This window comes from Streptomyces sp. PsTaAH-137, assembly GCF_003259365.1.
Taxonomy (GTDB): domain Bacteria; phylum Actinomycetota; class Actinomycetes; order Streptomycetales; family Streptomycetaceae; genus Streptomyces.
Map to the genome: position 1 here is coordinate 1 of NZ_QLLY01000013.1, position 230,686 is coordinate 230,686.

At 72.0% G+C, this 230,686-nt stretch carries 203 protein-coding genes, 1 tRNA gene and 1 pseudogene (1 of these 205 cut by a window edge); 110 read left to right on the top strand and 95 right to left on the bottom strand.

Features of this window, described 5'->3' with window-relative positions; translation table 11 throughout:
* Positions 1–352 precede the first annotated feature (352 nt).
* Positions 353–1,066, top strand: coding sequence for a hypothetical protein (locus tag K377_RS26645; protein WP_258395137.1), 714 nt, complete (start codon positions 353–355; stop codon positions 1,064–1,066).
* A 56-nt stretch (positions 1,067–1,122) separates the two neighbouring features.
* On the opposite strand, the gene K377_RS26650 is transcribed toward K377_RS26645, so the two are convergent.
* Positions 1,123–2,427 carry a DUF1015 family protein gene (locus tag K377_RS26650; protein ID WP_111666073.1) on the bottom strand — a complete coding sequence of 435 codons (1,305 nt, stop codon included), beginning with the start codon at positions 2,425–2,427 and terminating at the stop codon, positions 1,123–1,125.
* A gap of 71 nt (positions 2,428–2,498) precedes the next feature.
* On the opposite strand from K377_RS26650, the gene K377_RS26655 reads away from it, so the two are divergent.
* The 4 genes from K377_RS26655 (at position 2,499) to K377_RS26670 (ending at position 6,672) form a co-directional block, all read left to right on the top strand.
* On the top strand, positions 2,499–3,563 hold the full coding sequence (locus K377_RS26655; RefSeq protein ID WP_181512650.1) for an HAD-IIA family hydrolase: 1,065 nt from the start codon (positions 2,499–2,501) through the stop codon (positions 3,561–3,563).
* A gap of 153 nt (positions 3,564–3,716) precedes the next feature.
* Positions 3,717–4,763, top strand: a complete 1,047-nt coding sequence (locus K377_RS26660) for an iron ABC transporter permease (protein ID WP_111666075.1) — start codon at positions 3,717–3,719, stop codon at positions 4,761–4,763.
* Positions 4,760–5,797 carry an iron chelate uptake ABC transporter family permease subunit gene (locus K377_RS26665; RefSeq protein ID WP_111666076.1) on the top strand — a complete coding sequence of 346 codons (1,038 nt, stop codon included), beginning with the start codon at positions 4,760–4,762 and terminating at the stop codon, positions 5,795–5,797. The genes K377_RS26660 and K377_RS26665 overlap by 4 nt, the downstream gene beginning before the upstream one ends.
* Positions 5,758–6,672, top strand: a complete 915-nt coding sequence (locus tag K377_RS26670) for an ABC transporter ATP-binding protein (RefSeq protein WP_375605958.1) — start codon at positions 5,758–5,760, stop codon at positions 6,670–6,672. Before K377_RS26665 ends, K377_RS26670 begins: the two co-directional genes overlap by 40 nt.
* Here the strand turns inward: K377_RS26670 and K377_RS26675 are convergent.
* On the bottom strand, positions 6,656–7,003 hold the full coding sequence (locus tag K377_RS26675; protein ID WP_181512651.1) for an SCP2 sterol-binding domain-containing protein: 348 nt from the start codon (positions 7,001–7,003) through the stop codon (positions 6,656–6,658). The genes K377_RS26670 and K377_RS26675 overlap by 17 nt on opposite strands.
* A 42-nt stretch (positions 7,004–7,045) precedes the next feature.
* Here K377_RS26675 and K377_RS26680 point away from each other — a divergent pair, with 42 nt between their 5' ends.
* The 5 genes from K377_RS26680 (at position 7,046) to K377_RS26700 (ending at position 12,735) form a co-directional block, all read left to right on the top strand.
* A complete protein-coding gene (locus K377_RS26680) occupies positions 7,046–7,309 on the top strand; it encodes a hypothetical protein (protein WP_111666078.1) in 264 nt (87 codons plus the stop codon).
* Positions 7,310–7,316: 7 nt separating this feature from the next.
* On the top strand, positions 7,317–8,132 hold the full coding sequence (locus tag K377_RS26685) for a TlyA family RNA methyltransferase (RefSeq protein WP_111666079.1): 816 nt from the start codon (positions 7,317–7,319) through the stop codon (positions 8,130–8,132).
* Complete coding sequence (locus K377_RS26690; protein ID WP_111666080.1) at positions 8,129–9,034, top strand: NAD kinase; 906 nt, start codon at positions 8,129–8,131, stop codon at positions 9,032–9,034. The genes K377_RS26685 and K377_RS26690 overlap by 4 nt, the downstream gene beginning before the upstream one ends.
* Before the next feature lie 349 nt (positions 9,035–9,383).
* A complete protein-coding gene (gene recN / locus K377_RS26695; protein ID WP_111666081.1) occupies positions 9,384–11,108 on the top strand; it encodes a DNA repair protein RecN in 1,725 nt (574 codons plus the stop codon).
* 493 nt (positions 11,109–11,601) lie between these two features.
* The gene (locus K377_RS26700) at positions 11,602–12,735 is read left to right on the top strand and encodes a glycosyltransferase family 4 protein (protein WP_111666082.1); all 1,134 of its coding nucleotides are present in this window, start codon (positions 11,602–11,604) and stop codon (positions 12,733–12,735) included.
* Between the two features lie 9 nt (positions 12,736–12,744).
* Here K377_RS26700 and K377_RS26705 read toward each other — a convergent pair whose 3' ends face one another.
* Both K377_RS26705 and K377_RS26710 read right to left on the bottom strand, forming a co-directional pair.
* Positions 12,745–14,418, bottom strand: a complete 1,674-nt coding sequence (locus K377_RS26705) for a PucR family transcriptional regulator (RefSeq protein ID WP_111666083.1) — start codon at positions 14,416–14,418, stop codon at positions 12,745–12,747.
* Between the two features lie 175 nt (positions 14,419–14,593).
* A complete protein-coding gene (locus K377_RS26710) occupies positions 14,594–16,396 on the bottom strand; it encodes a glycoside hydrolase family 15 protein (RefSeq protein WP_111666265.1) in 1,803 nt (600 codons plus the stop codon).
* Positions 16,397–17,006: 610 nt separating this feature from the next.
* Here K377_RS26710 and K377_RS26715 point away from each other — a divergent pair.
* The 11 genes from K377_RS26715 (at position 17,007) to K377_RS26765 (ending at position 29,896) form a co-directional block, all read left to right on the top strand.
* Positions 17,007–18,680, top strand: coding sequence for a CTP synthase (locus K377_RS26715; protein ID WP_111666084.1), 1,674 nt, complete (start codon positions 17,007–17,009; stop codon positions 18,678–18,680).
* A gap of 93 nt (positions 18,681–18,773) precedes the next feature.
* Positions 18,774–19,403 (top strand): NUDIX hydrolase, encoded by a 630-nt coding sequence (locus K377_RS26720; RefSeq protein ID WP_111666085.1) that lies wholly within the window; start codon positions 18,774–18,776, stop codon positions 19,401–19,403.
* Between the two features lie 328 nt (positions 19,404–19,731).
* Positions 19,732–21,849, top strand: a complete 2,118-nt coding sequence (locus K377_RS26725) for a tetratricopeptide repeat protein (protein ID WP_375605959.1) — start codon at positions 19,732–19,734, stop codon at positions 21,847–21,849.
* A 145-nt stretch (positions 21,850–21,994) separates the two neighbouring features.
* Complete coding sequence (ald, locus tag K377_RS26730) at positions 21,995–23,110, top strand: alanine dehydrogenase (RefSeq protein ID WP_111666086.1); 1,116 nt, start codon at positions 21,995–21,997, stop codon at positions 23,108–23,110.
* Positions 23,111–23,487: 377 nt separating this feature from the next.
* On the top strand, positions 23,488–24,681 hold the full coding sequence (locus K377_RS26735) for a ParA family protein (protein ID WP_111666087.1): 1,194 nt from the start codon (positions 23,488–23,490) through the stop codon (positions 24,679–24,681).
* Positions 24,666–25,250 (top strand): hypothetical protein, encoded by a 585-nt coding sequence (locus K377_RS26740; protein ID WP_111666088.1) that lies wholly within the window; start codon positions 24,666–24,668, stop codon positions 25,248–25,250. Before K377_RS26735 ends, K377_RS26740 begins: the two co-directional genes overlap by 16 nt.
* A gap of 11 nt (positions 25,251–25,261) precedes the next feature.
* Positions 25,262–26,257 carry a ScpA family protein gene (locus K377_RS26745; protein ID WP_375605960.1) on the top strand — a complete coding sequence of 332 codons (996 nt, stop codon included), beginning with the start codon at positions 25,262–25,264 and terminating at the stop codon, positions 26,255–26,257.
* Positions 26,254–26,895: an SMC-Scp complex subunit ScpB gene (scpB, locus tag K377_RS26750; protein WP_111666090.1), complete on the top strand. Its 642-nt coding sequence runs from the start codon at positions 26,254–26,256 to the stop codon at positions 26,893–26,895. Before K377_RS26745 ends, scpB begins: the two co-directional genes overlap by 4 nt.
* Positions 26,896–26,905: 10 nt before the next feature.
* A complete protein-coding gene (locus tag K377_RS26755) occupies positions 26,906–28,039 on the top strand; it encodes a pseudouridine synthase (RefSeq protein ID WP_111666091.1) in 1,134 nt (377 codons plus the stop codon).
* Between the two features lie 97 nt (positions 28,040–28,136).
* The gene (locus tag K377_RS26760; protein ID WP_111666092.1) at positions 28,137–28,898 is read left to right on the top strand and encodes an NUDIX domain-containing protein; all 762 of its coding nucleotides are present in this window, start codon (positions 28,137–28,139) and stop codon (positions 28,896–28,898) included.
* Complete coding sequence (locus K377_RS26765; RefSeq protein ID WP_111666093.1) at positions 28,895–29,896, top strand: ADP-ribosylglycohydrolase family protein; 1,002 nt, start codon at positions 28,895–28,897, stop codon at positions 29,894–29,896. The genes K377_RS26760 and K377_RS26765 overlap by 4 nt, the downstream gene beginning before the upstream one ends.
* Before the next feature lie 20 nt (positions 29,897–29,916).
* Here K377_RS26765 and K377_RS26770 read toward each other — a convergent pair whose 3' ends face one another.
* Genes K377_RS26770 through K377_RS26785 form a run of 4 tightly spaced genes read right to left on the bottom strand, consistent with a single transcriptional unit; the run spans position 29,917 to position 32,330 of the window.
* The gene (locus tag K377_RS26770; RefSeq protein ID WP_111666094.1) at positions 29,917–30,600 is read right to left on the bottom strand and encodes a DNA polymerase beta superfamily protein; all 684 of its coding nucleotides are present in this window, start codon (positions 30,598–30,600) and stop codon (positions 29,917–29,919) included.
* Positions 30,601–30,621: 21 nt separating this feature from the next.
* Positions 30,622–31,074, bottom strand: coding sequence for a Rieske (2Fe-2S) protein (locus K377_RS26775; RefSeq protein WP_111666095.1), 453 nt, complete (start codon positions 31,072–31,074; stop codon positions 30,622–30,624).
* Complete coding sequence (locus tag K377_RS26780; RefSeq protein WP_111666096.1) at positions 31,071–31,655, bottom strand: DUF6529 family protein; 585 nt, start codon at positions 31,653–31,655, stop codon at positions 31,071–31,073. The genes K377_RS26775 and K377_RS26780 overlap by 4 nt, the downstream gene beginning before the upstream one ends.
* A gap of 21 nt (positions 31,656–31,676) precedes the next feature.
* Entirely contained in the window at positions 31,677–32,330 is a 654-nt protein-coding gene (locus K377_RS26785; RefSeq protein ID WP_111666097.1) for a hypothetical protein, read from the bottom strand.
* A 147-nt stretch (positions 32,331–32,477) separates the two neighbouring features.
* Between K377_RS26785 and K377_RS26790 the strand changes: the two genes are divergently transcribed.
* The 6 genes from K377_RS26790 to der all read left to right on the top strand — a co-directional run bounded on the left by K377_RS26790 (position 32,478) and on the right by der (position 37,494).
* Positions 32,478–32,951, top strand: a complete 474-nt coding sequence (locus K377_RS26790) for a YidB family protein (protein ID WP_375605961.1) — start codon at positions 32,478–32,480, stop codon at positions 32,949–32,951.
* A 118-nt stretch (positions 32,952–33,069) separates the two neighbouring features.
* Entirely contained in the window at positions 33,070–33,441 is a 372-nt protein-coding gene (aroH, locus tag K377_RS26795; RefSeq protein WP_111666099.1) for a chorismate mutase, read from the top strand.
* Complete coding sequence (locus K377_RS26800; RefSeq protein WP_111666100.1) at positions 33,438–34,523, top strand: prephenate dehydrogenase; 1,086 nt, start codon at positions 33,438–33,440, stop codon at positions 34,521–34,523. Before aroH ends, K377_RS26800 begins: the two co-directional genes overlap by 4 nt.
* Positions 34,524–34,613: 90 nt before the next feature.
* Positions 34,614–35,294 (top strand): (d)CMP kinase, encoded by a 681-nt coding sequence (gene cmk, locus K377_RS26805; RefSeq protein ID WP_111666101.1) that lies wholly within the window; start codon positions 34,614–34,616, stop codon positions 35,292–35,294.
* Positions 35,252–35,938 carry a 1-acyl-sn-glycerol-3-phosphate acyltransferase gene (locus K377_RS26810; RefSeq protein ID WP_111666102.1) on the top strand — a complete coding sequence of 229 codons (687 nt, stop codon included), beginning with the start codon at positions 35,252–35,254 and terminating at the stop codon, positions 35,936–35,938. Before cmk ends, K377_RS26810 begins: the two co-directional genes overlap by 43 nt.
* 80 nt (positions 35,939–36,018) lie before the next feature.
* Entirely contained in the window at positions 36,019–37,494 is a 1,476-nt protein-coding gene (gene der / locus K377_RS26815; RefSeq protein WP_111666103.1) for a ribosome biogenesis GTPase Der, read from the top strand.
* A gap of 30 nt (positions 37,495–37,524) precedes the next feature.
* On the opposite strand, the gene K377_RS26820 is transcribed toward der, so the two are convergent.
* Both K377_RS26820 and K377_RS26825 read right to left on the bottom strand, forming a co-directional pair.
* Positions 37,525–37,905 (bottom strand): hypothetical protein, encoded by a 381-nt coding sequence (locus tag K377_RS26820; protein ID WP_202455458.1) that lies wholly within the window; start codon positions 37,903–37,905, stop codon positions 37,525–37,527.
* Between the two features lie 147 nt (positions 37,906–38,052).
* Entirely contained in the window at positions 38,053–38,829 is a 777-nt protein-coding gene (locus tag K377_RS26825) for a hypothetical protein (protein ID WP_111666105.1), read from the bottom strand.
* A gap of 412 nt (positions 38,830–39,241) precedes the next feature.
* Here K377_RS26825 and K377_RS26830 point away from each other — a divergent pair, with 412 nt between their 5' ends.
* Complete coding sequence (locus K377_RS26830) at positions 39,242–39,850, top strand: transglycosylase family protein (RefSeq protein ID WP_111666106.1); 609 nt, start codon at positions 39,242–39,244, stop codon at positions 39,848–39,850.
* Between the two features lie 114 nt (positions 39,851–39,964).
* Entirely contained in the window at positions 39,965–40,621 is a 657-nt protein-coding gene (locus tag K377_RS26835; protein ID WP_111666107.1) for a transglycosylase family protein, read from the top strand.
* A 55-nt stretch (positions 40,622–40,676) separates the two neighbouring features.
* Here the strand turns inward: K377_RS26835 and K377_RS26840 are convergent, their stop codons facing one another.
* A complete protein-coding gene (locus tag K377_RS26840; protein WP_111666108.1) occupies positions 40,677–41,144 on the bottom strand; it encodes a hypothetical protein in 468 nt (155 codons plus the stop codon).
* A 195-nt stretch (positions 41,145–41,339) separates the two neighbouring features.
* Between K377_RS26840 and K377_RS26845 the strand changes: the two genes are divergently transcribed.
* The 4 genes from K377_RS26845 (at position 41,340) to K377_RS26860 (ending at position 45,520) form a co-directional block, all read left to right on the top strand.
* A complete protein-coding gene (locus K377_RS26845) occupies positions 41,340–41,873 on the top strand; it encodes a hypothetical protein (protein WP_111666109.1) in 534 nt (177 codons plus the stop codon).
* Between the two features lie 291 nt (positions 41,874–42,164).
* Entirely contained in the window at positions 42,165–43,424 is a 1,260-nt protein-coding gene (locus K377_RS26850) for a glycosyltransferase family 4 protein (protein WP_111666110.1), read from the top strand.
* On the top strand, positions 43,421–44,254 hold the full coding sequence (locus tag K377_RS26855) for a hypothetical protein (protein WP_309252249.1): 834 nt from the start codon (positions 43,421–43,423) through the stop codon (positions 44,252–44,254). Before K377_RS26850 ends, K377_RS26855 begins: the two co-directional genes overlap by 4 nt.
* 213 nt (positions 44,255–44,467) lie before the next feature.
* Positions 44,468–45,520, top strand: coding sequence for a YafY family protein (locus K377_RS26860; RefSeq protein WP_111666112.1), 1,053 nt, complete (start codon positions 44,468–44,470; stop codon positions 45,518–45,520).
* Here the strand turns inward: K377_RS26860 and ctaD are convergent.
* Positions 45,408–47,102: pseudogene (gene ctaD, locus K377_RS26865) on the bottom strand (cytochrome c oxidase subunit I); the annotation flags it as partial. The gene K377_RS26860 and the pseudogene ctaD overlap by 113 nt on opposite strands.
* 450 nt (positions 47,103–47,552) lie before the next feature.
* Here ctaD and K377_RS26870 point away from each other — a divergent pair.
* Entirely contained in the window at positions 47,553–47,756 is a 204-nt protein-coding gene (locus tag K377_RS26870; protein WP_111666113.1) for an I78 family peptidase inhibitor, read from the top strand.
* Positions 47,757–47,874: 118 nt separating this feature from the next.
* Here the strand turns inward: K377_RS26870 and K377_RS26875 are convergent, their stop codons facing one another.
* Together K377_RS26875 and K377_RS26880 are read right to left on the bottom strand one after the other, a co-directional pair.
* Positions 47,875–48,864, bottom strand: a complete 990-nt coding sequence (locus K377_RS26875; RefSeq protein ID WP_111666114.1) for a phosphatase PAP2 family protein — start codon at positions 48,862–48,864, stop codon at positions 47,875–47,877.
* Between the two features lie 237 nt (positions 48,865–49,101).
* On the bottom strand, positions 49,102–50,241 hold the full coding sequence (locus K377_RS26880; protein WP_258395129.1) for a hypothetical protein: 1,140 nt from the start codon (positions 50,239–50,241) through the stop codon (positions 49,102–49,104).
* A gap of 248 nt (positions 50,242–50,489) precedes the next feature.
* Between K377_RS26880 and K377_RS26885 the strand changes: the two genes are divergently transcribed.
* Positions 50,490–52,121 carry an MFS transporter gene (locus K377_RS26885; protein WP_111666115.1) on the top strand — a complete coding sequence of 544 codons (1,632 nt, stop codon included), beginning with the start codon at positions 50,490–50,492 and terminating at the stop codon, positions 52,119–52,121.
* 59 nt (positions 52,122–52,180) lie between these two features.
* On the opposite strand, the gene K377_RS26890 is transcribed toward K377_RS26885, so the two are convergent.
* Positions 52,181–52,627, bottom strand: a complete 447-nt coding sequence (locus tag K377_RS26890) for a cell division protein SepF (protein WP_111666116.1) — start codon at positions 52,625–52,627, stop codon at positions 52,181–52,183.
* Between the two features lie 367 nt (positions 52,628–52,994).
* Here K377_RS26890 and K377_RS26895 point away from each other — a divergent pair, with 367 nt between their 5' ends.
* The 5 genes from K377_RS26895 to K377_RS26915 all read left to right on the top strand — a co-directional run bounded on the left by K377_RS26895 (position 52,995) and on the right by K377_RS26915 (position 58,271).
* Positions 52,995–54,302 carry a DUF5685 family protein gene (locus tag K377_RS26895; RefSeq protein ID WP_111666117.1) on the top strand — a complete coding sequence of 436 codons (1,308 nt, stop codon included), beginning with the start codon at positions 52,995–52,997 and terminating at the stop codon, positions 54,300–54,302.
* A gap of 214 nt (positions 54,303–54,516) precedes the next feature.
* Positions 54,517–56,874: an ATP-binding protein gene (locus tag K377_RS26900; protein WP_258395130.1), complete on the top strand. Its 2,358-nt coding sequence runs from the start codon at positions 54,517–54,519 to the stop codon at positions 56,872–56,874.
* On the top strand, positions 56,871–57,299 hold the full coding sequence (locus K377_RS26905) for a roadblock/LC7 domain-containing protein (RefSeq protein ID WP_111666118.1): 429 nt from the start codon (positions 56,871–56,873) through the stop codon (positions 57,297–57,299). The genes K377_RS26900 and K377_RS26905 overlap by 4 nt, the downstream gene beginning before the upstream one ends.
* Positions 57,296–57,661 (top strand): DUF742 domain-containing protein, encoded by a 366-nt coding sequence (locus K377_RS26910; protein ID WP_111666119.1) that lies wholly within the window; start codon positions 57,296–57,298, stop codon positions 57,659–57,661. Before K377_RS26905 ends, K377_RS26910 begins: the two co-directional genes overlap by 4 nt.
* Positions 57,645–58,271, top strand: a complete 627-nt coding sequence (locus tag K377_RS26915; RefSeq protein WP_111666120.1) for an ATP/GTP-binding protein — start codon at positions 57,645–57,647, stop codon at positions 58,269–58,271. The genes K377_RS26910 and K377_RS26915 overlap by 17 nt, the downstream gene beginning before the upstream one ends.
* A 755-nt stretch (positions 58,272–59,026) precedes the next feature.
* Here the strand turns inward: K377_RS26915 and K377_RS26920 are convergent.
* Positions 59,027–59,995: an ABC transporter substrate-binding protein gene (locus tag K377_RS26920; protein WP_111666121.1), complete on the bottom strand. Its 969-nt coding sequence runs from the start codon at positions 59,993–59,995 to the stop codon at positions 59,027–59,029.
* A 486-nt stretch (positions 59,996–60,481) separates the two neighbouring features.
* Between K377_RS26920 and K377_RS26925 the strand changes: the two genes are divergently transcribed.
* From K377_RS26925 to adhE, 12 genes are all read left to right on the top strand, one after another.
* Positions 60,482–61,360: an amino acid ABC transporter permease gene (locus K377_RS26925; protein WP_375605962.1), complete on the top strand. Its 879-nt coding sequence runs from the start codon at positions 60,482–60,484 to the stop codon at positions 61,358–61,360.
* The gene (locus K377_RS26930; protein ID WP_111666122.1) at positions 61,357–63,141 is read left to right on the top strand and encodes an FAD/NAD(P)-binding domain-containing protein; all 1,785 of its coding nucleotides are present in this window, start codon (positions 61,357–61,359) and stop codon (positions 63,139–63,141) included. Before K377_RS26925 ends, K377_RS26930 begins: the two co-directional genes overlap by 4 nt.
* Positions 63,142–63,192: 51 nt before the next feature.
* Positions 63,193–64,092 (top strand): amino acid ABC transporter permease, encoded by a 900-nt coding sequence (locus K377_RS26935; protein WP_111666123.1) that lies wholly within the window; start codon positions 63,193–63,195, stop codon positions 64,090–64,092.
* Positions 64,089–64,850: an amino acid ABC transporter ATP-binding protein gene (locus tag K377_RS26940; RefSeq protein ID WP_111666124.1), complete on the top strand. Its 762-nt coding sequence runs from the start codon at positions 64,089–64,091 to the stop codon at positions 64,848–64,850. The genes K377_RS26935 and K377_RS26940 overlap by 4 nt, the downstream gene beginning before the upstream one ends.
* Positions 64,851–64,894: 44 nt before the next feature.
* Entirely contained in the window at positions 64,895–65,860 is a 966-nt protein-coding gene (locus K377_RS26945; RefSeq protein ID WP_111666125.1) for an ABC transporter substrate-binding protein, read from the top strand.
* A 111-nt stretch (positions 65,861–65,971) separates the two neighbouring features.
* Positions 65,972–67,030 carry an LLM class flavin-dependent oxidoreductase gene (locus tag K377_RS26950; protein ID WP_111666126.1) on the top strand — a complete coding sequence of 353 codons (1,059 nt, stop codon included), beginning with the start codon at positions 65,972–65,974 and terminating at the stop codon, positions 67,028–67,030.
* Entirely contained in the window at positions 67,027–68,340 is a 1,314-nt protein-coding gene (locus K377_RS26955; RefSeq protein ID WP_181512652.1) for an LLM class flavin-dependent oxidoreductase, read from the top strand. Before K377_RS26950 ends, K377_RS26955 begins: the two co-directional genes overlap by 4 nt.
* A complete protein-coding gene (locus tag K377_RS26960; protein ID WP_111666127.1) occupies positions 68,337–69,089 on the top strand; it encodes a DUF1684 domain-containing protein in 753 nt (250 codons plus the stop codon). The genes K377_RS26955 and K377_RS26960 overlap by 4 nt, the downstream gene beginning before the upstream one ends.
* Positions 69,090–69,348: 259 nt before the next feature.
* On the top strand, positions 69,349–70,254 hold the full coding sequence (locus K377_RS26965; protein WP_111666128.1) for a S1 family peptidase: 906 nt from the start codon (positions 69,349–69,351) through the stop codon (positions 70,252–70,254).
* A 169-nt stretch (positions 70,255–70,423) separates the two neighbouring features.
* Positions 70,424–71,215, top strand: a complete 792-nt coding sequence (locus K377_RS26970) for a slipin family protein (RefSeq protein ID WP_111666129.1) — start codon at positions 70,424–70,426, stop codon at positions 71,213–71,215.
* A 287-nt stretch (positions 71,216–71,502) separates the two neighbouring features.
* Complete coding sequence (locus K377_RS26975) at positions 71,503–72,585, top strand: S1 family peptidase (RefSeq protein ID WP_111666130.1); 1,083 nt, start codon at positions 71,503–71,505, stop codon at positions 72,583–72,585.
* 253 nt (positions 72,586–72,838) lie between these two features.
* Positions 72,839–75,454: a bifunctional acetaldehyde-CoA/alcohol dehydrogenase gene (gene adhE, locus K377_RS26980; RefSeq protein WP_258395131.1), complete on the top strand. Its 2,616-nt coding sequence runs from the start codon at positions 72,839–72,841 to the stop codon at positions 75,452–75,454.
* 90 nt (positions 75,455–75,544) lie between these two features.
* Here the strand turns inward: adhE and K377_RS26985 are convergent, their stop codons facing one another.
* Both K377_RS26985 and K377_RS26990 read right to left on the bottom strand, forming a co-directional pair.
* Complete coding sequence (locus K377_RS26985) at positions 75,545–76,198, bottom strand: acetate uptake transporter family protein (RefSeq protein WP_111666132.1); 654 nt, start codon at positions 76,196–76,198, stop codon at positions 75,545–75,547.
* 84 nt (positions 76,199–76,282) lie between these two features.
* The gene (locus K377_RS26990; RefSeq protein WP_111666271.1) at positions 76,283–77,332 is read right to left on the bottom strand and encodes a DUF3533 domain-containing protein; all 1,050 of its coding nucleotides are present in this window, start codon (positions 77,330–77,332) and stop codon (positions 76,283–76,285) included.
* A gap of 148 nt (positions 77,333–77,480) precedes the next feature.
* Between K377_RS26990 and K377_RS26995 the strand changes: the two genes are divergently transcribed.
* The gene (locus tag K377_RS26995) at positions 77,481–78,734 is read left to right on the top strand and encodes an ROK family protein (protein ID WP_161195100.1); all 1,254 of its coding nucleotides are present in this window, start codon (positions 77,481–77,483) and stop codon (positions 78,732–78,734) included.
* 10 nt (positions 78,735–78,744) lie between these two features.
* Here K377_RS26995 and K377_RS27000 read toward each other — a convergent pair whose 3' ends face one another.
* Positions 78,745–79,851 carry a Gfo/Idh/MocA family protein gene (locus K377_RS27000; RefSeq protein WP_202455459.1) on the bottom strand — a complete coding sequence of 369 codons (1,107 nt, stop codon included), beginning with the start codon at positions 79,849–79,851 and terminating at the stop codon, positions 78,745–78,747.
* Between the two features lie 137 nt (positions 79,852–79,988).
* Between K377_RS27000 and K377_RS27005 the strand changes: the two genes are divergently transcribed.
* Positions 79,989–81,014: a sugar phosphate isomerase/epimerase gene (locus tag K377_RS27005; protein WP_111666134.1), complete on the top strand. Its 1,026-nt coding sequence runs from the start codon at positions 79,989–79,991 to the stop codon at positions 81,012–81,014.
* Here the strand turns inward: K377_RS27005 and K377_RS27010 are convergent.
* Positions 81,001–82,005 carry an ImpB/MucB/SamB family protein gene (locus tag K377_RS27010; RefSeq protein ID WP_111666135.1) on the bottom strand — a complete coding sequence of 335 codons (1,005 nt, stop codon included), beginning with the start codon at positions 82,003–82,005 and terminating at the stop codon, positions 81,001–81,003. The genes K377_RS27005 and K377_RS27010 overlap by 14 nt on opposite strands.
* Positions 82,002–85,460: a DNA polymerase III subunit alpha gene (locus K377_RS27015; protein WP_111666136.1), complete on the bottom strand. Its 3,459-nt coding sequence runs from the start codon at positions 85,458–85,460 to the stop codon at positions 82,002–82,004. The genes K377_RS27010 and K377_RS27015 overlap by 4 nt, the downstream gene beginning before the upstream one ends.
* Positions 85,461–85,602: 142 nt before the next feature.
* Here K377_RS27015 and K377_RS27020 point away from each other — a divergent pair, with 142 nt between their 5' ends.
* Entirely contained in the window at positions 85,603–86,070 is a 468-nt protein-coding gene (locus K377_RS27020) for an N-acetyltransferase (RefSeq protein WP_111666137.1), read from the top strand.
* Between the two features lie 19 nt (positions 86,071–86,089).
* Here K377_RS27020 and K377_RS27025 read toward each other — a convergent pair whose 3' ends face one another.
* Positions 86,090–86,488 carry a cupin domain-containing protein gene (locus K377_RS27025; RefSeq protein WP_111666138.1) on the bottom strand — a complete coding sequence of 133 codons (399 nt, stop codon included), beginning with the start codon at positions 86,486–86,488 and terminating at the stop codon, positions 86,090–86,092.
* A gap of 93 nt (positions 86,489–86,581) precedes the next feature.
* On the opposite strand from K377_RS27025, the gene K377_RS27030 reads away from it, so the two are divergent.
* Positions 86,582–87,028: a MarR family winged helix-turn-helix transcriptional regulator gene (locus K377_RS27030; RefSeq protein ID WP_111666139.1), complete on the top strand. Its 447-nt coding sequence runs from the start codon at positions 86,582–86,584 to the stop codon at positions 87,026–87,028.
* Between the two features lie 67 nt (positions 87,029–87,095).
* Here K377_RS27030 and K377_RS27035 read toward each other — a convergent pair whose 3' ends face one another.
* Entirely contained in the window at positions 87,096–88,106 is a 1,011-nt protein-coding gene (locus K377_RS27035; RefSeq protein WP_111666140.1) for a lytic polysaccharide monooxygenase, read from the bottom strand.
* A gap of 200 nt (positions 88,107–88,306) precedes the next feature.
* Between K377_RS27035 and K377_RS27040 the strand changes: the two genes are divergently transcribed.
* Entirely contained in the window at positions 88,307–88,810 is a 504-nt protein-coding gene (locus K377_RS27040; RefSeq protein ID WP_237551712.1) for a GNAT family N-acetyltransferase, read from the top strand.
* Between the two features lie 25 nt (positions 88,811–88,835).
* Here K377_RS27040 and K377_RS41765 read toward each other — a convergent pair whose 3' ends face one another.
* Entirely contained in the window at positions 88,836–88,973 is a 138-nt protein-coding gene (locus K377_RS41765) for a hypothetical protein (protein ID WP_181512653.1), read from the bottom strand.
* Between the two features lie 296 nt (positions 88,974–89,269).
* Between K377_RS41765 and K377_RS27045 the strand changes: the two genes are divergently transcribed.
* Positions 89,270–89,860, top strand: a complete 591-nt coding sequence (locus tag K377_RS27045) for a bifunctional 2-polyprenyl-6-hydroxyphenol methylase/3-demethylubiquinol 3-O-methyltransferase UbiG (protein ID WP_111666141.1) — start codon at positions 89,270–89,272, stop codon at positions 89,858–89,860.
* On the opposite strand, the gene K377_RS27050 is transcribed toward K377_RS27045, so the two are convergent.
* Complete coding sequence (locus tag K377_RS27050; protein ID WP_111666142.1) at positions 89,853–90,350, bottom strand: DUF402 domain-containing protein; 498 nt, start codon at positions 90,348–90,350, stop codon at positions 89,853–89,855. The two genes, K377_RS27045 and K377_RS27050, sit on opposite strands and share 8 nt — an antisense overlap.
* A complete protein-coding gene (locus tag K377_RS27055; RefSeq protein WP_111666143.1) occupies positions 90,328–91,266 on the bottom strand; it encodes a GNAT family N-acetyltransferase in 939 nt (312 codons plus the stop codon). Before K377_RS27055 ends, K377_RS27050 begins: the two co-directional genes overlap by 23 nt.
* A 71-nt stretch (positions 91,267–91,337) precedes the next feature.
* Here K377_RS27055 and K377_RS27060 point away from each other — a divergent pair, with 71 nt between their 5' ends.
* Positions 91,338–91,703 carry a GntR family transcriptional regulator gene (locus tag K377_RS27060; protein ID WP_111666144.1) on the top strand — a complete coding sequence of 122 codons (366 nt, stop codon included), beginning with the start codon at positions 91,338–91,340 and terminating at the stop codon, positions 91,701–91,703.
* A gap of 201 nt (positions 91,704–91,904) precedes the next feature.
* Here the strand turns inward: K377_RS27060 and K377_RS27065 are convergent, their stop codons facing one another.
* The gene (locus K377_RS27065) at positions 91,905–92,999 is read right to left on the bottom strand and encodes a DUF5925 domain-containing protein (RefSeq protein WP_111666145.1); all 1,095 of its coding nucleotides are present in this window, start codon (positions 92,997–92,999) and stop codon (positions 91,905–91,907) included.
* A gap of 154 nt (positions 93,000–93,153) precedes the next feature.
* Here K377_RS27065 and K377_RS27070 point away from each other — a divergent pair, with 154 nt between their 5' ends.
* Entirely contained in the window at positions 93,154–94,575 is a 1,422-nt protein-coding gene (locus K377_RS27070) for a xylan 1,4-beta-xylosidase (protein WP_111666146.1), read from the top strand.
* A gap of 76 nt (positions 94,576–94,651) precedes the next feature.
* On the opposite strand, the gene K377_RS27075 is transcribed toward K377_RS27070, so the two are convergent.
* The 6 genes from K377_RS27075 to K377_RS27100 form a co-directional block, all read right to left on the bottom strand.
* Complete coding sequence (locus tag K377_RS27075) at positions 94,652–98,374, bottom strand: lipopolysaccharide biosynthesis protein (RefSeq protein ID WP_111666147.1); 3,723 nt, start codon at positions 98,372–98,374, stop codon at positions 94,652–94,654.
* Positions 98,367–99,188: a polysaccharide deacetylase family protein gene (locus K377_RS27080; RefSeq protein ID WP_111666148.1), complete on the bottom strand. Its 822-nt coding sequence runs from the start codon at positions 99,186–99,188 to the stop codon at positions 98,367–98,369. The genes K377_RS27075 and K377_RS27080 overlap by 8 nt, the downstream gene beginning before the upstream one ends.
* Positions 99,185–100,231 (bottom strand): glycosyltransferase family 2 protein, encoded by a 1,047-nt coding sequence (locus K377_RS27085; RefSeq protein ID WP_111666149.1) that lies wholly within the window; start codon positions 100,229–100,231, stop codon positions 99,185–99,187. The genes K377_RS27080 and K377_RS27085 overlap by 4 nt, the downstream gene beginning before the upstream one ends.
* Complete coding sequence (locus K377_RS27090) at positions 100,228–101,037, bottom strand: glycosyltransferase family 2 protein (protein ID WP_111666150.1); 810 nt, start codon at positions 101,035–101,037, stop codon at positions 100,228–100,230. Before K377_RS27090 ends, K377_RS27085 begins: the two co-directional genes overlap by 4 nt.
* A 395-nt stretch (positions 101,038–101,432) precedes the next feature.
* Entirely contained in the window at positions 101,433–101,813 is a 381-nt protein-coding gene (locus K377_RS27095) for a hypothetical protein (protein ID WP_237551713.1), read from the bottom strand.
* Between the two features lie 183 nt (positions 101,814–101,996).
* The gene (locus tag K377_RS27100; RefSeq protein WP_111666152.1) at positions 101,997–103,211 is read right to left on the bottom strand and encodes a S8 family peptidase; all 1,215 of its coding nucleotides are present in this window, start codon (positions 103,209–103,211) and stop codon (positions 101,997–101,999) included.
* Positions 103,212–103,497: 286 nt separating this feature from the next.
* On the opposite strand from K377_RS27100, the gene K377_RS27105 reads away from it, so the two are divergent.
* Positions 103,498–104,295, top strand: coding sequence for an SGNH/GDSL hydrolase family protein (locus tag K377_RS27105; protein ID WP_111666153.1), 798 nt, complete (start codon positions 103,498–103,500; stop codon positions 104,293–104,295).
* Between the two features lie 22 nt (positions 104,296–104,317).
* On the opposite strand, the gene K377_RS27110 is transcribed toward K377_RS27105, so the two are convergent.
* Entirely contained in the window at positions 104,318–105,856 is a 1,539-nt protein-coding gene (locus tag K377_RS27110) for a serine/threonine-protein kinase (protein ID WP_237551719.1), read from the bottom strand.
* 139 nt (positions 105,857–105,995) lie between these two features.
* The gene (locus K377_RS27115) at positions 105,996–106,262 is read right to left on the bottom strand and encodes a hypothetical protein (RefSeq protein WP_111666274.1); all 267 of its coding nucleotides are present in this window, start codon (positions 106,260–106,262) and stop codon (positions 105,996–105,998) included.
* 186 nt (positions 106,263–106,448) lie between these two features.
* Between K377_RS27115 and K377_RS27120 the strand changes: the two genes are divergently transcribed.
* Positions 106,449–106,880 (top strand): sigma factor, encoded by a 432-nt coding sequence (locus K377_RS27120; protein ID WP_111666155.1) that lies wholly within the window; start codon positions 106,449–106,451, stop codon positions 106,878–106,880.
* Positions 106,881–106,937: 57 nt separating this feature from the next.
* Here K377_RS27120 and K377_RS42855 read toward each other — a convergent pair whose 3' ends face one another.
* The gene (locus tag K377_RS42855) at positions 106,938–107,147 is read right to left on the bottom strand and encodes a hypothetical protein (RefSeq protein WP_375605964.1); all 210 of its coding nucleotides are present in this window, start codon (positions 107,145–107,147) and stop codon (positions 106,938–106,940) included.
* Here K377_RS42855 and K377_RS27125 point away from each other — a divergent pair.
* On the top strand, positions 107,082–107,480 hold the full coding sequence (locus K377_RS27125) for an anti-sigma factor (protein WP_375605963.1): 399 nt from the start codon (positions 107,082–107,084) through the stop codon (positions 107,478–107,480). The genes K377_RS42855 and K377_RS27125 overlap by 66 nt on opposite strands.
* 126 nt (positions 107,481–107,606) lie before the next feature.
* Positions 107,607–107,879 (top strand): hypothetical protein, encoded by a 273-nt coding sequence (locus K377_RS27130; protein ID WP_111666157.1) that lies wholly within the window; start codon positions 107,607–107,609, stop codon positions 107,877–107,879.
* Positions 107,880–108,181: 302 nt separating this feature from the next.
* On the opposite strand, the gene K377_RS27135 is transcribed toward K377_RS27130, so the two are convergent.
* Both K377_RS27135 and K377_RS27140 read right to left on the bottom strand, forming a co-directional pair.
* Complete coding sequence (locus K377_RS27135; RefSeq protein ID WP_111666158.1) at positions 108,182–108,967, bottom strand: ABC transporter permease; 786 nt, start codon at positions 108,965–108,967, stop codon at positions 108,182–108,184.
* Positions 108,964–109,938, bottom strand: a complete 975-nt coding sequence (locus K377_RS27140) for an ATP-binding cassette domain-containing protein (RefSeq protein ID WP_111666159.1) — start codon at positions 109,936–109,938, stop codon at positions 108,964–108,966. The genes K377_RS27135 and K377_RS27140 overlap by 4 nt, the downstream gene beginning before the upstream one ends.
* Positions 109,939–110,001: 63 nt before the next feature.
* Here K377_RS27140 and K377_RS27145 point away from each other — a divergent pair, with 63 nt between their 5' ends.
* Complete coding sequence (locus tag K377_RS27145) at positions 110,002–110,736, top strand: TetR/AcrR family transcriptional regulator (RefSeq protein ID WP_111666160.1); 735 nt, start codon at positions 110,002–110,004, stop codon at positions 110,734–110,736.
* A gap of 57 nt (positions 110,737–110,793) precedes the next feature.
* Here K377_RS27145 and K377_RS27150 read toward each other — a convergent pair whose 3' ends face one another.
* The 3 genes from K377_RS27150 to hmgA form a co-directional block, all read right to left on the bottom strand.
* Entirely contained in the window at positions 110,794–112,014 is a 1,221-nt protein-coding gene (locus tag K377_RS27150; RefSeq protein ID WP_111666161.1) for a type ISP restriction/modification enzyme, read from the bottom strand.
* 22 nt (positions 112,015–112,036) lie between these two features.
* Complete coding sequence (locus K377_RS27155) at positions 112,037–112,786, bottom strand: GntR family transcriptional regulator (RefSeq protein WP_111666162.1); 750 nt, start codon at positions 112,784–112,786, stop codon at positions 112,037–112,039.
* 153 nt (positions 112,787–112,939) lie between these two features.
* Positions 112,940–114,253 carry a homogentisate 1,2-dioxygenase gene (hmgA, locus tag K377_RS27160; protein ID WP_111666163.1) on the bottom strand — a complete coding sequence of 438 codons (1,314 nt, stop codon included), beginning with the start codon at positions 114,251–114,253 and terminating at the stop codon, positions 112,940–112,942.
* A gap of 188 nt (positions 114,254–114,441) precedes the next feature.
* Between hmgA and K377_RS27165 the strand changes: the two genes are divergently transcribed.
* From K377_RS27165 to K377_RS27180, 4 genes are all read left to right on the top strand, one after another.
* Positions 114,442–114,954: a hypothetical protein gene (locus K377_RS27165; RefSeq protein WP_111666164.1), complete on the top strand. Its 513-nt coding sequence runs from the start codon at positions 114,442–114,444 to the stop codon at positions 114,952–114,954.
* A 21-nt stretch (positions 114,955–114,975) separates the two neighbouring features.
* Positions 114,976–115,584, top strand: a complete 609-nt coding sequence (locus tag K377_RS27170) for a TetR/AcrR family transcriptional regulator (RefSeq protein WP_181512654.1) — start codon at positions 114,976–114,978, stop codon at positions 115,582–115,584.
* A gap of 88 nt (positions 115,585–115,672) precedes the next feature.
* Entirely contained in the window at positions 115,673–117,139 is a 1,467-nt protein-coding gene (locus tag K377_RS27175; protein ID WP_258395139.1) for a CitMHS family transporter, read from the top strand.
* A 6-nt stretch (positions 117,140–117,145) separates the two neighbouring features.
* Positions 117,146–118,360 (top strand): MFS transporter, encoded by a 1,215-nt coding sequence (locus K377_RS27180; RefSeq protein ID WP_111666167.1) that lies wholly within the window; start codon positions 117,146–117,148, stop codon positions 118,358–118,360.
* Between the two features lie 458 nt (positions 118,361–118,818).
* Here the strand turns inward: K377_RS27180 and K377_RS27185 are convergent, their stop codons facing one another.
* From K377_RS27185 to K377_RS27195, 3 genes are all read right to left on the bottom strand, one after another.
* Complete coding sequence (locus K377_RS27185; protein WP_111666275.1) at positions 118,819–122,091, bottom strand: AAA family ATPase; 3,273 nt, start codon at positions 122,089–122,091, stop codon at positions 118,819–118,821.
* 76 nt (positions 122,092–122,167) lie between these two features.
* The gene (locus tag K377_RS27190) at positions 122,168–125,065 is read right to left on the bottom strand and encodes a VCBS repeat-containing protein (protein ID WP_111666168.1); all 2,898 of its coding nucleotides are present in this window, start codon (positions 125,063–125,065) and stop codon (positions 122,168–122,170) included.
* Positions 125,065–127,629, bottom strand: coding sequence for a S8 family serine peptidase (locus tag K377_RS27195; RefSeq protein ID WP_111666169.1), 2,565 nt, complete (start codon positions 127,627–127,629; stop codon positions 125,065–125,067). Before K377_RS27195 ends, K377_RS27190 begins: the two co-directional genes overlap by 1 nt.
* 166 nt (positions 127,630–127,795) lie before the next feature.
* On the opposite strand from K377_RS27195, the gene K377_RS27200 reads away from it, so the two are divergent.
* Together K377_RS27200 and K377_RS27205 are read left to right on the top strand one after the other, a co-directional pair.
* A complete protein-coding gene (locus K377_RS27200) occupies positions 127,796–129,184 on the top strand; it encodes an aldehyde dehydrogenase family protein (RefSeq protein WP_111666170.1) in 1,389 nt (462 codons plus the stop codon).
* Positions 129,185–129,201: 17 nt separating this feature from the next.
* On the top strand, positions 129,202–130,284 hold the full coding sequence (locus K377_RS27205) for a Zn-dependent alcohol dehydrogenase (RefSeq protein WP_111666171.1): 1,083 nt from the start codon (positions 129,202–129,204) through the stop codon (positions 130,282–130,284).
* Positions 130,285–131,127: 843 nt separating this feature from the next.
* Here the strand turns inward: K377_RS27205 and K377_RS27210 are convergent.
* On the bottom strand, positions 131,128–131,778 hold the full coding sequence (locus K377_RS27210) for a TetR/AcrR family transcriptional regulator (protein WP_111666276.1): 651 nt from the start codon (positions 131,776–131,778) through the stop codon (positions 131,128–131,130).
* A 65-nt stretch (positions 131,779–131,843) separates the two neighbouring features.
* Between K377_RS27210 and K377_RS27215 the strand changes: the two genes are divergently transcribed.
* Together K377_RS27215 and K377_RS27220 are read left to right on the top strand one after the other, a co-directional pair.
* Positions 131,844–133,001, top strand: coding sequence for an acyl-CoA dehydrogenase family protein (locus tag K377_RS27215; protein ID WP_111666172.1), 1,158 nt, complete (start codon positions 131,844–131,846; stop codon positions 132,999–133,001).
* Between the two features lie 75 nt (positions 133,002–133,076).
* Positions 133,077–133,367, top strand: a complete 291-nt coding sequence (locus tag K377_RS27220) for a YiaA/YiaB family inner membrane protein (RefSeq protein WP_111666277.1) — start codon at positions 133,077–133,079, stop codon at positions 133,365–133,367.
* 1 nt (position 133,368) lies between these two features.
* Here K377_RS27220 and K377_RS27225 read toward each other — a convergent pair whose 3' ends face one another.
* On the bottom strand, positions 133,369–135,591 hold the full coding sequence (locus tag K377_RS27225) for an arginine decarboxylase (RefSeq protein ID WP_111666173.1): 2,223 nt from the start codon (positions 135,589–135,591) through the stop codon (positions 133,369–133,371).
* Between the two features lie 347 nt (positions 135,592–135,938).
* Here K377_RS27225 and K377_RS27230 point away from each other — a divergent pair, with 347 nt between their 5' ends.
* The gene (locus K377_RS27230) at positions 135,939–136,586 is read left to right on the top strand and encodes a TetR/AcrR family transcriptional regulator (RefSeq protein ID WP_111666174.1); all 648 of its coding nucleotides are present in this window, start codon (positions 135,939–135,941) and stop codon (positions 136,584–136,586) included.
* A 15-nt stretch (positions 136,587–136,601) separates the two neighbouring features.
* Here the strand turns inward: K377_RS27230 and K377_RS27235 are convergent, their stop codons facing one another.
* On the bottom strand, positions 136,602–137,063 hold the full coding sequence (locus tag K377_RS27235) for a MaoC family dehydratase (RefSeq protein WP_111666175.1): 462 nt from the start codon (positions 137,061–137,063) through the stop codon (positions 136,602–136,604).
* A gap of 81 nt (positions 137,064–137,144) precedes the next feature.
* Here K377_RS27235 and soxR point away from each other — a divergent pair, with 81 nt between their 5' ends.
* Positions 137,145–137,612: a redox-sensitive transcriptional activator SoxR gene (soxR, locus tag K377_RS27240; RefSeq protein WP_111666176.1), complete on the top strand. Its 468-nt coding sequence runs from the start codon at positions 137,145–137,147 to the stop codon at positions 137,610–137,612.
* Here the strand turns inward: soxR and K377_RS27245 are convergent.
* Entirely contained in the window at positions 137,569–138,882 is a 1,314-nt protein-coding gene (locus tag K377_RS27245) for a uracil-xanthine permease family protein (RefSeq protein ID WP_258395132.1), read from the bottom strand. The two genes, soxR and K377_RS27245, sit on opposite strands and share 44 nt — an antisense overlap.
* The gene (locus K377_RS27250; protein WP_111666177.1) at positions 138,879–139,997 is read right to left on the bottom strand and encodes an aryl-sulfate sulfotransferase; all 1,119 of its coding nucleotides are present in this window, start codon (positions 139,995–139,997) and stop codon (positions 138,879–138,881) included. Before K377_RS27250 ends, K377_RS27245 begins: the two co-directional genes overlap by 4 nt.
* 109 nt (positions 139,998–140,106) lie before the next feature.
* Between K377_RS27250 and K377_RS27255 the strand changes: the two genes are divergently transcribed.
* Positions 140,107–140,619 (top strand): helix-turn-helix domain-containing protein, encoded by a 513-nt coding sequence (locus tag K377_RS27255; RefSeq protein WP_111666178.1) that lies wholly within the window; start codon positions 140,107–140,109, stop codon positions 140,617–140,619.
* A gap of 9 nt (positions 140,620–140,628) precedes the next feature.
* On the opposite strand, the gene K377_RS27260 is transcribed toward K377_RS27255, so the two are convergent.
* Positions 140,629–141,339: a 3-keto-5-aminohexanoate cleavage protein gene (locus K377_RS27260; protein WP_161195102.1), complete on the bottom strand. Its 711-nt coding sequence runs from the start codon at positions 141,337–141,339 to the stop codon at positions 140,629–140,631.
* 71 nt (positions 141,340–141,410) lie between these two features.
* On the opposite strand from K377_RS27260, the gene K377_RS27265 reads away from it, so the two are divergent.
* The 3 genes from K377_RS27265 to K377_RS27275 are packed head-to-tail and all read left to right on the top strand — an operon-like array spanning position 141,411 to position 144,090.
* Complete coding sequence (locus K377_RS27265; RefSeq protein ID WP_111666180.1) at positions 141,411–141,923, top strand: hypothetical protein; 513 nt, start codon at positions 141,411–141,413, stop codon at positions 141,921–141,923.
* Between the two features lie 47 nt (positions 141,924–141,970).
* Entirely contained in the window at positions 141,971–142,354 is a 384-nt protein-coding gene (locus K377_RS27270; protein ID WP_111666181.1) for a DUF4180 domain-containing protein, read from the top strand.
* The gene (locus K377_RS27275) at positions 142,351–144,090 is read left to right on the top strand and encodes an immunity 49 family protein (RefSeq protein WP_111666182.1); all 1,740 of its coding nucleotides are present in this window, start codon (positions 142,351–142,353) and stop codon (positions 144,088–144,090) included. The genes K377_RS27270 and K377_RS27275 overlap by 4 nt, the downstream gene beginning before the upstream one ends.
* 89 nt (positions 144,091–144,179) lie before the next feature.
* Here K377_RS27275 and K377_RS27280 read toward each other — a convergent pair whose 3' ends face one another.
* Positions 144,180–144,782 carry a hypothetical protein gene (locus K377_RS27280; RefSeq protein ID WP_111666183.1) on the bottom strand — a complete coding sequence of 201 codons (603 nt, stop codon included), beginning with the start codon at positions 144,780–144,782 and terminating at the stop codon, positions 144,180–144,182.
* A gap of 268 nt (positions 144,783–145,050) precedes the next feature.
* On the opposite strand from K377_RS27280, the gene K377_RS27285 reads away from it, so the two are divergent.
* Positions 145,051–147,945 carry a penicillin acylase family protein gene (locus K377_RS27285; RefSeq protein WP_111666184.1) on the top strand — a complete coding sequence of 965 codons (2,895 nt, stop codon included), beginning with the start codon at positions 145,051–145,053 and terminating at the stop codon, positions 147,943–147,945.
* Positions 147,946–147,991: 46 nt separating this feature from the next.
* Here K377_RS27285 and K377_RS27290 read toward each other — a convergent pair whose 3' ends face one another.
* The 3 genes from K377_RS27290 to K377_RS27300 form a co-directional block, all read right to left on the bottom strand.
* On the bottom strand, positions 147,992–149,263 hold the full coding sequence (locus tag K377_RS27290) for a serine-threonine protein kinase (protein WP_111666185.1): 1,272 nt from the start codon (positions 149,261–149,263) through the stop codon (positions 147,992–147,994).
* Between the two features lie 92 nt (positions 149,264–149,355).
* Entirely contained in the window at positions 149,356–150,678 is a 1,323-nt protein-coding gene (locus tag K377_RS27295; protein WP_237551721.1) for an MFS transporter, read from the bottom strand.
* 118 nt (positions 150,679–150,796) lie between these two features.
* Positions 150,797–152,047 carry an exo-beta-N-acetylmuramidase NamZ domain-containing protein gene (locus tag K377_RS27300; protein ID WP_111666186.1) on the bottom strand — a complete coding sequence of 417 codons (1,251 nt, stop codon included), beginning with the start codon at positions 152,045–152,047 and terminating at the stop codon, positions 150,797–150,799.
* 207 nt (positions 152,048–152,254) lie between these two features.
* Between K377_RS27300 and K377_RS27305 the strand changes: the two genes are divergently transcribed.
* From K377_RS27305 to K377_RS27315, 3 genes are read left to right on the top strand one after another with little or no spacing between them, the layout of a single operon-like run.
* On the top strand, positions 152,255–153,019 hold the full coding sequence (locus K377_RS27305) for an SDR family oxidoreductase (RefSeq protein WP_111666187.1): 765 nt from the start codon (positions 152,255–152,257) through the stop codon (positions 153,017–153,019).
* Positions 153,016–154,701 carry a class I adenylate-forming enzyme family protein gene (locus K377_RS27310; RefSeq protein ID WP_111666188.1) on the top strand — a complete coding sequence of 562 codons (1,686 nt, stop codon included), beginning with the start codon at positions 153,016–153,018 and terminating at the stop codon, positions 154,699–154,701. Before K377_RS27305 ends, K377_RS27310 begins: the two co-directional genes overlap by 4 nt.
* A gap of 23 nt (positions 154,702–154,724) precedes the next feature.
* The gene (locus K377_RS27315) at positions 154,725–155,321 is read left to right on the top strand and encodes a TetR/AcrR family transcriptional regulator (protein ID WP_111666189.1); all 597 of its coding nucleotides are present in this window, start codon (positions 154,725–154,727) and stop codon (positions 155,319–155,321) included.
* A 224-nt stretch (positions 155,322–155,545) separates the two neighbouring features.
* On the opposite strand, the gene K377_RS27320 is transcribed toward K377_RS27315, so the two are convergent.
* The 7 genes from K377_RS27320 to K377_RS27350 all read right to left on the bottom strand — a co-directional run bounded on the left by K377_RS27320 (position 155,546) and on the right by K377_RS27350 (position 160,700).
* The gene (locus K377_RS27320) at positions 155,546–156,760 is read right to left on the bottom strand and encodes an acyl-CoA dehydrogenase family protein (protein WP_111666190.1); all 1,215 of its coding nucleotides are present in this window, start codon (positions 156,758–156,760) and stop codon (positions 155,546–155,548) included.
* Positions 156,761–156,768: 8 nt separating this feature from the next.
* Entirely contained in the window at positions 156,769–157,797 is a 1,029-nt protein-coding gene (locus tag K377_RS27325; RefSeq protein ID WP_111666191.1) for a phosphotransferase family protein, read from the bottom strand.
* Positions 157,798–157,988: 191 nt separating this feature from the next.
* Positions 157,989–158,285 carry a hypothetical protein gene (locus K377_RS27330; protein ID WP_111666192.1) on the bottom strand — a complete coding sequence of 99 codons (297 nt, stop codon included), beginning with the start codon at positions 158,283–158,285 and terminating at the stop codon, positions 157,989–157,991.
* A 255-nt stretch (positions 158,286–158,540) separates the two neighbouring features.
* A complete protein-coding gene (locus tag K377_RS27335) occupies positions 158,541–158,861 on the bottom strand; it encodes a DUF202 domain-containing protein (protein WP_111666193.1) in 321 nt (106 codons plus the stop codon).
* Positions 158,862–158,864: 3 nt separating this feature from the next.
* Positions 158,865–159,257, bottom strand: coding sequence for a YidH family protein (locus K377_RS27340; protein WP_111666194.1), 393 nt, complete (start codon positions 159,255–159,257; stop codon positions 158,865–158,867).
* A gap of 21 nt (positions 159,258–159,278) precedes the next feature.
* Positions 159,279–159,800: an NUDIX hydrolase gene (locus K377_RS27345; protein WP_111666195.1), complete on the bottom strand. Its 522-nt coding sequence runs from the start codon at positions 159,798–159,800 to the stop codon at positions 159,279–159,281.
* A gap of 9 nt (positions 159,801–159,809) precedes the next feature.
* Positions 159,810–160,700 carry a DMT family transporter gene (locus K377_RS27350; protein WP_111666196.1) on the bottom strand — a complete coding sequence of 297 codons (891 nt, stop codon included), beginning with the start codon at positions 160,698–160,700 and terminating at the stop codon, positions 159,810–159,812.
* A gap of 350 nt (positions 160,701–161,050) precedes the next feature.
* On the opposite strand from K377_RS27350, the gene K377_RS27355 reads away from it, so the two are divergent.
* From K377_RS27355 to K377_RS27370, 4 genes are all read left to right on the top strand, one after another.
* Entirely contained in the window at positions 161,051–162,028 is a 978-nt protein-coding gene (locus tag K377_RS27355; protein WP_111666197.1) for a hypothetical protein, read from the top strand.
* Between the two features lie 38 nt (positions 162,029–162,066).
* Complete coding sequence (locus K377_RS27360; RefSeq protein ID WP_111666198.1) at positions 162,067–163,608, top strand: APC family permease; 1,542 nt, start codon at positions 162,067–162,069, stop codon at positions 163,606–163,608.
* A 242-nt stretch (positions 163,609–163,850) separates the two neighbouring features.
* Complete coding sequence (locus tag K377_RS27365; RefSeq protein ID WP_111666280.1) at positions 163,851–164,504, top strand: molybdopterin-dependent oxidoreductase; 654 nt, start codon at positions 163,851–163,853, stop codon at positions 164,502–164,504.
* The gene (locus K377_RS27370; RefSeq protein ID WP_111666199.1) at positions 164,488–165,096 is read left to right on the top strand and encodes a cytochrome b/b6 domain-containing protein; all 609 of its coding nucleotides are present in this window, start codon (positions 164,488–164,490) and stop codon (positions 165,094–165,096) included. The genes K377_RS27365 and K377_RS27370 overlap by 17 nt, the downstream gene beginning before the upstream one ends.
* Before the next feature lie 93 nt (positions 165,097–165,189).
* On the opposite strand, the gene K377_RS27375 is transcribed toward K377_RS27370, so the two are convergent.
* Together K377_RS27375 and K377_RS27380 are read right to left on the bottom strand one after the other, a co-directional pair.
* Positions 165,190–166,596 carry a gluconate:H+ symporter gene (locus K377_RS27375; protein ID WP_111666200.1) on the bottom strand — a complete coding sequence of 469 codons (1,407 nt, stop codon included), beginning with the start codon at positions 166,594–166,596 and terminating at the stop codon, positions 165,190–165,192.
* Positions 166,597–166,637: 41 nt separating this feature from the next.
* A complete protein-coding gene (locus K377_RS27380) occupies positions 166,638–167,156 on the bottom strand; it encodes a gluconokinase (protein ID WP_111666201.1) in 519 nt (172 codons plus the stop codon).
* Positions 167,157–167,285: 129 nt separating this feature from the next.
* Here K377_RS27380 and K377_RS27385 point away from each other — a divergent pair, with 129 nt between their 5' ends.
* Positions 167,286–167,987, top strand: a complete 702-nt coding sequence (locus tag K377_RS27385) for a FadR/GntR family transcriptional regulator (protein ID WP_111666202.1) — start codon at positions 167,286–167,288, stop codon at positions 167,985–167,987.
* 154 nt (positions 167,988–168,141) lie between these two features.
* On the opposite strand, the gene K377_RS27390 is transcribed toward K377_RS27385, so the two are convergent.
* From K377_RS27390 to K377_RS27440, 11 genes are all read right to left on the bottom strand, one after another.
* Positions 168,142–168,522, bottom strand: a complete 381-nt coding sequence (locus K377_RS27390; RefSeq protein WP_111666203.1) for a YchJ family protein — start codon at positions 168,520–168,522, stop codon at positions 168,142–168,144.
* A gap of 5 nt (positions 168,523–168,527) precedes the next feature.
* The gene (locus tag K377_RS27395) at positions 168,528–170,801 is read right to left on the bottom strand and encodes a glycoside hydrolase family 3 N-terminal domain-containing protein (RefSeq protein WP_111666204.1); all 2,274 of its coding nucleotides are present in this window, start codon (positions 170,799–170,801) and stop codon (positions 168,528–168,530) included.
* On the bottom strand, positions 170,798–172,732 hold the full coding sequence (locus tag K377_RS27400; RefSeq protein WP_111666205.1) for a cellulase family glycosylhydrolase: 1,935 nt from the start codon (positions 172,730–172,732) through the stop codon (positions 170,798–170,800). Before K377_RS27400 ends, K377_RS27395 begins: the two co-directional genes overlap by 4 nt.
* Before the next feature lie 35 nt (positions 172,733–172,767).
* The gene (locus K377_RS27405; protein ID WP_111666206.1) at positions 172,768–173,790 is read right to left on the bottom strand and encodes a LacI family DNA-binding transcriptional regulator; all 1,023 of its coding nucleotides are present in this window, start codon (positions 173,788–173,790) and stop codon (positions 172,768–172,770) included.
* Entirely contained in the window at positions 173,787–174,656 is an 870-nt protein-coding gene (locus tag K377_RS27410) for a carbohydrate ABC transporter permease (RefSeq protein ID WP_111666207.1), read from the bottom strand. Before K377_RS27410 ends, K377_RS27405 begins: the two co-directional genes overlap by 4 nt.
* A 20-nt stretch (positions 174,657–174,676) precedes the next feature.
* Positions 174,677–175,618 (bottom strand): carbohydrate ABC transporter permease, encoded by a 942-nt coding sequence (locus tag K377_RS27415; protein ID WP_111666208.1) that lies wholly within the window; start codon positions 175,616–175,618, stop codon positions 174,677–174,679.
* 52 nt (positions 175,619–175,670) lie between these two features.
* Positions 175,671–176,957, bottom strand: a complete 1,287-nt coding sequence (locus K377_RS27420; RefSeq protein ID WP_111666209.1) for an ABC transporter substrate-binding protein — start codon at positions 176,955–176,957, stop codon at positions 175,671–175,673.
* Between the two features lie 190 nt (positions 176,958–177,147).
* The gene (locus K377_RS27425) at positions 177,148–178,974 is read right to left on the bottom strand and encodes a glycoside hydrolase family 3 protein (protein ID WP_111666210.1); all 1,827 of its coding nucleotides are present in this window, start codon (positions 178,972–178,974) and stop codon (positions 177,148–177,150) included.
* 32 nt (positions 178,975–179,006) lie between these two features.
* Positions 179,007–180,284 (bottom strand): MFS transporter, encoded by a 1,278-nt coding sequence (locus K377_RS27430; RefSeq protein WP_161195103.1) that lies wholly within the window; start codon positions 180,282–180,284, stop codon positions 179,007–179,009.
* 48 nt (positions 180,285–180,332) lie between these two features.
* A complete protein-coding gene (locus K377_RS27435) occupies positions 180,333–181,334 on the bottom strand; it encodes a LacI family DNA-binding transcriptional regulator (RefSeq protein ID WP_111666212.1) in 1,002 nt (333 codons plus the stop codon).
* Between the two features lie 140 nt (positions 181,335–181,474).
* Entirely contained in the window at positions 181,475–182,389 is a 915-nt protein-coding gene (locus K377_RS27440; RefSeq protein ID WP_111666213.1) for an AraC family transcriptional regulator, read from the bottom strand.
* A 184-nt stretch (positions 182,390–182,573) separates the two neighbouring features.
* On the opposite strand from K377_RS27440, the gene tkt reads away from it, so the two are divergent.
* The 9 genes from tkt (at position 182,574) to K377_RS27485 (ending at position 195,988) form a co-directional block, all read left to right on the top strand.
* A complete protein-coding gene (gene tkt, locus K377_RS27445; RefSeq protein ID WP_111666214.1) occupies positions 182,574–184,670 on the top strand; it encodes a transketolase in 2,097 nt (698 codons plus the stop codon).
* A 61-nt stretch (positions 184,671–184,731) separates the two neighbouring features.
* A complete protein-coding gene (gene tal / locus K377_RS27450) occupies positions 184,732–185,859 on the top strand; it encodes a transaldolase (protein WP_111666281.1) in 1,128 nt (375 codons plus the stop codon).
* Complete coding sequence (gene zwf, locus K377_RS27455) at positions 185,856–187,403, top strand: glucose-6-phosphate dehydrogenase (RefSeq protein ID WP_111666215.1); 1,548 nt, start codon at positions 185,856–185,858, stop codon at positions 187,401–187,403. Before tal ends, zwf begins: the two co-directional genes overlap by 4 nt.
* Positions 187,400–188,341 carry a glucose-6-phosphate dehydrogenase assembly protein OpcA gene (gene opcA / locus K377_RS27460; protein ID WP_111666216.1) on the top strand — a complete coding sequence of 314 codons (942 nt, stop codon included), beginning with the start codon at positions 187,400–187,402 and terminating at the stop codon, positions 188,339–188,341. The genes zwf and opcA overlap by 4 nt, the downstream gene beginning before the upstream one ends.
* Complete coding sequence (pgi, locus tag K377_RS27465; protein WP_111666217.1) at positions 188,334–189,989, top strand: glucose-6-phosphate isomerase; 1,656 nt, start codon at positions 188,334–188,336, stop codon at positions 189,987–189,989. The genes opcA and pgi overlap by 8 nt, the downstream gene beginning before the upstream one ends.
* Positions 189,990–190,042: 53 nt before the next feature.
* Positions 190,043–190,918, top strand: a complete 876-nt coding sequence (gene gnd, locus K377_RS27470) for a phosphogluconate dehydrogenase (NAD(+)-dependent, decarboxylating) (protein ID WP_111666218.1) — start codon at positions 190,043–190,045, stop codon at positions 190,916–190,918.
* A 184-nt stretch (positions 190,919–191,102) separates the two neighbouring features.
* Positions 191,103–192,329 (top strand): 4-hydroxybenzoate 3-monooxygenase, encoded by a 1,227-nt coding sequence (locus K377_RS27475; RefSeq protein WP_258395133.1) that lies wholly within the window; start codon positions 191,103–191,105, stop codon positions 192,327–192,329.
* A gap of 78 nt (positions 192,330–192,407) precedes the next feature.
* Positions 192,408–194,111, top strand: coding sequence for a methyltransferase (locus K377_RS27480; protein WP_111666220.1), 1,704 nt, complete (start codon positions 192,408–192,410; stop codon positions 194,109–194,111).
* Positions 194,112–194,287: 176 nt separating this feature from the next.
* Positions 194,288–195,988, top strand: a complete 1,701-nt coding sequence (locus K377_RS27485) for a fibronectin type III domain-containing protein (protein WP_111666221.1) — start codon at positions 194,288–194,290, stop codon at positions 195,986–195,988.
* Positions 195,989–196,182: 194 nt separating this feature from the next.
* Here K377_RS27485 and K377_RS27490 read toward each other — a convergent pair.
* Positions 196,183–196,270 (bottom strand) — tRNA-Leu (locus K377_RS27490).
* Positions 196,271–196,467: 197 nt separating this feature from the next.
* On the opposite strand from K377_RS27490, the gene K377_RS27495 reads away from it, so the two are divergent.
* From K377_RS27495 to K377_RS42745, 3 genes are all read left to right on the top strand, one after another.
* A complete protein-coding gene (locus K377_RS27495) occupies positions 196,468–197,793 on the top strand; it encodes a M20/M25/M40 family metallo-hydrolase (protein WP_111666222.1) in 1,326 nt (441 codons plus the stop codon).
* 176 nt (positions 197,794–197,969) lie between these two features.
* Positions 197,970–198,203 (top strand): chaplin ChpH, encoded by a 234-nt coding sequence (gene chpH, locus K377_RS27500; protein ID WP_111666223.1) that lies wholly within the window; start codon positions 197,970–197,972, stop codon positions 198,201–198,203.
* 167 nt (positions 198,204–198,370) lie between these two features.
* Positions 198,371–199,120, top strand: a complete 750-nt coding sequence (locus K377_RS42745; protein WP_111666224.1) for a chaplin — start codon at positions 198,371–198,373, stop codon at positions 199,118–199,120.
* Positions 199,121–199,205: 85 nt separating this feature from the next.
* On the opposite strand, the gene K377_RS27510 is transcribed toward K377_RS42745, so the two are convergent.
* On the bottom strand, positions 199,206–199,394 hold the full coding sequence (locus tag K377_RS27510; RefSeq protein WP_111666225.1) for a DUF5703 family protein: 189 nt from the start codon (positions 199,392–199,394) through the stop codon (positions 199,206–199,208).
* A 47-nt stretch (positions 199,395–199,441) separates the two neighbouring features.
* Between K377_RS27510 and K377_RS27515 the strand changes: the two genes are divergently transcribed.
* Positions 199,442–200,101: a hypothetical protein gene (locus tag K377_RS27515; protein WP_111666226.1), complete on the top strand. Its 660-nt coding sequence runs from the start codon at positions 199,442–199,444 to the stop codon at positions 200,099–200,101.
* Positions 200,102–200,260: 159 nt separating this feature from the next.
* On the opposite strand, the gene K377_RS27520 is transcribed toward K377_RS27515, so the two are convergent.
* Entirely contained in the window at positions 200,261–202,435 is a 2,175-nt protein-coding gene (locus K377_RS27520) for a helix-hairpin-helix domain-containing protein (RefSeq protein ID WP_258395134.1), read from the bottom strand.
* Entirely contained in the window at positions 202,432–203,415 is a 984-nt protein-coding gene (locus tag K377_RS27525; RefSeq protein WP_111666228.1) for an aldo/keto reductase, read from the bottom strand. Before K377_RS27525 ends, K377_RS27520 begins: the two co-directional genes overlap by 4 nt.
* A 144-nt stretch (positions 203,416–203,559) precedes the next feature.
* Here K377_RS27525 and K377_RS27530 point away from each other — a divergent pair, with 144 nt between their 5' ends.
* Both K377_RS27530 and K377_RS27535 read left to right on the top strand, forming a co-directional pair.
* Positions 203,560–204,624: an LLM class F420-dependent oxidoreductase gene (locus K377_RS27530; RefSeq protein ID WP_111666229.1), complete on the top strand. Its 1,065-nt coding sequence runs from the start codon at positions 203,560–203,562 to the stop codon at positions 204,622–204,624.
* Positions 204,625–204,866: 242 nt separating this feature from the next.
* Positions 204,867–205,655 (top strand): ferritin-like domain-containing protein, encoded by a 789-nt coding sequence (locus K377_RS27535; protein ID WP_111666230.1) that lies wholly within the window; start codon positions 204,867–204,869, stop codon positions 205,653–205,655.
* 21 nt (positions 205,656–205,676) lie between these two features.
* Here K377_RS27535 and corA read toward each other — a convergent pair whose 3' ends face one another.
* Positions 205,677–206,684: a magnesium/cobalt transporter CorA gene (corA, locus tag K377_RS27540; RefSeq protein WP_161195104.1), complete on the bottom strand. Its 1,008-nt coding sequence runs from the start codon at positions 206,682–206,684 to the stop codon at positions 205,677–205,679.
* 62 nt (positions 206,685–206,746) lie between these two features.
* Between corA and K377_RS27545 the strand changes: the two genes are divergently transcribed.
* From K377_RS27545 to K377_RS27570, 6 genes are all read left to right on the top strand, one after another.
* The gene (locus K377_RS27545; RefSeq protein WP_111666232.1) at positions 206,747–207,433 is read left to right on the top strand and encodes a histidine phosphatase family protein; all 687 of its coding nucleotides are present in this window, start codon (positions 206,747–206,749) and stop codon (positions 207,431–207,433) included.
* 65 nt (positions 207,434–207,498) lie between these two features.
* Positions 207,499–208,089 carry a DUF3090 domain-containing protein gene (locus tag K377_RS27550; protein ID WP_111666233.1) on the top strand — a complete coding sequence of 197 codons (591 nt, stop codon included), beginning with the start codon at positions 207,499–207,501 and terminating at the stop codon, positions 208,087–208,089.
* The gene (locus K377_RS27555; RefSeq protein WP_111666234.1) at positions 208,053–208,892 is read left to right on the top strand and encodes an SCO1664 family protein; all 840 of its coding nucleotides are present in this window, start codon (positions 208,053–208,055) and stop codon (positions 208,890–208,892) included. The genes K377_RS27550 and K377_RS27555 overlap by 37 nt, the downstream gene beginning before the upstream one ends.
* A gap of 52 nt (positions 208,893–208,944) precedes the next feature.
* The gene (locus K377_RS27560) at positions 208,945–209,385 is read left to right on the top strand and encodes an SRPBCC domain-containing protein (RefSeq protein WP_111666235.1); all 441 of its coding nucleotides are present in this window, start codon (positions 208,945–208,947) and stop codon (positions 209,383–209,385) included.
* A gap of 113 nt (positions 209,386–209,498) precedes the next feature.
* The gene (mshC, locus tag K377_RS27565; protein WP_111666236.1) at positions 209,499–210,728 is read left to right on the top strand and encodes a cysteine--1-D-myo-inosityl 2-amino-2-deoxy-alpha-D-glucopyranoside ligase; all 1,230 of its coding nucleotides are present in this window, start codon (positions 209,499–209,501) and stop codon (positions 210,726–210,728) included.
* 166 nt (positions 210,729–210,894) lie between these two features.
* Complete coding sequence (locus K377_RS27570; RefSeq protein WP_111666237.1) at positions 210,895–213,978, top strand: NPCBM/NEW2 domain-containing protein; 3,084 nt, start codon at positions 210,895–210,897, stop codon at positions 213,976–213,978.
* Positions 213,979–214,075: 97 nt separating this feature from the next.
* On the opposite strand, the gene K377_RS27575 is transcribed toward K377_RS27570, so the two are convergent.
* The 16 genes from K377_RS27575 to K377_RS27650 form a co-directional block, all read right to left on the bottom strand.
* On the bottom strand, positions 214,076–214,684 hold the full coding sequence (locus tag K377_RS27575) for a hypothetical protein (protein ID WP_111666238.1): 609 nt from the start codon (positions 214,682–214,684) through the stop codon (positions 214,076–214,078).
* Between the two features lie 38 nt (positions 214,685–214,722).
* The gene (locus tag K377_RS27580; RefSeq protein ID WP_111666239.1) at positions 214,723–216,462 is read right to left on the bottom strand and encodes a S8 family peptidase; all 1,740 of its coding nucleotides are present in this window, start codon (positions 216,460–216,462) and stop codon (positions 214,723–214,725) included.
* A 294-nt stretch (positions 216,463–216,756) separates the two neighbouring features.
* Positions 216,757–217,740 carry a PAC2 family protein gene (locus K377_RS27585; protein WP_111666240.1) on the bottom strand — a complete coding sequence of 328 codons (984 nt, stop codon included), beginning with the start codon at positions 217,738–217,740 and terminating at the stop codon, positions 216,757–216,759.
* Positions 217,741–217,885: 145 nt separating this feature from the next.
* Complete coding sequence (locus K377_RS27590; protein ID WP_111666241.1) at positions 217,886–218,557, bottom strand: FadR/GntR family transcriptional regulator; 672 nt, start codon at positions 218,555–218,557, stop codon at positions 217,886–217,888.
* Between the two features lie 55 nt (positions 218,558–218,612).
* The gene (locus K377_RS27595; protein ID WP_111666242.1) at positions 218,613–219,881 is read right to left on the bottom strand and encodes an MFS transporter; all 1,269 of its coding nucleotides are present in this window, start codon (positions 219,879–219,881) and stop codon (positions 218,613–218,615) included.
* On the bottom strand, positions 219,878–220,891 hold the full coding sequence (locus K377_RS27600; RefSeq protein ID WP_111666282.1) for an aromatic ring-hydroxylating dioxygenase subunit alpha: 1,014 nt from the start codon (positions 220,889–220,891) through the stop codon (positions 219,878–219,880). Before K377_RS27600 ends, K377_RS27595 begins: the two co-directional genes overlap by 4 nt.
* Positions 220,892–220,896: 5 nt before the next feature.
* Entirely contained in the window at positions 220,897–221,127 is a 231-nt protein-coding gene (locus tag K377_RS27605; RefSeq protein WP_111666243.1) for a recombinase-like helix-turn-helix domain-containing protein, read from the bottom strand.
* Positions 221,128–221,158: 31 nt separating this feature from the next.
* On the bottom strand, positions 221,159–222,103 hold the full coding sequence (locus tag K377_RS27610) for a PDR/VanB family oxidoreductase (protein WP_111666244.1): 945 nt from the start codon (positions 222,101–222,103) through the stop codon (positions 221,159–221,161).
* Between the two features lie 12 nt (positions 222,104–222,115).
* Positions 222,116–223,732 (bottom strand): thiamine pyrophosphate-binding protein, encoded by a 1,617-nt coding sequence (locus tag K377_RS27615; RefSeq protein WP_111666245.1) that lies wholly within the window; start codon positions 223,730–223,732, stop codon positions 222,116–222,118.
* Positions 223,733–223,741: 9 nt separating this feature from the next.
* Complete coding sequence (locus tag K377_RS27620) at positions 223,742–224,518, bottom strand: SDR family oxidoreductase (RefSeq protein ID WP_111666246.1); 777 nt, start codon at positions 224,516–224,518, stop codon at positions 223,742–223,744.
* Between the two features lie 31 nt (positions 224,519–224,549).
* A complete protein-coding gene (locus K377_RS27625) occupies positions 224,550–225,290 on the bottom strand; it encodes an SDR family oxidoreductase (protein ID WP_111666247.1) in 741 nt (246 codons plus the stop codon).
* Positions 225,283–225,804, bottom strand: a complete 522-nt coding sequence (locus tag K377_RS27630) for a cupin domain-containing protein (protein ID WP_111666248.1) — start codon at positions 225,802–225,804, stop codon at positions 225,283–225,285. Before K377_RS27630 ends, K377_RS27625 begins: the two co-directional genes overlap by 8 nt.
* 5 nt (positions 225,805–225,809) lie before the next feature.
* Entirely contained in the window at positions 225,810–226,604 is a 795-nt protein-coding gene (locus K377_RS27635) for an alpha/beta fold hydrolase (RefSeq protein WP_111666249.1), read from the bottom strand.
* Positions 226,601–227,407: an aspartate dehydrogenase domain-containing protein gene (locus K377_RS27640; RefSeq protein ID WP_111666250.1), complete on the bottom strand. Its 807-nt coding sequence runs from the start codon at positions 227,405–227,407 to the stop codon at positions 226,601–226,603. Before K377_RS27640 ends, K377_RS27635 begins: the two co-directional genes overlap by 4 nt.
* Positions 227,404–228,309 (bottom strand): VOC family protein, encoded by a 906-nt coding sequence (locus K377_RS27645; protein WP_111666251.1) that lies wholly within the window; start codon positions 228,307–228,309, stop codon positions 227,404–227,406. The genes K377_RS27640 and K377_RS27645 overlap by 4 nt, the downstream gene beginning before the upstream one ends.
* Positions 228,310–228,332: 23 nt before the next feature.
* Positions 228,333–229,817: an aldehyde dehydrogenase gene (locus K377_RS27650; protein WP_111666252.1), complete on the bottom strand. Its 1,485-nt coding sequence runs from the start codon at positions 229,815–229,817 to the stop codon at positions 228,333–228,335.
* Positions 229,818–230,086: 269 nt separating this feature from the next.
* On the opposite strand from K377_RS27650, the gene K377_RS27655 reads away from it, so the two are divergent.
* Positions 230,087–230,686 carry the 5' portion of an MFS transporter gene (locus tag K377_RS27655; RefSeq protein WP_111666253.1) on the top strand. It continues 765 nt past the right edge of the window, so 600 of the gene's 1,365 nt are visible here — the first part of the coding sequence; its start codon is at positions 230,087–230,089; the stop codon falls past the right edge of the window.

Sequence of the window (230,686 nt, forward strand, 5' to 3'; positions counted from 1 at the left end):
CCGCGACCGGCGGGACGACCGTCCCTCGTACGGCGACCGGGATCGGGATCGTGGGCCCCGCCGTGATGGCGATCGTCCGCCCTTCCGTCGCGACGACCGCCGCGACGACCGCCGTGACGACCGCCGTGATGATCGCCGCGGTGGTGGCTTCCGTGGGCGGGATGATGACCGTGGTGCGCGTGGGCCGCGGCGGGACGACCGTGGTGGGCGGCCCGGTGGGTTCCGTGGGCGGGACGACCGGCGTGACGACCGGCGCGGTGGTGGCTTCCGTGGGGAGCGGGACCGGGACCGGGAGCCGATCAAGCGGCTGCCGATCCCCGAGGACGTCTCCGGGTTCGAGCTCGACAAGGGCGTGCAGCAGGAGCTTCAGTCGCTGCCCAAGGGGCTTGCCGAGGATGTCGGCAAGAACCTCGTGATGGTGGCGCGGCTGATCGACGAGGACCCCGAGGGTGCCTACGGGTACTCGCGGGTCGCGCTGCGGCTCGCGTCGCGCGTCGCCGCCGTGCGCGAGGCCGCCGGTTTCGCCGCGTACGCGAACCAGAAGTACAGCGAGGCGCTCGCCGAGTTCCGGGCCGCGCGGCGCATGACCGGCAACGTCGAGCTGTGGCCCGTCATGGCCGACTGCGAGCGTGGGCTCGGGCGGCCGGAGAAGGCGCTCGACATGGCCGGGGCGCCCGAGGTGCAGAAGCTGGACAAGGCCGGGCAGGTCGAGATGCGGCTCGTCGCCGCCGGCGCACGGCGGGACATGGAGCAGCTCGACGCCGCCATCGTCACCCTGCAGAGCCCCGAGCTCGCCTCCAACTCCGTACAGCCGTGGACCGCGCGACTGCGCTACGCGTACGCCGACGCGCTGCTGGCCGCCGGGCGTGAGGGCGAGGCGCGCGAGTGGTTCGCCAAGGCCGTCGAGTCCGACAAGGACGGCAGCACGGACGCGTCGGACCGGCTGGCCGAGCTGGACGGGGTCGAGTTCGTCGACGCCTTCGACGAGGACGAGAACGACGGCGCCGAGGACGCTGCCGCGCCCGCGCAGGCCGAGGGCGAGCAGCGTGACGAGCAGGGCCGGTAAGTAAGTAGGGCTGCTTTTTGTGTGAGTGACGGGCGGGCTCCTTCGGGGCCCGCCCGTCAGTCGTCGGTGAGGGTGCGCAGGACCAGGCCCGTCGCCGGCTTCGGGCCGAACGACGTCGACTTGCGCGGCATCGTCACGCCCTGCTGCGCCAGCTCGCGGACGACGTCCTCGCGCACCGGATGCATCAGCACCGCCGTACCGCCGTCACGGCGCGCCTTGTCGACCGTGGCCTGCGTGTCGTGGATGTACGCGATGTCGGCCGGGGAGTCCTCCGGGATGCCCCAGACGTGGGCGAGGAGCGTCGCGTGCAGCACCGTCGCGTCCAGCGTGCGCCAGGCCTCCGGACGGTCCGCGCGGATCGTGCGCGCGAGAAGGGCCGGATCGGGGCGGTCCAGGAGGTGGAACGTGTCGCCGGTGCCACCGGCCAGCAGGAAGGCGTTGCCCTCCGCCGACGCCTGAGCCAGAGCCTCCATGGCGTGCGGGAGCGGGCCCTTGACCTCGCGGACACGGAACGAGCCGTCGACCCCGGCCAGGGCCTCGTCGAGAGGGAGCCGGTTGAGGAGGCGGTGGATGGCGCGGACGCGGAGGGGGTAACGGGCCGTGTCGACCAGGAGCACCAGGCCGTAGTCCCAGGGAGAGGACGCGGACGCCGGGTGTTCCGTGCGCAGGCGCAGATAGGTCGCCCAGCGGTGGTGACCGTCGGCGATCAGGGCCTGGTGGGAGGCCAGGTCGGCGTGGACGTGCGCGAGGTCCGCCGGGTCCGTGACCGCCCACAGGCGGTGGTCGTAGCCGTCCTCCGTGGTCGTCGCCAGGAGCGGAGGCCGGCGCACGGTGCGCTCGATGACGGCCGAGGCGCCGGTCGCGCTGCCGTTGCCGCGGTAGGTCAGCAGGAGCGGTTCGAGGTTCGCCTCCGTGGCGCGCATGACACCCGCGCGGTCCTCGACGACGTGCGGCATGACGCCCTCGTGGGGCAGCACGACACCCTCCGCCGCCTCGGACAGGCGCAGGGCGCCGATGACACCGCGCTGGAGCATGTCGCCGCCCCGCTGCTCGTACACGTACAGCGCGGGTTCCGGGTCGGGGGCGAGGACGCCCTCGGTGAGCCAGTGCCGGAGGGTGGCGGCCGCCTGGGCGTTGCGGGCGCCCGGATCCGTCGCCTGCGGCAGGATCAGCCGGACGATGTTGAACGGGTCCGCGCTCTCCAGATGCAGCAGGCCGTCGGGGCGTACGACGACGTCGTACGGGGGTGAGGTCACGGCGGCGAGGCTGCCGACCCGCTCGGGGACGTACCGCACCCCCCTGAACGGCATCAGGTCCAGGCCGTGGTTTCCCGTCTGTGCCGTGCGACCTGCAGTGTTCATTCGTGCATCGTACGAGTGTCGGTGCGGTGGGGGATGATCGGGGAGTGGGATCGAACGAGGAGCGATACGTAATGAGCCAGAGTGAACGCGGGGCGGCCGGCAGCGGGCCGCGTATGCGGCCCGAGGGCAGTGCGCGGGCGTTGAGCGAGGCCTATGACACCGCCCTGCTCGATCTTGACGGGGTCGTCTACGCCGGTGGGCACGCCATCGACCACGCCGTGGACGCGCTGGCCACCGCGCGGGACGGCGGGATGGCGCTCGCGTACGTGACGAACAACGCGCTGCGCACCCCCGACGCCGTCGCCGAGCACCTGAGCGAGCTGGGGATCACCCCGACCGCGGCCGAGGACGTGATCACCTCCGCCCAGGCCGTGGCCCGGCTGATCAGTGAGCAGGTGCCCGAAGGGGCGCGCGTGCTCGTGATCGGCGGTGAGGGGCTGCGGGTCGCGCTGCGCGAGCGCGGGCTCGTGCCGGTCGAATCCGCTGATGACGACCCCGCCGCCGTGGCCCAGGGGTACGGCGGGCCCGACATGACGTGGAGCCGCTTCGCCGAGGGCTGCTACGCGATCGCGCGGGGCGTGCCGTGGTTCGCGTCCAACACCGACCTGACGATCCCGAGCGGCCGGGGCATCGCGCCGGGGAACGGAGCGGCGGTCGAGGTCGTCCGGATCGCGACGGGTGCCGAGCCGCAGGTCGCCGGAAAGCCGCTGCCCCCGATGCACCGCGAGACCGTGCTGCGGACCGGGGCCGAGACGCCGCTCGTCGTCGGCGACCGGCTCGACACGGACATCGAGGGGGCGTTCAACGGCGGGGTGGACTCGCTGCTCGTCCTCACCGGAGTGACCGACGGAGCACAGCTGCTGGCCGCGCCGCCGCAGCACCGGCCGACGTACGTGGACCGCGATCTGCGCGGGCTGCTGCGCGGACAGCCGGATGTCGAGGACACCGATGGCGAGGTGCGGTGCGGCGGGTGGACCGCCTCGGCCGGGGACGGGGCGCTGGAGCTGGCCGGTGAGGGGGATCCGCTGGACGGGCTGCGGGCGCTGTGCGGGGCCGCCTGGGCCGCGGCCGGTGACGGTGTGTGCGAGCTGGACTCTGTGAAGGTTCTGGAGCGATTGGCCGAGGCGGGGCTTTAGCCCTGCGCCCAGGGGCGAGGCGTGGGGGCAGGGAGTGCGCCGGTCGGGACGCGAGCGCGGGGCTCGTCGTGGCGGGGCGCGTCGTTCCCCGCGCCCCTGGGTGTGCGCAACTCCCCGGGGTGGGCGAGGAGCAAGATAGGTTAGCCTAACCTCGTGTTGGTCGAGAGTCCCCCAGAAGCCGGCGCGGAGACCGCTCCCGCGCCCCCAGGCCGTCGTACGGCGATACGTACCGCCGTGCTGCTCGCGTCGGTCCTCGTGCTGATCGCCGTCGCCGTGGCGAGCATCGCCGTCGGCGCCAAGTCGCTCACGCTCGATCAGGTGTGGCACGGCCTGTTCCACGACACCAACACCTACGCGGACGTGGTCGTCGGGGAGCGCGTCTCGCGCACCCTGCTCGGACTGCTCGCCGGGCTCGCGCTCGGGCTCTCCGGAGCCGTGCTCCAGGCGCTCACCCGCAACCCGCTGGCCGACCCCGGCATCCTCGGCATCAACATGGGGGCGTCCGCCGCCGTCGTCACCGCCATCAGCTTCTTCGGCGTGACCTCGCTGAGCGGCTATGTGTGGTTCGCCTTCGCGGGCGCCGCCGCCGTGGGCGTGCTGGTGTACGTGCTCGGCGGGACCCGGAACGCGACGCCCGTACGCCTCGCGCTCGCCGGTACGGCGGTCGCCGCCGCGCTCTCCGGCTACATCTACGCCGTGATGATCACCGACGACGTCGCGCTCAACCGGATGCGGTTCTGGCAGGTCGGCTCGCTGGCCACCGCCAGCATGCACACGATCCAGCAGGTGTGGCCGTTCATCGCGGTCGGCGCACTGCTCGCGCTCGGCCTGGCGCGGCCGCTGAACGCCATGGCGATGGGCGACGACACCGCGCGGGCGCTCGGCGCGCACCTCGGCCGGACCCGCGCGCTCGGCATGCTCTCCGCCACCCTGCTCTGCGGCGCCGCCACCGCGGCCTGCGGGCCCATCGCCTTCGTCGGCCTGATGGTGCCGCACATGGTGCGCTCCTTCACCGGGCCCGACCAGCGCTGGCTGCTGCCGTACTCGGCGGTCCTGTCGCCGGTGCTGCTGCTCGGCGCCGACGTGCTCGGCCGGATCGTGGCCCGGCCCTCCGAACTCCAGGTCGGCATCGTCACCGCCGTCATCGGCGCACCTGTGTTCATCGTTCTCGTACGACGCCGGAGGATGGCCCAGCTGTGAAGACCACCAAGGCGGTCCGCACCCCGGGCGGACTCTCCGTACGGCTCGACCCGCGCACCGTCGTCGTCGTGGCCGCCCTCGTCGTCGCCGTGCTGGCCGCGAGCGTCGTGCTCATCGGCACCGGCGACTTCCCGATCCCCGCCACGGACGTGCTGCGCACCCTGGCCGGCCACGGGAACGCCGGGCAGGAGTTCATCATCAACGACCTGCGGCTGCCGCGGGCCCTCGTCGGGCTACTGGTCGGCGGCGCGCTCGGACTCTCCGGCGCGCTGTTCCAGTCCATCTCCCGCAACCCGCTGGGCAGCCCGGACGTGCTCGGACTCAGTCAGGGCGCCACCGCCGGTGCCCTCGTGATGATCGTGATCTTCGGCGGCAGCGCGGTGCAGGTCGCCCTCGGCGCGCTCGTCGGCGGTCTCGTCACCGGTGTCGCCATCTACGTACTCGCCTGGAAGCGGGGCGTGCACGGCTACCGGCTCGTGCTCGTCGGCATCGGCGTCTCCGCCTTCGTGACGGCCGTCAACGGCTATCTGCTCACCAAGGCCGACTTCGTCGACGCCGCCCGCGCCACCGTCTGGATGACCGGATCGCTCAACGGACGCGACTGGACCCAGGTGTGGCCGCTGCTGCTCCTGTTCGTCGTCATCGCGCCGCTCGTCGCCTGGTACGGACGGCCGCTGCGGATGCTGGAGATGGGCGACGACGCCGCCGGCGCGCTCGGTGTGCCCGTCGAGCGGACCCGGATGCTGCTGCTCGCCGCCTCCGTGGTGCTGACCGCGGCCGCCACCGCCGCCGCGGGCCCGGTCACCTTCGTGGCGCTCACCGCCCCGCAGATCGCCCGCCGCCTGACCAGGTCGCCCGGTCCGAACCTGCTGGCCGCCACCGTCCTCGGCGCCACCCTGCTGATCGTCGCCGACCTGGCGTCGCAGCGTGCGTTCGGCGCCGACCAGCTGCCCGTGGGTGTCGTCACCGGAGTCGTCGGCGGTGTCTATCTGCTGTGGCTGCTCGTCACCGAGCGCAAGGCGGGGCGGATTTGAGCCCCGTTACTCGTACGAACCAAAGGAGCACCGCCGTGAACAGGCTGATAGCCGACGACGTGACCCTCGGATACGACCAGCGCGTCATCGCCGAGAAGCTGTCCGTCGAGATCCCCGACCAGTCCTTCACGGTGATCGTCGGCCCGAACGCCTGCGGCAAATCGACGCTCCTGCGCGCCCTGTCGCGCATGCTCAAGCCCAGCACCGGCCGGGTCCTGCTCGACGGCCATGTCATCCAGTCGATGCCCGCGAAGAAGGTCGCCAAGACGCTCGGTCTGCTCCCGCAGTCCTCCGTCGCGCCCGACGGCATCACCGTCGCCGACCTCGTCGCCCGCGGCCGCTACCCGCACCAGGGTCTGCTGCGCCAGTGGTCGCCCGAGGACGAGAAGGTCGTCAACGAGTCGATGGCGTCCACCGGCGTCGCCGAGCTCGCCGACCGGTACGTGGACGAGCTCTCCGGCGGTCAGCGCCAGCGCGTGTGGATCGCCATGGCGCTCGCCCAGCAGACCCCGCTGCTGCTGCTCGACGAGCCGACGACCTACCTCGACATCCAGCACCAGATCGACGTCCTCGACCTCTGCGCCGACCTGCACGAGGAGCAGGGCCGCACCCTCGTCGCCGTGCTGCACGACCTCAACCACGCCGCCCGGTACGCGACGCACCTGATCGCGCTGCGCGACGGTGAGGTGATCGCCGAGGGCGCGCCCAAGGACATCGTGACCGCCGACCTCGTCGAGCGGCTCTTCGGGATGAAGTGCCAGGTCATCGACGACCCGGAGACCGGTACGCCACTGGTGGTACCTGCGGCGCGAAAGACCCGCGGAAAGCGGGACGCGGAGGCCGCCCCGGTGGAAATCGCTAAAGCAGCGTCCTGAGGCGCAGCAGATCGCGGAAGGACGCCTCCAGCTTCACGCGGCCCGAGGCCCACGCCTTCGCGAAGTTCAGCCGCCCGTCCACCATCGCCACCAGGTCGTCGCCCGTCATCGCAAGACGGATCTGCGCCTTCTCGGCGGGCGGTCCCGGGCGGGTGTCCAGCACCGTGATCCGGCCGTCCTCGAGACGGCCGGAGAACGTCGTGTCCAGGTCTCTGATGTGGCAGCTCAGCGAGCGGTCCAGGGCGACCGCGGCGCGTACGTCGCCGTCCGCGCCCGCCATGCTGTCCGCGAGCCTGCTCAGTGCCTCCCGGCACTCCTCAATCGTCGCCATCGTGATCGACGGTACACCGGCGCCACGAGGTAGCGTCTGGGCATGAGCGAGACACCCGCCGCCGAGGCCCCGGTTCCGGCGGAACCGTCGTACGACCCCGCGGCACCCGCCCCCCTGGGCATCGAGCGCACCGTCACCGGCAACGCCGAGGTGGACGCGCAGCTGGAGCGGCTCGGCGATGTGGACCACCTCGCGGCGGACGGACACGTCGAGGTGTACGAGGATGTACATCAGGGCCTGCGATCAGCGCTGACGGCGCTGGACGCGCGGCCCCAGCCTTCACCCTCGTACGACCACAGGAGCTGAACCGACCGTGGCAGGTGTGACCCGTCGCCGCCTCGACGCCGAACTCGTCCGCCGCAAACTGGCCCGCTCGCGCGAGCACGCCAGTCAGCTGATCGCCGCGGGGCGGGTAAGCGTCGGCAAGACCGTCGCGACCAAGCCCGCGACACAGGTGGAGACGGCCGCGGCCATCGTCGTGCAGCAGGACGACGACGACCCCGAGTACGTCTCGCGCGGCGGCCACAAGCTGGCGGGCGCCCTGGCGGCGTTCCTGCCGCAGGGGCTCGTCGTGGAGGGCCGGCGGGCCCTGGACGCCGGGGCCTCCACCGGCGGCTTCACCGATGTGCTGCTGCGCTCGGGCGTCGCGCACGTCGTCGCCGTCGACGTCGGCTATGGGCAGCTCGCCTGGTCGCTGCAGAGCGATGAACGCGTCACCGTCAAGGACCGTACGAACGTACGCGAACTGACGCTGGAGGCGATCGACGAGGTGCCCGTGGACGTGGTGGTCGGAGACCTGTCCTTCATCCCGCTCGGCCTGGTGCTGCCCGCTCTCGTGCGGTGCGCGGCGCCCGACGCCGACCTGGTGCTGATGGTGAAGCCGCAGTTCGAGGTGGGCAAGGAGCGGCTCGGCAGCGGCGGTGTCGTGCGCAGCCCCGAGCTGCGGGCCGAGGCCGTGCGCGGGGTCGCCGCGCAGGCGCACCGGCTCGGCCTCGGTGTGCGGGGCGTGACCGCGAGCCCGCTGCCCGGTCCTTCCGGGAACGTCGAGTACTTTCTGTGGCTGCGTGCCGGTGCGCCCGAACTGGACCCGGCCGACGTCGACCGTGCAGTGGCGGAGGGGCCGCGTTGACCCAGACCCGAGCTCGTACTGTTTTCCTGCTCGCGCACACCGGACGGCCCGCGGCCATCCGCAGCGCCGAGCGCGTCGTCGAGGGCCTGCTGCGCAGCGGCCTCGGGGTGCGGGTCCTGGAGTCGGAGGCCTCGGACCTGCCGCTGCCGGACTCCGTGGAGCTGGTGAGGGAGGCGACCCCGGCCTGCCTGGACGGGTGCGAGCTGCTCATCGTGCTCGGCGGGGACGGGACGCTGCTGCGCGGCGCCGAGTTCGCCCGCGCCTCCGGGGTGCCGATGCTCGGGGTGAACCTGGGGCGCGTGGGCTTCCTGGCGGAGGCCGAGCGCGACGACCTCGACAAGGTCGTCGACCGGGTCGTCACCAAGGAGTACGAGGTCGAGGAGCGGATGACGATCGATGTCGTCGTGCACCGCAACGGCGACGTCGTGCACCAGGACTGGGCGCTCAACGAGGCGGCCGTGCAGAAGACCGAGCCCGAGCGGATGCTCGAAGTCGTCCTGGAGATCGACGGGCGGCCGGTGACCGGCTTCGGGTGCGACGGCATCGTGTGCGCCACCCCGACCGGGTCGACCGCCTACGCGTTCTCGGCGGGCGGGCCCGTGGTGTGGCCCGAGGTCGAGGCGCTGCTCATGGTGCCGATCAGCGCCCACGCCCTGTTCGCCAAGCCGCTGGTCACCTCGCCGAACTCGGTCCTGGCCGTCGAGGTGCAGCCGCACACCCCGCACGGGGTGCTGTGGTGCGACGGGCGGCGGACCGTCGAACTGCCCGCGGGCGCGCGCGTGGAGGTGCGGCGCGGGGCCGTGCCGGTGCGGCTCGCCCGGCTGCACCACGCCGTGTTCACGGACCGGCTCGTGGCCAAGTTCGCCCTGCCGGTGGCGGGGTGGCGCGGGGCGCCGCACTGATCACGAGCGCCGTCGCGCGAACAGAACCGGTCAGCCCTCCGCGATGGCGTTGGCTCCGTTTGTCGTGAGGGTGTGACGGGCCGATGGAGATCTGTCGCCGGAACGCGGCGCCGCGAAAGCCCTGGGAGGGGCCCTGAGGGCCGCCCGCGCCGGCGCCGTGCTCAGGGGGCCCGGCGTGCGCGGAACGGGCCCGTGCGTGCCGGGCCGTGCGATACGGGGAGGGCGCCGCCCCGGGGGCACACGCACGGGTGACAGGCGCCTCGCACCACCTGCTGGTTCGGCCCCCGGGGCCGGGGCCCGTCGCACAGGTGGCCCCCGACCTCGTAAGGTCGTGTCCGTGTTGGAGGAGATGCGGATACGGTCGCTCGGAGTCATCGACGACGCGGTGGTCGAGCTGTCGCCCGGTTTCACGGCGGTGACCGGTGAGACCGGCGCGGGCAAGACCATGGTCGTCACGAGCCTCGGGCTGTTGCTGGGCGGGCGCGCCGACCCCGCGCTCGTACGGATCGGCGCGAAGCACGCGATGGTCGAGGGGAGCGTCACGGTGCCCGCCGGTTCCGGCGCGGCCGCACGGGCCGAGGAGGCCGGGGCCGAACTGGAGGACGGTGTGCTGCTCGTCAGCCGTACCGTTTCCGCCGAGGGGCGCTCGCGGGCCCACCTGGGCGGCCGCTCGGTGCCCGTCGGCGTGCTCGCGGAACTCGCGGACGAGCTCGTCGCGGTGCACGGCCAGACCGACCAGCAGGGGCTGCTCAAGCAGGGGCGGCAGCGGCAGGCGCTCGACCGGTACGCCGGGGACGCCGTCGCGAAGCCGCTCGCCAAGTACGCCGGCGTGTACAAACGGCTGAGGGCCGTCGGCGCCGAGCTCGACGAGATCACCACGCGCGCGCGGGAGCGGGCGCAGGAGGCGGATCTGCTGCGGTTCGGACTCGACGAGATCGCCGCCGTGGAACCCCGCGCAGGGGAGGACGTCGAACTGGCCGAGGAGGCGTCGCGGCTCGGCCACGCCGAAGCGCTGGCGTCCGCCGCCGCGGCCGCGCACGGGGCGCTCGCCGGGAACCCCGAGGACCCGGAGGGCGTGGACGCCCAGACCCTGGTCGGCGGCGCCCACCGGGCCTTGGAAGCGGTCCGCTCCCACGACTCCGCCCTCGGCACGCTCGCCGAGCGGATCGGCGAGGTGCAGATCCTGCTCACCGACGTGGCCGCCGAACTCGCCGGATACGCGGACGACTTGGACGCCGACCCGCTGCGGCTCTCGGCCGTCGAGGAGCGCCGGGCCGCGCTGACCGCGCTCACGCGCAAGTACGGCGAGGATGTCGACGCCGTACTGACCTGGGCCGAGCAGAGCGCCGCGCGCCTGCTCGAACTCGACGGCGACGACGAGCGGATCGACGAACTGACCGCCGAGCGCGACGCGCTGCGCGGCGAACTCGGAATCCTCGCCCAGGAATTGACGCACGCCCGGGTGGAGGCCGCCGCGCGGTTCGCCGCCGCCGTCACCGAGGAGCTGGCCTCGCTGGCCATGCCGCACGCCCGGATCTCCTTCGACATCCGGCAGACCGGGACCGACGCCGGTGACGGCGTGGAGGTCGACGGCCGGACCGTGGCGTGCGGGCCGAGCGGCGCCGACGAGGTCGAGCTGCTGCTCGCCCCGCACCCCGGCGCCCCGCCGCGGCCCATCGCCAAGGGCGCCTCCGGCGGTGAGCTCTCCCGCGTGATGCTCGCGGTCGAGGTCGTCTTCGCCGGCACCGACCCGGTGCCCACCTATCTCTTCGACGAGGTCGACGCCGGTGTCGGCGGCAAGGCCGCCGTCGAGATCGGGCGGCGCCTCGCCAAGCTGGCCAAGTCGGCGCAGGTCGTGGTCGTCACGCACCTGCCGCAGGTCGCGGCGTTCGCCGACCGGCAGTTGCTGGTCGAGAAGACGAACGACGGATCGGTCACCCGTTCCGGCGTCACCGTGCTCGAAGGGGAGGACCGCGTACGGGAGTTGTCGCGGATGCTCGCCGGGCAGGAGGACTCCGAGACGGCGCGGGCGCACGCGGAGGAGTTGCTGGCTGCGGCCAGGGCCGACGCCTAGCGCCTGTCTCCCAGATCCCTCCTGCCCCGCGACGCCTGGCACGCGCTCTCGCCGCACCGGGCACAAGGCCGAGTACGCCCAGTACGAGGCCGTGCACCCGGCACTCCCCCAGCCTTCGGCCGGGGGGACCCCCTGAGAGCACGCACCAGACGCCGCAGGGCCCGCCCTCCGGGCGGACGGAGGGATCTGGGAGACAGGCCCTAGCGCTCCGCCGGAGTGCGGGGCGTGTTCGGCCGTCCGTCGCGTCGTGGCTGGGCGCGCAGTTCCCCGGGCCGCGGAGGAACGCGTCGGAGAAGAAGGCAACATGGGGGTGTCAAGTCACCCATGCGAGTGGTCCGGTGTGCCATGTTGCCCGGACTCGTGCGGTGAGAGACCGTGAGCGGTGCCGGAACGCCCGTACGGGCTGGCATCCTTGGCAGCGCGGCGCAAGCATCTCCAGACCCGTAACCCGTAACCCCGTAACCCCGTAACTATCGACCAGGAGCCCGGTCACGTGAGCCACGTGAGCAGCCACGCAGCGCACGGACAGACGCCGCTGCGCACCGTGCAAGTGCTGGGCGGCGGCAGCGCGGGCAGCAGTGCCCATGTCCGTTCCCTGACAGCCGGGTTGGTCGCCCGCGGGGTGCGGGTCACGGTCTGCGCGCCGTCCGAGGCCGAGCGCGCGTACGGGTTCAGTGAGGTCGGCGCCCACCATCTGCCGGTACCGCGCAGCAGCGACCCGGCGTCCGTCGCCGCGCTCCGCGTGGCCTGCGCCGACGCCGACCTCGTGCACGCCCATGGACTGCACGCCGCGCTGCGCGCCTCCCTCGCGCTCAGCGGCCGCCGGATCCCGCTCGTCGTCACCTGGCACACCCGGTCCTACGCGGAAGGGGCCCGCGCCCATCTGCTGCGGATGCTGGAGCGGCGCGTCGCCAGAGCCGCGTCCGTCGTGCTCGGCACCTCGTCCGACCTGGTCGACCGGGCCCGCACCCGCGGCGCCCGGGACGCCCGGCTCGCCGCCGTCTCCTTCCCGCCGCCGCGCCGCCCCGAGCCGTCCCAGGAGGACGACGCCGAGCGCGCCCGCCACAAGACGCGGGCCGAACTGGGCGCGGTGGGCCGCCCGTTGCTGATGTCGGTCGGCACCCTGGAACGGCACCGGGGCTACGAGGTGCTGCTCGACGCGGCCCACGCCTGGCTGGACCTGGACCCGGCGCCGCTCCTCGTCATCGCGGGGGAGGGGCCCCAGCGGGGCGTCCTCCAGCGCCGGATCGAGGCCGAGGGCCTGCCGGTGCGCCTCGTCGGCCGCCGGGACGACGTCGCCGACCTGCTGCACGCCGCCGACATCGCCGTCCTGCCCAGCAGCTGGGAGTCCCGCTCGCTGCTCGCCCAGGAGGCCCTGCACGCCCGTGTACCGCTCGTCGCCACCGATGTCGGCGGCATCCCCGAACTCGTCGGGGACGCGGCCGAGTTGGTGCCCTACGGCGACGCGCCCGCCCTGGCCCGCGCGATCGAACGCCTCCTCGCGGACCCCGGACACTGCGCCCGGCTCCGCGACGCGGGCACCGCGCAGGCCGCCTCCTGGCCGAGCGAGGACGCGACGGTCACGCAAGTGCTCAGCGTGTACGACGAGTTGACCGGCACCTTCTGACAGGCGCGGCTACCCCACGTGCCGCCGGGCCCGCAGCGCCAGGCTCAGCGCCAGTACCGTCTGCGGATCGTCCAGGTCCGTGCCCAGCAACTCGCCGATGCGGGCCAGACGGTTGTACAGCGTCTGGCGGTTCAGATGCAGTTCGCGGGCCGTCTCCGCCTTGCGGCCCGCGTGCGCCAGGTACGTCTGGAGCGTGGGGAGCAGGGGCGGCTTCGAGCGTTTGTCGTGGTCCTGGAGGGGGCCGATCGCGCGCTCCACGAACGCCGCCAGGTCGGGATGGTCGCGCAGCCGCCACAGCAGCAGGTCGATGTCCAGGCGCCGCGCGTCGAACCACGGGCGGTCGGTGAGGCCCTGCGCGGCCGTCGCCGTCTCCGCCGCGTGCCGCAGACCCGCGGCCGCCGCCGCCCAGCCGCCCGCCCCGCCGACCACGACCACCGGCGGCTGCGCGCCCGCCCGCTGCATCCCGGCCCGCTCCACGCCCGCCCGCAGCGCCGCCGCCACCCGGTCGGCGACCGCCGTGCGCTCCGACTCCGAACGCAGCCCGAGCAGCAGCGGCACCCGCCCCTCGACCGGCCGTACGCCGAGCAGCACGGGCACGCCGACCGACGCCAGCTCCTCCGACACGGCCCGCGCGAGGACCGCCCAGCCGCCGCCCGGCGACAGGCTCAGCGCCGTCTCCGGCGTGCCCGGCATCCGCATCACCACCGGCAGCAGCGGCCCCTGTCCGGTCGGCCTGAAGCCGAGCACGCGCGCCTGCGCCGGAGCGGCCTCCGGGGTGATCCGGCCCTCCGCGAGGTCGGTGAGGAAGTCGCCGCGCCCGCGCGCCGCCAGCTCCTCCTCCTGCCGTGCCTGCATCAGCACGACGGCCAGCGACCCGGCGGCCCGCTCCGCCGCGATCCGGTGCACGGGCGCCGGCGCCGACGACACCGGCAGCAGGACGAGCCGCGCCCGTACCGAACCCGTACCGGGACCGCCGCCCGGCACGTCCACGAGCAGCGCCCCGCTCGGCGGCTCGTCCTGGTGCGTGCCGCGCATGCCCTCCCACACCTGGAGCGGATCGGTGATGTCGCCGTCGGCGCCGGCCGCGTACAGCAGCTGTCCGTCGGCGGTCTCCAGGAACACCGGGTTCCCGCTGAACTCGGCCAGGATCCGCAGCACCTGCGGCACCCCGCCACCGCCGAGCAGCGCGTTCGTGCAGCGCCGGTGGACCTCCTCGGCGCGCTGGAGCAGCGCGTAGTGGCCGTTGACGATCTCGGTGTGGATCTCCTCGGTGACCGTCACGAAGGGGACCTCGCGGTGCAGCTGCACCAGCGGCAGGCCCGCCGCCCGCGCCGTCTCCACCAGCGCCGCGGGCAGCCGCGCGAACCGCTGCCCCAGCTCGATCACCAGTGCGGCGATGCCCCGCTCGGCCAGCTTGCGGACGAAGGCCCGCTGCTCGGCCGGGCGCGTGCCGAGGCCGAACCCCGTGGTCAGCAGCAGCTCGCCGCCCTTGAGCAGCGACGCGATGTTCGGCACCTCGCCCGCGTGCACCCACCGCACCGTCCGCTGGAGCCGGTCCCCGCCCGCCACCACCTCGGGCAGCCCGCTGCGCAGCCCGGGCAGCTCCAGGGCCCGCTGCACGGTGATCCCGGCGGGCGAGGAGGGAGGGGAGTACGGCGGGTACTCGGGGGAGGTGCTGTCCATGAGGCGGACGGTACCGGCGCGGACGATCCTGGAACATGTCCACCCCGTCACGGAGACGACCATCGGCCCCGATGTCACGACAACTCGTGGCATCGGGGCCGATCTTGCCGGGCGGAACGGCCCGTGTGGCGTACGTCACGGACCGCCCTCCGCAGGGCGCGGAGGGCGGTTCCGGTCAGCCGCCGTACGCCCCCGAAGAGGTCAGCCGCAGGGCCGTGTCGATCAGCGGGACGTGGCTGAAGGCCTGCGGGAAGTTGCCGACCTGGCGCTGCAGCCGCGGGTCCCACTCCTCGGCCAGCAGGCCCAGGTCGTTGCGGAGGGCCAGCAGCTTCTCGAAGAGGCGGCGGGCCTCGTCGACCCGGCCGATCATCGCGAGGTCGTCCGCCATCCAGAACGAGCAGGCGAGGAAGGCGCCCTCGTCGCCGGGCAGCCCGTCGACGCCCGCGTTGTCGCCGTCGGTGGGGTACCTGAGGATGAACCCGTCCGTCGTCGACAGCTCCCGCTGGATCGCCTCGATGGTGCCGATGACGCGCTTGTCGTCGGGCGGCAGGAAGCCCATCTGGGGGATCAGCAGCAGCGAGGCGTCCAGCTCCTTGCTGCCGTACGACTGCGTGAAGGTGTTGCGCTCCTTGTCGTACCCCTTCTCGCACACGTCCCGGTGGATGTCGTCGCGCAGCTCGCGCCACTTCTCCAACGGCCCGTCGGCGTCACCGGACTCGATCAGCTTGATGGTGCGGTCGACCGCCACCCACGCCATGACCTTCGAGTGCACGAAGTGCCGGCGCGGACCGCGCACCTCCCAGATGCCCTCGTCCGGCTCGTCCCAGTGGCCCTCCAGGTACTGGATGAGCTTGAGCTGGAGCAGCGACGCGTAGTCGTTGCGGGCCAGGCCCGTCATGTGCGCGAGGTGCAGGGCCTCCGTCACCTCGCCGTACACGTCGAGCTGGAGCTGGTGCGCCGCCCCGTTCCCGACCCGGACCGGCGCCGAGTTCTCGTAGCCCGGCAGCCAGTCCAGCTCCGCCTCGCCGAGTTCCCGCTCGCCCGCGATGCCGTACATGATCTGCAGGTTCTCCGGGTCGCCGGCCACGGCCCGCAGCAGCCACTCGCGCCAGGCCCGCGCCTCCTCCCGGTACCCGGTGCGCAGCAGCGACGACAGCGTGATCGCCGCGTCCCGCAGCCAGGTGTACCGGTAGTCCCAGTTCCGTACGCCGCCGATCTCCTCCGGCAGCGAGGTGGTGGGCGCGGCGACGATGCCGCCCGTCGGCGCGTAGGTGAGGGCCTTCAGCGTGATGAGGGAGCGGACCACGGCCTCCCGGTAGGGCCCGTGGTACGTACAGTGATCCACCCATTCCCGCCAGAACTGCTCGGTCGCCACCAGCGATCCCTCGGGATCCGGCAGCGGCGGCTGGTCCTTGTGCGAGGGCTGCCACTGGATGGTGAAGGCGATCCGGTCGCCCGGGGCCACGGTGAAGTCCGAGTACGTCGTCAGGTTCTTGCCGTACGTCTCGGCGTCGGAATCCAGCCACACGGAGTCGGGCCCGGCCACCGCGACCGTGCGCCCGTCCACCTTGTGCACCCAGGGCGTGATCCGCCCGTAGGAGAAGCGCATCCGCAGCGCCGAACGCATCGGCACCCGGCCGCTGACCCCCTCCACGATCCGGGTCAGCTGCGGCGCGCCGTCGCGCGGCGGCATGAAGTCGGTGACGCGGACGGTGCCGCGCGGTGTCTCCCACTCCGACTCGAGGATCAGCGAGTCGCCCCGGTATGTGCGCCGGGTCGCCGTCGGCGGTTCGGCGTCGGCCGCGTAGGCCGGGCCGAGCCGCCAGAAACCATGATCCTCGGTGCCGAGCAGCCCGGCGAAAATGGCATGCGAGTCGAAGCGGGGCAGGCACAGCCAGTCCACTGTGCCGTCCCGGCAGACCAGTGCTGCGGTCTGCATGTCCCCGATGAGTGCGTAATCCTCGATGCGCCCGGCCACGTGCATCTCCAGTCGAACGGCCACGTACACCCCTGCGCGGCGAAAGCTGCGAGGGGCATGCGCTCTGCGGTCTTCACGGTCAACTAACGATCGTCAACCACGACGATCAAACGGTCAACGAATGGTCTTGATACGTCGACCTGATACGTGGTTGTCAAACGAACTGACGAGTCGGTTGTTCCGGTGGAGGCACCGGCGATCGGATGCGATCGGACTTCGTGTTTTCCGGTGAACGGGCGGGAACGGGCGGGGGTGTTGCCGTTGTGGTGCCGTTTTCCTGAGGTGACTCGCCAGCCGAGTGTCCGAGCAGGATACGACGCGCTCAAGTGATCCGCGTGCCGCTCAGGGCAACGCACCTGGGCCGAACGAGTGAGCCACGGGTGAGTCTGCCGTGACGGCGGTACACCCGTGCCGCCTTTGTGGTGACGCGTGTGCGGAGCGTGGCCGGAAGCAGTCTCCCCGATGCGCTGATACCCTGGTAGCCCGTGAGCCGGTGGTCATTGAACCCCCGAACCGCAGCGACGGCGCCTCCCCCCGGAAGAGATTCCACGATCGGGAAAGCCCGTCGGCACGCACGCCAGACCGCGACCACGGGAGCCCCCTCTTGGCCATGACGCCCAAATCCACGACGACCAAGCACATCTTCGTCACCGGGGGTGTCGCCTCCTCCCTCGGCAAGGGCCTCACCGCCTCCAGCCTCGGGATGCTGCTCAAGGCACGGGGCCTCCGCGTCGTCATGCAGAAGCTCGACCCGTACCTGAACGTCGACCCGGGCACGATGAACCCGTTCCAGCACGGTGAGGTGTTCGTCACCAACGACGGCGCCGAGACCGACCTGGACATCGGCCACTACGAGCGTTTCCTCGACGTCGACCTCGACGGCTCGGCCAACGTCACCACCGGCCAGGTCTACTCGCAGGTCATCGCCAAGGAGCGGCGCGGCGAGTACCTCGGCGACACGGTCCAGGTCATCCCGCACATCACGAACGAGATCAAGCACCGCATCCGCCGCATGGCGACCGACGAGGTCGACGTCGTGATCACCGAGGTCGGCGGCACCGTCGGCGACATCGAGTCGCTGCCGTTCCTGGAGACCGTCCGCCAGGTCCGCCACGAGGTCGGCCGCGACAACGTCTTCGTCGTGCACATCTCGCTGCTGCCCTACATCGGTCCCTCCGGCGAGCTGAAGACCAAGCCCACCCAGCACTCGGTCGCCGCCCTGCGCAACATCGGCATCCAGCCCGACGCCATCGTGCTGCGCTGCGACCGCGAGGTCCCCACCGCCATCAAGCGCAAGATCTCGCTGATGTGCGACGTGGACGAGGACGCCGTCGTGGCCTGCCCCGACGCCCGTTCGATCTACGACATCCCGAAGGTCGTGCACACCGAGGGCCTCGACGCGTACGTGGTCCGCAAGCTGGACCTGCCGTTCCGCGACGTGGACTGGACGACCTGGGACGACCTGCTCGACCGCGTCCACAACCCCGACCACGAGATCGTCATGGCCCTGGTCGGCAAGTACATCGACCTGCCCGACGCCTACCTCTCGGTGACCGAGGCGCTGCGCGCCGGCGGTTTCGCCAACAAGGCCCGCGTCAAGATCAAGTGGGTCACCTCCGACGACTGCAAGACGCCGGCCGGCGCCAAGAAGCAGCTCGGTGACGCCGACGCGATCTGCATCCCCGGCGGCTTCGGCGACCGCGGTGTCTCCGGCAAGGTCGGCGCGATCCAGTTCGCCCGCGAGAACAAGATCCCGCTGCTCGGTCTCTGCCTGGGCCTCCAGTGCACCGTCATCGAGGCGGCCCGGAACCTGGCCGACATCCCCGACGCGAACTCGACGGAGTTCGACGCGGCGACCGCCCACCCGGTCATCTCCACGATGGCCGAGCAGCTCGACATCGTCGCCGGTGAGGGCGACATGGGCGGCACCATGCGGCTCGGCATGTACCCGGCCAAGCTCGCCGAGGGCTCCATCGTGCGCGAGGTGTACGACGGCAAGGAGTACGTCGAGGAGCGCCACCGTCACCGCTACGAGGTGAACAACGCGTACCGCGCCGAGCTGGAGAAGAAGGCCGGGCTGCAGTTCTCCGGCGTCTCCCCGGACGGCAAGCTCGTCGAGTACGTCGAGTACCCGCGCGAGGTCCACCCGTACCTGGTCGCCACCCAGGCCCACCCGGAGCTGCGCTCGCGCCCGACGCGTCCGCACCCGCTCTTCGCCGGTCTGGTCAAGGCCGCCGTGGAGCGCAAGGTGAAGGCCGCCGCGGGGGCCAAGAAGGCCAAGTAAGGCCTGTCGTACCAGCGATGTACGGTTACCGGGGTGCGTGCCAAATGCGGCACGTGCCCCGGTTTTTTTGTGCTCGTGGGAGGACGTTGCGGCATGACGACGATCAAGGACACCGCCGAGAAGTGGGAGGTCCGGGCGACCGAGACCCCCTTCGTCGGGGCCAAGACCTCGGTGCGTACGGACGAGGTCGTCATGCCGGACGGGTCCGTGGCGCGGCGCGACTACCAGGTCCACCCCGGCTCGGTGGCCGTGCTCGCCCTCGACGACCGGGACCGGGTGCTGCTCCTGAAGCAGTACCGGCACCCCGTCGGCATGAAGCTCTGGGAGATCCCGGCCGGGCTGCTCGACGTCCCCGGTGAGAATCCGCTGCACGCCGCGCAGCGGGAGCTGTACGAGGAGGCGCACGTCAAGGCCGAGGACTGGCGGGTCCTCGCCGATGTGTACACCACGCCGGGCGGGTGCTCGGAGGCCGTGCGGATCTTTCTCGCTCGCGGGTTGTCCGAGGCGGACGGGGCGCGGTTCGAGGTGGAGGACGAGGAGGCGGACATGGAGTTCGCCCGGGTGCCGCTGGGGGAGCTGGTGCGGGGGGTGCTCGGCGGTGAGCTGCACAACAACTGCCTCGTGGTGGGGGTGCTGTCGTTGAGCGCGGCGTTGGCGGGGGACGGGGTGGACGCGCTGCGGGCCGCCGATGCCGAGTGGCCGGCGCGGCCGTTCGACGCCTAGGCGCCGTTGCGGGCTCGGTTGTTTCGCGGGTGCGGCGTGCGTCGGGGCTGGTCGCGCAGTTCCCCGCGCCCCTGAAAGATCCCCGTCCGCCCCACGGGCTCGCGTCGCCACCTGCGGGCCGGTGGCCGCTTCTCGCGCAGTTCCCCGCGCCCCTGAAGCGAGCTCCGCTCGCCCAGGGGGGCGCGGATGGACGACAAGCTGACCATCCGCTGATCCGATCGGGGGACCCGCCCGCGCTGCACGGCCGGGGCGGCGGTGCCCCCTGAACTAGGCTCGGGCTCGCCCCTGCCGACCCCCGGAGGGGCTGGCGTGAGACGGAGCGTGGCCCGTGACGAATCAGGCGGTCGAGGAGCCCTCTGGGCGAGCCCGAAAGCGGCGCCGCACCCGCCGTGGCCTGGACATGACGGCGCCTCAGTTCCTCGGACGCGGGCGCGAGTTGAAAGAGCTGCGCGCCGACATCGAGCGCGCGGGCCTGGACACCCTGTCGGGCCGCAAGGCACCCAGGGCCCGGGTCCTGCTCATCGCGGGCCGCCCCGGCACCGGCCGCACCGCACTCGCCGAGGAACTGCTGCGCCAGATCGCCGAGCGCTACTCGGACGGCGCGGTCCGGACCCGGCTCACCGCACCCGACGGCACCCCGGTACCGACCGAGCGCGTCGCCCGCGAACTGCTCGACGCGCTCGACCTCCCCGCACCCCCCGGCGAGTCCGCCGACGACCTGACGGAGCGGCTGCGCGAGGGACTGTCCGTGCGCCGGGTCGTCCTGCTGCTCGACGACGCGAGCAGCGCCGAGCAGGTGGACGAACTGCTGCCCGAGACCCCCGACTGCCTGGTGGTGGCCGTCGCCGAAGGTCCCCTCACCGGCATCCCGGACGTCCGGCCCTGCACGATCGGCGGCCTCGACACCAAGTCCGCCGTCGAACTGCTCACCCGGCACACCGGCTCCGTCCGGATCACCTGCGACCCGCGCTCCGCCGAGTCCCTGGTCGAGGTCTGCGGATCGGAACCCGCGGCCCTGGAGATCGCCGGCGGCTGGCTCGCCGTACGGCCCAAGGAGTCCGTCGCCGACCTGGCCAAGCAGTTGCACGCGCTGGAGGGCGACGGACCGGCCCTCGCCCGGGTGTTCCGGCACGCGTACGCGTCCCTGCCCGGGCCCGCCGCCCGGATACTGCGATACCTGTCCCTCGCGCCCGAGGGCTACGTCGACCCGCACACCGCCTCCGCGCTCGCCGGCTGCTCCGTGTCCGCCGCGCGCACCACGCTCGACGACTTCGTGACGCTCGGGCTCGTCCGGGCCGTCGCCTCCGAGCTGCCGCAGTACGAGGTGCCGGGCTGTCTGCTGCCGCTGCTGCGCGGGCTGACCGAGACCCTGGACCGGCCCGGCGAGGTGCAGCTGGCCCGCGCCCGGATGCTGGAGCGCACCGTGCGGCTGCTCACGTCCTGCCGCGCGATCACCGAGCCCGACGGCTCCCCGCCCCGCAAGAAGCTCGCGGGGCTGCCCAGCGCACTGCGGTTCACCGACACCGAGGCGGCCGCCGAATGGCTGCGGGTGCGGCAGCCCACGCTGCTCGCGGCGGCCCGGCTCGCCGTGGCGGACGGCGAGCTCGACACCCTGGCACGGCGGCTGATGGCGGCCCTGACCCGGGCCCTGGTCGCGCACCGGGGGCCCGAGGACGCCGCCGCCGAGCTGTACGGCATCCACCGGCTCGTCCTGGACGTCGCGGAACGGCGCGATCTGCCGCGCGAGAAGGCCGCGGCCCTGCTCAACCTCGCCGACCTCGACGCGCACACCGGACGGACCCAGGAGGCACTGGCCCGCTACCGGGCCGCGCTGGACGCCGGACGGGCGGCCGGCGACCCCTACGCGACCGGCCGCGCGATGGAATCCGTAGGCGGCGCCTACCAGGAGCTGGGCGACTGGCAACGGGCCGCCGACTGGTACGGCCGCGCCCTCGCCCAGCGGCTCACCCGGGGCGAGCGGTCGGACGCCGCGCGGCTGCACGGCCGGATCGCGGCGGTGCACACGTACGCGGGGCGCTACGGGGACGCGCTGCGCGGCTGGCGGTCGGCCGTCGCCGGGTACCGCAAGGAGGGCGACGTCCCGGCCCAGGCCCGCGCGCTGAGCGAACTCGCGCGCGTGCAGGAGTACGCCGGGCGGCCCGAGGACTCGCTCCACACGTGCCAGGAGGCCGTCGAGTGGGCCCGGCAGGCCAAGGACGTACGGCTCCAGGCGGCGCTCCAGCTGCGGCTCGCGGACACCCTCGAACGGCTCGGCGACCCGGCCGCGGCCAAGCTGCACCGCGCTGCGGCCGAGCGCATGCTGGGGGAGGAGCTCGCACCGGCGGTGCCCCCGGAGGCCGAAGGCGAGAAGGACGCTCCGGAAGCAAACCCTTCGGAACAAGCCGCTAACGCCTACGAAATCCGTAGTGCATCTGTCGAAGATTGATGCATCGAAAGGCTAGACAGCAAGAAAACCTTCATTAGACTGGCTCCGCCGCGTCCTTCCGCGGTCTCTCCCGGTGCGCCCCTCGGGGCACTGGTATGTAGTGCATTGCCCGAAACATCCCCTGAGCCAAGGACCGTGATCGACGATGAAGGTCGGCATCCCCCGCGAGGTCAAGAACAACGAGTTCCGGGTGGCCATCACCCCCGCCGGCGTGCACGAGCTGGTGCGCCACGGCCACCAGGTCTTCGTCGAGCAGAACGCCGGTGTGGGTTCCTCGATCACGGACGCCGAGTACGTCTCGGCCGGCGCGCAGATTCTCGGCACCGCCGACGAGGTCTGGGCCACCGCCGACCTGCTCCTGAAGGTCAAGGAGCCGATCGCGGAGGAGTACCACCGCCTGCGCAAGGACCAGACGCTCTTCACGTACCTGCACCTCGCGGCCTCCAAGGAGTGCACCGACGCGCTCCTGGAGTCCGGCACCACCGCCATCGCGTACGAGACCGTCGAGACCGCCAACCGCGCGCTCCCGCTGCTCGCCCCGATGTCCGAGGTCGCGGGCCGCCTCGCCCCGCAGGTCGGCGCCTACCAGCTGATGGCCGCCAACGGCGGCCGCGGTGTGCTGCCCGGCGGTGTCCCCGGCGTCGCGGCCGGCAAGGCCGTCGTCATCGGCGGTGGCGTCTCCGGCTGGAACGCCGCGCAGATCGCCATCGGCATGGGCTTCCACGTGACCCTGCTCGACAAGGACATCAACAAGCTCAAGGAAGCCGACAAGATCTTCGGTACGAAGATCCAGACCGTCGTCTCCAACGCCTTCGAGCTGGAGAAGGCCTGCCTCGAGGCCGACCTCGTCATCGGTGCCGTCCTGATCCCCGGCGCCAAGGCGCCGAAGCTGGTCACCAACGAGCTCGTGTCGCGGATGAAGCCCGGAAGTGTCCTTGTCGACATCGCGATCGACCAGGGCGGCTGCTTCGAGGACTCGCACCCGACCACCCACGCCGAGCCGACCTTCCCGGTCCACAACTCGGTCTTCTACTGCGTCGCCAACATGCCCGGCGCCGTGCCCAACACGTCGACGTACGCGCTGACCAACGCGACGCTGCCGTACATCGTCGAGCTCGCCAACCGCGGCTGGGTCGAGGCCCTGCGCCGGGACGCGGCCCTGGCCCTGGGCCTGAACACGCATGACGGCAAGGTCGTTTACAAGGAGGTCGCGGAGGCCCACGGCCTGGAGCACGTCGAGCTCGAGACGCTCCTGGGCTGACGCCCCGACCGGCCCCGGCCGGCCGCCCGGACCGGGCGGCCGTCAACGGGAGTCGTCAATCTCACGCCTGCGGCCGGACCTTGCGAGGGGTCCGGCCGTACTTTTGGGGGCACGGTGGGCGCGCCGGTGGGGTCAACTCGCCGTGAACGTAACCCTTTAACCGATTCGCGCCCCTGTGAAACCCGCCGAAGAACCGTCATACGCCCTTGACATGAGGGTGTTGCTTTGTCGCTGAAGTGCCGACACATCGTGCCGGGTCCGGCGGATTGTGTTGCTGCGGAGTGGTGACACGCCATAGAGTCGCAAACCGTCGGCATGGTGCCACGCTGACCTATCGATAAATGTTCCTGGTCACATCCAAGGAGGTAAGACGACTTGTGAATGAGTCGACATTTACTCCCGGAGGTGGCCAGCCAGGCGGACAAGGACCCGCGGGGCTTCAGGCTGTCGGCTCCGTCGCTGTACGTACCTTCGCGGCCCGCCAGAGTGGCTATCAGGGCGGCTCGTCCCAGAGCCCCCAGCAGACGCCGACGCAGACAGCACACCAGAGCATGGATGGCCATCACGTGAACGCCATGGCCGGCGACCGAAGTGGCGACACACACAGCCACTTCGCCGACTACGACGAACTGTCCCCCGAGGGACACTTCTACGACCCAGACGCCGAGTACGAGCCCGATCCGGAGTACGCGGCCACGCTCGCGCCCGACGCTGCCCGGCAGCGCCGCGAGCGCATCGGCCCGACCGGGCGCCCGCTCCCGTACTTCCCGATTCCAGGACCGCTGACCGACCACGGCCCCGCGAAGATCATCGCGATGTGCAACCAGAAGGGCGGCGTCGGCAAGACCACGTCGACCATCAACCTGGGTGCGGCACTTGCCGAGTACGGCCGCCGGGTCCTGCTCGTCGACTTCGACCCGCAGGGTGCCCTGTCGGTCGGGCTCGGCGTGAACCCGATGGAACTCGACCTGACGGTCTACAACCTGCTTATGGAGCGGGGGATGTCCGCCGACGAGGTGCTGCTGAAGACGGCCGTTCCGAACATGGATCTGCTGCCCAGCAACATCGACCTGTCCGCCGCCGAAGTGCAGTTGGTCAGTGAGGTCGCGCGCGAGTCCACGCTGCAGCGGGCGCTCAAGCCGCTGATGGACGACTACGACTACATCGTGATCGACTGTCAGCCCTCGCTCGGCCTGCTGACCGTGAACGCGCTGACGGCCGCTCACAAGGTCATCGTCCCGCTGGAGTGCGAGTTCTTCGCGCTGCGCGGTGTCGCGCTGCTGACCGAGACCATCGAGAAGGTCCAGGAGCGGCTCAACCCCGAGCTCGAACTCGACGGCATCCTCGCCACGATGTACGACTCGCGGACCGTGCACAGCCGTGAGGTGCTGGCGCGCGTCGTCGAGGCATTCGACGACCACGTCTACCACACGGTCATCGGCCGGACCGTCCGCTTCCCGGAGACCACGGTCGCCGGTGAGCCCATCACCACGTACGCGTCCAACTCCGTGGGCGCCGCCGCCTATCGCCAGCTCGCCAGGGAGGTGCTCGCCCGGTGTCACGCCGAGTGAGTCTGCCGGGGGCCGACGAACTGTTCCGTACGACCGGGGGCATGGCACTTCAGGCGTCGTCACCGAGACGCGCGGCGAACGGTGAGGCACGGGTGCCCGCGCCGGCCGGCGAGAGCGACGAGGCGGCCGCCGCGTCGTCCGCGCCGGAGGAGGGCGAGGGCGAGTCCGCGCCGTCCGCCGAACACACCGCCGCGGACGCGGAGTCCGACTCCGGGTCGCGCGGCCGGACCGCCGCCGCGGAGCCGGCCGAGAAGCCCGCACGGCGCTCGTCCGGCGGCGCGCAGGAAGGTTCTGCCGGTGGTGGCCGGGGCACGGGCCAGGCCCGTCGCCGCGCCCGCGCCGCGAACCGGCGGCCCAGTGGCCGGGAGCGGCACGACGAGAAGATCACCGTGTATGTCTCCGCCGAGGAGCTGATGGACCTGGAGCACGCGCGTCTGGTGCTCCGCGGGGAGCACGGGCTCGCCGTGGACCGGGGCCGGATCGTGCGCGAGGCCGTCGCCGTCGTCCTGGCCGACCTGGAGTCGCGCGGCGACGCCAGCATTCTCGTTCGCAGGCTGCGCGGGCGGTAGCCTCCGGCATTGTGCCTGTGAACGATTCCTCCTCCTTTCCGCCCGACCGGGGTGCGCGTCGGCGCGCTCTGGGGCGGGGGGCGCTGGCCGCGCCGGAGGAGGCGGAGCCCGGGCCCGTCGAGCCCGTCGCGCCAGAAGAACCCGGCGAACCGGCTGAAGAGGTCACCGAAGCGGTCACCGACGAGGCGCCCGACGACGGTCGCTTCAAGGTGCGGCTCGCCAACTTCGAGGGGCCCTTCGATCTGCTCCTGCAACTGATCTCGAAGCACAAGCTGGACGTCACCGAGGTCGCCCTGTCGAAGGTCACCGACGAGTTCATGGCGTACATCCGCGCCATGGGGCCCGACTGGGACCTGGACCAGACGACGGAGTTCCTGGTCGTCGCCGCCACGCTGCTGGATCTGAAGGCCGCCCGGCTGCTGCCCGCCGCCGAGGTCGAGGACGAGGCGGACCTCGCGCTGCTGGAGGCCCGTGACCTGCTGTTCGCCCGGCTGCTCCAGTACCGCGCGTACAAGCGGATCGCCGACATCTTCACCGCGCGCATGGACGCCGAGGCGCGCCGCTACCCGCGGACCGTGGGCCTGGAGCCGCACCACGCCGAGCTGCTGCCCGATGTCGTCATCAGCATCGGGGCGGAAGGATTCGCCAAGCTGGCCGTGAAGGCGATGCAGCCGAAGGCGAAGCCGCAGGTGTACATCGAGCACATCCACGCCCCGCTGGTGAGCGTGCAGGAGCAGGCGGGCGTGGTCATGGCGCGGCTGCGGGACCTGGGCGAGGCCACCTTCCGCGACCTGGTGGCCGACACCGACGACACCCTCACCGTGGTCGCGCGGTTCCTGGCGCTCCTGGAGCTGTACCGGGAGAAGGCGGTCGCGCTGGACCAGGAGACCGCGCTGGGCGAGCTGCTCGTGCGGTGGACCGGCGCCGACGCCGGGAGCGAGCCCGTGGTGACCGACGAGTTCGACCGGGCGCCCGAGCCCGTCGACGACAAGGAGAGTGCGCGATGAGCGTGGACAGCGCGAGCGACGTCGGCGGGCTCGACCTCAAGCCCGCGCTGGAGGCCGTCCTCATGGTCGTCGACGAGCCGGCCACCGAGGAGCATCTCGCCAAGATCCTTCAGCGGCCCCGGCGGGCCGTGTCGGACGCGCTGCGGGCCCTCGCCGACGAGTACACCGTCCAGGGGCGCGGCTTCGAGCTGCGGCTCGTGGCCGGCGGCTGGCGGTTCTACACCCGGCCCGAGTACGCGGCCGCCGTGGAGGGCTTCGTCCTGGACGGGCAGATCGCCCGGCTGACGCAGGCCGCCCTGGAGACCCTGGCCGTGGTCGCGTACCGCCAGCCGGTCAGCCGTTCCCGGGTCTCCGCCGTGCGCGGAGTGAACTGTGACGGGGTCATGCGGACCCTGTTGCAGCGGGGGCTGGTGGAGGAGGCGGGCGCGGAACCCGAAACAGGTGCGATCCTGTACAGGACGACGAACTATTTTCTGGAGCGGATGGGCCTGCGCGGCCTGGACGAGCTGCCGGAGCTCGCGCCCTTCCTCCCCGAGGCGGACGCGATCGAGGCGGACACGCTGGAAGGGGTCCCGTCGTTCGACCCGGACGCACCCGATGCGCCGGGCACGGAGTACACCGAGCACACAGCCGACTAACGGAAATTTGATGCGAAGCAGCAGCGGCAGGAACAGCAGCGGAAACAACGGCGGGAGCCGTGGTGGCAACAGCGGCGGCCGCGGCGGGAACAGCGGGGGTCGCGGCAACTACCGCGGCGCCGGCAACGACCGCGACGACAAGCAGGGCGGCAGCGGCCGTCCGAAGAAGCCGCGTCCGGAGGAGCGGCGCTACGACGTGGGCCCCGGCGGCACCCAGGACGGCCCGAAGTCGGGCCGCGGCGCCTCGGCGCGCGGCGGCGCCAAGGGCGGCCCCAAGCGCGGCCAGCAGCCCTCGCAGGGCCGTGGGCGCTGGGTCCCGGCGACCTCGCGCGAGTACGAGGCGCGGGCCGAGGAGCGCAACCGCGAGCGGTACGCGGGCAAGCCGAAGGTGAACCTGCCCAAGACCTTCCCCGGCGCCGAGCAGGAGGGCGAGCGGCTGCAGAAGGTGCTGGCCCGTGCCGGCTACGGCTCGCGGCGCGCCTGCGAGGAGCTGGTCGAGCAGGCCCGCGTCGAGGTCAACGGCGAGATCGTGCTCGAGCAGGGCATGCGCGTCGACACCGAGAAGGACGAGATCAAGGTCGACGGTCTGACCGTGGCCACGCAGTCGTACCAGTTCTTCGCGCTGAACAAGCCGGCCGGCGTCGTCTCCACCATGGAGGACAACGAGGGCCGGCAGTGCCTCGGCGACTACACGAACAACCGTGAGACGCGGCTGTTCCACGTCGGGCGGCTCGACACCGAGACCGAGGGCGTCATCCTCCTCACCAACCACGGTGAGCTGGCCCACCGCCTCACGCACCCGAAGTACGGCGTGAAGAAGGTCTACCTCGCGCACATCGTGGGCCCGATCCCGCGCGACCTGGGCAAGCAGCTCAAGGACGGCATCCAGCTGGAGGACGGGTACGCCAAGGCGGACCACTTCCGCGTCGTCGAGCAGACCGGCAAGAACTACCTGGTCGAGGTCACCCTGCACGAGGGCCGCAAGCACATCGTGCGGCGGATGCTCGCCGAGGCCGGCTTCCCGGTCGACAAGCTGGTGCGCGTCGCCTTCGGCCCGATCACGCTGGGCGACCAGAAGTCGGGCTGGCTGCGCCGCCTGTCCAACACCGAGGTCGGCATGCTCATGAAGGAAGTCGACCTCTAGGCCGGACAGGTCGGCCTTTTAGACCCTTCCGCAAGGGTTGTCGTGAGCGACCCCCTCCTTTAAAGTCTGCTAGACCAATAAGGGAGGGGGTCGCCGCATGTCCGTGCAGGGCTACGACAAGTACGCCTACGAACCGTTCGCCGTCACCGTCGACCTGGCCGTCTTCACGCTCAGGTCCGGGCGGCTGCACATTCTGCTCGTCGAGCGCGGCCAGGAGCCGTACGCGGGGCGCTGGGCGCTGCCCGGCGGTTTCCTGGAGCCCGACGAGGCCGCCGAGGAGGCGGCACGGCGCGAGCTGGCCGAGGAGACGGGCCTGGACGATGTCGCCGGGCTCCACCTGGAGCAGCTGCGCACCTACAGCGAGCCGGGCCGCGACCCCCGGATGCGCGTCGTCTCGGTCGCCTTCGCCGCCCTGGTGCCGGACGCGCCACAGGCGCAGGGCGGCGGCGACGCGGCACGGGCCGCCTGGCTGCCGTACGAGGAGGGGGCCGGCGGCGCGTACGGCCCGCTCGCCTTCGATCACGACCGGATCCTCGCCGACGCCCACGAGCGGATCGGCGGCAAGCTGGAGTACACCTGCCTGGCCACGGCGTTCTGCCCGCCCGAGTTCACCCTCGGCGAGCTGCGGCAGGTCTACGAGGTGGTGTGGGGGACCGAGCTCGACCCGGCGAACTTCCGCCGCAAGGTGCTCGCCACCCCCGGCTTCGTCGAGCAGATCCCCGGCGCGTCCCGGCTCACCGGAGGCCGCGGCAAGCCCGCCGCGCTGTACCGGGCCGGGGGCGCCGGATCCCTCCACCCGCCGCTGCTGCGGCCCGCGCCCGAGCCCGTGCCCGATGCCAAGAAGGGGGTCTCCTCATGATCAAGCGCGCCGCCACCGGATCGCTGCTCGGGCTCGCGCTCGGGGACGCGTTCGGCGCCCCGACCGAGTTCAACGACGTACCGGCGATCCTGTCGATGTGCGGGCCCTGGCGGGAGATGGAGCTGCCCGACGACGGCCCGGTCGCCTGGATCACCGACGACACCCAGATGACGCTCGCCGTGGCGCGGGCCGGGGCGCCCTACTCACCGGAGCGGTACGCCGAGGCGCTGCGCCGCGAGTTCATCGCCTGGAACCGGTCGCCCGAGAACAACCGCGCCCCCGGCAACACCTGCCTGCGCGCCTGCGACCTCCTGGAGGACCCGCGGCGCGACTGGCGCGACGCCAGCCAGATCTACTCCAAGGGCTGCGGCGCCAACATGCGGGTCGCGCCGCTCGGGCTCGTACCGGACCTCGACGACGAACAGCGCGCCGGGGCCGCCCAGTTGCAGGCCGCGCTCACCCACGGGCACCCCACCGGGCTCGCCGCGAGCGATCTGACCGCGCGGGCCGTGCACCTCCTCGCGCAGGGCGCCGATCCCACCGGGCTGGTCGGCCGGCTGCGGTCGTACGCGCTGGAGAACCGCACCCGGTACCACGAGCGCTGGCTCGGCGACCTGTGGCGGCGCGCGCAGGACGCGGGCCCCGAGGAGTTCATCGCGCGCGGCTGGGACGAGTGCCTGGGCGTCCTGGAGCGGCTCGAGTCCGCGCTGCGCGACGCCAATCCGGAGGTCGACCCCTGCCTCGCCACCGGCGCGGGCTGGATCGCGGAGGAGGCCCTCGCCACCGGGCTGCTGTGCTTCCTGCTGTTCGTCGACGAACCCGCGCTCGCGCTGCGCCGGGCCGCCTGCACCTCGGGCGACTCCGACTCCATCGCCGCGCTGGCCGGGGCGTTCGCCGGAGCCCGGCTGGGCGCCGACGCCTGGCCCGAGGCATGGGTCGAGCGGATCGAGCACCGGGACGAGCTGCTCGCGCTCGGGGCGGAGTGGGACGCGGAGTGAGGTGACCGAGGGCGGGGGGCTCAGGCGGCGGCCGAGGCGCGGCGGGTGCGGAAGAGGAAGTCCTCGACGCGAGCCCGGTCCGGTTCGGCCGGGAGCGGGGTGCGGCCGGCCGCCGCGTCCGCCTCCTCGGTCAGCCGGGCCATCCGGCGGTCCACCTCCGGCCACGGCACCTCGCCCCGCTTCACCGCGAGCAGCGCCTCGCGCTCCTCGCCCACGTCGATCCGCAGCGCGCCGGTGCGCAGCAGGTCGCGGCTGGACGTCAGCAGCCGCAGCAGGTGCATCGCGTGCTTCCAGCGCGGGGCGCCGTGGACGCGGACGTCGGCCTCCAGCTTCTTGTGCTGGCCCGCCGCGTACCGGGCGAACGTCTCGTGCGTCCGGCGGGAGAGGAACGCCCCGCGCAGGGCGAGCAGTTCCTCGCCCGTCGGGGTCAGCTGCTCGATCAGCGGGGAGTGCAGGCACTCCAGGATGTTGGGGTTGGCGCGCAGGGCCAGCTCGCAGAAGCGCTCCAGCTCCCAGGAGAACTGCTCGTCGGCCGGGCCGTCGACGTGCGTCGGCGGCTTGTCGAAGCGCCAGAAGAGCGGCGTCGGCGCGAGGTACACGCCCCGGCGGTCGGTGTCGCTGTCCTCGGTGGCCAGGCCGAACGCGCGCGAGCCCATTACGCAGGCGTAGACCGTGTGGTCGCGTACCAGGTCGTGCGGGTGCATGCCGTGAGCGTAGGCCGTCGGTCAGCCGAGCGTGATCGAATTTCCGCGCACCTCGATCCGCCGGGGCGGCAGCGGGCGCGGCGCCGGTCCGGCCGCCACCGAGGCGTCCGCGATCCGGTACTTCGAGCCGTGGCAGGGGCAGTCGATCGTGCCGCCGGAGACGCTGTTCACCGTGCAGCCCTGGTGTGTGCAGATCGCCGAGAACGCCTTGAAGTCGCCCTGGGCGGGCTGGGTGACCACGACCTTCTCGGCGGCGAAGACCTTGCCGCCGCCGACCGGGATGTCCGAGGTCTTCGCCAGCGCGGGCGCGGGCGACGGGCGCGGGGTCTTGCCCGAGCCCGCCGGTGAGGCCGTCGTCGGGCGCGTCTCGTCGCCTCCGCTCCCGTTCTCGTCGCCGTACTTGCTGCACCCGCCCGCGAGCGCCGCCGCGCCCGCGACGAGCACGCTCCTGCGCGAGGCATCGCGCCGGTTCATGTCGTCACCCCCACCGTGCGGAAGAACCACAGCGCCGATGTCAGCCACACCAGCGTCAGGACCGCGAAGACCAGGCCGCCGACGACCGGCAGCAGCCAGCCCGGCAGCCGCTCCGCGCGGAGCAGCAGCATCTTGGCGCTGAACGCCCCGAAGAAGAAGCAGCCGAGCAGCGAGTGCCACATGACCCGCGGTGAGTACGTCTGAAAGCCGAGCCCGTACAGACAGTGCACCGCCACCGGGACGGCCACCAGGAACGCGATCCGGCCCGACCAGCGGTGCAGGGCCGGCGCCCAGGACGGGCCCGGCAGCTTCCCGTGGACCATGAAGGCGGAGCCGACCTGGACGAGCGCGAAGGCGAACGCCACCGTCGCGAGCCAGGACTTCACCGCGCTCGTGCTGGAGAACCCGGCCAGGTTGAACGCCGTGCCCGCCGGGTCGTGCACCTTGCCGTACGCGCCGAGGGCCACCGCCACCGCGGCCGCCACTATCGCGGGCACGAGGAAGCGGGCCGGGCCCGGGGCGCGATGGCCGGGCACCGGGCTCGGGAAGCTCTGCGTGGGAGCGTTCGGGTCGACGGGCATGGCTTGACCCTCCGGGAGAGGTCAGGGGAGGACGGGACGCGCGGTCAGCCGCTCGCCGTCGACGGTGACGGCTCCGGTCTCCGGGTCGATACGGGGTGCGGGCCCCGGCACGTCGCCGCGCCGGACGATGCCGACCTGCCGGCCGTCGGGCAGCACGATCCAGCCGCCGTCGATCGTGGCGCCGCGCACCTCCGTGGTGGCCCGGTACAGGCCGGACGGCTTGACGGCCTTCCTCGCCGTGAAGGCGCTGTCCCGGGCGCCGACCTCGACGGTGCCGCGGATCCGGTCGTCCCTGAGCGTGCCGTCCAGTTTCGCGCCCTTGCCGCCCCTGAGCCGCAGGGAGCCGTCGTCCGCCACGGTCCCCTTCAGCCACGACTCCGCGGTCCGGCCGTCGCAGTAGTACGCGATCGCCCGGTCCCCGCGGACGGAGACCGAGACGGCGGCCGTGTCGTCGTCGGTGCGGCCCGCGTACGCGGTCTTGCCGCCGGCCGGTCTCGCATTCGAAGGGGTCGGCTTCGTGGAGGGCGTGGCGGTGGGGCGCGCGCTCGACGGGGACGCCGCGGGCGCGCCTCCGTACGGTGCTCCGGCCTCGCCCGTCGTCGCGTTCAGCGACAGCATGACCAGGCCGAGGGCCAGCCCGGCGAACAGCGTGAAGAGGGGTCCTGAGCGCTTCATCTGCGAGCCTCCCCCGAGGCGCGGCGTGCGGGCGGCCCGTCGTGGGAGCCGACTCTTCATGACAGCGGACACGCGGCGCCGCGTCCAGGGGACGACCGGCCCTCCTCCGGCCGAGTGGCGCCTCGGTGCGCTTCGGGTGACATTGAGGTGGTTCGCGTTTCCCCGAGCCCGAAAGGCACCCCCATGGCGGGCAACGATCTCGGAAGTCTGCTCGGCGGTCTCCTCGGCGGAGGCGGCCAGGGCGGTTCGTCCGGCGCAGGCAACATCCTCGGCCAGGTCCTCAGCGGCGTGCTGAGCAGCAAGACGGGCGGGGGCGGCGCCGGCGGCTCCAACCCGCTCGGCGGGCTGATGGACATGATCACGAAGTCCGGCCTGGTCAGCCAGGAGCAGCTCGACTCGTGGGTCGGCACCGGCAGCAACCAGCCGCTCGACGCCGACCAGGTCAAGCAGGCCGTCCCCGACGAGACCCTCGACCGGGCGGCCGCCGACGCGGGCATCAGCCGCGACCAGGTCGCCGACCAGGTGGCGCAGCAGCTGCCCCAGCTCGTCGACAGGATCACCCCGGACGGGCAGGTGCCGGCCGTCTCCCTGGAGGAGCTGGCCAAGCAGCAGAACCTCTGAAACCGGCCCCACCGCGGCGCGCGGCCCCGTCTCGGCAGACGGGCGCCGCGCACCCGTGCGTGCAGGCCCAATTACGCTGGTGCGGACAGACGTACGTACACAAGCAAGGAGCACCGTCGTGGCGGTACGAGCGGTCCGGGGCGCCGTCCAGCTGGAGCGGGACGCGGCCGACCACATGGACGAGCAGGTCGGTGAGCTGCTCACCGCGGTCCTGGAGCGCAACGGCCTGACCGCGGACGACCTGATCTCCATCTGGTTCACGGCCACCCCCGACCTGCACTCGGACTTCCCGGCGGCCGCCGCCCGCAAGCTGGGTGTCGACGGGCTCGCCGACGTGCCGCTGATCTGCGCCCAGGAGCTGGAGATAGCGGGCGCCATGCCGCGCGTCGTGCGGCTCCTCGCGCACATCGAGACCGACCTGCCCAAGTCCGAGATCGCGCACGTGTACCTCGGTGCCGCGGCAGCCCTCCGCAAGGACATCGCCCAGTGAGAACCGCACTCGTCATCGGCACCGGCCTGATCGGCACCTCCGCCGCCCTCGCCCTCGCCTCGCGCGGGGTCACCGTCCACCTCGCCGACCACGACCAGGCGCAGGCCCGCACCGCCGCCGCGCTCGGCGCCGGGACCGACGAGCCCCCCGAGGGCGTCGTCGACCTGTGCGTGGTCGCGGTGCCGCCGGCGCACGTCGCCGCCCAGCTCGCCGACGCGATGCGCCGGGGCGTGGCCCGCGCATACCTGGACGTCGCCAGCGTGAAGGGCGGCCCGCGCCGCGAGCTGGAGGCGCTGGGGCTCGACCTCACGCCGTACATCGGTACGCACCCGATGAGCGGCCGCGAGCGCAGCGGACCGCTCGCCGCCACCGCCGACCTCTTCGAGGGCCGCCCCTGGGTGCTCACCCCGACCCGGGACACCGACACCGAGGTCCTGAACCTCGCCCTCGAACTGGTCGCCCTGTGCCGCGCGGTCCCCGTCGTCATGGACGCCGACGCCCACGACCGGGCCGTCGCCCTCGTCTCCCACATGCCGCACCTGGTCTCCACCATGGTCGCGGCCCGCCTGGAGAACGCCGAGGAGAGCGCCGTCCGGCTCTGCGGACAGGGCATCCGCGACGTGACCCGGATCGCGGGATCCGACCCGCAGATGTGGATCGACATCCTCTCCGCGAACCCCGGCCCGGTCGCCGACCTGCTCTCGGCGGTCGCCGGGGACCTGGAGGAGACCGTCCAGGCGCTGCGCTCCCTCCAGTCCGCCGACGACGCCAAGCGCCACGAGGGCGCCGAGGGCGTCGAGACCATGCTCCGCCGGGGCAACGCGGGACAGGCCCGGGTGCCCGGCAAGCACGGCGCCGCCCCGGCCGCGTACGAGATCGTCGCCGTGCTCATCTCCGACCAGCCCGGCGAGCTGGCCCGCATCTTCGCCGACGCCGGTGCCGCCGGGGTCAACGTCGAGGATGTCCGCATCGAGCACGCGACCGGGCAGCAGGCCGGTTTCGTGCAGCTCATGGTGCAGCCCGCCGCCGCGCCGAAACTGGCCGCGTCGCTGCGCGAGCGGGGCTGGGCCATGCGCCAGTAAAAGGCGCCTGCCAGAGCCAGTAACCTTGTGCGGGGCGTGTCCGCGCCCCGTACGCATGCCCCCGTGCACTGAGAAAGGTGTCCGTCACCCATGGAAACCCCGGCAGCTGTCATCGTCGCGATCGACGGACCCTCCGGCACGGGCAAGTCCAGCACCTCGAAGGCCGTCGCCGCGCAGCTCGGTCTGAGCTACCTGGACACCGGCGCCCAGTACCGCGCCATCACCTGGTGGATGGTGAACAACGGCATCGACCTGACCGACCCGACCGCGATCGCCGCCGTCGCCGGCAAGGCCGACATCGTCTCCGGCACCGACCCGTCCGCGCCCACCATCACGGTGGACGGCACGGACGTCGCCGGGCCGATCCGCACCACCGAGGTCACCTCCAAGGTCTCCGCCGTCAGCGCGGTGCCCGAGGTGCGGTCCCGCATCACCGACCTCCAGCGCTCGATCGCCAAGGGCGCCGAGGTCGGCATCGTCGTCGAGGGCCGGGACATCGGTACGACCGTGCTGCCCGACGCCGACCTCAAGATCTTCCTCACCGCCTCGCCCGAGGCCCGCGCCGCCCGCCGCTCCGGCGAGCTGAAGGGCGCCGACGTCAAGGCGACCCAGGACGCGCTGGTCGCCCGCGACAAGGCCGACTCCAGCCGCAAGACGTCCCCGCTGGCCAAGGCCGGCGACGCCGTCGAGGTGGACACCACCGAGCTCACGCTCCAGCAGGTCATCGAGTGCGTCGTGACGCTGGTCGAGGAGAAGCGGGCCGCCAAGTGACCGTTGCGCCCTCCGAGCGAGGTGCCGAGGTCGGGCGGCGGATCGGCGTCGGCCTGATGTACGGGCTGTGGAAGCCGCGCGTCCTCGGGGCGTGGCGGGTTCCGGCCGCCGGCCCCGTGATCCTCGCCGTGAACCACTCGCACAACGTGGACGGCCCCATGGTCATGGGCGTCGCCCCGCGCCCGACGCACTTCCTGATCAAGCAGGAGGCGTTCATCGGGCCGCTCGGCACCTTCCTCGAAGGCATCGGGCAGCTGAAGGTCGACCGCACCAGCGCCGACCGGACCGCCATCACCCGCGCCCTCGACGTGCTGAAGGACGGGGGAGTGCTCGGCATCTTCCCCGAGGGCACCCGCGGCGACGGCGACTTCGCGTCGCTGCGCGCCGGCCTCTCGTACTTCGCCGTGCGCAGCGGGGCGCCCATCGTCCCGGTGGCCGTCCTGGGAAGCACGGAGAAGCGCGGACGGTTGATAAAGGGGCTGCCTCCGCTGCGCAGCAGGGTCGACGTCGTCTTCGGCGACCCCTTCGAAGCGGGCGACGGCAGCGGACGGCGTACGCGCAAGGCGCTCGACGAGGCGACCGTGCGCATCCAGGAGCGGCTCACCGGCCATCTGGCGAACGCCAGGCGCCTGACCGGGCGCTGAGCGAGACTTTCAGTAGTGCACCGGCCTCCGACCGAGACGGCGCACCGATCACCACGAATGAACGACGAGGTACGGACTTCATGAACGACCAGATCCAGCCCGAGGACTCCCCGGAATACGAGCACGGGGCGCTCGGCGACGCGGAGTACGCGGAGTTCATGGAGCTCGCCGCCGAAGAGGGCTTCGACATCGAGGACGTCGAGGGCGCCATCGAGGAGGCGGGCCACGGCCCGCTGCCCGTGCTCGCCGTCGTCGGCCGCCCGAACGTCGGCAAGTCGACCCTGGTGAACCGCATCATCGGCCGCCGCGAGGCGGTCGTCGAGGACAAGCCGGGCGTCACCCGCGACCGCGTCACCTACGAGGCCGAGTGGGCGGGCCGCCGCTTCAAGCTCGTCGACACCGGCGGCTGGGAGCAGGACGTCCTCGGCATCGACGCGTCCGTCGCCGCCCAGGCGGAGTACGCGATCGAGACCGCCGACGCCGTCGTCTTCGTGGTCGACTCCACGGTCGGCGTCACCGACACCGACGAGGCCGTCGTCCGGCTGCTGCGCAAGGCCAAGAAGCCGGTGGTGCTCTGCGCCAACAAGGTCGACGGACCCTCCGGCGAGGCCGACGCCACCGCCCTGTGGGCGCTCGGCATCGGCGAGCCGCACCCGGTCTCCTCGCTGCACGGCCGCGGCACCGGCGACATGCTGGACGCCGTCATCGAGGCGCTGCCCGACGCGCCGCAGCAGACCTTCGGCGCCGCCGGAGTCGGCGGTCCGCGCCGCATCGCGCTGATCGGCCGCCCGAACGTCGGCAAGTCCTCGCTCCTGAACAAGGTGGCGAACGAGGACCGCGTCGTCGTGAACGAGCTGGCGGGCACCACCCGCGACCCGGTCGACGAGCTGATCGAGCTGGGCGGCGTCGTCTGGAAGTTCGTCGACACGGCGGGCATCCGCAAGCGCGTCCACCTCCAGCAGGGCGCCGACTACTACGCCTCGCTGCGCACGGCCGCCGCCGTCGAGAAGGCGGAGGTCGCGGTCATCCTGATCGACTCCTCCGAGTCCATCTCGATCCAGGACCAGCGCATCGTGACGATGGCGGTCGAGGCGGGCCGCGCGATCGTCGTCGCGTACAACAAGTGGGACACCCTCGACGAGGAGCGCCGCTACTACCTGGAGCGCGAGATCGAGACCGAGCTCGGTCAGATCGCCTGGGCCCCGCGGGTGAACGTGTCGGCGCACACCGGCCGTCACATGGAGAAGCTGGTCCCGGCGATCGAGACGGCGCTGGCGGGCTGGGAGACCCGGGTCCCCACCGGCCGGCTGAACGCCTTCCTCGGTGAGCTGGTCGCCGCGCACCCGCACCCGGTCCGCGGCGGCAAGCAGCCCCGCATCCTGTTCGGGACGCAGGCCGGTACGAAGCCGCCGCGGTTCGTGCTGTTCGCCTCCGGGTTCATCGAGGCCGGCTACCGCCGCTTCGTGGAGCGCCGGCTGCGCGAGGAGTTCGGCTTCGAGGGAACGCCGATCCACATCTCCGTCCGGGTGCGCGAGAAGCGCGGCAAGAAGAAGTAGCAGCAGCCGCCGAGCGGCCGCCGCGGGCTCTCAGTGCTCGCGGCGCGGACCGGGCGGCAGCGCGGCCGGGAAGTGATGTCCTTGGCCGTGCTGCCGCCCGTTCTGCTGCGGCTGCCAGGACTGGTGCTGGTGCGCCGAGGGGTAGTGCGGGGTGTGGTGGCGTGCGCCGTAGGGACCGGTGCCGAAGCCGGTGAACCCGAGGTCCTCCTCGCCCGTGCGGTCGCCGGGCAGGGCCCGGAAGGACCTGCGGTACTCCGCGTAGAGGGCGTCGTAGATGGGCGTGGCCGAGTAGCCGCCCGAATAGCCGGTCGCGTGGCCGCCTGCGTGGCCGCTCGGGTGGCTGCTCTGGTGGTCCTCGGCGGGGCGCATCGACGGGATCTGGCTCGGGTACGGCTGACGCCGTCCGGACATGGTGGGGTCGTATGGGTGCACATAGGTGCCAACGACCCGGATCCTCTACAGATGCGCCCTTGGCCTCGGCTTTCGCGGGGCGTCAGGAGGGTGACCGGCGCATGCGTGAGGGTCCGGGTCGTCGGCACCCAGGACGTGCGGGTGGGCTCAGGTGCCCGCGAGCGGGAGCGCGGCGGCCACCAGGCGGCCGTTCGCCGCGGCCTTGTCGAGGGCGTCGCGCATCAGGTCCTCGCGCGGCTGGCGGCCGATCGACCCCGCCGGGGTGGCGAAGACGAGCACCTTCTGCGTCTTGTTGGCGGCGGCCCGCCAGCTCTCGGTGACGAGCAGCGGCTGGTGCGCCTGCCACCAGGCGACCTGCGACGGCGCGCCGCCGGTGCCGGGCTGCAGGACGGCGTGCAGTTGGCCCATGGCGAGCAGCACCGACCAGCCGTCGAGGCCGCGCGGGGCCTCCTCCAGGCTGGACACCGGCATGTAGCCCTGCTCGATCAGGAGCGGCAGGAAGTCGTCGCCGGAGTCGGCGCCGGGCCGGGCGATGGGCCCGGTGGGTTCCACGACGAGCGCGGGGTGCAGCTCGCCCGCGATCAGGACGAGGCCGCTGGTCACCCCGAGCACGGCCTGGGACGGCGCGGCACCGGGGATCTCGTCGGGGGCGCCGGCGACGGAACGGACGGCGCCCTGCAACTGGTCCTCGGCGACCCGGACGACCTGCGAGGGCAGGCAGGCGGCGTGGGCGAAGGCGAGCACGGCGGTCTCGTCACCGACGAACAGGACGGTGCTGGTGTGCTCCTGTTCCGAGTCCCCCGCGGTGCGGCAGGACGTGCAGTCGTAGCTGCCCGGGGCGTTGCCCCCGGCGAGCAGCCGGTCGGCTTCTTCGTCGCCGATCTCGGCGCGTACGTCGTCACTGACGTCGAGCAAGCGCGGCACGGGTGGCTCCTCAGGGTCGGTCGCCCCCGTCGGCGAGTGCGCCGCGGGGACAGAGAGTGCTGATAAAGGGACAACGGGCGATCTGTGGCCGGAGTCACGCCCGGAACCGAACGGAATTCACCCATTGGACGCGCACCGTGAGAGCCGCCCCGGAATGCGTCACTCCATGCCAACTTGTAGGTGTTCCAAGCAAGTTGAGTGAGTGAAGTGGGTCACAGATCCGCGAGGGGTCAGGTCGACAAATCCTGAAATCAGCTAATGAAGTGGGTGGCCTGAATGCGTCGCTACTTCGGGTAACGGGCAACTGGCCTGGCGTGACGGGGCGTTGGTTGATGCCGTGCTCGTCCGCTGCCTAGATTCCACCGCCGTCTGCAACGAGCAGTCAACGAGCAGTCCACGAGAGGGATTACTCATGTGCGTGCCGATTCGTACGGCTCGAACGACAGCGGTTCTCGCCGGGGCGGCCCTGCTGGCCCCGCTCGGTCTCCTGACGGCGGCAGGCGCGGCCCACGCGGCCGACTCCGGCGTCTGGGACCGCATCGCCCGCTGTGAGAGCGGTGGCAACTGGCACATCAATACCGGTAACGGCTACTACGGCGGGCTCCAGTTCTCCGCCGGCACCTGGCGCGCGTACGGCGGAGGGGCCTACGCGTCGACGGCCGACGGGGCGTCCAGGTCCCAGCAGATCGCCGTCGCGGCCAGGGTGCAGCGCGTGCAGGGCTGGGGCGCCTGGCCCACCTGCTCGGTCCGTGCCAATGCCTACGGCGGCGCGCCGTCGTCCGCCTCCGCCCCGGTCGGCACGGAGTCGGCGCCGAAGGCCGCGGTCCCCGGGCACGGCACGAGCCGTGCCGACCGCGGTGCGACCCGCGGCGGCGGGTACGTCGTCCGCGAAGGCGACACCCTCGGACGGATCGCGGCGGCCCACGGCACCACCTGGCAGCGTGTGTACACCGTCAACCGGGCCGTCGTCGGTGGCGATCCGGACCTGATCCTGCCGGGCCAGCACCTGCTGATCCGGTAGCCGCGGAGGGTGGTGCGCCGTGGTCCCCCCGTCCGGTCCGCCGACCGGGTGGGGCCACGGTCCGCGCGGCGCGGCACGGCGGCCCGCTCCGGGCCCGCTGCTTAGCGTGACGCGATGCGTCTGCTGCCCCCGCTGCTCCCGGCGTCCTGCGCCCTGCTCGCCTCGCTGCTCGCCGTGGCCGTCGCGCCGGCGCCCGCCCAGGGCGCCGCCCACCGGCCGCCGCAGGCCCACCTCAAACCCGCCGACTGCGCCCAGGGCGACTGGCCGTGGGACTGTCTCGCCGAGTGCGAGAGCGGCGGCGACTGGCACGCGAACACCGGCAATTCCTACTACGGCGGGCTCCAGTTCTATCAGCCGACCTGGGAGGACCACGGCGGCCTCGCGTACGCGCCGCGCGCCGATCTCGCCACCCGCGCCGAACAGATCCGGGTCGCCGAGGAGGTGCTGCGCACGCAGGGCTGGCAGGCCTGGCCCGCCTGTGCGAAGAAGTACGGGCTCCAGGGGCGCGTGCACGTGGTGAAGAGCGGCGAGACGCTGACGTCGATCGCCCGGCGCCTCAAGGTCAAGGGCGGCTGGCAGGCGCTCTACGACGCGAACCGGGACGCGGTGGGGCCGCGCCCGGACCGGCTGGACGTGGGAACGATGCTGGTCGTCCCCGGGGGCCGGACGACGGCTCCCGCGAAGAAGAAGACGGCTGTGAAGAAGAAGCCGTCTGTGAAGAAGAAGCCGGTGAAGAAGCCGTCGGTCGAGCAGACGGCGCCAGTGGCCTGAACACCCCGCGTTCCAGGGCGCGTCCCGCCCCCTGCGCCCGGCGAGCGCCCTGTCGTCACATCGGCGGGGCCACGCCTCGGGCCCCGGCCGGCGGCTCGCAGACAGGGCACGGGCCGAGACCGCCCGAGGCGACGGTGGGGCCGTCCGCCGGTATCACCTCGGGCCTGCCCGCGACGAGCGGGCAGTCCGCGCGGTGCCACAGCGTCCCGCCGGGGACCGTCACCGGTTCACCGGTCCGCGGCCGCTCGGGTGGGTCGCCCGCGACGAGCAGCTCGTACAGCTCCGCCACCCGGGCGCTCGTCACGGTGCTCCTGCCGTACGTGAGAAGGACCGCACCCGCGATGATCAGGGCCGAGCCCGGCATCGTGCACGAGGCCAGATAGGGCAGCTGGCGCTCGGCGTAGCGTTCGCCCGACATCCCGTACCAGCCGATGACGCACAGCAGGGCGCCGCCGGAGAGCGCGGCGAGGCCCGTCCACAGCACGGGATGCAGGTCGGATGCGCGGGGCCGGACTGTCCGCATGGGTGGCTCCCCACCGTCGTCGTGTCGGGTGTCCGCCGGAGCCGTGGCGGGCGGCCGCTTTCGGTCGTATCCGTCGGTGTCCGGCTCTGTATGGCTTTGTCGGGCCGATCGCTTGCACTATGCCTTCTGGAGGCCAACCCTGAAAGCTCCGGGCGCTGTTGGGGCCCGGACCGACATCCGGTGGTGAGCCAGTTGATGTTCGGAAACAGGATCACGGCGGTTCGGCGGGGGCGGGTCGCGGCCCTCGCCGCGGTGCTCTCGCTCGGGCCCGCTCTGGTGGCGTGCGGTGGTTCGGGCGGCTCGGACGGGGGCTCGACGAAGACCCCGACGACGCAGCGGCCGACGGTGACCGCGACGGCGACCGCGCCGGCCGACCCGGCCGCCGCCGAGCAGGAGATCAAGGCCAACTGGAAGAAGTTCTTCAGCCCGGACGTACCGCTCGACCAGAAGACCGAGCTCCTGGAGAACGGGTCGGTGATGCAGAAGGTCCTGGAGAGGTTCAACGGGGACAGGCGCGGCGGCCAGGTGCAGGCGGAGGTCACGAAGGTCGCCTTCACCTCGCCGACGTCCGCCGACGTGACGTACTCGCTGACGATCAAGGGCGCCACGGTGCTCCCCAACGCCAAGGGCGTCTCCGTGGAGCAGGACGGCGTCTGGAAGGTGTCCGTCCGGACGCTGTGCGCACTGGTCCGGCTGAGCGGCAACGCGTCACCCGGCGCGGGCTGCTGACCACGGCTGCCGCGGGGGCTGCGGATCGCTCGGAGCGGTGACACGAACGGCACGCGCTTTGACGGTCCGCAGCCGCCTCACCAGCAACAACGTTGCCCTGATGGACAGAGTGGCCAAATGGTTCCTCATATTGCCTACCAATAGGGCAACTGTTCTGGAACAAAATGATGATGAAGAACAACCCTCGCCCGGGCATCTCCGTCTAACCATCTGGTAGGCGGAGGACACGGATTGAACCGACAGAACCGACGGTCCGGACTGTCCGCGCGGAATGGTGGGATACGGGGACGCATGCAGATTTCTTTCCTGATTCACAACGCGTATGGGATCGGAGGGACGATCCGCACCACGTACAACCTCGCCAACACGCTGGCGGAGCAGCACGACGTGGAGGTGGTATCGGTCTTCCGGCACCGCGACGAGCCGGTGTTCGCGCCCGACCAGCGCATCCGGCTGCGTCACCTGGTGGACCTGCGCAAGGGCTCCGCCGGCTACGACGGCGACGACCCGGCGGCCAAGGAGCCGGCCACGGTCTTCCCGCGCCACGAGGGCCGTTACGAGCAGTACAGCGCGCTCACCGACCGGCGCATCGCCGAGCACCTCGCGAGCGTCGAGGCGGACGTCGTCGTCGGCACCCGGCCGGGGCTCAATGTGCACCTCGCCAAGGAGACCCGGCGCGGCCCGCTGCGCGTCGGCCAGGAGCACCTCACGCTCGACACCCACACGCCGGGCCTGCTGCGCCAGCTGCGGAAGGTCTACCCGCGCCTGGACGCCCTCACCACGACCACCGAGGCCGACGCCCGCGCCTACCGCGAGCGGATGCGGCTGCCCGGTGTCCGGATCGAGGCCATGTCCAATCCGGTGCCCGCCCCGGGGATCACCCCCGCCGACGGCGACGCCAAGTGGGTCGTGGCCGCCGGCCGGCTCGCCCCCGTCAAGCGGTACGACCTGCTGATCAGGGCCTTCGACAAGGTGCGCGCCGAGCGCCCCGACTGGCGGCTGCGGATCTACGGCGCGGGGCGCCAGAAGGACAAGCTGCGCACCCTCATCGACCAGCTCGGGCTCTACAACCACGTCTTCCTGATGGGCCCGGCCAACCCGATCGAGCCGGAGTGGGCGAAAGGTTCCGTCGCTGCCGTGACCTCGACCTTCGAGTCCTTCGGCATGACCATCGTCGAAGCCATGCGGTGCGGGCTCCCGGTCGTCGCCACCGACTGCCCGCACGGGCCCGGCGAGATCATCCACGACGGGGTCGACGGCCGCCTCGTCGAGGTCGGCAACGTCGACGCGATCGCCGGTGGCCTGCTGGAGCTCATCAACGACGACAAGCGGCGCCAGGAGATGGCGGCGCGCGCCCTCACCAGCTCCGAGCGGTTCGACCCGGCCCGGATCGCCGAGCGCTACGAGACGCTCTTCGGCTCCCTGACCGGACGCGGCGGCTCCGTGAACATGCTGCACCGGGCCCGCGGTTCCCTGCTCGGCGGTGCCTACGTCGTCCGGGACGCGAGTCGCGCCCTGTTCAGATCGCCCGGGAAGGGGCGCACCGCATGACACCGCTGGCCACGCCCGCATCGACGTTCGAGTCTGACGACAGGACCGTCCTCATGGCACCCCGCGCCGACTGCATCGCCGACTCCGCCGGAGGTCTCACCTTCGACGTCACCGACCACGGAGCGGCCGGCTCCGCGTACCTCGTCCTGGTCGAGCGCGCCGGCGGCCAGGAGATGCGGCTGCCGCTCGCCCAGGTCGACGACGGGAGGCTGCGCGCCTCGCTGCCGATAGGGGTGGAGCTGGCCGAGGGGCGCTGGGACGCGTTCGCCGAGGTCGCCGGTGGTGAACCGGCCCGTCTCGCGCCGGGAGTGAACGATCTGCGCTCGCTGGTGGACCGGGCGCCCAGCGGATCACGCGGCCATGTCGCCGTCCGCATCCCGTACGCCACGAAGAACGGCAACCTGTCGGTCCGCAGCTGGCGCCGCGCACCGCACGCAGAAGCCGGTGAACTCCTCATCACCGGAACCGAGTTGAGCGTGCACGGCCGCGTCTACGGCACGCCGATCACCGCCAAGGCGAGCGCCGAGCTGCGGGCGCGCGACGACGGTCCGGTGTTCCGGGGCGAAGTCGACGTCGACGGATCCGAGTTCACCCTGCGGATCGCCTACGAGGAGCTGTCCGAGGGCCGCTGGGACCTGTGGGTGCGGCCCGGCGGCGAGGACGGGCCCGAGGTGCGGGTGGCCCGGCTGCTCGACGACATCGCCGACAAGAAGCAGATCTTCGCCTACCCGGTGACCCCGTTCGCCGCCGCGGGCCGCGACCTGACCGCCGAGCCCTACTACACCGGGGACAACGATCTCGCCGTCGTGGTGCGCGCCGTCGAGCCCTAGGGCCTGTCTTCAAACTCCCCTCGTCGCCCGGAGGGCGGCCCCGCGGCGTCTGGTGCGTGCTCTCGGCGTGCCGGGCGTAAGGCCTCGTACTGGACGTACTCGGCTTTGCGCCCGGTGCGGCGAGAGTGCGTGCCAGGCGTCGCGGGGCAGAGGGGAGTTTGAAGACAGGTCCTAGGGGCGGCGCGGACCGCCGCGCGGGGCACAATCGGGCGCATGCTTGAGACCTCTGCCCGGCTGCTGCGGCTGCTCTCCCTGCTCCAGGCCCACCGCGAGTGGTCGGGGCCCGAGCTGTCCGAGCGGCTCGGCGTCAGCGCGCGCACCGTGCGGCGGGACGTCGACCGGCTCCGCGAGCTCGGGTATCCGGTGCACGCCAGCCCGGGCACCGGGGGCGGGTACCAGCTGGGTGTGGGGGCCGAACTGCCGCCGCTGCTGCTCGACGACGACGAGGCCGTCGCCGTGGCGGTGGGGCTGCGGACGGCGGCGGGGCAGGGGATCGCCGGGATCGGCGAGACGTCGGTGCGGGCCCTCGCCAAGCTGGAGCAGGTGCTGCCGCACCGGCTGCGCCGCCGCGTCGGCGCCCTGAACGCGTACACCGTGCCCATGCTGCGCGGCGCCGGAGCGGAGGCCGTCGACCCCGGGCTGCTGAGCGAACTCGCCGCCGCCTGCCGGGACTCGGAGCGGCTGCGGTTCGCGTACGTGGGGCACGGCGGCGAGGAGAGCCGGCGGACCGTGGAACCCCTGCGCCTCGTGTGCAGCGAGCGGCGCTGGTACCTCGTGGCCTGGGACGTCGAGCGGGACGACTGGCGGACGTTCCGCGTCGACCGGGTCACGCCGACGCCCCCGCACGGGCCGCGCTTCCAGCCGCGTACACCGCCCGCCGACGACCTCGCCGCCTACGTCTCCCGGGGCGTCTCCACCCGCGCGTACGCCACCGAGGCCGTGGTGCGTCTCCTCGCGCCGGTGGCCGAGGCGCGGCAGCGGATCTCGCCGACGGCCGGGACGCTGGAGGCCGAGAGCGACGGGACGTGTCTGCTGCGCACCGGGGCCGTCAGCCTCGACGTGATGGTCTGGCACATCGCTTCCACCGGCTTCGAGTTCGAGGTCGTCGAGCCGGCCGCGCTGGCCGACACCATCAGCGCGGTGCGGGACCGTCTGGACCGTGCGCTACGGCGGTCGTCGACGACCGGGTCCGCTCCTCGAACGCCGCGAACTCCGGATGGTGCAGATCGAACGCCGGGGCCTCCGAGCGGATCCGGGGCAGCGTGACGAAGTTGTGCCGGGGCGGCGGGCACGCCGTCGCCCACTCCAGCGAGCGGCCGTACCCCCACGGATCGTCGACCTCGACCTTCGTGCCGTACTTGGCGGTCCTCCAGACGTTGTAGAGGAACGGCAGCGTGGAGAGGCCGAGCAGGAAGGCGCCGAGCGAGGAGATCGTGTTGAGCGCCGTGAAGCCGTCCGCCGCCAGATAGTCCGCGTACCGGCGCGGCATGCCCTCCGCGCCCAGCCAGTGCTGCACCAGGAACGTGGTGTGGAAGCCGACGAACAGCGTCCAGAAGTGGATCTTCCCGAGCCGTTCGTCGAGCAGCTTGCCGGTCAGCTTCGGCCACCAGAAGTAGAAGCCGCCGAACGTGGCGAAGACGACGGTGCCGAAGACGACGTAGTGGAAGTGCGCGACGACGAAGTACGTGTCCGAGACGTGGAAGTCCATCGGCGGCGAGGCCAGGATGACGCCGGTCAGCCCGCCGAACAGGAACGTCACCAGGAAGCCGACCGACCAGAGCATCGGTGTCTCGAAGGAGAGCGAGCCCTTGAGCATGGTGCCGGTCCAGTTGAAGAACTTCACGCCCGTCGGCACCGCGATCAGGAACGACATGAAGGAGAAGAAGGGGAGCAGGACCCCTCCGGTCACGAACATGTGGTGCGCCCACACGACCACCGACAGGCCGGTGATCGCCATCGTCGCGCCGACCAGCATCGTGTAGCCCCAGATCGGCTTGCGGCTGAAGACCGGGATGATCTCGCTGATGATGCCGAAGAAGGGCAGCGCGATGATGTAGACCTCGGGATGGCCGAAGAACCAGAACAGGTGCTGCCACAGCAGCGCGCCTCCGTTCTCCGCCTCGAAGACCACCGAGCCGAACCGCCGGTCCGCCTCCAGGACCAGCAGCGCGGCGGCCAGCACCGGGAAGGCGAGCAGCACGAGGATCGACGTGAACAGCGTGTTCCACGTGAAGATCGGCATCCGGAACATCGTCATGCCCGGCGCCCGCATCCCGATGATCGTCGTCAGGAAGTTCACCGAGCCCAGGATCGTGCCGAACCCGGCGAGCGCGAGCACCATGATCCACAGATCGGCGCCGACACCGGGCGACCGGGTCAGGCTGTTCAGCGGCGCGTACGCGAACCAGCCGAAGTCGGCGGCACCGCCCGGCACCACGAGCGAGCCGAGCACGATCAGGCCGCCGAAGAGGAACAGCCAGTACGAGAGCATGTTCAGCCGCGGGAACGCCACGTCCGGGGAGCCGATCTGGAGCGGCATGATCTCGTTGGCGAACCCGGCGAACGTCGGCGTCGCGAAGAGCAGCAGCATGATCGTGCCGTGCATCGTGAAGAGCTGGTTGTACTCCTCGTTGGAGAGGACCTGCAGCCCGGGGCGGGCCAGCTCGGCGCGCATCAGCAGCGCCATCACGCCGCCGACCAGGAAGAAGACGAAGGCCGTGATCAGGTAGAGGTGGCCGATCTTCTTGTGGTCGGTCGTGGTCAGCCAGTCCACCACGATGCGGCCCGGCTGCCGCTCGCGGACCTGTCCCGCCGTGCGCGGTCCGGCCGCCACCCCGGTCGTTCCCATCGCCTGCCCCCTCGCCGCATCGCGCCCCGGGCTTGCTTCGAACTCAGGCCATGATGCTCGCGCGACCACCCCCGCGACAGAGGGCGCGCACCGGTTTCTGGCATGGACAGGCAATTGTCGGACAGCCTCAACTCGCCGGTGTCACCACGGGATTCGGAATACCGCGGATATGGTCCGGGGGCGTCCCGGTAATTGTCCCGGGGGGCGGTTTCGCGCCCATTGCGGGGCGATCCGGAATTCCGTGCGCCGGCGGCGCTTCCCCGGGCGTGGCGAGGGCGCGTAAGAAGCGCGTAAGAAGTAAGGAAACCCTCGAACGTGTGAGGAACTCGGACGAAAACTCGGCGTCGCGATTCGTCGTGATCTTGTGACGGAAGCGTGACAGTAGGACAGTCCGACGGGGGCATTCGGGCGGGCCTGGCGCCACCCGCGCACACGGCCTACGGTGGCGGCATGGCACCCACGCAGGGATCACAGGACACCCCCGACCGCTACGTCGGCCTCGACGCCGAGAGTGCCGAGCGGCAGGCCCACGACCGGGGCTGGTCGACCGTCCGGCAGCTGCCGCCGGGCGCGATCATCACCATGGAGTACCGCGCGGGCCGGCTGAACTTCGAGGTCAGGGACGGCACGGTGACGCGCGCCTGGAAGGGGTGAGCCTCGACGGGCCGCGCGTGCGCGAAGGCCCCCGGAGCCGTGTGGCTCCGGGGGCCTTCGTCGTGCGGGGTGGTTGTGCGTACCGGCCCCGCTGTCCTGGGTACCCGCTGCGCGGGTTCTAGGCCCGCTGCGGGTCCGCTGTGCCCGCCCGCGTCGATCCGCGGGTGCTCGCGGGGCGTCTGCTGCCCGCGGGGGTGGCCGGGGTGCGCTCGCCGCGGGGCGTGTGCGGGCCCTGGGGGAGGAGCGCCGAGGGGCGGCTCGCCGGGCGGTTCGGCGCCGCGACCGGCTCGCGGGTGCGCGCCGGGGCGGGGGCCGGGAGCGGCTCCGCGGCCGGCTCGGCGCCCGTGCGGCCGGACCGGAGACGGTCGCGGACCGCGAGGATCCTGGCCTCGGCCCGCGCGACCAGCGGTTCGATCCAGGGCAGCGCCAGCAGGATCAGCAGACCCGCGGCCCAGCCCAGGAGCACGTCGCTCAGCCAGTGCGTACCGAGGTAGACGGTGGTCAGGCCGACGCTGAGGGAGATCACCGCGGAGACGGCGGAGAGCCAGCGGCGGGCCCGCGGCGTGGAGGCCAGGTAGGCGAGGATGCCCCAGGTCACCACCGCGTTCGCCGTGTGGCCGGAGGGGAATATATCGCCGCCCTGCCACATCTCGTTCGAGCCGATCATGGTGGCGTAGTGCGGGCCCGCGCGGCCCATGCCGTACTTGGCCGCGCCCACCGTCACATTGAGCAGCAGCAGGGCCGTACCGAACATCAGCAGGGGGCGCAGGGTGTGCTGGCGCCACGAGCGCCAGCCCAGCCAGGCCGTCACCATCACGGCCGTCGGGCCGCGCTGGCCGAGCACGACCCAGTAGTCGAGGAACGCGTGGATCTCCGGCCACTGCTGGTAGGGCCGGAAGAACATGACCTGCCAGTCGAACGCGACCAGCCAGGACGTGACCAGGACGGCCACCACGATCGCGAGGTAGAAGGACAGGGTCAGCCCGAAGAGCACGACACGGTGCCGGCTCATGCGGGGCATGCCCACATGCGCCGGCCGTTCGGGCTCGCGGTCGAGCCGGGCGAAGACCCGCTCGACCCGGCGGGTCAGGTTTGGTTCGGTACGCACCCAATCGACGCTACAGCGGGTGAGTGGTGGACCGGCTCGAAACAGGGGCTTTGTGATGACGATGTGATGTGGGATTGATCTCAGCGCGAGGTTTATTCCCCGGATTCCGATTACCGGAGAGCGTTGTTCCCATGAATTCGGTGATCGTTTAAACAGGCCGGTTTTAGTTCGCTTTTGAATGCGTTCACCGCTTGCTGGCACGGAATTCTCCGTCCGGTCAGGGGCGGGCGGGACCGGTCACGGCGGTCCCGAGCCGTTGAGCCAGAACGCCCCGTACCCGGCCGAGACCAGCGCGAGCCCGCCCAGCACCCACGCCGCCGCAGGTCGGCGGGTGTGCCACCGGGCCAGGGCCACCGCCGGCGGCAGCAGCAGCGGGAACGCGGGCAGCATCAGCCGGGGCTTCGATCCGAAGTACCCCGAGGAACACAGGGCAAGCGCGAGCACGACCCCCGTGTAGACGAGCAGCGGCACCGGCTGGCCCTGGCGCACCCCGGCCACGTACAGCCAGACGACGAGCACGACCCCGACGATCAGACCGGTCCCGGCGAGCGCCCCGGGCAGCGAGGTGAACTTGTCCGCGACGAACCGGGCGAAGGCCAGACCGCCGTCGAAGCCGTTGCCCCACTGCCCCTGCACGTCGAGATAGCCGAGGAGCCCGCCGCCAGTACGGTGCCCGACCCACAGCACGTACGAGGCCGCGCCCGCCGGCGCCAGCAGCACTCCGGCTACCAGCCGCCACGGCACCCGCCGCTCCCGCCGCACCCACAGCGCGGCCGCCACCCACACCGCCGCCACGACCGCCGCGCCGATCGGCCGGGTCAGCCCGGCCAGCGAGGCGAGCAGCCCGGCCGTCACCCAGCGCCGCCGCAGGACCGCGTACAGTCCCCACGCCGCGAGCGCCGTGAACAGGGCCTCGCTGTACGCCATCGACGCCACGATCCCGATGGGCAGCGCGCCCCAGAGCACCGCGAGACAGACCCCGGCCCGGTGGCCGGAGACCCGGGCGCCGACCGCGTAGATCCCCCACGCCGCCGCGAGCGAGGCGAGCCAGCTCACCACCATGCCCGCCTGGCCGTACGACAGCGGGGTGAGCGCCGACCCCAGCCGCTCCAGCCAGGGCAGCAGCGGGAAGAACGCGAGGTTCGAGTGGACGCTCCCGTCGGGCAGCGTCACCGACCAGCCGTAACCGTGCTCGGCGACCCGCGTGTACCAGAGCGAGTCCCAGCGGGCGGTCAGCAGCGTCAGCCAGCTCTTGCCCTCGGCGGCGCTCCACAGCGCCAGCACGAGCACACCCAGGGCGCGCACGGCCGCGTACCCGAGGAGGGCCGGGGCCGCCCGCCGCAGCGCGGGCCGGTCTTGTCGATCATCGTCCGTCACGGCCCCGATTATCGGCGGTCGCCCGCCGTGCTCCGGACGCCACCCGTCCCGGACGAGTGGCGCACACCACACGCGTGAGCCCATTACGTGAGAGACCCGCCACGTCTGACCGGCCCGAACTCGCGTACTCTGACGGCTCACTCGCCTTATCGCTGCGGGGCCGGGAGCCGACTCCTCCCGACCGGAGACCGAGGGACATCCCCAGCCCCCGGATCCGCCGATTGCGAGGACCACTGGGAGGTACGCACATGTCCGGGACGAGCACGGCCACCGGGCGGCTGCGCGGACTGCTCGCCGCGACGCGCGCCCGCACCAATCGCTGGGTCGTCCTCGTCGTCCTGTGCACGAGCCTGCTTCTGGTCGCGCTCGACTCGACCATTCTCTACGTCGCCCTGCCCTCGGTCACCGAGGACCTCAAGCCGACCTCGGTCGAGCTGCTGTGGATCGGCGACGCCTACCCCCTGGTCTGCGCCTCCCTGCTGATCCTCTTCGGCACCCTGGGCGACCGGGTCGGCCGTCGCAGAATCCTGCTGCTCGGCTACGGGCTGTTCGGCCTCGCCTCCGCGCTCGCCGTCTTCTCCGAGACCGCCCAGGTGCTCATCGCGGCCCGCGCCCTGCTCGGCATCGGCGGCGCGATGATCATGCCCGCGACGCTGTCGATCCTGCGGGACGTCTTCCCCGACCGGCACGAGCGGGCCGTCGCCATCGGTGTATGGACGGCGGTCGCCGCGGTCGGCGCCGCCACCGGGCCCGTGCTCGGCGGCTTCCTCGTCGAGCACTACTGGTGGGGCTCGGTCTTCCTCATCAACATCCCGCTGATGGCGGTCATGCTGCCGCTGTGCCGGGTGCTGGTGCCCGAGTCCAAGGGGCGCTCGGACGGGCCGTGGGACCTGGCCGGGGCGCTGCTCGCGGCGCTCGGCGTGCTCGGTGTCGTCTACGGCATCAAGCAGTGGGGCACCGAGCGCGACCTGCTCGCCCCGGAGGCGGTGCTGCCGTTCCTGGCCGGAGTGGCGCTCCTGGTGCTGTTCGTGCGGCGTCAGCGGCGGCGCGAGCACCCGCTGATCGACATGCGGCTGTTCACCCGGGCCGCCTTCTCCACGTCCGTCGGCTGCATCGTCATCGCCATGCTCGCGCTGGTGGGCCTGGAGCTGATCGCCGTCCAGTACCTCCAGCTGGTGCTGGAGCTCAGCCCGCTGGAGACCGGCCTGCGGATGCTGCCGCTCACCTTCGCCGCGATGGCGGCGGGCGTGCTCGGCTCCGGGAACCTGCGCCGGTTCGGGCCGCGCGGCATGGTGGCGTCCGGTTTCACGCTGACCGCCTGCGCGGTGCTGCTGCTCTGCCTGATGGGCGAGCAGGACCGGCCGGTCCTGCTCAGCGTCGGCTTCATACTGCTGGGCTTCGGCTTCCAGAGCACGCTGTTCGGGGCCTACGAGTCGATGCTCACCGAGGCTCCGGCCGACGACGCCGGAGGCGCCGCCGCGATCGGCGAGACGTCCTACCAGCTGGGCGCCGGGATGGGCATCGCGCTGCTGGGTTCGGTCATGAACGCCGCGTACGCGCCCGGCCTCGGCCATGTCGCCGGGGTCTCCGGGACGGCGAGCGGGGCCGCGGGGCACTCGCTGGGGGAGGCGTACCAGATCGCCGCCGATCTGGGCGGCACGGCGGGCGCCGCACTGCGCGGTGCCGCGCGGGCCGCCTTCGTGCACGGGCTGCACGTCACCCTGATCGTCAGCGCCGTGCTGCTGTTCCTCGGCGCGCTCGCCGCCCTGCGGCTGCCGCGCCGGATGGAGTGCGAGGAGGCCCCGGCCTCCGAGGGGTCCGAGGCGTCCGGGGTCGCCGCCCCGCGCCGGCCGTCCCGCGCCGAGTCGTCCGTCGTATAGGGCGGTCCCGGGCCGTCCGACCGTGGGTGGGCGGGGCTGTGTCACCGCCCACCCGACGGTCAGCTCTGGTTGAAGAAACCGTCCTGCTGAACCTTTGCCTCCCGGCCGGACACGATCTGCGTGTCCGCGGGGGTCAGCAGGAACACCCGGTTCGCGACCCGGTCGATCGAACCGCGCAGGCCGAAGATGAGCCCCGCCGCGAAGTCGACGACGCGCTTGGCGTCGGCGGGCTCCATGGACGTGAGGTTCATGATGACCGGGACCCCGTCCCGGAACATCTCCCCGATGCGGCGCGCGTCGCGGAAACTGTCCGGGGTCACGGTGCCGATGCGCCGGCCCTCTTCCTCGGCCTTGTCCTCGGCGACCTTCACCCGCGGGTCGGTGACCCAGGCGGCGCCGGTCGCAGGGGGCTCGGGCCCCTCGTCGTAGTCGTCGTCGTAGTAACGCTCGTCATCGTTGTCGTCGACGAGGCCAAGCCAGGCACTCGCCTTGCGCACCGATCCCATGGACGCCTCCTCTCACCGCGGTTCCTCTGCGTTCCGCATGTCCTGCATCCCCATGTTCATCCATGATGCGGATGCCGCGCCAAGTGGATAGTCGCCGCGCGGGGTTTTCGTGACGGTACTGGTGCAGAGTCAACACGGTGTTGCCCCGGCGTTCCCAAGGGCTGTACGGGCCCGGACTGCTGACGGTGAGTGAAATATGATTCTTCGCGGCGTTTGGGTGACCAGAGGTGCGTACGAGTGAACGAGAAGGCGGACGAAGGCTCGATACGATGCCGTCGTTCACGGTCACTTGGGCGGCGGCGCGTCGATCGGGCGTCGTTGACGATCCCAGTTGACGCTTCGTCATCCGGCGCACGGGGGAGTCGCCTTGTTCGGAATTGTCCGGCCCTGCAGTCATCGGCTCGGAGAGCATCTCAAGACCCAGTGGATGGCCCACCTGTGCGGCCTCTGCCTGGCGCTGCGCGGCGATCACGGGCAGTTCGCCCGGGTCGTCACGAACTATGACGGTCTGCTGATCTCAGTTCTGACGGAGGCTCAGGCCGAGCGCCCCGGCGGCGCCGGAGCCTGGCGGCGCCAGGCCGGGCCCTGTCCGCTGCGCGGGATGCGGACCGCGTCCGTCGCCCAGGGCGAGGGGGCCCGGCTCGCGGCCGCCGTCTCCCTGGTGCTGGCCGCCGCGAAGGTGCGCGACCACGTCGACGACCGGGACGGGCTCTTCGCCCGCAGACCGGTCGCCCTCGCCGCCCGCAGGGTCGCGGCGAGCTGGGGCCGGGCCGGTACGCGCACCGGTTCCGACGTCGGCTTCGACACCGCGGTGCTGCTCGATGCGGTCGAACGGCAGGTCGGCATCGAGGCGCTGGCCGGTCCCGGCACCGCCCTCCTCACGGTCACCGAACCGACGGAGACCGCGACCGCCGCCGCGTTCGCGCACACCGCGCGCCTCGCCGGGCGGCCGCACAACGCCGAGCCGCTCGCCGAGGCGGGCCGGCTCTTCGGGCGGCTCGCGCACCTCCTCGACGCCGTGGAGGACCTGGCCGAGGACACCGCGTCCGGCGCGTGGAACCCGCTGACCGCGACCGGCACCGGGCTCGCCGAGGCGCGCCGGCTCGCCGACGACGCCGTGCACGGGATCCGGCTCGCCCTGCGCGAGGTCGACTTCGTGGACGGCAAGCTGGCCCATCTGCTCCTCGCGCACGAGGTGGGACGGTCGGTGGACCGGGTGTTCGGGGTCACCGGCACCTGCGCGCACACCGGGTCGGCGTCCGCGCCGGGAGGCCGGGACGGACAGGACGGCTGGGTGCCGACCGGGGCGCCGGGCAGCCCGTACGCGCCGACGGGATCGGGCGCGTACGAGTCCAACAATCCGTACGGGGGCGGCAATCCCTATGGGGGCGGCAACCAGGGAGGTCCCGGCGGGCCGGGTGGTCCGGGCGGGCCCGGTGGTTTCGGCGGCGGGCCGTCGTTCCAGCCGCCCAAGCCCGGCAAGCGCGGGCTGCTCGCCGGGTGCGCCGTGGCGATCGGGCTCTGCTGCACCTGCAAGGTGTGCTGCGCCGACGAGTTCGAGGGTCCCTGGTCGCGCAAGAAGCGGGAGGGCTGCTGCAACAACTGTGACTGCGACTGTCCCGACTGCTCCTGCTGTGATTGCTGCGACTGCTGCTCGTGCTGTGACTGCGGTTAGCGGCGTGGCTGCGGTGAGTGAAGTGCTGGCCCTGTATACGGAGACGTGGGCGCCGGGCCGGGGCGACGGGCTCACCTGCGGCCCGGCGAAGATGCTGTTTCCGGGGCGTAAAACAAACACATGATCCGGTGACCGGAGCCTGAGAGAGGTCGTTGGGCGGGCGCAGAAGCAGCGTTTCTGCCCCGCCAACTCGCCCTCTCCATAAGGCACTTCCGTGGATCTCCTGTCGACCGTTCGTTTCAAGAAGGCTTTCTCCAGGCCCAGAACAAGCACGACCATCCGTACCCGGCTGCTGCGCATCCTCGGACTCGCGCTCGCCGTGCTCCTCGCCCTCCTCGGGGTCTTCGCCGCCGAGCAGGTCTCCGCCTACCGAGGCGCATCCGCCACCGCCGGAAACGCGCGCCTGGAGGTCACCCTCCAGGGGCTCGTCCACGAGCTGCAGAAGGAGCGCGGCCTCACCACCGGGTACGTCGGCGGCGTCCAGCAGTTCGCCGCCAAGCTCCCCGCCCAGCGCAAGGCCACCGACACCGCCCGCACGGCCCTGGAGGACGCGCTCGCGCAGCACGAGGGAGCCGGAGCCGCGCGCGACGCGCTCGGGCGGCTCGGAGGACTCGCCGGGATCCGTTCCGCCGCGGACGACGGCTCCGGCCAGGTGAAGGCCACCTTCGACTACTTCACCAGCACCATCGCCCAGTTCGCCAAGGCCGGCCGCGGCCTCGACGACGTCGACGACGCGCGGCTGCGCGACGCCTACCAGTCGCTCCAGACCCTCGGCACCGCCAAGGAGTACCTGGGCCAGGAACGCGCCATCGTCCTCGGCTCTGTCCGGGCCGGCGGCCGCTTCCGCGCCGACGACTACAGCCGGTTCATGGAGATCAGGTCGGGCCGGCTCGCCGCGCTCACCACCTTCCCGCGCACCGCGACCGCGGCGCAGCAGCGACGGCTCGACACCGCCCTCGCCACGCCCGACGCCGAGCGCGCCCTCGCGTACGAGTCGACCGCCGTGCACGGCGCGGGCCGGCTCGCCGCCGCCGACATCCCGCCCATGGCCTGGTGGGACACGATGACCTCGACCATCAACGGCCTGCGGGACGTCCAGATCTCCATCGGCTCCGACGTCGAGTCGCGCGCCGCGGAGCTGGAGAGCTCCGCCCAGCGCGACCTGCTGCTCTTCGTGCTGCTCGCGCTCGCGGTGATCGGCGCCCTCGCCGCCCTCGCCCGCGACTGCGTACGATCCGTGTCCGCGCCGCTCAGCGGACTCGCCCAGGAGGCCCGCGAGGTCGCCGGGGTGCGGCTGCCGCGGGCCGTCGCCGACGTGCAGTCCGCCGCCGGGGGCGAGGCGCCCGCGCCGCCCGCGCCGCTCGGGCTCGACGCCCGCGCGGGCGCCGAGGTCCGCGAGGTGGCCGACGCCTTCGACCGGGTGCAGCGTGCCGCGTTCGACCTCGCCACCGAGCAGGCCGTGCTGCGCAGGAACGCCACCGAGTCGCTGGTCAGCCTCGGCCGCCGCAACCAGAACCTGGTGCGCCGCCAGATCGGCTTCATCAACAAGCTGGAGCACGAGGACGCCGACCCCGACACCCTCGCCAACCTCTTCGAACTCGACCACCTGGCCACCCGCATGCGCCGCAACGCCGAATCCCTGCTCGTCCTCGCCGGGGAGTCCAGCCCCCGCACCTGGGCGACCCCGCTGTCCGTCAACGACGTCCTGCGCGCCTCCCTCTCCGAGGTCGAGGAGTACCGCCGCGTCACCCTGCGCCGGGTCGAGCCCGCGCAGGTGTCGGGCTCCGTCGTCGCCGAACTCGCCCACCTGCTCGCCGAGCTGGTGGAGAACGCGCTGAGCTTCTCGCCGCCGGACTCCGACGTGGAGATCGAGGGGCGGCGCACCAGCGCCGGGTACCTCATCGCGATCGTCGACCACGGGCTCGGCATGGACACCCAGGCGCTCGCCGAGGCCAACGTACGGCTCTCCGGCACCGCCAGCTTCATGGCCGAACCCACCCGCTTCCTCGGCCACTTCGTGGTCGGCGCGCTCGCCCGCAAGTGCGGCATCGAGGTACGGCTCGGCGAGGCGCCCGCCGCCGGTGTCGTCGCCCGGGTCCTGATCCCGTCCACGCTGCTCACCGAGGCGGTGGAGCCGACGGGGTCCCCGGCCGCGGCACAGCAGGGGGAGACCCCGAAGGAGAGGGTCGTGAAGGCGGCCGCCGCCCGGCCCGTCGCGGCCGTCCGCAGCGGTGGCGGAGAGGCCGTGCTGCCCGCCCCGCGCCGGGAACAGGTCGCCGCCGCGGCCTCCGCGCCCAGGCCGGCCTCCGCCGCCTCCTCGGCGTCCCGCACCCGCAACGGGCTCGTCAAGCGCCCGCAGCGCAGCGCCATCACCAAGGCCATGACCGAGGCGGACACGCCCACCCGGCCCGCACCCGAGGGGCCCGCCGTCGAGCGCAGCCCCGAGGACGTCTCCGGAATGCTCTCCGGGCTGCGCAGCGCCCACATGCGCGGCTCCATCAGCGTGGAGCGCGAGCGGGCCGCCAACGAACGAACCGAACAGGACACCAGCGAAGGGCAGAGCGACAAGTGACCACCGTCGACACGCGGGGCGACTCGCAGACCTTCAACTGGCTCCTCGCCAACTTCGTCCGCAACACCGACGGGGTGCGCGACGCCGTCGCCGTCTCCTCCGACGGGCTGCTCATCGCCGTGTCCGAAGGGCTCGGCCGGACCGAGGCCGACCATCTGGCCGCCATCGTCTCCGGGCTCTCCAGCCTCGCGCGCAGCGCCTCCAAGCGGTACAGCTTCGACGGCGTGAAACTCATCATGATCGAGATGGGGCGCGGCTTCCTGCTGGTCTCCGCGATCAGGGACGGCAGCTGTCTCGGGGTGCTCGCCGACAGCAGCGGTGAACTCGGCCTCGTGGGCTACGAGATGGCGGTGCTCGCCGAGCGCGCCGGGGACCTGCTCACGCCGACGCTCATCGCCGATCTGCGGGAGACGCTGCCGCGATGAGCGAGCCCCACGGGCCCAGCGAGTCAGGCGACTCGTCGGAAGCCTTCGTGCGTCCCTTCATCATCACCGGGGGACGGGTGCGGCCCGCCCAGTCCGATCTGCGCCTCGAGACCCTCGTGGTCGCGGTGGACGCCCCGGACGGCGGTGGCGCTCCGCTCGCCTTCGAGCATCAGCGCATCGTGACGCTCTGTCAGGAACCCACCACCGTCGCCCATGTGGCCGAGGCCGTCGGGGTGCCGCTCGGCGTCGCCAAGGTGCTCATCGCCGACCTCGTCGTGGGCGGCCGGCTGTCGTGTTCGCAAACCACGGAGCTGCCGCTCCACACCCTCGAAAGGATCAGGGACCATGTCAGGGCGCTCTGAACGCGTCGCCCCGCTGGCCGTGAAGATCGTGGTCAGCGGTGGGCTCGGGGTCGGCAAGACGACCTTCATCGGGGCCGTCTCGGAGATCGAGCCGCTCGACACAGAGGCGGCGATCACCCAGGTCTCGGTGGGCGTCGACTCGCTGGCGGGCGTCGAGGGCAAGACGACCACCACGGTCGCCCTCGACTTCGGGCGCATCACGCTCGATCCGACGATCGCGCTGTATCTCTTCGGCACGCCCGGGCAGGACCGGTTCTCGTTCCTCTGGGACGACCTGGTGGAGGGTGCGCTCGGTACGGTCGTGCTCGTCGACACCCGGCGCATCGAGGACTGCTTCCCCGCGCTGGACTACTTCGAGGCGCACGGGGCGCCGTTCGTGCTCGCCGTGAACCGGTTCGAGGGCTCGGAGCGGTTCGAACTCGGGGAGATCCGGGAGGCGTTGGGGGTGGGGGAGTCGGTGCCGGTGGTGGAGTGTGATGCGCGGGCGCGGGGTTCTGTACGTGATGTCCTGGCCGCGCTGATGGACCAGGTGATCGGGGTTCGGGTGCGGGGGCGGCGGGGGGCTTCTCGCGCGGTTCCCCGCGCCCCTGAGGGGCTGCCGGTCGGCTGACGCCCGGTGGGGGCTGGTCGCGCAGTTCCCCGCGCCCCTGGGTTGTTTTTGGGGTGCGGGCCGGTGGGGGCTGGTCGCGCAGTTCCCCGCGCCCCTGGGTTGTTTTTCGGGTGCGGGCCGGTGGCCGCTTCTCGCGCAGTTCCCCGCGCCCCTGAGATGCGCACTTCGTGCGGCATCTCATCGGAGAGGCGCGCCACCGCGGCTTCACGGAGGCGCGCGCCACCGCGGCTTCGCAGAGAGGCGCGCCACCGTCGTTCCATCGGATGAGGCGCGTCACCGGCGCCCATCAGAGGAGGCGCGCCACGGTCGCCTCTTCAGGAGAGGCGCGCCACCGCGGCCTCACGGAGACGCGCGCCACCGCGGCTTCGCAGAGAGGCGCGCCACCGCGGCTTCGCAGAGGGGCGAGTCACCGTCGTTCCATCGGATGAGGCGCGTCACCGGCGCCCATCGGGAGAGGCGTGCCACCGTCGCCCCATCAGGCGAGGCGCGCCACGGTCGCCCCATCAGAGGAGGCGCGCCACGGTTGCCCCTTCACAAGAGGTGCGCCACCGCGGCTTCACGGAGGGGGCGTCACCGTCGGCCCTTCAGGAGGTGCGCCACCGCGGCTTCCTCGGAGAGGTGGGCCATCGCTGTCTCTTCCGGGAGGCGCGGCGGAGCCGCTGCCTCAGGGGAAGGCTGCGCGCAGCGCACGCCTTCAGGGGCGCGGGGAACTGCGCGGCCGGCCCCCACCGGGCCGCACCCGACGACGGACGCACTCAGTCCTTGATCTCCGGTGGGGAGATCCGGGACGTGCTGATCGCCGAATCCGACGTACCCCACTTGGCCAGGATCCTCCGATACGTGCCGTCCGCGATCAACCGGTTCACAGCGGAGCGAAACGCGGGGGCGAGCGCCGTCCCCTTCTTGAACGCGAACCCCACATCGAGCCGGTGGAACTCGTTCAGGAACCGCAGCCCCTCCTGATGGGCCACCCCGTAGCGCAGCCCGTTGATGGTGCTCATCACCACATCGCTGCGCCCCTGCTGAAGAGACGACCAGATCGCGCTCGGCTCCGCGTACGTCTTCACGTCGTACGGCTTCTTGCCCGCCTTGCGGCACAGGCCCTTGTTCTCCTCCAGCGTCGTCTCGAAGGTGGTGCCGGCGCCGGTCGCGACGTTCAGGCCGCACAGCTGCGTCAGATCGGTGACCTTCTTCAGGTCGCTGTCCTCGCGGACGGCGAAGCCCTGGCCGTCGTTGATGTACGTGACGAAGTCGATGGTCCTGCGGCGTTCGTCGGTGACGCCGAAGTTCCCGGTGCCGAGGTCGTACTTGCCGCTGTCGAGGGCAGGAAGGATCGCCTCGAAGCTCGCGACCTGCTGGTCGAGCGTGATGCCGAGCACCTTGGCGACCGCGTTCGCGAAGTCGATGTCCTGCCCGACGACGGTCTTCCCGTCGGGCAGATAGGCGGAGTTGGGCGGATTGCCGCCCACGCTCACGGCGATGGTGAGGCTGCCGCTCTTGCGGACGGACGCCGGGAGGAGCTTCGCCGAGGCGGGATCCTTCGCGACGGACGACACCACGTCCTTCGTCGGGATCTTGTTGCTCGCGGCGCCGGCCGGTGCCGTGTCGTCGGACCCGCTCCCCGCACCGCAGGCGGTCAGCCCCAGAGCGGCGACGGTGATCAGGGCAAAAGTCGAGAGAGCGGAGGAAGCGGACAGTCCGGAGGTGCGAGTGGAGGAGCGCATGACGGAGAGAGATGCCCTTCGGTGTCACAACAGAGCAGAGCAGAGCGAAGCAGAGCGATCGCGTGAGGAACCGGCTGTGCGAGGGGAGCGTGCAGCAGGGTGAGGGCGCGTGCCTGGACCGGGAACGGGACGCGTCGAAGTGCGGCGGAATCGCCGGGAGAGAAAGGGAAAAGAAGAAGACGACGCGCTCAGAGGCGTCGGAAGGGCATCAACAGGACGCGGACCACACGCGACCGAAGTCGATGTGGGAGCGGGTGACCAGCCACTGCTGCGGATGCATGGGCATTAGTGGAACAGGCATCCGGTTCGGCGTCAACTCACTTGAGACGCGCGGCTCACAGTCCGGACAGCCTTGACAGGCAGCGTGAGCGGCGCCGTACTCTCGGTGCGGGACCGTTGCTGAGGGGCTCGGCCCGAGCGACACGCACGCAGCAGGTGTGACGGCAGGACCGTGCTGGACGGGATTCCAGCCCACGGAGCCTTCCCATGTCCGTTCCCTTGTCCTCAGACACTCTGTCGTTCCCCTCGGATCCCCCGGCCAAAGCCCCACCGCCGTCCGGCGAGGCCTCCGCCGTCCCGCGCATCGTCCCGCGCCGCCGCACCGGACAGTGGACCGCCGCGGTCGTCGTGCTCGCCCTGCTCGGTCTCGCCGTGAACTCGGTGCTGCGCAACGAAGCGTTCCAATGGGACGTCGTCGCCGACTACTTCACCACCGCCTCCGTGCTGCGCGGGCTCTGGCTCACGCTGTGGCTGACCGCGCTCGTCATGACGCTCGGCTTCGTCTTCGGCACCCTGCTGGCCGTCATGCGGCTGTCCGCCAACCCCGTATTGCGAGCGGTGAGTTGGGGCTACGTCTGGCTGTTCAGGTCGGTGCCGATCCTGGTGCAGCTGCTGTTCTGGTTCAACATCGGCGCCCTGTACCCGCGCGTCCTCGGCGTGAAGACCGTGGACCTCTTCGGGCCCGTCACCGTCGCCATCATCGGACTGACCCTGCACGAGGCCGCGTACGCCGCCGAGGTGGTGCGCGGCGGCATCCTCTCCGTGGACCGCGGGCAGGTGGAGGCGGCCCAGGCGCTCGGGCTCAGCCGCTACCGCCGCTGGCGCCGGATCGTGCTGCCGCAGGCCATGCGGGCCATCGTGCCGCCTGCCGGGAACATGCTGATCGGCACCCTCAAGGGCACCTCCATCGTCAGCGTCATCGCCGTGCAGGACCTGCTCTACTCGGTCCAGCTCGTCTACCACCGCACCTACCAGGTCATCCCGCTGCTCCTCGTCGCCACCATCTGGTACGTCGTGGTGACCTCGCTGCTCAGCGTCGGCCAGTACTACGTCGAGCGGCACTACGCGCGCGGGACGCAGCGATGAGTCCCGTACGGCAGTCCCTGGTGATCGTGGGGGCCGGGCCGCGGGGGACCGGCATCCTGGAGCGCCTCGCCGCCAACACGGCAGAACGGGACGACCAGTTGGCGCTCGATGTGCATCTCGTCGATCCCTATCCGCCCGGCGGCGGGCGGATCTGGCGGCGCGAGCAGTCGCCGCTGCTGTGGATGAACTCGCAGGCCCAGGACGTCACCATGTTCACCGACGAGACGGTGGAGCTGTCCGGGCCCGTGGTGCCGGGGCCCGTGCTGCACGAGTGGGCCGGGATCGACGGGCGGACCTTCGCCGACCGGCGCCGGCAGGGCGGCTATCTGCGGTGGGTGTACGAGCAGGCCGTCGCCGCGCTGCCCGACGGGGTCACCGTCCACCACCATCCCCGGCGCGCCCTGCGCGTCTCCGGATCGCGCCACGGCCGTCAGCAGGTGTGGCTGGAGGGGGAGACGCGACCGCTCGACGCCGACGCCGTCATCCTCGCCCAGGGGCACCTGGACGCCGAACTCGACGACGTGCAGGTGGAGTTGAGTGCGTACGCCGAGCGGCACGGGCTCGTGCACCTGCCGCCCGACTTCACCGCCGACTCCGACCTGAGCGCGCTCGCGCCCGGCCAGGACGTGCTCGTCCGCGGCTTCGGGCTCGCCTTCGTCGACCTGATGGTGCTGCTGACGGAAGGGCGGGGCGGACGGTTCGAGGGGGACACCTACGTGCCCTCGGGGCGGGAGCCCGTCCTGCATGTCGGATCGCGGCGCGGAGTGCCCTACCACTCCAAGCTGGGCTACGACTGGGACGCGGGGGAGCGGCCGCCGCTGCCGCGCTTCTTCGGGCCCGCGCAGATCGACGAACTCCTCGCACGGGAGGGCGGGTTCGGGCCCGGCGACTTCCGGCGCGACGTGTGGCCGCTGATCGACAAGGAACTCGGCTTCGCCCACTACCACCGGCTGTTCACCGCCCACCCCGAGCGCACGAGCGTCGCCTGGGACGTCTTCGAGGCGAAGTACGCCGCCGCGGCGCCGCTCGGTGCCGAACAGCAGGCGCTCGTCGCCGCCGCCGTGCCCGACCCCGCCGACCGGCTCGACCTCACCGCCCTCGACCGCCCGCTCGACGGCGTGCGGTACGGCTCGTACGAGGAACTCCAGGCGGGCCTGCGCGGTCACATCACCGACGACCTGGAGCGCCGCCACGACCCGGCGCACAGCCCCGACCTCGCCGTCTTCCTCGGCCTGCTCTCCGTGTACGGCCAACTCGTCAGGCTCGGCGACGTCGGCCCGTGGTGGCACGGGTTCTTCAGCTACCTGGCCTCGGGGCCGCCCGGCCCGCGCCTGCGGCAACTGCTCGCGCTGTCCCGCGCGGGCGTCGTGAAGTTCGTCGGCGCCGACCTGCGGGTCGAGGCGCGCGACGGCGTCTTCCGGGGCACGAGCGCCAGCGCGCCGGGCGTCACCGTCGAGACCCGCGCGCTCGTCGAGGCCCGCCTGCCGCAGCCGACCCTCGCCCGCACCCGCGACCGGCTGCTGCGCACGCTGCACGCGGAGGGCGCCCGGTCGACCGACGAGGGACTGCTCGCCGTCGACCCGGCCGACGGACGCGTCCTGTACCGCGACGGCGCCGCCCACCCGCGCCGCTTCGCCCTCGGCCCGCACACCGACGCGCGCGGCGCCGGCGCCTTCACCCGGCCGCGCACCGGCGGCCCGGCGTTCCGGCAGAACGACGCCACGGCCCGCGCCGTCCTCGCGCTGCTGCACGACCTCTCCTGTCGCGCCACCGCCGCCTGAACCCGTCCCGCCCCGCTCGCCATCCCCGTTCGTCCGTCACCGAGGACACCCATGTCTCTGACCAGTGATCCACCCCTGGGCACCACCGATACCGACCCCCGCGCCGAGGTGCCGAAGGACGCCTACGCACACCTCACGGTCGTCCCCGTACGCCATCCCCTGCGGTGGGTCGCCATCGTCGTGACCGCCGTGCTGCTCGCCCAGTTCGCGCACGGCCTGGCCACCAACGCCGGCTGGGAATGGGAGGTGTTCGCGGAGTTCTTCACCGCGGACGTCATCCTCAAGGCCGTCTGGACCACGCTCCAGCTCACCGCCTACGGCACGGCGCTCGGCTTCGCCCTCGGCATCGTCATCGCCTTCATGCGGCTGTCGAGCAGCCGGTTCCTGCGGACGGTGGCGTTCGGCTACATCTGGGCGTTCCGCTCGATCCCGCTGATCGTGCAGCTGCTGTTCTGGTTCAACCTGGCCTATCTGTACAAGCAGTTGACGTTCGGCATCCCCTTCGGGCCGGGCTTCTTCTCCTTCGACACGATGGGGCTCGTCGGCGCGATGAGCGCCGCCGTCCTCGGCCTCGCCCTGCACCAGGCCGCGTATGCCGCCGAGATCGTGCGCGGCGGTGTACTCGCCGTCGACGGCGGCCAGTTGGAGGCCGCGGCGGCCCTCGGCATCCCGCGCCTGCGGCAGATCCGCCGCATCGTGCTGCCGCAGGCGATGCGCTCGATCCTGCCCAACGCGGCCAACGAGGTCATCTCCCTCTTCAAGGGCACCTCGATCGTCTCCGTCATGGCGATCGGCGAACTCTTCTACCAGGTGCAGGTCATCTACGGCCGCAACGGCCGCGTGGTGCCCCTCCTGATGGTCGCCACCGCCTGGTACATCCTCCTGACCAGCGCACTCTCCGTACTCCAGCACTACGTGGAGCGCCACTTCGCGAAAGGTTCCACCCGATGAGCGCCATGGTGGACATCAAGTCCGTGCACAAGAGCTTCGGCTCCGTCGAGGTGCTGCGCGGCATCGACCTGGAGGTGCGGGCCGGCGAGGTCACCGTCGTCCTCGGCCCCTCCGGCTCCGGCAAGTCGACGCTGCTGCGCACCATCAACCACCTGGAGAAGGTCGACAGCGGCTGGATCAGCGTCGACGGGCAGCTCGTCGGCTACCGCCGCTCCGGGGACAAGCTGTACGAGCTGCGCGAGCGCGAGATCCTCAAGCAGCGCACCCACATCGGCTTCGTCTTCCAGAACTTCCATCTCTTCCCGCACCTGACGGTCCTGGAGAACATCGTCGAGGCCCCGGTCTCCGCGCTGGGACGGCCCCGCGCCGAAGTGGTGGACAGCGCCCGCAAGCTGCTCGACCGCGTCGGCCTCGCCGACAAGGCCGCCGCCTATCCGCGGCAGCTCTCCGGCGGCCAGCAGCAGCGCGTCGCCATCGCCCGGGCCCTCGCCCTGGAACCCAAGCTGCTGCTGTTCGACGAGCCGACGTCCGCGCTCGACCCCGAGCTGGTCGGCGAGGTCCTCGACGTCATCCGCGACCTCGCCCACCAGGGCACCACCATGATCGTCGTCACGCACGAGATCGGCTTCGCCCGCGAGGTCGCCGACACCGTCGTGTTCATGGACGAGGGCCGCATCGTCGAGCGGGGCGCCCCCGGCGACGTACTCGACGCACCCCGGGAGGACCGCACCCGGGCGTTTCTCTCCAAGGTCCTCTGACCGCCCGACGTCCCTTTTCCATCGCCCCTTTGAGGAGTACGCACATGCTGTCCCGCCGCACCCTGACCGCCTCCGTCGCCGCGCTCGCCCTGTCCCCCCTGCTCACCGCCTGCGGAGGGGACAGCGACGCCGCCACCACCGGCGCCGGCACGAAGAAGGTCGGGAACATCAACATCGGCCCCGACCAGCACCGCATCCGCGGCAAGAAGGTCGACAAGATCGCCGCGCTGCTTCCGGCGGCCGTGCGCGAGCGCGGCACGCTGCGGCTCGGCGGCAGTGCCGACGCCTCGCCGCCACTCGGCTTCTTCGCCACCGACGACAAGACCCGCATCGGCTCCGAACTCGACCTCGCCGTCCTCGTCGCCGACACCCTCGGGCTCAAGATCAAGCAGGAGCTGGTGAGTTGGGAGAACCTGTTCGTCGGGCTCGACAGCGGCAAGTTCGACGCCGTCTTCTCCAACGTCACCGTCACCGAGGAGCGCAAGGAGAAGTACGACTTCGCCACCTACCGGCTCGACAACATCGCCTTCGAGGCGAAGAAGGGCACGAGCTGGCGGGTCGAGGAGCCCGAGGACGTCGCGGGCAAGACGATAGCCGTCTCCTCCGGCACCAACCAGGAGAAGATCCTCGTCGACTGGAGCAAGCGCAACGAGAAGGCGGGCCGCAAGCCCGTCACCATCAAGTACTTCCAGAAGGACACGGACTACTACCTGGCGCTCCAGTCCGGCCGCATCGACGCCTACCTGGGGCCGAGCCCCGCCTCCTCCTACCACGTGGCGTCCGCCGGGCAGTCGCAGATCATCGGCACCATCTCCGGCGGCGGTGACGAGGTCCAGGGCGAGATCGCCGCGACGACCAAGAAGGGGAGCGGGCTCGTCGATGCCTACGCCGCCGCGCTGAACCATGTCATCGCCGACGGGTCGTACGCGCGGGTGCTCAAGCGGTGGGGGCTGTCCAGTGAGGCCGTGCCGAAGTCCGAGGTCAACCCTGCCGGGTTGCCCAAGACGTAGGTGGGTGGCGTGTGCTTCGGTCCGCCGCGACGCCGTCGTGGCTGGTCGCGCAGTTCCCCGCGCCCCTTACGGGGCGGGGGCCTGCCCCCTCGATGAAAGGTTCCTCCCGTCATGCTGCATCTCGCCGCCGCCGTCGACCTCGCCGACACCTACGACCCCGCGGCCTACCTGGAGCTCACCCGGCTCGCCGAGCACGGCGCGCTCGACTTCGTCACCCTGCACGACACCTTCGGCGCGCCCGGTCCTGACGCGCTCGCCGTGCTGTCCAGGGTCGCCCCGGAGACCTCGCGGATCGGGCTCGTGCCGACCGTGACCACGACCCACACCGAGCCGTTCCACGTCCAGGCCGCCGTCGCCACCCTCGACTGGGTGAGCCGGGGGCGGGCCGGGTGGCGGCCCGATGTGTCCCCGGGCGACGAAGAGGCGCGTCTCTTCGGACGGCGGGCCGTGGTGCCCCCGCCCGCCGACCTGTGGCACGAGGCCGGAGAGGTCGCCGACGTGGCGAAGCGGCTGTGGGACAGCTGGGAGGACGACGCCGAGATCCGGGACGCCGCCACCGGCCGCTTCATCGACCGCGACAAGCTGCACTACGTCGACTTCGAGGGCCGGGCGTTCTCCGTGCGCGGCCCCTCGATCGTGCCACGGCCGCCCCAGGGCCGGCCCGTCGTCGTGGTCGACGCCACGCAGCCGTACGCGTACGACGTCGCGGCCCGGCACGCCGATGTCGCGCTCGTCGGCGTCTCCGACCCGGCCCGGCTCGCCGCCGCCCGGAGCGGGCTGCGGCGCCGGGCCACCGAGCACGGCCGCGACCCGGACGAGCTGCGGGTGCTCGGCGCGCTCCGCATCGACCTCGGCGGCGGCGAGCACGCCGCCCAGCCGGGGCACGGCGGCGGCCCGCTGCCCACCGACGAGGGACCGCTGTACCGGGGCGGCCCCGTCGACCTGGCCGACCTGATCGCCGACCGGTACCGGGCCGGCGCCGCCGACGGCTTCCACCTCACCCCGCTCGACCCGCGCCGCGACCTGGAACGCCTCGTCAACGGCACCGTGCCGCTGCTCCAGCACCGCGGCCTGTTCCGCACCTTCTATCCGGGCGCCACCCTGCGCGAACACCTGGGACTCGCCCGGCCCGTCAGCCAGTACGCAGCCGCCCCGGGGGTCCTCTCATGACCAGCCGCACCACCCGCACGGACGACGCCCGGCAGATCCATCTCGCCGCCCACTTCCCCGGCGTCAACAACACCACCGTGTGGGCCGATCCCCGTTCGAGGTCCCAGATCGACTTCGCGTCCTTCGAGCATCTGGCCCGCACCGCCGAACGCGGCCTGTTCGACTTCTTCTTCCTCGCTGAAGGGCTCCGGCTGCGCGAGCAGCGCGGCCGCATCCACGACCTGGACGTCGTCGGCCGCCCCGAGTCGATCACCGTGCTCAACGCGCTGGCCGCCGTGACCGAGCGCCTCGGCCTCGCCGCCACCGTCAACGCGACCTTCAACGAGCCGTTCGAGACCGCCCGCCGTTTCGCCACCCTCGACCACCTCAGCGGCGGCCGCGCCGCCTGGAACGTGGTCACCTCCTCCGACGCGTTCACCGGTGAGAACTTCCGCCGCGGCGGCTACCTCGACCGCGCCGACCGCTACACCCGCGCCGCCGAATTCGTCGAGCTGGCGCGGGAGTTGTGGGACGCGGGCACCGGCCACCCCGTCCGCCACCAGGGGCGGCACTTCACCGTCGAGGGCGACTTCACCGTGCCCCGCCCGCCGCAGGGCCACCCCGTCGTCATCCAGGCCGGGGACTCCGCCGAGGGCCGCGAGTTCGCCGCGTCCGCCGCCGACGTGATCTTCACCCGGCACGGCACCCTGGAGGCCGGGCAGAGCTTCTACGCCGATGTGAAGGCGCGGCTCGCCGCGTACGGGCGCGAGCCCGACGATCTCAAGATCATGCCGGGGGTCACCGTGGTGCTCGGCGACACCGCCGCCGAGGCACAGGAGCAGGCCGCCGAGATCCGCCGGCAGCAGGTCTCCCCGCAGACCGCGATCCTCGCCCTGGAACAGGTGTGGGGCGTGGACCTCTCCTCCTACGACCCCGACGGACCGCTGCCCGACATCGACCCGGTCCCCGACTCCGGCCTCTCCCAGGGCCGCACCCGGCGCGGCGACGTCGTCGAGATCGCGGAGAAGTGGCGGGCCGTCTCCCGCGCCAAGGGCCTGTCCATCCGGCAGACCGTGATCGAGACGACCGGCCGGCAGTCGTTCATCGGGACGCCCGACGCGGTCGCCGCCGAACTCGACGCGTTCGTACAGGGCCGCGCCGCCGACGGATTCATCCTCGTCCCGCACCTGACCCCCGGCGGCCTCGACCCGTTCGTGGACCGGGTCGTCCCGCTGCTCCAGGAGCGCGGCGTCTTCCGCACGGAATACACCGGCTCCACCCTGCGCTCCCATCTGGGACTGCGCACTCCCGAAAGGATCCTCACCGCATGACCGACGCCGCCGACGCCTGGCAGCAGTGGCACGAACAGCGGACCGCGTCCGTCTCCGCGCCCCACGGGCCCCTCTCGCTCACCGGCACCTTCTGGCTCGACGACTATCCGGACGGCAAACTTCCGGCCATCCCCGGAGAGTGGCGGACGGACGGTGACGCCGTCGTGCGCACCCTCGACGGGGAGGAGACCCGGCTCGGCGCCGACGCCACCGTCGCGCTCGGCGAGCGGCGGCTCGTCGTGATCGTCCGTGAAGGACTGTGGGCCGTACGGGACTTCGACCCGGCCGCGCCCGCCCGCACCGCGTTCCTCGCGTCGCCGGGGATCGACGCCACTCCGTACGACCCGCGCTGGTCGGTCGAGGGCCGCTTCACCCCGTACGCGGACGGGAGCACGGACGTCCGCGTGGAGAACGCCGACGGCAGGAAGCGGGCGCTCGGGCTCGCGGGTGAACTCGCCTTCACGCTCGCCGGGCAGGAGCACACGTTGCAGGTCGCGCGGCAGGCGGACGGCCGGCTCTGGGCCGTGTTCGCCGACGGCACCAGCGGCCGCGGCAGCTACCGGTTCCGTTTTCTGCACCCGGCGGCGCCCGACGCCGAGGGCCGCACGACCGTCGATCTCAACCGCGCGACGCTGCCGCCGTGCGCCTTCGCCGATCACTTCATCTGCCCCTTCCCGCCCCCGGGCAACACCCTCACCGTGAACATCGAGGCGGGCGAGCGGAACCTGGCGGCGCCCCGGACCGTCTGACAGGTCGAGCCGAGCCCCGGCGGCCCTCGTACCGCACCGTACGAGGAAAGCCGCCGGGGCATTCCGTCGTTGCGTCCGAAGATCGGTTGGGAGGCCGAAAGGCGCCCTTGTGCCGAGTAGTTGAGAGACCGAATACTCCCGAACAGCGCTTGTCAGGGTCACGGCGTGTTCGGAATCCGGACCACCACCGTCCCTGACCGCGCCTCACCGGGCCCCGACCCCACGCGGGCCCCCGACTCTCCTCAGGAGGGAACGACCAGTGAGGATCAAGCGCACCACCCCCCGAAGCGGCGTTGCGAGACGGACCGGGCTGATCGCCGCGGGCACCGGACTGCTGGCCGCCGCAGCGTTCACCATCCCGTCCGCGCACGCCGCGGAGAACCAGACGTTCAGTGCGGCCCAGCTCACCCGCGCCAGCGACGCCGTCGAGTCCGCCGACATCGGCGGCACCGCCTGGGCGGTCGACGCGAAGACCGGCAAGGTCCTCGTCACCGTCGACAGCACCGTGTCGCAGGCCGAGATCAACACGATCAAGGAGTCGGCCGGCAGCAACGCGGGCGCGCTCCGGATCGAGCGGACCAACGGCACCTTCAAGAAGCTGATCGCCGGCGGCGACGCCATCTACGGCGGCGCCTACCGTTGCTCCCTGGGCTTCAACGTCCAGGACAACAGCGGCAATTACTACTTCCTGACCGCGGGCCACTGCGGTGAGGTCGCCTCCACCTGGTACTCGAACTCCGCGAAGACCACGGTGCTGGGTTCCAACGTGAGCTACAGCTTCCCCACCAACGACTACGCGCTGGTGAAGTACAGCAACAGCTCGATCGCCAAGTCCGGCACCGCGGGCAACACGGACATCAAGAGCTCGGGCACGCCGAGCGTGGGCACCACGGTCTACCGTGACGGCTCCACCACCGGCATCCACAGCGGCAAGGTCACCGGGCTCAACGCCACCGTGAACTACGGCAGCGGCGACATCGTCTACGGCATGATCCAGACCAACGTCTGCGCCGAGGGCGGCGACTCCGGTGGCGCCCTCTACTCCACCAGCGGCGTGGCCTACGGTCTGACCTCGGGCGGCAGCGGCAACTGCACGTCCGGCGGCACGACCTTCTTCCAGCCGGTCACCGAGGCGCTCAGCGTCTACGGCGTCCACGTGTTCTGACGCAGCCACCGCCAGAACCGCACCAGCACCGCAGCCACCAGTGGAAGCCCCCGTCCGGCAGCGCACCGGGCGGGGGCTCTCCCGTACCGCCCCGCACGGAGCTACCGTCGAAGGACGCGCCTGAACCACGCGCCTGAAGCGCCCACTTCGGACCCCGGGGGGCCGTGAGATGGTCGAGGAACTGGTGGCGGCCGCAGTGACCGTCGTCTGTGCCGGAGCGGTGTACGCGATGGCCGCGGCCCGCGTCGTCAAACAGTACGAGCGCGGGGTGGTGTTCCGCCTCGGCCGGCTGACCCCGGCGGTGCGCGGACCCGGGCTCACGATGATCGTGCCGTTCGTGGACCGGCTCCGTAAGGTCAACATGCAGATCGTGACGATGCCGGTGCCCGCGCAGGACGGCATCACCCGGGACAACGTCACGGTGCGGGTGGACGCCGTCATCTACTTCAAGGTGGTCGACGCGGCCGAGGCCGTGGTGCAGGTCGAGGACTACCGGTTCGCGGTCTCCCAGATGGCGCAGACGTCACTGCGCTCCATCATCGGCAAGAGCGACCTCGACGATCTGCTCTCCAACCGTGAACAGCTCAACCAGGGACTGGAGTTGATGATCGACAGCCCGGCCGTCGGCTGGGGCGTCCAGATCGACCGGGTGGAGATCAAGGACGTGTCGCTGCCCGAGACCATGAAGCGGTCGATGGCCCGGCAGGCCGAGGCCGACCGGGAGCGGCGGGCCCGGGTCATCAACGCCGACGCCGAGTTGCAGGCGTCCCGCAAGCTCGCCGAGGCCGCGCAGCAGATGGAGGACACTCCCGCCGCGCTCCAGCTCCGGCTGTTGCAGACCGTGGTGGCCGTCGCCGCCGAGAAGAACTCGACGCTGGTGCTGCCGTTTCCGGTGGAGCTGCTGCGGTTCCTGGAGCGGGCGACGCCCCCGGGCCGTGTCGAGGAGGGGGACGCGCCGTAGGGGTTCCCCCGCGCCCGCGTCAGGGCGATTTCTGGACAGGACTAGTCCTCACCCTGTGCCCAAGCGTGCGCGCACGGAGTGTTTGCTTTGGGGATCGCAGGCGGACGACCTCGGCGGTGCCGGGGCGCACAAGAGGGAGGGGGCGTAGGTGGGTTGACGTACGCGCGTCCTGAAGTCGACCTTGTGTGCCCCCTGTGACGGTCGGGATAGTGGGCCCGTCAGCCTCACGGAACCCGGTCCGTCCCCCACGACTACCGGACTCCCAACCCCCCACAGGAGGACGAGAGTTGAAGCACCGACGCATACCCAAGCGGCGTGTCGCCGTGGCCGGAGCGGGAATAGCCGCCCTGGCCGCCGCGGGCATCACCTTCCAGACTGCGAACGCCAGTACGGACACCCCTGATCTGACGGCGAAGAGCATCTCCGTCGCGAAGGCCGGAAATCTCGCCTCGTCGCTGCACAAGGACCTCGGCGCGGACGCGGCGGGCAGCTACTACGACGCCAAGGCCAAGCACCTCGTGGTCAACGTGCTGAGCCAGGACGCGGCGCGGACCGTCGAGGCGGCCGGCGCCCGGGCCAGAATCGTGCAGAACTCCCTGGCCGCGCTGAAGAGCGCCCGTACGACGCTGAAGAGCGACGCCTCGATCCCGGGCACGTCCTGGGCCACGGACCCCGCCACCAACAAGGTCGTCGTCACCGCCGACCGCACGGTGAAGGGCGCCGACTGGCAGAAACTGAGCAAGGTCGTCGACGGCCTCGGCGCGAAGGCCGAACTCCAGCGCACCCAGGGCGAGTTCAAGACCTTCGTCTCCGGCGGCGACGCCATCTCGGGCGGCGGCGGCCGCTGCTCCCTCGGCTTCAACGTGGTCAAGGACGGCCAGCCGTACTTCATCACCGCCGGCCACTGCACCGAGGCGATCTCCACCTGGTCCGACTCCAGCGGCCAGGAGATCGGCACGAACGAGCAGTCCAGCTTCCCGGACAACGACTTCGGCCTCGTGAAGTACACCGCGGACGTCCCCCACCCCAGCGAGGTGAACCTCTACGACGGCTCCGCCCAGGCGATCACCAAGGCCGGTGACGCGACCGTCGGCCAGAAGGTGACCCGCTCCGGCTCCACCACCCAGGTGCACGACGGGACGGTGACGGGGCTCGACGCCACCGTGAACTACGGCAACGGCGACATCGTGAACGGCCTGATCCAGACCGACGTCTGCGCCGAGCCCGGCGACAGCGGCGGTTCGCTGTTCTCCGGCGACACGGCGATCGGCCTCACCTCCGGCGGCAGCGGCGACTGCACGTCCGGCGGCGAGACGTTCTTCCAGCCGGTCACGGAAGCGCTCTCCACGTTCGGCGCGGAAATCGGCTGACCGGTTTTCCGGGGCACCCCGCACATGCGGGGTGCCCCTTTTCCGGGAAATTCTTGTGAAAGTTTTCACAAAGTCGCAAGGGACGTTAGGCCCTCGATGTCTGTGCAGGTGGGGGAGGAGTGGCGGGGGTCTGAGGTGATCTTGACGGGACCTTCGGCTCCCCATTCGGGGCCCTTCTGCGGCAGTCGCGGCGACCGGAAAGGTGTGCAATCGAACTGACGAAGAAAAAGGCCGCGAAGAAGGAGATCCTGCCGTGGATGCCAAGGGGATGGTCGACGAACTGGTCACCGGGGCGCTGGAGGCGCTCGCCCGGTTCGAGACGTACGACCAGGAGCAGGTCGACCACATCGTCAAGAAGGCGTCCCTCGCGGCGCTCAGCCACCACGGCGACCTGGCGAAGGCCGCCGTCGAGGAGACCGGGCGCGGGGTCTTCGAGGACAAGGCGGTCAAGAACCTCTTCGCGAGCGAGCACGTCGTGAACTCGATGCGCGGTCTGAGGACCGCAGGAGTCATCTCCCGCGACGAGATCAACGGCATCACCGAGATCGCCGAGCCCGTCGGCGTCATCTGCGCGATGACCCCCGTCACCAACCCGACCTCCACCACGGTCTTCAAGGCGCTGATCGCCCTCAAGACCCGTAACCCGATCGTCTTCGCCTTCCACCCCAGCGCCCAGAAGTCCTCGGCCGAGGCCGCCCGGATCGTGCGCGACGCCGCCGTCGCTGCCGGTGCCCCCGAGCACTGCGTGCAGTGGATCGAACAGCCCTCCATGGAGGCCACCGGCTTCCTGATGAACCACGAGGGCGTCTCCACCATCCTCGCCACCGGCGGAAACGCCATGGTCAGGGCCGCCTACTCGTGCGGCAAGCCCGCCCTCGGCGTCGGCGCGGGCAACGTCCCCGCCTACGTCGCCAAGGACGCCAAGCTGGGCCGCGCCATCCACGACATCGTCCTGTCCAAGGCCTTCGACAACGGCATGATCTGCGCCTCCGAGCAGGCCGTCGTCCTCGACCAGGAGATCTACGAGGATGGCATCGCCGAGCTGCGCCGCCTCCAGGCCCATGTGCTGACCGCCGCCGAGAAGACCAAGCTGGAGGAGTTCGTCTTCGGCACCACGGCGTACGGCACCGACTGCGCGGGCGCCAAGCTGAACGCCTCCGTCGTCGGCAAGCCCGCGACCTGGATCGCCGAGCAGGCAGGATTCGAGGTCCCCGCCGACACCTCGATCCTCGTGGCCGAATGCGCCGAGGCCGGCCCGGGCGAACCCCTCACCCGCGAGAAGCTGTCCCCGATCCTCGCCGCACTGAAGGCCCGCGACACCGAGCACGGTCTCGAACTCGCCGCGCAGATGGTCGAGTTCAACGGACTCGGCCACTCCGCCGCCATCCACACCGAGTCCGAGGAACTGGCCGAGGAGTTCGGCCGCCGCGTCAAGGCGATCCGCGTCATCGTCAACTCGCCCTCCACCTTCGGCGGCATCGGCGACGTCTACAACGCCTTCCTCCCGTCGCTGACCCTGGGCTGCGGCTCCTACGGCCACAACTCCGTCTCCAACAACGTCTCGGCGGTCAACCTCGTCAACATCAAGCGGATCGGGCGGCGCAACACCAACATGCAGTGGTACAAGATCCCGCCGAAGATCTACTTCGAGCGGAACGCCGTCAAGTACCTCGGCGAGATGGACGGCGTCAGCCGCGTCAGCCTCGTGACCGACAAGACGATGGGCGCCATCGGCTTCGTCCAGAAGATCACCGACATCCTCGCCGCCCGCCCGCAGCCGGTCACCGTCCAGGTCATCGACACCGTCGAGCCCAACCCCGAGCTGGCCACCGTGCAGGCGGGCGCCGCCGCCATGCGGGACTTCCGGCCGGACACGATCATCGCGCTCGGCGGCGGCTCGCCGATGGACGCCGCGAAGATCATGTGGCTGATGTACGAGCACCCCGAGATCGAGTTCGCCGACACCAAGGAGAAGTTCTTCGACATCCGCAAGCGGGCCTACACGTTCCCGCAGCTCGGCGAGAAGGCCAAGCTCGTCGCGATCCCGACCACCTCCGGCACCGGCTCCGAGGTCACCCCCTTCGCCGTCATCTCCGACCCCGAAGCGGCCCAGAAGTACCCGCTCGCCGACTACGCGCTCACCCCGAACGTCGCGATCATCGACCCGATGCTCCCGATGAACCTCCCGCCGACCGTCACCGCCGACTCCGGCTTCGACGCGCTGACCCACGCCACCGAGGCGTACGTCTCCGTCTACGCCAACGACTTCACCGACGGCCAGTGCCTCCAGGCCATCAAGCTCATCTTCGAGAACCTGGAAGCCTGCGTGACGGACGGCGCCAAGGCCCCCGAGGCGCGCGAGAAGATGCACAACGCGTCGACGATCGCGGGCATGGCCTTCGCCAACGCCTTCCTCGGCCTGGTGCACGCCATGGCCCACACCCTCGGCAACACCTTCCACGTCGCCCACGGCCGCACCAACGCGCTGCTCCTGCCGCACGTCATCCGGCACAACGGCACGGTCTCGTACAAGGCGACCCCGTGGCCCAAGGCCGAGACCTACCGGGCGCCCGAGCGGTTCCAGGAGATCGCGAAGATGCTGGGCCTGCCCGCCGCGACCCCGGAAGAGGGCGTCGAATCGTACGCCAGGGCCGTCGAGGAACTGCGCGACCGCTGCGGCATCCCGGCCTCGTTCGCCGCCGAGGGCGTCGACGAGAGCGCCTTCCTGGAGGCGCTGCCCCAGCAGGCCATGAACGCCTACGCCGACCAGTGCGCGCCCGCCAACCCGCGGATGCCGATGATCGACGACATGAAGCGGCTCATGCGGCAGGCGTACTACGGGAACCGGGAGGGCACGCCCACCGCCTGACCCGCCTCCCCCCGAGGACGCGCGCCCCGGCACCGTACGCACTACGGTGACGGGGCGCGCTTTTCCGTATGCCCGACGGGAGTACGGGGATCAGGACTCGGCGAGTTCCGGCGGCGTCAGGAAGCGGCCCATCGGCAGCACCGGCCGGCCCCACGTCGAGGCCATCACCTGGCCCGCGAGCAGATACAGCGCCCCGGCCGTGGCGCCGAGACCGAACCAGCCGGCGACCCGGTTCCAGCCTTCGATGCCGGTGAAGCCGTTGCAGGTCATCGCGACGAACACGACCAGGACGCAGCTGAAGGTGAGCAGCAGCACCAGGTGGATGCGCCAGCTCGCCAGCCACAGGACGAAGACCACGAAGACCCAGGGGAGCGTGAACAGGCCCATCGCGTCGCCCCGGATGGACGGGTCGAGCGACGGCACGATCCACTGGAGCATCAGGGCCTTCGCCATCCAGAACAGACCGAAGCCGCCGAAGACCGTGGCGTGCCAGGTGTCGCCGCGCTGGACCTGGAAGAGACCGGCGAGCAGCTGGGCGAGACCGCCGATGAGGAAGCCGACCGTGGGCACGTCGGCCGCCGCGAGACGGTCGGGGAAGATGCCCGCGTCGATGCCGGTGGCGATCATCGTGACGACGATGAAGCCCGTGAGGCCGAGGGGGCCGAGCTGGGCCTGGGCCGTGGGCTCCATCCGTTTGACGGAGCTGGCCTGGGCGGCCGGGCCGGTGCGGTGGGGGAGGTTCAACGGGGGCGCCTTTTCGTGTGCCGGGTGCTTTTTCGTGCGCGGGTGCGGGCGGGGCGTGGTTGCTCGCGCAGTTCCCCGCGCCCCTTAGAGGGGCGCCGGCTCTGGCGGCGTTGAAGTGGCGCGCTTCTTCTCGCGCCAGGCCGACACCAGCAACGTCACCGCCATACCCAGCACCGCCCACGCCGCGAGGACCAGCAGGGACCGCGTCATGGCGTTGCCGTGGAAGTACGCGATCGAGCGGGCCGCCCACGTGCCCGCGCCCGGCGGGAGCCAGGGGCCGATCGCCTGCCAGAACGGGGGCAGCATCGGCAGCGGGAAGGCACCGCCCGCGCTCGGGTTGCCCGCGACGACGACCACCAGGACGGCCAGGCCGATCCCGACGATGCCGGTCAGCTCCTCCAGGGCCAGGGTGAGCGCCCCGACCGCGAACGTGACGAGCGCGCCGAGCCCGGCCAGGCCCCAGAACGAGCCGGGCAGCGCGCCCAGGATCGAGTCACCGATGATGAGCGAGCCGCCGATGCCGCCCGCGATCGCGACCAGCGCCATCGTGCCGAGCCGGATCAGCGCGCGCGGCGGACTGGTCGGCTTGGAACCGGCGCTGATCGACATGATCGAGGCGCACAGATAGCCGCCGACGCACCAGCCGACGACGAGATAGAACGCCGACAGCCCGTCGAAGTCCTTCGCCGACGCCGGTGCCACGTCGACCGCGCGGATCGTGCGCTGCTGGGTGGCGTCGATCTCACCGGCCAGGTTCTCCAGCGCGCTGGCCAGGACGGTGCCGCCGCCGGACGCGACGAGCAGGGTGTCCGTGGTGCCGCGCGCGTTCAGGATCAGGGCGCCGTCGATCTCCCGGTCCAGGATCTTGCGCTTCGCCGTCGCCGCGTCGGAGACCACGCGCGGGTCGAGCGGGGAGCCCGACAGTTTCGCCAGTTGCTGCTCGGTCTGCTGGGCCACGGCGGCCGTCGGACCGACGACGCCGAACGGCACGTCCTTCGGCTTCGGACTGTGCAGCGCTCCCACGTAGGAGGCGATGAACAGCAGCTGCAGCGCGAGCACGCCGATGACGAGCAGCGCGGCCCGTGGGGTGACGGCGTCCTTGAACTCTCGGGCGAATCCATCGGCGAATCTCATGTCCCCACCGTCCGGCGGGGCACCGTTCCATGCAGTCGGGGTGGACCGAACGAGTGGCCCCGCGACGGCCGCCGCGTCCGACCGGCCCTGCCCGCGCGCCCGGGCACGCCATAAGCTCGTCCTCCCGACCCCATGGAGACTGCGCCGTATGACCGAACAGACCCAGACGCTGTCGCTGGTCCTGAGAACCATCAGGAGCGGCCTGGCGGTGACACGGCCCGAGTTGAGCCGGCACACCGGCCTGGGCCGGACGATCATCCAGCAGCGGGTCGACCACGCGCTCAGGGCCGGGCTGCTCAGCGAGGGCGAGCCCGCGCCGTCGACCGGCGGCAGACCGTCGCGGATCCTGCACATCGCGGCCGGGCGCGGCGCCGTCCTCGGGGTGGTCTTCGGCGCCACGCACCTGCACCTCGCCGTGGCGGACCTGGACGGCACGCAGCTCGCCGACCGGCGGCTGCCCTGGGACGTCGAGGCCGGCCCCGAGGCGTCCCTCGCCGCGCTGTTCGGGGCCGCCGCCGAACTGCTCACCGGTGAACTGGCGGACCGGCTGTGGGGCGTGTGCGTGGGCGTCCCCGGACCGGTCGACTTCGCCCGGGGCACGCCCGTCCATCCGCCCATCATGGAGGGCTGGCACGGCTTCCCGCTGCGCGAGCGCCTGGAGGCCCACTTCGCCGTCCCCGCCTGGGTCGACAACGACGCCAACGTGATGGCGCTGGGCGCCTGGAGCCACGACCGGGTCACGGCCGGGGACAACGTCCTGCTGGTCAAGGCCGGTACGGGCATCGGCCTCGGCCTGATCTCCCGGGGCCGCCTGCACCGCGGGGCCAGGGGCGCGGCCGGGGACCTGGGCCACACCATCGTCGCGGCCGAGTCCCGCCACCGGTGCCGGTGCGGGAAGTTCGGCTGCCTGGAGGCGCTCGCCGGGGGCTGGGCGCTCGCGCGGGACGCCCGCGCCGCGGCCCTCGCCGGACGCAGCGCCTTCCTCCAGGAGCGGCTCGACCACCTGACCGTCACCGAGGTCCTGGACGGCTGCGCGCACGGCGACCCGGTGAGCATCGAACTCGTCACCCGGGCCGGGGAACTCGTCGGCTCCCAACTGGCGCTGCTGGTCAGCGTGTTCAACCCGTCGACCGTGTATCTGGCGGGCACGCTGGCGCAGGCCGGCGACGTGTTCCGCGCCCCGGTCGTCGACCAGGTCACCCGGGGCGCCCTCCCGCTGGCCACCGACGAACTCGTCATCACCGAGGCCGACCCGGACCGCGCCGAGGGCGTGGGCGCGGCCCAGCTGGCCATCGAGGAACTGCTCCACCCCGACATGCTCGGCGACTGGCTGCCCCACGGCACCCCGCGCGACGCCCACGCCCGCGAGCGGGCGGGGGCCGAGCCGCTCTATCTGTCCTGAGCGGCCACGCTCACCCGGGGCGCTGCGTCTCCTTCACGTCCACCCAGCCGCCGTCCTGCGCCGACGCCACGACCGCCTCGGCGATGTGCGCGGCCCGGACCCCGTCCGCGAAGGTCGGCATCCCCTCGACCTCCGTACCGCGTACGGCGGCATGGGCGTCGGCGACGAAGTCCGCGAAGCACTCGTAGTAGCCCTGGGGGTGACCGGCGGGCAGGCCCGCCGAGCGGCCCACCGGCGACTCGGCGCGGTCGGGGTCGCGCACGACGACCCGGGCGCCGTCGCGGCCGCCGATCCACAGCGACTCGGGGGTCTCCTGATGGAAGGCGAAGCTCTCGTCCGGCCCGTCGAAGGAGAACGACAGGGCGTTCTTGTAGCCGGCCGACGCCTGGCTGACGACGACCGAGCCCACGGCGCCGGAGTCGGTCCGCAACTGCACGACCGCCCCGTCCTCCGTCGCGACCGGACGCGGGGTGCCGTCCGGTCCCGGGCGGGTCGCGGCGGTCCGCGCGAAGGTCGCCGACACCTGGGTGATGCGCTGGCCGGTCACGAACTCCGCCAGGTCGCACCAGTGGACGCCGATGTCGCCGAAGGCGCGGGTGGCGCCGCCGTCCGCCGGGTCCACGCGCCAGTTTCCGGTGCCGGGATCGGCGAGCCAGTCCTGGAGGTAGCTGCCGTGCAGCAGCCACGGCGGCCGCTGCCCCGGCCGGGCGAGCCGCAGCCGGGCCTCGCGCACCGAGGCGTAGTACCGGTAGACGAACGGCACCGCCGTCACCAGCCCCCGCTCAGTCGCGAGTTCGTGCAGCTCCTGGGCGGTCACCGCGTCCGTGGCCAGCGGCTTCTCGCAGACGACGGGGACACCCGCGGCGAGCGCGGCGCGGGCGAACCGGGCGTGCGAGGCATTGGGCGTGCACACGTGCACGACGTCCACCCCGGCCCGCAGCACGTCCTCGACCGAGTCGAAACCGCGCCCCGCGCCGAACCGCTCCGCCGCGCTCCGGCCCTTCTCCGGGCTCGACCCGACGATCCCCACCACGTCGGCGCCCGCCGCGCGCGCGGACCGGGTGTGCACCGCCCCCATGAAACCCGTTCCGATCACCGCGACACGGAGTTGACTCATGATGCCCTCGTCTTCCTCTCCCAAGGGGGCTTCAGCAAAGCCTCACACGAACAAAAGGTATGGCCCTGAAGAGAACCTTGGCCGATAGTTTTGTTCAAACTAAGCTAAAGTCGCGAATGGAGCCAAGGAGGCACCGCATGACCCAGCACCCGCGCCCGGCCCGCCGACCGGTCACCCTGTTCACCGGACAATGGGCCGACATGCCCTTCGAGGAGGTCGCCCGGCTGGCGAGCGAGTGGGGGTACGACGGTCTGGAGATCGCGGCCTCCGGCGACCACCTCGACCTGGCCCGCGCCGAGGAGGACCCCGACTACCTCCCCGCCAAGCAGGCCGTCCTCGACCGGTACGGGCTCAAGGTCTGGGCGATCTCGCACCACCTCGGCGGCCAGGCCGTCTGCGACGACCCCATCGACTTCCGCCACCAGGCCATCCTGCGCGCGTCGGTGTGGGGCGACGGCGACGAGGAGGGCGTGCGGCAGCGGGCCGCCGAGGACATGAAGCGCGCCGCCCGCGTGGCCCGCCGCCTCGGCGCCGACACCGTGGTCGGCTTCACCGGATCGAAGATCTGGAAGTACGTCGCCATGTTCCCGCCTGTCCCGCAGTCCGTCATCGACGACGGCTACGAGGACTTCGCCCGCCGCTGGAACCCGATCCTGGACGTCTTCGACGCCGAGGGCGTGCGCTTCGCCCACGAGGTCCACCCCTCCGAGATCGCCTACGACCACTGGACGAGCGTGCGGACCCTGGAGGCTATCGGCCGCCGGCCCGCCTTCGGCTTCAACTGGGACCCCTCGCACATGCTCTGGCAGGGCGTCGACACCGTCGGCTTCATCACCGACTTCGCCGACCGCATCTACCACGTCGACTGCAAGGACACCCGGGTCCGCCCGCAGACCGGCCGGTCCGGCATCCTCGGCTCCCACCTGCCGTGGGGCGACCCGCGCCGCCGCTGGGACTTCGTCTCCGTCGGCCACGGCGACGTGCCCTGGGAGGACGCCTTCCGCGCCCTCGCCGCGATCGGCTACGACGGCCCGATCTCCGTCGAGTGGGAGGACGCCGGCATGGACCGCCTGCACGGCGCCGCCGAGGCCGTCGAGCGGATCAAGGCCGCGCTGTGGCCGCTGCCCGAGGCGTCCTTCGACGCTGCGTTCAGCAACCAGTGACCGACGGCCCCGCCCCCGCGAGGGTGCCGGGCCGCACCGCGCCGGGGCCGAAGCGGCGGCGGGCCTTGTCCGCGGCGGCCTCCACGGCCCGGGCGCGGTCGGCTCCCGGGTCGAGCGAGAGCTGACGGTGCGCCGCGGCGGCCGGGCGGAGGCCGTCGGCGCGGACGGTGAAGGCGCGCACGCGCGCGCGTTGCAGCCCGAGACCGGCCAGCAGCGTGAGCGCGGTGCCGGCCAGGGCCGGTGAGTGACCGGTGGACTCCGGCAGGGCGCGGGTGCGCGTGGTGGAGCTGCGGTCCGCGTACCGCACGGTGAGGGTGAGCCGCCCGGCGGCCCGGCCCTGGCCGCGCAGCCGCTGCCCGAGCTGATCGGCGAGACCCAGGACGGCGCGGTGCTGCTCGGCCGGGTCGAGACAGTCGCGGTCGAGGACCAGGTCGGCGCTCAGGTGCTCGGCGGGCTCGGCCGGGACGACCGGGCGCGGGTCGTGGCCGCGGGCGCGCTCGGCCAGCAGCCGGGCCTGCGTGCTGCCGAGGAGCCGTTGCAGGGTCGCGGGCGGCAGGTCCGCGAGCTGTCCGATGGTGTGCAGCCCGTACTTGCCGAGCGTCGCCGCCGTGCTGCGGCCGATGCCCGGCAGGGCGGCGACCGGACGCGGCGCGAGCCACTGGGCGGCCCGCTCGGCGGGCACCCAGGTCGTGGCCTCCGGTGCCGAGGCGTCCGCCGCCATGGCCGCCAGCATCCGGTTGCCCGCGAGACCGGCGCTGCACTCGATGCCGTAGAACAGCTTCAGCCGGAGCAGCGCCGTCTGGACCACGTCGTACGGGGACATGTCGAAGTAGCGGAGCGCCGAGGTCAGGTCCAGCTGGACGGCGTCCGGCGGGACGGCCTGCACGTGCGGCGTGATCCCGGACATCAGTTCGATTATTTTTTCGAACTGCTCCTCGGTCAGCCGCGCGTGCAGATGGAGATGGGCGATGTGCCGCCGTCGTGTGCTCATCCCGCGCTCCCCGGACTCCTGTGACCGAACTTCTTCAGATCCGCCGACCGGCTGCCCGCGGGCTGGAGGTCGGCGTACGGGTGCAGACGGGCGCCCGTGGTGCCGTTGGCGAGGGTGCGCCGCGGCTGGGCGGGCGTCGGATGCGGACGGTCGGCGCCGAGCAGGGCGAGCGCCGCCTCGGGGCCGTTGTCCCGGCGGGCCGCGGCGATCTCGTCCAGGTCCCAGGCCATGGTGCCGACCACGGTGCGCCGGGTGCCGCGCACCTGGACCGTGCCGCGCACCAGGAGCAGCCCGCTGTGGAAGACGGTGTGCGCGCAGGCCGGGTGGGAGTCCTCGAAGAACGCCAGGTCGACCAGGCCCGCGCCGTCCTCCAGGGTGACGAAGATGATCCGCTTGCCGCTGGCGATCGGCGGCGTCTGGGTGGAGGCCCGGACCCCGGCGACGAGCACCTGCTGCCCGGCGCGCAGCCCGGCCAGATGCGCCGCGTCGGTCGCCCCGATCTCCCGCAGCAGCCGGTGGTGGTGCTCCATCAGGTGCTTGGAGACATCGAGGCCGAGGGTGTTCAGCTCGGCGCTCATGGTCTCCCGGGACGTCAGGTCCGGCAGCCCGCTGGGGTCCTGCCCGCCCACCGCGCCGGTGTCGAAGGGGAGTTGGCCCTCGCCCGCGGACCGGGTACGGGACTGCCGGTGCAGCTCCGCGATCTGGAGCAGCAGATCGCGGCGGGTGAGCCGGCCGTCGTGCAGCGGGGCCAGGGCGCCGATCTCGGCGAGGCGTTCGGCGGTCGGCCGGCTGGGGCGGGCCCGCTGCCAGAAGTCGGACAGCGAACCGTACGGCTGCCCCTCCTCGATCCGCGCGGCCTCCTCCTCGCTGATGCCGCGCACCTCCGACAGCGCGAGCCGCACGCCCCACCGCTCCCCGTCGGTCTCCTCGACGATGTGCCGTACGCGCGAGCGGTTGATGTCGACGGGCAGCACCGGCACCCCGTTCCGGCGGGCGTCGGCGACCAGGACGCGCTTGGGCCACATGCCGGGATCGTGTTCGAGCAGCCCCGCCAGCAGATACGCGGGGAAGTGAGCCTTGAGCCAGGCGCTCTGCAACGCCGGCACGGCGAACGCGACCGCGTGCGCCCGGCAGAACCCGTAGGCACCGAACGCCTCGACGGTCTTCCAGACCTCCTCGCGGACCGCGTCGCTGTAGCCGCGCGCCCGCGCACAGCCGTGGAACCAGTCCCGGATACGGGGCAGCCGCTCCTTGTCCCCGAGCGCGCGCCGGGCGATCTCCGCCATGGCGCGGTCGCAGCCCGTCAGCACCGACAGCGTCTCGATGATCTGCTCGTGCCAGATGGTCACGCCGTAGGTGTCCGCGAGCACGGGCTCCAGGTCCGGGTGCGCGTACCCGGGCGTGCCGCCGTGCCGGGCGGCGATGTACCGCTCGGGCATCCCGCCGGCGACCGGCCCGGGACGGAACAGGCTGATGTCGGCGATGACGTCCTGCGGATCGCGGGGCTGGAGCCGCGACAGCAGGTCCTGCTGGCCGGGCGACTCCAGCTGGAACAGGCCCAGGGTGCGGCTCTCCTGGATGAGCTTGAACGCGAACACGTCGTCGAGCGGCACCTGGTCCTGGTCGTCCAGGTCGACGTGGTTACCGGTCGTGCGCTCGATCTCCGCGACGGCATGGGCCATCGCGGACTGCATCCGCACGCCCAGGACGTCCAGCTTGATGTTGCCCAGCGCCTCGATCTCCTCCTTCGCCGCCATCGCCATCGGATAGTCGCCCTGCGGGGTCGGCTGCACCGGCAGCCGGTCCAGGAGCGTGGCGTCGCTGATGACCACACCGCAGGGGTGCATCGCCATGCCGTGGACCAAGGAGTCGAGCCCCTCGGCCAGCTCCCACAGCGGCCCGTACCGGTGCGCCTGCGCCGCGAGCCCGCGCAGCTCCGGCAGCTCGGCGAGGGCACCGGTGATGTCGCAGGCGCGCAGGTGCGGGAAGCTCTTGGCGATCCGGTCGACCTCCGCGGGCTCGATGCCCAGGGCGAGCCCGACGTCGCGCAGCGCCCGGCGCGCCCGGTAGGTCTCCGGCATCGCGGTGACCGCCACCCGCTCCTTCCCGAACCGCTCGAAGATCACGTCGTAGCACTCCAGGCGCCGCGCGGACTCCACGTCGAGGTCGATGTCCGGCAGCGAGGCCCGGCGCACGCTCAGGAAGCGTTCGAACAGCAGCCGGTGTTCGAGCGGATTGGCCGTGGCGATGCCCAGCGCGTGACAGACCATCGAGCCCGCGCCCGAACCACGCGCGGCGACCCGGATCCCCTTCGCGCGGATGTCGGCCACGACCTGCCCGATGGCCAGGAAGTACGCGTCGTAGTTCAGCTCGGAGATCACGGCGAGCTCCTCGTCGAGCCGCTTCAGGGCGGCCGGGTCGCGGTCCAGGCCGCGCCGGGCCAGACCGGCCTCGGACTGCTCGCGCAGCAGCCGGGCCGCGCCGCCGGTCCGCGGCGAGGCGCCGAACAGTTCGGGCTCGGGGAGCTTGTGGGTGCCCAGGCCGAGGTCCGCCACGGGATCCACGGCGCAGGCGGCGGCGGTGGCCGCGGTGTCCGCCAGCAACTGCCGCGCCCGCGTCGGTCCGGCCCCGGCGCACTCGGCGATCATGCGTGCGACGTCCGCCATCGCCGCCTCGTCCTTGAGCCAGCGCTGTCCGCTGTCGAGGCGGCGCCGGTCGATGGGGCGCAGCAGCCGCGCGGCGTCCAGCACGTCGGCGACGCGGTGCTGGTCGGGGTCGGCGTACCGCACCGCGTTGGTGAGGACGGCGGTGGTGCCGGTGCGGTCGGCCAGGGTCAGGGTGCGGGCGGCCAGACGGAGGGATCCCGCCCCTGTGCTGAAACGTTTCTGCGCAACCGCTTCGAGCCGCACTCCCGTCCCGAAGGCCTCCTGCCATGGGGCCAGCAGCTTCCGTGCGACGTCCTCCCGGCCCACGGCCAGCGCCCGGACCGGCTCGGAGAGGGGGCCGAGCAGCACCGCCAGGCCGGGGCCGCCGTGCTCACGCAGCGCCTCCCACGGCGCGACCGGCATCCCCGACGGGGTGGTCGCGGCGCGGGCGTGGGCGGCCGAGGTGATCCGGCACAGCCGGGCCCAGCCGGCCCGGTCCTGTGCGAGCAGGACGACCCGCAGCGGCGGCTCGATCACGTGCGCCCCGCCGCGCGCCGGTGTGCGGCGGCGCTGGGCGGGCGGCGGGGGAGCGAGCGCCTCCACGGCGAGGTCGATCCCGAAGACGGGCCGGATCCCCTCCGCCGCGCACGCCTTGGCGAATCGAACAGCGCCGGTGACCGTGTCCCGGTCGGTCAGCGCGAGGGCCGGCATGCCGCGCTGGGCCGCCCGGCGTGCCAGCTGCTCGGGGTGGGAGGCGCCGTAGCGCATCGAATAGCCGGAGGCGACATGCAGGTGAGCAAAGCCCGTCATGCCACACCTCCATCGCTTTGCCCCCTTCGCCGCTTCTGTCCGACCATTCAATCGTACTCGCGTTCGATAACCTCGCTAAGCCTAGCTCAGTGTTCGAACATTTGATCGCATCGGGAGAGGTGGCGAAGGCTAAAGTGCCCGCATGACGAGCGAGCCGCGCCTGTGCGACATCACCCCCGGCACCATCGACGCCGCCCTCGGCGTGCGGGTGCGGCCGGACCAGGAGCATCTGGTGGCGCCGGTGGTGAAGTCGCTGGCGGAGGCGTACGCGCATCCCGGGGTGGCCTGGCCCCGGCTGATCGTCGACGGGGAGCGGACCGTCGGGTTCCTGATGGCCTTCTTCGGCATCGACTGGACCGGCGACGGCACCGACCGCCGCTCCGGCCTGTGGCGGCTGAACATCGCGGACGGCGAGCAGGGCCGGGGCTACGGCCGCTTCGCCGTCGAGGCCGTGGCCGACGAACTGCGCCGCCGCGGCGGCACCCGTCTGTTCGTCACCTGGCATCCCGGTCCGGACGGCCCCGAGGGGTTCTACCTCGCCCTCGGCTTCCGGCCGACGGGGGAGACCAGCGGCGGAGAGACGGTCGGCGAACTCGTGCTGGAGATCTGAGGGTCTTTTCCGCCGAGGGCTATCGGGGTGAGGGGCGGGGTGCTCGGTGCGTCCAGGGCGGCGTGATCCGCGCACCGTCCGCCAGCTCCGCCTCCAGTCCCACCGATGTCGTCACCCACATCGTCGCCAGGGTGTCCGTGGGGTTCTCCACCGCGAGCGTCGTGCCCGCGTTCACGATCGCCGTGTCGCCGGCGGTGACGGTGTGGCTCTCGCCGTCGAGGGTCAGCCGCAGCGTTCCCGTGAGCAGGTGCAGCACCTCCTCGTGGGTCACGGTGTGGGCCGGGGCCCGGGTGCCGGCCGGGATCTCGCCCCGCCAGGCCGCCAGTTGGGCGCTGCCGGTGCGGGGAGTGGCGTACGAGACGAAGCGGGCGCCGTGCATCTCGTGGACGACGGCCTCCGACGCGCGGACTACGGGCATGTCTCCTCCTTTGTGGTCAAGCAACTTGGTCAAGCGACTTGACCATATGGTCAGGCTGCTTGACCATTTCGTCAAGGGTGTTTCAATGCGAGGGTGCAGAAGACCGAAGCCCTCGCCCTGTCCGCCGCCCTGATCGCCGCCGCGGGCGACCTGACGCAACGCCTGCACGAGGGCGTCGTGGCCAGAGGGTTCGACGGGCTGCGGCCCGTGCACGGCTTCGCGTTCTCGCGGCTGTCCGCCGGGGACGCCACCACCACCGAACTCGCCGCCCATCTCGGCGTGACCAAGCAGGCCGCGAGCCAGCTCGTCGACGAGATGGTGCGCAAGGGGTACGTGGAGCGGCGGCCGCACCCGCACGACGCGCGGGCCCGCCTCCTGGTGCTCACCGAGCGCGGCCGGGCCTGCACCCGGGCCGCCGAGGAGGCCGCGGGGGAGGCCGTGCTGCCCTGGGTGGAGCGGTTCGGCGAGGAGCAAGTGCGGGCGCTGACCGCTCAGTTGCTGGCCATCGCGCCGGGCGGGCCGGTGCGGCCGATCTGGTGAGCCGGCGGTGACATGCCGACGCCCCGGCGGGCCACTCGGCCCGCCGGGGCGTCGGAAAAGGGAAGGGTCAGCGGCTGTGCCGGCCGCCGCCCGCCACCGCGCGCCGCCGCACCGAGGCGAACAGGCCCGCCGCGCCGATCGTCAGGGCGGCCGCACCGCCGATCGCGATGTACGAGGTGGTCGCGTCGCCTCCGGTCTCCGCGAGCCGCTCCGAACTGCCGTCGGTGGACGGAGTGTTGCCGTCGGTCGAGGCCGCTGCCGCCTCCGTCGACGGGGACGCGGATCCGTGGTCCTCGTGCGCGGTGGCCGTGTCGCCGTCGCCGCCCATGTCCATGCCGCTGTGGTCCACCGTCGACTTGTCGGCGTCCTCGGCGATCTGCTCGTCGGAGGGCGCCGAGGCCGCCGGAGCCGCCGCCTCGCCCGTGGACCCGGAGCCGCTGCTGCCGCCGTACGTCACGTCCGAGCACGAGTAGAACGCCTCGGGGCTGTCCGAGCGCTGCCAGATCCCGTAGACCAGCTGGCGGCCCGTGCGCTCGGGCAGCGTGCCGGAGAACGTGTAGTAGCCGCCCTCGGCCACCGGGTCCGTCTTCGTCGCCACCGGGTGCTCCAGGTCCAGGTCGGACCAGGCCAGCGGCTTCGAGGCGTCGTAACCCTGCTTCGTCACATACAGGTTGAAGGTGCCCTTGTGCTGCGCGGTCACCTTGTACTTGAAGGTGTACGCGCCCGCCGAGACCTTCGTCGCGGGCCAGTCGTCGCGCGCCAGGTCCATGCCCTTGAACTCCTCGGAGTTCGCCGAACACAGCTTGCCGTCGGGGATCTTCGCCTGGTGCTGCCCGCCCGCGTCACCGATCCGGATGCCGTTCCAGTCGTATAGGGCCTGCGAACCGCCCGCCGCGACCGCCGCCTTGCACGCCGCGGAGGCGGGGTTCTCGGCGCCCTCCGCGTAGCAGGCCGCGACCCGGCTGACCGGGTCGCCGAGCGTGCCGTGCGCGGCGGCGGGCGTCGCGGAGAAGGCGGCAAGGGCGGTGGCGCCCGAGGCGACGGCGGTGAGCGCGGTCAGCGTACGGCGTGTGGGCATGGGGGCTCCTCGGTCTGGTCCGACGTGGGGGTGTGCCAAGGAAGTTAGCCCGCGAAAACGCCCCGTCCGGCCCTTCCGGGGGCCCCGGGACGATCTTTATGACCCCCTTAAGGCAGGGCTCAGCCGGGGATCAGAAACGGCGCAGCCCCGCCGGGAACCCGGTGGTGCGGGCGGCGGGGCGGTGGCGTAGACAAGGAGACATGAACGAACAAGCGCGTACGGGAACGGGCGGGGAATCGGCATCAGGGGCCACGGAGCCGGGACTGCGCGTCCGCCCGGCGGTCGCCGCCGACGTACCGGCCGTCAAGGCCGTCACCGACGCCGCGTACCACCCCTACATCGCCCGCATCGGCGTCGTCCCGCAGCCCATGGAGGCCGACCACGCCGCGAACGTCGCGGCGGGCCTGGTGCACGTCATCGGGGACCCGGACGTCATCGGGCTCGTGGTGGTGGAGGCCAGGCCGGACCATCTGTTCCTGGACAGCGTCGCGGTCCACCCCGACGCCCATGGGCGAGGGGTGGGCCGCCGCCTGCTCGGCTTCGTCGACGAGCACGCGCGCGCCCTCGGTCTGCCCGAAGTCCGGCTCTACACCAACGCGTTGATGCGGGAGAACCAGGAGATCTACCCGCGCTACGGATACGAGGTCATGGAGCGCCGCGTCGACGGGCCCTACGACCGCATCCACTACCGCAAGCGGCTCTGAGCTCTTCTGCGGAGCATCGGGGCGCCTACTCGTCCGGCCACCACGTCTTGCGCACGTCCTTGCGCACTTCGGGCCGCTCCCGGGTCCGCTCGACGGCTTCTTCCCGCAGCCGGCGGGCGATGGTGCTCTGCCCGACGGGCTTGTGCATGGTCACTCGGCGCATGGGTGCCTCCTGTACCTACACGGTCTCCAACGTGGTGCCGTTGTAGACCTGTTCCCGGAGCCTGGCTCATCGAAGCGCATTTGTCAGTGGCGGTTGTCACGGAAGAAGCGGGCGTGCGCCCCCGGACGGCGGACCTCGATGTCAGTGCCGCGTGGTCTGATGCGGGACATGAGCGAGAGACCCGAGAGCACAGTCACTCCCGTCCCAGGAGCTTGGGGGCGCATCGAGGCACGACTGAGCGCACACGCGCCTGTGACGTACGCCACGTCGCGACCGCCGGAAGCGAAGGGGCGAGCGTGAGTACCAGCGACACGTGGGACGAGGCGGCGGCCACCTTCGACGACGAGCCGGACCACGGGCTGCGGGATCCCGGGGTGCGGGCGGCCTGGGCGGAGCGGCTCGGCGGCTGGTTGCCCGAAGCGCCGGGGGCGGTGCTCGACCTCGGCTGCGGCACCGGCAGCCTGTCGCTGCTCGCGGCCGAGCGGGGGCATCGGGTGACCGGGATCGACAGCGCCCCGCGCATGCTGGAACTGGCCCGGCGCAAACTGGCGGACCGGGCCGCCGAGTTCCATCTGGGGAACGCGGCGGAGCCGCCGGTGCGGCCGGGCGCGTACGACGTGGTGCTCGTCCGGCACGTGCTGTGGACGCTGCCCGGTCCCGAGGACGTGCTGCGGCACTGGCTGACCCTGCTGCGGCCCGCGGGGCGGCTGGTGCTGATCGAGGGGGTGTGGGGCGAGCTGAACCCGGTGGGCATCCCGGCGGACCGGATCACCGGCACCCTCGCACCGCTCGTCCGCGAGGTGCGGCACACCCCGCTGTCGCAGGACGCGCGACTGTGGGGCGGGCCGGTGCGCGACGAGCGGTACGCGGTGGTCGCGCTCAGCTGAGGAGCGCGGGGAACTCGCCCTGGCGGGCCAGGAGTTCGAGACCGTCGAGGGCCCGGACCGCCGCCTGTGCGGCGGCCGGGTCCCGCTCGACGAGCCCGCTGTCGGCGAACTCGTCCTCGTCGAGCCGGATCACCTCGCCGCCGTCCGGCGAGACCCACAGATCGAGGTCGAGATCCTCGGAGAGCAGGTCCCCGTCGTCGCCGCGGACCACCGGGCGGGTGATGTCGCAGTACCAGCCCTTCAGGGTGCCGTCGCCCGTCCGCACCTCCTTGACCGCGTACCAGCGGTCGCGCCAGTAGTGCTCGGTGAGGACGTCGCCGGGCGCGAACTGCACGAAGCCGAAGTCCCGTACACCCTCGCTCGCCCACGCGGCGCGGACCACCACGTGCGTGCCGTCGTCGCGCAGCAGCGCCGCCGGATACCTGATCTTCGTCCGCCCGGCCTTGACCAGGCGGACGTGCACCGCGTCAGGCGTCGAGGGTGCGGACATGGCGGATCTCCTTCGCGTCGAACGTGTAGCCGAACCAGGCGTTGATCGCGAGCATCGGCCCGTTGCCCGCGTCGTTGCCCGTGTACGCCACCGTGGTCCCGGCCTCCCGGGCGCGGTGCAGCGAGTCGTTCTTGGCCAGCTTGGCGAGGCCCCGGCCGCGGTGGGCGCGGGCCGTGCCGGTCATGCCCGACCAGTAGCGGCCGTCGCCGTCGGTGTGGGCGAGGGTGAACGCGGCGGGGCTGCCGTCCACCACGGCCACCGACGTCAGCTCGTGGTCGAGCAGCGGATGGTGCCAGGTCTCCGCCAACCACTGCTCGTAGTCGGCGAGTTCGGTGGCGATGTCGCCCGGCTCGTCGGCCGCCGTCTCCGCGTCGAGGGCGAACAGGGGGCGCGGATCGGCCGCGTAGTCGGCGGCGGTGCGCAGTTCCACGCCGGGCGGGACCGGGCCGCGCGGCGGCAGGGCGTCGTCGGGGGTGAGGTCGAGGCGCAGGAAGTGGGCGCTGCGGCTGGGCTTGTAGCCGTGGGCCGCCGCCCACTTCAGATTGCGCTCGCCGTCGATCGCCCAGCAGAACACCTCACGGGCGCCGTGCCGGGCGAGATGGTCCTCGGCGGTGCGCAGGATCAGGCTGCCCGCGCCGCGGTTCTCGTGGTCCGGGTGGACGTAGACGTTCGCGTAGCCCTGGCCGGGCTGCGGGCTGTCGTGCGCGATGCCGACCTGCGCGGTGCCGATGACCGTGCCGTCGTCCGTCACCGCGATCAGCTGGCGGTAGTGGGCGTCGGGGTGGGCCCGGGCCGCCTGGTGGGCGACCGAGGCGGGGGTCGCGAGCATCGCCGGCACGCAGGCCCGGCGTACTCGGGTGAAACCGTCCACGTCGGACGGGGAGTCGAGGGACAGCGTACGAACGATCAACGTCATGGGGCCGGACGGTACGCGCCGGTCGGGCCCGGGTGCCTCTCATTTTCCGGGGCTGCGGGAGAATCGGGGCCGTGACCCTGAAGATCCGGATTGACGACAGCGCGGCCCCCTATGAGCAGGTGCGGGCGCAGATCTCCGAGCAGGCCCGGGGCGGGACGCTGCCCGTGGGGTACAAGTTGCCCACGGTGCGGGGGCTTGCCGAGGAGTTGGGGCTTGCCGCCAATACGGTGGCCAAGGCTTATCGGGCGCTCGAGGCGGACGGGGTGATCGAGACGCGGGGGCGCAACGGCACGTTTGTCGCGTCCGCTCGGGATGCGGCTTCTCGGGAGGCGGCTGTCGCGGCCCAGTCCTACGCCGACCGCGTCCACCGTCTCGGCCTCTCGGAAGAGGCCGCCCTCGACGCCGCCCGCGACGCGGTACGGGCCGCCTATTCCTAGCCCGCCTCTCGCCCGCGGCATCTCGTCGTGGCTGGTCGCGCAGTTCCCCGCGCCCCTGAGGCATGCGCTGCGCGCAGCCTCCCCTACAGAGGCTGCGGCTCCGCCGCGCCTCTGTCGATGAGATGCCGCACGAAGTGCGCATCTCAGGGGCGCGGGGAACTGCGCGACCAGCCACGACGGTGGCGCACCCGACCACGCACCCTACAAATACAACCCCGCATCAGCCCCGCCCCGCTGATCCGGCACAGCCGTCGGAGACACCCCGCGGCGGAGGGCGTAGAGCTCGGCCAGGGTCGCGCCGTCGCGGGCCAGCCCCTCCTCGGTGCCCAGCCACGTCACCGATTCGCGATGCGTCAGCGGGCCCACCTCGATGCGGGCGAGACAGCGGCCGGGCCGGACGACCGCGGGGTGCAGGCGTTCCAGGTCCTCGTTGGTGGTCACGCCCACCAGAACGTTCCTGCCCTGCCCCAGCAGCCCGTCCGTGAGATTCAGCAGCCGGGACAGCGCCTGCCCGGCGGTGTGCTTGGCCTCACCGCGGATCAGCTCGTCGCAGTCCTCCAGGAGGAGCAGCCGCCAGCGGCCCTTCGCCGTGCCGTCGTCCTCGCCGATCGCGATGTCCATCAGGTAGCCGACGTCGGAGAAGAGCCGCTCCGGGTCGAGGACGCAGTCCACCTGGCACCAGTCGCGCCAGGACCGGGCCAGGGTGCGCAGCGCCGAGGTCTTGCCGGTGCCGGGCGGCCCGTGGAGCAGGAGCAGACGGCCCGCGATGTCCTCGGGCCGCGTCTTCATCAGGCCGTCCATGGCCTCGGCGACCGGCGCCGTGTAGTTCGGCCGGACCTCGTCCCACGTACCCGCCGAGATCTGCCGGGTCGTCCGGTGCGGCCCGCGCCGCGGCGAGACGTACCAGAACCCCATCGTCACGTTCTCCGGCTGGGGCTCGGGCTCGTCGGCGGCGCCGTCCGTGGCCTGCCCGAGGATCTTCGCCGCCAGCTCGGCGGTGGTCGCCGTGACCGTGACGTCGGCGCCCCGGTTCCACCGGGAGACCAGCAGCGTCCAGCCGTCCCCCTCGGCGAGCGTCGTACTGCGGTCGTCGTCGCGCGCGGAGCGCAGGATGCGGGCGCCCGGCGGCAGCAGGGTGGCCCCGGACCTGACCCGGTCGATGTTGACCGCGTGCGAGTGCGGCTGCTCGCCCGTGGCGAAGCGGCCGAGGAAGAGCGCGTCGACGACATCGGAGGGCGAGTCGCTGTCGTCGACGCCCAGCCGGACCGGCAGCGCGTCGAATGGGTTCGCAGACATACCGCCATGATCCGGCAAGTGCGGGCCGTGCGCATGGAATTTCCGCAGCGCGTCACCCGCACCCCACGCCACACCCGGCACCCCGCCCGTCGTTACGAGGCTGTGGCGGTGGACCCTGCCCGTTCGTCAACTCCCCTGGTTACCCTTGTCCTTGATGGCATGTCATGGGTGGAATTCGGACGTGCGGCGATGGCGGCTCATCGCCCTGATCGGCGTGGCGACGACCGTGCTGGCCCTGGTGCTGACGGTGCTCAGCACCCTCCCCGACAGCCGGGGCAGCATCGCCGGCACCTCACCCGACGGCGACAAGGTCCACGGCACACCGGTGAGCCCGCCCCTGGAGGAGGGCCCCACGGTCGGCTGGGGCTTCACGCACACCCAGCACTCGGCCGACGAGGGCGCGGCGAGCGCCGTCACCCGCGCGGAAAAGCTGCTCGGCGAGCGGCCCCTGCCGCAGAACCAGGCGATCATGGGCTGGGGCGCGGACAACCCCGAGCCGGTGAAGAGCCGTTACGACTTCGACGCGCTGGACCGCCGCATCGACTTCGTCCGGGCGTCCGGCGGCACCCCCGTCATCACGCTGTGCTGCGCGCCCGACTGGATGAAGGGCGGCGCGGCGGGCGTCGACAGAACGAACTGGACGCAGCGGAACCTGGAGCGGGCCCCCGACGCGGACCACTACCGGGACTACGCGAACCTGGCCGCGACCGTCGCCAAGCGCTACCCGGACGTACGCCACTTCATCGTGTGGAACGAGTTCAAGGGATTCTGGAACGACGACAGGAGCCGCTGGGACTACGAGGGCTACACGAAGCTGTACAACCTCGTGTACGCAGCGCTGAAGAAGGTCGACAAGCGCATCAGGGTCGGCGGCCCCTACCTGGTGATGGACAGCCTCGACCCGAAGCAGACCGAGGGCGCCTCGGACGCCGTCACGGGGCCGTGGGGCCGCCTGGACCAGCGGATCGTCGACGCCTTCACGTACTGGAACAGGCACAAGGCGGGCGCGGACTTCGTCGTGGTCGACGGGGCGAGCTACACGAACGACGACGAGCTGCTGCCGGACGAGTTCGCGGCCACCGACAAGTTCACGGCCGTCAGCGAGTGGATCGAGCGGCAGACCGGCGATCTGCCGCTGTGGTGGGCCGAGTACTACGTGGAGCCCGCCGACAGCAGGGACGAGCGCCATGGCTGGAGCGAGCCGCACCGCGTCGCCGTGCAGGCCGCCGGAATGATCGCCCTGGCCAAGGGCGGTACGACGTCCGGCTTCTACTGGAACCCGGAGGACGAGAAGGGCCGTTCCTGCGCCGGCTGCCTGTGGCGGCCCACGGACGGCGCGGGCGGCGGGGGAGCGCTGCCCATGTACGGGCTCGTGTCGAGGTTCGACGAGGAGTTCGGCCCGGGCACGACGTTCACCACGGTCTCCGTGGCCGCCGACGACGTGCCGCACGTACGGGTCCTCGCCGACGACCGGGCCGTGCTCGTCGTGAACACCCTGAACCGGCCGATCAGCGCGAAGGTCGACGGCAAGCGGTTCCGGATGCGGGGCTACGAGGTGAAGTGGCTGAAGCGCTGACACCGGGGCGAGCGGTGCCGGCGCCTCCCGCCGGTTCAGCCCCCCTTGAGTTCAGCCCCCTTGAGTTCGGCGCCCTTCAGTTCGGCCCCAGTGTGAGGAACCGCTGGATCAGCGACGCCAGCACCACCGCGAGCAGCGGCAGCGAGAACCAGAACGTGCTCTGCAGCCGGCGCAGCCGCCGCACGCCCGGCGGCTGCGTCACCCGGATCACCTCCCGCGCCGTGAGCAGCACGATCACGGCCGGCGCGGCCAGTGCGCCCACCACCGACCACGGTGTCCAGGTGATCCGCGGCCCGGCCGGGCCCGGCCGCGGCTTCTCCACCGCGCCGGACGGCGGGGTGCGCAGCCGGTACAGGGTCACGTCGTCGTTGACGTAGGCCCTCGTCAACTCCGTACGCCGGTCCAGGTTCCGTGTCAGACGCGCGGCCCACGACGCCGAGTAGCCGGCATTGAGCCGCAGCGAGACGACCTGGCTCTCGTTGATCATCAGGTACGAGTTCGGGCCCGCGTCCTTGACCGCCTTCACGAGACCACCGACCAGGACCGGGTCGACGGGCGCGGGCGTCGGCACGTACTGGACCCGCTCCATGTCGCGGGCGCCCCACGGCAGCGACGGTGTGACGTCGTCGGCGGTGCCGTCGCTCAGCCACAGCAGCCGCACGGTCGGCCTGTCGTGGGCGTAGACGTAGTCCATCGCCGCGACCTCACCGGTCCTGACCCGTTCGAACGGCTCGTTGCCCCAGCGGGCCACGAGGAAGCCGCCGAACAGCAGCAGGCCCGCGAGCAAGGCCGCCAGGGGAGCCAGGGTGATCCCGTCCCTGTCGCGCTCCTTCATGGTGACGCCGGTCCGGGGGAAGAGCGCGAGGCCCGACAGGAGCGCGGCGCCGGGCAGCGCGAACAGGAAGACCCGCAGCGCCATCTCGCCGCCGTACGACTGCATGCCGAAGCCGAGGAACGGCACGAAGGTCAGCACGAGCAGCGAGCGCTCGCGGTACTTCCAGTCGTGGCGCCGCCACCAGCCGAAGCAGGCGAACGCCAGGACCCCGCCCGCCAGCAGCACTCGCGTGTACAGCACCAGCTTGTGGGCCGAACTCCCGCCCTGGATACGGCCGGAGACCGAGGACGAGACATTGCCGCCGACCCCGCCGATCCCGCCGAACAGGTCGGCGAAATGGCCCGACCAGTACGGCTCGGCGAGGAAGCCCAGCCAGACGACGAAGACCACACCGAACAGCAGAGGCAGGCCGCGCGGTTCGGAGCGGCCGGCCAGGACCAGGGCGGCGAGCACCGCCAGCATCATGAACGGCGTCAGCTGGTGCGCGGGGACCGTCGCGACGAACAGCGCGATCAGCACGACGAGCAGCACGGTGCGCCGGCGGCGGTCGGCCGGTTCGGCCTCCGCCTCGCCCGGACGGCGCTCGGTCCACCGGATCCGGGGCGCCCGGAACCAGACCAGCAGCACCGCCACGAACATCAGGTAGAGCAGATACGTGAAGCTCTGCGGCGAGAAGTAGTCCTGGCCCACCCAGCCGCTCAGCACGAAGATCCACAGGCCGGTCCACTTGGCCTTCCAGCTCGCCCGCATCGAGCGCACCAGCAGGATCATCGGCGCCAGGCAGAGCAGTTGGACGGTCATCGGCCACCAGCGGACGACCTCGCCGAGATCGCCGATCCCGCACGCCTCGGTGACGAAGGCGGCCGCGGCGAAGAAGCCGGGCCAGCTCCAGCGGGCGTCGAGGTCCGGTACCGCCGAGCCCGTGCGGTCGATGTGGTCCAGGAAGCCCAGGTGCTGCCACGCGGTCGCGAAGCGGGGCTCCGCCTCGATGACGGCGGGCAGCGCGTGCAGTGACACCACCGTGGCGAGCAGTGTCGCCGCCAGCAGCCAGGTGCGCGGGCGTTCGAGCCACAGCAGTGACGCGAAGACACCGATGAGCAGCGCGCCGCCGAGCAGCGTCACGGGGGAGAGGACCGAGATCAGGCCGAGCCCGCCCATGCCGTCCAGATCGGCGTCGCTCATCCCGAGGACCGGACCCCAGTACAGGCCGAGCCCCGCGATCAGCAGCAGCGTCAGGACGGCCACGGACGGCGTCAGCCGGGGGCGCGGCGCCTTTGCCGGGGCGGCCCGCGGCCCCGCCGTGGCACCGTCCCCGGACTCCGGCGTCCGTGCTCCGCGCGCCCAGCTCGGCCGGTGCGCCGCGGGGGCGCCGCGCGGCGGGGGCACCGGGCCCGGCCGCACATCGGGCCGCCGCTCCTGGTGGTCCAGGTTGAGCTGGACCGCGAGTTGCAGCGTGTCCGAGTCCATCGCGCCGCGCAGCGCCTCCTTGGCCCCCGGCCGGTCCGCCCTGCCCGCCTGCGCCTTCGGCAGCCCGAGATCGGCGAGGTCGCCGTCGGGGGCCATGCTGTCCAGGGGCGGCGCCGAGGGCACCGCGCGCACCACGCGCCACAGCCTCGGCGCCGCGATCGTCATGATCACCGTGAGCGAGCAGACCTCCGCGACGCCCGCGCCGGTCAGCCCGAGGTGCGGCAGCAGCAGCAAGGTCATGGAGAGGACGAGTACGCACAACAGGCCCTGGAGCCAGGCGAGTCCCGCGGTCCTGCTCTGCGCCCGCAGCACGGCGAAGTACGTCTCCATGACCACCCGCAGGGCGGCGCCCACGGCGAACCAGCGCAGCAGCGGCGTCGCCGCGTCCGCGTAGGCCGCGCCGAAGACATGAAGGGCGTACGGCGCGAGCGCGAACAGCAGCACGCAGACCGGGATCATGATGCGGGCCATCCGGCGCAGCGCCGCCCGGGTGTTGGCGGCGAGCCGCGCCGGGTCGTGCGAGCTCTCCACCGTCAGCGAGGCGCCCATGTTGACGGCCAGCAGGTTGATCGTGCCGCCGATGGTGGTGGCGATGTAGAAGTACGCGTTGTCGGCGGAGCTGACCTGCGAGGCGATGACGACGGGCACGAGGTACACGACGGCGAGCGAGAACAGCGAACCGGTGGAGTCGCCCGCGACGAACCGGCCCATCTGCCGCAGCGTCGGCGGATCCGCGTGGCCGTCGGTCGCCTCGACGTGCCGGGGCACGAGGCGGCGGAAGACCAGCCAGGCCAGCGGGACCAGCGAGAACGCGATCGCGGCCACCCAGGACACGAACACCCCGGTCGTCGCGAGCGCCGTCGCGAACGCGACCAGCAGCGCCAGCTTCACCAGCGAGAACACGGTGTTGCCCACCGGCACCCACAGCGCGCTGCGCAGCCCGGTCAGCACCCCGTCCTGCAAGGTGAGCAGCGCCCACGCGACGACGGCCGCGACGAACCCCAGACCGTTGACCGGCCCGTGCAGGAATCTGTACGACGGACCCCACACGTCCAGGGTCAGCAGGAAGACCAGCGCGGCGCACGCGACCGCCAGCGCGCTCCCCGCGTACGTACGGAAGATGAGCCGCCCCGTGCCGCGCCCGGCGACCGGGATGAAGCGGGCCAGGGCCCCGGTCAGCGTCACGGCCATGAGTCCCGCGAGGAACTTCATCGCCGCGATCGCCGCGGAGCCCTGACCCACGGCGTCCGCCGTGTAGTAGTGCGCGGCGGCCAGCCAGAAGCCGACGCCGAGCACGCCCGAGATGCCGGTGTTCAGCATCAACGCGTAGGCGTTGCGGAACAGTTGGTCGCCGCCCCCCGGCTGCCCCATGCCGTTCGGTGTGCCCTTCCTGCTCCTGCCCACGCCGGGCAGCCTGAGTCTGCGGCGGGGCGGCGGCTGCGGCCCGGCGGTGGTGGCCGGACCGGCCTCGGCGGTGGTGGTCGTCGTGTCAGACACGGATACGCGCCGCCTTCCGGCGGGCCTGCCGGGCTCTGCGGACCACGGCGTACCCCTGGGTGAGGGCGCGGTCCGCGGCGAAGGTACGGCCGATCGCGCGGCCCTCGATCAGCCGCTCGAACTCGGCGGTGCCGGTGGAGCGGCGCACGGTGACGCGCCGCAGGGCGTAGGGGCCCTGCCGGCGCCTGGCCAGTCCGTTGCCGACGGCGAGCGACTGGGCGAAGCCGGCCGCGCGCACGGCCCGGCGCACCCGCCGGTCGGAGTGGCCGTACGGGTACGCGAAGGAGACGGGCGCGGCGCCCAGCTCCCCGGCCACGATCTCCCTGCACTGCCGCAGCTCGAACTCCAGCTCCTCGTCGTGGAGTTGGTCGAGCTGCGGATGCGTATGGCTGTGCCCGCCGATCTCCATGCCCTGCCCGGCGAGCGCCCGCACCTGGTCCCAGTCGAGCATCGTGTCGAGCCCGCCGCCGGTGTCGTGCGCACCCCGCAGCCACCCCGTCGAGACGAACAGGGTGGCCGCGAAACCGTGCCGGGCGAGGACGGGCAGGGCGTGCCGGTGCACGCCCTCGTAGCCGTCGTCGAAGGTGATCAGGACGGGCCGGTCGGGCAGCGCCCCGCCGCCGCGCCAGATCGCGGCGAGCCCGGCGGTGGTCAGCGGCGTGCAGCGGTGCTCGGCGAGCAGCTCCATCTGCTCCGCGAACCGGCCGGGGGAGACCGAGAGGCCGCGCGTCCTCGCGCTCGGCTCCCGCGCGACCGAGTGGTACATCAGGATCGGGACGGGCACCCCGTCCGCCGTTCGTGCCGGTGCGCTCATGCCGCTTCCTCCAGAGCGTCGCCCCGCTCGCTCCCGCCGCTCCGGTCGTCCCGGCCGGTCTCCACGATCGTGAACGGCGCGGCGCTCCCGCCCCGCGCCCGCAGGCTCCCGAGCACATATCCGCCGGCCGCCGCCGCCACCCCGGCCAGGATCGCCCCGGCCCGTCTCGCGCCACCGGCCCGGCCGAGCACGACATCGCGCACACCGCGCGCCACTCCGGCCGGGAGGACCCGGCCCGTGTACGCGCGTTCGGTCTCAAGTCCCTTGCCCGCGCCGACACTTCGGGTGACCAGCGCCTTCGACAGGCCCTCCGCGTAGGTGCGGGTGCGGAAGTAGGCGAACCGTTCCCGCGCGGCCGGCACCCGGTGGTGGATCACCGCGCGGTCGTCGAGGAGCAGCACCGCGTCCGGCCGCGCACGGGAGAGCCGGATGCACAGCTCCGTCTCCTCGCAGCCCAGCGGCCGCTTGTCGCCGTCGCGGCCGATGCCGGTGGCGAACCCGCCCACCGCGTCGAACGCGGTACGCCGGAACGAGGCGTTGCCGCCCAGCACATTGCGCACCTCGGCCCGGCCGCGCGGCAGCCCCTTGTACGCGCAGCCCACCACCCAGTCGAACTCCTCGGGGAACCAGACGGGCCTGCGCCCCGACGCCCAGATCGGCTCGGTGCGCCCGCCGACGGCCAGCACCCTCGGATCGGCGTACCCGTCGGCGAACCGGCGCAGCCAGTCCCGCTCCGCGACCGCGTCGTCGTCGAGGAACGCGATGATCTCCCCGTACGAGGCGGCGATCCCGGTGTTCCGCCCGGCGGACAGGCCGCGCGGCCCCCGGTTCTCGAGCACCCGGACCTCGGCCGTCTCCTTGTGCTCCCGGGCGAGGCGGTCGAGCAGCGCCGGGTTGTGGTCGACGACGAGCAGCGTCTCCAGGGCCGGGCGGGACTGCGCGCGCACCGAGTCGACGGCGGCGAGGATGTCGTTCCAGCGGTCCTCGGTGTAGACGCAGATGACGACCGAGACCGACGGGCCCGTGCTCGGGGGCGCCGTCACGCCCCCGCTCCCCGCACGGCCCTGACGCGCGGGGAGCGCCGGTTCGACCGCTCCTTGAGGATCACCTTCAGCACCCGGAGCCCGTCCCGCACGGCCCGCAGATTGCTCGCTCCGTGGATGCGCAGATACTCGTGGCTGGGGATCTCCTGGACCTTCAGGCCCGCCTTGACGACCCGGATGTTCATCAGGGTCTCCACCTCGAAGCCGGTGCAGTCGAGGTCGATCTCGTCGAGGCAGTGCCGCCAGAACGCGTTGTAGCCGTAGCAGAGGTCGGTGTAGCGGGCGCCGAACTTGGCGTTCACGGCCGTGCACAGCGCCCAGTTGCCCAGCTTGCGCACGGGCGTCATGTCGTCCGTGCCCCCGCCGTTGGCGAACCGGGAGCCCTTGGCGAAGTCGGCGCCGGAGACCAGCGCCGACACATAGCTGACGATCTCCTGGCCGTCCGCCGAGCCGTCCGCGTCGACCATCACGATGATGTCGCCCGAGCTGGCCTGGAAACCGGTGATCAGGGCGTCCCCCTTGCCCTTGCCGCGCTGCCGCACGACCACGACGTCCGGCCGCAGCACCCGGGCCACCTCCACCGTGTCGTCGGTGGAGTCGCCGTCCACGAGGACGACCTCGTGGATCCACTCCGGGAGCGACTTGAAGACGTAGGGCAGGTTCTCCGCCTCGTTCATGGCGGGAATGACCACGCTCACCCGTGGCGCGATGGCCAGGTGCGTGGAGATCGCCCGGTACCGGGCGGGTAAGTGAGCGGGCGTGGTCCCGTCGTCCGGCGCGGCCGGGCGCACCACGGAACTGCTCATGAGTCTGGTCCCTCTCGTCCGGTGGACCGCCCGCCCCTCGGGCGGTCCGGCTGTGTATCCGGTTCGAAAGGGGGGTTCTCACTCACGGCCAGGCCGGAACGGCTCTCCGTGCAGGCCGGGTGAGCTGGCAATGCACACCGGTTGGTTGGACCGGTCGCGCGGCACGCGACTCGACGACCCACCACGCAGGAACAAGCGAATCACCGAGCACGGCACCCCCCTACCGCGCCCCGCGCCGGGCCCGTCGCGATCCTGAGCCCTCCCCTGGATCGCTGTACGTGATGGCCCGATGCGGGTGGATGTAAGACGGTATTGATGATTGAGACCGTATGGCAAGACCTGAAACGAGAACTCACATTTTTGTCGTTCTGTCCATAACTTCAACTAACGCCCCACTAGTGGACTTTGTGTCTCCCTTTGCGGTAGGCGAGTTGAAGGAGGAACGCGGCCGCCGTGAGCGCGCCCACCGCGACGACCCCGCCGTCGACCGACCAGTGGTGCGTGGCGAGCATGCCCTGGGCGACCAGCATCACGACGCAGACCGCGCCGGCGGCCGAGACGAGCACGCGCGCCCCGGTGTCGAGGCCGCGCAGGGCCGCGGCGAACGCGGAACCGGGCGCGGCCAGCAGGAAGAAGAGCGTGAGCGGTCCGCGCAACGGTGAGCCGGTGTGCGTGAGCGCGAGCACCAGTCCCGCGCCCGCCGCGACGGCGCCCGCCCCCATGAGCAGATGCGCCGCATCGCCGGATAGTGACGTCTTGAACTTTATGGTCCGCATGGGCGACTTGCCCCCCGAAGCGCCGGATGCCGGACTTCAATGTCGCGCGGCGGCGGGGTGGCCGTCAAGACGCGCCCCGAGGTGGCGGGGGCCACGAGAAATTCCCCGGAGGCGACGGACGCCTCCGGGGAACTATGTTGTCACACCAGCAAATTGACGGTTACGCGGTCAGCTGCCCGGCCGCTACTGGACGATCTTCAGCAGCTTGTTCGGCGAGCCGCTGCCGGGGCTGGTGACGACCCCGGACGTGGCCCCGTTCACCAGCGCCGAGGCGACCTGGGCGGGCGTGGCGGAGGTGTGGCCCGCCAGATAGACCGCGGCCGCGCCCGCGACGTGCGGTGTGGCCATCGAGGTGCCGGAGATGGTGTTGGTCGCGGAGTCGCTGGTGTTCCAGCCCGCCGTGATCGACACGCCGGGCGCGAACAGGTCCAGTACGGAGCCGTAGTTGGACCAGCTGGCCTTCGCGTCGGTGTTGCTCGTGGCGCCGACGGTGATGGCCTCGGTGACCCGGGCGGGCGACGAAGTGGAGGCGTTCGCACCGGAGTTGCCGGCCGCGATCGCGTACGTGACGCCGCTGGAGATGGAGTTGCGCACCGCCGTGTCCAGCGCGGTGCTGGTGCCGCCGCCCAGCGACAGGTTGGCGACCGACGGACCGCTGTGGTGGGTGGTGACCCAGTCGATGCCGGCGATGACGCCCGCGGTCGTGCCCGATCCGTTGTTGTCGAGCACGCGCACCGCCACGATCTTCGCCTTCTTGGCGACGCCGTAGGTGGTGCCCGCGATGGTGGTGGCCACATGGGTGCCGTGGCCGTTTCCGTCCTGCGCGACGCTGTCGCCGTCGACGGCGTCGTAGCCGTTCGAGGCGCGGCCGCTGATCTGGGAGTGGGTGATCCGCACGCCGGTGTCGATGACGTACGCCGTCACCCCGCTGCCCGCCGAGTCCGGGTAGGTGTACGTGCCGGAGAGCGGCAGGGCCGACTGGTCGATGCGGTCCAGGCCCCAGGGGGCGCCGGTCTGGGTGGCGTCCACGTGCACCCGCTGGTTCTGCTCGACGGACGCCACGGCCGGATCGGCCGCGAGTCTCCCGGCCTCGGTGGCCGAAAGCCCCTTCACCGCATAGCCGTTGAGCGCGCCGCGGTAGGTCTTCTGCACCGCGCCGCCGTGCTCGGATATCAGGCTCTTGCCGTCCGCGGACGCGGCCGTGAGGCCCGCCGGGCTCTGTGCGGGCTTCTTGAGCGTGACGATGTAGCTGCCGTCGACCGCCTCGGCGGAGTCCGCCGCCAGGACCGTGCCGGTGGCCGGGGCGGCCTGGGCGGGCAGGGCGGTGAGCGAACCGAGCAGGCCGACGGCCGCCGCGGTCGACGCGGCCGCGGTCACCAGTGCTTTGGGGAGTGCCATAACGAGGGAGTCCTCCTCATAGGCGGCGCGTGCCGGTGGAGGGCACACGTCAGTGGGGGGTGCGCGCTGGGTGGCGCGCACGGGCCGTCGGAGTCGGGTGTTCCGTCCGGGCCCGCTCAGCAGACTGGAGCCATCTACGGGCGTAGCTCAAGCGATCTGAGGGTATGTCACAACCCTGGCATGTACCTGCAATTGAACGGCCGGTGAATGTCCGTCAGAGGTACTTCCCGGTAACTGTGTGGCGTGCTACCACATATGTGGCAGAAATCCTGCTAAGGGAGGTTCCATGAGACGTTTCCGTATTACGGCATTCATGACTTCGTTCCTCTTCGCCGCCGGCGTCGCCCTCACCGGGGCGACGCACGCGCAGGCCGCCGCGACCGGCTACGTGGCGCTCGGCGACTCCTACTCCTCGGGGGTCGGCTCCGGCAGCTACACCAGCGAGAGCGGCGACTGCAAGCGCTCCACGAAGGCCTACCCGGCCCTGTGGGCGGCCGCCCACTCACCCTCCAGCTTCAACTTCACCGCGTGCTCGGGTGCTCGTACGGGTGATGTGCTCTCCAGCCAGCTCGCCCCGCTCGGCGCGGGCACCGGCCTCGTCTCCCTCAGTATCGGCGGCAACGACGCGGGCTTCGCCGACGTCATGACCACCTGCGTCCTCCAGTCCGAGGCCACGTGCCTGAGCCGCATCAACACGGCCCGTGCGTACGTAACATCGACGCTGCCCGCCAATCTCGACAAGGTCTACGACGCGATCACCGCCAGGGCCCCGGCCGCCCATGTCGTGGTCATCGGCTACCCCCGCTTCTACAAGCTCAGCGGCAGCTGCATCGCGGGCCTGTCCGAGAACGAGCGGTCCGCCATCAACAGCGCGTCCGACCTGCTCAACACCACCATCGCCAAGCGCGTGGCCGACCACGGCTTCACCTTCGGCGACGTACGGCCGGCGTTCTCCGGGCACGAGATCTGCTCCGGCGACTCCTGGCTGCACAGCGTCAACTGGACCAACATCGGCGAGTCGTACCACCCGACGGCCGCCGGACAGTCCGGCGGCTATCTGCCCGTGTTCAACTCCAACGCGTGACCCGTACCCGGTGAGCGACGGCTCACGGCGTGGGTGAACCGGTGGTGGCTCCCGTGGAGGGGGTCACCACCTCGCACGTCACCGCGTAGGCCACGTAGTCGGACTTCACCGCGACCGGGCTCCGCACCTCCACAGCGATCTCATTGTGCAGCGTGCCGCCGTCCTCGTACCGCGTCTCCGTCGTGTTCACCGTACGGCTCTTCGCGTCGCCCGAACCGAAGTCCAGGGTCTTCCAGCCCGGGTCCGACGGCTCACCGCTCTTCGTCACCCACCGGTACTCGACCTCGGCCGGAGTACGCCCCACCGTGATCGTCGCCGCGAAGGCCGGAGCCGCGGCGGCCGACGGCGGGCAGGCTCCCGAGTAACTGCCGCGCACCGCCGAGACGTTGACCCGCACCGACTGGGCGGGCGTGGTCGTGTGACCGCCGCTCCCACTTCCGCTCCCGCCACCGTGGCTCGACGACGAGCTGCCGCCGTAGGACGTCGACGCGCTCGCGCCGGGACTGTCACCGGCCGTGGCGGAACCGCCGGAGCCGCCGGACGACGAACTCCCGCCGTCACCCCCGCCGCCTCCGCCGTCCCGGCTGAGCAGCGCGTACGTCAGTCCACCGAGCGCCAGCAGCAGGATCACGAGGCCGGCCGTCAGGGCGAGCGACGCGCGGCGGGCCCGTCGCCCGTCCGTGTCCGCGGGGACCGTCGACGTGGTGCCGGGCACGGGCGTGGGCAGGGGGATCGGCGGGGTGGGCGGTGACGTCACCGTGGGCATCGACGACAGGGGCGTCGCCCGCACCGGGTCCGCGCGCAGCGTGCCGCCCGCGCCGATGATCCGCAGGTCGTGCTCGGCCCGCTCCGCGGCGGTCCGCTCGGCCGGATCCTTGCGCAGCAGCCCCTCGATGACGGGCGCCAGCGGGCCCGCGCGCTGCGGTGCGGGCAACTCCTCGTCGACGACGGCACGCAGCGTGCTCAGCGGGGTGTCCTGCCGGAACGGCGAGTGCCCCTCGACGGCCGCGTACAGCAGCACGCCCAGCGACCACAGATCGGACTCGGGCCCGGGCGTGCGCCCCAACGCCCGCTCGGGGGCGAGGAATTCGGGCGAGCCGATCACCTCGCCGGTCATGGTGAGCGCCTGTGTCCCCTCCACCATGGCGATCCCGAAGTCGGTGAGGACGACCCGGCCGTCGTTCGACAGCAGTACGTTCCCCGGCTTCACGTCGCGGTGCAGCACCCCCGCCCCGTGCGCGGCGCGCAGCGCGGCGAGGACCTCCGCGCCGATGTGCGCCGCGCGCTGCGGAGGCATCGGACCCTCGGCGTCGAGCTGGTCGGCGAGCGAGACGCCGCGCACCAACTCCATGACGATCCAGGGGCGTTCGTCGTCCGTCGCCACGTCGTACAGCGTGATCACATTGCGGTGCGAGATCCGCGCGGCGGCCCAGGCCTCCCGCTCCAGCCGCTGGTACATCCGGTTCCGGTCCGCCGTCGGCAGGCCCGCCGGGGCCCGCACCTCCTTCACGGCCACCTCGCGCCCGAGCACGTCGTCATGGGCCCGCCACACGGTGCCCATGCCGCCCTCGCCGATCGGGTCGAGCAGCCGGTACCGGCCCGCAACGACCCGCCCGCTGCTCCCGCCACTCCCCGGCCCTGTGCTCACGGGCGCCGCCCCCACTCGCCACGACAACACGACAAGTCTGAACAAAAGTAGCTCAGCCGAGCGCCGATGCGGCCCCCTTGAACACCAATCCGCACCCGAGGGCCAGGACGACACAGGCCGAACCGAGCGACAGCAGCCGCCCCGCGGCCCGCCGGCTCCCGGTCCGGGCCCGCGTCAGCCGGCGGGCCATGAACCCGCCCGCCCGTACGACGACGAACCCGGTGGTCGCACCGGCGGCGAGCCCCCCGGCGGCCAGCACTCCGCTCACGAGCGCGGCCAGTGGGCGAAACCCCGGCCGTTTCCTGGTGGTTGCAGTCATCGCGTCCGTCCTCACGCATCCTCGCGCACCTGAACCCGGCGCCCGCGGCGTCGGCTTGTGACGGTCATTCGAGGCCCGGGGCGCCGCGGATCGGTCCGTGTCGCGAGCTGCACGGGCCATCCGGTCGCGCCCCTGTCTCCGAACCACCGGTGGCAGCACACTGAGCGGGCCGGAACGGGGGACCGTATGGAGGGCGTGGACCTCGGCGACCTACTGCTCGTCCGCGTGGGACGCGGCGACCGGCAGGCCTTCGAAGAGCTGTACGGCGAACTGGCGGGCCCGGTGTACGGGCTGGTCGGACGGGTGCTGCGGGACCCGGCCCAGTCCGAGGAGGTGACCCAGGACGTGCTCCTGGAGGTGTGGCGCACCGCCGCCCGCTACGACCCGCGGCGCGGCTCCGCCCTCGCCTGGGTCCTCACCGTCGCCCACAACCAAGTGCGCCGCTGCCTGGACCGGCTCACCGACCTCCAGCGCCAGGCCGTCACCCTCGCCTACTACGACGGCCACACCTACCGCGAGGTCGCCCACCGCCTCGCCGCGCCGCTGGGCACCGTCAAGACCCGGATGCGCGACGGCCTGCTGCGCCTGCGCTCCTGCCTGGACGGAGCCTCCGTGTGACGGGCCGGAGCCGCGCATGAGATAGCCGCTGCGCGCCGTGCACTCCCTCGCCGTGCCCTACGTCCTCGACGCCTTGAACCCCGCGAACCCCGCGAACTGGCCCGCTTCGAACGGCATCTGGCGCACTGCGACCGGTGCGCCGCCGAGGTGCGGGCCGCGGGCGCCGCCGTCCTCGCGCTCGGCGCGACCGCGCTGCTCGGCGTGGAACTGACCCGCGTTCAGGACCGGCTCGACGCACGGCGGACGGAGGCACGTGAGATCGCCCACGTTCTCGCCGCGCCGGACGCCCGGTTCACCCGGGGCGAGGGGCTCTCCGCCGTCGCCCCGGCCCGTTGGGACGGCGCCGTGATCACCGTCACCGGCCTGTCCGACCCGCCTCCCGGCCGGGACCACCAACTGGGGGTCCCCGAGGGCTCGGGACCCCCGCGTTCCTTGGGAGTACTGCCCGGCAGAGGCTCCGACACGCCGTATCTCGCCTCCGGCTTGACCTCGGACGCATCCTCACTGTCGGTTACGGCCGAACCGGACGGCGGCTCGAAACGTCCGTCTGGCGCCCCGGTTGTCCAACTCGCCCTGAATTCAGTTGGATTCGGAGAGTAACCGGCGAAGGGGCGTCAACCTCCTTATGGGGGAGGTGAATCCTGCGACCGGGATACACGAGTGGCTCGATGGGGCGATAGGGTTAACCTGCCCGGGCTGAGTGCCCTCGTACGGGTGGGGAGTGACATGGAACAGATAACAGTGCGCAGCAGGCCTCGCGTGCCTGCGATCACCTGCGGGAGCAGCGCGACCAGTTCGCGGCTCGACCGCCATCTCTCGGTGCTCGGCGGCCCCGCCGTCCCGCAGCGCGAGACGGCCGAGGCGACGACGCTGATGCGTGAGCTGACCGCGCGTGACGCCGCGCACGACGAGCGCAGCACGAGCCGTGCGCGGGTGCGGCGGGTCTCGCTCTTCGCACCACTGCGGCGACTGCGCCGCTCGCTGTTCGGCGGCCACTAGGCGGCCGCCCGTCCAGCAAGGGCCCCGGGCCCGTATCCGACCTCCGCGCCGTCCGGCGTACTGCTGCGCATTTCCGCGACCGTCATCCCCACGGCATGCGGCGGGCGCCCCGGCGGGGGAGTCGGTGCGGGCCCGGGGCTTTTCCGTACCTCGCGTCCGTACCTCGCGTCCGTACCGCGTACGGTGCACGGGGCGCTCCCGTAACACCGTTGTCATGCACGGATGTTGACGGAGCAACTTCCGGTGTCCAGGGTGCGCGAAGGCAGCCCCGCCCCAGACCCGGGCATCGGCCTCGGAGGCGCTCACCGTCCGCCGTGCGCGTACCGGCGGACGGCGAGCGGTACGCACACGATCAGCAGGACCGCGCACCAGGCCAGCGAGCCGGCGACCGGATGCGTCACCGGCCAGGCGGCGCCGTGCGGGACCGGGGCGTTGCCGAACAGGTCGCGGGCCGCCGTCGCCACCGCGCTGATCGGGTTCCATTCGGCGAGGGTGCGCACCCAGCCCGGCATCCCGGCGGTCGGGATGTACGCGTTCGACAGCAGCGGCAGCATGAACGTCGCGCCGCCCAGCTGCCCCGCCGCCTCCTCGCTGCGGGAGGCGAGCCCGAGCAGGATGCCCACCCAGGTCGTCGCGAACCGGAACAGGAGCAGCAGCCCGAACCCGGCGCAGGCGTCCGCCGCCCCGCCCTCGATCCGCCAGCCCATGGCGAGGCCCACCAGGACGAGCGGGACGAGCCCCACGGCCGTCGTCACCAGGTCCGCCGCGGCCTGCCCGAGCGGCACGGCCGCCCGGCTCATCGGCAGGGTGCGGAAGCGGTCCATCACCCCGCGGTGCGTGTCCTGGGCGGCGGTGAACATCCCCGTCATGATGCCGTTCGCCGCCGTCGCCACCAGCATGCCGGGCACCAGGAACGCCCGGTACTCGGCGCCCGGCAGGGCGAGCGCGCTGCCGAAGACGTACCCGAAGAACAGCAGGAACACGATCGGCATCGTCTGCGTCATGACGAGGATCACCGGGGCGTGCCGGACGCGCTGGAGGTGCCGGCCGAGCATCGCCGTGCCGTCGTACAGGATCGCGGTACTCATGCGGCGACCTCCTCGGTCACGGTCGTGCGGCCGGCGGTGAGGCGCAGGAACACCTCGTCGAGGGTGGGCGGACGCAGCGTCGCGTCCAGCAGCGGCACCCGCGCGGCGTCGAGTTCGCGCACGACGCGGGGCAGGGTGACGGCCGGGTCGAGGACGACGGCGCCCACGGTCCGCCGCTCCCGGTCCAGGTCGGGGCGCGCGCCCGTGAGCTGGTCCAGGACGCCGGCCGCCGCGAGCAGCGCCCCCTCGCCCGCGTCGTCCGGCAGCACCACCTGCGCGTAGTGCCCGATCTGCGCCTTCAGTTCGGCGGGCGTGCCGCTGTGGGCGGCGCGGCCCCCGTCGATGAGCACGACGTCGTCGGCGAGCCGGTCGGCCTCGTCCAGGTACTGCGTGGTCAGCAGGACCGTCGTGCCCTCGCGGGCGAGCCCGCGGACCGTGTCCCAGATGGCGCCCCTGCTGTGCGGGTCGAGTCCGGTCGTCGGCTCGTCGAGGAACAGCACGGCGGGCCGGGTGAGCAGGCTCGCGGCCAGGTCGAGGCGGCGGCGCATCCCGCCCGAGTACGTACGGGCGGTGCGCTCGGCGGCGTCGGTGAGGCCGAACCGCTCGATCAGCTCGTCGGCGCGGGCGCGGGGCGCGCGCAGCAGGCGGGCGAACAGGCGCAGGTTCTCCCGCCCGGTGAGGTCGCCGTCGACCGACGCGTACTGCCCCGTGACACCGATCCGGCGGCGGACCGCGTGCGCGTCGGTGGTGACGTCGTGGCCCGCGACACGCGCGGTGCCCGCGTCCGGCGTCAGCAGGGTCGTCAACAGCCGGACGGCGGTCGTCTTGCCCGCCCCGTTCGGCCCCAGCAGACCGCACACCGTGCCCTCGCGCACGGCGAAATCGAGACCCCGTACGGCGTGCACGGCTTTGTCTCCCGAGCCGAAGCGCTTCTCCAGACCTTCACTAAGTACAGCGTACGTAGAAGTCATGGCGTCACCATAGCGCACTACGTACGCCGTACGTAACTAGGATGGTGGGCGAGGTGATGATCAATGGCGGGCCGACCGGCCGTACCCGAAGTGATCTGGGCGCGCCCCGAGCGCGCCGGACGGGGCCCACGGCCCGCGCACAGCCGCGCCGACATCGCGGCCGCCGCCGTGCGGGTCGCCGACGCGGAGGGCATCGACGCGGTGTCCATGCGGCGGGTCGCCGGTGAGCTCGGCATGGGCACGATGTCGCTGTACAACTACGTGCCGCGCAAGGAGGACCTGTTCGAGCTGATGGTCGACGCCGTCAGCGCCGAGTACGACTACGCCGAGCCGTCCGGCGACTGGCGTACCGACGTCCTCGGGCTCGCCCGGCAGGCACGGGCGTTGATGCACCGGCACCCCTGGCTGCCGCGCCTCATGTCCCCGGTGTACGGGTTCAGCCCGAACGCGCTGCGGTACCTGGAGCACTGCCTGGCCTGCCTGGATCCGCTGGAGCTGCCGTACGGCACGAAGATGGAGCTGATCGCGTCGGTGACGAGCGTGGTGACGACGTATGTCGCCAACGAGATCGCCACCGCCGAGCGGACGCGGTCCCTGCCGTGGAGCGAGGAGCAGGAGAACGCGGTGCGGATCGGTTATCTCGGGGGGCAGGTGGCGTCCGGCAAGTATCCGCGGCTGGCTGCCGCGTTCGCCGAGGATTCCGGGCCCATCGATCTGGAGGCCGTTTTCGAGCGGGCGCTGCGCAGGACTCTTGAGGGGTTCGCCGGTGAGGGGTTCGCGGGGCCGTCTGCCGTGTGAGGCTTCCGTCGTGGCTGCTCGCGCGGTTCCCCGCGCCCCTGGAGCGGGCTGCGCCCGCTACAGGATCGCGAACTGGCCGCCGGGGCCCTCCTCCTGGTGGTCCAGGACCGAGGCCGGGCGGTGGGCGGTGTCGGGGACGGGGAGGACGCGGGCGCGGGTCAGTTCGGCCGGGGTGATCAGGTCGCCGATGCCCGCCGTCAACTCCTGTTGTTCGGGGATCAGTTCGGACAGCAGGGCGAGGACGGTGATCAGCTCCAGGAGGTCCGACGTCCAGGGCTGGGGCCAGGTCTTCGGGCGGATCGCCGCCAGGGTGCCCGGCTCCGCCGTGGCCGTGCGGCGGGCGAACCACTGCTCCAGGACGCGCACTCCGCTCACCTGGAAGTCCCAGGAGGCGGCGGGGACGGGGGAGATGCGGCCGTCGCCGACCAGGAGGGCCTCCTGCGCGCGGTCGTAGTGGAGCTCGGTGGGCCTCTCGGGCAGCGGCGCGCGGACGTACGGGCGTCTGCCGCCCGGCAGTTTGGGGCGCTCGGCGCCGGTGCCGCGGCGCTCCAGCCACAGGACCCGGCGCCCGAGGCCGACCCCGCGCCGCCAGACCTCGGGGTCCAGGGGCAGCGGCACCCGGCACGTCCGGTCGGCGCCGCGCCCGGCCGCGGCCAGGATCCAGGCGAACAGGTCGGCGGCGGTGACCTCGTGGTCGTACGTACCCGAAAGGTGCTGGAGCAGACCTGGCGCGACGTTCGGCTCCGCCGCGCCCGGACGGCGGTAGAGGGGGCGGATCCGGCCGGGGCGGCCCGCGGGGGAGCGGCCCTCGGGCAGCACGGCGCAGGCCAGCACGGCGGGGCCGCCGGCATCGGGCACGTACCCCTGCTCCACCAGGTACAGCTGCCGCTCGTCCGCGACCCGCCACAACTCGGGCCGGGCCGCGTCGATCAAGCGCTGGTCGGGGATCAGCCACTGCTCGTCGAACGGGCCGTGCAGCACGCGCACCGGCTCCGGGCACGGCCCCGAGGCGTGGGCGAGCGGCTCGGTGCCCGTGTCGACGCCGGGGAGCTGGGCGGCCGCGGTGTGCAGCGTGCGGCTGCGCGAGGGTTCGAGCAGTGTCTCCCGGCGGGCCGGGTCACCGCTGACGAAGGTGTCCCAACGGGCCTTCAGGGACGCCGCGTCCGGCGCCACGGGCCAGCCGCGGCCCAGGCGCAGCGGTGCCACGGACCACGGCATCAGGTCCGCGAGCGCGATGGCGTCGGCGTCTGCGGGACGGTCGTTCGTCACGCCCGGCATGGTACGTCTCCCCGGCCGGGCATCAGTCGGCGTCCAGCGTCACCGAGAACGAGAAGCGGTCCCCGCGGTAATGAATCACCGCCACGTCCAGGACCCGGCCCTCCTCGTCGTACGTGATGCCCGTGTAGTGCAGGATCGGGCTGAGCAGCGGCACTTCGAGCAGCCGGGCCGTCTCCGGGTCCGCCAGGCGGGCCTCCACCGAGTCCGTGACCCGGGTGATGCGCACGCCCACGACGTCCCGCAGCACCTTCGTCATCGGCCACCGTTCCAGGTCCGCGACGTCGACGCGCTCGGCGAGTTCGGGGCGGATGTAGTTGCGGGCGTGGTTCGTCGGCTCGCCGGTCTTCTCGTCGCTGCGCAGGCGGTGGTACGTCGCCACGTGCTCCGTGCCCGGGAAGTGGTCGGCCAGCGCCGTCGGTACCGGGACCGTGCCGTGGTCCAGCAGTTCGGCCGTCATCCCGGACTGCTGCGCCACGATCGCGTCCACCGAGCCGAGCAGCCGCACCGGGGCGCCGCGCCGGGCCGCTGGTTCGATGAACGTGCCGCGGCGCCGGTGCCGGGTGATCAGCCCCTCGTCCTCCAGCTCCTTCAGCGCCTGCCGCATGGTCAGCACGGAGACGCCGTAGTGGCCGGCCAGTTGCTCCTCGGTGGGCAGTCGCAGCGGGTCCTGCGGGGAGCGGCCCAGTATCGAGGCGCGCAGGGACTGCGACACCTGATACCAGAGCGGCAGCTTGCGGTTCAGGACGATCGAGTCCGGGGCGAATGACGTCACGGGGTTATCCGTATCGGTCGGGGGCGTGATGTGCAATGTGGCCTGGGCGGATGCGGGTGCCGTCGCCGGGTGCGCCGCCGTTGTGGCTGGTCGCGCAGTTCCCCGCGCCCCTGAGAGCGAGCTGCGCTCGCTCTCAGGGGCGGTCGCGGGCCCTCAGCTCCGGAAGTGGCGTTCCAGGCCGCGCCACACGTCGTCGTAGGACCGCTGCAAGTGACCGGCCTCGGTGGCCTGGGGGGTGGCCGTCACGGGCCAGCGGGTTTCGAACATGAACGCCAAACCGTCATCGACCCGCTGCGGCACCAGCTCGGCGGCGCTGGCCTTGTCGAAGGTCTCCCGGTCGGGGCCGTGCGCCGACATCATGTTGTGCAGCGACCCGCCACCCGGCAGGAAGCCGGAGGCCTTCGCGTCGTAGGCGCCCTCGATGAGCCCCATGTACTCACTCATCACGTTCCGGTGGAAGTACGGCGGACGGAACGTGTCCTCGCCCACCAGCCACCGCGGCGCGAAGACGACGAAGTCGACACCGGCGAGCCCCGGAGTGTCCGACGGCGAGGTCAGGACCGTGAAGATCGACGGGTCGGGATGGTCGTACGAGATCGAGCCGATGACATTGAAACGGCGCAGGTCGTACACGTACGGCACGTGAGTGCCGTGCCAGGCGACGACGTCCAGCGGAGAGTGGTCGTACGTCGCGGACCAGAGGTTGCCGCAGAACTTGTTGACCACCTCGACCGGGCCCTCGACGTCCTCGTACGCGGCGACCGGCGCCCTGAAGTCCCGGGCGTTCGCGAGGCCGTTGGCCCCGATCGGGCCCAGGTCGGGGAGCTGGAACGGCGCCCCGTAGTTCTCGCACACGTAACCGCGCGCACTCCCGTCGAGCAGCTCCACCCGGAAGCGGACCCCGCGCGGGATCAGCGCGACCTCGCCGGGACCGGCGGCGAGCAGCCCGAACTCGGTGCGCAGCAGCAGCCCGCCGCGCTCGGGCACGATCAGCAGTTCGCCGTCGGCGTCGCTGAACACCCGGTCCGTCATCGAGGAGTCGGCGGCGTACAGGTGCACGGCCATGCCGGTGCGCTGCGTCGCGTCCCCGTTGCCGCCCAGCGTCCACAGGCCCGCCAGCCAGTCCGTGCCGGGCGCGGGGTCGGGCAGCGGGTTCCAGCGGCGGCGGTTGGGGTCGGGGACCGAGTCGGTGAAGGGGGCCGTGCGCACCGTGCCGTTGTCCGTGCGCGTGAACTCGGGGTGCGCGGCCGAGGGGCGGATCCGGTACAGCCACGAGCGCCGGTTGTGCGCGCGGGGCTCGGTGAACGCGGTGCCGCTGAGCTGCTCCGCGTACAGCCCGAGCGGGGCGCGCTGCGGTGCGTTGCGCCCCTGCGGCAGGGCGCCCGGCACCGCCTCCGAGGCGTGTTCGTTGCCGAAGCCCGTCTGATAGGCCAGGGCCTCGGCCGTCTTGCGTGCGTCCCCGCTCATGAATCGCTCCCTCGCCCCTCGTCCATGATTCCTATGCTCAACCGTAGGATTCGCGATCGGCCCACGCAAGACGCCGTCCGGCCGGATTCGATCTCCCGCGGGCGCCCCCCTGGGGCCCCGCGCCTCCCCCTGGAGTCCTCCTCCCCGAGACGGATCCGAAAACGTGAACGGTCCCTTACTGTCCGAGCATGCCCAGGACGACCCCGGCCCGTGCCCTCGCCGCCTCCCTCCTCGCCTGCGCCCTCGTGACGGGCCTCGCCGGGTGCGGTGCCGACGACGGCGGCCCGCGCCAGGTCGGCAAGGTGCTCGACACGACCGACGACGACGGCCGCCACTTCCGGCAGGTCCCCGGCGACGACGCCCCCGGCGTCGGCCTGATCGTGCAGCCCGACCCGCGGCCCGACGGCGGCTGGGACATCAAGGTCCGGGTGCGCAACTTCCGGTTCAGCCCGAAGGACGCGGCGGCCCGCCCCGTGCACGGCCGCGGCTACGCCCAGCTCTACCTGGACGGCACCCGCCTGTCCCGGCTGCGCGCCGTCGACTACCGGCTGCCCGGCACCCGCCTCAGCCGCGGCACCCACAAGGTCACCGCCCGGCTCTACGCCGACGACGGCACGGTCTGGGCGGTCGAGGGCAGACCCGTCGAGGCCACCGCCGACCTCACCGCGTCCGGCGCGGAGACGGCATCCCCATCTCCCTGAACCGGCCGTAGGGTGACCGGCATGCCTCATCCGACCCCCTTGCGCCGTACGCCCGTCCAGCAGCGCAGCGCCGAGCGGCTGAGCCGGATCCTCGACGCCTGCGCCGATCTCCTCGACGAGGTCGGCTACGAGCAGTTGAGCACGCGGGCCGTCGCGGGCGCCGCCGAAGTGCCCATCGGCTCGGTCTACCGCTTCTTCACCAACAAGCGCGCCATGGTCGACGCCCTGGCCCAGCGGAACCTGGAGCGGTACGCGGAGCGCGTCACCGGACGCCTCGGCACCATCCCGGCCGACGACTGGCGCGCCGCGATGGACGCCATCCTCGACGAGTACCTCGCCATGAAGCGCACCGCGCCCGGCTTCTCCCTGGTCGACTTCGGCACCCAGATCCCCGTCGGCGACCCCGACTCCGCGCCCAATCTGCGGGTCGCCGACACCCTCACCGACCTCCTCGCCCCGCACCTCGGCCGGACCCCCGACGACGCGCTGCGGCGCACGTTCCTGGTGGCGGTCGAGGCCGCCGACGCGCTGGTGCGGCTCGCGTTCCGGCTCGACCCGGCGGGCGACCCGCGGATCATCACCGAGACCAGGGAACTGCTGCGTGCGTACCTCGCCCGCACCCTCGACTGATCTACGTAAAGCCGTGACCTGGAGTTTTGCGCTTATTGCTCGCGTGTCAACGTCTTGTTAACGCTGACGGACGGGCCCTAGCGTCTCGCTGACCGCCGACCCCCGGGCGGAAGTTCAAGGGCGAACGACGTTAGGAACCCCCTCCATGCTGACGATCCTCGGATTCGTCATGATCGCCACCTTCCTGGTGCTGATCATGATGAAGAAGGTGTCGCCGATCGCGGCGCTCGTGCTCATCCCGGCGCTGTTCTGCGTCCTGGTGGGCAAGGGAGCGCACCTCGGTGACTACGTCATCGCCGGCATCGGCGACCTGGCACCCACCGCCGCCATGCTGATGTTCGCGATCGTCTACTTCGGCGTGATGATCGACGTGGGTCTCTTCGACCCGATCGTGCGCGCCATCCTGAAGTTCGCGAAGGCCGACCCGGTGCGGATCGTCGTCGGCACCGCGGTGCTCGCCGCGATCGTCTCCCTGGACGGCGACGGCTCCACCACGTTCATGATCACCGTCTCGGCGATGTACCCGCTGTACAAGCGCCTGAAGATGAGCCTGGTCGTGATGACCGGGGTCGCGGCCACCGCCAACGGCGTCATGAACACCCTGCCCTGGGGAGGCCCGACCGCCCGCGCGGCGACGGCCCTCAAGCTGAACGCCACCGACATCTTCGTCCCGATGATCCCCGCGCTCGGCGTCGGCCTGCTGTTCGTCTTCGTCCTCGCGTACGTGCTGGGCCGCCGCGAGCGCAAGCGCCTCGGCCACCTCTCCCTCGACGCCCCGGCCGAGGTCACCGAGACCGAGACGGTGACGGCCGAGGAGAAGGTCCTCGTGGGCGCCGGTGCGGGTACCGGCACCGGTGGGGGCAGCGGGAGCGGCGGTGCCGCGCCCTCCTACCGCAACGAGGACGGCGAGACGTTCACCGGACTCGACCCGAACCGCCCCACCCTGCGGCCGAAGCTCTACTGGTTCAACGCGCTGCTCACGGTCGTCCTGCTGACCGCCATGATCATGGAGCTACTGCCCATCCCGGTCCTGTTCCTCCTGGCCGCGGCGCTCGCCCTCACCGTCAACTACCCGCACATGCCCGACCAGAAGGCCCGCATCGGCGCCCACGCCGAGAACGTCCTCAACGTCTCCGGCATGGTCTTCGCCGCCGCCGTCTTCACCGGCGTCCTCCAGGGCACCGGCATGGTCGACCACATGGCCGAGTGGGTCGTCGGCGGCATCCCCGACTGGATGGGCCCGCACATGGCCCTGGTCACCGGCGTCCTCTCCATCCCCTTCACCTACTTCATGTCGAACGACGGCTTCTACTTCGGCATCGTGCCGGTCCTCGCCGAGGCCGGGGGCGCGCACGGCGTCTCCGCCGTCGAGATCGCCCGCGCCTCCCTCGTCGGGCAGCCGCTGCACATGTCCAGCCCGCTCGTCCCGGCCGTGTACGTGCTCGTCGGCATGGCGAAGGTCGAGTTCGGCGACCACACCAGGTTCACCGTGAAATGGGCCGCGCTGACCGCGCTCGTCGTCCTCGGCGCCGGTCTGCTCTTCGGGATCGTGTGACCTGCGTTGAGCCGTACCTGGCTGCTGCGCCTCGTCATCGCCTTCAGCTTCGCGCAGGGGGCGGTGTCGATGGCGCGGCCCGCCGTCTCCTACCGGGCGCTCGCCCTCGGCGCCGACGAACGCGCCGTCGGTGTCATCGCGGGCGTCTACGCGCTGCTGCCGCTGTTCGCCGCCGTGCCGCTCGGGCGGCGCACGGACCACGGCCGATGCGCCCCGCTGCTGCCGGTCGGCGTCGCCCTCATCGCGGGCGGCTGCGCGCTGAGCGGCCTCGCGAACTCCCTTGCCCGGATGGCCGCCTGGAGCGGCGTGATGGGCCTCGGCCACCTCTGCTTCGTCATCGGCGCCCAGTCGATCGTGGCCCGTCAGTCCGCCCCCGACGAACAGGACCGCAACTTCGGCCACTTCACGATCGGCGCCTCGCTCGGGCAGCTCATCGGGCCGATCGCGGCGGGCGCGGTGATCGACGGTGCCGACATGGGCGGCACCAGCGCGCTGGCCCTGCTGATCTCGGCGGCCGTCTGCGCGTTCGCCCTCACCTCGCTGTGGCGCATCGAGGCCCGTCGTGCGGATTCCGGTACGCGTACGGGGGTGAGCGCGCCCCGGGTTCCCGTGCACCGCATCCTGCGTACCCGGGGTGTGCCCGGCGGCATCTTCATCAGCCTCGCCGTGCTGTCGGCCACCGACATCCTCACCGCGTACCTGCCGGTGGTCGGTGAGCATCGCGGTATCGCGCCCGCCGTCGTCGGTGTGCTGCTGAGCCTGCGCGCGGGGGCCACCATCGCCTGCCGCCTGGTCATGACCCCGCTCATCGACTGGCTGGGCCGGGCGTTGCTGATCACGTCGACGTGTCTGCTGGCGGCGGTGCTGTGCGCGGCGATCGCCTTTCCGGTGCCGGTGTGGGCGCTGGCCGTGATCCTCGTCCTCCTCGGATTCTGCCTGGGCGTGGGCCAGCCCCTGTCGATGACCACGGTCGTCCAGGCGGCCCCGCCGGACGCCCGCTCCACGGCTCTGGCCCTTCGCCTGACCGGGAACCGGCTCGGGCAGGTGGCGGCGCCGGCCTCGGCGGGCCTCATCGCCGGGGTCGCGGGTACGGCGGCGCCCTTCGTGATGCTGGGCGGCTTGCTCCTCGTCGCTTCTGGTCTGGGCCTGCGCGGGGGGACTCCGTCCCGTGTGCCGGGTCCTGTGCGCCGCGGCCGCTCGCGCAGTTCCCCGCGCCCCTAGGCGGCCTTTCGCGCGCGCCACCGTCGTGGCTGGTCGCGCAGTTCCCCGCGCCCCTGGGTTGTACGTCGGCTGACGGCCGGTGGCCGCTTCTCGCGCAGTTCCCCGCGCCCCTGAGATGCGCACTTCGTGCGCCATCTCATCAAGAGAGGCGCACCCCGCCTGCCGCCTCAACTAGAGAGGCGCACCCCGCCCGCCGCCTTATCAAGAGCGGCGCCCCCGCCGCCTGATCGTGAGGCGCGCGAAGCGCAGCCTCAGGGGAGGCGGCGCGAAGCGCCTGCCTCAGGGGCGCGGGGAACTGCGCGACCAGCCACGACGAGTGGCGCGCGTGGGAACTGGTTTTAGGGGCGCGGGGAACTGCGCGACCAGCCACGACGAGTGGCGCGCGTGGGAACTGGTTTTAGGGGCGCGGGGAACTGCGCGAGAGGCGGCCACCGGGCCGCGCTCGGGGAAATGCGCGATCAGTCACGGCCACAGGCATGGTCGGTCGCCGCGTGGGCGTTCTGCACCGCCGTCATCCCGGCCGGGTATGGAAGACCCCGTGCCAGAACGGCCACCTCGGCCAGAGCCCCGGGCTCGGCCAGGGCCACCGCGAGGATCACCCCGGCATCCACCTCGGCGAGCCGCTCCCCGGACCCCCGAGCCCGCTCCACCTCGGCGGCAGCGACCCGCGACGCCAACTCCCGTTGCCCGCAGAGGAAATGACCCCAAGCTGCCAGCACCGGCGCCTCGGTGTCCGAGACCAGCTCCGACACCCGCCCGGGCACCCCCAGCCGCAGAGCCACCTCGGCACGAGCGCTCCGCACCTCGAAACGGGCCTGCCGGTCCATGCCCACGGCTCCCTCGGCCCGGTCGAGCAGCGGCACGGCAGCCTCCACGTCACCGCCCCGCATCCGCACCCGGGCCAGCGCGGCCAGCGCATACGGCAGCGACCACGTGTCGTCGTCCCCGTCGACCCCCGCCACAGCCCCCTCGGCCAGCTCCCGAGCGGCATCGAACTCACCCAACAGCAAGCGGAGTTCGGCCAGATTGGCCCGCTCGAACGCGGCCGCCGTCGGATCCCCCGACTCCTCGGCGAGCCCGAGCGCCCGCAACCCCGTACCGACGGCATCCCGCAGCCGCCCCTCGCGCCGCGCGTTCTCCCGCAGCACCGACAGCACCGCGCCGAGCAGCGCCGAGTCCCCGTACGACTCGGCCGGAGCGAGCGCCCGGTCGGCGGCGGCGCGGGCCTCCTGGAAACGCCCGGCCAGCGCCAGATTGGTGGCCTGCCCCGCATGGCAGCGGGCCTGCAACCCCTGCCCGGTGAGGCCGGGCACCCGCAGCGCGGCGGCCAGCGCCTCCCGGGCGGCCTCGTACCCGGCCGCGTACCGGCCCTGCACACCGAGCGCCACGCCCAGGGCGAGCCCGTGGGAGGCGGCTGGTTCGGGTCCGGTCTGCGCGCCCGGCGGATGGGCGTGCAGGACGTCGAGGCCCGCCTCCGGGTTCTCGGCCTTGACGAGGGTCTCGGCGAGCCGGGCCGCCGCGAGCACGGTGTCGTCGTGGTCGCCGCGCCGCACGAACTCGGCGAGCGCGAGCCGCAGCACCTCGGCCGCCCGCGCGAAGTGCCCCATGCGGCGCAGGACCTGGGCATGGCCGAGCCGGGCGCGGGCGGCGTCCACGTCGAGCCGGGCGACCAGGTCGCGGTAGTAGCGGTCGGCGGTGTCGTTGGCGTAGACGGCGGCGGCCCGTTCGGCGGCCCGGCGCAGATACTCGGCCGCGCGGGGATCGTCGGCGCGCGCGAAGTGCGAGGCGAGCGTGTCGACGGCGTCGGGGCGGCGGCGCAGCACGGTCTGCGCGAACGCCGCGTGGAGCTGGCGGCGGCGGACGACCGTGAGCTGTTCGTAGCAGGTGAGCCGGACCAGCGGATGCCGGAAGGCGAGGCCCGCCTGGGCCCGCCCCGCGACCACGACCTGCCGTTCCTCGACGAGAGCCGCGCCGATGGCGTCCTCCAGGGCGGCCACCGCCTCCACGGGCGGCCGCAGCCCGTGCTCGGCGACGTCCAGCAGCTCGCTCAGCGCGACCTCGCCGCCCGCGACGGCGAGCGCCTCCACGACCCGCCGGGTGTCCCGGCCGAGCCGCCCGAGCCGCTCGCCCACCAACTGCCGTACGCCGTCCGGAGCTTCGTCGCCGACCGGGCCGCGGGCGAGTTCGAGGGCGAAGAGCGGATTGCCGAGGGAGAGTTCCCAGACCCGGTCGAGGCGCTCGGCGGGGGTGCCGGCGTCGCGGATCACGGCCAGGCAGGCGTCGCGGCCGAGCCGGGCCACGTCCTCGCGGGCGGCGAGCCCGGCCCGCCGCAGCGCGGCCAGGGCGGACCGGCGCGGATCGCCCCCGGGCAGCTCCTCCTCGCGGTACGTCACGAGGAACCGCAGTGCGGGCACCCGCCGCGCCAGATGACTCAGCAACTGGAACGAGCCCTCGTCGGCGGCGTGCAGATCGTCGAGGACGACCAGGACCGGCCGGGTGGCGGCGAGTTCGCCGAGCAGGGCGCCCGCCGCCCGGAACAGCCGGTCCCGCTCCTCCTCGGGGCCCCGCTCACCGCCGGCCCCGACCCGCCCCAACGACGGCAGGAAGGCGGCCAGTTCGGGATACTCGGCGCCCACCCGGGCCCGTTCCCCGGCGTCCCACTCGGCGAGCCAGCCGTCGAGGGCCTCGGCGAACGCCCCGTACGGGGTGTGCCCCTCGGCGTCGTGCCCGCCGCCCCACAGCACGGCGGTCCCGGCCGCGGCGGCCCGGCGCGCGGCCTCCCCGGCCAGGCTCGTCTTGCCGACTCCGGCCTCGCCGGTGAGCAGGGTGACCGGCGGTCCCTCGGCGGCGAGCAGCCGGAGGAGAACGTTGTCACGGCCGTGCAGTGGTCCGGCTGCGGGAGCCCGCAGCGGGGCGGGCAGCGACGGCGCGGTCAGCGCGGGAGCGGGGGAGTCGGTCAGCGCGAGCCGGTGCAGCCGCTCGGTCTCGGGCCCCGGCCGCACGCCCAGTTCGGCGTCGAGCGCCGCCCGGCACGCGTGGTACTGGCGCACCGCGAGCCGCCGCAGCCCCTGGCGCAGATACGCCTCCATCAGGATCCGGTGCGCGGCCTCCTCCGCGGGGCCCGCGGCCAGGATCCGCTCGGCCGTGGCGACCGCGTCGGCGAGGGAGCCCTGCGCCATGTGCGCGGCGGCGAGCGCGAGCTGCACCTCCTCGCGCAGAACGGCCAGCTGATCGCGCCGTGCCTGCGCCCAGTGCGCGTACCGGTCCTCGGGCAGCAGTTCGCCGGTGAACAGGCCGAGGGCGGCGGTGAGCCGTCCGGGGTCCCGGGAGGCGAGCGCGGCCCGTGCCGCCGTCTCGGCCTCGTCGGCGTCGATCCGTACGGTGGCCGGATCGAGACGCAGCAGCGCGCCGTCGGATATCAGGTACGAGGAGCTGGCCCGGGGCGCGAGTTCGGGTTCGAGGGCGCGGCGCGCGGCGTGCAGGGCGACCCGCAGGCTGCCGGTCGCGGAGTGCCGGTCGGCGTCCGGCCAGCAGATGTCCATGGCCTGCTCGCGGTGGAGCCGGTGGTCGGGGACGACGGCGAGCAGCTTCACCAGGGTCTGCGCGCTGGGCCGGGCCCAGCGCCCGGCGGGCGCGGGGCCGCTGTCACGAGTCGCCGTGAAGCCGCCGAAAAGGTGCAGACGCAGCAGCGGAGCGGCCGACATCGTGCTGTCCGCCTGCTGCTTGCTCATGAGGGCGCAACTGTAACCGAGCGACATGTGAACCCCCTGGGCGAGGCCCAGGGGGTTCATGAGACAGCGGCTCGGGTCAGGAGAGCTTGTACGTGGTGACCTGGTGGATGCCGTTGTCGGTCACGTAGTAGCCGCCGCCGAACAGTCCGACGGTGCGGTCCCGGCCGGAGTCGTCGCTGTTGAGCGACATCACCTCGTCGACACCGTCCCCGTCGAGGTCGCCCGCGAAGTAGTTCCGGGCGCCCATGAGCGTGATGCCGGCGACGGGGTCCTCCCAGCTGTCCTGCGAGTCGAGAATGCTCGGGTCGTAGATGCCGAGCCCCGACTCGGAACCGGACACCAGCAGCTCACGGCCGCCGGGACCGGTCATGAAGCCGCCGCCGTACGACGTCGGCGTGGTGAGCTGCGTCTTGTCGTCGCCGTTCGCCCGGTACCTCCGGAACGACGCCGTGTCGCCCGAGTACAGCACCCCGTCCTTCGCGAAGTAGCTGTTGTGCGTCCACAGTCCTCCGGCGAGCCCGGAGTGCAGCACCTCGCCGGTCCGGCCGTCGCGGATCTCGAAGTAGTTCTGCGGGTTGAGCGAGTCGTTGGCGGTCTTGAGCGGCGCGACGACACCCCACAGATAGATCACCGCGTGCCCGTCGGCGTACGGGATCTCCTTGGAAGCGAAGACGCCCTCGTTGGGGATGGCCGTGCGGATGCCGCCGACCGCGTTGTCGGGCGCCTTCGGAGCGACGGACCAACGGGCCCTGCCGGTCTTCGCGTTCAGCGCGACCGCGTCGGTGACCGGGGCGTCCAGGCCGAACGCGTCGAGGCTCGCGTACGACGCGTAGACCCGGCCGTCGCCCACCGAGGCGTCCGCGAAGCGCACGTCGCCCGCGGCCTTCGGCGCGCTGTACGTCCACAGGGCGTGGCCGTCGCCGTGGTAGGCGCGCAGTGCGTCCGTCGGCACGAGGAGGTCCTGTGCGCCGTCGCCGTCCAGGTCGGTCAGCTGCACCGAGCGGACGAACCGGCCCTCTCCGGCTGCGATGGTGGCGAGTGTCCTGCCAGTCCTTCCGTTCAGGACGACCGTCGCGGTGTCGGCGGCGACCACGATCTCGGGCCTGCCGTCGCCGTCGACGTCACCCAGCTCGATGTCGTGGACCGCACCCGGCAGGGTGGCCTGCCACAGCTTCTCGGGCTTGCCGCCGTCGACCAGCGACGGACCCGAGTATGCGAACACGCCGTTCGACTCACCGCCCATGACCAGGTCGGCCTTGCCGTCCTTGTTCAGGTCCGTGCTCCTGGCGTAGGCGATGTCGCCCTGCAACGGCGTGACGCCCTCCGCCTTGCCGTTGCCCACCTTGTAGGTGCGGATGTTCTGCGTCAGGTCGACGACCCGTACGTGCGTGCCCCGGTCGTCGCCGTAGAGGTCCTGGTACATCGGCGCGGCGGCGACGCCCTTCTGCTGCCACTTGACGGCGCCCTTGCCGGAGAAGACGGTCAGGGACGCGTAGCGGTTGCCGCCGCGGTTGCCGGGGTCGTTGATCTCGCGGTCGTCCTGGGCGGACGCGACGAGCGAGCCGTCGGCGACCCCGAGCCCCCAGACGCTGGGCGCGTCGTGGCTGTTGTCTGCGTCGCGCTTGATGGTGCTCGACCACAGCGGGCTGCCCGGGTCGGCGCCGTCGACGACGCGGACGGTGCTGGCGTTGACGTAGTAGTTCTCGTCGAGCGAGGACTCCGCGACGGCGTACTCGTCGCCCGCCTTCGCGCCGAGGTCACCGACGGTCAGCGCGGTCGGCAGCACGTTCTCCCGGGCGTCCAGCGTGGCGCGGTGACCCGTCTTCAGGTCGTACGAGGCGACCTCGTAGCGCACCGCGTCCGTGGCGTCCGCCTGTTCGATCGCGACGAGCCGCTTGCGGCCCGCGTCGAGGCGCAGCTTGCGGCTGTAGAGCATGCCGTCGGACTGCCAGACGGTCGCGCCGTCGGCGGTGTCGAGCACGAGGGTGCGCCCGCGCGAGTCGACGCCGTCGTCCTTGCCGAGGTTCCAGGAGACGGCGATCCGGCCCTTGCCGAGGTCCTGGATGTCGCCCCAGTTCGCGTACCGGGCCTCCTTGCTGTCGTACGTCCACGACTGCGCGGGCGTCAGCCTGCCGTCGGTGCCGGTGGAGAACCGCATGCCCGTCAGGGTCAGCGTGGCACCGGCCGGGACCTTCGCGTCGCCGCTCATCCGGGGCGCGTCGGCGATCAGCAGCGTGCCGTCGACGATCTTCACCATGGAGGCGTGGTTGTACAGCTTCGACCAGACCGTGGTGCCGGTCCTCCCGTCGAGGACGGTGACGAACGTGCCGGTGCTGAGGTCCGAGCCCGGAGAGGTGAAGGCGCGCGGGTACGGGGTCGCGCCGACCAGCGCCGTGAACACCAGGTCCGGGACGCCGTCGCCGGTCAGGTCACCGGTCGCGTAGCCGGAGTCGGAGTTGGCGGAGAACGGCGAGACCGCGTTGTAGCCCATGAGGATCTGCGCCGGGTACGGCTCGGTCCGCCAGGGCTGGAGCGGCTTGACCTGCCAGTCGGTGAAGAAGGAGCTGCCGGCGCGCGCCCACTTCTCGCTGCCGTCGGCGGCGTGCCGCTGCACGTAGCCCATGCTGTTGACGGAGAAGTAGTCGCCGTTCCTGCCGACCGGCACCGTGGCGCCCATCCCGCGCACGCCCTCCAGCGTGGACTTCGCGGTCATCGTCACCTTGGTGTCCGGGCCGGCGGCGTCCGACGCGGGAGCGGTGTCGTCGGCCTTCTGGGTACCGGTGGTGTCCTCGGCCGTGACGTACGGGTCGAGCGTGACCTCGGCGGCCAGCTTCTTCGCCTCGGCGCTGCTCAGTTTCATGACCGGGCCGCTGTCGTCGGCGGCCAGGGCCTGCGGGGCGGCGGTCAGGCACAGCCCGGCCGCGATCAGCGCGGAGGCGAGCCGCACGGCCCGCCGCGAGTGGTGGGCTCTCATCACTTGGCTCCCTGCACGAAGCGGACGGCGGTGCCGTCGGTGAGGACGGACTGGTTGTACGCGTACTGGAGGGCGTCGGTGCCGTTCTGGTCGGCGATGCCGACCGTGGCGCCCGCGCCCCTGTCGGCGACCGACCGGTACTGAAGGGTCACGGCGCCGGTGGCCTCGTCGAAGACGGCCTCGAAGGTGGCACGGCCCGAAGTGCCGTTCGCGTAGGCGGCGTTGTTCCACACGACGGCGAACGTGCGGCTGCCCTTGGTGCCGGTGGTGGCCGTCTGCACGGAGGACTTCTTGTCGAGCGTCAGGTCGTCCCACAGCGGGGCGACGATGCCCTTGACCCCGTTCACGCCGGTCGTCGGCAGCGCGGTGTTGCTGTAGTCGCCGACGCGCGAGGACAGGAAGTTGATCAGCCCGTCGGTGGTGACCGAGGCGGAGGAGTACGGGACGCCGTACAGCTTCACCGGGAAGGGCAGCGCGACCGTCGCCGCGTCCTCGTCGCCGGTGAGGGCCACCTTCTTCGTCCCGGCGATCCACGAGTACGCCGCCGGGGCACAGGAGTTGGACGCGTTGTCGGTGCGGTTCGGGACCTGGACGTTCTTCGCCAGGCCGTCGGCGCCGACGGTGGCGGAACCGGTGTAGACGCCGTTGCACAGGACCGGAGCGGCGGGCTTCACCGTCAGGCTGTAGGAGCCCTCGGCGACCTTCGCGAAGGAGTACCGGCCCTTCGCGTTCGTGGTGACGGCGTCCAGCGGCGTACCGGTCAGCTCGACCTTCGCGCCCGGCAGGGGCTTGCCGGTGACGTCGGCGACGGTGCCGGAGACCTGGTGCGAGGCGACCGGGGTCAGCGCGATGTCCTGGGTGAAGGCCTGGTTGTCGGTGAGGGTGACTCCGGCGGCCGAGCCGTTCGCGTAGCCGTAGCCGCCGAACGTGAAGGTGTACGTGCCCGCGGGCAGCGGCAGCCGGTAGCTCCCGTCCGTCCCGGTGGTGACCGTGCGGGTCGTCCCGGCGCCCTCGGCCTTCACGGTGACGCCGGACAGCGCCGTGCCGGTGGCCTTGTCGGTCACCTCGCCGGTGACGACGGCCGCGGTGTGCGGCGCCTTGTCGACGGAGGCGAGGATGTCGAGCCTGCCCTCGCCCCATACGTTGTTCATGCCGGCGGTGCCGCCGCAGTGGGTGTCGTCGACGTCACGGGCGCCCTCGTTCAGCAGCGCGCGGGTCTCGTCGATCTTGCCGATCAGTGAGGGGGCCGCCGACCACAGCAGCGCCACCGCGCCCGCGACGTGCGGAGTCGCCATCGACGTACCGGACTCGGTGTTGTACGCCGAACCCGGCCACGTGGACTGTACGTTGACGCCCGGCGCCGAGATGTTCGGCTTCGCCGAACCGTCGACCAGGGACGGGCCGAAGCCGGAGAAGGACGCGATCGTGCCGGACGAGTCGTACGCGCCGACGCCGTAGGACGGGGCCTGCGAGCCGGGGGCGTGCGCGGTGGAGCAGGTCTTGCCGTCGCCGTCGTTGCCGGCCGCGAACGCCTCGAAGATCCCCGCGGAGTTCCAGGCCTCGACGATGTCCTGGTAGAACGTCGTGTCGCCGCCGCCCCAGGAGTTGTTGACGATGTTCGGGGCCAGGTCCGGGCGCGGGTTCTGCCCGTTGTGGTCGGTCGGCGCGAGGATCCACTGACCGGCCGCGAGCAGCGACTCGTCCGAGCAGGAGGAGGACTCACAGCCCTTGGCGGCGATCCATTTCGCGTTCGGGGCGACGCCGATGCCGTGCCTGCCGACCATCGTGCCCATCGTGTGGGTGCCGTGGCCGTTGTTGTCGCACGGGACGCCGCCGGTGCCGCACTGACCCGTCGGGTCGTAGAAGTTGTAGTCGTGGGTGAAGGTGCCGTCGCCGTTGTTGCCGCGGTACTGGGCGACCAGGTCCGGGTGGTCGTACTGCACACCGGAGTCGACGTTGGCGATGACGATGCCCTCGCCGCGGTCGTCGTACTGGTTCCAGACGTCATCGGCGTTGATGTCGGACACGCCCCACTCCGGGGTGTCGTCACCGTTCGCGGACGAGTCGGTGCGCGACGAGGTGACCTTGCTGTCGGCCGTCTCGATGTCGTCGAGCTTGTAGTGCTGCTCCTTGACGACCGACGCGACGTCCGGGCGCTTCGCGAGCTCGTTCACCAGCCGCTCGCCGCCGGTGACCTGGACGGCGTTGGCGATCCAGTAGTCCTTGTGGCCGACCTTCTTCTTGTCGAGGAAGGACGTCAGCGGGGCCTGCGTGTCCGCGGCCTTCGCGCGCAGCTCCTTGAAGGCGGCCTTCGCCTTCGCGGCGTGCGTCTTCTGCTTCTTGGCGGCGGACAGGTCGGCCCGGTCCTTGAGGACGACGAAGAACGTCGCGTCGCCGCCCTCGGCGACGGCGCTGCTCAGCGACGGGTCGATCTTCGCGGTGGCGGCCGCGGACGGGGTGTCGGCGGCGACGGCCGGTATGACGCCGGCGGTCAGAGCGGTCGCGGTGAACGCGGCCGCCGCCCAAACGGCTGTTCTGCGCCGTGGCGGTCGGGGCAGGTGCATCGGGGGCACTCCTCCGGGAACGGTACGGGGGAGTGCGCACGCTAGGAAGGCGCCGTTACTGAGGAATTACCGGCGGCGTGACGGGGGTCTCCGGCAGGTCCCTGGCGCCGGAAAACTATCACCGCTAGTTTGGGATGCGATCACGCATCAGCTCGGGAGGAGAGCCATGAAGGCCCACGACGGGATGTACATCGGCGGAGAGTGGCGCGCCGCCGCCAGCGGCGAGACGATCGCCGTCGTCAACCCGGCCGACGAGTCGGTCATCGGCCATGTCCCCGCGGGCACCGCCGAGGACGTCGACGCCGCCGTACGAGCCGCCCGCGCCGCCTTCCCGGCCTGGGCCGCCACGCCCCCCGCCGACCGCGCGGCCCGCATCGCCGCCCTGCGCGACGTCCTCGTCGCCCGCAAGGACGAGGTCGCCGAGACGGTCACGGCCGAGCTGGGCGCGCCCCTGCAGTTCTCGCAGACGGTGCACGCGGGCGTACCGATCCTGGTCTCCGGCTCGTACGCCGAGCTGGCCGCCTCCCACCCCTTCGAGGAGAAGGTCGGCAACTCGACCGTCTACTCCGAGCCGGTCGGCGTCGTCGGCGCCATCACGCCCTGGAACTACCCGCTGCACCAGATCGTCGCGAAGGTCGGCCCGGCCCTCGCCGCGGGCTGCACGGTCGTCCTGAAGCCGGCCGAGGACACCCCGCTCACCGCCCAGCTGTTCGCCGAGGCGGTCGACGAGGCCGGCATCCCGGCGGGCGTCTTCAACCTCGTCACCGGCATCGGCGCGGTCGCGGGCCAGGCGCTCGCCGAGCACGCGGACGTGGACCTGGTCTCCTTCACCGGCTCCACGGCGGTCGGCCGGCGGATCGGTGCCACGGCGGGCGCCGCCATCAAGCGCGTGGCACTGGAACTCGGCGGCAAGTCGGCCAACGTGATCCTGCCCAGCGCCGACCTCGCGAAGGCCGTCAAGGTCGGCGTCGCCAACGTCATGGGCAACTCCGGCCAGACGTGCAGTGCCTGGACCCGGATGCTCGTCCACACCGACCAGTACGACGAGGCGGTCGAGCTCGCCGCCGACGCCGCCGCCAAGTACGGCGACCGCATCGGCCCGCTCGTCAACGCCAAGCAGCAGGCCCGGGTGCGCGGTTACATCGAGAAGGGTGTCGAGCAGGGCGCCCGGCTCGTCGTCGGCGGCACCGAGACCCCGCACGAGAAGGGCTACTTCGTCGCCCCGACCGTCTTCGCGGACGTCACCCCCGAGATGGCCATCGCGCAGGAGGAGATCTTCGGCCCGGTCGTCTCCCTCATCCGGTACGAGGACGAGGAGGACGCCCTGCGGATCGCCAACGGCACCGTGTACGGGCTCGCGGGCGCGGTCTGGGCGGGTGACGAGGCGGAGGCCGTGGCCTTCGCGCGCCGCATGGACACCGGCCAGGTCGACATCAACGGCGGACGGTTCAACCCGCTGGCCCCGTTCGGCGGCTACAAGCAGTCGGGCGTCGGCCGGGAACTCGGCGCGCACGGCCTCTCCGAGTACCTCCAGACCAAGTCCCTCCAGTTCTAAGGGAGTCACCGATCACCATGGTCCGCGCCGCTGTCTGCACCGCCGTCGGTTCCCCGCTGGAGATCACCGACATCGACCTGCCCGAGCCCGGCCCCGGGCAGGTCCGCATCAAGCTCGCCGCCGCCGGGGTCTGCCACTCCGACCTGTCCCTCACCAACGGCACCATGCGCGTGCCGCTCCCGGCCGTCCTCGGCCACGAGGGCGCCGGTACCGTCGTCTCCGTCGGCGACGGCGTCACGCACGTCGTGCCCGGCGACGCGGTCGTCCTCAACTGGGCTCCCTCGTGCGGCGACTGTCACGCCTGCTCGCTCGGGGAGGTCTGGCTGTGCGCCAACGCGCTGGCCGGTGCCGGCGCCGTGTACGCGCGGCGGGCCTCCGACGGTTCCGATCTGCACCCCGGGCTGAACGTCGCCGCGTTCGCCGAGGAGACGGTCGTCGCCGCCAACACCGTGCTGCGGGTGCCCGACGGGGTCCCGCTCACGGACGCGGCCCTGCTCGGCTGCGCCGTTCTCACCGGCTACGGCGCGGTCCATCACTCCGCGCGGGTCCAGGAGGGCGAGACCGTCGCGGTGTACGGCGTCGGCGGGGTCGGGCTCGCCACGCTCCAGGCCGCGCGCATCGCGGGCGCCTCGAAGGTCATCGCGGTGGACGTGTCCTCGGAGAAGGAGGAGCTGGCCCGGCGGGCCGGTGCCACCGACTACGTCGTCGCCTCCGAGAACACCGCCCGCGAGATTCGCGGGCTCACCGGCAAGCAGGGTGTCGACGTGGCCGTGGAGTGCGTCGGCCGTGCCGTGACGATCCGTACCGCCTGGGAGTCCACGCGGCGTGGTGGCCGCACCACGGTCGTCGGTATCGGCGGCAAGGACCAGCAGGTCACCTTCAACGCCCTGGAGCTCTTCCACTGGGGGCGCACCCTGTCCGGCTGCGTCTACGGCAACTCCAACCCGTCCGAAGACCTCCCCGTCCTCGCCGACCACGTCCGCGCCGGCCGCTTGGACCTGTCCGCCCTGGTCACCGAACACATCACCCTGAACGACATCCCGTCCGCCTTCGACAACATGCTGGCGGGCAAGGGCGGCCGGGCCCTGGTGCTCTTCTAGCCGCGACTCGGGCGGGGGCCGACTGCGCAGTTCCCCGCGCCCTTGGGTCGTCTTTCATCCGCGCCACCGTCGGGGGCTGGTCGCGCAGTTCCCCGCGCCCCTGGGTTGTCCTTCGGGTGCGGCCCGGTGGCCGCTTCTCGCGCAGTTCCCCGCGCCCCTGAGATGCGCACTTCGTGCGCCATCTCATCAAAGAGCCGCGCCACCGCCGCCCCACCAGGAGAGCCGCGCCACCGCCCCATCGAGAGAGGCGCGCCACCGCTGCCCCATCGGGAGGCAGACCACCGCCCCCCATTGGGAGGCGCGCGGAGCGCAGCCTCAAGGGGAGGCGGCGCGTAGCGCCTGCCTCAGGGGCGCGGGGAACTGCGCGAGAAGCGGTCACCGGCGCGCGGACGGAGAACGACCTAGGGGCGCGGGGAACTGCGCGACCGGCCACGACGGTGGCGCGGGTGAAAGACGACCCAGGGGCGCGGGGAACTGTGCGACCGGCCACGACGGTGGCGCGGGTGAAAGACCGCCCAGGGGCGCAGGGAACTGCGCGACCGGCCACGACGGTGGCGCGCCTGACCGACGACCCCTCAGGGGCGCGGGGAACTGCGCGAGAAGCGGCCACCGGGCCGCACCCGAAGAACCACCCAGGGGCGCGGGGAACTGCGCGGCCAGCCACGACGGTGGCGCGCCTGACCGACGACCCCTCAGGGGCGCGGGGAACTGCGCGATCAGCCACGACAAGAGCCGCGGCCGAAGAACTGCCCAGGGGCGCGGGGAACTGCGCGACCAGCCCCCGCCGGCCGGTAGCCGGGCGACGGCCCAAGAGGCGACCCGTGCTCGAAAGGCGGCCAGAGATCAGCGCCCGGCACCCGCAAGCGCCGCGTACTGCGCCGACAACCCCTCCAACAACGCCGAAAGCCCCGTCTCGAAGGCCCGGTCGTCGATCAACTCCTGCCGGTCGGCCAGCAGATGGGCCTGCCCGAGATGCGGATAGTCGGCAGGGTCGTAGGCGGTCTCGTCGTCCACGAACCCCCCGGCGAACGACCCGAGCGCAGACCCCATCACGAAATACCGCATGAGCGCGCCGATGGACGTGGCCTGAGCCGCAGGCCACCCGGCATCCACCATCGCCCCGAACACGGCGTCAGCCAGCCGCAGCCCGGCAGGCCGCCGCCCGGGCCCGCGCGCGAGCACGGGCACGATGTTCGGATGCTCGCGCAGCGCGGCGCGGTACGAGACGGCCCAGTCGTGCAGCGAGGTCCGCCAGTCCCGCGCGTCCCCGGCGTCGAACATCGACAGATCGACCTGCGCGCTCACCGAGTCGGCGACGGCCTCCAGGATCTGGTCCTTGGTGCGGAAGTGGTTGTAGAGGGACGGCCCGCTCACCCCGAGCTCGGCCGCGAGCCGCCGCGTGGAGACGGCGGCGAGCCCCTCGGCGTCGACGAGGGCGCGGGCCGCGTCGACGATGCGGTCTCGGCTGAGGAGGGGCTTGCGCGGTCGGGCCATGGCGCACATAGTAGGGCTGTCCCCTTAAAACTAGCAGTGCTAATTTAAAGAGAGAGTAGTCGGCCATGGATCTGGAGCTGAACGAGGAGCAGACGGCCGTCCGCCGGCTCGCCAAGGACTTCGTGGACCGCGAGATCGCGCCGAACGTCGTGACGTGGGACCGCGCCGAGGAAGTCGACCGTTCGATCGTGAAGAAGCTCGGCGAGGTCGGCTTCCTGGGCCTGACGATCGACGAGGAGTACGGCGGCTCCGGCGGCGACCACCTGTCCTACTGCCTGGTCACGGAGGAGCTGGGCCGCGGCGACTCGTCGGTGCGCGGCATCGTCTCGGTCTCCCTCGGCCTGGTCACCAAGCCGATCCAGCAGTGGGCGAACGAGGAGCAGAAGCGGTACTGGCTGCCCCGGCTCACCGCGGGCGACGCACTCGGCTGCTTCGGCCTGACCGAGCCCGGCCACGGCTCCAACCCGGCGGAATTGCAGACGAAGGCCGTCCGCGACGAGGCCACCGGCGATTACGTCATCAACGGCACCAAGATCTTCATCACCAACGGCACCTGGGCCGATGTCGTCCTGCTCTTCGCCCGCACCAACGACACCCCGGGCCACAAGGGCATCTCCGCCTTCCTGCTCCCCACCGACACCCCCGGCCTGACCCGCAACACCATCCACGGCAAGCTCGGCCTGCGCGGCCAGGCGACGGCCGAGCTGGTCCTGGAGGACGTCCGGGTTCCGGCGAGCGCTCTGATGGGCCCGGAGGGCAAGGGCTTCTCCGTCGCCATGTCCGCCCTCGCCAAGGGCCGGATGTCGGTCGCGGCCGGCTGCGTCGGCATCGCCCAGGCCGCGCTGGACGCGGCCGTCGGCTATGCCAAGGAGCGCGAGCAGTTCGGCAAGCCCATCGCCTCGTACCAGCTGGTGCAGGAGATGATCTCCGACATCGCGCTCGACGTGGACGCGGCCCGGCTGCTGACCTGGCGCGTCGCCGATCTGATCGAGCGCGGCGAGGACTTCCAGGTCGCGGCCTCGAAGGCCAAGCTGTTCGCCTCCGAGGCCGCCGTGCGCTGCGCGAACAACGCCCTTCAGGTCTTCGGCGGTTACGGCTACATCGACGAGTACCCGGTCGGCAAGCTGCTGCGCGACGCCCGCGTCATGACCCTCTACGAGGGCACCAGCCAGATCCAGAAGCTCATCATCGGCCGTGCCCTGACGGGCGTATCGGCGTTCTGAGGCCCAGCCGACTGAGTACGCGGATGAGTACGGGAGCGGATGGGGCTTCGGCGCCGTCCGCTCCATGCTGTGCGCATGAGTGAGACACCGGTCAAGCAGCAGAACACCACGGCCTACTACGGCCAGGCCATCGCGTCCTTCGCCGTCGCCCTCGCCGCCGTCGCCATCGGGATCTACCGGCTCGACGCGAGCGGCTGGATCCGGGCCTTCCTGGCCATCTCGATGCTCTACCTGACGACGTCGGCGTTCACCCTCGCCAAGGTGATCCGGGACCGTCAGGAGGCCGACCAGATCGTCAGCCGGGTCGACAAGGCCCGCATCGACAAGATCCTCGCCGAGCACGACCCGTTCAAGCCGGTCGCCTGAGTCACGCCCCCGGCTCCGCGCGAGCGAGACAGTCGATCCGGTAGGCGCCCGTACGCGCGTCCCGGTGGACTCCGTGGATCTCGCTGAGGAAGCCGGGGAAGGCCCGGTCGCGGGCTTCGAGGGCGGCCAGGAAGCGCAGGACGGTCCCCGACGCCGGGCCGCAGTTCTCGCCGGGCATCAGCAGCGGGATCCCCGGCGGGGTGACCACGATCATCGCGGCGGCGGTGCGGTGGGCGGCGTCGCTCAGGGGAAGGAGTTCGGAGGGCCGGCCGGCCGTGCGCCGGTAGGCGTCCTCGGGGGTGCGGTCCGCCGGGGGCGCCGTCGTGTGCGCGCGGTCCAGCAGCTCCGCGTGGCCGTGGTCGGTGAGATGGGCGTGCATGCGCCGGCACAGCTCGCGCAGGGTGATCCCGCGATAGTGCCCGGGGTGCGCGGCGACCAGCTCCGGCAGGACGTCCGCCAGACCGGCGTCGCCGTCGTACAGCTCCTTGAAGTCGAGCAGGGCCCGCAGCAGGGCGTGCCACTTGGCGCGGGTCGTGCTCAGGGAGAACAGCACCAGGGCCGTGTAGTCGCCGGCCTTCTCGACGGTGATGCCCCGGGTCAGGAGGAAGGCGCTCAGCACCGGCGCGGGGACGCCCCGGGGCGTGCTCTCCCCGGACGCGGTGACGCCGGGGCACAGCAGGGTGACCTTCAGCGGGTCCAGCAGGCAGTAGCCGTCCTCCAGGCCGTCGAACCCGTGCCATTCCGCTCCCGGTTCCAGCTCCCAGCAGGACGGCTCCGCCGTCAGCAGCTCGGCCGGCGCCTCCGCGAAGGGCGTCCGGCGACCGGTGGCGGGATCCGTGACGTGCGGCGGCTGCCAGACGCCGAAGAACCAGCCGTCCTCCCCGCCGCCGGACGCGAGCCGCGCGGCGGTGCGGGCCATGGCCTGCCGGAAGGCCACCGCCTCGCGGACCGCATCGGCGATGAGCTCCGTACCGGGCTCCCCGTCCATCATCGCGGTGGCCACGTCGAGGGAGGCGATCATCGGGTACGACGGCGAGGTGCTGGCATGCATCATGTACGTCTCGTCCAGCCGCCTGTCCTCCACCGGCGCGCGCGGCGCCGACTTCACATGCAGCATGGCCGCCTGGGACAGCGCCGCCAGCATCTTGTGCGTGGACTGCGCGGAGAAGACGGTCGGCCTGACGGCGTCGGGCAGCTCGCCCTCGGTCACCGCCATCGCGTAGCGCCCGCGGTAGAGCGGATGGAAGTGCGCGTAGCCGAACCACGCCTCGTCGAACAGGATGCGGGGCACCGCCCGGGCGAGCAGCGCGGCGGACCGTACGGTGTCGTAACACAGGCCGTCGTACGTGGAGTTGGTGAGGACGGCCAGATCCGCCGGCGCGGTGTCCAGCTCGGCGGGCGGGACGGGGCCGATGAGGCCGTAGCCGTTCCGGGTGGGGTTCAGATAGCGGGGCCGGGCGCCGCTGAGGACCAGCGCGTGGAGCACCGCCTTGTGGCAGTTGCGGTCCACCACGGCGCTCCGGCCCGGGCCCAGCGCGTAGTGCCCGACGATGCGGTCCGTCGTCGACGTGCCGTTCAGGACGAATAAGGTCCGGTCCGCACCGAACACCCGCGCGGCATTGGCCTCGGCCGCACCGATCAGACCGGAATGTTCGAGCAGCGAGCCGAACTCGGCGACGGAGACCGAGATGTCACCGCGCAGGAAATCCTCCCCGCAAAAAGCGTGGAACCGCCGGCCCGCCTCCGACGTGAGAAAAGCCCGGCCCGCCGCATGGGCGGGCGTGTGCCACGACGTCGTGTCGCGCCGGGTGTACTCCTGGAGCGCGTCGAAGAAAACCGGTCGGCCCGAATCGGCGCGTTCCCGGATGACACTCAGAATTTTCTCCGCGTTCTCCTCGGAGGCGTCGCGGCCCAGCCGGATCCGTCCGGCCTCGCCCGGCACGCCGGGCGGGGACGCGGCCGCGTCCGGATCGGCCAGCAGTACGAAGAACGGTACGGAGGCGAAGAGCCGGTCCACCGCCCGGTGCGGCGGCGCGTCCGTCAGCAGGCGGCTGTCCACCACCGCGGCGGCGGTGGCACCGTCCCCGGCCGCGGGCAGCCCGGCCGCCACCTCCACCTGAAGCCCCTCCGCGCGCAGCAGGTCACGCCAGACGCCGAGATCGTGGGCGGTCGGGCCGTCGAGGCCACCTCCCAGGTATGCGCAGATCCGTGTGACGGTGTGCAATTTTCGCTCCTTTCCTCGACGGGTGACCGGCGCGTATCGAAATCCATTGAATTTCAATCGCCGGAACCACGTACCCGCCCCCGGAGCGGAGAAAGGCGGAAGGCACGGGCGCACCGCACCATTCAGGGCCCGGAAACATGCGCTCCCGGTTCGCCGGTGCGCCCGGAGCGGCAAAAGCTTCCGGGACGGAATTGTGATCCGGCCAGTGGAGTGGAATTCCCGTACGTCGGAAAAAGGTGCATCCGAAACGCGGATCGCCCGCGAATACCGCCGCCCTGCCCTAAGCGCCCGCTCAGCTCGGAGGGTATGGTGAGGCGCAGCCCCACCGACAGGATGTGAGCGGAGCGATGACGCAGGACGAGCGGGTCGACGGCCGGCACCCCGAAGACGCCGACGAGATGCCCTGGGCCGAGGTCACCCCCGACGCCGCCCGGCGCCTGCTCGTCGCCGCGGTCGAGGCCTTCGCCGCGCGCGGCTACCACGCCACGACGACCCGGGACATCGCCAGCCGCGCCGGCATGAGCCCGGCCGCGCTCTACATCCACTACAAGACCAAGGAGGAGCTGCTCCTCCGCATCAGCCGCATCGGCCACGAGAAGGCGCTGCGGATCCTGCGCCGGGCCGCCGACGCCGAGGGCACGCCCACCGAGCGGCTGGCCGAGGCGGTGCGCTCCTTCGTCCGCTGGCACGCCGGACACCACACCACCGCGCGCGTGGTCCAGTACGAGCTGGACTCCCTCGGCGACGAGCACCGGCCGGAGATCGTGGCGCTGCGCCGCGAGAGCGACGCCGCCGTGCGCGAGATCATCGAGGACGGGGTGGCGAAGGGCGAGTTCCAGGTGCCCGACGTGCCCGGCACCACGGTCGCGATCCTCTCCCTGTGCATCGACGTGGCGCGCTGGTTCAACACCCAGGGCCGCCGGACGCCCGACGAGGTCGGCGTGTTCTACGCCGACCTCGTCCTCAGGATGGTGGGAGCCGCGCCCCGCGCGTAGGTTCCCTCCGGTTGCTCAGAGGTAGTAGCGGGACACCGACTCGGCGACGCAGACCGGCTTGTCGCCGCCGTCCCGCTCCACCGTGAACGCCACCGACACCTGTACACCGCCCGCCACGTCCTCCACGGACGTGATCTTCCCGGTGGCGCGCAGCCGCGAGCCGACCGGGACGGGCGCGGGGAAACGCACCTTGTTCGTCCCGTAGTTCACGCCCATCTTCACGCCCTCGACGGCGATCAGCTGCGGGCCGAACAGCGGCAGCAGCGACAGCGTCAGATAGCCGTGCGCGATCGTCGTGCCGAACGGCCCGGACTTCGCCCGCTCCGGGTCCACGTGGATCCACTGGTGGTCACCCGTGGCCTCGGCGAACCCGTCGATGCGGCTCTGCTCGATCTCGACCCAGTCGCTGTGTCCGAGCTGCTCGCCGACGGCGCCCTTCAGCTCGTCGACGTCCTTGAAAACCCGCGGCTCCGCCATGCTGCCCATCCTCCATCGCAATGTCTAAGCGCTTGCTCAGCATGCTAACAACGAGGCCGCCCTGCGACTAGGCTCGACCGGGTGCCACAGATCCCGGAGAAGATCCACGAGCTCACCGTCGGACAGGTCGCCGCGCGCAGCGGCGCGGCCGTCTCCGCGCTGCACTTCTACGAGTCCAAGGGCCTGATCACCAGCCGCCGCACCTCCGGCAACCAGCGCCGCTACTGTCGCGACACCCTGCGCCGCGTCGCCTTCATCCGCGCCGCGCAGCGCGTCGGCATCCCGCTGGCGACGATCCGCGAGGCGCTGGCCGAACTCCCCGAGGAGCGCACCCCGACCCAGGAGGACTGGGCGCGCCTGTCGCGGAACTGGCGGTCCGAACTGGACGAGCGGATCTCGCAGTTGAGCCGGCTGCGCGATCACCTCACCGACTGCATCGGCTGCGGCTGCCTCTCCCTGGACACCTGTGTGCTGTCCAACCCGGACGACGTATTCGGCGAGCGGCTCACGGGGTCGCGTCTGATGGGGGAGCGCCGCTCCCGGCCGTGACCCGGGGGCCGAACGCCCGGAACACCGCGCAGAGCACGACCGCCGCGATCGCCCCGGCCGCCACCCCGCTGCCGAACAGGGTGCGGGCCCAGGAGGGCAGGTCCGCGTACAGGTCGGGCTGCACGAGGGGCAGCATGCCGACGACCAGCGCCAGCGCGATGACGACGCTGTCGCTGCCGTGCGTGAGATCGGTACGGGCGAGCATCCCGAACCCCATGACGGCGATCACGGCGTAGATGACGAGCCCCGCCGCGCCGACGACCGGCTCGGGGAGCGCGGCCAGCACCCGGGTGAGCGGCGTGAGCAGCCCGCACACGACGAGCAGCACCCCGGCCGCCGCCGTCACGAACCGGCTGCGTACGCGCGTGAGCTGGACGATGCCGATGTTCTCGGCGCTGGTCACCATCAGCGACGTACCGAAGACGCCGGAGCCGAGCGAGACCAGCGCGTCGGCGCGGGCGATGCGCGGCACGTCGCGGCCCGGGTCGGGGGTGCGGCCCACGGCCTCGCTGTTGAGCACGGTCTGCCCGGTGGCCTCGGCGAGCGAGGCGAGCGCGAAGACCAGCAGGGGTATCGCCGCGAGCAGGTCGATGTGCGGAGTGCCGTACGGGAAGGGGTCGGGCAGCGCGAACGTGCCGCCCTGCGCGACGTGCAGCTCGGTGCCGGTCAGCACGGCCACGACCGTGCCGCCCGCCAGGCCGAGCAGCACCGCCAGCTGCCGCCACACGCCCCGCAGGACGAGGAAGAAGAAGCCGATCACACCGAGCGTGGCGAAGCCGAGACCCGGGCCCGTGGCGACCATCGGGGCGGTCACCTTGATCATGTTGAGGCCGATGAGGACGACCGTCGTGCCCATCACCAGCGGCGGGAAGAGCCGGACCAGACGCCCGTAGAACGGCAGGACGCAGAGCAGGAAGGCGGCGGCCACCAGGACCGATCCGGACGCGGTCGCCGGGCCGTACTCCTGCGCTATTTGCAGGAAGATGGCGACGGCGGCCCCGCCCGGCAGCATCAGGAACGGCAGCCGGGCCCCGGCCCGCAGCACCCGCACCCCGAGGGACTGGAGCAGCGCGCCCGCGCCGCACAGCACGAGCGTCGCGCTGAGCAGGGACGCCGTCCGGTCGGCCGGCAGTTTCAGCGTCGTCGCGATGAGGACGACCGAGGAGACCGGCGCGGACACGCCCGCCAGCATGTGCTGGCAGGCGAGGGGGACGAGGCGGCGCAGCGGCAGCCGCTCGTCGGCCGGCGCGGTCACGGCCGGCGCGGTCACCGGTTCAGCCAGGGCAGCTCGGCCGCGGAGTAGCGGTACGAGCGGAACACGGCGTTCGGCTCGGACGGGAAGAGCGTGCGGACCTCCTCCTCGGTGTAGCCGCCGAAGAACGGGACGACGTACTCCCAGCACAGATAGCCGTCGGCGGTCACCTCGAAGAGCCGGCCGGCGGGGGAGTCGGTGACGAGGGTGTTGCCGTTGGGGAGGCGTTGCGCACTGCCCATGAACGGCGCGAAGAACGACTCGCGCGCCGGGTCGTGGTACTCCCACGCGATCTTTCCGCTGGTGCGGTCGATCTCGATGACGCGGCTGAACGGCACGTCCCGGTGCGGCCGGAACACGCCGTTGTCGAAGACGAGGATGTTGCCGTTCTCCAGCTCGGTCGGGCAGTGCTGCTGCGAGACCGTGCCCGGCTCGGAGCGCCAGACGATGTCGCCCGTGGCGCGGTCGATGACGACGACCGCGGACACCGAGCGGAAGCTCGCCAGGACGGTGCCGTCGGCGAGCGGGAGCACGCTGTTGATGAGGGGATAGTGCTCGCGCGCGTAGTCCGGGTGGAGCGGGAACGCGTCGCGGCCGAGGTGCTCGGAGACCTTCCACTCCCAGGTGCGGTTCCCCTCGGCGTCGACCTCGACGATCGTGTCGGCCCAGACGGTGCCGCCGTCCGCCTCCGACCCCGGCACCCCGCCGCGCACCGCGGCCGCGGCCTCGCCGGTCAGCGGCTCCAAGGCCGTGTAGAGGATCCGGCCGTCACCGTAGTGGTGGGCGTCGTGGTGCTGGAGCGGGTCGCGGTACTCGCGCACCACCGTGCCGTCGTGGGACATCTCCTGCATCAGGCCGCCGCGGTACTTGTGCCACATGGGGAAGAGCGCGGGCTCGTCCGGGAGTACGCCGTTGTAGGCGAGGTTGCCGTTGGCCAGGACGCGCGCGTGGCGGCCGGGGCGGTGCGGCAGGTCCCACCGGTGCATGACCTCGCCGCGCAGGTCGATCAGGTACACCTCGCCGGTTCCGGTCAGCGGGGCGAACAGCGTGTACCCGCCGTACGAGGCGTCCTCGTCCAGGGCGATCAGGCCGGTGCCGCGGCGGCGCCGCTGGTTCTGGTCCACGCGAGCCATGGGGCTCTCCCTCCGATGGTGGTTAACTTTTTTAAGTGAGAGTGAAGGAGTTAACCACGACGGTAAGGTGCCAGGAACAGGGCGAGCGGCGAAGGGGCGTTACAAGTTCATGAACGTGGGACCCGGCATCCGGCGCAGGCGCCGCGCCCTGGAGCTGACCCTGGCCGAGGTGGCCCGGCGGGCCGGGGTCTCCGTGCCGTTCCTCAGCCAGGTCGAGAACGGCCGCTCGCGCCCGAGCATGAGCTCGCTCCAGCGGATCGCCGACGCGCTCGACACCACGGCCGTCGAGATCCTCGCGGCGGCACAGGAGCCCCGCCCGGTCGACGTCGTACGGGCCGCCGACGGCGCCGCGACCGCCGACGGCACCCGGCCCCTGGTCCGCGGGGCCCAGCGGCTGCACGCCCTGGAGTTCACCGGCGACCACGACTGGGACCGCGAGTACCGGCACCGCGGCGACGAACTCCTCTACGTCGCCGACGGCGCGGCCGAGGTGGAGGCGGACGGCGTCCGCTACCGGCTGGAACGCGGCGACACCCTCTACTGCGCGGCCGAACTCCCGCACCGCTGGCGCCCGCTGGAGCCCGGCACCCGTGTTCTCGTCGTGGGTGTCGCGGGGCCGTAGTGGGCCTTGTCAGGGACGGGTGACGGCTTCCACCAACTCCGCGTTGCTCCCGGCCCGTCTCCCGTCCGGCAGGACCAGCGTGTCCTCCAGCCCGACCCGGGTGGCGAGCCCCAGCTCCCGCGCGAGCCGGAGCACCGGCCACGCCCCGCCCTCCTCGCCGTGCAGCAGCACGGGCCGCCCGCCAGCCGAGCCGATCTCCGCCAGCAGCGCCGACGCCGAGGCCCGCGCGGAGCCCGGATCGGGGTCCGTGAGCTCGGCGAGCACCCGCAGCACCCGCCCCGCCAGCGGCGAAGCCGCGAACCGCGCGGCGCCGTCCGTGCCCGACCACAGCCCGGCCTCCACGCCCACCCCGCGATCGAGGAGCGCCGCGGCGACCTCCTCCGCGCCCTCCTCGTGCCAGTTCACGGACGCGTGGTCCGGCAGCGTCGTCCAGGAACGGATCCGCGCCACCCGGGCCGCCGGGTCCGGCTCCGCCCACGCGCCCGTCGTCACCCCGACCGGCACCGTCACCCGGGACCGGATCGCGTCGAGCGTGGCCGCAACCGCCCGGGGCGACAACGTGTCTTGCCCACAAGGAGACTTGGGGTGAACATGCACATCCGACGCCCCGGCGGCGACGGCCGCCGCCGCGGCATCACCGAGCGCGGCGGGGGACAGCGGGACCACCGCTCCGTCACCCGCACCGCGCGCGCCGTTCAGACACACCTGCACGAACTCCATTCCTGTGATGGTGCCAGCAGCCACCGACAACAGCAGCCGAACCGCGACGACGACGGGGAAGGACGAAGCACATGGCCGTAGCGATCAGTTCACTGAAGTTCGAGGCCGCCCACTCGGGCGCCCAGAAGATCACGTACGACAGCGACGGCTACCACCTCGTGCGCTTCCCGTACGCGAGCGCCGAGGAGTCGTACGACCCCTGGAACATGCACGCCCCGTCCGCCGGCGGCGGCACCTCGACGTACCCGGACGCCCGCTCCGGCCTGATCTGGCCGAGCCACGACGGCTGGGGCACCCTGTCCGCGCTCGTCTTCTGGGCGGCGAACGACCGGGCCACCGAGTACCGCGCCCGCTTCGTGCGCGACCCGCTGAACCTGTCCACCGGCTACGACTCGACCGCCACCACCGACATCGCGGCCACCGGCGGCGGCCAGTACCGCTCCTACACCTGGCAGATGTTCGTGCACCCGGGCACCCCGGTCGGCCTGAAGATCGTGGCCCGCCGCGGCGACACCCGTCTCGCGGTGCCCCTCACCCTGGCCGAGTTCAAGCTGGCGATCGAGACCGAGGTGATCCGCCCCTAAGGTGTGACGATCACTCGGCATCGTCGACACCCTGGTGGAGGACCCTGATGACGGAACAGCCGTTCACGCTGCGGGACATGGCGGGCGTTCCCGTCCTCGTCTGTGCCGACGACGGGCCGCCGCTCGCCGACGAGCGTGCCGCGCTCGACCTGATCGGCGACGCCGGGTACCAGGGGGCGCGCTGGGTCGCGGTCCCCGCCGGGCGGTGCGGCGACGACTTCTTCCAACTGCGCACCCGGATCGCGGGCGACATCGTCCAGAAGTTCGCCAACTACCGCATCGGCCTGGCGATTCTCGGCGACATCCGGTCGAGAACCGACGCCAGTACGGCACTTCGCGACTTCGTCCGGGAGAGCAACCGCGGCGGCCAGCTCTGGTTCCTGCCCGACGAGGACGCGCTGGTGGCGCGCCTCGTAGAGTCGGGGCCGTGACCTCACACGACACGTCCGACCCGCACCTGCCCATGCTCACCGGCGTGCAGGCCGACCATCTGCGCGCCCTCGTCGCCGGTCATCTGCGCGTCCGTACCGGCGCGCACCCCACGATGACCGGCGACGCGGCCGAGTCCGAGGGGCACCGCCACCCGCTGACGAACCTGGCCCAGCGCTGCCGGACCGCGCCCGAGGCGGAGTGGCCCGCGACGGTCGAGGCGTTCTTCACGCACCTCGCGGAGGCGTCCCGAGGGGGCGAGAGCGCCGAGGAGTTGCTGGCCCGGACCTGTCTGCGGCTCGTGCCGCCGAGCGCGATGCCCACCGGCCCGGACGACGGATTCACGTACGTGAGGAGCGTCGCCGAAGGGCTGAACCTCGCCCTCGCCCTCGACGCGCCCACCTCCGTGCGGCTGCTCACCGACGGCGATGTGGAGCGGGCCGGCGCCGAGGCGCTCTGGGCCGCGGCCGAGCGCACCCTGGTCCGTGAGCCGATGCGGCACGAGGAGGTACGGCTCGACGGGCACCCCGTCCTGTACTCCGTGTACGGGGACTCGCCGTTCGTCTCCACGAAGGCGCTGATCCTGCCCGAACTGGTCGCCGAGGCCACCGGCAAGCGGATGCCGGAGGCGGGCGCGCTCGTCGTCGTGCCGACCCGGCATCTGCTCGCGTTCCACCCGATCGTCGACGGCACCGCGGCCGACGCCGTCGACGACCTGGCCACGTACGCCGTCAAGGCCCACGAGGACGGCCCGGGATCGCTCTCGCCGCGCGTCTACTGGTGGCACGACGGACGCCTCACCTCGCTCACCGTGATCGACGACGCGGCCGGCACCCTCGCCCAGCGGCCACCGCGGGAACTGCTCGACGTGCTGCGGGGCCTGCGCGGACTCGACCGGGCCGGACGGCTCGTGACCTCGGCGCCCGAGGCCCTGGAGCCCGAACTCGCGCACGCCACGGCCGAGTTGATCGCCGAGGCCGCCACCGACCCGGACCGGCTGCCCGCGGCCTTCGACGCTGCCGTCACCCTCGCCCACGCGCACGCGGCCGAGGACCCCGACGCCGACCGGGTCGAGACCTGGGACGCCTGGGTGACCGCGCTCCAGCTCGGCACCGCCCTGTTCACCGCGACCGGCGAGGTCACGGTCCGGGTCGGCGAGCGGGAGCTGACGGTGCCCGCCACCGGGCCCGAGGCGCGCGGGGACGTCCGTGCCTGGCTCGACGTGTTCTGGCTGACGCTGGTGACCCGGGAGCGCGAGCGCACGGAGCGGCTCTGCCAGGTGGACCCCGCGGCCCTGCGCGACGAGCGGACCCCGGTCGACGACCACGTCCTGCATTTCGCCGAGACCCTGCGCGCCTATTGGCTGCGCCGCCCCCTCGACGAGGTCGTCGAGAAGCTGGCCGCCGCGATGGACGCCGCACACCCCAAGACGGTCACGCTCGCGCCGAAGGACTTCGTCAACGCCGTCGACTACCAGCCCATCGGGCTCGTCCACCGGCTGCTCACCCAGGAGGACGAGAAGTTCACGGCGCTGCTCGCCGAGGCGCTCGCGGAGCACCGCGGCTACTGGGCCGGGTCGACGGCGCCCCGCTCCCGGGTCGCGCTCGGCCCGCTGGCGCTGGCCTGTCTCGCGTACGACGGGGAGCTTCCTGTGCGCACGGACCAGCCGTTCCTGCCGCGCCGTCTGCTCGACCGGGGACGGCTCGAAGCGATCCCGGACGCGCTCGCCCGGGACTGAGCGCAGCGGTGTGAACCGGGGGTGCGATGGCGGCCGATGCTCGGCTCCGCACCCCCGTCGCGCTGTACATGGCTCCGCTCCGGGAGCTTCTAGGCCGAGACCAGCAGCCGTGCCCGGCGGGCCTCGGTGAGGGCCTCGGCAGTGAGAACGGGGCGCGGCACGACGATGCCGCAGTGGGTGCAGACGGGGCCCGACGACGGCTCGTGCGCCAGGTCGTGCATCCAGACCAGTCCGCTGTCCGCGCAGACCGGGCAGCACGCGCCCGGGTCGCGCTCCAGAGCGGCGATCAGCCGGCGCAGGACGTCGGCCAGCGCTCCGGTCGGGTGGACCGACGGGTCGTCGCACCAGGCGACTCCGAAGCCGCCCCAGGTCAGCCGGTGCCAGTCGTCCACCGTGCCCGGGCGGCGCAGCCCGTCGTGCTTCTCCTTGCGCCTGCGCTCCGCGAAGGCGTCTTCGTACGCGAGCCACACGGCCCGCGCCTCCTCCAGCTCCTCCAGCGCCGCGACCAGCCTGGCCGGGTCGGGGGAGCGGTCCTCGGGTCCGAGACCGGCCCGTGAACACAGGTGGTCCCAGGTCGCCCGATGCCCGTAGGGGGCGAATCTCTCAAGGCACTTGCGCAGTGAGTAACGCCGCAGTGCCAGATCGTTGCGCGGATCGCGCACCTGTCTTGCCAGACTCCGGAATCCAGCCATCGCCCTGCACCTCCGTCACACGTACGTCGGCGTCGCCGCAGCCATGGAGCGACGTCGCCGAGTAGACGTACCGACACACGATTCGGATCCCTTCAAGGGCCGCCGATTCCCATTCGATTTCCGATGGGGTCCATCACCGGCACCTTGTGAGGCCGGGGACTTGCTGAGTGCTCCCTGTGATGATTCCGAAAACGTGACGCATGTTCATCTTCTGTCGTTGGCTAACCGCCGGTAACCTCCGGCACACCCATCGTCGGGAGGACCAGGCATGCGACGACGCATTCCACGCACCACCCTGAACAGAGTGCCCAGCAGGACTCGCGGTCCTCTGCGGAGAGTTACGGCCGCCGCGGCTCTCCTGCTCACCGCGGGACTGCTTTCCCCACTGACGACCCCGGCGGCCAGTGCTGCCGCCGATGAGCCCGTCCCGGTCACCGACTACTGCAAGGGGCAGTGCTCGGACATACTGCCGCCCGGGGCGAACGGCAGCGCGACGCTCGCCGAGATCCTCGGGAACAAGCTGTTCGGCACGCAGCCGCAGCACGCTGACGATCAGCTCGGTCCCTATGACGCGCTCTCGTCCGGCTACCCGTCGCTCACGGACGACACACTCTCGAACTTCTTCAACGACTCCTCCTTCGGTGTACCGGACGATCAGGTCGCCTCCGTCACGCGCCCGCGCGACGATGTGACCATCACCCGTGACAAGAAGAACGGCGTACCCCACATCAAAGGTTCCACGCGCTACGGAACCGAGTTCGGCGCCGGCTTCGCCGCAGGTCAGGACCGTATGTGGCTGATCGATCTGTTCCGCCACATCGGCCGCGGCGAGCTGACGTCCTTCGCGGGCGGCGCCCTGGCCAACCAAGGACTGGAACAGGAGTTCTGGCCGCAGGCCCCGTACACCGAGGAGGACCTGCAGAAGCAGGTCGACTTCATCAAGACCCAGGGCGGCACCCGCGGGCAGCAGGCCATGGACGACGCGCAGGCCTACATCGACGGCCTGAACGCCTACCGGGTCAAGTCGAAGAACGGCCGCTACTTCCCGGGTGAGTACGTGCTCACCGGCAAGGTCGACGCGATCACGAACATCGGCGAGATCCAGCCGTTCAAGGTGACCGACATGATCGCGCTCGCCTCGGTGGTCGGCGGTCTGTTCGGCAACGGCGGCGGGGGAGAGGTCGGCCAGGCCCTCTCGCTGATGCAGGCGCAGGAGAAGTACGGCGTCCAGAAGGGCACCGAGGTCTGGGAGTCCTTCCGCGGCCGTGACGACCCCGAGGCCGTCAGCACCATCCACGACGGCACGAGCTTCCCGTACGGCCAGAAACCGACGAACGCCCGCGGCCAGGCGATGCCCGACAAGGGATCCGTCCAGACCGAGCAGGTCGTCTACGACCGCACCGGCTCGGCCGCCACGGCCTCCGCCAAGTCCGGCGACAGCATCGCCAAGGACCCGGTGAAGACCACGAAGAACCTCAAGCCGCTCCAGGGCATGTACGACGACGGAGTGCTCCCCGCCGATCTGTTCGCGGGCAACGAATCGGGCACGAGAAAGGGCATGTCGAACGCCCTCCTCGTCTCCGGCGCCCGCACCGCCTCCGGCCACCCGGTCGCCGTGTTCGGACCGCAGACCGGCTACTTCGCGCCCCAGCTGCTGATGATGCAGGAGCTCCAGGGCCCCGGCATCAGCGCCCGCGGCGTCTCCTTCGCCGGCGTCGGCATGTACATCCAGCTCGGCCGCGGCCAGGACTACTCCTGGTCGGCGACCTCCGCCGGACAGGACATCACGGACACGTACGCGGTCCAGCTGTGCGAGGCCGACGGCTCCACGCCGACCAAGCAGTCCACGTCGTACCTGTACCACGGCACCTGCACGCCGATGGAGAAGCTGGAGAAGAAGAACTCCTGGAAGCCGACGGTGGCCGACTCCACGGCGGCCGGCTCCTACCGCATGCAGGTCTTCCGCACGAAGTACGGCATCGTCACGCACCGCGCGACCGTCGGCGGCAAACCCGTCGCGTACGCCGCGCTGCGCTCCACCTACCGGCACGAGGCCGACTCGATCATCGGCTTCCAGATGCTCAACGACCCGTCCTACGTCAAGGACGCCGCGTCCTTCGAGAAGGCGGCGCAGCACATCAGCTACGCCTTCAACTGGTTCTACGCCGACTCGCGCGACATCGCGTACTACAACAGCGGCAGCAACCCGGTGCGCGCGGCCGACGTCGACGGCTCGATGCCCGTGAAGGCCGAACCGGCGTACGAGTGGAAGGACTTCGACCCGGCGGACAACACGGCCGCGTACACCCCGCCGGACCAGCACCCCAACTCCGTGAACCAGGACTACTACATCTCCTGGAACAACAAGCAGGCCAAGGGCTTCGGGGCCGCCAACTTCAGCCTCGGCGCCGTGCACCGCGCCGACCTGCTCAACGGCCGGGTGAAGAAGCTCGCCGCACAGGGCGGCGTCACCCGGGCCTCGCTGACGCAGGCCATGGAGGAGGCCGCGGTCACCGATCTGCGCGGCGAGCAGGTGCTGCCGGAGATCCTCAAGGTGATCCGCAGCAAGCCGGTCGACGACCCGGCGCAGGCGAAGGCCGTGCAGCAGCTGGAGGCCTGGCAGAAGGGCGGCGCCCAGCGCAACCAGACCTCCGCCGGATCCAAGACGTACGCGCATCCGGACGCCGTACGGATCATGGACGCCTGGTGGCCGCTCCTGGTCGAGGCCGAGTTCAAGCCCGGACTCGGCGACGACCTCTACCAGGCGCTGACCGGCGAACTGACCGTGGACGAGGCGCCGTCCGCCGGGCACGGGCCCACGGGTTCGCACGCCGGGTCCTCGTTCCAGTACGGCTGGTGGGGCTATGTCGACAAGGATCTGCGGTCCGTGCTCGGGCAGCCGGTACAGGGGAAGCTGGGCGCGCAGTACTGCGGCGGCGGTGACCTCTCCGCCTGCCGTGAGGCGCTCCTGAAGACCCTGACGACGGCCGCCGCCGAGCCCGCCACCGAGGTCTACCCCGGTGACGACACCTGCAAGGCCGGCGACCAGTGGTGCGCGGACACCATCGTCCACCGGGCGCTCGGCGGTATCACGCACCGCTCGATGCAGTGGCAGAACCGGCCCACGTATCAGCAGGTCGTGGAGTTCCCGGCACATCGGTGACTCCTCCGGGGGCGCGGGGCCGTGCGTCGACACGGCCCCGCGCCCCTCACATCGCTATCCGGCCCGCTCCCATGACCACACGGGCCAGCTCCTCATGACAGATGTCGCTGTGGGCGCCCGACGGGGGAGGGCCGTTCCGGACCACCTGCGAGGCGTCCACGCTCACGCATCCCGAGGCCGGCACCCCGCCTGCCAGCACCTCGGCCAGTGAGCGGCGCACCGACCCGTTCACCTCCAGGATCCCGTCGTGCCCCAGGGCGCCCCAGCGCAGCCCGAGATCCACGGCGCCGCGGTCGTCGCCCGCGAGCCGGGACGCCATCGGGTAGAGCACGCCCAGCGCCGTGTCGAAACGGGAGTAACAGCCCACCAGCGGACCGTCGACACGGGCCTGCCGCCCGGCCAGGGAGCCGCGCCGCGCGAACGCGTAGTGCGAGAAGGCACCCTGGAGCAGCGTCACCGACTTCACGTTGTGCGCCTGCGCGGGCAGCCCGGCCAGAGCGAACGACACGAGCCGCGCGCCGAAGCTGTGCCCGACCAGGTGCACGCGCACCCCGGGCGCCTCGGCGGCGAGCCGCCCGAGCGCGGGACCGAGCCCCTTCTGCCCGACCGTTCCCGCCCGCCGCTTCATGGCGAAGTACGTCGCCTGGCGCAGGAGTTCATGAGCGCCGTGCCACACCTTGGCGAGACCGCCCGGCAGGGTGAAGGTGGCGACGTCCCCGGCCGTCTCCGTCAGCGCGTCGGCGAACTCCCGGCAGATGTCCCGGGTGTCCCGCTGGAACATGGCGAGCGCGCTGTGCGCCGACAGCTCCGGCACCGTGTCGGCGGCGATCCCGTCCGTCCGCACCCCCGTCAACTGCCGTACCAGACCGCCGAACTCGTCGAACGCGTCCGGCGGCTGCGTGTCGAGGAGCCCGGCCAGCCGGTCGATGACGGGGCCGCGCCCCGGGAAGACCGCGCCGAGCGCCTGCCGCGTCTCCCGGTCCAGGGCCACCCGGGGGACGACGGGGCCCGCGGCGGCCGTCGCGGGGGCGAAGTCCGGGATCCGCTCGTCCGTGAACCGCATCGACGGCCACAGCACACCCGCGAAGCCGAGGTGCGCGCCGGACGCGAGGGACGGGAACGGCGCGAAGAAACGGTCGTAGAGGCGGGTCGCCGTGCCGTGGTCGTTGTTCCAGCCGTGCGCGAGGAGGACCAGGTCCCGCACCCCGTGCTCGCGCACCCCGCGCAGCAGCGCGTCCCGCTGCCCGGCGTCCGGGTCCCCGGCGGCGTCGAACGTCAGCTCCCAGTAAGGCCGTACGTGTACTTCCGGTGCAGCCATGGCCAACCCCCGTGGCAGTGGTCCGTGCGGTGTGCCGCATCGTCCCGCCGGTGCCGGGGGTTGGCCATACAGCCCGTCAAAGTCAAGTGCGGTTAAGTGAGTTCGCGCTCGCGGGTCTCCGGCAGGGCCAGCACGCACAGCAGCGAGACGACCGCCATCGCGCTCACGTACCAGCCCACCGACGCCGAGCCGAAGGAGCCCTGCAGCCGCGTCGCCACCAGCGGGGCCACCGCGCCGCCGAGCACCCCGCCCAGGTTGTACGCGAAGGAGGCGCCGGAGTAGCGCACCCGGACCCCGAACAGCTCCGGGAGGTAGGCGCCCATCGGGCCGTACACCACGCCCATGCAGAACAGCGCGCCGCCGAGCGCGAGCGCGATCAGCACCGGCTGCTCGGTGTCCATCAGCGGGAACAGGGCCAGACCCCACGCGATCGCGATCCCGGAGCCGATCAGCACCATCCTGCGCCGGCCGCCCGCGTCCGAACGGGTCGCCGCCAGCCAGGTGCCGGCGGCCAGGAACAGACAGGCCACGAGCTGGGTGGTGAGCATCGTGCCGCGCGGGACGCCGAGCGTCTTGGTGCCGTACGCGAGGCAGTACGTCGTGGCCGTGTAGAAGAGCCCGTACGCGATGACCATGCCGCCCGCGCCGAGCAGGATCTCCTTCGGATGCCGCTTGAACACCTCGAACGCCGGTGCCCTGCTGGCCTCCTGCTGGTCCATCACCTGCTGGAAGACCGGCGTCTCGCTGATCTTAAGGCGGACGAACAGGCCGACCGCGACGAGCAGGAAGGAGAGCAGGAACGGCACCCGCCAGCCCCACGAGGTGAACGCGTCGTCGGACAGGGTCTCCGACAGCAGCCAGAAGATGCCGGTCGCCGCGAAGAAGCCCACGGACGGGCCGAGTTGGGGGAACGCGGCGAACAGGCCGCGTTTGCCGCGCGGCGCGTGCTCCACCGCGAGCAGCGCCGCCCCGCCCCACTCGCCGCCGAGCCCGACGCCCTGGAGGAAGCGCAGCAGGACGAGCAGGACCGGCGCCCACACCCCGAGCGTGGAGTAGCCGGGCAGCAGCCCCACGCATGCCGTCGACAGGCCCATCAGGAGCAGCGACGCGACGAGCACCGACTTGCGGCCGACGCGGTCGCCGAAGTGGCCGAAGACCAGCGAGCCGAGCGGGCGGGCGGCGAACGCGACGGCGTACGTCGAGAAGGAGGCGAGGGTGCCGTTCAGGTCGGAGAGGTTCGGGAAGAACGCGTCGTTGAGGACGAGCGCGGCGGCCGTTCCGTAGACGTAGAAGTCGTAGAACTCGATGGCCGTACCGATGAAACTGGCTACGGCGACGCGGCGCAGGCTCTCCGGTTGCGCGGCCTGCGCCGGGGGCGCCTGGTCGGTGTCTTCCCTGGTGGAGTCGTCTTTCAGCACGCCGTGCACTGTCGCGTCAGCTGTACGGTGCAGTCAATGGGTGGGACGCGCTGTCTCGCAGGGTGAGATGTGCTGCGCCAGGGGCGCGGTTCCCCGCACCCCTGGCGGGGCTTGTCTACTTGTAGGTCAGATAGCGGGCGCGCACGGCCCGGAACGCCGCCAGCTCCCGCTGCCAGGCCCGCACGACCTCCTCGGCGGAGGCGCCGGCGTCGATCATCGTGCGGACCTGCGTGGACCCGGTGAGCTTGTCGATCCAGTTGTCCGAGCGCCAGGCGAAGTCCTTCCAGACCTGCTTCGCGGTGACGAGGAGCGCGATGCCCGTGCGCACCGGGTCGAACGACTCCCGGTCGTCCACGTGCAGCTGCACCCCGCCGATCGTCTTGCCCTGGAACTTGGAGAACGTCGGGGCGAAGTACGCCTCCCTGAAGTGCACGCCGGGCAGGGCGAGTTCGTTCGCCGCGGCGGCCCACGTCCGGTCGATGCCCTCGGCGCCGAGCAGTTCGAAGGGGCGGGTCGTGCCGCGGCCCTCGGAGAGGTTCGTGCCCTCGAAGAGGCAGGTGCCCGCGTACACCAGGGCGGTGTCGGGCGTCGGCATGTTGGGGCTGGGCGGCACCCACGGCAGGCCCGAGGCGTCGTAGAAGTCGCCGCGCCGCCAGCCGGTCATCGGGACCGTGGCCAGCTCGACGGGGTCCGTCAGGTACTCGCCGTTGAACAGCCGGGCCAGCTCGGTGACGGTCATGCCGTGCGCCTGGGAGATCTCGCGGCGCCCGACGAACGTCGCGAACTCCTTGTGCAGCACCGGCCCGTAGGCGTTCCGCCCGGTCATCGGGTTCGGCCGGTCGAGGACCACGAACCGCTTGCCCGCGAGCTGCGCCGCCTCCATGCAGTCGTACAGCGTCCAGATGTACGTGTAGAAGCGGGCGCCCACGTCCTGGATGTCGAAGACGATCGAGTCGACACCGGACGCCGTGAAGATGTCCGCGAGCGTCTGACCGCTCTTCAAGTACGTGTCGTAGACCGGGAGTCCGGTCGCCGGGTCGTCGTAGCGGCCCTCCGAACCGCCCGCCTGCGCGGTGCCGCGGAAGCCGTGCTCCGGGCCGAACACCGCCTTCAGGTCGACGCGTTCGTCGCCGTGCATCACGTCCACGATGTGCCGGACGTCGCGGGTGACGCCGGTCGGATTGGTGACGACACCGACCTTCTCGCCGTCGAGGAGCAGGTAGCCGTCCGCCTCCAGCCGCTCGAAGCCGGTGCGCAGCGGGCGGCCCCCGTGGCCGCGGCCGTCGGCCTGCGCCGTCCCGCCGACTCCGACGGCGCCCGCCGCTCCCGCGCCGGCAGCGAGCAGCACCCGTCTCGACATGTTCATGCAGGAACCTCCGTGATCATCGGAACTGGCATGGCCATGCACGCTAGCCCGTGGACGGCCCCCGGGGAACGAACCCGGGCGACGAACCTCGGCGGATCGCCAGGTCCGAACCCCTTCCACCGCTCCATACCGACTGGTTAGTCTGCTGGGGCAACGAGCCGATCACGTCGTGCGCACGTCGTGCCCGAGTCGCGTCGAAGGAGACCGATGGTGGAGAGTCTGCAAGGCCAGTCAGTCGTCGTCACGGGCGCGGGCGGCGGCATCGGCGCCGCGCTCGCCCGCCGGTTCGCGGCAGCGGGCGCGCGGGTCGTCGTCAACGACCTGGACGCGGCCAGGGCCGGGGCCGTCGCGGAGGAGATCGGCGCGACGGCCGTGCCCGGAGACGCCTCCACCGTCGTCGAGCAGGCCCGCGACGCCCTCGGCGGCACCGTCGACGTCTACTGCGCCAACGCGGGCCTGGCCTCCGGCGGCACCGAGGCCGCGCCCGAGGAGGTGTGGGCCGCGGCCTGGGACGTCAACGTCATGGCACACGTCCGCGCCGCCCACGCGCTGCTGCCCGACTGGCTGGAGCGCGGCACCGGCCGCTTCGTCTCGACGGTCTCCGCGGCCGGGCTGCTCAGCATGGTCGGGGCGGCCCCGTACAGCGTCACCAAGCACGGTGCGTACGCCTTCGCCGAATGGCTCTCGCTCACGTACCGCCACCGCGGCCTCAAGGTGCACGCGATCTGCCCGCAGGGTGTGCGCACCGACATGCTCACCGCCTCCGGCTCCGCCGGGGACCTGGTCCTCGCTCCGACCGCGATCGAGCCGTCGGACGTCGCCGACGCGCTGTTCGCGGGCATGGCGGAGGACCGCTTCCTGATCCTGCCGCACCCGGAGGTCGCCGAGTACTACAAGGCCCGCGCCGCCGTCCCCGACCGCTGGCTCACGAACATGAACCACATCCAGCAGAAGTGGGAGGCCACCCAGTGAGCGACACCACCGTAGAAGGCTCGATCTACGCGGCCCAGCCGTGGCTCGGCGTCCTCAACGACGCGCAGAAGGCCCCCGTCACCCCGGCCGCCTCCGTCGCGCACGCCTTCGCCGACGCGGTCCGCCGCGCCCCCGACACCACCGCCCTCGCCTACTTCGACGGCCGTCTGACCTACGCCGAGGTGGACGCCCTGTCCGACTCGGTCGCCGGGCACCTCGCCGAGCGCGGCCTGGCCAGGGGCGACCGCGTCGCCGTCATGCTCCAGAACTCGCCGCACTTCGTGCTCGCGCTGCTCGGCGTGTTCAAGGCCGGTGCCGTCGTGGTCCCGGTCAACCCGATGTACAAGTCGGGCGAGGTCGGTCACGTCCTGCACGACGCCGAGGTCACCGGCCTCGTCTGCACGGACCGCGCCTGGGAGGCGTACCTGCGCGAGACCGCCGCAGACTCTCCCGTACGGATCGTGCTGACCGCCTGCGAACTCGACCTCCAGACGCGGGGCGACCAGCGGGTCCTCAACTTCGAGCGGGTCACCCCGGCCGCCACGGACGCCGACGACCTCCTCACCGTCGCCCGCGCCGGCCACCGGGCGCCCGCGTACCGGGAGCTGTCCGGCGACGACATCGCGCTGATCAGCTACACCTCCGGCACCAGCGGCACCCCGAAGGGCGCCACCAACCTGCACCGCAACATCACGTACAACGCGGAGCGCCAGCGCACCGGCCTCGGCCTGCCCGAAGGCGCCACGTACTTCGCGCTCGCGCCGCTCTTCCACATCACCGGCATGGTGTGCGAGCTGGTCGCCTCCTTCGCCAACGCGGGCACCCTCGCCCTCGCCTACCGGTTCGAGCCGGGCGTGGTCCTCGACGCGTTCGCCGAGCACCGGCCCGCCTACACGGTCGGCCCGTCCACCGCCTTCATGGCGCTCGGCGCCCAGCCGCAGGCCACCCGCGAGCACTTCGCGTCGTTCTCCTCGATCTCGTCGGGCGGCGCCCCGGTGCCGCCCGCCCTCGTGGAGAAGTTCCGCGCCGCCTTCGGGCCGTACATCCACAACGGCTACGGCCTCACCGAGTGCACCGCGCCCTGCGCGTCCGTGCCGCCCGGCACCGAGGCACCGGTCGACCCGGTCTCCGGCACCCTCGCGGTCGGCGTACCCGGCCCCGACTCGGTCGTCCGGATCGTCGACGACCTCGGCAACGAGGTGCCGTTCGGCGAGCAGGGCGAGATCGCGGTCCGCGGCCCGCAGGTCGTGCCGGGCTACTGGCGCCGCCCCGAGGCCACCGAAGAGGGCTTCCCCGATGGGGAGTTGCGCACCGGCGACATCGGCTTCATGGACGCGAACGGCTGGCTGTACGTCGTCGACCGCAAGAAGGACATGATCAACGCGTCCGGCTTCAAGGTGTGGCCGCGCGAGGTCGAGGACGTCCTCTACACCCACCCCGGAGTGCGAGAGGCGGCCGTCGTCGGCATCCCCGACGCCTACCGCGGCGAGAGCGTCAAGGCGTACGTCAGCCTGCGCCCCGGCGCGGAAGCGACCCCCGAGGAGCTGGCCGCCTACTGCAAGGAGCGGCTCGCGGCGTACAAATATCCCCGCGAGGTGGAGGTCCTGCGCGAGCTGCCCAAGACGGCAAGTGGGAAGATCCTCCGACGGGAGCTGCGCGCTCCCGCACACCACGCACAGTAGACAGCGAAAGGCAGGTGGCGGCAGTGCCCAGGACGACGACGGGCGGCGACGGCACACCCGTTCCGCAGCGCCTCCTCGCGGCCGCCACCCGGCTCTTCGCCGAGCAGGGCTACGACCGCACCTCCGTCCAGGAGATCGTGGAGGCCGCGGGCGTCACCAAGGGCGCCCTCTACCACTACTTCGGGTCCAAGGACGATCTGCTGCACGAGGTGTACGCGCGTCTGCTCCGCCTCCAGCAGGACCGGCTCGACGCCTTCGCCGACCGGGACGAGCCGGTCGAGCAGCGGCTGCGCGAGGCGGCGGCCGACGTCGTCGTCACCACCATCGAGAACCTCGACGACGCGGCCATCTTCTTCCGCTCGATGCACCACCTCAGCCCCGAGAAGAACAAGCAGGTACGGGCCGAGCGGCGCCGCTACCACGAGCGGTTCCGGGCGCTGATCGAGGAGGGGCAGCGGACCGGGGTCTTCGCGCCTGAGATGTCGGCGGACCTGGTGGTGGACTACCACTTCGGCTCCATCCACCACCTGTCCACGTGGTACCGCCCCGACGGCCCCCTCACCCCACAACAACTCGCCGACCAACTGGCAGAACTCCTCCTACGAGCCCTCAGGCCGTAGCCCCGCAGGTTCCCGTTCGGCTGACGGCCGGTGGGGGCTTCTCGCACAGTTCCCCGCGCCCCTGAAACGAGCTCCGCTCGCTCAGGGGAAGGCGCGCGAAGCGCAGCCTTCAGGGGCGCGGGGAACGGCGCGACCAGCCCCCACCGGCCCGCGGACGAAGAACTACCAAGGGGCGCGGGGAACTGCGCGACCAGCCACAGTCCACCCGCACCCGGCAACGAGACCTAGACGAACCGCTTCAACTCCCGCCGCGCCAGCGACCGCTGGTGCACCTCGTCGGGCCCGTCGGCCAAGCGGAGCGTCCGCGCTCCGGCCCACAGCTCCGCCAACGGATAGTCCTGCGACACCCCGCCGGCGCCGTACAACTGCACGGCCTTGTCGATGATGTCCACCACGGTCCGCGGCGTCGCGATCTTGATGGACTGGATCTCGGTGTGCGCACCGCGATTGCCCACGGTGTCCATCAGCCAGGCCGTCTTCAGCACCAGCAGCCGCAACTGCTCCACGGCCACCCGCGCGTCGGCGATCCACTCCTGCACGACACCCTGCTGGGCCAGCGGCTTGCCGAACGCGGTGCGGGCCACGGCGCGCTGGCACATCAGATCGATGGCCCGCTCGGCCATGCCGATCAGCCGCATGCAGTGGTGGATGCGGCCCGGACCGAGCCGCGCCTGCGCGATACCGAAGCCGCCGCCCTCCTCGCCGATGAGGTTGCCCGCCGGCACCCGGGCCCCGTCGAAGATCACCTCGGCGTGGCCGCCGTGCCAGTGGTCCTCGTAGCCGAAGACGGTCATGGCCCGCCGCACCTCGACCCCGGGGGTGTCGCGCGGCACCAGCACCATGGACTGCTGGCGGCGGATGTCGGCGCCGTCGGGGTCGGTCTTGCCCATGACGATGAAGATCTTGCAGTTCGGGTTCATGGCGCCCGAGATGTAGAACTTCCGGCCCGTGATGACGTAGTCGTCGCCGTCGCGCTCGATCCGGGTCGTGATGTTCGTGGCGTCGGACGAGGCGACCTCCGGCTCGGTCATGGCGAACGCGGAGCGGATCTCCCCGGCGAGCAGCGGCTCCAGCCACTGCTTCTTCTGCGCGTCGTCACCGAACTGGGCGAGCACCTCCATGTTCCCGGTGTCGGGCGCCGCGCAGTTCAGCGCGGTCGGCGCCAACTGCGGGCTGCGGCCGGTGATCTCGGCCAGCGGCGCGTACTGGAGGTTGGTGAGCCCCGCGCCGTGCTCGGCGTCGGGGAGGAAGAGGTTCCACAGGCCCTGCCGACGCGCTTCCGCCTTCAGTTCCTCGACCACGGCCGGGGTCTCCCACGGCGAGCCCAGCGCGGCGCGCTGCTCGGCGGCGACCGCCTCGGCCGGGTGGACGTGCTCGTCCATGAAGGTGAGGAGCTTGCCGCGCAGCTCCTCGGTACGGGCGTCGAATGCGAAGTCCATGATGCGCGTCAGCCTTTCTGGAGGGTGTCGGTGCCGTGCTCGATGAAGACCGGGACCAGCTCGCCGATCCGGTCGAACCCGGCGCCGACCGTCTGACCGAGCGTGTAGCGGTAGTGGATGCCCTCGAGGATCACGGCGAGCTTGAACCAGGCGAACGCCGTGTACCAGGAGACCGCGGACACGTCGCGCCCCGAGCGCGCGGCGTACCGCTCGATCAGCTCGGCCGGGGCCGGGTGCCCGGCGGCCGAGGCGGTCGTGGAGATGGGGGAGTCGGGCAGTTCGAGCCGGGCGCTGTACATCGCCAGCAGGCCCAGGTCGGTCAGCGGGTCGCCGAGCGTCGACATCTCCCAGTCGAGGACGGCCTTGATCCGGTCGACGCCATCGGCGTCCTGGCGGACCAGGACGTTGTCGAGGCGGTAGTCGCCGTGCACGATCGTCGCGGCGGGGGAGTCGGGCAGCGAGCGCCCGAGCGCGGCGTGGAGTTCGTCGATGCCGGCCAGATCCCGGTTGCGGGAGGCGTCCAGCTGCTTGCCCCAGCGCCGCAGCTGACGGTCGAGGAAGCCGTCGGGCCGCCCGAAGTCGCCGAGTCCCGCCCGGGCCGGGTCCACGGCGTGCAGATCGACCAGGGTGTCGACGAGCCTGAGCACCGCGGCGCGGGTGCGCTCCGCGCCGAGCGGGGCGAGCTGCTCGGCGGTCCGGTAGGGCGTTCCCTCGACGAACTCCATGACGTAGAACGGCGCCCCGACCACGCTGTCGTCCTCGCACAGCAGCAGCGCCTCGGGCACCGGCACCGGGGTGTCGTGCAGCGCGGCGATGACCCGGTGCTCGCGCTTCATGTCGTGCGCCGTGGCCAGGACGTGGCCGAGCGGCGGCCTGCGCACCACCCACCTCGACGTCCCGTCGCTCACCTCGTACGTGAGATTGGACCGCCCGCCCTCGATGAGCCGCCCGGACAGCGGCCCGCCGACCAGGCCGGGCCGCTCGCGATCGAGGTGGGCGCGCAGCTGGTCGAGGTCGAGACCTGGGGGGTGACTCATCGTGGTCCTCCGAGAATCCGGGACGGGTGCCACTCATCATGCCGACCAGTCGGTATGTCGTCCAGTGGCTGGCGGAAACGTGATCGTTCCAACCGTGGCCCACGGTGCCCTGTCCCTCCGGGCGCGCGAAAGGGCCCGGCAGTGATTGCCGGGCCCTTTCGCCGGATTCCGTCCGGGGTGTCAGGGGTGGATCAGTGGTCGTCCCAGTGCCCGTCGTGCTCCGCGTGCCGGTGCCCGTCGTGGACGTAGTCGACGTGGTCCCCGTGCGGTACGGCCTCGTGCCCGCAGTCCTTGCCGTGCCGGTGCTCGTGCCCCTGGTGCGCGACGTGTCCGCGCGGCTCGCACTCGTCCCAGTGCCCGTCGTGCTCGGCGTGCAGGTGCCCGTCGTGCGCGTAGTCGACGTGGTCGCCGTGCGGTACCGCCTGGTGGCCGCAGGCGGGGCCGTGGGTGTGGGCGTGGACGGGGTGCTCCTGATGGAGGGTGGTCATGCAGGCAGGCTAGTCCGAATTGCCGGAAACGCGGCTTTCCCGCGCGGTTCTCCGAGTGCAACTCTCGTCGTGGCCGGCCGCGCAGTTCCCCGCGCCCCTGAGATGCGCACTCCGTGCGCCATCTCATCAACGACAGAGGCGTGGCGGAGCCGCAGCTTCAAGGGGAAGGCGCGCGAAGCGCAGCCTTCAGGGGCGCGGGGAACTGCGCGACCAGCCCCCACCGGCCCGCAGCCGAACGAACAAGGCACCCCGGGGTCACACCACCAGGGCCACCGCGAAAACGGCCAGAGCCACCGTGCACAAGGTCGCTGTCACAGCACCCCGCACCGACATCACCGGCGGCGCCGCCTCGTTCAGCGCCAGGCCGGTGATCCGGCGATGGGCCACGGCCAGGAAGCCCAGCCAGACCAGGAGAATCAGCGCGGCGGCCAGACCTTCGAGCACCCCGACGGCACCGTGCAGCACGGTCTTGACGGCGAGCACGGCGGCGACGGTGCACGACAGCGTGGTGCGCCGCCAGGCAAGCCGAGTCCGGGCGGGCTGCAACCCGGGATCACGCCCGGCACCGTCCGCCACGCGTCACCCCTCCCAGCCCACGAGCACCACCACGACCATGGCCACGGCGACCAGCGCCACGACGACGCTGAGCACGGCGGGGAACCGGGACGCCGGCAGATCGTCGCCCCGCCGCATCGCCCGCTCGCACCGCACCCAGTGGCTCACGGCCCGCAGCGAGCACAGCACCCCGGAGGCCAGCAGGGCGAGCGCGAGCCCGACCCGCCACCCCCACCGCAGATCGGGCAGGAACTGGTCCACCGCGAACCCGCCACCGATCAGCGCGAGCGCCGTCCGCACCCAGGCGAGAAAGGTCCGCTCGTTGGCGAGCGAGAAGCGGTAGTCGGGCGTATCGCCCTCGTCCCTGATCCGCTCCGGCGCGAACCAGAGCCGGATGTTGCGCACGAAATCGATCACTGGAGGGACATTACCTCCGGGTCACCGGGTCGCCCTCCACCGGTCGAAGGCGGCCAGGCTGTCCGGCGTCCACGTCCAGTCGCCGAGCCGCCGCTCCAGCTCGTCGACGCTCAGGAAGGCGTGCCAGTCGATCTCCTCGGCCTGCGGCCGCACCGGAAGGTCGAAGGTGACCTCGTACACGGCCGACCACCAGGAGCCCCGCGCGCCGTCGTCCTCGTACAGGAACCGGAACAGCGGGGTCGGCTGCGGCAGCCCGCTGACCCCCAGCTCCTCCTCGGCCTCGCGCAGCGCGGCCTCGTCGTAGCTCTCGCCCGCGCCGACGACGCCCCCGACGAACATGTCGTACATCCCGGGGAAGGTCAGCTTCGTGATGGTGCGCCGGTGCACGAACACCTCGCCCGCCGGATTCCGCGCCAGGATGAACGCGCACCGGTGCCGCAGCCCCCGCGCATACGCCTCGCCGCGCGGCGCCTGCCCGATCACGCGGTCCTGTTCGTCGACGATGTCGAGGATCTCTTCGGCCGGGGTCGCGGGAGGAGTCATGTGCGCAGGCTACTGCGGGGCACCGACACGCTCCCTGGCGGTCGGCACGGCCCCCGGCATGGCCGGATGCAGCCCCAGCAGCACCACGCCCGCCACGATCCCGGCAAGACCGGCCGCCTCCCAGGCGAGCGCCCCGGTGTTGGTGCGCAGCCGGTCTCCGAGGAACCCCACCCCGCACACGATCCCGGCCAGCGGCTGCGCGGCGGTCAGCGCGGGCAGCGACATCCGCAGCGGCGCCGTCTCGAACGCGCTCTGCACGAGGACGAGCCCCGTCACCCCGAGCGCGATCACCGCGTAGGGCTGCCAGCTCGTGAGCACCGCCGTGAGACCCCCGGCCGAGAACCGCTGCCCGCACACCCGGGTCAGCGCGTCCTGGACCCCGTACAGCAGCCCGGCGGCCACCGCGAGCAGCGCCGGGCCCGGGCTCAGCCGCGAACGCTTGGCGAGCGCGGCGAGCAGCAGGGCCGTGCCGATCATCACGCCGATGATCAGCCAGTGGCGCAGCGGATCCGTCACCGCGCTGCCGCCGCGCGGCTGCCCGGCCACGATGAACGCGGTGACCCCGCCCGCGAGCAGCACCAGACCCGCCCAGCCCTGCCGGCCGAGCGGCTGTCTGGTCTGCCGGCGCGACAGCATCAGCGCGAACAGCAGATTGGTCGCGAGCAGCGGCTCCACCAGGGTCAGCTCGCCCTGGCCGAGCGCGATCGCGCCGAGCACCATGCCGCACACCATCAGCCCTATGCCGCCGAGCCAGCGCGGCACCCGCACGAGGTCGAGGAGCAGGCGCGGGGAGAGGAAGTCGCCCAGCGGGGCGTGCGAGGCCGCGTTCTGCTGGAGGACGAAACCGATGCCCAGGCAGAACGCCGCGCTCACGGCGAGGACGAGGACGAGGACCGACACGCTGCGCACCTCTACGGACTACGGGCTGGACGAGCAGGGGTGGGTATGGCCCGACCATAGCGCTCCGCGGCGTCCCGCGCCCCACGAGCGCGCGCCCGCCCGCGACCGTGCGCCGCGATCCTGTACTCGTGTCACCATCTCAACTCCGCTTCTGACGAGGTATGTTGAAGAAGCAATAACAGCAACTCGCATATGCCATCGGTCAGTTGGTGAACTCCGTCACCCGATCTCCCTTGACGTGGAGTGCCCGCTACCGCTTTGCTGTCCGTGATCATTGACCTGGCCGCGCAGCGTCGCGCGGAGCCGAAGAGATCCGCCGAGATCCGCAGAGCCGTAGAGGAACCGTCGCGGTGCCCCCACCCCCGCCTCCCCTCGGGCGCTCCCGCAGGAAGCCCGGGCACCCCGCGGGCTTCGGCGACCCCGCACTCGACGACCGCGACCTCGTGGCCGCCCGCACGGCCCTCGCCCAGGGCCGCTGGACCGAGGCCCGCGCCCTGCTCGCCGCCACCGGAGACGACTGGGACCGCCGCGGCCACCGGATCATGGTGCTCGCCCGGGAGTCCACCACGAGCGCGTGGGCCGGTGACTGGCAGCTCGTCGAACCCGAGTCCACGGACGCCCCCGTACTGCTCGCCCTGGCCACCGTGCACCGCGCCGTCGCCGGGAAGGTCCGCGCCGACCGGGCCCGCGACGCCTGCCTGGACGCGGCGGCACTGGTGCCCGACGACCCCACCCCCTGGCTCGGCCTGCTCTACCTGGAGCGGGCGGTCGGCCGCGAGGAGGACGTCGTACGGCTCTTCGACGAGGTGCGCCACCGGCACCCCGTGCACCACCACGCCCACCACCTGATGGTCGCCCGGCTCGCCGAACGGCGCCCCGAGGCCGGTCAGGACCCGCTCCACGAGGTGTACGACTTCGCCGCCTGGGCCGCCGAGCAGGCCCCGCCGGGTTCGCCGCTCGCCGTGGTCCCGGTCGTCGCGCACGCCGAGCGCTTCCGGGTGCTCGCCGGAGCGGGCACGGTGCCCGGCGACCCGAAACGCTCCGGGCACTGGGCCGGGCGGCGCGCCCGCCTCGTCATGAAGGCCGCCTTCGACTGGTGGCTGGAGTGGGGTGACCCGCACGACCGGGCCGGCGTCGTGCACCCGCGCGGACGCATCGACCTGAACTTCCTCGCCCACGCCAAGTACTGCGAGGGCCGGCCGGTCGAGGCGGCCGCCCTGTTCCACCGCATCGGACCGCACGTCACGGAAGCCCCGTGGTCGTACGGCGACCAGGAACCGTACGCGGCGTTCCGCGCCGCGCGCGACGCCGCGCTCGGCGCGGTCTAGCGACCAGCATCCATCGGACCGAAGGGGACGGACCCGCGATGACCACGGGCAGTTCGAGAACCACCGACACCGCGCCGGAGCCCGGCATAGCGACGTATCTGGGAGAGGAGAGCGCGCTGCGGGCCGGCCGGCTCGGCACGGCGGGCCTGCTGCTCTCCGTGCTCGCCGCGACGGCGCCGCTCATGGTGGTGGCCGGTGTCATGCCGACCACGTTCGCCGTGGTCGGCGCGGTCGGGCAGCCGCTGCTCTTCCTCGTCCTCGGTGTCGTCCTCGCGCTGTTCAGCGTCGGCTACGCGGAGATGAGCCGGCACGTGCACAACGCCGGCGCGTTCTACGCGTACATCACCCGCGGCCTCGGCCCGACCGCCGGATCCGCGGCGGCGCTGGTCGCCCTCCTCGCGTACAGCTCCTTCCAGGTCGGCATCTTCGGGATCTTCGGCTTCGAGGTGTCCGCCCTCGCCCAGGAACACCTGGACGTCACGCTCGCCTGGTGGATCCCGGCGCTCGTGGCCGTCGCCGTGGTCGCCGTGTGCGGGCTGCTGAAGATCGACATCAACGCGCGGGTGCTCGGCGTGCTGCTCCTCATCGAGGTCGCCCTCGTCGTGGTCTTCGACATCGCGGCGCTCGGCGACCCCGGCAAGGAGGGCGTCTCCCTGCACGCCTTCAACCCGGACACGCTCTCCGGCGTGGGGGTCGGCACCGCCCTGTGCTTCTGCATCGCCGCGTTCGCGGGCTTCGAGCAGGCGCCGGTCTACGCGGAGGAGACCAGCCGCCCGCACATCCTCGTCCCGCGCGTGATGTACCTCGCGGTGGGCGGCGTCGCCGTGTTCTTCGCGATCAGCTCCTGGGCGCTCACCGTCGCCACCGGCCCCTCGGCGATCGTCGGTGAGGCACAGAAGCAGTCGGCGGGCCTGCTCTTCGGCCTCACCGAGGACCGGCTCGGCGCCACCTTCACGGACATCGTGCACGTCCTGTTCATCACCGGCATGTTCGCGGCGATGCTCAGCTTCCACAACGTCGTCGCCCGGTACGCGTTCGCCATGGGCCGTGAGGGGCTGCTGCCGGCCGTGTTCGGCCGCACCCACAGCGCGAGCGGCGCGCCCGGCGCCGGTTCGGTGCTCCAGACGGTGATCGCGGCGCTCGTCGTCCTCGCCTTCGCCGTCACCGACTCCGGCACCGCGGGCGACCCGACGGCGCCCGTGCTGCGCCTGTTCACCTGGGGCGGCAACGTGGGCGCCCTCGGCGTCATCCTGCTGATGGCCGTCGCGTCGGTCGCGGTCATCGTCTTCTTCGTCCGGCGCGGGGCCGCGGCCGCCCAGGCCTGGCGCCTGGCCGCCTCCGCGGTCTCCGGCGTCGCGCTGCTGGTCATCGCGGGCTACACGGTCAAGGACTTCGACGTCCTGGTCGGCTCCGGCCCCGACTCGACCCTGAACTGGCTCCTCCCCGGCCTGATCCTCCTGGCGGCCCTGGCGGGCGCGACCCACAGCCTCCTCCTCCGCCGCCGAAACCCCCAGGCCCACGCCCGAATCGGCCTGGGCAACGAGGCCTTCCAACTGGAGAAGAAGAGCACCCAGCAGTAGGCCGGGCACCAAGCCCCGTCAGGGGCGCGGGGAACTGCGCGACCAGCCCCCACCGGACCCGCACTCAACCACGAAACCCCCGCACCCCCCCGGGCACAACAAATGACAGAACGCTGACGGGCGGGCCCGAACCCTGGCCCCGCCCGCCCCGCGCATGCTCGAATCACGACGTGGACCCGCACGACGACCCAGGCACGAACAAAGACCCCGGCACCCCGGTGGGCCGGCGCCTCATCATCGGGATGCTCGGCGCCGGCGCCCTCGGCGTGGCCGCCGCCCCGGCCCTCCAGCGCGCCGTGGAGAGCGTCACCTCCAAGGACCCCACCGGCGTCACGGGCCTGCTCCCGGCCGGCGGCGGCTTCCGCTACTACTCGGTGACCGCCTCCGTCCCGCACAAGAACGAGCAGAACTACCGCCTCACCGTCGACGGCCTCGTCGACCACCCCACCGCCTACACGCTCCCCGAGCTGAGGGCCCTGCCCCAGACCCGCCTGGTCCGCGACGTCCAGTGCGTCACGGGCTGGCGCGTACCGCACACCCCCTTCGAGGGCGTGCGCCTGTCGACGATCCTGGCCGCCGCAGGCGTCCGCCCGACCGCGAAGGCCATCCGGCTGACCTGCTTCGACGGCGCGTACAGGGAAAGCCTCACGCTCCAGCAGGCCCGCCGCGACGACGTCCTGGTGGCGCTGCGCATGCAGGACAAGGACCTGGGACACACCCACGGCGGCCCGGTCCGCCTCTACGTGGCGCCGATGTACTTCTACAAGTCGGCGAAGTGGCTCTCCGGCATCACGGTGACCGACGAGGTGCGCCCCGGCTACTGGGAGGACCGTGGCTACGACGTCGACGCCTGGGTCGGCAGGTCGAACGGACGCGGCGATGCACCCACCAGCTGAACCAGCCGACCGCGTACGCCGGTTCACCCCGGCCGAGCGCTGGGTGCACCGCGCGACGGCCGCCCTGATGGGTCTGTGCGTGGCCGGCGCGGCCTGCCTGTACCTGCCGCAGCTCGCCGAACTCGTCGGACGCCGCGCACTGGTCGTCACCGTCCACGAATGGTCGGGGCTGCTGCTGCCCGCCCCGTTCCTGCTGGGCCTCGCCTCCCGCGCCTTCCGGTCGGACCTGCACCGCCTCAACCGGTTCGGCGGCCACGACAAGGTGTGGCTGCGGTCGGCGCTGCGGCGCAGGCCGGCACCGCGCCCGGCGGGGAAGTTCAACGCGGGCCAGAAACTGTGGGCGTCCTGGCTGGCCGGCGCCGTCCTGGTGATGCTCGGCACCGGCCTGCTGATGTGGTTCACCCATCTCGCACCGCTGGCCTGGCGCACCGGCAGCACCTTCGTGCACGACTGGCTCGCCCTCGCGCTCGGCATCGTCATCGCCGGGCACATCGGGATGGCCGTCGGCGACCCGGAGTCCCGTGCGGGGATGCGCACCGGCTTCGTACGCCGGGAATGGGCGGAGCGGGAACACGGCGAGTGGCTGCCCTGACGGTCGCGGAAGGCGGTATCCGCGTACACGAGAGGGCGGCCCGTACCCGCGTACACGGAACGGACCGCCCTCCCGGAACGGAAACACCCGTCGCTACAGAACCAGCGACAACAGCAGCACCAGACCGCCCGCGACCACGGAGATGATCGTCTCCATGACCGACCAGGTCTTCACGGTCTGGCCGACGCTGAGCCCGAAGTACTCCTTGACGAGCCAGAACCCGGCGTCGTTGACATGGCTGAAGAAGAGCGAACCCGCGCCGATCGCGAGGACGAGCAGCGCCGTGTGGGTGTCGGTCATGCCGGCCGCGAGGGGCGCGACGAGACCGGCGGCGGAGACCGTCGCGACGGTGGCCGAGCCGGTGGCGAGGCGGATGACGACGGCGATCAGCCAGGCGAGCAGCAGGGTCGGGATCGACCAGTCCTTGGAGATGTCCAGGACCATCTGGCCGACACCGGAGTCGATCAGGGTCTGCTTGAAGCCGCCGCCCGCGCCGACGATGAGCAGCACACCGGCGATCGGGGCGAGGGACTTCTCGGTGGTCTCCTGGAGCTTGCCCTTGGTGAATCCGGCGGCCCGGCCCAGGGTGAACATGCCCACGACGACGGCGACGAGCAGCGCGGTGAGCGGGTTGCCGATCACGTCGAAGACGCGCTGAACGGTGGCGTCCGGCTTGTCCACGATGATGTCGACGAGGGCCTTGGCCAGCATCATCACGACCGGCAGCAGGATGGTGAGGACGGAGGCGCCGAAGCTCGGCCGCTTCTCCAGCTGCTCCGACGCACGCGCGGGGATCATCTTCTCGGGCGCGGGGACGTCGACCCACTTGGCGGCGTACTTCGAGAAGACCGGCCCGGCGACGATCACCGTCGGGATCGCGACGAGGATGCCGAGCGCGAGCGTGATGCCCAGGTTGGCGTGGACCGCGTCGATGGCGACGAGCGGGCCGGGGTGCGGCGGGATCAGACCGTGCATGACCGACAGACCGGCGAGGGCCGGGATGCCGATGCGCATCAGCGAGTAGTTGCCGCGCTTGGCGACCATCAGCACGACCGGGATCAGCAGCACGATGCCGACCTCGAAGAAGAGCGGCAGGCCGATCACGGCCGCGATCAGGACCATCGCCCACGGCATGGCCTTGCCGCCGGACTTACCGGCCCTGGCCAGGATCGTGTCGACGATCTGGTCGGCGCCGCCGGAGTCGGCGAGGAGCTTGCCGAGGATCGCGCCGAGCGCGATCAGCACGCCGACACCGGCCACGGTGGAGCCGAGCCCGGCGCTGAAGCTGGTGATCACCTTGTCGAGCGGGGCCCCGGCGAACGCGCCGAGCGCGAGCGAGCCGATGGTCAGCGCCAGAAAGGCGTGGACCTTGAACTTCGTGATGAGCAGGACGATGACGGCGATGCCGGCGAGCACGGCGATCCCGAGCTGGGCATGGCCAGCGGAGGTGATCGGCTCGACGGTGTCCGCTGCCAGCATCTCGACGCTGAGACTGGTCACGTCTGATCCCTTGTACGTGGATGGGGGGGGAGGGCGGGAAATTAACGGGAGGCGGAGTCGAGCCCGTCCAGGGCCCGTACGGCCCGGTCGGCGATCTCCTCCGGGGAGCCCGCGACATCGACCTCGACGCCGGCCTCGTCCGGCCCGAGGGGCTGGAGCGTGGCGAACTGCGAGTCGAGCAGCGCGGTCGGCATGAAGTGCCCCTGCCGGTGCGACATCCGGTCCTCGATGAGCGCGCGGTCACCGGTGAGGTGGACGAAGACGACGCCGGGGGCGGCGGCCCGCAGCCGGTCGCGGTAGGAGCGCTTGAGCGCGGAGCTGGAGGCCACTCCGCCGAGCCCCGCCCGACCGTGCGCCCACTCGCCGATGGCGTCCAGCCAGGGCCAGCGGTCCTCGTCGGTCAGCGGGGTTCCGGCCGACATCTTGGCGATGTTGGCCTCGGGGTGGAAGTCGTCGCCCTCGGCGTAGGGAACGCCGAGCCGTTCGGCGAGCAGGGGACCGATCGTCGTCTTGCCGGTGCCTGCCACGCCCATGACCACGACGACATGGGGGGTGCTCATCGCTGTGCTGCCTCGCTGTCTGTCTTCATCGACATCGCTGTTGTCCAACACTCAACTCAATAGGTACGACAAATTCAAGAGGGTGTGATCTATAAGTCAGACCTTTGAGGGTCGGGCTAGTCTTTTCCCATGACCACTCAGGACCGGGGGCTGCACGCCCGTGTACTCGACAGCCTCGGTCCCGCCATCACGGCGGGGGAGTACCCCGCGGGAAGCGTGTTGCGCACGGACGAGCTGGCGCAGCGGTTCGAGGTGTCGCGTTCGGTGATGCGTGAGGCGGTCCGGGTCCTGGAGTCGATGAACCTCGTGACCTCGCGCCGCCGGGTGGGCGTGACGGTGCTGCCCGCGCCGGAGTGGAACGTCTACGATCCCCGCGTCATCCGCTGGCGCCTCGCCGGCACCGACCGGCCCCGCCAGCTGCGCTCGCTCACCGTGCTGCGGTCGGCGGTGGAGCCGGTGGCTGCGGGGCTCGCCGCCCGGCAGGCCACGGCCGAGCAGTGCGCGCGGCTCACCGAGTGCGCGCTCGGCATGGTGGCAACCTCACGTGGCCAGCAGCTGGAGAAGTACTTGATCCACGACATCGAGTTCCACCGCACGGTGCTGAACGCCTCCGGCAACGAGATGTTCGCGCACCTCGGCGACCTCGTCGCCGAGGTCCTCTCCGGCCGCACCCATCACCAGGTCATGTTCGAGGACCCGGACCCGGCGGCGGTCACGCTCCATGTACGGGTCGCGGAGGCGGTACGCGAGGGCGACGCCCTCCGGGCCGAGTCCCTCACCCGGGAGATCGCCGAGGGCGCCTTGCAGGAACTGGACATCCTGGCCCCCTGACCGTCCGGCTGCGGCTCTCGCCGTGGCTCAGAGAGGCGCGGCGGAGCCGCAGCCTCAAGAGGAGGCTGCGCGGAGCGCATGCCTCAGGGGCGCGGGGAACTGCGCGAGAAGCCCCACCGGCCGTCAGCCGACCGGCAACCCCTCTCCGGCCTGCCTACTCGATGAAGTCCCCGTCGACATAGACCCAGGCACCGTCCACCCGCACGAACCGACTCCGCTCCTGCAGCACCCCGCCCTGATAACGGGCCCGGAACGTCACAGTCCCGCGCTGATGGAACGCCGAACCGTCCCCGGCCTCCAGAATCTCCAGCCCGGTCCACCGCGGCGCATCGTCGAAGTCGATCACAGACGGCCGCGTGTCCGGGTGCCAGGTGCGCAGCAGATACGGCCCGTCCTGCCGAACGAAAGCCGCGTAGCGCGACCGCATCAGGGCCTCGGCGGTAGGAGCCCCGGCCCGGCCGGAGTGGTACCGGCCGCAGCAGTTCTCGTAGGACTGCGGGAGCCCGCAGGGGCAGGTGGGGGCGGTGCGTGACATGGGGTTCAGGATAGGCCCCGGACCACGGTCAGCCCGGCACCCCGGGTCCGGTCGGAGGCCGGCCCGGTCTCCAGAACCAAGTCGCCCGGCTCCACCACGAGTTCCAGGTCCCGCCCCACCGAGGCGAGCGTCTCGGCGCTCACCTCGAAGACGGCCTCGCGCCGCTCACCCGGCGCGAGATCCACCTGAACGAACCCGCGCAGCTCCCGCACGCGCGGCCACGACGAGCCCCCCGAAACCCGGCGCACATACAGCTGCACCGTCTCCCGCACGGCGGCCCCGGCCGTGTGCTCCACCGCGACCGTGCAGGTCAGCGCGGGATCGGCGGCGGACACGGTGGACCGGCTCAGACGCGGGGCGCCGTAGTCGACGGTGCCGTACGACAGGCCGTGCCCGAACGCGTGCCGGGCCGTCGCGGGCTGGTCGACATAGCCCCAGTAGCCGTGGTCCTTGCCGTTGTAGAAGACGGGAAGCTGCGCCGCCGACCGGGGCACCGACACCGGCAGCCGCCCCGAGGGCGCCACGGCCCCGAACAGCACATCGGCGACGGCGCGCCCGCCCCACGGCCCCGGGTACCACGCGCACAGCACGCCCGCCGCGCGGTCGAACCGTTCCGGCAGCGCGTGCGGGCGGCCCTGGACCAGGACCACAACGACCGGCACCCCGGTCGCCGCCACGGCGTCGAACAGCGCCGACTGGCCCGCGGGCAGGGAGAGATCCGCGAGGTCCACGCCCTCGCCGCAGGTCATCCCGGCCGGGTTGCCCGATGTGACGACGGCCGCGCCGTTCGCCTCGAAACGGGTGTCGGCCTCCCGGGCGCTCGACCCGCCGAGCACGAGCACCGCCACGTCCGCGCCCGCCGCCACGGCCACCGCGTCGGCCTGCCCGGACGGATCGCCGCCGACCAGCTCGCAGCCGCGCGCGTACGTCACCTCGCGCTCCGGGCCGGCGGCGGCCCGGATCCCGTCGAGGACCGTGACACCCGTGCCGGGCCGCTGCGGCGCCGTGTAGTCGCCGATCTGCTGCGGTACGGAGTCGGCGTTCGGCCCGATGACGGCGATCCGCCGCACCCCGGGGCCGAGCGGCAGCGTCCGGTCGTCGGTCCCGAGGAGGGTCACCGAGGCGCGCGCCAGCCGCTCGCTCAACTCCCTTGTGTCCGAGCCGGGTTCGCGCTCACCCACGTACGGGTTCTCGAAGAGGCCGAGCCGGAACTTGAGGCCGAGCACCCGGGCCACCGCCGCGTCCAGCGTCGCCTCGGACACCAGCCCGCGCTCGACCGCCTCCCCGAGCCGGGGGAACGCGCCGTCCCACAGGCTCAGATCGGTCCCGGCCGCGAGCGCCATCGCGCCCGCCGCCACCGGGTCCCCGGCAAGGCGTGCAAGCCGGTCCAGGGCGCAGCCGTCCGCCATCACGATCCCGTCGAACTCCCAGCGCTCCCGCAGCAGTTCGGTCAGGAGGTACGGGTTCGCCGCGCACGGCAGTCCGTCGAACTCGTTGTACGCGGCCATCACCCCGGCCGCCCCGGCCCGCACACCGGCGCGGGCCGCCGCCAGATGGATCTCGTGCAGTTCGCGCACGCCCAGCTCGGTCGCCGCGCTGTTGCGGCCCCCGACCGTCGCGCCCTGCCCGGCGAAGTGCTTCAGCACGACGCCGACGCCCTGCGACCGCATGCCCCGCACCAGCGCCTCGGTGAACCGGGCGGCCAGATACGGGTCCTCGCCGAAGCACTCCTCGGCCCGCCCCCAGCGCGGGTCGCGCACCAGGTCGAGCGCCGAGACCAGCGCCACATGCCCGCCACGCGAGCGGAGTTCGGCGGCAGCGGCGGCGGCCGCCTCCTCGTACAGGTCCGGGTCCCAGGAGGCACCGACCGCCAGATTCACCGGCAGGACCGTGCCGTCGAGCGACTGATGCCCGTGCGGCACCTCCTCGACCATCAGGACCGGGATGCCGAGCCGGGTCCCCTCGACGACATGCCGCTGCACCGCGTCGGTCACCGCGGCCGCGTCCGCCGCGGTGATCCCGTCCGCGAAGGTCACGCCCGACCACGGATCGGCGCGCTGCAACCCGTACAGGGCGCCCATCCCGTCGTAGGCGGCGACCTCCGTACGGAACGTCTCCGTCAGCCCGAACTCCTCGGCGCCGTCCCGCTCGTACGCGTCCCAGCCGTACAGCCGCTGGTTGACCTGCCCGACCTTCTCGGCGAGCGTCATCCGGCCGAGCAGGTCCCGTACCCGGTCCGCGACCGGCGCGGCCGGGTCCCGGTAGACCGGCTCGCTCATCGCAGTTCCAGGACGCGCACACCGAAGGCCCCGAGCGTCACCTCGGTGACCGGCTCACCCGTCGCCAGGTCGTGCAGGGTGCCCGCCGCCTCGGGGGACACCGTCAGCTGCGCGTCGTCCTGGCTGACCAGCCACACGAACCGGCGCCCGTCCTCGTGCTCGATCACGTCCGCGCCGACGAACGGAGAGTCGACCGTCACCGGCCGCGCCACCCCGGCGACCTCGGCCAGCGCCGCGTACAGCCGGTGCGTCTGCTCCGGGTTCACGCGCGCCGTGCGCGCCGCCATGTGCTCCAGCGGGTACGTGGCCAGCACGGTCCGGCCGCGCCCGGTCTCGCGGACGAGCAGCGCCGGGCGGCCGTGCCCGTCCACCGCGACGACCCGCGCGTCCGTCGGGACCACCGGCAGGTAGGCGCGGCTGTCCTCGTTGCCCGCGACCGGGAAGCGCAGCGTCTGGCCCGCCGTGATGCCGCCGAAGTCCTCCCGGAACGTCAGCTCCAGGGTGTCGTCCTCGATCGGCTCCGCCACGCCGTACGAGAGTTGCAGCTCGACCCCGAAGAGGCCGTCCAGGTCGTCGAACCACGGCCCGCGCGTGCCCGGGTGCTCGCCCGAGCAGAACGACAGGTACACCGTGGCGCCCTCCTCGGCCCGCCGGCGCAGCGCACGCGTCGTCCGCGTCGTCAACTGCCGGGTGGCGGGCAGCAGATACAGCCGCACGTCGTCCGTGATGCCGTCCGCCTCCCGGGTCAGCGCGGCCGGCAGGTCGGCGGCGCGCGCGGCCACGTACCCCTGGTGCAGCGAGCTGAAGATGAGCGGACGGTCGGCGGGGCGGCTGTAGGGGTAGCCGCGCTCCAGGAAGGCGGGCACGACGAACGCCGCGTCCGTGTCCGCGCGACGGCAGCGCGCGAAGTCGACGTCCTTCAAAACCCCGGCGAAAGCGGCCAGTTCACGCAGCGGGGCCTTCGGCGCGCCCGTGCTGTCCGTGATGCCGAAGTGCATCTCGAACGGGTGGTGGTCGTAGGGGGACCGGTCCCACAGGTCGTCGTAGTCGGTGTTGTTCCACGCGATCCAGCCCGTCGCACCGCCGAGCAGCGAGTTGTGCAGGGTCTGCCGGTAGTACACGCCCGCGTTCTCCGCCGACACCGTGTCCGTGGAGAGGCCGAACTCCTCCAGGACCACCGGCTGGCCCGTCACCGACGCCAGCTCGCACTCGAAGGCCGCCCGGTAGTGCTGGCGGGCCCGGTCGGTGTCCGAGCGGTAGACGTGCGGGCCGACGAAGTCCACGTACTCGGCGGTCTCGCGCAGCGAGAAACCGTTGTCGCGGCCCGTGACCTCGATGCCCCAGGCGCCGTCGCCGAGCGAGACGGGCTGGGTGGCGCCCGCCGCGCGCACCGCGTTGCACATCGCCTGCGCCCACGCGGTGACGACATCGCTGTTCGGCGGGTCGACCTGGTAGATCCGGCCGTAGCCCGGCATCTCGTTCGTGATCAGCCAGCCGGTCACGGCCGCGTGGTCCTTGAAGCGTCGCGTCATCTGGGAGGCGAACCACGCCTGGCGGCCCACCATCCACACGTCCTCGTACAGATCGCGGCCGCCGCGCCACGCCGGGTCCCAGTTCTCGCCCGACATGTGCCCGACGATGAACGTCGGCACCGTGCCCATCCCCAACTCCTGGTGCGCGTCGAGGAAGTCACGGAACTTGTCGCACAACTCCTCGTCGATCCGGAGCGGTTCGGGGTGGAAGTCCGGCCAGTAGAAGAACGAGCGGGTCATGTTCAGGCCGTGCTCACGCAGGCCCGCCAGCTCCTCGCGCACCACCTTCGGGTCGTAGTCGCGCCACATCAGGGGCCCGCCGGTGCGGGACCAGAAGTTGGCGCCGAGCCAGGGCAGAACGGCGGCGTCGTGGGTCAGGTGGGCGCTGTGGCGTCGCATGGTGGTACGTAACTCCGTAGTAGTGCTGTGAATGGTCAGGCGGTGGTGGGGCCGGTCGACTCGCGGACGACCAGCGCGGGCCGCCCGTCGAGCGGGGTGTCGGGCATGTCCTCGCCGCACCGGGCGAGCAGCGCCCGCGCGGCGGCGGCGCCGACCCGCTGCACCTGCTGGTCGACGGTGGTCAGCCGCGGGTGCAGCCAGCGGCCGAGCGGCAGGTTGTCGTAGCCGACGACCGACAGATCGTCGGGGACCCGCAGGCCCGCGCGCTGGGCGGTGCCGATCCCGCACACCGCCATCGAGTCGTTGGCGTAGACGAGGGCCGTCGGCCGGTCGGCCAGGGCGAGGAGTTCCTGGGTCGCGGCGACGGCCGCCGCCTCGCTGAAGTCGGTGTGCAGCACCGCAGAGGGCGCGAACCCCAGGGCCTCCTCGAACGCGGCGAGCCGCAGCCGGGTGTGCTGGAGCTCGGCCGGTCCCGCGACATACGCGATCCGGCGATGCCCCAACTCCCGTAGATGCGACGCGACTTCCCGCACACCGGCGCCCTGGTCGGCGAGCCCCACCACCGGCACCCCGGGCGTGGGCGCGCCGAGCAGCACCGCGGGCAGTCCGAGCCGGGCGAGCAGCGCCGGACGCGGGTCGTCGGCGCGCGCGTCGGTGAGGACCGCGCCGTCCACCCGGTTCTCGGCGGCGAGCCGCTCGTACAGCGCGCCCTCCTCCGCGACGTCCGCCACCAGGTGCAGCAGCAGACCGTAGCCGCGCGGCGCCAGCTCGCCCTCGATACCGGTGATCAGCTCGCCGAAGTGCGGGTCGGCGCCCAGCACATCGGTCGGCCTGCGCACCACGAGCGCGAGCGTCCGGGTCCGCGCGCTGCGCAGCGCCGTCGCCGACGCGCTCGGCGACCAGCCCAGGTCGAGCGCCGCCGCGAGGATCCGCTGCCGGGTCGACTCGGCCAGCCGCCCCTTGTCGTTGAACGCCTGCGACACGGCCGCCGTCGACACCCCGGCCGCCGCCGCCACCGCCTTGATGGTCGGCCGCGCCCCTGCCTTCGCCCCGCTCACATCTTCACCGCCCCACTCACCAGTGCCTGCTGCATCCGCTTCTGCAGCACCGTATAGACCACCCACACCGGGACCAGGGTCAGCACGGTGCCGGCCGTGAGCACGCCGTAGTCGGTGCCCGTGATGGCCTTCAGGGTGGGCAGGGCGACCTGGACCGTGCGCTGGGCCGGGTCCGGGCCGATGATGACGAGCGAGTACAGGTACTCGTTCCAGAACGTCAGGAAGTTCAGCAGCAGCACCGTCGCGATGCCGGGCAGGCACATCGGCGTGTACACGTGCCGCAGCACCGCGAACGTCGACGCGCCGTCGAGCCGGGCCGCCTCCTCCATCTCCTTCGGGATCGTCCGCATGAACTGCACCAGGATCACGACGGACAGCGGCATCGCCGTCGCCGGGAGGAACAGCACCATGAAGATCCGGGTGTGGAACAGACCCGTCGCGGCGGCCAGCAGGAACGTCGGGAACAGCGCGGCGAACGTCGGGATCAGGAACCCGAGCGAGAACACCTTCTCCACCACCGACGCGAGCCGCCCCGTGGAGCGGGCCAGCGCGAACGCCGCCGGGATCGCGAGGAGCAGTGTCAGCGCCAGCGAGAACACCGTCACCAGCGCGGAGTTGACCACCGCGAGCCCCAGATCGGCGCTCTGGAACGCGGTCGTGAAGTTGTGGAACGAGAACGACGACGGCAGCGCGAAAGGCTGCGCGAAGATCTCGTCGTTCGACTTGAACGCCGAGGCGATGAAGTAGTACAGCGGGATGACCAGCAGCACCGCGTACAGCCACACCAGGATGTGCGCGGGCAGCCACGCGCGGCCGAACCTCGACCGCGGCCGCGTACGGGGCTGCGTCCGGGACAGGGAGTTCATGACGTACGGCTCCGATCGGTTCAGTAGCTCTGGCGGAAGAGCCGCCGGATGGCGAGCAGTCCGACGAGGCCGGCGAGGAAGAGGATGACGCCGACGGTCTGGCTGTAGCCGAGGTCCGCCGCGATGAACGCCTTCTGGTAGACGAGGAACGACAGCGTCGTCGACGAACTGCCCGGACCGCCCTGGGTGAGCAGCAGCACGTGCTGCGCCGAACCGAACAGCGTCCACAGGAACTGAAGCATCGTCACCACGCCCACGTAGTCCCGGATCACCGGGAAGTGGATGCGCCACATGGCCCGCCAGTGCCCGGCCCCGTCCAGCTGCGCCGCCTCGCCCAGCTCCTCCGGCACACTGCCGAGCCGGGCCGCGAACAGCACGGCCGTGAAGCCGATGCCGGCCCAGATGTCGAGCGCGATCAGACAGGCCAGCGCGGTCGACGGCGAGGCCAGCCAGGCGTCGGTCAGCGAGCCGAGCCCGACCGCCTTCAGCCCTCCGTTGACCAGCCCGTCGGGGGAGAGGGCCGCGTAGAAGACCATCGCCTTGGCCGGGGTCGAGATCAGGCCGGGGATGAACAGCAGGTACCGGATGACGCGATGGCCGGGCGGGCGCTGCGCCACGTAGTAGCCGACCATGTACGCGCAGACCACCATCATGGGGACGGCGACGGCCAGTTGGACGGCCGTGTTCTGAACGGCGTCCCAGAACACCGGGTCCGCGAAGACGGTCCGCGCGTTGTCGAGCCCGGCGAACGACACCGGCTGGAGCATCCCCGGCCAGTGCAGCGCCGCCACCACGAAGATGGCGACCAGCGGGCCGACCATGAACACCAGGTACCAGACCAGCGCGGGCAGCGCGAGGACCGTGCCGCCCTGGCGGCGCGGGCGGGCACCGGGCGCGGGGGAGGGCGGGACGGGGCGGCGGACCGCTGTGCCGCCCGCCGCCGTGGACGTCGTAGTCGCCATGAACGACTCCCTTGCGAAGGAGGGAAGGAGGAGAAGAAGGGGAGCGCGGCGGTCAGACGCCGCGGTACGCGGCTTCCAGGACGGAGCGGACCTTCGCCGCGCTCGTGCCGCGCGTGAAGGACGTGCTCGTCGCCGTGATCAGCGGCTGGCTCGCCGCGGGCGGCACGTACACGTCCGGCAGCAGCACCTCGCTGACGTCCTTGCCGAGCCGCTGCGCCGCCGCCACCAGCGGGAAGCCCGTGCTCACCGCGTCCGAGCGCAGCGCCATGTCCCGGCCCGCCTCCTTGATGAACCGGGCGACGGTGTCCTCGCGGTAGAAGAACTTGAGGAACTTCTCGACGGCGTCGATCTTCTTCGTGCCGTTCGGGCTGATCCAGAAACCGATGAGGGTGTACGTGCGGATGATCGTCGGCTTGTCGTGCGCCGCGCCCGATGCAAGCGGCCAGCCGCCCACGTCCGTGTGGCGGGCCACCGCGTCCGGGACCTTCGCGAGCGCCGACGACATCGCGGACTGCATCGCGGCGGACTGGGTGTTGAACTGGGTCGTCATCGTGTCCGAGGTCAGGCCCTGCGCCTTGTCGGTGAAGACGCCCGCGTCGCGCAGTTCGACGAAGTACTCGATGCCCCGGCGCGCGTTCCGTCCGCTGAAGTCGCCGGTCGTGTAGACGTGCCGGGCCTCGTCCTGGCTCAGGAACGTCTGGATGACCTGCGCGAGCAGCTTCTGCCCGGTCCAGTCGTTGCCGCCGACCGTGACGGGCGAGAGGTTCTTGCGGCGCAACTTCCGTGCGGCGCCGATCAGTTCGTCACCGGTGGTGGGGATGTCACCGACGCCGGCCCGGTCGAGCAGCGACCGGTTGAAGGCCACCGGCCAGTTCGTGGCGAAGTACGGGAAGGCGCGCAGCCGCCCCTTGGCGTCGGTCCAGGCGTCGAGCGCCACGTCCCGCACCCGCTCGCGCAGCCCCCAGTCGTCCAGATAGCCCTTGACGTCGACCGTCGCGCCGACGTCCGTCCAGGCCAGCGTCTTGTCGTACAGGTTCACCATGACGACGTCCGGCTCCTTGCGGGCCAGCCGCGAGGTCTCGTAGACCTGCGCGAGGTCGTCGCCGTTGACGAGGTTGCGGACCTTCAGGCCCGACTCCTCGCGGAACCGGTCCAGGGCCGCGAGATACGTCGGCGAGCCGGGCGCCGTGGTGCCGAGCTGGCTGTGCACCACGAGGGTGTCGGGGTCCTCGTCGGCGGCGGCGAGCGAGGAGCAGCCGGACAGGGCGGGCAGGGCGGAGGCGGCTGCGAGGGAGCCACCGGCGGCGAGGAAGGCACGCCGACTTGTCGTAGAGCGCACAGCGGGCACAGCGGTATGTCTCCAACCGGGGGGAGTCGGGGAGTGGTTAATCGATATACCTGCGGGGGTGCGAGCAACTTACGAGGGCAGGGGGAAACGGTCAACCCCCCGTTGCGCAGGGTGAAACGGGAGGTTGACGGCATGCGTGTGGCCGCCACCGGATCCGGTGGCGGCCACAGGCGCGAGCAGATCAGTACGACAGGTGGTGCCCGAGGCGGTGCAGCGGCGCCGCGGTGTCGAAGGGCACGTCCTCGCGGCTCTCCTCGACCGCCTTCATCGACGACGGCAGATCGAACGGCAGCCGTCCTTCCGGTGCGCAGCGCCCGAAGACCAGATCGAGCAGGGCGTCGTCCTCGGCCCCGAAGTCACCCACGACGGCCGTCGCCGCCCCGGCGATCCCGGTGAGCACGGCCGGCCGCTCCAGGTAGACGAGCACGACCGTCGGCACCCGCGCCGCGAGGGCGCCCACGTGCTCCACGACCTCCTCGGGGAAGTCGAGCGACCCGCCGTGGAACCATTCGCTGAGCGCCGTGCCCCGGTCCTCGTAGGGGGCCCGCAGTCGCACCAGGGCGACCTCGGCGTCCGCCACGTCGGCGACCGGCGTGCCGTACGCGGCGACCAGCTCGGGGTCCAGACCTTCCGTGTACACGCGCAGACCCGCGCCGTCGGAGAGCGGCAGCAGCGCATCGGCGCTCTCGGACTTGTCCACCGCGTCGTTCGTCACCGCGTCGCTCTTCACCGCGTCGTTCTTCACCAGGACCAGCGAACGCCGCTGCGCCCGCCGCCCCGCCTCGCGCAGCGGTGCCGAACCGACCGTCGCCACGGCTGCCTCGGGATCGACCCGGCGCCGCTCGAACAGCCCGAGCCGGAACTTCTCGCGCAGCAGCCGACGCACCGAGGTGTCGATCCGCGCCTCGGTCACCACGCCGTCGCGCACGAGCTCGACCACCAGCTCCGTGCAGTCGTCCCCGCCGAACTGGTCGACGCCCGCGTCGAGTGCGCGGGCCAGCCGCTGCGCCGGGGTCAGCGCCTCCAGGCCGTAGGCGTGGGCGTCGAAGACATCGCCCGCGAGCATGGTGGACTCGATGACGTTCCAGTCGGTGCAGACGATGCCGTCGAACCCGTAGTGGCCCCTCAACAGGTCGGTCACCACCGGCTTGTTGAAGGCGAAGCCGACCTCCTCCCAGCCGGGCACGGCCAGCGGCATCCCGTAGTAGGTCATCACCTGCGTGGCCCCCGCGCGGAACGCCGCGTCGAACGGCAGCTCGTGCAGCCGGGACAGACCGCCCGGGTAGACCTGCTCGCGGTGGGCGGGGTCGTGGGCGTCCTCGCCGCCCAACTGCGGCCCGCCGCCGGGGAAGTGCTTGACCATCGCCGCGACCGAAGCGGAGCCGAGGTCGTCGCCGCCCCGCAGGCCCCTGATGAACGCGGCCGTCAGGTTGGCGACGGTGACCGGGTCCTCGCCGAACGTGCCGTACCCGCGCGACCAGCGCGGATCGGTGAACAGGTCGGCCATCGGCCCGAGCGCGACCCGGATGCCGAGCGCGGTGTACTCGCGCCGCACCACGTCCCCGTACTCCTCGGCCAGGCGTACGTCGCCGATCGCGCCGATGCCGGTGTGCTCGGGCCAGCGGGACATCCGCTCGATGGCCTGGCCGGCGGCCGGGCTGGAGAACATGCCGTGCCGGGGGTCGGTGGAGACGGTCACGGGGATGCCGAGCCGGGTGCCGGCGGCGAGGTCCTGGAGCCGGTTGTGCCAGAGCGCGATCTCGTACGGGTCGGTCCCGTTGAGCAGATTGAAGTGCGTGATGTGCCGGCCGGCGACCAGCTCGTGGGCGGTGCGCACACCGTTGGCCGCGTCCGGCTCGGCGAGCAACCGGCCGCCCGGAGCGAGAGTGTTGGCGGTGTGGAAGAGCTGTCCGGCCTTCTCCTCCAGCGTCATGCGGGAGAGCAGGTCCTCGACGCGCCGCTCGACGGGGAGCTCGGGGTCCAGGTACGGGGTGGTGGGGTGGTTCATGGCGGAACTTCCTTGTACGGCAGTGGTGTTGCTCAGCGCCGCTTGACGGGGAGCACGGCGGGGATCGCGCACAGCGCGGCGAGCAGGCCGAAGACGAACAGCGCGGGGTAGTTGTCCCCGCCGCCGAGGGCGAGCAGCGTCGGCGCGATCAGCGTGATCAGTGAGTAGGGCAGGGTCGCGGCGATGTTCATGACGCCGAGGTCCTTGGCCGCGTTGTTCGGGTCGGGCAGGACGTCGGCGGGCAGCGCGATGTCGACGGCGAAGTACACGCCCATGCCGATGCCGACGATCGCCTGCGCGATCAGGAACCCGGTCACCGAGGTGGCCAGCGCCATCACGCCCATCGACGCGGCGAGCAGTACGGCGGCCGCGAACACGATGGGCTTGCGGCGCCCGATCCGGTCGGAGATCCGGCCCGCGGGCACGGTCGCGATCAGGATGAAGATGTTCGCGACGAGGCTGCCCAGGAAGACGTAGTGGGTGACGGCATCGTCGTTCTGGTGCAGGTAGTCGGAGAGGTAGTACGCCATGTACGTGGTGACGGTGGCGTACGAGGTCCACATCAGGAAGCGGCTCAGCCAGGCCCAGCCGAAGTCCGGGAAGCGCACCGGGTTGGTCCACAGGAAGGCGATCAACTGCCGGGGCGTGAGCGAGGGCACCTGCTCGGCGCTGACGCGGCGGTCCCGCCCGTAGAGCAGGAACGGCACGACCAGGGCGGCGCCGACGAGGGCCGGGACCAGCATGAGCGCGGTCGTGGAGGCGTTGAGGGCGTCGACCAGGAAGGTGCCGCCGAGCGTCGCGAGGGGGTTGGCGAGCGCGAGGACCGCGGAGGCGAAGCCCATCTGCCGCTCGGGCACCTGGTCGGCGAGCGCGCCGTAGATGGCGGCCACCAGCGCGTTGTAGAAGCACTGCGCCAGGCACCAGCCGACGACGATCTCCCAGGTGCTGTCGGCGTACGCGATCACCGCGATGCCGACGAAGCCGCCGGCCGTGCCGATCACCATCCAGGGGCGGCGGGCGCCGAACCGGGACGTGGTGCGGTCGGAGAGCAGTCCGAAGAGGGGATTGGCGACGAGGGCGACGAGCGCGCCGACGCCGAGCGCCAGCGACAGGGTGCCCACCTTGCCTGCCGCGTCCATCCGCTCGACCTTGAGCGCGACGGAGACCAGGGAGGGGACCAGGACGCCCATCCAGGCGCCGAGCAGCGCCAGGAAGTGCACGAGGACGAAGGTGCCGGGGACGCGCTGCTTGGCGTCGTCCCCGGGCGGTACGGGGGCAGCGCCGGGATCGGCACTGACGGGGACGGACATGGTCACAACTCTCCTTCGAGTCATGGGTGGTGCTCGTGGTGCGGGGCGTCAGCCGGCGTGGGTGCCGCAGGAGTCACGGATCACGAGTTCGGTGGGGACGGTGAAGTGGGCGGGGGGCCGGCCGTGCTCGATGGAGTCGAGGAGCATCCGGACCGCGGCCGCGCCCATCTGCCGGAACGGCTGGCGGACCGTGGTCAGCGGCGGCCGCATGACCCGGGCGATGGGGGAGTCGTCGAACCCGGTGACGGCGACGTCCTCGGGGACCCGGTGGCCGCTGGTGTGCAGGGCGTTCAGCGCCGAGAAGGCGATCTCGTCCCAGGCCGCCGCGAGACCGTCGGGGTCGGTGCCGAGCAGCTCGGTGATCTCGTCGGCGGTCGGTTCACGGTCGGCGGGCAGCAGGGTGAGGGCCGGGTCGTAGGCGATGCCGCCCTCGCGCAGGGCGTCGAGGTAGCCCTCGAAGCGTTCCTGGGCGAACGCGTCGTTCATCTGCCCGCCCACGAAGGCGATCCGGCGCCGCCCGTGCCGCACCAGGTGCAGCACCGCCTCGCGGAATCCGGCGCGGTTGGTGCTCTCCACGTACGGCAGGTCGAGGCGGTGGCCGCGGTCGTCGATGACCACCGTCGGCATGCTGGTGTGGGCGATGGCGCCGATGTGCCGGGGCGTGCCCTCGGGCATCAGCAGGATCAGCCCGTCCATCGGCAGCGTCGGCAGGGTCTGCGTGACGAACTCCCGCTCGGCCTGCTCGCCCGGCCGCAGCGGATGCACCAGCAGGTGCAGGCCGCGCCGGGCGCTCTCCTCGGCGATGCCGTACTGGATGTCGGAGTAGCCCCACCACTGCTCCAGCGGCATGAGCAGCCCGAGCGTGTCGTGCCGGCCGGTGCGCAGGGAACGCGCGCTGACGCTCGGCGCGTACCCGAGGTCGGCGGCGATCCGCTGGATCCGCTCGCGGGTCTCGGCGCCGACGTCGGGATGCCCGTTCAGCGCGCGGGAGACGGTGGGCTTGCTGACACCGGCCTCGCGGGCGATGTCCGCGATGGTGACACGGGGCATGGGGCCTCACCTGGGTCGTCGAGCGGTGCTCGGGGCTTTCGTACGATTCTGGAACTGTTCCGCAATCGATTGCGGAACAGTTCCGAAAATAACCCCGGCGGGTCGTGGGGCGCAAGGGGCCCCGCCGTCGCCGGGGTCGCTCAGACCTGCTCGGCCCGGAACCCGGCCGGTGTCACCCCCGCGTGCTGCTGGAAGTACTTCGAGAAGTTCGCCGAGTCCGGCACGCCGACCGCCGCCCCGATCCGGCCCACCGGCAGTTCGGTGTGGGCGAGCAGGCGTTTGGCCTCCAGGACCACGCGCCGGTCGATGAACGCCTTCGGCGTGAGGCCGGTCGCGGCGCGCACCGCGCGGACCAGGGTCCGTCGCGAGTAGCCGAGCTCGTCGGCGTACGCGCTGACGCTGTGGTTCGTCGTGAACTGCTTCTCCACCGCCGCCCGGAACCGGGTGAAGGTGGTGTCGGCCTGCGGTTCGAGGGCGTCGGCCGCGGCCTGCGCCGACACATGGGCCACCCGCAGCATGAAGGCCGTCAGCGCATGGCGCAGGACGCTGGTGTGCAGGCTCAGCGGGAGGGTCGAGGTGTCCAGGTACTCGCGCTGCAACTGCTCCAACGACGCCCGGATCGCCGCGCGTTGGGCCTCGTCCGGGTGGAGCAGCGGCGGCCGGTCGTAGCGGTACATACCGGTCGCTTCGACGACGGCGCGCGGCAGGAAGCCGGGCTGCATCGTCAGGCTCGTGCCGACGTACTCGTCCGTCGGCGAGAACCCGTGCACCTGCCCCGGCCGGATCCACAGGATGTCGCCCGCCCCGGCCTCGTACTCGGTGAAGTCGATCATGTGGCGGACCGGGCCCGCGCGGAAGAACAGCAGCACGTGGAAGTCGATGCGGTGCGCCCGCCGGGACGGGACGGCGCTCCCCTCCCAGGGGCCGCCGGCCCCCATCGGTCCGACGCGCATGCCGACCCCGGACAGGCTCTCCGCCGGGTCGAAGGGATACGTACGGATGTGCTCCGTCGCTCCCAGATGTGCGCTCGGATGTGCGGGGTCCTGCTCCGGCATGCGTGTTCCTCGGTGTCGGGCTTCTCTGCTGTCCCATTTTCACCGAACGCTGGCACGGGGCCACCTGTCGCCCAAAAAGTATGACCTTTAAATTTGAACCTGGTCCGACCAGGAGCTTTGGATTCTGGCGGCCGGTGCCTCGCGGCGCCTTTGATGGACAACGGATGCGAAGGAAGTCATACAGATGAGCACGCAGACACCCGACGGCCTCGACCCCTTCGAGCGCCCCTTCGAGTGGACCGAGCTCGACCAGCGCGCCGTCGACACCGCCCGCCTCCTGGCGGCGGACGCCGTGCAGAAGGTCGGCAACGGGCACCCGGGTACGGCGATGAGCCTCGCCCCCGCCGCGTACACCCTGTTCCAGAAGGCCATGCGGCACGACCCGGCCGACCCGGAGTGGACCGGCCGCGACCGCTTCGTCCTGTCGCCCGGCCACACCAGCCTGACGCTCTACACCCAGCTCTTCCTGTCCGGCTACGAGCTGAGCCTGGACGACCTGAAGGCGTTCCGCACGCAGGGCTCCAAGACGCCCGGCCACCCCGAGTACGGCCACACCGCCGGTGTCGAGACCACGACCGGCCCGCTCGGCCAGGGTGTCGCCAACGCGGTGGGCATGGCGATGGCCGCCCGCTACGAGCGCGGCCTGTTCGACCCCGAGGCCGCGCAGGGCGAGAGCCCCTTCGACCACATGATCTGGGCCATCGTCTCCGACGGCGACCTGGAGGAGGGCGTCTCCGCCGAGGCGTCCTCGATGGCCGGCCACCAGAAGCTCGGCAACCTCGTCTTCGTCTGGGACGACAACCACATCTCCATCGAGGGCGACACCGCGACCGCCTTCTCCGAGGACGTCCTCGCCCGCTACGAGGCGTACGGCTGGCACGTCCAGCGGATCACCCCGCAGGAGAACGGCGACGTCGACGTCAAGTCCCTGCACGAGGCGCTCGCCGCCGCCAAGGCCGTGACCGACCGGCCGTCCCTCATCGCGATGCGCACGATCATCGCCTGGCCCGCCCCGAACAAGCAGAACACCGAGGGCTCGCACGGCTCCGCGCTCGGCGCCGAGGAGATCGCCGCCACCAAGCGCGTCCTGGGCTTCGACCCCGAGCAGGACTTCGTCGTCGAGGACGCCGTCGCCGCCCACGCCGGGCTCGCCCTGGACCGCGGCGCCGAGGCCCACGCGGCCTGGGACAAGAAGCTCGCCGAGTGGCGCAACGCCAACCCGGAGAACTCCGCGACGCTGGACCGCATCCTCGCGGGCCGCCTCCCCGAGGGCTGGGAGCAGCACCTGCCCGCCTTCGAGACCGGCACCAAGGTCGCCACGCGCGCCGCGTCCGGCAAGGTCCTCCAGGCCCTCGGCCCGGTCGTCCCCGAGCTGTGGGGCGGCTCCGCCGACCTCGCCGGCTCGAACAACACGACGATCGACAAGACCTCGTCGTTCCTGCCCGTCGGCAACCCGCTGCCCGAGGCCGACCCCTACGGCCGCACCGTCCACTTCGGCATCCGCGAGTTCTCGATGGCCGCCGAGATGAACGGCATCGCGCTGCACGGCAACACCCGCATCTACGGCGGCACCTTCCTGGTGTTCTCCGACTACATGCGCAACGCCGTCCGCATGTCGGCGCTCATGCAGCTCCCGGTCACGTACGTCTGGACGCACGACTCCATCGGCCTCGGCGAGGACGGCCCGACCCACCAGCCGGTCGAGCACCTGGCCTCGCTGCGCGCCATCCCGGGCCTGAACATCGTCCGCCCGGCCGACGCCAACGAGACGGCCGTCGCCTGGCGCGAGATCCTGCGCCGCGGCTCGGTCAAGCCGGCCCCGCACGGCCTGGCGCTGTCCCGCCAGGGCCTGCCGGTGTACGAGGCCAACGAGGCCGCCGCCAAGGGCGGTTACATCCACACCGAGGCGTCCACCGGCACCCCCGAGGTCGTCCTCATCGCCACCGGCTCCGAGGTGCAGCTCGCCGTCGCCGCCCGCGAGACGCTGGAGGCCGAGGGCGTCGCGACCCGCGTCGTGTCGATGCCGTCCGTCGAGTGGTTCGAGGAGCAGGACGCCGACTACCGCGCGTCCGTCCTGCCGCCGTCGGTCAAGGCCCGCGTCGCCGTCGAGGCCGGCATCGGCCTCACCTGGTACCGCTACGTCGGCGACGCCGGCCGCATCGTCTCCCTGGAGCACTTCGGCGCCTCCGCCGACGCGAACGTCCTCTTCGCGGAGTTCGGCTTCACCGCCGAGAACGTCGCCGACAAGGCGCGCGAGTCGCTGGCCGCCGCCCGCGCCTGACCTCCACGCACCCCACGAACCTCACCGCACTGAGTCACACCGAAGGAAGATGAAGCACACCATGAGCAACGCCGCTACCTCGTCGCCCCTCAAGGCCCTGTCCGACGAAGGCGTTTCCATCTGGCTGGACGACCTGTCCCGCACCCGCATCGAGTCCGGCAACCTCGCCGAGCTGATCGAGAAGTCCCACGTCGTGGGTGTGACGACCAACCCCTCGATCTTCCAGGCCGCCATCGGCGCCGGCGTCGGCTACGAGGACCAGCTCGCCGACCTGGCCGTCCGCAAGGTCACCGTCGACGAGGCCGTCCGCATGATGACCACGGCCGACGTCCGCGCCGCCGCCGACATCCTGCGCCCCGTGTACGACGCGACGAACGGCCGCGACGGCCGCGTCTCCATCGAGGTCGACCCGCGCCTGGCGCACGACACCGAGGCCACCGTCGCCGAGGCCAAGCAGCTCGCCTGGCTCGTCGACCGCCCCAACGTCATGATCAAGATCCCGGCGACCCTCGCGGGCCTCCCGGCGATCACCGAGGTCATCGGCCTCGGCATCTCGGTCAACGTCACGCTGATCTTCTCCCTCGACCGCTACAAGGCCGTCATGGACGCCTACCTGGCCGGTCTGGAGAAGGCCCACGAGCGCGGCCTCGACCTCTCCGTCATCCACTCCGTCGCCTCGTTCTTCGTCTCCCGCGTCGACGCCGAGATCGACAAGCGGCTCGACGCGCTGGGCACCGACGACGCGAAGGCCGTGCGCGGCAAGGCCGCCCTCGCCAACGCCCGTCTCGCCTACGAGGCCTACGAGCAGGTCTTCGCCTCCGAGCGTGCCACCAAGCTGGAGGCCGCGGGCGCCAACAAGCAGCGCCCGCTGTGGGCCTCGACCGGCGTGAAGGACAAGGCGTACAAGGACACCCTGTACGTCGACGAGCTGGCCGCCCCGGGCACCGTCAACACGATGCCGGAAGGCACCCTGAACGCCACCGCCGACCACGGCGACATCCACGGCGACGCTGTCTCGGGCACCTACGAGACCTCCCGCGAGGAGCTGGCCGCCGTCGAGAAGCTCGGCATCTCCTACGACGAGGTCGTCCAGAAGCTCGAGGACGAGGCCGTGCAGAAGTTCGAGATCGCCTGGAACGACCTGCTCGCCACGGTCGCCGACCGCCTCAAGGGCGGCGAGGCCAAGTGAGCGGCGCCTCCCTCCCGTCGCAGGAGTGGGCCAACCCGCTCCACGACCCCCGCGACCGCCGTCTGCCGCGCGTCGCGGGCCCCTCGGGGCTCGTCATCTTCGGTGTCACCGGTGACCTGTCCCGCAAGAAGCTGATGCCGGCGGTCTACGACCTCGCCAACCGCGGTCTGCTCCCGCCCGGCTTCTCGCTCCTCGGCTTCGCCCGCCGCGAGTGGGAGGACCAGGACTTCGCCCAGGTCGTCCACGACTCGGTGCGCGAGCACGCCCGTACCCCCTTCCGCGAGGAGGTCTGGGCCCAGCTCGCCGAGGGCATGCGCTTCATCCCCGGCGACTTCGACGACGACACCGCGTTCAAGCAACTGCGCGAGGCCGTCGATGAGCTGGACGAGAAGCGCGGCACGAGCGGCAACTACGCGTTCTACCTCTCGGTCCCGCCGAAGTTCTTCCCGAAGGTCGTCCAGCAGCTCAAGAAGCACGGCCTCGCCGACGCCCCCGAGGGCTCCTGGCGGCGCGCCGTCATCGAGAAGCCGTTCGGCCACGACAGCGAGTCGGCCCGCGAGCTCAACGCGATCGTCCACGACGTGTTCGCGCCCGAGCAGGTCTTCCGCATCGACCACTACCTCGGCAAGGAGACCGTCCAGAACATCCTGGCGCTCCGCTTCGCCAACCAGATGTACGAACCCATCTGGAACCGGTCGTACGTGGACCACGTGCAGATCACCATGGCCGAGGACATCGGCATCGGCGGCCGCGCCGGGTACTACGACGGCATCGGCGCCGCCCGTGACGTCATCCAGAACCACCTGCTCCAGCTGCTCGCCCTGACGGCGATGGAGGAACCGGCCGCGTTCGACGCCGAGTCCCTCGTCAACGAGAAGCTCAAGGTCCTCAAGTCCGTCCGGCTCCCCGCCGACCTGGAGCGCTCCACCGTGCGCGCCCAGTACGCGGCGGGCTGGCAGGGCGGCGAGAAGGTCCGCGGCTACCTCCAGGAAGACGGCATCGACCCGCAGTCGAAGACCGACACCTACGCCGCGGTGAAGCTGGAGATCGACAACCGCCGCTGGGCGGGCGTCCCGTTCTACCTGCGCACCGGCAAGCGCCTGGGCCGCCGCGTCACCGAGATCGCGGTCGTCTTCCAGCGCGCCCCGCACTCGCCGTTCGACTCCACCTCCACCGAGGAACTCGGCCAGAACGCGGTCGTCATCCGGGTCCAGCCGGACGAGGGCATGACCGTACGCTTCGGTTCGAAGGTCCCGGGTACTTCGATGGAGATCCGTGACGTCTCGATGGACTTCGCGTACGGCGAGTCGTTCACGGAGTCCAGCCCCGAGGCGTACGAGCGGCTGATCCTGGACGTGCTGCTCGGCGACGCCAACCTCTTCCCGCGCACGGAGGAGGTCGAGGAGTCCTGGCGCATCCTCGACCCGGTCGAGGAGCACTGGGACAGCCACGGCAGGCCCGCCCAGTACGCCTCCGGCAGCTGGGGCCCGGGGGAAGCGGACGAGATGCTCGCACGAGACGGACGGAGCTGGCGCAGGCCATGAGGATCGACCTGACCGACACCACGGCAAGCAAGATCAACAAGGCGCTCGTCGAGGGGCGCCGGGCCATCGGGACGCCCGCCGTGGGCATGGTCCTGACGATGGTCATCGTCACGGACGAGGAGAACGCGTACGACGCGGCGAAGGCCGCCCAGGAGGCGTCCCGCGAGCACCCCTCGCGCACCCTCGTCGTCATCAAGCGCACCAAGCGCTCGCCGCGCGACCGCCAGGGCAACCGGCTCGACGCCGAGGTCCGCGTCGGCTCCGACGCGGGCACCGGCGAGACCGTTGTCCTGCGCACGCACGGCGAGGTCAGCCGGCACGCCGCATCGGTCGTGCTGCCGCTGCTGCTCCCCGACGCCCCGGTCGTCGTGTGGTGGCCGGTGGACGCGCCGGACGACCCCGCGAAGGACCCGCTGGGCGCCCTCGCCGCCCGCCGCATCACCGACGCGTACGCGGTCGAGGACCCGATCGGCGCCCTCGCCCTGCGTGCCGCGTCGTACGCCCCCGGCGACACCGACCTCGCCTGGACCCGCCTCACCCCGTGGCGCTCCATGCTGGCCGCCGCCCTCGACCAGGCCCGCGCCGATGTCGTCTCCGCGGCCGTCGAGTCCGAGGCCGAGAACCCCAGCGCCGAACTGCTCGCGCGCTGGCTCGGTGCCCGGCTCGGCGTCGAGGTCGAGCGGGTCACCACCGACGGCCCGGTCGTCACCGCGGTCCGCCTCGGCACGCCCGGCGGCGAGATCGTCATCGACCGCCCCGAGGGCCCCCTCGCCACCCTGTCCCTGCCCGGCCAGCCGCAGCGCACCCTCGCCCTGAAGGTCCGCTCCACGGCCGAACTGATCGCCGAGGAACTCCGCCGCCTCGACGCCGACGAGATGTACGCCGTCGCGCTCCACGGCAGCGCCTCCGGCACCAAGGAGTCCGTTCAACATGCCTGAGAACGCCCCCCTGCTGACGCGCCGCCCGCAGTGGACCGCCCTGGAGGACCACCGCGCGAAGTTCAACGGCACGCACCTGCGCGACCTGTTCGCCGGTGACCCCGAGCGCGTCGGGCGCTACACGGTGCAGGTCGGCGACCTGTACATCGACTACTCCAAGCACCTGGTCACGGACGAGACGCTCGCCCTGCTCCAGGAACTGGCCACCGCCACCGACGTGTTCGGGCAGCGCGACGCCATGTTCCGCGGCGAGAAGATCAACACGACCGAGGACCGCGCCGTGCTGCACACGGCCCTGCGCGCCCCGGCCGGCGCCGTGATCGAGGTCGACGGCGAGAACGTCGTCCCCGCCGTGCACGCCGTCCTCGACAAGATGACCGCCTTCGCGGAGAAGGTCCGCTCCGGCGAGTGGACCGGCCACACCGGCAAGCGCATCAAGAACGTCGTGAACGTCGGCATCGGCGGCTCCGACCTCGGCCCCGCGATGGCGTACGAGGCCCTGCGCCCGTACACCGCACGGGACCTGACGGTCCGCTTCGTGTCGAACGTGGACGGCGCCGACCTGCACGAGGCCGTCCGCGACCTCGACCCGGCCGAGACGCTGTTCGTCATCGCGTCGAAGACGTTCACCACGATCGAGACGATCACCAACGCCACGGCCGCCCGCACCTGGCTGCTCGCCGGGCTCGGCGGCGACGAGTCGGCCGTCGCGAAGCACTTCGTCGCGCTGTCGACCAACGCCGAGAAGGTGTCGGACTTCGGCATCGACACGGCCAACATGTTCGAGTTCTGGGACTGGGTCGGCGGCCGCTACTCCTTCGACTCGGCCATCGGCCTGTCGCTGATGATCGCCATCGGCCCGGACCGCTTCCGCGAGCTGCTCGACGGCTTCCACCTGGTCGACGAGCACTTCCGCACGGCGCCGGCCGAGGCCAACGCGCCGCTGCTGCTGGGCCTCCTGGGCATCTGGTACGGCAACTTCCACGGCGCCCAGTCGCACGCGGTGCTGCCGTACTCGCACTACCTGTCCAAGTTCACCGCCTACCTCCAGCAGCTCGACATGGAGTCCAACGGCAAGTCCGTGGACCGCGAGGGCCGGCGCGTGGAGTGGCAGACGGGCCCGGTCGTCTGGGGCACCCCGGGCACCAACGGCCAGCACGCCTACTACCAGCTGATCCACCAGGGCACGAAGCTGATCCCCGCGGACCTCATCGGCTTCGCGAACCCGGTCGACGAGCTGAGCGACGACCTCAAGGGCCAGCACGACCTGCTGATGGCCAACCTGTTCGCGCAAGGCCAGGCGCTCGCCTTCGGCAAGACGCCCGACGAGGTGCGCGCCGAGGGCGTCGCCGAGGAACTGGTCGCCCACAAGACGTTCCAGGGCAACCACCCCACGACGACGATCCTGGCCAAGGAACTGACCCCCTCGGTCCTCGGCCAGCTCATCGCCCTCTACGAGCAGAAGGTGTTCGTCCAGGGCGCCGTCTGGAACATCGACTCCTTCGACCAGTGGGGCGTCGAACTCGGCAAGGTCCTCGCCAAGCGCGTCGAGCCCGCCCTCACCGAAGGCACCGAGGTCCCCGGCCTCGACGCCTCCACCCAGGCCCTGGTCGACACCTACCGCGCCCTGCGCGGCCGCACGTCCTGACCTGCTCGTTCTCACGACTCCTGCTCAAGACTCCCGAAAGTAAGTGAACTGACATGCAGCTTGGTCTCATCGGTCTCGGCAAGATGGGCGGCAACATGCGCGAGCGCATCCGCCGCGCGGGCCACGACGTCATCGGCTACGACCGCAACGCCGAGGTCTCCGACGTCGCCTCCCTCGCCGAACTGGTCGAGAAGCTCGAAGGCCCGCGCGTGGTCTGGGTGATGGTCCCGGCCGGCGCCGCGACCCAGTCCACCGTCGACGAGCTCAAGGAGCTCCTGTCGGAGGGCGACATCGTCGTCGACGGCGGCAACTCCCGCTGGACGGACGACGAGAAGCACGCCGCCGAGCTCGGCGTGAAGGGCATCGGCTTCGTCGACTGCGGCGTCTCCGGCGGTGTGTGGGGCCTGGAGAACGGTTACGCGCTGATGTACGGCGGCTCCGAGGAGAACGTCGCCAAGGTCAAGCCGATCTTCGACGCCCTCAAGCCCGAGGGCGAGTTCGGCTCGGTCCACGCGGGCAAGGTCGGCGCCGGCCACTTCTCCAAGATGGTCCACAACGGCATCGAGTACGCCATGATGCAGGCCTACGCCGAGGGCTGGGAGCTCCTGGAGGCCGTGGACTCGGTGACCGACGTCCGCGAGGTCTTCCGCTCCTGGCAGGAGGGCACGGTCATCCGTTCCTGGCTGCTCGACCTCGCCGTCAACGCCCTCGACGAGGACGAGCACCTGGCCGACCTGCGCGGCTTCGCGCAGGACTCCGGCGAGGGCCGCTGGACGGTCGAGGCCGCCATCGACAACGCGGTGCCGCTGCCCGCCATCACCGCCTCCCTCTTCGCGCGCTTCGCGTCCCGCCAGGACGACTCGCCGCAGATGAAGATGATCGCCGCGCTGCGCAACCAGTTCGGCGGTCACGCGGTGGAGAAGAAGTAACTCTCCGAACACCCGCTCCACCCGGCCGGTGGGGAACCAGCCACGTCACGTGGCTGGTTCCCCACCGGCCGTTGTTTTGCGGGACGCACGGCCGGGCCTGTGACCTGCGTGCATGCGCCATCATCCGTGCGTACGGGGGAATCCGGCACGGAGCGGCACCGGGGGCCACTTACGATCACCCGCTGTGACAGAACGCCAATCCACGACAACAGCCGGTGACACGGCCGACGTTGTCATCCTCGGGGCCGGACCGGCCGGCCTCCTCCTCGGCAACCTCCTCCAGCGCGGCGGCGTCGACTGCGTCGTCCTGGAGCGGGGGACCCGAGAGCACATCCAGACGCGGGCGCGCGCCGGTTTCCTCGCCGCCCATACCGTACGGATCCTCCAGCGGCACGGCCTCGCCGACGGCCTGAACCGGGACGGCCAGGACCACAGCACCTGCGAGTTCCGCTCCGACGACGGCCGCTTCCGCCTCGACTACAGCCGCCTCGGCCAGGGCGAGCGGCACACCGTCTACCCCCAACAGGCCCTGGTGAGCGACCTGCTGGCGCACTACACCGACGCCGGGGGACGCATCCGGTTCACCACCGACGCGCTCGACGTCCGGGACACCGGCACCGACCGGCCCACGGTCACCGTCCGCACGGCCGACGGCCGCCCCGGACACTGGCGGGCCCGGTACGTGGCGGGCTGCGACGGCCGGCACGGCGCCGCCCGCCGCTCGCTTCCCGCGCACACGGTCCGCCACCACCTCGACCACGGCGTGAGCTGGCTCGGCCTGCTCGCCGACGCCCCGCCCAGCCTGGACGCCGTCGGCTACGGGGTGCACAGCCGCGGCTTCGCCGGCCACATGGCCCGCACCTCCACCGTCACCCGCTACTACCTCCAGTGCGCCCGCGACACCCGCACCGACGACTGGCCCGACGACCGGATCTGGGCCGAACTGGCCCTGCGCCTGCGCGCCGACGCCTACGGTCCGCTGCACCAGGGCCGGATCGGCCAACGAGGTGTCGTCCATCTCGAGTCCGATGTCATCGAACCCCTGCGCCACGGCTCGCTGTTCCTCGCCGGCGACGCCGCCAGCCTGATCAGCCCGTCCGCAGCCAAGGGCGCCAATCTGGCCGTCCTGGAGGCCGAACTCCTCGCCGAGGCCCTGCTCGACGACCTCGCGCACGGCGACCCCGCGGGCCTCGACACCTATTCGGCGCGCTGCCTCGACCACATCTGGCGGGCCCAGGAGTTCTCCCACTGGATGATCGGGCTGCTGCACGGCAGCCCCGGCACGGACGGCGAGGCGCGGTTCCGCGACTCCCTGCGCCGGTCCCGGATCTCGGCCCTGCGCGACTCCCGCGCCCAGCAGGACTGGTTCGCCGAGCACTACGTGGGCGTCGGCGCCCTCCGTGCTGCCTGAACGTTTCTTTCTTCTTTCCTCCCTTTTTCGACCTTTTCTTTTTTGATGCCGAGTACTGGAATCGAGGCACCACACCCGATGGTCACCACGATGGCAGGCGAAACGTCCCGTCTGCGCGCGACGGTCGACTTCGTCCGTGAGCAGGACACCGCCACCCTGCTCCCGCTGCTGCTGCCCGGCCTCGACGGCCCGGAGCTGCGCTCCCTGGCGGACCGCTGCCGCTTCGCCCACGCGGCCCTCCTGCTCTTTCCCCGCGACGAGCAGGACCTGTACACCACCCTGACCGAGTGCGGCCTCGACCCCGACGGTCCGCCCCGGCCGAGCGTCGTGGTCCGTGAACGCCTCGCCGTACGCCACCGCCTGGACCCCGCCGACCTCGACGTCGGCATCCTGCGCCCCGCCGTGACCGGCCTCGACGGAGCCCACCGCACCGTCGAGGTGTTCGCCCTGACCGTCCCTCCGGGCTCCGGCCTGGAATCCCTCGTCGCCCACGAGCGCGAACGGCAGCACGAGGCCCATCTCGCCTTCGAGGTCGAAGGCCCCGACCCGCTGGTGCTGCGCGGCCTGTGCGCCACGCTCGCCCGGCACGGCGCGGTGCCCGACGGCGGCGGCTACAACCCGCACGAGAACGGTACGGTCTTCTACTTCACCGCACCCGAGGGCGCCAAGACCGCGTACCGCCGCATGGAGCTCTACGCCCCCGGCGATCACCGCGACATCCTCACCGCCCACCTCGCCGAACACCGGGAACGGCAGCCCGCCGAGGCCCTGCTGCGCCTGCTCACCGGCGCCTGGACCACCCAGGCCCTCACCGCCTTCGCCCAACTGCGCGTCGCCGACGCCCTGGACACCCGACGGGGGACCGCCGTCGACGACCTGGCGGAACGTATTGGCGCCTCCCCGCGCCCCCTCGCCACCCTCCTGCGCTATCTGGAGACCCTGGGCGCGGTGGCGGCGGTCCCGGGGATCGCGGACGGCTACCGGCTCACCCCGCTCGGCGCCCTGCTGCGCACGGAAGCGCCGGAGTCGATGCGACCCCTCGCCCTGCTGTACGGCGGCCCGTTCTACCGCTCCTTCGGCGCCCTCGCGCACACCGTGCGCACCGGCGAGCCCGGCTTCGAGCACCTCTTCGGCGCCCACCACTTCGACCACTTCGCGGCCGACCCCGAACTCGCCGATCTCTTCGACCGGTCCATGGCCGCCGGAGCCGCCATGTTCGGGCCGCTGCCCACCCACCCGGTCCTGCTCGCCGCCGGGCGGGCGGAGACCCCGGCGAGGGTGGTCGACATCGCGGGCGGCAACGGCGCGCTGCTCGGCCGGATCCTCGCCGTGCACCGGCGCCTGCACGGGGTGCTCCTGGAGCGCCCGCACGTCGTCGAGGCCGCCCGCGACGCCCTGGAGAGCGCGGGGTTCGGCGACCGCTGCACGTACCGCAGCGGGGACTTCGCGGACGTCCCCGCCGACGGCGACGTCTATCTCCTGTCGCGCATCCTGCACGACTGGGACGACGACCGGTGCCTGGACATCCTGCGGCACGTCGCCCGCGCGATGCCCGACCACGCCGATCTGCTCGTCGTCGAACGGGTGCTGCCCGCCGACGGCTCGGCCTCCCTGGCCACCGCCTGGGACCTCCACATGATGTGCAACGTGGGCGGCCGGGAGCGCCGCGCCGACCACTACGCCCGCCTCTTCGCGGACGCGGGCCTGACCCTGGTCGGCCAGGAGCGGCTGCCGCTGGACGGCAGCGTGCTGCACGTACGGAAGGCGGCCACCGCGGGCTGACCCGGGGGAGAGGGGCCTCTGCCCGGGGCCGTGGCGGTCCCGGGCAGAGTCACGAACCGCGCGAGTGGTCTTGACAACAGCATTGGTCCATACCAACTTAGGTGCGGCGCAATGGCAGTTCGGCACCACCCGCTCCACGCACGCCCCCAACACCCCCTTGAGCACCGGGAGTTCGTGTGTCCCCCACCGGAAGACGGCGTCCCTCGCGACGCTCCGGAAGATCCCGCATCCTCGCCCTCCTCGGCGCCGCCGCCCTCGCCGTCGGCGGCGCGGTCGCCCTGCCGGGCACCGCCCAGGCGGCCAACATCCTCAGCAATGCGGGCTTCGAGTCCGGCTCGCTCGGCTCCTGGTCCTGCACCGGCAACCTCGGATCCGTGGTCTCCAGCCCCGTCCACGGCGGCAGCAAGGCCCTTGCGGGCGCGGCGAGTTCGAGCGACATCGCGAAGTGCGGCCAGACGGTCGCCGTCCAGCCGAACACCACGTACACCCTCTCCGGCTGGGTGCGCGGCAGCTACGCCTACCTCGGCGTCGAGGGCGGCGGCTCCACCTGGACCCAATCGCCCTCCGCGTACGCCCAGTTGACGGTGAAGTTCACCACCGGCGCCTCGCAGACCAGCGCCACGGTCTACACCCACGGCTGGTACGGCCAGGGCACCTACTACGCCGACGACATCAGCCTCGACGGCCCCGGCGGCAGCACCGACACCCAGGCCCCGACCGCCCCGACCGGCCTGACCTCAACGGCCAAGACGTCCTCCAGCGTCTCCCTGTCCTGGGGCGCGGCGAGCGACAACGTCGGCGTCACCGGCTACGACATCTACAGCGGCGGCAGCAACAAACTCCTGACGGTCAGCGGTACGTCGGCCACCGTCTCCGGGCTCTCGCCCTCCACCGCGTACAGCTTCACCGTCAAGGCGCACGACGCGGCGGGCAACAGCTCGGCGGCCTCGAACGCCGTCTCCGTGACGACGAGCGCGGGCTCCGGCGGAACCACCGGCTTCAAGCAGGCCGCGCCGTACTTCTACACCGGCTGGGGCAACCCGCCGAGCCCGGCCACCGTCATGAGCGCCACCGGCGTCAAGTGGTTCACGATGGCGTTCATCCTCTCCTCCGGCGGCTGCAACCCGGCCTGGGACGGCTCGCGCGCCCTCACCGGCGGCCAGGACCAGACCGCGATCAACGCCATCCGGGCGGCCGGCGGCGACATCGTCCCGTCGATCGGCGGCTGGAGCGGCAACAAGCTCGGCCCCAACTGCTCGACACCGGAGGCCCTCGCGGGCGCCTACCAGAAGGTGATCGACGCCTACCAGCTGAAGGCGATCGACGTCGACATCGAGAACACCGACGAGTTCGAGAACACGGTCGTGCAGGACCGCATCCTGAACGCCCTGAAGATCGTCAAGGCCAACAACCCCGGTCTGAGGACGATCCTCACCTTCGGCACCTCGACGACCGGCCCGACCTCGTACGGCAACCGCCTCATCGAGCAGGCCAAGGCCCTGAACGCCGATATCGACGTCTTCACGATCATGCCGTTCGACTTCGGCGGCGGCAACGACATGTACGGCAACACCGTGAACGCCGCCGAGGGCCTGAAGACCAAGCTCAAGTCGGTCTTCGGCTGGGACGACACGACCGCGTACGCCCACCTCGGCATCTCCGGGATGAACGGCCTCAGCGACCAGCAGGAGACCACCACCCCGGCGATCTGGACCCAGATCAAGGACTGGGCGAACAGCAAGCACATCGCCCGCCTGGCCTTCTGGTCCGTCAACCGCGACCGCCCGTGCGCGGGCGGCGGAGTCGCCGAGAACTGCTCGGGCATCAGCCAGGACAACTGGCAGTTCACGAAGATCACGGCCGGGTTCACCGGCTGATCCGGCCGGGGCTTGCGTGCGGCGGATGCCGCGCGCAGGCCCCGCCCGCCGCAGGAGCTTGAGCCAGTCGTCGTCCACCGGCAGAAAATCGTCGACCAGCGAGATCCGGTGCGAGCTGCTCGAAGCCGGCCGCGGGGTCATCCGGACATCTCCCCGGAGAAACAGAAAAACCCCAGATATTCTGGGGTTTTCGCTGGTGTCCGAGGGGGGACTTGAACCCCCACGTCCGATAAAGGACACTAGCACCTCAAGCTAGCGCGTCTGCCATTCCGCCACCCGGACAAGGTGTCTGCCGCCTTGAGTGCGGGGGGCTGCCCCGCGGCGACACAGAGAACATTACCAGGGTTTCGGAGTGCTCCGATCACACGCCCACCTCGACGCTTGCCCTGTGAACGGCACGTGACGAGCGGTGCCCGCCCTTGGGTCCTGACGTCGGGGGAGAGAGGATGAGAGGGATCCGCAGGGAGAGAGGAACAAGCGTGAGTGAGCCGAGCACGGGCAGGGCGGTCTCCGGACAGGACGAGGTCGTCGACCTCTGCCGCGAACTGATCCAGATCGACACCAGCAACTACGGCGACCACTCCGGACCCGGCGAGCGCAAGGCCGCCGAGTGGGTCGCGGAGAAGCTCGCCGAGGTGGGCCTCGAACCGAAGATCTTCGAGTCGCACCCCGGCCGCGCCTCCACGGTCGCCCGGATCGAGGGCGAGGACCCGTCGCGGCCCGCGCTCCTCATCCACGGCCACACCGACGTCGTACCGGCCAACGCGGCGGACTGGACCCACCACCCCTTCTCCGGCGAGGTCGCCGACGGGTGCGTGTGGGGCCGCGGCGCCGTCGACATGAAGGACATGGACGCGATGACCCTCGCGGTCGTCCGCGACCGGCTGCGCACCGGCCGCAAGCCCCCGCGCGACATCGTCCTCGCCTTCCTCGCCGACGAGGAGGCCGGCGGCACCTGGGGCGCGCGCCACCTCGTCGACAACCACCGTGACCTCTTCGACGGCGTCACCGAGGCGATCAGCGAGGTCGGCGGCTTCTCCTTCACCGTGAACGAGCAGCGCAGGCTGTACCTCATCCAGACCGCCGAGAAGGGCATGCACTGGATGAAGCTGAGCGTGGCCGGCACCGCCGGACACGGCTCGATGATCCACCGGGACAACGCCATCACCGAGCTGTCCGAGGCCGTCGCCCGGCTCGGCCGCCACCAGTTCCCGGTCCGCGTCACCAAGACGCTGCGCCACTTCCTCGACGAACTCGGCGACGCGCTCGGCACCGAGCTCGACCCCGAGGACATGCAGGAGACGATCGCCAAGCTCGGCGGCATCGCCAAGCTGATCGGCGCGACCCTGAGCAACACCGCGAACCCGACCCAGCTCGGCGCCGGGTACAAGGTCAACGTCATCCCGGGCGAGGCCACCGCCCACGTCGACGGGCGTTTCCTGCCCGGGCACGAGGACGAGTTCCTCGCCGACCTCGACCGGCTCCTCGGCCCGAACGTGCGGCGCGAGGACGTGCACGCCGACAAGGCCGTCGAGACCACCTTCGACGGGGCGCTCGTCGAGGCCATGCAGACCTCGATCGCCGCCGAGGACCCGATCGGCAAGGCCATCCCGTACATGCTCTCCGGCGGCACCGACGCCAAGTCCTTCGTCGAGCTGGGTATCCGCAACTTCGGCTTCGCCCCGCTCCAGCTCCCGCCCGAGCTGGACTTCGCCGGCATGTTCCACGGCGTCGACGAGCGGGTGCCGGTGGACGGCCTGAAGTTCGGTGTCCGGGTCCTCGACCGCTTCATCGACGCGTCCTGAGCCGCCCTGCCACCGTCACACCCGCGTCAACCCGGCGACAGCCCGGTAATTCGGCCGTTCGTGCGTACTGGGCTGAAAAGAGTGAAAGGAACCATAGGCTCGTAGCCCCATCACTTTCTCCTCGTTACAGGGAGTGCAGTCCGCGGCTGGGACTGCATTGCCAACAAGGAGGAATAATGATCAAGAAGGTCGTCGCTGCTGCGGCTGCCACTGGTGGTCTGGTTCTCGCGGGTGCGGGCATGGCCGTCGCCGACTCCGGTGCCCAGGGTGCCGCCGTGCACTCCCCCGGCGTGCTCTCGGGCAACGTCATCCAGGCGCCCATCCACATCCCGGTGAACGTCTGTGGCAACACGGTCTCCGTGATCGGGCTGCTGAACCCCGCCTTCGGCAACACCTGCGTCAACAGCTGACGTTGTTGAGCCTCACCCCTTGAGGGTCTGAGTCCGTCGGCCCCGGAGTGCGCGCCATGCGCTCCGGGGCCGTCGGGCATTCGGGGACCCGGGGCACACCAGTTCCCCGGCCCACCCAGGCGAAGTGCAGTGCTTCGAGCGCTGAGATTGCTAAGGCAGGGAAAGCTATGCGACAGGTCACGCGCAAGGGCCTGACCATCGTGGCGGCCGCGACCGGCGTGCTCGCCGTCACCGGCGGCTACGCGCACGCCGACTCGGGTGCGAACGGAAGCGCGTCGGGCTCACCCGGCGTCGCCTCCGGCAACAATGTGCAGGTGCCGGTCGAGGTCCCGGTCAACGTCTGCGGCAACACCGTGAACGTCATCGGGCTGCTCAACCCGGCGATGGGCAACAAGTGCGCCAACCACACCTCCCGTGACACCGGCTACGGCGACGAGAGCGGCGGCGGCCACCACCAGCCGCCCGGCGGCGGGTCGCACGCGGGCGGCCACAGCAGTGACTCGCCGGGCGTCGGCTCGGGCAACCACGTCGAGGTGCCGGTGGAGGTGCCGGTCAACGTGTGCGGGAACTCCATCGGCATCATCTCCGTCGGCAACCCCGCCACGGGCGACGACTGCGCCAACCCGGGCGGTGAGCAGGTGACGCCGCCGTCCACGCCGCCTGCCAAGCCCGGTCAGCCCCACCACCCGGGCAAGCCCGGATCGCCGGGCGAGTCCGTGAAGCCCGTGACGCGGGCGCTGCACCCGACCGCGGACAAGCCCAACCAGCCGGGGACGCAGAGCGTCGCCCAGCCCAAGGGCGAGTCCCACCTCGCCATGACCGGCAGCTCGCTGCCCGTCGGCGCGACGGGCGCACTGGCCGCGGGCGCGCTGATCGGCGGCGCGGTGCTGTACCGCCGGTCCCGGACCGGCGCCTAGCGCGCACGGCAGGCAAGCGGCTACGGAGCGGGCCCCGCATCGGCGGGGCCCGCTCCGTTTTCGGCCGGGGGCCGTCGGGTTCAGGTCACCATGTGGCCCGCACCTGGCGGATGATCCGCCGCCGCAGGCGCACGCGGCGACTGCCGTCGCGGCGCAGGCTCAATCGGTCCAACTCCCAGTGTCCGTACTCTGCATGGTCCGTCAGCAGGCGCGTCGCATCCTTGCGGGAGACCCCGCGCGGCACGTACACGTCGACAAATTCGTATTCCGGCATCGCATCTATTGTGCGGGCACGGGCCCGGTACGGATAGCGTCTGCACTATGTCTGATGCTGCGCAGCCCACCGCTGCCGAGGTACGCACCGCCGCAGAGGCGGTCAAGGCTGCGCTCGACCGTCACCTGGCGGCTGTCGAGCGCAGGTCGGGAGAGGACGACCCGGCCGTCTACGAAGCGTTCAACGAGCTCGCCGTCGCGGCCGAGGAGTACGACGAACTCCTCTACGACCGCTACGACGAGGTCACCCCCTTCGAGATCCCCAGCGGTGACGACTCGCTGCCGCCGTACACCGGGCCGGAGGAGCCGAACGCGCTGAGCGTGCTGATCCGACGCGACTACGCCGTGGTCGAGCCGCAGCGTCTTCTCGCCCAGGCGGGCCGGGTCGCCGACCTCGAGACGGGGACCGACCCGGACAGCGCGGGCGGCAGCGTCCATGCCGCGCTCGGTGTGCTCTTCGGCGAGTTCGAGCCCGACGAGATCGCCTCCCGGCACAAGGAGTTCGGCCTGGAGGAGGGCGACTCGACCCTCTGGGTCGCGGCCGCCGACGAGCCGGCCGAGCCGGGGGAGTGGCTGGAGGCCCCGTTCGACCAGGCGGACCCGCAGCGGGTGGTGTGCCGCTTCGACGTCAGCTCGGTCTTCGACGACGAACTGGACCCGGACGACGACACGGTCGCGGAAGAGCCGCTGGAGGACGCCGACCACTGACCCCAGCCGCCGCCTTGGGCAATCTGCCGCCACGGGCGGCAGGGTGGGCAAGGCGGCACCCCAGCGCCGGGCAGGCGCCTCGGCGGGCCTCTGCCCCGGCGCCGAGCGGACATCGCGACGGGGCGGGCGCCCCCGAAGGACGCCCGCCCCGACCCCGCTCTAAGCCCCGGGCACCTGTGCCCGGACCAACCGCTGCAAGCGGGTCGTCCGCGGCTTGGCGGGGACCTCGGCGACCGCGCGGGGCAATGCGGAGTCCACCCCGTGCACCACGGACAGATGCCGCTCCCCGCGCCCGAACGCCGTGTACACCCAGGGCCTGCTCAGCCCCGCAGCGGCGTCTCCGGGCAGCACCACCACGGCGGCGGCCCACCGCAGCCCCACAGCCTGGTGCCCGGTCACCGCCCACCCGTGCCGCACGGCCCGCTCCACCTGCTCCTTCGGTACGAGCACGGGCTCCCCGTCACACTCGATGCGCAGCCCCTCCGCATCGGCCCCGACGACCCGCCCGGGCCTGATCCGCCCGGGACCGGCGACGTGCACCACCCGGTCCCCGGGGTCGAACCCCCCGAACCGCCCGGGGCCCGGATTCAGCCGCTCCTTCAGCGCCGCGTTCAGCGCCCGGGTCCCCGCCGCGCCCGCGTGCCCAGGGGTGATCACCTGGGTCTCCTCGGCGGGCACCCCGATGGCCCGCGGCACCGAGTCAGCGACGAGCTGCACGGTGCGGTGGACCGCCTCGGCGCCGTCCCGCACCGGCACGATCACGACCTCCTTGCCGGGCGCCTCCACCTGGGTCAGCTCACCGATGCCGATGCCCGAGACCAGCTCTCCGATCGGCCCGAAGTCCGGCGTCCGGGACGCCAGGCGCGGGCAGATCGCGGCGGCCAGCAGATCCGCGAAGACCCGCCCCGGCCCGGCCGACCACAGCACGCCCGGGTCACCGCTGAGCACCAGACAGGTGCCGTCGGCCAGCAGCTCCACGAGCATCGCGGCCGTGTCCACGTCCAGCTGCGGCGCGTCCAGGACGACCAGCAGATCGGCCGCGAGTGCGCCGTCGGCGTCCCGGCCGGGTCCCTGCGTCTGGGTGAGCAGACCCTCCACGGTGGCCGTGGCGGTCTCCGGCGCGTCGGCTCCGAGCAGCGCCGCGGCCCTGCGCCGCCCGTCCGCACTGTGGGCGGCCACACACACCCGCAGCCCGAGACCGGCCGCGGCCGAGGCCAGGGCCAGCGGCTCGGCGCGGGCGGCCTCGCCACCGGTGTGCAGCACGAGGCGGTGCGCGGCGGCGGCCCGGATCAGCTCGGCCGTCGTACCGGAAGCGGCCTCGGCCGCGGTCTCCCAGCCGTCCCCGAGGGAGCCGCCGTCCTTGGGCGCGGAGTTGATGATCCGGGCGAGACCGTCGGCCAGGCTCTCCTCGGCGAGCGCGTACCGCTCCAGGCCGACCAGGATCCGTACCGGCCGCTCGGCCTCTTCCTCGCCCTCCTCGGCCGGTTCGGGCGCGGGCGCGTCCTCGACGGGGTCCTGGAACAGGATCGCGTCGCCCTCCGCGGCGGCGCTCTGCACGGCCTCGGCCGGATCGGGCACCCCGCGCTTGCCGAGCGCCTCCGAGAGCACCGGAAGGTCCAGGGCCGTGTGCCCGGCGACCGCCGCCTGTTCGAGCAGCCAGACGGTGACCGCGCGGCCCCGCCGCTCGTCCTCCGGGCCGCACTCGGCGCCGAGCAGCGCCCGCGCGAACCCGTCGGCCTGCTCGGGCCGCACCCCGCTCACCCGCAACAACTGCCAGGGATCCTCGCGCAGCAGCTCCTCGGCGCCCTCACCCAGCGCCGTGGCGGCCGCGCCGGCGAGCGTGTCCGGTGCTCCGCCCTCGACGAGCACCGCCCGCACGGCGGCCACCGTGTCGGCGTCGGGCCCCGCGTCCACGACCGGTGCGGCAGGCGCGGCAGGCGTCTGGGGTCGCGGCTCGGGCACGGCCGCGGCCGGGCGCGGCGCGGGCTCGGGCTCCGGCTTCGCGAACCCGGCGGTGGCGGGCTTCTCGCCGCTCTCCACGGCACGTACGGCGGCGAGGAGATCGGCGGCGGTGCCGCTCAGCTTCGTACCGGCGGCGATCGGTCCGTCCTTGGCGGCCTTGCGCTGCGCGATGCGCTCCCGCAGCTCCCGCTGCGCGGCGATCTCGGCCTCGGCCTCGGACGGCTGGGGCGCGGCCTCCTCGGTGCCGGACGCCTCGGTCCCGTCCCCGGCCGCTTCGGTCGTCTCGACCGCCTCGACGGATGTCTCCGTGTCCGGCCCGGCGTCGGGGCCCGGCCCTGACTCGTTCTCCGCGGCAGCGGACTCCGTGCTCACAACGTGCTCCAGTCCTGATCGGGATAGCGGTGCACGGGCGCCGACACGTCGTCGAGCGCCTGGCAGATCTCGTCAGGAAGACTAAGGGCCTCCACTGACAATGCCGCCGTGAGCTGCTGGGTGTTGCGCGGGCCGATGATCGGCGCGGCCACGCCGGGCCGGTCCCTGACCCAGGCCAGGGCGACCTGGAGCGGGGTCACCGCGAGCCCGTCCGCGGCTATGGCCACCGCGTCCACGATGTGCCCCGCGGCCTCGTCCAGGTACGGGGCGACGAACGGCGCCATGTGGTCGGAGCCGCCGCGCGAGTCCGCGGGCGTGCCGCCCCGGTACTTGCCCGTCAGCACCCCGCGCCCGAGCGGCGACGACGGCAGCAGCCCGATGCCCAGGTCGAGGGCGGCGGGGAGCACCTCCCGCTCCACCCCGCGCTGGAGCAGCGAGTACTCCATCTGCGTACTGGCGATACGGGTCCGGGTGCCCGGCGCGGAGAGCTGCCAGGTGCCCGCCTTGGCCAGCTGCCACCCGCAGAAGTTCGACACCCCCGCATAGCGGGCCCGCCCGCTGCTGACAGCGATGTCGAGCGCCTGGAGCGTCTCGTCGAGCGGGGTCTCGGTGTCGTAGGCGTGAATCTGCCAGAGGTCGACGTAGTCGGTGCCGAGCCGGGCGAGCGAGGCGTCGAGCGCGGCGAGCAGATGGCCGCGCGAGCCGTCGAAGCGCCGGTCCGGGTCGGGCACACTGCCCGCCTTGGTGGAGATGACCAGGTCACGGCGGGGGACCAGGCCCTCGATGAGCCGGCCGAGCAGATACTCCGACTCGCCGTCCCCGTACACGTCGGCCGTGTCGACGAGCGAGCCGCCCGCCTCCCAGAAGACCTTCAACAGGTCGGCGGCGTCGTGCTCGTCCGTGTCACGGCCCCAGGTCAGGGTGCCGAGCCCGATCCGGGACACACGCAGGCCGGTACGGCCGAGATGCCTCTGCTCCATGGGCGCTGAGAGTACTGGCCGAAGGTCAGGATGGGGGGCCCGGCGCATATCTGTCCTGCCGCCCGTCGCGCTAGGGTGCCCGGGAAGAGACGTTACCGATGGGTAATCCAGCGGTTCCCGCACGCGGTTAAGGGGATGTGGTCAATGAAGCTCGGCATCAATCTCGGGTACTGGGGCCTGGGGATGGACACCGACAACCTCGCCGTCGCCAAGGAGGCCGACCAGCTCGGCTACGCGGTGTGCTGGGCGGCCGAGGCGTACGGCTCCGACACCGTGACGGTGCTCAGCTACGTCGCCGCGCAGACCGAGCGCATCGACGTCGGCTCGGCCATCATGCAGATCCCGGCCCGCCAGCCCACCATGACGGCGATGACCGCCGCGACCCTCGACACCCTGTCCGGAGGCCGCTTCCGGCTCGGTCTCGGCGTCTCCGGACCGCAGGTCTCCGAGGGCTGGTACGGCGTGAAGTTCGACAAGCCGCTGGCCCGCACGCGCGAGTACGTCGACATCGTGCGCAAGGCCATGAGCCGTGAGCGGGTCTCCTACGAGGGCGCGCACTGGACGCTGCCGCTGCCGGAGGGGCCGGGCAAGTCGCTGAAGCTCACCGTGCACCCCCAGCGCGAGCACATCCCGCTCTACATCGCCGCGATCGGCCCGAAGAACCTGGAGCAGACCGGCGAGATCGCCGACGGCGCCCTGCTGATCTTCCCGTCCGCCGAGCACCTGGAGGACACCGCGATCAAGCACCTGCGCGCGGGCCGCGAGAAGGCCGGCAAGACGATGGAGGGCTTCGACGTCTGCCCGACCGTGCCGATCGCCGTGGGCCCCGGGGGCGGGGACGGGGACGTGTCCGCCCTCGCCGACCAGTTCCGTCCCTACACCGCGCTCTACGTCGGCGGCATGGGCAGCGCCAAGCAGAACTTCTACAACCAGCTCGCGCAGCGCATGGGATACGAGAAGGAGGCGGCCGAGATCCAGGAGAAGTACCTCTCCGGCGACAAGGACGGCGCCGCCGCGGCGATCCCGCAGAAGCTCATCGACTCGACCACGCTGCTCGGCTCCGTGGACCGGATCGCGGACCGGATGCGGGAGTACGCCGAGGCCGGTGTCACCACCCTGACGCTGTCCCCGGCGGGCTTCACGCTGGACGAGCGGCTCGCCTCGCTGCGCGCGGGCATCGAGGCCGTGGAGCGCGCCGGGCTGGCGTAGTCAGGAGCGGGAGGCGGAGTCTTCCGCGGCCGTGGTGGGGGCTCGGGGTGTCTTCCCCGCCACGGCCGTCACGGAGAACAACGCGCCATCCGGCCCGCGGTTACGCCTCCCCTCCCGGCACGGATCCTCCTTTCGGCCGAGTTGTCGGTCATTCCTGTTGCCTGCCACCGTCTCCCGCATTTGACTCGGTCTTTGCGAGCCATGGAGCCGCGGACCGCGCGTGGAGGCACGGAGGGACCCAGATGCTGTCGGCCAGGAGTTTGTTCCAGGAGATTCTCGACAACGACGACTCGTTCCGGCTGTTCTGCTCGATCGCCGCAGGCGGCGAGGCGCAGGGCGGCTGGGAGAACGGCCGGATCGCCGCCCTCGTCCCCGAGAGCGAGCGGGCCCTCGCGCCCAAGATCGCCCGGCACGGCGCCGACGAGGACAAGCACGGGCGGATCTTCAACGCCCTGCTGAAGAAGCGCGGCCTGACCCCGGTGCCGGTCCCGGACGAGACCGACTACACGATGCTCCTGGAGCGGCACGGCATCGGACTCCCGCACGAGCGGCTCAAGCGGGACGAGCCGCTGACCGTGCGGGACATCGTCACCTACCTCGCCCACAGCCGCGTCACCGAACAGCGCGCCTCCGAGCAGATGGAACTGCTGCGCAAGCACTTCTCCGGACACCCCGACATCGGCCGCGCGGTCAAGATGATCTCCAACGACGAGGACAACCACCTCGCCTACTGCCACGAGGAGTTGCTGCGTCTCGCTCACGCGGGACACGGCCGCGCCATCCAGCGCATCCTGCGCGAGTGCGCCCTCGCCGAGATCGCCGTCTACCGGGACGTGAGCCTCGCCGTCATGGACCACATGGGCCGCATCCTCGGCTGGTCCGCCCCGAAGGCGGGGGTGCTCGCCGCCGGTATCCGTGGCGTGTACGCGTACGAGCGTCTGGGCGGCTGGCGGCGGATGGTCTCCCTGTCGATGCCCCGGCGGCGCGACGCGCTCGGCGGTCCCGCGACCACCTCCGTCGAGTTCGCGTGAGCGGAACGTCCGCAGCGGTTCCTACAGCCAGCCGCGCCGCTTGAACGTCCGGTAGAGGACCAGTTCCAGGACGGCCATCACCACGATCACCGCCGGATACGACCACACCCAGTGCAGTTCGGGCATGTGGTCGAAGTTCATGCCGTAGATGCCCGCGATCATTGTGGGCACCGCGGCCATCGCCGCCCAGGCGGAGATCTTCCGCATGTCGTCGTTCTGCCGCACGCTCATCTGCGCCAGATGCGCGGACAGGATGTCCGTCACCAGGCGGTCCAGGCCGTCCACGGACTCGTTGACCCGGGTCAGATGGTCGTGCACGTCCCGGAAGAACGGCCGCGCGTCCTCGGCGACGAACGGCACGGCCGTGGGGAACGGGCCGATCCCCGCCAGCCGGGCCATCGGAATCGCCAGCGGCCCGGTGGCCCGGCGGAACTCCAGGATCTGCCGCTTGAAGGCGTAGATCCGCGACGCCGTGTCCCGCGAGCCGCCGCCGTCCGGCGAGAAGACCTCGGCCTCCAGCTCCTCCAGGTCGGTCTGCAACTCGGTCGCGACGTCCAGGTAGTGGTCGACCGTGGCGTCCGCGACCGCGTACAGCACCGCCGTCGGACCGTGCCGCAGGAAGGCCGGGTCGTGCTCCAGACGCTTGCGGACGTCCGCCAGGGACGAACCCTCGCCGTGCCGCACGGTGACCACGAACGAGTCGCCCAGGAAGAGCATCACCTCGCCCGAGGACACCCGGTCGCTCTTCGGCTCGTAGACGACCGGCTTGAGGACCACGAACAGCGAGTCGTCGTAGACCTCCAGCTTCGGCCGCTGGTGCGCCTTCATGGCGTCCTCGACGGCCAGCGGATGCAGCCCGAACTCCTCGGTGACCATGCCGAACTCGACCTCCGTGGCCTCGTGGAGCCCGATCCACAGGAAGGCGTCGTCCGCCGCCCGCGCCTCCGCGAGGGCGTCCGACAGGTCCCTGGGATCCGCCGGGGCCTCCACCCGGCGCCCCTCCCGATAGACGGCGCAGTCGACGATCATGACGGCCATTCTTCCCAGAGGGTTCGCCGACTGCACCTTCGCGTGCCTTTAGGCTGGCGACCATGCCCACGCTGATCCTCGTCCGCCACGGACGTTCCACCGCCAACACCGCGGGTCTGCTCGCCGGCTGGACGCCCGGCGTGGCCCTCGACGAGCGCGGCAGCGCACAGGCCGCCACGCTGCCCGAGCGGCTGAAGGACCTGCCGCTCGCCGAGATCGTCAGCAGCCCGCTCCAGCGCTGCCAGGAGACCGTCGCCCCGCTGCTCGCGGCACGGCCCGGCCTGACCGCGCACACCGACGACCGGATCGGCGAGTGCGACTACGGCGACTGGTCGGGCCGCAAGCTGGCCGAACTCGCCGACGAGCCGCTCATGCAAGTCGTCCAGCAGCACCCGACGGCCGCCGCCTTCCCCGGCGGCGAGTCCATGCGGCAGATGCAGCACCGGGCGGCGGAAGCGGTGCGGGAGTGGAACGCGCGCGTGGAGCGCGATCACGGCGCGGACGCCGTGTACGTCATGTGCTCGCACGGCGACATCATCAAGTCCCTCGTGGCGGACGCTCTCGGGCTCCATCTGGACCTCTTTCAGCGGATCTCTGTAGAGCCGTGTTCCATCACAGCCATCCGTTACACCCGGCTGCGCCCCTTTCTCGTACGCCTCGGGGACACCGGCGACTTCGGCTCGCTGGCCCCGCGCGAGCAGCCGCAGGGTCCGGACGCGACCGTCGGGGGCGGCGCTGGCGCACCGTGATCGTCCGCCGCAGTAGGGTGAAGCAGCCGTAAGCACACACCACCCCCAGACCATGGAGACAGGACGTGTCCCGTCAGGTGTTCCTCTACGACCCTCCGGAGCGTTTCGTGGCCGGTACGGTCGGACTCCCCGGGCGCCGCACCTTCTTCCTGCAAGCCTCGGCAGGAACCCGGGTCACCAGCGTCGCGCTGGAGAAGACCCAGGTCGCCGCGCTCGCCGAGCGCATGGACGAGCTGCTCGACGAGGTGGTGCGGCGCAGCGGCGGGAACGCGCCGGTGCCGGCCGTGACCCCCACCGAGATCGCCGACACCGCCCCGCTCGACGCACCGGTCGAGGAGGAGTTCCGGGTCGGGACCATGGCCCTGGCCTGGGACGGCGACGAACAGCGCATGATCGTCGAGGCGCAGGCCCTCGTCGAGATGGACGCCGAGTCCGAGGAGGACCTGGCGGAGGCCGAGGAAAGGCTTCTCCAGGACGAGGAGAACGGCCCGCCGATGCTCCGCGTCCGCCTCACCGGCAACCAGGCGCGCGCCTTCGCCAAGCGGGCCCTGGAGGTCGTCAACGCGGGCCGCCCGCCGTGCCCGCTGTGCAGTCTGCCGCTCGACCCGGAGGGACACGTATGTCCGCGCCAGAACGGATACCGGCGCGACGCGTGAGCGGCCACGACGCCCTGGACCTCCTCACCCGCGGGGAGCTGCACGTCGAGGGGCAGATCAGGGACGCGTCCAACGCCGTCCTGCTGTGCCGGGTCACCCACGGGGACCAGGAGGCGGCCTGCGTCTACAAACCCGTCCGCGGTGAGCGGCCGCTGTGGGACTTCCCCGACGGCACGCTCGCCCAGCGCGAGGTCGCGGCCTTCGAGGTCTCCGAGGCGCTCGGCTGGGGCCTGGTCCCGCCGACCGTGCTGCGCGACGGGCCGTACGGCGAGGGCATGTGCCAGCTGTGGATCGACACCCCCGAGGAGCCGGCCGACGACGGCAGGCTGCTGGCGCTGGTCGACGGCGAGGAACCGGGGGAGGGGTGGAAGGCCGTCGGGTTCGCCGAGGTCGGCGAGGGGCGCACCGCGCTGCTCGTGCACGCCGACGACGCCCGCCTGCGACGGCTCGCCGTGCTCGACGCGGTGATCAACAACGGCGACCGCAAGGGCGGCCACCTGCTCGTCGACGACGGCGCGCGGCTGTACGGCATCGACCACGGCGTCACCTTCAACGTCGAGGACAAGCTGCGCACGCTGCTGTGGGGCTGGGCCGGGGAACCGCTCACCGAGGAGGCGACCGGCGCGCTGGAGGGCCTGCGAGGGGGCCTCGCCGAGGGCGAGCCGCTCGCGGCGCGGCTGGCGGAGCTGATCACCGCGGCCGAGCTGGACGCCGTACGGGAGCGGGTGGCCGCGCTGCTGAAGTCCGGCCGGCACCGGGAGCCGAGCGGGGAGTGGCCCGCCATCCCGTGGCCGCCGATCTGAGCCCGGTCCGCTCCCGGGGCGGTTGTCAGTGGCCCGCGCTACGTTCGGGGGCATGACCAAGCTGATTGTCGAGGACCGGATCGACCGCCCGGCGAAGGACGTCTTCGAGGCCATCGTCACCGTCGAGGGCCTGTCGGGCTTCTTCGTCGAGCGCACCTCCGCGCCGATGGTGCCCGGCACCACCGTGACCTGGAGCTTTCCCCATGTCGACGCGGAGTTCGACGTCGAGATAGGCGAGATCGAGCCCGATCGGCTCGTCTCGTGGTCCTGGCCGGGTGGCCAGGTCGTCATCGAGCTGCGGGAGACCGCTGCCGGGGCCACCGCGATCACCGTGATGGAGCAGCCGATGGGGGACGGGGCCGAGGGCGCGGCGCGGGCGGTCGGGCAGACACAGGGCTGGACGTACTTCGTGTGCACCCTGCGCGCCTATCTGCTGCACGGCATACGCCACTTCGGGCTCTCGGACGGCATCCGGGCCACCGTCACCGGCTAGCGGGGCTCAGGGGGCCGCCTAGCGACCCCCGCCCAGGGGCGCAAGAGGGCCTCGTCGGCCATCGGACCTGGTCCGGTTCGTATCCGGAAGCACCGTCCGGTTACGCTCATGGCATGCATGCCTGGCCCGCTTCTGAGGTCCCCGCCCTGCCTGGCAAGGGCCGCGACCTGAGGATCCACGACACCGCGACCGATGGGCTCGTCACCCTTGACCCCGGTCCCGTCGCCCGTATCTACGTCTGCGGCATCACGCCGTACGACGCGACCCACATGGGTCACGCGGCGACCTACAACGCGTTCGACCTGGTGCAGCGCGTGTGGCTCGACACCAAGCGGCAGGTGCACTATGTCCAGAACGTGACGGACGTCGACGACCCGCTGCTGGAGCGGGCCGTGCGCGACGGCGTCGACTGGGCGGGCCTCGCCGAGCAGGAGACCGCCCTCTTCCGCGAGGACATGACCGCCCTGCGGATGCTCCCGCCGCGCCACTACATAGGCGCCGTGGAGGCGATACCCGGCATCGTGCCGCTCGTCGAGCGACTGCGTGACGCCGGCGCCGCCTACGAGCTCGACGGCGACGTCTACTTCTCCGTCGAGGCCGACCCGCACTTCGGCTCCGTGTCGAACCTGGACGCCGCCGCGATGCGGCTGCTCTCCGCCGAGCGCGGGGGCGACCCCGACCGCGCTGGCAAGAAGAACCCGCTCGACCCGATGCTCTGGATGGCCGCCCGCGAGGGCGAGCCGAGCTGGGACGGCGGCTCCCTGGGACAGGGGCGCCCCGGCTGGCACATCGAGTGTGTCGCCATCGCCCTCGACCACCTCGGCATGGGCTTCGACGTCCAGGGCGGCGGCTCCGACCTGGCCTTCCCGCACCACGAGATGGGCGCCTCGCACGCCCAGGCGCTGACCGGTGAGTTCCCGATGGCCAAGGCGTATGTGCACGCCGGGATGGTCGGGCTCGACGGCGAGAAGATGTCCAAGTCCAAGGGCAACCTCGTCTTCGTGTCGCAGCTGCGCCGCGACGGGGTCGACCCCGCCGCGATCCGGCTCGCGCTCCTCGCCCACCACTACCGCTCCGACTGGGAGTGGACCGACCAGGTGCTGGCCGACGCCGTGGCCCGGCTCGACCGCTGGCGGGCCGCCGTGTCGCGGCCCGACGGGCCTCCGGCGGAGGGCTTGGTGGAGGAGATCCGCGCGGCTCTGTCGAACGATCTCGACGCACCGGCCGCGCTGGCCGCCGTCGACCGGTGGGCCGAGCTTCAGGGTGCCGACGGTGGGGCCGACGAGGGGGCGCCCGGTGTCGTCTCCCGTGCCGTCGACGCGCTGCTCGGGGTCGCGCTCTAGCCCCGGCCTTTTCCGTACGCTTCCCGAAAGCCCCTCCAGGGCGATCGAGTCGAGGCCGCGGGGCTCCGCCCCGGACCCCGCTCCTCAATCGCCGGAGGGGCTTTCTTCTGCGCACCGGCTCGTCTGCACCCTGGTGCCGTGCTTGTTTCTGCGCTAAAACCTGCCTATGCGATCAGCATCGAGCACGCTCAGGCGTTCTGGACGCCTCAGATCCGTCGTCGCCGTGGCCCTGATCGGGCTCGCGGCCGCACTCGCCGGGCCCGGGCAGACGGCCCGGGCCGCCGACAGTCCCGGCGCCCTCGGTGACGTCACCGGGTTCCGTCCGGACAAGGCCCGCTACACCTTCGACGCCGGCGAAGCCGAGGCCCGGGTCAGCTTCGTGTCCGCCGAGAGCTTCCGGATCGAGGTCGCCCCGGACGGCACGTTCACCGATCCCGTGGGCGACGACATCGTCCTGCCGCAAGGTGCGCCGCCCACCACCCGCTGGAAGGACAAGGGCGACCGCTACGAGCTGAGCAGCGACAAGGTCACCCTTCGCGCCTACAAGTCCCCGCTGCGCTTCGCCCTGTTCAGGAACGACGGCACCGAGGTGTGGGCCGAGAGCGCCCCCATCAGCTGGCGCGCGGACGACACCACCCAGCACCTCGACCGCGGCGCCGACGAGCAGTTCTACGGCGTCGGGATGCAGAACGGGCGGGGCAACACCAGCCTGCGCGGGCAGACCGCCGAGGCCGAGGTCAGCTACGACTGGGACGACGGGGGACACCCCAACTCCGTACCCTTCTACCTCTCCTCCGCCGGATACGGCGTCTTCCGGAACACCTACGCGCCCAACACCTACACCTTCGGCGCGCCCGTCACCGCCGCCGCTGCCGAACGCCGCTTCGACGCCTACTACTTCGCGGGCAGCGGCGAGGACAGGGCCAAAGACGTCATCGGCCAGTACACCCGGCTGACCGGAAAACCGTTCCTGCCGCCGGTCTACGGGCTCGAAGTGGGCGACGCCGACTGCTATCTGCACAACGCCAACCGCGGCGAACGGCACACCAAGGACGCCCTGAAAATCTCCCGGCAGTACGTCGAACAGGACATGCCGCTCGGCTGGATGCTCGTCAACGACGGCTACGGCTGCGGGTACGAGGACCTGGCCGAGACCGCACAGGGGCTCCAGGACGACAAGGCGCAGCTCGGCCTGTGGACCGAGGACGGCATCGACAGGATCGCCGACCAGGTCAAGGCCGGACAGCGGGTCGCCAAGCTGGACGTCGCCTGGGTCGGCGACGGCTACAAGAAGGCCCTCGACGGCTGCAAGGGCGCCTACCGGGGGATCGAGGACAACTCCGACGCCCGCGGCTTCACCTGGGCCCCCGAGAGCTGGGCCGGCGCCCAGCGGTGCGGGGTGCAGTGGTCCGGCGACCAGTCCGGCTCCTGGGACTACATCCGCTGGCAGATCCCGACGTACGCGGGAGCAACCCTGTCCGGGCTCGCGTATACGACAGGTGACGTGGACGGCATCTTCGGCGGCAGCCCCAAGACGTACGTACGCGACCTTCAGTGGAAGTCGCTGCTGCCCGTGACCATGACCATGGACGGCTGGGCGGCCAGTGACAAGCAGCCGTTCCGGCAGGGCGAGCCGTACACGACGATCAACCGGAAGTACCTGAAGCTGCACGAGTCGCTGCTGCCCTACCTGTACTCGTACGCCCACGAGGCCACGAAGACCGGAGTGGGCGCGGTCCGGCCGCTCGCGCTGGAGTACCCGGACGACCCGAAGGCCGCAACGGACGCCGCCAAGTACGAGTTCCTGACCGGCGAGGACTTCCTCGTCGCACCCGTGTACCAGGATTCCGCGGTGCGCGACGGCATCTATCTGCCCAAGGGAACCTGGACCGACTACTGGACCGGCCGCGTCTACCGGGGACCGACCACGGTCGACGGGTACCGCGCGCCGCTCGACACCCTGCCGCTGTTCGTCAAGGGCGGCGCCGCCGTGCCGATGTGGCCCGGCATCCGCTCGTACACCGACCGGGACAAGGACTCACCCGTCGCCTGGGACGTGTACCCGCAGGGCAGTTCGTCCTTCGAGCTGTACGAGGACGACGGCGTCACCCGCGCCCACCGCGACGGCGCCTACGCCACCCAGCGCGCCACCGTCACCGCGCCGCGCTCCGGACCCGGTGACGTGCGGGTGCGGATCGGCGCGAGCGAGGGCTCGTACGAAGGGAAGCAGACCGCCCGGCCCTACTCCTTCACCGTGCACACCGGGGACGCGCCGAGCCGGGTCGACCTCGACGGCAAGAAGCTGGCGCGCGCCGGGTCGAAGAGCGCGTTCGACAAGGCCGCGCGGGGCTGGTTCTACGACGCCGACGACCGGGGCGGCGTCGTGCGCGTGAAGACCGGGACCCTGTCCACCGGGCGCGCCTTCACCGTGGACCTGCGCGACACCGCGGCCGTGGGCGGCGCCGCGCCGGGCGCCGAAGCGGCCGTCTCCGGCGCCGTGGACCAGGAACTGGGCGCGGGCGTCACCGGCACGGTCGCCGTCGACGTCACCGCGGGGAACAAGGACGCCACCGACGTCACCGTCGGCGTCGACGCCCCCGAGGGCTGGACCGCCGGGGACCCCGTGACCGTCGGCCGGATCCCGGCGGGCACCACCCGGCGCGTCGACGTCGCCGTCGCACCCGGCGCCGACGCGAAGCCGGGGGAGCGGGCGCTCACCGCCACCGCCCGCTACCGGAGCGCCGGTCAACAGCACACCGCACAGGGGCACTTCGCGGTCGCCGTGATGCCGGAACCGCCCGCGGGGCACGCCTGGGCGAGCGACCTGGAGTGGCTGACCTCGACCAACGGGTACGGGCCCGCCGAACGCGACCGCAGCAACGGCGAGTCCGGCGCCGCCGACGGTCACCCCCTCACCCTCGCCGGAAAGACGTACGACAAGGGCATCGGGGTGCACGCCGACTCCGACATCGAGGTCTATCTCGGCGGGCGGTGCACGAAGCTCACCGCGGACGTCGGGATCGACGACGAGATCAACGGCTACGGCGAGGTCGCCTTCTCCGTCGAGGCCGACGGGAAGGTCCTGTGGACCTCGCCGAAGGTCACCGGCGCCTCGGCCACCGTCCCCGTCGACGTGGACGTGACCGGGGCCCGGCACCTGCGGCTGAAGGTCACCGACACCAACGGGTCGAAGACCGGCGACCACGGGGACTGGGCCGCCGCCGCGTTCACCTGCGCGGGCGGGAGCTGACCCCGCACCGGAACCGGGAACAGGTGAAAGGGGCGCTTCCCCCACGCGGACCGCGGCGGAAGCGCCCCTCCTTCCTTTCACCTCTCATGCGGTGCGGTCAGATCTTGCGCACCTGGATGCTGCGCAGGACCTGCGGCGACCCGGAGTCCCAGACACCGACGACCTGCTGGCCGAAGGCGAAGGCCTCCTGGACCTGGTCGTGCGTCTGGGGGTTGGGGTTGGCGAAGATCCGGAACTGGCCCTGGATGCGCAGCGCGATGATGCTGGGCTGTCCGGGCAGCGGCTGCACGACGTCGATGTAGGCGTCGGCGATGCCGGCCTGCAGCACCTGCTGCTGGACCTGCTGCTGGGCGTGCTGCACCGCCATCTGGGCGATCTGGTGGAGGTGCTGAAGGACCTGCTGCTCGACCTGCTGCTGCTGGCCGCCACCCTGCTGCTGCTGACCGAGCTGCTGGAGCAGCCCCTGGTACGGCTGCTGCTGGCCGAGCTGCTGCAGCTGCTCCAGCGAGCCGCCCATGCCCATGAGCTGCTGCTGGCCGAAGCCCTGCTGCCCCTGCTGACCGAACGGCTGCTGGCCGAAGCCCTGCTGACCGTAGCCCTGCTGGCCGAAGCCCTGCTGGCCGAACGGCTGCTGTTGCTGCTGCTGGTAGGGCGACGTGCTCGGGAACTGCTGCCCCTGCTGACTCATCTGCGGGGTCATGCTCATGCGGGTGCCACCTTCCATCGATGGTTGGCTGCGTCGCTTCAGCCCGTGACCACAAGGCCGACGATCTCGTCGTCCGAGAACCAGACACGGACATCGGGCCGTCCCCCCGCGAAGGCGCTGTGCACCGCCTGGCGGGTCTCGGGGGACGGATCGTTCAGATTGCGCCAGGCGCCCGCCACGAACAGCCTGAGCCTCGGCGGGAGTTCGCGCGGATACGGGATCAGTTCGTCCCAGTACCGCTCGGCCTGGCCCGAACCGACCGTCGAGGGCAGCAGATGGGTCACCGCTCCTCTGATGTCGGGCCGGTTGCCGATCCGCTGCGAAGCGGGCCGGCCGGGGGCGTCCTGCTGCGGAGAGCCGGACGCCCGGAGCACCTCGCGCGCCCGCGAGGAGTTCATCGGGCGCTGGCCGCCGGCCTTGAGCATGCCCTGGAGGGCGGCCAGCGCGCCGACGACCACCGGGGAGGCAGCCGAGGTGCCGGAGAAGGTATCGGTGTACCAGGCGATCTCCTCGGAGCCGCCCTGCAGATCGCCGGGCCGGTCCCAGAAGCCGCCGGTGGTGGTGACCTCGCGGCCCCAGCCCTGGGCGTCCACCCGGGCGCCGTAGTTGGAGAACGCGAGGCGCGAGCGGTCCGGGCCGTGGTCGCGGCCGTGCGTGCCGGGCGGCGGTGCGCCCGCGCCGACCAGGACCGCGCCGGAGGAAGGATTCGTCGGGTTGAACGGGTTGTGCCACCAGGCCGGGAAGCCCTCCGGGCGCCGCTCGTACAGTCCGTCGTCCAGCGACTCGCCGCCGTTGCCCGCCGCGCTCACCACCACGACCCCCAGTGCGGTGGCGTACCGGATCGCCGCGAAGTCGTCGGGCCACCATTCGAGGCCGATGTAGCCGCGCTGGTCGTCGCGCGACTCGAAGTCGAACCGCGGTCCCGGCCGGTGCAGTTCGATCAGCACGATGTCACCGGGGCCGAGCCGCTCGGCCGCCGCGTGGATCGCCGCCGCCGTGCCGACGCCCTGGAAGGAGGCCGCCGCCGTCACCGCCTGCGGGGCGATGCCGGTGATCCCGTGCTCGTTGCGGTCGCCGCCGATCACGCCGAGGACGGCGGTGCCGTGGTTGCGCCAGGCCAGGTCCGAGACGGGGGTCCCGACGACGACGCCCGCGAGCTTCGCCGACAGGTCCTCGTGGCTGAGCTGCCAGGCGCCTTCCACGTCGATGACGGTGACGCCCTCTCCGCCGCCGCCGAGCCGCTGCCACGCCCACACGGCGTCCACGCCCTCGGGCGCCGGTGCCAGATAGCCCTGGCGGCCGGTGAAGTCGGGGGTCGCGGCGGTCTTCTCCTTCAGCCGCCGCGCCTCGTCGAAGTCCTCCGGCGGAGCGGCCGGCACCGCGCCGGGCTTCACGTACGCGGTGTCGACCTCCGGCAGCGCCGCGATCCGGGCCCGCAGCTCCTGGGCCCGTCCGCCGGCGCCGCGCACCCGGTAGAACAGCGCGAGGTCCGGTACGTCCGTCCCGGCTCCCACCGCCTCCGAGGCGCTCCGCAGCCGCTCCTCACTGCCGAACAGCGGTTCGAGGGCGAGCTGTTCGTCGCCCAGGAACATGTTCAGGGCCGATACGTCGGCGCCGGCGGCGGACCTGACCCCGTCCGCCTGGGCCCGCAAGCGGGCCTCGGGCCGCGCCAGGACGATCAGTTCCGCTTCCGTCCCGCGATATGTGAAACCGGCTCCGTCCGGACCCGGACCCGCAGCTCCCGGGCCCCGCGCCGGTTCTGCGTGTTGGTCGGTCATCGGTCCACAGCTCCCCTCGCCACCTCTGGTCGTACGGGTGTGCCTGTGCCGCGTTCGTCGGGCACACCTTGCTACGGCCGGGCGCGCTCGTCCACCCCTTGTTCGCCAAATGCGTTTGGGAACAAGTTGAACGGGGAACCCCGTGCAATTTGCACGGAATCATCTGTCACGGCATAAACCGGCCAAAGGCGAGGAGAACGGGGACGGCGCGAAAGCGCCCCCGGTGCCGGTCGCCCGGCGCCGGGGGCGCTCTTCGTCGCTCGTGGAACGCGGTCGGCGGTCCGCCTGCTCGTCCTACTCCTCGCCGTCACCGTCGTCGGTGTCGGTTTCGGGACGCGGCGGCTTCGGCGGCCTGCTCCTGCCGCCCGGGTTGTCCCGCAGGTACGACGAGCCGTCGCCGCCGTCCGTGGCATGGCCGCCGGCGCCGGGCGGTGCCCCCGGGTCGCGCCGCCGCAGATACCGCTCGAACTCGCGGGCGATCGCCTCGCCCGACGCCTCCGGCAGCTCCGCGGTGTCCCGCGCCTCCTCCAGCGTCTGCACGTACTCGGCGACCTCGCTGTCCTCCGCCGCCAGCTGGTCCACGCCCAGCTGCCAGGCGCGCGCGTCCTCGGCCAGCTCGCCCAGCGGCAGGCGCAGGTCGATCAGGTCCTCCAGCCGGTTGAGCAGCGCGAGCGTCGCCTTCGGGTTCGGCGGCTGCGACACGTAGTGCGGGACCGCCGCCCACAGCGAGACCGCCGGGACGCCCGCGTGGGTGCACGCCTCCTGGAGGATCCCGACGATGCCCGTCGGGCCCTCGTACTTGGTCTCCTCCAGCTCCATGCGCGTAGCGAGATCCGGATCGGAGGTGACGCCGCTGACCGGAACCGGCCGGGTGTGCGGGGTGTCGCCGAGCAGCGCGCCCAGGATCACCACCAGCTCCACGCCCAGCTCGTGCGCGAACCCCAGCAGCTCGTTGCAGAACGAGCGCCAGCGCATGGACGGCTCGATGCCCCGGACCAGGACCAGGTCGCGCGGCTTGTCGCCGCCGACACGCACCACCGAGAGCCGGGTCGTCGGCCAGGTGATCTTGCGGACGCCGTCCTCCAGGAAGACGGTCGGCCGGTTGACCTGGAAGTCGTAGTAGTCCTCGGCGTCCAGCGCCGCGAACACCTCGCCCTTCCACTCCTTGTCGAGATGCGCGACCGCGGTGGAAGCGGCGTCGCCGGCATCGTTCCAGCCCTCGAACGCGGCCACCATGACCGGGTCGACCAGCTCGGGAACCCCCTCGAGCTCGATCACCCAGCGCCTCCTTCCGACGTGCCCTCGCGTACCTGCCCACCTTACGGCGTCCGCGAGGACCCTCCGCAGCCCCCTGAAACCCGGAGGCTGCCCGGAACACTGCCCCGAGTCGGAGGAGCGCACTCCACCTCGCCCCGGTGATCTCTCACAGGGTGGAGCGCAGCCACTGCTCCACGCTGGCGATGTGCACGGTCGCCCAGGAGCGTGCCGCCTCCGGGTCGCCGTCGCGCAGCGCCGCCAGGATCGCCCGGTGTTCGCGCAGGGTGCGGCCGACCGCGTCCTCCTGGGTGAGGCCGCGCCAGACACGGGCCCGGGTGGTCGGCCCGGACAGGCCGTCGAGCAGGGAACAGAGCACCGAATTGCCCGCGGCCGCCACGATGCCGCGGTGGAAGTCGAGGTCCGCGGCGACCAGCTCCTCCACGGACGGCTCGGGCCCCAGCTCGTCCAGTTGGGTGGCGAGCCCGTCGAGCTGGTCCCGGCTGATCGAGGTCGCCGCCATCGCGGTGGCGGCGGGTTCCAGGATGCGGCGGACCGCGAGGAACTCCAGGACCGTGTCGTCGCGGTGGAAGTCGACGACGAAGCTCAGCGCCTCCAGCAGCAGCTGCGGATCGAGGCTCGTGACGTAGGTGCCGTCGCCCTGCCGGACGTCCAGGATGCGGATGAGGGAGAGCGCGCGCACCGCCTCGCGCAGCGAGTTGCGCGAGAGCCCCAGCTCGGCGGCGAGTTCGCTCTCCTTGGGGAGCCGGTCGCCGGGGCGCAGCGCACCCGAGACGATCATGCCCTTGATCTTCTCGATGGCCTCGTCGGTGACGGCCATGGCAGCCCCCTCTGCTCGTCCGCCGGAGAGCCGAGTCCTCCGATGTCTCGGACCATTATGAGCGTACGGGGATGCCCTGGCCGCGCTCTCCTCTGGAGCCGTCCACCGAGGACCCAGGCGCGGAGCGCACGGGCCGCAGCAGCAGCCACGCCCCGCACACCAGCGTGATCGCCTGCGCCCCCGCGAGCAGCGCGAACCCGGCGCCGAAGCCGTGCCCTCCGCTCGCCGCGATCGCCACACCCATCAGCGTCGGCATGAACGCGGAGACGAGATTGCCGACCCCGTTCACGACGCCGTACGCGCTGCCCACGAGCCGGGCGGGCGCGCAGTGCTGGACGAGGGTGGGGATCGCCGGGCCCTGGAGCCCCCAGAAACCGCCCGCGAGGACCATGCCCGTCGCGACGACGACATCGCTGTGCGCGGCCGCGACCACGAGCACGCACACCGCGGTGCCGGCGGACCCCACGACGAAGGGCAGCGCGAGCAGCCGCACGGGCAGCCGGTCGAGCAGCAGCCCGCCCAGGAACCCCGAGACCAGCGACATCAGGAACGGCAGCGACGACACCAGGCCCATCGCGCCCAGCGAGAAGTGCCGCTCCTGGAGCAGGAACGAGGGCAGCCAGGCGCTCGACCCCCACAGGTAGGCGAGGGTCGCGATCTCGATGAGCAGGACGGGTGCCAGGCGCGGCATCGCCAGCGCGCCCTTCAGGGTGGCGCCGAACCCGGGCCGGTGGGCCGCCGCGACGCCCCGGCCCCGGACGCACAGGGCGATCAGCGGCAGCCCGATCACCGCGTTCAGCGCGGCGAGCGCCAGGAACGAGGTGTGCCAGTCGAAGTGGTAGACCAGGTACGTGATCAGCGGCAGCCCCGCCGCCGTGCCCAGCGAGACGCCCATCGAGCTGACCGCGTTGGGCCGGCCCGCCTCGTGCGGGGCGAAGTGCTCACGCACGTACATGGTCTTGAGGGAGAACAGCGGTCCCTCGGCGCCGCCGAGCAGGGCGCGCAGCACCGTCAGGGTGAGCGCGCCGAGCGCGTACGGCGACAGCAGGGTCATCACCGACCACAGGGCCACGCTGACGAACAGGCCGCGCCGCACACCGAGCCGGGTCTCGTACAGCGGGGTGAGGAAGAACGCGGCGAGGCCGTAGCCGACCAGGAACACGGTCGACAGGGCGCCCTGGGCGATCCGGTCGCCGGTGATGCCGAAGTGGTCGGTGAACGCCTCGTCGGTGATGAGGACGGAGACGTTCACCCGGTCCACGTAGCTGATCAGGACGATGACCAGCAGGCTGAGCACCCCCGCCCAGCGTGCCCTGGGACTCATGCCGTGGCCTGGGCCTCGGCGCCCCCTCGGTACAGGCGGCGCAGCCGGACCACGCCGAGATCGTGCTGGTACAGGTTCTCCTGCTGGTCGGCGTCCGCGGGCATCGCCTCCAGCATCACCCGGTCCTGCTCCAGGACCTCCCAGTGGCGCTTCTCGATCAGCGTCTTGTACAGGAACCGCCAGGTGTCGCGCTCCCAGCCCTGGACCGTGCGGTAGCGCCAGAAGAAGACGGCGCAGCGCTCGGCGTCGACCGGGCGGACCATGCCGACGATGCCGAACGGGCCGCCGGGGCCGGCCGACGGCGGGTAGGGGATCGACAAGTCGACCCAGTCGACGCCGGTGCGGCACAGCTCGACCCAGTCGAAGTTGACGCCGCGCTGGTCGGTCTTCTCGAAGAAGTAGCCGCGGTCGGTCTCGCGGATGCGGAACTTGGCGGTGGTGTCACCGTCGAACATCGTGTGCGAGTCGTGGTGCAGGAACGCGCCGTGCATCGGGTCGAGCAGGTTCTCGACGGCGTACCGCCACGGCACGTTCCACTCCGCGTAGCAGAGGATCGCCTCGGTGTCGGGGTCGGTCAGCGGCTCGGGCAGCGTCAGTTCGACCGGCGTCGGCTGCTCCTCGGTGCCGAAGTAGGCGAGGACGGCGCCGGACACCTCCTTGACGGGCAGCGAGACGACGAGCTGCTTGCCCTCCAGGTTGCAGCCGGGCAGGCCGGGCACGGAGGAGACGGTGCCGTCGGTCTCGACCTCCACGCCGTGGTACCAGCACGCCACCCGGTCGCCCAAGTGCTTGCCCAGCGACAGCGGGGCGCCGCGGTGCGGGCAGCGGTCGGCGAGCATGCTGAGGGTGCCGTCCGAGCGGCGGAACAGCAGCCACTGCTCGCCGAGGACGGTGACCTTGCGCATCGCGCCGGGCGCGACGAACGAGGAGGGGACGACCGGGTGCCACTGGCCGCGCAGGCCCGTCGCGTACAGGTGGTCGGCGGTCAGGGCGGGGGCTTTCGGGGTCATGGCGGTCACGCTCCCAGTCGGTGCATCTCGGCGCGGAAGGAGTCCTCGGTCCACGGGGCGCCGTCCGGCGCGGGGATCTGACGGGCGTTCAGCCCGCGGATGACGTCCGCGAGTTCGTGGCCGTCCTTGGTGAAGACCTCTTCGAGGGTGGCGGCCAGCTTCAGCTCGTAGGGCGACGGCTCGTGGGTGCGGGACTGGTGGATCTCCAGGTACGGCCAGTCGGTGGTCATGTGCATCTCCCGGTGCGGGGTTCAGGTCTTGCAGGTCTCACAGGTCGAGGACGAGGCGGGAGCCGGCGGCGCAGCGCGAGACGCAGATCATCATCGAGGCGTTCGCGGTGTGCTCGGCTTCCGAGAGCAGGAAGTCGCGGTGGTCGACGGCGCCGTCGAGGACCCGTGTCTCGCAGGAGCCGCAGATGCCGTCGCGGCAGGAGCTGGCGACGTCGAGGCCCGCCTGCTCGGCGGCCTCCAGGATCGAGGTGTCGGCGCCGACGGTGAGGGTGAGCCCGGAGGTGCGGCACTCGACCTCGAACTCGCCGTCGTCCGTGGTCCGTTCGACGACCGGCGCGGAGAAGCGCTCGACGCGCAGCGCCGGTGCGGGGCAGACCGCCTCGACGGCGGCGAGCAGCGGTTCGGGTCCGCAGCAGTACACGAGGGTGTCGTCGGGCAGCCCGTCGAGCGCTGAGGCCAGGTCGATGTGGCCCAGCTCGTCCTGCGGTACGAGCGTGACGTCGCCGTCCAGCGCGGCCAGCTCGTCGGTGAAGGCCATGGAGGCGCGCCCGCGCCCGCCGTAGACCAGGCGCCACCGCGCCCCGCGCCGGGCGGCCTCGCGGGCCATCGCGAGGATCGGGGTGACCCCGATGCCGCCCGCGACGAAGACGTAGCCGCCGGCGTCCTCCAGGGCGAAGTGGTTGCGCGGCTCGGACACGGTGACCCGCTGGCCGGGGCGCAGCGCGGTGTGGACGTGGCGCGAACCCCCGCGCGAGGACGGCTCGTTGAGCACGCCGATCCGGTACGTGCCGGTGGCGGCCGGGTCGCCGCACAGGCTGTACTGGCGGATCTGCCCGCCCACGTGCACGTCGATGTGGGCGCCCGGGGTCCAGGCGGGCAGCGGCTTGCCGTCCGGATGGATCAGCTCGACGGAGAGGACGCCCTCGGCCTCCCAGGTCATCCGCCGGACCAGCAGCTCCAGTTGACGGTCGGAGTCGGTCATGGTGGGTCCTCCTTACGTGCCGGGGATCTTCACGGGCGGGGTGAACGGGTTCTTCATCGGGCCGAGCGCCGCCAGGTCCACCTCGACGAGCACGGGCCCGTCGGAGCCCACGGCCTCCTGGATCACGGGGGCGGCGTGCTCGGCGTCCGCGATCCGCAGATACGGCAACCGGCAGGCGCGGGCGAGGAGTTCGAAGTCGGGCGTGGTCAGGTCGACTCCCGAGCGGCGGTCCGCGTACCGGTCCTGCATGTTGCGCAGCACGCCGTAGCCGCCGTCGTTGAAGACCAGCAGGGTCAGCCGGGGCCGTTCCTGGGCGAGGGTGAGGAGTTCACCGAGGTGGACGGCGAGCCCGCCGTCGCCCGCGATGACGACCGTCGGCCGCTCCGGGTCGGCGAGCGCGGCGCCGATGCCCATGCCGAGTCCCTGGCCGATGCCGCCGCCGCGCGGGAAGACGTTCGCCCTCGGGTCGTACATCTCCAGGAGCCGGTTGCCCCAGCTGCTGGAGGGGATGGTGACGTCGCGGGCGACGACCGCGTCCCGGGGGAGCGCGGCGCGCAGCGCGTCGCAGATGGCGGCTTGCGGGCCGATGGTGTCGTGGAGCGTCGCGCGCACCTCGGTACGGACCCGGCGGACACGGTCCGTCCACTCCGGGTCGGCCTGCCGGGCGTGGGGGAGCAGCGCCGCGAGGGTGGCGGCGGCGTCGCCGTGCAGGGCGTGCGCGACCGGGTAGACCCGGCCGAGCGCGGCCGCGTCGAGGTCGATCTGCACATGCGCCGCGGGGAGTTCGAGGCCGTAGTCGGCGGTCTCGTTCGACCGGAAGTGCGTGCCGACCGTGAGGAGCAGATCGGCGTCGGCGAGCAGGGCGCGGACCGCGGGTGTGGTCGCGAAGTTGCCGATGACCTGCGGGTGGTCCTCGGGCACCGCGCCGCGCCCGGAGTTGGAGGTGAGCAGTCCCGCCCCGGTCGCCTCGACGAGCGCGGCCAGTTCGGTACGGGCGTCGGTGGCGCCGCCGCCGGCCCAGATCAGCGGGCGCTCGGCGGCACGCAGCAGCTCGGTCGCGTCCGCGATGTCGGCGACCGGAAGCACGTCGGCCGGTGCCTCCCTCACGGCGTCCGTCTGGGCCGCGTACTGGAGGTCGATCGGCCACTCGACGCTCGCGGGACCGCCGGGCGAGGCCAGCGCGGCGCGCGCGGCCTCGCGCAGCACGCGGCCCGCGTCGTCGGCGGAGCCCACCGTGGCCGCGTACGCGGACACGGCGGTCAACATGCCGAGCTGGTCCTTCGTCTCGTGGATGAACCCGCGCCCGCTGCCGAGGAACCGGCTCTCCACCTGCCCGGTGACGTGCAGCACGGACGTGCCCGACGCGAGCGCCTCGATCAGCGATCCGGCCGCGTTGCCCGCGCCCGTCCCGGTCGAGCTGAGCGCGCAGCCGATCGAACCGCGCGCACGCCCGTAGGCGTCGGCGGCGTTCACGGCGCTCGCCTCGTGCCGCACGGGGACGAAGCGCAGCTCGCGGTCGACGGCCTCGACCAGCGGCAGATTGTGCACGGAGACGATCCCGAAGACCGTGTCGATGCCCAGTTCCTTCAGAACGGCGACGAGGAGGGCGCCTCCATCGGCGTACTTCATGCGAACTCCTCAGAGGATGCCGCGGCCGACTCCGCCGCAGACGTCGATGCTGGTTCCGGTGATGTACGAGGCGCGCGGCGAGAGCAGCGCGACGATCGCGTACGCGACCTCCTCGGCGCGGCCGAGCCGGCCGAGCGCGATGCCCCGGTCGGCGGCCAGCTCCGCCTGCCAGTCCTCGTAGGACAGACCGGAGTCGGCGGCGGCGTGCCGGCGCGTCCACTGGCCGGTGTCGACGAGGCCCAGACAGACCGAGTTGACCCGGATGCCGTCGGCGGCCAGCTCGGTGGCGAGGGACTTGGAGAGGTTGAGGATGCCGGCGCGGGCGGCGCTCGTCGTGATCAGCCGGGTCTCGGGCTGCTTGGCGAGGACGGCGTTGACGTTGACGACGGACGCCGCGCCGGACGCGGCGAGGTGCTTCCGGGCCGCCTGAAGGGGGTTGAGGACGCCCGCGAACTTCAGCTCCAGCTCGTCGCGCCAGTCCTCGGCGGTGGTGTCGTCGAGCCGCTTCATCCGGGACTGCCCGGCGTTGTTGACGAGCCCGTCGATCCGCCCGCCGAACGCGTCGGCGGAGTCTGTCACGAACTCCCGTACGGCGTCGGCGTCCCGCACGTCGCGGACGGCGGTGAACAGCCGGTCGTGGCTGCCGATACGGGCGAGCCGGTCGGCGTCGCGCCCGCAGGTGGCGACGTTCGCGCCCTCGTCGAGCAGGGCGCGGACCGTGGCCAGGCCGACGCCCGAGCTGCCTCCGGTGACCACATAGGTCCGGTCGGCGAGGCCCAGATCCATAACTTGGTTCTCCCGTATGTCAGTTCATGAGTCAGTTCATGGTGAATCCGCCGTTGACGGCGATCACCTGTCCGGTCAGGTAGCGGGACTCCTCGGAGAGGAGGAAGGCGGCGAGCCCGGTCAGGTCGTCGGGCTGCTGGGGGCGGGAGATCGCCCGGTTCGCGGCGTACAGACCGTGCCGTTCGGCCGGGACCGTCTCGGTCGCCTCGCACTCGGTCAGGCCGGGCGCCAGCGCGTTCACCGTGATGCCGCGCTCGCCGAGTTCGCGGGCCATCGCCCGGGTGAGGGCGATCACGGCGCCCTTGGAGGTGATGTAGTGCGCGAGCCGCGGGGAGCCGTAGAGGGCGGCGTCCGAGGCGATGTTGACGATGCGTCCGGTCGACCCGAACAGCGGGAGCAGGGCCTTCGCGACGAGCCACGGGCCGCGCGCGTTGACCGTCATCAGCCGGTCCCAGGCGGCGATGTCGATGTCCTGGAACTCCTTGCCGCCGACGCCGTTGGCGAGCGCGGCGTTGTTCACGAGCCCGTACAGCGGGCCCAAAGCCCGTACCGCTGTGGCGAGTTCGTCGACGGAGGCCGGGTCGGCGACGTCGCACCGCACGAAGGTGGCGTCGATCCCCTCGCCCCGCAGGGTGTCCGCCGCGGCCGTGCCCCGCTCGGTGTCGACCTCGGCGACGACGACCCGGAAGCCGTCCTCGCCGGCCCGGCGGGCCATGGCCAGTCCCAGGCCACGGCCCGCCCCGGTCACGACGACCAGAGGGGCGTCAGTCACGGGTCACGCCGTGCATCGGCGAGTACTCCGGGTACGTCGGCACCTGCGGCTTCTGGGTGCCGATGACGACGCAGAACAGGGCGTCGGTGTCGCCCTCGTTCTTCAGCGAGCGGGTCACCCCGGCGGGCACCACGATCATGTCGCGGTAGCCGAGGGTGCGGTACTCGACCTCGTCCGGGCCGCGGTGGATGCCCACGCGGACCTGGCCCTCCAGGACGAAGAACGCCTCCTCGACGTCGTGGTGGGTGTGGGCCGGGCCCTCGGCGCCGGGCTGGAGCAGCATGTTGGAGAACGTGAAGCCGCCGGACGGGATGATCCGCTTGTCGCCCTCGTGGTTGCCGGTGGCGCCGGAGCCCACGTAGCGGATCTGGCCGCGGCGGAACTGCGGGCCCGCCTTCTCCTGGAAGGACAGCGTGTCGAAGTCGGTGGCCCGGGAGTCCTTCGTGGCGATGAGCGAGTCGGTGTACGCGCCGAGGTTGCCGCCGTTGTCGTACTCGGTGGTGGTCAGAGGCATGGTGATCAGCCCTTCCGTGCCCGCTGCGTGCGGGAGTTGGTGACGATGTGCAGGTGGGACAGGACCCAGGCGTTGAACCGCTCGGGCTGTTCCTGGTTGGCCAGGTGACCGGCGTCCTTGACGATCACGTAGGCGGTCTTGTGCAGGCCCCCGGCGAGGACCTGGGAGGCCTCGACGCCGGTGACCGTGTCGCGGTCGCCGCACACGACGAGCGCGGGCGCGGCGACGGCGGACAGTTCGGGGCGCAGATCGGCGCCGGCCATCGACGCGGCGGCGTACCCGTAGCCGGGCAGCCGCACCGCGTCGGCCATGGTGTCGACGACCCGCTCGACGAGCGCGGTGGGCGCCAGGTCGGAGACGAGGCGCGGGGCGCGCTTCTCGGCGAAGACCCGCGGCCCGGCCTCGGCCAGGTCGGCGACGCGTGCCCGCATCCCCGCGGCCTTCGCCTCGTCGGTGCCGGAGCCCGCGCTGGAGTCCGCGACGATCAGGGAGTCGACGAGCTCCGGGTGGCGGGTGGCGAGCCGCAGCGCGATCACACCGCCCCACGAGACCCCGAGCACATGGGCCGAGGCGCCGTGGGCGCGGATCACGTCGGCGGCGGCGTCCGCGAAGCCGTCCAGGTCGAGCGGCTCCTCCGGGTCGTCCGACCTGCCGTATCCGGGCGCGTCCCACGCGATGACCCGTACGTGTCCGGAGAGCCCGGCGAGCTGCGGGGCGAACGCCGCCGACGAGGAGCCGATGCCGTGCAGGCAGAGCAGCAGCGGGCCCTGTTCGCCCGCCGTCTCCAGGTGGACGCTCACAGGATCTGCCCCGACCGTCCGGCCAGCGCCGCCAGCGAGCGCAGCACCGCGTACGGCACGACCTGGCTGGTCGCCGGGTTGCCCGGATCGGGGCGGTGCGCCACCTCGAAGCGGTACGCGCCGTGCGCGCCGGACGCCTCGACGACGTGCCGGGTGAGGGTGGCGCCCGGATCGGCGACGACCCGGACCCGCACAGCGTCCAGGTCGCCGACGGCGAGCGCGACCGACGCCGCGACGTTGGTCGACTTGGGGAACTTCACCGGCACGTCGCGCGCGGTCCCGCTCATCACCTCGACCGGACCGGACGCCGCACGCATCCGCTCCAGCAACGCGTCGTCCATCCACGGCTGTTCGAGGGTCGAGGGCAGCTTGGTGGTGGTGAGGTGCACGGCGTCCAGCGGGCCCAGCGCCCGCACGGCCTGGAGCAGATCGAGGCCGCCGACCGCGCCGCCGGTGAAGTACACCCGGCCGGGACCGGCGGCGAGCAGCCGCTTGGCCAGCTCCTCGTCGGTCAGCGCCCCGGTGGACGCCACCAGCAGATCGGTGCCGGAGGTCAGGACGCGCTCGCCCCACTCCCGTACGACACCCTGGCCCGCGGCCTCCACGATCAGATCGCAGCGGTCGATGGCCTCCTCGAAGGCGACCTGCGGCGCGGGCGCCGCCTCGCCGAGCGGGCGGTTGTCGACGATGCACGTCAACTCGGCGCCCTGGATGCCCTGTTCGGCGAGCGCGGTGCCGACGACACGGCCGATGGCGCCCCAGCCGACGAGTCCGACCTTCAGGGCCTTCAGTGTGCTGCTCATGCGAGGGGTCCTTCCGGGTTGCCGGCCATGTGACAGCGGATCTCCTTCGACGGCGGCCCGGCCGTGCCCCACAGGTCGGACAGCTCGGGCACCCGCCGCCACACCTTGGCGATCCACCGGTCCTCGACGACCTGCGCGACCTCGGAGGTGTACTCGCAGACCAGGCCGGTCGGATCGGTGAAGTAGGAGAAGGTGTTGTTGCCGGGGCCGTGCCGGCCCGGACCCCACTGCGGGACGATCCCGTGGTGGCGCAGGCGGCCCAGGCCGCGCATGAAGTGGTCGACCGAACTCATCTCGTACGCCACGTGGTTGAGGGAGACCCACTCGGCCTGGTTGAACGCGATGCAGTGGTGGTCGGCGTTGCAGCGCAGGAACGCCATCTGGTGCTCGGACCAGTCGGAGACGCGCAGGCCGAGCACGTCGCGGTAGAAGGCGACGGCCGCGTCGATGTCCGGGGTGTTGAGGACGGTGTGGGTGACGCCGACCGGGATCGCGGCGTCCCGGCCGCGCGGGGCGACCGCCCAGGTGTCGGCGGACAGCTCGACGAGCCGGCCCTCGTGGTCGTGGAAGCGCAGGCCGTAGCCGCCGCCGACCTGGTCGAGCGGGCCCGGGCCCGCGACGGGCTTGATGCCGCGCGCTTCGAGCCGCCGGGCCGCCTCGTCGATCTCGGCGGGGGTGGCGACGGCGAACACGAGGCGGCCGAGGCCGGTGCGCTCGGAGCGGGTCAGCTGGAGGGCGTGGTGCTCCTCGCCGGTGCCGCGCAGCCAGCTCGCGTCCTGCTCGGACTCGACGACCTCCAGGCCCCACGCGTCCTCGTAGAAGTCGGTGGCCTCGGTGAAGGAGGGGGTGAGCAGTTCGACGGAGCGCAGGGCGCGCAGCCGGGCGATCGGGGGGTGGGACATCGGGTACTCCGTTGCAGACATGGTCAGTTGGCCCAGGGCAGAGGCGCGTCGGAGGTGCCCCAGTACAGGGATTTCTGGCGCTGGTAGGCGCGGATGGCGTCCCGGCCCTTCTCCGTGCCGAGCCCGCTGTCCTTCATCCCGCTGAACGGGGTGGACGCGCTGAACTGCTTGTACGTGTTGATCCAGACGGTGCCCGCGTCGATCCGGCGGGCCAGGCGCCAGGCGGCCCGGTGGTCGCGGGTCCAGATGCCGCAGGCGAGCCCGTACACGGAGTCGTTGGCCTGCTCGACCAGGTCGTCCTCGTCGTCGTAGGGCAGCACCACAAGGACCGGACCGAAGATCTCCTCCTGGCAGGTGCGCGCCGAGTTGGGCAGTCCGGCCAGGACGGTCGGCAGGTAGTAGGCGCCGTCGGCGTACTCGGGCCCGTCGGGCGCGGCGCCGCCGCACAGCACCTCGGCGCCCTCGGAGCGGGCCAGGTCCACGTACGCGGCGACCGCGTCCCGGTGCCTGTGGTGGACGAGCGGCCCGACCTGGGTGCCCGGCGCGGTGCCGGGACCGACCCGCAGCTTCCGCACCCGGGCGACGAGTTCGGTGACGAACGCGTCGTGGATCTCCCGGGCCACGAAGAGCCGTGAACCGGCGATGCACGACTGCCCGCTGGACGAGAAGATCCCGAACATCACGCCCGCGAGGGCCTGTTCGACGTCGGCGTCGGCCCGCACGATCGTCGGCGACTTGCCGCCCAGTTCGAGGGAGGCGGGAATCAGCTTCTGAGCGGCGATCCCGGCGATGGAACGGCCGGTCTCCGTGCCGCCCGTGAACCCGATCCGGCCGACCAGCGGATGCCGCACCACCGCGTCACCGACCACCCGGCCGCTGCCGGGGAGTACCGACAACAGGGCTGTGGGCAGGCCGAGTTCGTCGAGCGCGCGGGTGATGATGCGGCCGAGGGCTAGGGAGACGAGCGGGGTCCACGCGGCCGGCTTCAGCAGGATCGCGTTGCCCGCCGCGAGCGCCGGGGCGATCTTCTGCGCGTCGCTCGCGACCGGCGAGTTCCAGGGGTTGATGGCGCCGACGACCCCGATCGGCTCGTGCACGCTCATGGTGACGTAGGCGCCGCGCGCCGGGGTGAGGGCGTCCTCGGCGGTCTCCAGCGCGGCCGCCAGGTACCGGAACGTACCGGCGGCGCTGAGCGCGAGGGCCTTCGTCTCGGTGAGCGTCTTGCCGGTGTCGGCGGTCTGGGTCGCGGCCAGCTCGTCGGCCGCCTCCTCCGTCAACTCCGCAATGCGGTACAGGAGTCGGGCCCGCTGGTGGGGGAGCAGGTCCCGCCAGGCCGGGTCGGCCACGGCCCGCGCCGCCGCCCGGGCCGCCTCGTCGACCTCGTCGGCCGAAGCGGAGTGCACCGTGGCGAGCACCGCGCCGGTGGCCGGGTCGACCGTCTCGACGGGCTCGCCGCCGCCGCGTCGCCACCGGCCCGCGACGAGGATCTCGGTCAGGGGGTGGGGCACGGCGGTACCTCCAGAGTGGAGCAGGTGCGGGGGCGTCGAGCGGAATCGCTGAAGTGCTAGAAATCTAAGCGCTTAAATGATTATCCGCAAGACCCTTGATCGCGACACCTGTCGCCGATGGACTCCCCGCTGTGCAGCATCAGTTACGCGCAGGTGACGGTGGAGTCACTCTCTACATGTCTAAGTGCCTAACCATTGACCGCTTAGGTGTCGGCTCCTACTGTCTGCGGGACTCCCCTGTCTCGCGTGTTTCGCGGAAGGACCCCTCTATGACGACTGTGGCCGGTACACAGGGCCTCGGCTCGATCGCGGCCAGGCTCGAACGGCTGCCGCACTCCCGCTGGCACGTCAAGGTCCGGTTCCTGATCGGCGCCGTGACGTTCTTCGAGGCCTTCGACCAGCTCCTGGCCGCCTCCGCCCTGCCCGTCCTGACCAAGGACTGGAACCTCTCGACGGGGCAGGCGACCTTCGCGGTCACCGCCGGCTCCATCGGCATGCTGCTGGGCGCGCTGGTCGCGGGCTGGCTCGGTGACCGGATCGGCCGGGTGCGGACCGTCGCGCTCGGCGTGGGGATCACCGGCGTCGCCAGCCTCGCCGTCGCGCTGGCGAACGGGATCGAACTGTTCTCTCTCTTCCGGTTCGTCCAGGGTCTCGGCATCGGCGGCGTCGTCCCGGTCGCGGCCACCTACATCAACGAGATCTCCCGCTCCGACAAGCGCGGCCGCTTCGTCCTGCTCTACGAGATGATCTTCCCGGCCGGGCTCGCGGCGGCCAGCCTCGTCGCCGTGTGGGTGGTGCCGAACCTCGGCTGGCGCGCGATGTTCGTGCTCGGCGCGCTGCCCGTCCTGGTCGCGGTGCTGCTGCCCCGG

Bases quoted from the DNA above. Each gene is read 5' to 3' on its own strand.
- K377_RS27525 (WP_111666228.1), bottom strand. From the start codon at position 203,415: ATGGAGCAGAGGCATCTCGGCCGTACCGGCCTGCGTGTGTCCCGGATC.
- K377_RS27230 (WP_111666174.1), top strand. From the start codon at position 135,939: ATGACGCAGGACGAGCGGGTCGACGGCCGGCACCCCGAAGACGCCGAC.
- K377_RS27385 (WP_111666202.1), top strand. From the start codon at position 167,286: ATGACCACTCAGGACCGGGGGCTGCACGCCCGTGTACTCGACAGCCTC.
- K377_RS26835 (WP_111666107.1), top strand. From the start codon at position 39,965: ATGCGTCTGCTGCCCCCGCTGCTCCCGGCGTCCTGCGCCCTGCTCGCC.
- K377_RS27305 (WP_111666187.1), top strand. From the start codon at position 152,255: ATGGTGGAGAGTCTGCAAGGCCAGTCAGTCGTCGTCACGGGCGCGGGC.
- K377_RS27120 (WP_111666155.1), top strand. From the start codon at position 106,449: ATGGAGGGCGTGGACCTCGGCGACCTACTGCTCGTCCGCGTGGGACGC.
- K377_RS27025 (WP_111666138.1), bottom strand. From the start codon at position 86,488: ATGCCCGTAGTCCGCGCGTCGGAGGCCGTCGTCCACGAGATGCACGGC.
- K377_RS27200 (WP_111666170.1), top strand. From the start codon at position 127,796: ATGAAGGCCCACGACGGGATGTACATCGGCGGAGAGTGGCGCGCCGCC.
- corA (WP_161195104.1), bottom strand. From the start codon at position 206,684: ATGATCGTCGACTGCGCCGTCTATCGGGAGGGGCGCCGGGTGGAGGCC.
- ald (WP_111666086.1), top strand. From the start codon at position 21,995: ATGAAGGTCGGCATCCCCCGCGAGGTCAAGAACAACGAGTTCCGGGTG.
- K377_RS27300 (WP_111666186.1), bottom strand. From the start codon at position 152,047: ATGAACATGTCGAGACGGGTGCTGCTCGCTGCCGGCGCGGGAGCGGCG.
- K377_RS26845 (WP_111666109.1), top strand. From the start codon at position 41,340: ATGTTCGGAAACAGGATCACGGCGGTTCGGCGGGGGCGGGTCGCGGCC.
- K377_RS27205 (WP_111666171.1), top strand. From the start codon at position 129,202: ATGGTCCGCGCCGCTGTCTGCACCGCCGTCGGTTCCCCGCTGGAGATC.
- gnd (WP_111666218.1), top strand. From the start codon at position 190,043: ATGCAGCTTGGTCTCATCGGTCTCGGCAAGATGGGCGGCAACATGCGC.
- K377_RS27255 (WP_111666178.1), top strand. From the start codon at position 140,107: ATGAACGTGGGACCCGGCATCCGGCGCAGGCGCCGCGCCCTGGAGCTG.
- K377_RS26915 (WP_111666120.1), top strand. From the start codon at position 57,645: ATGTCAGGGCGCTCTGAACGCGTCGCCCCGCTGGCCGTGAAGATCGTG.
- K377_RS27380 (WP_111666201.1), bottom strand. From the start codon at position 167,156: ATGAGCACCCCCCATGTCGTCGTGGTCATGGGCGTGGCAGGCACCGGC.
- hmgA (WP_111666163.1), bottom strand. From the start codon at position 114,253: ATGAGCGGGGACGCACGCAAGACGGCCGAGGCCCTGGCCTATCAGACG.
- K377_RS26910 (WP_111666119.1), top strand. From the start codon at position 57,296: ATGAGCGAGCCCCACGGGCCCAGCGAGTCAGGCGACTCGTCGGAAGCC.
- K377_RS27290 (WP_111666185.1), bottom strand. From the start codon at position 149,263: ATGGCTGCACCGGAAGTACACGTACGGCCTTACTGGGAGCTGACGTTC.
- K377_RS27215 (WP_111666172.1), top strand. From the start codon at position 131,844: ATGGATCTGGAGCTGAACGAGGAGCAGACGGCCGTCCGCCGGCTCGCC.
- K377_RS27345 (WP_111666195.1), bottom strand. From the start codon at position 159,800: ATGACTCCTCCCGCGACCCCGGCCGAAGAGATCCTCGACATCGTCGAC.
- K377_RS26650 (WP_111666073.1), bottom strand. From the start codon at position 2,427: ATGAACACTGCAGGTCGCACGGCACAGACGGGAAACCACGGCCTGGAC.
- K377_RS27110 (WP_237551719.1), bottom strand. From the start codon at position 105,856: ATGGGCACCGTGTGGCGGGCCCATGACGACGTGCTCGGGCGCGAGGTG.
- K377_RS27580 (WP_111666239.1), bottom strand. From the start codon at position 216,462: ATGACCGACCAACACGCAGAACCGGCGCGGGGCCCGGGAGCTGCGGGT.
- K377_RS27575 (WP_111666238.1), bottom strand. From the start codon at position 214,684: ATGAGCATGACCCCGCAGATGAGTCAGCAGGGGCAGCAGTTCCCGAGC.
- K377_RS27100 (WP_111666152.1), bottom strand. From the start codon at position 103,211: ATGGCACTCCCCAAAGCACTGGTGACCGCGGCCGCGTCGACCGCGGCG.
- scpB (WP_111666090.1), top strand. From the start codon at position 26,254: ATGAGCGTGGACAGCGCGAGCGACGTCGGCGGGCTCGACCTCAAGCCC.
- K377_RS27430 (WP_161195103.1), bottom strand. From the start codon at position 180,284: ATGTCCGTCCCCGTCAGTGCCGATCCCGGCGCTGCCCCCGTACCGCCC.
- K377_RS26715 (WP_111666084.1), top strand. From the start codon at position 17,007: ATGACGCCCAAATCCACGACGACCAAGCACATCTTCGTCACCGGGGGT.
- K377_RS27005 (WP_111666134.1), top strand. From the start codon at position 79,989: ATGACCCAGCACCCGCGCCCGGCCCGCCGACCGGTCACCCTGTTCACC.
- K377_RS26940 (WP_111666124.1), top strand. From the start codon at position 64,089: ATGAGCGCCATGGTGGACATCAAGTCCGTGCACAAGAGCTTCGGCTCC.
- K377_RS27040 (WP_237551712.1), top strand. From the start codon at position 88,307: ATGAACGAACAAGCGCGTACGGGAACGGGCGGGGAATCGGCATCAGGG.
- K377_RS26680 (WP_111666078.1), top strand. From the start codon at position 7,046: ATGAGCGAGACACCCGCCGCCGAGGCCCCGGTTCCGGCGGAACCGTCG.
- K377_RS26705 (WP_111666083.1), bottom strand. From the start codon at position 14,418: ATGGACAGCACCTCCCCCGAGTACCCGCCGTACTCCCCTCCCTCCTCG.
- K377_RS27595 (WP_111666242.1), bottom strand. From the start codon at position 219,881: ATGAGTCCCAGGGCACGCTGGGCGGGGGTGCTCAGCCTGCTGGTCATC.
- K377_RS27400 (WP_111666205.1), bottom strand. From the start codon at position 172,732: ATGCGACGCCACAGCGCCCACCTGACCCACGACGCCGCCGTTCTGCCC.
- K377_RS26945 (WP_111666125.1), top strand. From the start codon at position 64,895: ATGCTGTCCCGCCGCACCCTGACCGCCTCCGTCGCCGCGCTCGCCCTG.
- K377_RS27140 (WP_111666159.1), bottom strand. From the start codon at position 109,938: ATGACTTCTACGTACGCTGTACTTAGTGAAGGTCTGGAGAAGCGCTTC.
- K377_RS26890 (WP_111666116.1), bottom strand. From the start codon at position 52,627: ATGGGATCGGTGCGCAAGGCGAGTGCCTGGCTTGGCCTCGTCGACGAC.
- K377_RS27640 (WP_111666250.1), bottom strand. From the start codon at position 227,407: ATGAGCAGCACACTGAAGGCCCTGAAGGTCGGACTCGTCGGCTGGGGC.
- K377_RS27535 (WP_111666230.1), top strand. From the start codon at position 204,867: ATGCTGTCGGCCAGGAGTTTGTTCCAGGAGATTCTCGACAACGACGAC.
- K377_RS26955 (WP_181512652.1), top strand. From the start codon at position 67,027: ATGACCAGCCGCACCACCCGCACGGACGACGCCCGGCAGATCCATCTC.
- K377_RS27130 (WP_111666157.1), top strand. From the start codon at position 107,607: ATGGAACAGATAACAGTGCGCAGCAGGCCTCGCGTGCCTGCGATCACC.
- K377_RS27370 (WP_111666199.1), top strand. From the start codon at position 164,488: ATGCACCCACCAGCTGAACCAGCCGACCGCGTACGCCGGTTCACCCCG.
- K377_RS27265 (WP_111666180.1), top strand. From the start codon at position 141,411: ATGGCCGTAGCGATCAGTTCACTGAAGTTCGAGGCCGCCCACTCGGGC.
- K377_RS27645 (WP_111666251.1), bottom strand. From the start codon at position 228,309: ATGTCCCACCCCCCGATCGCCCGGCTGCGCGCCCTGCGCTCCGTCGAA.
- K377_RS26970 (WP_111666129.1), top strand. From the start codon at position 70,424: ATGGTCGAGGAACTGGTGGCGGCCGCAGTGACCGTCGTCTGTGCCGGA.
- K377_RS27480 (WP_111666220.1), top strand. From the start codon at position 192,408: ATGGTCACCACGATGGCAGGCGAAACGTCCCGTCTGCGCGCGACGGTC.
- K377_RS26950 (WP_111666126.1), top strand. From the start codon at position 65,972: ATGCTGCATCTCGCCGCCGCCGTCGACCTCGCCGACACCTACGACCCC.
- K377_RS27000 (WP_202455459.1), bottom strand. From the start codon at position 79,851: ATGAGTCAACTCCGTGTCGCGGTGATCGGAACGGGTTTCATGGGGGCG.
- K377_RS27555 (WP_111666234.1), top strand. From the start codon at position 208,053: ATGTCCGCGCCAGAACGGATACCGGCGCGACGCGTGAGCGGCCACGAC.
- K377_RS26755 (WP_111666091.1), top strand. From the start codon at position 26,906: ATGCGAAGCAGCAGCGGCAGGAACAGCAGCGGAAACAACGGCGGGAGC.
- K377_RS27415 (WP_111666208.1), bottom strand. From the start codon at position 175,618: ATGGCGACTACGACGTCCACGGCGGCGGGCGGCACAGCGGTCCGCCGC.
- cmk (WP_111666101.1), top strand. From the start codon at position 34,614: ATGGAAACCCCGGCAGCTGTCATCGTCGCGATCGACGGACCCTCCGGC.
- K377_RS27185 (WP_111666275.1), bottom strand. From the start codon at position 122,091: ATGAGCAAGCAGCAGGCGGACAGCACGATGTCGGCCGCTCCGCTGCTG.
- K377_RS26885 (WP_111666115.1), top strand. From the start codon at position 50,490: ATGTCCGGGACGAGCACGGCCACCGGGCGGCTGCGCGGACTGCTCGCC.
- K377_RS27620 (WP_111666246.1), bottom strand. From the start codon at position 224,518: ATGGATCTGGGCCTCGCCGACCGGACCTATGTGGTCACCGGAGGCAGC.
- K377_RS26930 (WP_111666122.1), top strand. From the start codon at position 61,357: ATGAGTCCCGTACGGCAGTCCCTGGTGATCGTGGGGGCCGGGCCGCGG.
- K377_RS27235 (WP_111666175.1), bottom strand. From the start codon at position 137,063: ATGGCGGAGCCGCGGGTTTTCAAGGACGTCGACGAGCTGAAGGGCGCC.
- K377_RS26855 (WP_309252249.1), top strand. From the start codon at position 43,421: ATGACACCGCTGGCCACGCCCGCATCGACGTTCGAGTCTGACGACAGG.
- K377_RS26655 (WP_181512650.1), top strand. From the start codon at position 2,499: ATGAGCCAGAGTGAACGCGGGGCGGCCGGCAGCGGGCCGCGTATGCGG.
- K377_RS26760 (WP_111666092.1), top strand. From the start codon at position 28,137: ATGTCCGTGCAGGGCTACGACAAGTACGCCTACGAACCGTTCGCCGTC.
- K377_RS26990 (WP_111666271.1), bottom strand. From the start codon at position 77,332: ATGAGATTCGCCGATGGATTCGCCCGAGAGTTCAAGGACGCCGTCACC.
- K377_RS26675 (WP_181512651.1), bottom strand. From the start codon at position 7,003: ATGGCGACGATTGAGGAGTGCCGGGAGGCACTGAGCAGGCTCGCGGAC.
- K377_RS27150 (WP_111666161.1), bottom strand. From the start codon at position 112,014: ATGCCGGGCGTGACGAACGACCGTCCCGCAGACGCCGACGCCATCGCG.
- K377_RS27510 (WP_111666225.1), bottom strand. From the start codon at position 199,394: ATGCCGGAATACGAATTTGTCGACGTGTACGTGCCGCGCGGGGTCTCC.
- mshC (WP_111666236.1), top strand. From the start codon at position 209,499: ATGCATGCCTGGCCCGCTTCTGAGGTCCCCGCCCTGCCTGGCAAGGGC.
- K377_RS27570 (WP_111666237.1), top strand. From the start codon at position 210,895: ATGCGATCAGCATCGAGCACGCTCAGGCGTTCTGGACGCCTCAGATCC.
- K377_RS26785 (WP_111666097.1), bottom strand. From the start codon at position 32,330: ATGAAGCGCTCAGGACCCCTCTTCACGCTGTTCGCCGGGCTGGCCCTC.
- K377_RS27115 (WP_111666274.1), bottom strand. From the start codon at position 106,262: ATGACTGCAACCACCAGGAAACGGCCGGGGTTTCGCCCACTGGCCGCG.
- K377_RS27395 (WP_111666204.1), bottom strand. From the start codon at position 170,801: ATGAGCGAGCCGGTCTACCGGGACCCGGCCGCGCCGGTCGCGGACCGG.
- K377_RS26860 (WP_111666112.1), top strand. From the start codon at position 44,468: ATGCTTGAGACCTCTGCCCGGCTGCTGCGGCTGCTCTCCCTGCTCCAG.
- K377_RS26780 (WP_111666096.1), bottom strand. From the start codon at position 31,655: ATGCCCGTCGACCCGAACGCTCCCACGCAGAGCTTCCCGAGCCCGGTG.
- K377_RS26720 (WP_111666085.1), top strand. From the start codon at position 18,774: ATGACGACGATCAAGGACACCGCCGAGAAGTGGGAGGTCCGGGCGACC.
- K377_RS27605 (WP_111666243.1), bottom strand. From the start codon at position 221,127: ATGCACATGACCACCGACTGGCCGTACCTGGAGATCCACCAGTCCCGC.
- chpH (WP_111666223.1), top strand. From the start codon at position 197,970: ATGATCAAGAAGGTCGTCGCTGCTGCGGCTGCCACTGGTGGTCTGGTT.
- K377_RS27365 (WP_111666280.1), top strand. From the start codon at position 163,851: ATGCTCGGCGCCGGCGCCCTCGGCGTGGCCGCCGCCCCGGCCCTCCAG.
- K377_RS27435 (WP_111666212.1), bottom strand. From the start codon at position 181,334: ATGCCCCGTGTCACCATCGCGGACATCGCCCGCGAGGCCGGTGTCAGC.
- K377_RS27425 (WP_111666210.1), bottom strand. From the start codon at position 178,974: ATGAACCACCCCACCACCCCGTACCTGGACCCCGAGCTCCCCGTCGAG.
- tal (WP_111666281.1), top strand. From the start codon at position 184,732: ATGAGCAACGCCGCTACCTCGTCGCCCCTCAAGGCCCTGTCCGACGAA.
- K377_RS27260 (WP_161195102.1), bottom strand. From the start codon at position 141,339: ATGGAGTTCGTGCAGGTGTGTCTGAACGGCGCGCGCGGTGCGGGTGAC.
- K377_RS26870 (WP_111666113.1), top strand. From the start codon at position 47,553: ATGGCACCCACGCAGGGATCACAGGACACCCCCGACCGCTACGTCGGC.
- K377_RS26925 (WP_375605962.1), top strand. From the start codon at position 60,482: ATGTCCGTTCCCTTGTCCTCAGACACTCTGTCGTTCCCCTCGGATCCC.
- K377_RS26840 (WP_111666108.1), bottom strand. From the start codon at position 41,144: ATGCGGACAGTCCGGCCCCGCGCATCCGACCTGCATCCCGTGCTGTGG.
- K377_RS27330 (WP_111666192.1), bottom strand. From the start codon at position 158,285: ATGACCACCCTCCATCAGGAGCACCCCGTCCACGCCCACACCCACGGC.
- K377_RS27390 (WP_111666203.1), bottom strand. From the start codon at position 168,522: ATGTCACGCACCGCCCCCACCTGCCCCTGCGGGCTCCCGCAGTCCTAC.
- der (WP_111666103.1), top strand. From the start codon at position 36,019: ATGAACGACCAGATCCAGCCCGAGGACTCCCCGGAATACGAGCACGGG.
- K377_RS27090 (WP_111666150.1), bottom strand. From the start codon at position 101,037: ATGAGCAGTTCCGTGGTGCGCCCGGCCGCGCCGGACGACGGGACCACG.
- K377_RS26775 (WP_111666095.1), bottom strand. From the start codon at position 31,074: ATGAACCGGCGCGATGCCTCGCGCAGGAGCGTGCTCGTCGCGGGCGCG.
- K377_RS27135 (WP_111666158.1), bottom strand. From the start codon at position 108,967: ATGAGTACCGCGATCCTGTACGACGGCACGGCGATGCTCGGCCGGCAC.
- K377_RS27020 (WP_111666137.1), top strand. From the start codon at position 85,603: ATGACGAGCGAGCCGCGCCTGTGCGACATCACCCCCGGCACCATCGAC.
- K377_RS27610 (WP_111666244.1), bottom strand. From the start codon at position 222,103: ATGACCGACTCCGACCGTCAACTGGAGCTGCTGGTCCGGCGGATGACC.
- recN (WP_111666081.1), top strand. From the start codon at position 9,384: ATGCGGATACGGTCGCTCGGAGTCATCGACGACGCGGTGGTCGAGCTG.
- K377_RS27250 (WP_111666177.1), bottom strand. From the start codon at position 139,997: ATGGCTCGCGTGGACCAGAACCAGCGGCGCCGCCGCGGCACCGGCCTG.
- K377_RS27515 (WP_111666226.1), top strand. From the start codon at position 199,442: ATGTCTGATGCTGCGCAGCCCACCGCTGCCGAGGTACGCACCGCCGCA.
- K377_RS26820 (WP_202455458.1), bottom strand. From the start codon at position 37,905: ATGTCCGGACGGCGTCAGCCGTACCCGAGCCAGATCCCGTCGATGCGC.
- K377_RS27545 (WP_111666232.1), top strand. From the start codon at position 206,747: ATGCCCACGCTGATCCTCGTCCGCCACGGACGTTCCACCGCCAACACC.
- K377_RS26830 (WP_111666106.1), top strand. From the start codon at position 39,242: ATGTGCGTGCCGATTCGTACGGCTCGAACGACAGCGGTTCTCGCCGGG.
- K377_RS27280 (WP_111666183.1), bottom strand. From the start codon at position 144,782: ATGGCTGGATTCCGGAGTCTGGCAAGACAGGTGCGCGATCCGCGCAAC.
- K377_RS27440 (WP_111666213.1), bottom strand. From the start codon at position 182,389: ATGCCGGAGCAGGACCCCGCACATCCGAGCGCACATCTGGGAGCGACG.
- K377_RS27165 (WP_111666164.1), top strand. From the start codon at position 114,442: ATGCCCAGGACGACCCCGGCCCGTGCCCTCGCCGCCTCCCTCCTCGCC.
- K377_RS27220 (WP_111666277.1), top strand. From the start codon at position 133,077: ATGAGTGAGACACCGGTCAAGCAGCAGAACACCACGGCCTACTACGGC.
- K377_RS26995 (WP_161195100.1), top strand. From the start codon at position 77,481: ATGACCGAACAGACCCAGACGCTGTCGCTGGTCCTGAGAACCATCAGG.
- K377_RS27080 (WP_111666148.1), bottom strand. From the start codon at position 99,188: ATGAGCGCACCGGCACGAACGGCGGACGGGGTGCCCGTCCCGATCCTG.
- K377_RS27615 (WP_111666245.1), bottom strand. From the start codon at position 223,732: ATGAAGTACGCCGATGGAGGCGCCCTCCTCGTCGCCGTTCTGAAGGAA.
- K377_RS26850 (WP_111666110.1), top strand. From the start codon at position 42,165: ATGCAGATTTCTTTCCTGATTCACAACGCGTATGGGATCGGAGGGACG.
- tkt (WP_111666214.1), top strand. From the start codon at position 182,574: ATGAGCACGCAGACACCCGACGGCCTCGACCCCTTCGAGCGCCCCTTC.
- K377_RS27170 (WP_181512654.1), top strand. From the start codon at position 114,976: ATGCCTCATCCGACCCCCTTGCGCCGTACGCCCGTCCAGCAGCGCAGC.
- opcA (WP_111666216.1), top strand. From the start codon at position 187,400: ATGAGGATCGACCTGACCGACACCACGGCAAGCAAGATCAACAAGGCG.
- K377_RS41765 (WP_181512653.1), bottom strand. From the start codon at position 88,973: ATGCGCCGAGTGACCATGCACAAGCCCGTCGGGCAGAGCACCATCGCC.
- K377_RS27065 (WP_111666145.1), bottom strand. From the start codon at position 92,999: ATGTCTGCGAACCCATTCGACGCGCTGCCGGTCCGGCTGGGCGTCGAC.
- K377_RS27015 (WP_111666136.1), bottom strand. From the start codon at position 85,460: ATGACGGGCTTTGCTCACCTGCATGTCGCCTCCGGCTATTCGATGCGC.
- K377_RS27195 (WP_111666169.1), bottom strand. From the start codon at position 127,629: ATGCACCTGCCCCGACCGCCACGGCGCAGAACAGCCGTTTGGGCGGCG.
- K377_RS42745 (WP_111666224.1), top strand. From the start codon at position 198,371: ATGCGACAGGTCACGCGCAAGGGCCTGACCATCGTGGCGGCCGCGACC.
- K377_RS27070 (WP_111666146.1), top strand. From the start codon at position 93,154: ATGGCATGTCATGGGTGGAATTCGGACGTGCGGCGATGGCGGCTCATC.
- K377_RS27050 (WP_111666142.1), bottom strand. From the start codon at position 90,350: ATGTCCGCACCCTCGACGCCTGACGCGGTGCACGTCCGCCTGGTCAAG.
- K377_RS27210 (WP_111666276.1), bottom strand. From the start codon at position 131,778: ATGGCCCGACCGCGCAAGCCCCTCCTCAGCCGAGACCGCATCGTCGAC.
- K377_RS27630 (WP_111666248.1), bottom strand. From the start codon at position 225,804: ATGCCTCTGACCACCACCGAGTACGACAACGGCGGCAACCTCGGCGCG.
- K377_RS26765 (WP_111666093.1), top strand. From the start codon at position 28,895: ATGATCAAGCGCGCCGCCACCGGATCGCTGCTCGGGCTCGCGCTCGGG.
- K377_RS27560 (WP_111666235.1), top strand. From the start codon at position 208,945: ATGACCAAGCTGATTGTCGAGGACCGGATCGACCGCCCGGCGAAGGAC.
- K377_RS27190 (WP_111666168.1), bottom strand. From the start codon at position 125,065: ATGAGAGCCCACCACTCGCGGCGGGCCGTGCGGCTCGCCTCCGCGCTG.
- K377_RS27105 (WP_111666153.1), top strand. From the start codon at position 103,498: ATGAGACGTTTCCGTATTACGGCATTCATGACTTCGTTCCTCTTCGCC.
- K377_RS26770 (WP_111666094.1), bottom strand. From the start codon at position 30,600: ATGCACCCGCACGACCTGGTACGCGACCACACGGTCTACGCCTGCGTA.
- pgi (WP_111666217.1), top strand. From the start codon at position 188,334: ATGCCTGAGAACGCCCCCCTGCTGACGCGCCGCCCGCAGTGGACCGCC.
- K377_RS26935 (WP_111666123.1), top strand. From the start codon at position 63,193: ATGTCTCTGACCAGTGATCCACCCCTGGGCACCACCGATACCGACCCC.
- K377_RS27410 (WP_111666207.1), bottom strand. From the start codon at position 174,656: ATGAACTCCCTGTCCCGGACGCAGCCCCGTACGCGGCCGCGGTCGAGG.
- K377_RS27590 (WP_111666241.1), bottom strand. From the start codon at position 218,557: ATGGCCGTCACCGACGAGGCCATCGAGAAGATCAAGGGCATGATCGTC.
- K377_RS27055 (WP_111666143.1), bottom strand. From the start codon at position 91,266: ATGACGTTGATCGTTCGTACGCTGTCCCTCGACTCCCCGTCCGACGTG.
- K377_RS27600 (WP_111666282.1), bottom strand. From the start codon at position 220,891: ATGACCCCGAAAGCCCCCGCCCTGACCGCCGACCACCTGTACGCGACG.
- K377_RS27285 (WP_111666184.1), top strand. From the start codon at position 145,051: ATGCGACGACGCATTCCACGCACCACCCTGAACAGAGTGCCCAGCAGG.
- K377_RS26920 (WP_111666121.1), bottom strand. From the start codon at position 59,995: ATGCGCTCCTCCACTCGCACCTCCGGACTGTCCGCTTCCTCCGCTCTC.
- K377_RS27325 (WP_111666191.1), bottom strand. From the start codon at position 157,797: ATGAGTCACCCCCCAGGTCTCGACCTCGACCAGCTGCGCGCCCACCTC.
- K377_RS27270 (WP_111666181.1), top strand. From the start codon at position 141,971: ATGACGGAACAGCCGTTCACGCTGCGGGACATGGCGGGCGTTCCCGTC.
- K377_RS27010 (WP_111666135.1), bottom strand. From the start codon at position 82,005: ATGAGCACACGACGGCGGCACATCGCCCATCTCCATCTGCACGCGCGG.
- K377_RS27320 (WP_111666190.1), bottom strand. From the start codon at position 156,760: ATGGACTTCGCATTCGACGCCCGTACCGAGGAGCTGCGCGGCAAGCTC.
- K377_RS27530 (WP_111666229.1), top strand. From the start codon at position 203,560: ATGAAGCTCGGCATCAATCTCGGGTACTGGGGCCTGGGGATGGACACC.
- K377_RS27095 (WP_237551713.1), bottom strand. From the start codon at position 101,813: ATGCGGACCATAAAGTTCAAGACGTCACTATCCGGCGATGCGGCGCAT.
- K377_RS27360 (WP_111666198.1), top strand. From the start codon at position 162,067: ATGACCACGGGCAGTTCGAGAACCACCGACACCGCGCCGGAGCCCGGC.
- K377_RS27145 (WP_111666160.1), top strand. From the start codon at position 110,002: ATGGCGGGCCGACCGGCCGTACCCGAAGTGATCTGGGCGCGCCCCGAG.
- K377_RS26960 (WP_111666127.1), top strand. From the start codon at position 68,337: ATGACCGACGCCGCCGACGCCTGGCAGCAGTGGCACGAACAGCGGACC.
- K377_RS27035 (WP_111666140.1), bottom strand. From the start codon at position 88,106: ATGCCCACACGCCGTACGCTGACCGCGCTCACCGCCGTCGCCTCGGGC.